This window comes from bacterium (Candidatus Blackallbacteria) CG13_big_fil_rev_8_21_14_2_50_49_14, from assembly GCA_002783405.1.
GTDB lineage: Bacteria > Cyanobacteriota > Sericytochromatia > UBA7694 > UBA7694.
Map to the genome: position 1 here is coordinate 1 of PFGG01000055.1, position 182,002 is coordinate 182,002.

134 protein-coding genes and 1 pseudogene are annotated in these 182,002 nt (G+C 49.4%); 62 read left to right on the forward strand and 73 right to left on the reverse strand.

Annotated elements, in window-relative coordinates:
• Together COW20_13120 and COW20_13125 are read right to left on the reverse strand one after the other, a co-directional pair.
• Nucleotides 1-1,433 (reverse strand): 3' terminal RNA ribose 2'-O-methyltransferase Hen1 (locus COW20_13120; GenBank protein PIW47143.1); only part of this gene is annotated, 1,433 nt, incomplete at its 3' end.
• A gap of 441 nt (nt 1,434-1,874) precedes the next feature.
• Nucleotides 1,875-2,093, reverse strand: a complete 219-nt coding sequence (locus tag COW20_13125) for a hypothetical protein (protein ID PIW47144.1) — start codon at nt 2,091-2,093, stop codon at nt 1,875-1,877.
• A 91-nt stretch (nt 2,094-2,184) separates the two neighbouring features.
• Between COW20_13125 and COW20_13130 the strand changes: the two genes are divergently transcribed.
• The 4 genes from COW20_13130 (at nt 2,185) to COW20_13145 (ending at nt 9,310) form a co-directional block, all read left to right on the forward strand.
• Nucleotides 2,185-2,751 (forward strand): hypothetical protein, encoded by a 567-nt coding sequence (locus COW20_13130; protein ID PIW47145.1) that lies wholly within the window; start codon nt 2,185-2,187, stop codon nt 2,749-2,751.
• A 33-nt stretch (nt 2,752-2,784) separates the two neighbouring features.
• A complete protein-coding gene (locus tag COW20_13135; GenBank protein ID PIW47146.1) occupies nt 2,785-6,702 on the forward strand; it encodes a hypothetical protein in 3,918 nt (1,305 codons plus the stop codon).
• A gap of 305 nt (nt 6,703-7,007) precedes the next feature.
• Nucleotides 7,008-8,768 carry a hypothetical protein gene (locus COW20_13140; GenBank protein ID PIW47147.1) on the forward strand — a complete coding sequence of 587 codons (1,761 nt, stop codon included), beginning with the start codon at nt 7,008-7,010 and terminating at the stop codon, nt 8,766-8,768.
• A gap of 11 nt (nt 8,769-8,779) precedes the next feature.
• Nucleotides 8,780-9,310, forward strand: a complete 531-nt coding sequence (locus tag COW20_13145; GenBank protein ID PIW47148.1) for a hypothetical protein — start codon at nt 8,780-8,782, stop codon at nt 9,308-9,310.
• A gap of 8 nt (nt 9,311-9,318) precedes the next feature.
• Here COW20_13145 and COW20_13150 read toward each other — a convergent pair whose 3' ends face one another.
• A complete protein-coding gene (locus tag COW20_13150; protein ID PIW47149.1) occupies nt 9,319-9,624 on the reverse strand; it encodes a transcriptional regulator in 306 nt (101 codons plus the stop codon).
• 185 nt (nt 9,625-9,809) lie between these two features.
• Here COW20_13150 and COW20_13155 point away from each other — a divergent pair, with 185 nt between their 5' ends.
• The 4 genes from COW20_13155 to COW20_13170 all read left to right on the forward strand — a co-directional run bounded on the left by COW20_13155 (nt 9,810) and on the right by COW20_13170 (nt 14,993).
• Entirely contained in the window at nt 9,810-10,283 is a 474-nt protein-coding gene (locus COW20_13155) for a hypothetical protein (protein ID PIW47150.1), read from the forward strand.
• 3 nt (nt 10,284-10,286) lie between these two features.
• A complete protein-coding gene (locus COW20_13160) occupies nt 10,287-10,742 on the forward strand; it encodes a hypothetical protein (GenBank protein PIW47151.1) in 456 nt (151 codons plus the stop codon).
• Nucleotides 10,739-13,582, forward strand: coding sequence for a hypothetical protein (locus COW20_13165; protein PIW47152.1), 2,844 nt, complete (start codon nt 10,739-10,741; stop codon nt 13,580-13,582). The genes COW20_13160 and COW20_13165 overlap by 4 nt, the downstream gene beginning before the upstream one ends.
• Before the next feature lie 64 nt (nt 13,583-13,646).
• Entirely contained in the window at nt 13,647-14,993 is a 1,347-nt protein-coding gene (locus tag COW20_13170; GenBank protein PIW47153.1) for an MATE family efflux transporter, read from the forward strand.
• Here the strand turns inward: COW20_13170 and COW20_13175 are convergent.
• Nucleotides 14,990-15,730, reverse strand: a complete 741-nt coding sequence (locus COW20_13175; protein PIW47154.1) for an SIMPL domain-containing protein — start codon at nt 15,728-15,730, stop codon at nt 14,990-14,992. The two genes, COW20_13170 and COW20_13175, sit on opposite strands and share 4 nt — an antisense overlap.
• Nucleotides 15,731-15,902: 172 nt before the next feature.
• Here COW20_13175 and COW20_13180 point away from each other — a divergent pair, with 172 nt between their 5' ends.
• From COW20_13180 to COW20_13230, 11 genes are all read left to right on the forward strand, one after another.
• The gene (locus COW20_13180; GenBank protein ID PIW47155.1) at nt 15,903-16,688 is read left to right on the forward strand and encodes a hypothetical protein; all 786 of its coding nucleotides are present in this window, start codon (nt 15,903-15,905) and stop codon (nt 16,686-16,688) included.
• A gap of 137 nt (nt 16,689-16,825) precedes the next feature.
• Nucleotides 16,826-17,959 carry a sulfite reductase subunit A gene (locus COW20_13185; protein PIW47156.1) on the forward strand — a complete coding sequence of 378 codons (1,134 nt, stop codon included), beginning with the start codon at nt 16,826-16,828 and terminating at the stop codon, nt 17,957-17,959.
• 2 nt (nt 17,960-17,961) lie between these two features.
• Nucleotides 17,962-18,429, forward strand: coding sequence for a Crp/Fnr family transcriptional regulator (locus COW20_13190; GenBank protein PIW47157.1), 468 nt, complete (start codon nt 17,962-17,964; stop codon nt 18,427-18,429).
• Nucleotides 18,426-19,247 carry a Ni/Fe hydrogenase subunit gamma gene (locus COW20_13195; protein PIW47158.1) on the forward strand — a complete coding sequence of 274 codons (822 nt, stop codon included), beginning with the start codon at nt 18,426-18,428 and terminating at the stop codon, nt 19,245-19,247. Before COW20_13190 ends, COW20_13195 begins: the two co-directional genes overlap by 4 nt.
• A 2-nt stretch (nt 19,248-19,249) precedes the next feature.
• Nucleotides 19,250-20,026, forward strand: coding sequence for an oxidoreductase (locus COW20_13200; GenBank protein PIW47159.1), 777 nt, complete (start codon nt 19,250-19,252; stop codon nt 20,024-20,026).
• Entirely contained in the window at nt 20,019-21,317 is a 1,299-nt protein-coding gene (locus COW20_13205; protein PIW47160.1) for a Ni/Fe hydrogenase subunit alpha, read from the forward strand. Before COW20_13200 ends, COW20_13205 begins: the two co-directional genes overlap by 8 nt.
• Nucleotides 21,314-22,453 (forward strand): NAD(P)(+) transhydrogenase (Re/Si-specific) subunit alpha, encoded by a 1,140-nt coding sequence (locus COW20_13210; protein ID PIW47161.1) that lies wholly within the window; start codon nt 21,314-21,316, stop codon nt 22,451-22,453. Before COW20_13205 ends, COW20_13210 begins: the two co-directional genes overlap by 4 nt.
• Nucleotides 22,444-22,731, forward strand: coding sequence for an NAD(P) transhydrogenase subunit alpha (locus tag COW20_13215; GenBank protein PIW47162.1), 288 nt, complete (start codon nt 22,444-22,446; stop codon nt 22,729-22,731). The genes COW20_13210 and COW20_13215 overlap by 10 nt, the downstream gene beginning before the upstream one ends.
• A complete protein-coding gene (locus tag COW20_13220; protein ID PIW47163.1) occupies nt 22,732-24,105 on the forward strand; it encodes an NAD synthetase in 1,374 nt (457 codons plus the stop codon). It begins immediately after the preceding gene.
• Nucleotides 24,102-24,566 (forward strand): hydrogenase maturation protease, encoded by a 465-nt coding sequence (locus tag COW20_13225; GenBank protein ID PIW47164.1) that lies wholly within the window; start codon nt 24,102-24,104, stop codon nt 24,564-24,566. The genes COW20_13220 and COW20_13225 overlap by 4 nt, the downstream gene beginning before the upstream one ends.
• A complete protein-coding gene (locus COW20_13230) occupies nt 24,559-24,819 on the forward strand; it encodes a hydrogenase nickel incorporation protein HypA (protein ID PIW47165.1) in 261 nt (86 codons plus the stop codon). Before COW20_13225 ends, COW20_13230 begins: the two co-directional genes overlap by 8 nt.
• Here COW20_13230 and COW20_13235 read toward each other — a convergent pair whose 3' ends face one another.
• Complete coding sequence (locus COW20_13235) at nt 24,820-26,682, reverse strand: VWA domain-containing protein (protein PIW47166.1); 1,863 nt, start codon at nt 26,680-26,682, stop codon at nt 24,820-24,822. It lies immediately after the preceding gene.
• A 248-nt stretch (nt 26,683-26,930) separates the two neighbouring features.
• On the opposite strand from COW20_13235, the gene COW20_13240 reads away from it, so the two are divergent.
• On the forward strand, nt 26,931-28,214 hold the full coding sequence (locus tag COW20_13240; GenBank protein PIW47167.1) for a hypothetical protein: 1,284 nt from the start codon (nt 26,931-26,933) through the stop codon (nt 28,212-28,214).
• Between the two features lie 606 nt (nt 28,215-28,820).
• Here the strand turns inward: COW20_13240 and COW20_13245 are convergent.
• The 7 genes from COW20_13245 to COW20_13275 all read right to left on the reverse strand — a co-directional run bounded on the left by COW20_13245 (nt 28,821) and on the right by COW20_13275 (nt 34,960).
• A complete protein-coding gene (locus COW20_13245; GenBank protein PIW47168.1) occupies nt 28,821-29,045 on the reverse strand; it encodes a hypothetical protein in 225 nt (74 codons plus the stop codon).
• A 38-nt stretch (nt 29,046-29,083) separates the two neighbouring features.
• Complete coding sequence (locus COW20_13250; GenBank protein ID PIW47169.1) at nt 29,084-31,132, reverse strand: hypothetical protein; 2,049 nt, start codon at nt 31,130-31,132, stop codon at nt 29,084-29,086.
• A gap of 45 nt (nt 31,133-31,177) precedes the next feature.
• Complete coding sequence (locus COW20_13255; protein ID PIW47170.1) at nt 31,178-32,452, reverse strand: tetracycline resistance MFS efflux pump; 1,275 nt, start codon at nt 32,450-32,452, stop codon at nt 31,178-31,180.
• Nucleotides 32,453-32,562: 110 nt separating this feature from the next.
• Nucleotides 32,563-33,084, reverse strand: coding sequence for a hypothetical protein (locus tag COW20_13260; GenBank protein ID PIW47171.1), 522 nt, complete (start codon nt 33,082-33,084; stop codon nt 32,563-32,565).
• Between the two features lie 4 nt (nt 33,085-33,088).
• Complete coding sequence (locus tag COW20_13265; protein PIW47172.1) at nt 33,089-34,063, reverse strand: branched-chain amino acid aminotransferase; 975 nt, start codon at nt 34,061-34,063, stop codon at nt 33,089-33,091.
• Nucleotides 33,978-34,481, reverse strand: coding sequence for a hypothetical protein (locus tag COW20_13270; GenBank protein PIW47173.1), 504 nt, complete (start codon nt 34,479-34,481; stop codon nt 33,978-33,980). Before COW20_13270 ends, COW20_13265 begins: the two co-directional genes overlap by 86 nt.
• A gap of 122 nt (nt 34,482-34,603) precedes the next feature.
• Nucleotides 34,604-34,960: a hypothetical protein gene (locus COW20_13275; protein ID PIW47174.1), complete on the reverse strand. Its 357-nt coding sequence runs from the start codon at nt 34,958-34,960 to the stop codon at nt 34,604-34,606.
• A 193-nt stretch (nt 34,961-35,153) separates the two neighbouring features.
• Between COW20_13275 and COW20_13280 the strand changes: the two genes are divergently transcribed.
• The 5 genes from COW20_13280 to COW20_13300 all read left to right on the forward strand — a co-directional run bounded on the left by COW20_13280 (nt 35,154) and on the right by COW20_13300 (nt 40,449).
• Nucleotides 35,154-35,627: a hypothetical protein gene (locus tag COW20_13280; GenBank protein PIW47175.1), complete on the forward strand. Its 474-nt coding sequence runs from the start codon at nt 35,154-35,156 to the stop codon at nt 35,625-35,627.
• A 162-nt stretch (nt 35,628-35,789) separates the two neighbouring features.
• The gene (locus tag COW20_13285; GenBank protein PIW47176.1) at nt 35,790-37,457 is read left to right on the forward strand and encodes a glycerol-3-phosphate dehydrogenase; all 1,668 of its coding nucleotides are present in this window, start codon (nt 35,790-35,792) and stop codon (nt 37,455-37,457) included.
• Complete coding sequence (locus COW20_13290) at nt 37,454-38,386, forward strand: transcriptional regulator (GenBank protein PIW47177.1); 933 nt, start codon at nt 37,454-37,456, stop codon at nt 38,384-38,386. Before COW20_13285 ends, COW20_13290 begins: the two co-directional genes overlap by 4 nt.
• A gap of 3 nt (nt 38,387-38,389) precedes the next feature.
• Nucleotides 38,390-40,066: a hypothetical protein gene (locus COW20_13295; protein PIW47178.1), complete on the forward strand. Its 1,677-nt coding sequence runs from the start codon at nt 38,390-38,392 to the stop codon at nt 40,064-40,066.
• 110 nt (nt 40,067-40,176) lie between these two features.
• A complete protein-coding gene (locus COW20_13300; GenBank protein PIW47179.1) occupies nt 40,177-40,449 on the forward strand; it encodes a hypothetical protein in 273 nt (90 codons plus the stop codon).
• A 9-nt stretch (nt 40,450-40,458) separates the two neighbouring features.
• On the opposite strand, the gene COW20_13305 is transcribed toward COW20_13300, so the two are convergent.
• Nucleotides 40,459-41,322 carry a hypothetical protein gene (locus tag COW20_13305; protein ID PIW47180.1) on the reverse strand — a complete coding sequence of 288 codons (864 nt, stop codon included), beginning with the start codon at nt 41,320-41,322 and terminating at the stop codon, nt 40,459-40,461.
• A gap of 145 nt (nt 41,323-41,467) precedes the next feature.
• On the opposite strand from COW20_13305, the gene COW20_13310 reads away from it, so the two are divergent.
• Nucleotides 41,468-43,885, forward strand: a complete 2,418-nt coding sequence (locus COW20_13310; GenBank protein ID PIW47181.1) for a phosphoenolpyruvate synthase — start codon at nt 41,468-41,470, stop codon at nt 43,883-43,885.
• Between the two features lie 419 nt (nt 43,886-44,304).
• Here COW20_13310 and COW20_13315 read toward each other — a convergent pair whose 3' ends face one another.
• Nucleotides 44,305-44,586 carry a hypothetical protein gene (locus COW20_13315; protein ID PIW47182.1) on the reverse strand — a complete coding sequence of 94 codons (282 nt, stop codon included), beginning with the start codon at nt 44,584-44,586 and terminating at the stop codon, nt 44,305-44,307.
• A gap of 526 nt (nt 44,587-45,112) precedes the next feature.
• The gene (locus COW20_13320; GenBank protein ID PIW47183.1) at nt 45,113-45,778 is read right to left on the reverse strand and encodes a hypothetical protein; all 666 of its coding nucleotides are present in this window, start codon (nt 45,776-45,778) and stop codon (nt 45,113-45,115) included.
• Between the two features lie 296 nt (nt 45,779-46,074).
• Between COW20_13320 and flhA the strand changes: the two genes are divergently transcribed.
• From flhA to COW20_13340, 4 genes are all read left to right on the forward strand, one after another.
• Entirely contained in the window at nt 46,075-48,150 is a 2,076-nt protein-coding gene (flhA, locus tag COW20_13325) for a flagellar biosynthesis protein FlhA (GenBank protein ID PIW47272.1), read from the forward strand.
• A 410-nt stretch (nt 48,151-48,560) separates the two neighbouring features.
• Complete coding sequence (locus COW20_13330) at nt 48,561-52,370, forward strand: ribonucleoside-diphosphate reductase, adenosylcobalamin-dependent (protein PIW47184.1); 3,810 nt, start codon at nt 48,561-48,563, stop codon at nt 52,368-52,370.
• A 292-nt stretch (nt 52,371-52,662) separates the two neighbouring features.
• The gene (locus tag COW20_13335; GenBank protein PIW47273.1) at nt 52,663-53,643 is read left to right on the forward strand and encodes a ribonucleoside-diphosphate reductase; all 981 of its coding nucleotides are present in this window, start codon (nt 52,663-52,665) and stop codon (nt 53,641-53,643) included.
• A gap of 23 nt (nt 53,644-53,666) precedes the next feature.
• Entirely contained in the window at nt 53,667-56,039 is a 2,373-nt protein-coding gene (locus COW20_13340) for a ribonucleoside-diphosphate reductase subunit alpha (GenBank protein ID PIW47185.1), read from the forward strand.
• Nucleotides 56,040-56,051: 12 nt separating this feature from the next.
• On the opposite strand, the gene COW20_13345 is transcribed toward COW20_13340, so the two are convergent.
• Nucleotides 56,052-57,209, reverse strand: coding sequence for a DUF1343 domain-containing protein (locus tag COW20_13345; GenBank protein PIW47186.1), 1,158 nt, complete (start codon nt 57,207-57,209; stop codon nt 56,052-56,054).
• A gap of 240 nt (nt 57,210-57,449) precedes the next feature.
• Here COW20_13345 and COW20_13350 point away from each other — a divergent pair, with 240 nt between their 5' ends.
• Entirely contained in the window at nt 57,450-58,181 is a 732-nt protein-coding gene (locus COW20_13350; GenBank protein PIW47187.1) for a hypothetical protein, read from the forward strand.
• A 52-nt stretch (nt 58,182-58,233) separates the two neighbouring features.
• Here the strand turns inward: COW20_13350 and rocD are convergent, their stop codons facing one another.
• Together rocD and COW20_13360 are read right to left on the reverse strand one after the other, a co-directional pair.
• Nucleotides 58,234-59,469, reverse strand: a complete 1,236-nt coding sequence (rocD, locus tag COW20_13355) for an ornithine--oxo-acid transaminase (GenBank protein ID PIW47188.1) — start codon at nt 59,467-59,469, stop codon at nt 58,234-58,236.
• 153 nt (nt 59,470-59,622) lie between these two features.
• Nucleotides 59,623-60,588, reverse strand: coding sequence for a cell division protein FtsZ (locus COW20_13360; GenBank protein PIW47189.1), 966 nt, complete (start codon nt 60,586-60,588; stop codon nt 59,623-59,625).
• 309 nt (nt 60,589-60,897) lie between these two features.
• On the opposite strand from COW20_13360, the gene COW20_13365 reads away from it, so the two are divergent.
• Both COW20_13365 and COW20_13370 read left to right on the forward strand, forming a co-directional pair.
• On the forward strand, nt 60,898-62,022 hold the full coding sequence (locus COW20_13365; GenBank protein ID PIW47190.1) for a hypothetical protein: 1,125 nt from the start codon (nt 60,898-60,900) through the stop codon (nt 62,020-62,022).
• 27 nt (nt 62,023-62,049) lie between these two features.
• Nucleotides 62,050-62,970: a hypothetical protein gene (locus tag COW20_13370; GenBank protein ID PIW47191.1), complete on the forward strand. Its 921-nt coding sequence runs from the start codon at nt 62,050-62,052 to the stop codon at nt 62,968-62,970.
• A 27-nt stretch (nt 62,971-62,997) separates the two neighbouring features.
• On the opposite strand, the gene COW20_13375 is transcribed toward COW20_13370, so the two are convergent.
• The 6 genes from COW20_13375 to COW20_13400 all read right to left on the reverse strand — a co-directional run bounded on the left by COW20_13375 (nt 62,998) and on the right by COW20_13400 (nt 70,699).
• A complete protein-coding gene (locus COW20_13375) occupies nt 62,998-63,804 on the reverse strand; it encodes a hypothetical protein (GenBank protein PIW47192.1) in 807 nt (268 codons plus the stop codon).
• Nucleotides 63,801-66,389, reverse strand: a complete 2,589-nt coding sequence (locus tag COW20_13380; protein PIW47193.1) for an alanine--tRNA ligase — start codon at nt 66,387-66,389, stop codon at nt 63,801-63,803. Before COW20_13380 ends, COW20_13375 begins: the two co-directional genes overlap by 4 nt.
• A gap of 248 nt (nt 66,390-66,637) precedes the next feature.
• Entirely contained in the window at nt 66,638-67,369 is a 732-nt protein-coding gene (locus COW20_13385; protein PIW47194.1) for a ferritin, read from the reverse strand.
• 19 nt (nt 67,370-67,388) lie between these two features.
• On the reverse strand, nt 67,389-67,997 hold the full coding sequence (locus COW20_13390) for a hypothetical protein (protein ID PIW47195.1): 609 nt from the start codon (nt 67,995-67,997) through the stop codon (nt 67,389-67,391).
• A 144-nt stretch (nt 67,998-68,141) separates the two neighbouring features.
• Nucleotides 68,142-69,167 carry a hypothetical protein gene (locus COW20_13395; protein ID PIW47196.1) on the reverse strand — a complete coding sequence of 342 codons (1,026 nt, stop codon included), beginning with the start codon at nt 69,165-69,167 and terminating at the stop codon, nt 68,142-68,144.
• 173 nt (nt 69,168-69,340) lie between these two features.
• On the reverse strand, nt 69,341-70,699 hold the full coding sequence (locus tag COW20_13400; GenBank protein PIW47197.1) for a hypothetical protein: 1,359 nt from the start codon (nt 70,697-70,699) through the stop codon (nt 69,341-69,343).
• A 60-nt stretch (nt 70,700-70,759) separates the two neighbouring features.
• Here COW20_13400 and COW20_13405 point away from each other — a divergent pair, with 60 nt between their 5' ends.
• Entirely contained in the window at nt 70,760-71,275 is a 516-nt protein-coding gene (locus COW20_13405; protein PIW47198.1) for a hypothetical protein, read from the forward strand.
• A 246-nt stretch (nt 71,276-71,521) separates the two neighbouring features.
• Here COW20_13405 and COW20_13410 read toward each other — a convergent pair whose 3' ends face one another.
• On the reverse strand, nt 71,522-72,382 hold the full coding sequence (locus COW20_13410) for a hypothetical protein (protein ID PIW47199.1): 861 nt from the start codon (nt 72,380-72,382) through the stop codon (nt 71,522-71,524).
• Nucleotides 72,383-72,594: 212 nt separating this feature from the next.
• Between COW20_13410 and mviN the strand changes: the two genes are divergently transcribed.
• A complete protein-coding gene (mviN, locus tag COW20_13415; GenBank protein PIW47200.1) occupies nt 72,595-74,160 on the forward strand; it encodes a murein biosynthesis integral membrane protein MurJ in 1,566 nt (521 codons plus the stop codon).
• Here mviN and COW20_13420 read toward each other — a convergent pair.
• Entirely contained in the window at nt 74,132-76,213 is a 2,082-nt protein-coding gene (locus COW20_13420; protein PIW47201.1) for a hypothetical protein, read from the reverse strand. The genes mviN and COW20_13420 overlap by 29 nt on opposite strands.
• A gap of 207 nt (nt 76,214-76,420) precedes the next feature.
• Between COW20_13420 and COW20_13425 the strand changes: the two genes are divergently transcribed.
• Nucleotides 76,421-77,503 carry a hypothetical protein gene (locus COW20_13425; protein PIW47202.1) on the forward strand — a complete coding sequence of 361 codons (1,083 nt, stop codon included), beginning with the start codon at nt 76,421-76,423 and terminating at the stop codon, nt 77,501-77,503.
• A 6-nt stretch (nt 77,504-77,509) separates the two neighbouring features.
• The gene (locus COW20_13430) at nt 77,510-78,022 is read left to right on the forward strand and encodes a hypothetical protein (GenBank protein ID PIW47203.1); all 513 of its coding nucleotides are present in this window, start codon (nt 77,510-77,512) and stop codon (nt 78,020-78,022) included.
• Nucleotides 78,023-78,053: 31 nt separating this feature from the next.
• Here COW20_13430 and COW20_13435 read toward each other — a convergent pair whose 3' ends face one another.
• From COW20_13435 to COW20_13450, 4 genes are all read right to left on the reverse strand, one after another.
• A complete protein-coding gene (locus COW20_13435; protein PIW47204.1) occupies nt 78,054-79,049 on the reverse strand; it encodes an iron ABC transporter in 996 nt (331 codons plus the stop codon).
• Entirely contained in the window at nt 79,049-79,738 is a 690-nt protein-coding gene (locus COW20_13440) for a hypothetical protein (protein PIW47205.1), read from the reverse strand. The genes COW20_13435 and COW20_13440 overlap by 1 nt, the downstream gene beginning before the upstream one ends.
• Nucleotides 79,739-79,852: 114 nt before the next feature.
• Nucleotides 79,853-82,705, reverse strand: a complete 2,853-nt coding sequence (locus tag COW20_13445; protein PIW47206.1) for a hypothetical protein — start codon at nt 82,703-82,705, stop codon at nt 79,853-79,855.
• Entirely contained in the window at nt 82,689-84,272 is a 1,584-nt protein-coding gene (locus tag COW20_13450) for a hypothetical protein (protein PIW47207.1), read from the reverse strand. Before COW20_13450 ends, COW20_13445 begins: the two co-directional genes overlap by 17 nt.
• Nucleotides 84,273-84,509: 237 nt before the next feature.
• Between COW20_13450 and COW20_13455 the strand changes: the two genes are divergently transcribed.
• From COW20_13455 to COW20_13465, 3 genes are all read left to right on the forward strand, one after another.
• Nucleotides 84,510-86,240 carry a hypothetical protein gene (locus COW20_13455; protein PIW47208.1) on the forward strand — a complete coding sequence of 577 codons (1,731 nt, stop codon included), beginning with the start codon at nt 84,510-84,512 and terminating at the stop codon, nt 86,238-86,240.
• Nucleotides 86,240-87,079, forward strand: a complete 840-nt coding sequence (ylqF, locus tag COW20_13460; GenBank protein ID PIW47209.1) for a ribosome biogenesis GTPase YlqF — start codon at nt 86,240-86,242, stop codon at nt 87,077-87,079. Before COW20_13455 ends, ylqF begins: the two co-directional genes overlap by 1 nt.
• Nucleotides 87,080-87,144: 65 nt before the next feature.
• Nucleotides 87,145-88,302 carry a hypothetical protein gene (locus COW20_13465; protein ID PIW47210.1) on the forward strand — a complete coding sequence of 386 codons (1,158 nt, stop codon included), beginning with the start codon at nt 87,145-87,147 and terminating at the stop codon, nt 88,300-88,302.
• Between the two features lie 27 nt (nt 88,303-88,329).
• On the opposite strand, the gene COW20_13470 is transcribed toward COW20_13465, so the two are convergent.
• A complete protein-coding gene (locus COW20_13470; GenBank protein ID PIW47211.1) occupies nt 88,330-89,244 on the reverse strand; it encodes a hypothetical protein in 915 nt (304 codons plus the stop codon).
• A gap of 389 nt (nt 89,245-89,633) precedes the next feature.
• Here COW20_13470 and COW20_13475 point away from each other — a divergent pair, with 389 nt between their 5' ends.
• Entirely contained in the window at nt 89,634-90,161 is a 528-nt protein-coding gene (locus COW20_13475) for a shikimate kinase (GenBank protein ID PIW47274.1), read from the forward strand.
• A 22-nt stretch (nt 90,162-90,183) separates the two neighbouring features.
• Here COW20_13475 and COW20_13480 read toward each other — a convergent pair whose 3' ends face one another.
• Both COW20_13480 and COW20_13485 read right to left on the reverse strand, forming a co-directional pair.
• A complete protein-coding gene (locus COW20_13480; protein PIW47212.1) occupies nt 90,184-106,482 on the reverse strand; it encodes a hypothetical protein in 16,299 nt (5,432 codons plus the stop codon).
• 60 nt (nt 106,483-106,542) lie between these two features.
• Complete coding sequence (locus COW20_13485) at nt 106,543-107,673, reverse strand: NAD(P) transhydrogenase subunit alpha (protein PIW47213.1); 1,131 nt, start codon at nt 107,671-107,673, stop codon at nt 106,543-106,545.
• 22 nt (nt 107,674-107,695) lie between these two features.
• Here COW20_13485 and COW20_13490 point away from each other — a divergent pair, with 22 nt between their 5' ends.
• Complete coding sequence (locus tag COW20_13490) at nt 107,696-108,844, forward strand: alkane 1-monooxygenase (GenBank protein ID PIW47214.1); 1,149 nt, start codon at nt 107,696-107,698, stop codon at nt 108,842-108,844.
• The gene (locus tag COW20_13495) at nt 108,845-111,037 is read left to right on the forward strand and encodes a hypothetical protein (protein ID PIW47215.1); all 2,193 of its coding nucleotides are present in this window, start codon (nt 108,845-108,847) and stop codon (nt 111,035-111,037) included. It abuts the gene before it with no gap.
• Here COW20_13495 and COW20_13500 read toward each other — a convergent pair.
• Nucleotides 111,034-111,900, reverse strand: a complete 867-nt coding sequence (locus tag COW20_13500) for a hypothetical protein (protein ID PIW47216.1) — start codon at nt 111,898-111,900, stop codon at nt 111,034-111,036. The two genes, COW20_13495 and COW20_13500, sit on opposite strands and share 4 nt — an antisense overlap.
• Nucleotides 111,897-112,973 carry a hypothetical protein gene (locus tag COW20_13505; GenBank protein PIW47217.1) on the reverse strand — a complete coding sequence of 359 codons (1,077 nt, stop codon included), beginning with the start codon at nt 112,971-112,973 and terminating at the stop codon, nt 111,897-111,899. The genes COW20_13500 and COW20_13505 overlap by 4 nt, the downstream gene beginning before the upstream one ends.
• Before the next feature lie 101 nt (nt 112,974-113,074).
• On the opposite strand from COW20_13505, the gene COW20_13510 reads away from it, so the two are divergent.
• Nucleotides 113,075-114,490: a GntR family transcriptional regulator gene (locus COW20_13510; GenBank protein ID PIW47218.1), complete on the forward strand. Its 1,416-nt coding sequence runs from the start codon at nt 113,075-113,077 to the stop codon at nt 114,488-114,490.
• A 169-nt stretch (nt 114,491-114,659) separates the two neighbouring features.
• Here COW20_13510 and COW20_13515 read toward each other — a convergent pair whose 3' ends face one another.
• Nucleotides 114,660-115,493: a hypothetical protein gene (locus COW20_13515; protein ID PIW47219.1), complete on the reverse strand. Its 834-nt coding sequence runs from the start codon at nt 115,491-115,493 to the stop codon at nt 114,660-114,662.
• A 115-nt stretch (nt 115,494-115,608) separates the two neighbouring features.
• Here COW20_13515 and COW20_13520 point away from each other — a divergent pair, with 115 nt between their 5' ends.
• Together COW20_13520 and COW20_13525 are read left to right on the forward strand one after the other, a co-directional pair.
• Nucleotides 115,609-116,058, forward strand: coding sequence for a hypothetical protein (locus tag COW20_13520; GenBank protein ID PIW47220.1), 450 nt, complete (start codon nt 115,609-115,611; stop codon nt 116,056-116,058).
• A gap of 12 nt (nt 116,059-116,070) precedes the next feature.
• Nucleotides 116,071-119,889, forward strand: coding sequence for a hypothetical protein (locus COW20_13525; protein ID PIW47221.1), 3,819 nt, complete (start codon nt 116,071-116,073; stop codon nt 119,887-119,889).
• A gap of 24 nt (nt 119,890-119,913) precedes the next feature.
• Here COW20_13525 and COW20_13530 read toward each other — a convergent pair whose 3' ends face one another.
• The gene (locus tag COW20_13530) at nt 119,914-120,525 is read right to left on the reverse strand and encodes a hypothetical protein (GenBank protein ID PIW47222.1); all 612 of its coding nucleotides are present in this window, start codon (nt 120,523-120,525) and stop codon (nt 119,914-119,916) included.
• Nucleotides 120,526-120,792: 267 nt separating this feature from the next.
• Here COW20_13530 and COW20_13535 point away from each other — a divergent pair, with 267 nt between their 5' ends.
• Nucleotides 120,793-123,234 carry a hypothetical protein gene (locus tag COW20_13535; GenBank protein PIW47223.1) on the forward strand — a complete coding sequence of 814 codons (2,442 nt, stop codon included), beginning with the start codon at nt 120,793-120,795 and terminating at the stop codon, nt 123,232-123,234.
• 135 nt (nt 123,235-123,369) lie between these two features.
• On the opposite strand, the gene COW20_13540 is transcribed toward COW20_13535, so the two are convergent.
• Nucleotides 123,370-124,095 carry a pseudouridylate synthase gene (locus tag COW20_13540; protein ID PIW47224.1) on the reverse strand — a complete coding sequence of 242 codons (726 nt, stop codon included), beginning with the start codon at nt 124,093-124,095 and terminating at the stop codon, nt 123,370-123,372.
• Between the two features lie 51 nt (nt 124,096-124,146).
• A complete protein-coding gene (locus tag COW20_13545; protein PIW47225.1) occupies nt 124,147-124,677 on the reverse strand; it encodes a helicase in 531 nt (176 codons plus the stop codon).
• A gap of 168 nt (nt 124,678-124,845) precedes the next feature.
• On the opposite strand from COW20_13545, the gene COW20_13550 reads away from it, so the two are divergent.
• Entirely contained in the window at nt 124,846-124,947 is a 102-nt protein-coding gene (locus tag COW20_13550) for a hypothetical protein (GenBank protein ID PIW47226.1), read from the forward strand.
• Here COW20_13550 and COW20_13555 read toward each other — a convergent pair.
• The 14 genes and pseudogenes from COW20_13555 to COW20_13620 all read right to left on the reverse strand — a co-directional run bounded on the left by COW20_13555 (nt 124,930) and on the right by COW20_13620 (nt 143,301).
• Nucleotides 124,930-125,172 (reverse strand): annotated as a pseudogene (locus COW20_13555) (hypothetical protein). The gene COW20_13550 and the pseudogene COW20_13555 sit on opposite strands and share 18 nt — an antisense overlap.
• Nucleotides 125,173-125,370: 198 nt before the next feature.
• On the reverse strand, nt 125,371-125,985 hold the full coding sequence (locus COW20_13560; GenBank protein PIW47275.1) for a PEBP family protein: 615 nt from the start codon (nt 125,983-125,985) through the stop codon (nt 125,371-125,373).
• 675 nt (nt 125,986-126,660) lie between these two features.
• Nucleotides 126,661-127,197, reverse strand: coding sequence for a hypothetical protein (locus COW20_13565; GenBank protein PIW47227.1), 537 nt, complete (start codon nt 127,195-127,197; stop codon nt 126,661-126,663).
• Nucleotides 127,197-128,558, reverse strand: a complete 1,362-nt coding sequence (locus COW20_13570) for a hypothetical protein (protein ID PIW47228.1) — start codon at nt 128,556-128,558, stop codon at nt 127,197-127,199. Before COW20_13570 ends, COW20_13565 begins: the two co-directional genes overlap by 1 nt.
• Nucleotides 128,559-128,885: 327 nt before the next feature.
• Nucleotides 128,886-130,466: a hypothetical protein gene (locus COW20_13575; protein ID PIW47229.1), complete on the reverse strand. Its 1,581-nt coding sequence runs from the start codon at nt 130,464-130,466 to the stop codon at nt 128,886-128,888.
• Nucleotides 130,463-135,406, reverse strand: coding sequence for a hypothetical protein (locus COW20_13580; protein PIW47230.1), 4,944 nt, complete (start codon nt 135,404-135,406; stop codon nt 130,463-130,465). Before COW20_13580 ends, COW20_13575 begins: the two co-directional genes overlap by 4 nt.
• Before the next feature lies 1 nt (nt 135,407).
• A complete protein-coding gene (locus COW20_13585; GenBank protein PIW47231.1) occupies nt 135,408-135,716 on the reverse strand; it encodes a hypothetical protein in 309 nt (102 codons plus the stop codon).
• Nucleotides 135,717-136,433, reverse strand: a complete 717-nt coding sequence (locus tag COW20_13590) for a hypothetical protein (GenBank protein ID PIW47232.1) — start codon at nt 136,431-136,433, stop codon at nt 135,717-135,719.
• Entirely contained in the window at nt 136,433-137,371 is a 939-nt protein-coding gene (locus COW20_13595) for a hypothetical protein (protein ID PIW47233.1), read from the reverse strand. Before COW20_13595 ends, COW20_13590 begins: the two co-directional genes overlap by 1 nt.
• Before the next feature lie 15 nt (nt 137,372-137,386).
• Entirely contained in the window at nt 137,387-138,220 is an 834-nt protein-coding gene (locus COW20_13600) for a hypothetical protein (protein PIW47234.1), read from the reverse strand.
• Between the two features lie 198 nt (nt 138,221-138,418).
• Nucleotides 138,419-139,084 (reverse strand): hypothetical protein, encoded by a 666-nt coding sequence (locus tag COW20_13605; GenBank protein PIW47235.1) that lies wholly within the window; start codon nt 139,082-139,084, stop codon nt 138,419-138,421.
• A 242-nt stretch (nt 139,085-139,326) separates the two neighbouring features.
• Complete coding sequence (locus tag COW20_13610; protein ID PIW47236.1) at nt 139,327-140,835, reverse strand: hypothetical protein; 1,509 nt, start codon at nt 140,833-140,835, stop codon at nt 139,327-139,329.
• A complete protein-coding gene (locus tag COW20_13615) occupies nt 140,835-142,640 on the reverse strand; it encodes a hypothetical protein (GenBank protein ID PIW47237.1) in 1,806 nt (601 codons plus the stop codon). The genes COW20_13610 and COW20_13615 overlap by 1 nt, the downstream gene beginning before the upstream one ends.
• A 118-nt stretch (nt 142,641-142,758) precedes the next feature.
• A complete protein-coding gene (locus tag COW20_13620; protein PIW47238.1) occupies nt 142,759-143,301 on the reverse strand; it encodes an NYN domain-containing protein in 543 nt (180 codons plus the stop codon).
• A 685-nt stretch (nt 143,302-143,986) separates the two neighbouring features.
• On the opposite strand from COW20_13620, the gene COW20_13625 reads away from it, so the two are divergent.
• A complete protein-coding gene (locus COW20_13625; protein ID PIW47239.1) occupies nt 143,987-145,261 on the forward strand; it encodes a hypothetical protein in 1,275 nt (424 codons plus the stop codon).
• 72 nt (nt 145,262-145,333) lie between these two features.
• Nucleotides 145,334-146,122 carry a hypothetical protein gene (locus COW20_13630; protein PIW47240.1) on the forward strand — a complete coding sequence of 263 codons (789 nt, stop codon included), beginning with the start codon at nt 145,334-145,336 and terminating at the stop codon, nt 146,120-146,122.
• Here COW20_13630 and COW20_13635 read toward each other — a convergent pair.
• The 10 genes from COW20_13635 to COW20_13680 all read right to left on the reverse strand — a co-directional run bounded on the left by COW20_13635 (nt 146,119) and on the right by COW20_13680 (nt 155,523).
• A complete protein-coding gene (locus COW20_13635; GenBank protein PIW47241.1) occupies nt 146,119-147,468 on the reverse strand; it encodes a hypothetical protein in 1,350 nt (449 codons plus the stop codon). The two genes, COW20_13630 and COW20_13635, sit on opposite strands and share 4 nt — an antisense overlap.
• 161 nt (nt 147,469-147,629) lie before the next feature.
• Nucleotides 147,630-148,754 (reverse strand): citrate synthase, encoded by a 1,125-nt coding sequence (locus COW20_13640; protein PIW47242.1) that lies wholly within the window; start codon nt 148,752-148,754, stop codon nt 147,630-147,632.
• 155 nt (nt 148,755-148,909) lie between these two features.
• Complete coding sequence (locus COW20_13645) at nt 148,910-149,584, reverse strand: hypothetical protein (GenBank protein PIW47243.1); 675 nt, start codon at nt 149,582-149,584, stop codon at nt 148,910-148,912.
• A 23-nt stretch (nt 149,585-149,607) separates the two neighbouring features.
• On the reverse strand, nt 149,608-150,573 hold the full coding sequence (locus tag COW20_13650; protein ID PIW47244.1) for a hypothetical protein: 966 nt from the start codon (nt 150,571-150,573) through the stop codon (nt 149,608-149,610).
• Between the two features lie 4 nt (nt 150,574-150,577).
• A complete protein-coding gene (fliQ, locus tag COW20_13655) occupies nt 150,578-150,850 on the reverse strand; it encodes a flagellar biosynthetic protein FliQ (GenBank protein PIW47245.1) in 273 nt (90 codons plus the stop codon).
• Nucleotides 150,851-150,863: 13 nt separating this feature from the next.
• Nucleotides 150,864-151,679, reverse strand: coding sequence for a flagellar biosynthetic protein FliP (fliP, locus tag COW20_13660; GenBank protein ID PIW47246.1), 816 nt, complete (start codon nt 151,677-151,679; stop codon nt 150,864-150,866).
• On the reverse strand, nt 151,657-152,052 hold the full coding sequence (locus tag COW20_13665) for a hypothetical protein (GenBank protein PIW47247.1): 396 nt from the start codon (nt 152,050-152,052) through the stop codon (nt 151,657-151,659). The genes fliP and COW20_13665 overlap by 23 nt, the downstream gene beginning before the upstream one ends.
• Before the next feature lie 16 nt (nt 152,053-152,068).
• The gene (gene fliN, locus COW20_13670; protein PIW47276.1) at nt 152,069-152,464 is read right to left on the reverse strand and encodes a flagellar motor switch protein FliN; all 396 of its coding nucleotides are present in this window, start codon (nt 152,462-152,464) and stop codon (nt 152,069-152,071) included.
• A 30-nt stretch (nt 152,465-152,494) separates the two neighbouring features.
• On the reverse strand, nt 152,495-154,588 hold the full coding sequence (locus tag COW20_13675) for a hypothetical protein (GenBank protein ID PIW47248.1): 2,094 nt from the start codon (nt 154,586-154,588) through the stop codon (nt 152,495-152,497).
• 38 nt (nt 154,589-154,626) lie between these two features.
• Nucleotides 154,627-155,523: a hypothetical protein gene (locus tag COW20_13680; protein ID PIW47249.1), complete on the reverse strand. Its 897-nt coding sequence runs from the start codon at nt 155,521-155,523 to the stop codon at nt 154,627-154,629.
• 168 nt (nt 155,524-155,691) lie between these two features.
• On the opposite strand from COW20_13680, the gene dacB reads away from it, so the two are divergent.
• Nucleotides 155,692-157,122, forward strand: coding sequence for a D-alanyl-D-alanine carboxypeptidase/D-alanyl-D-alanine-endopeptidase (dacB, locus tag COW20_13685; GenBank protein PIW47250.1), 1,431 nt, complete (start codon nt 155,692-155,694; stop codon nt 157,120-157,122).
• Here the strand turns inward: dacB and COW20_13690 are convergent.
• Nucleotides 157,119-157,745, reverse strand: a complete 627-nt coding sequence (locus tag COW20_13690; GenBank protein PIW47251.1) for a hypothetical protein — start codon at nt 157,743-157,745, stop codon at nt 157,119-157,121. The two genes, dacB and COW20_13690, sit on opposite strands and share 4 nt — an antisense overlap.
• A gap of 219 nt (nt 157,746-157,964) precedes the next feature.
• Here COW20_13690 and COW20_13695 point away from each other — a divergent pair, with 219 nt between their 5' ends.
• The 3 genes from COW20_13695 to COW20_13705 are packed head-to-tail and all read left to right on the forward strand — an operon-like array spanning nt 157,965 to nt 162,659.
• Complete coding sequence (locus tag COW20_13695; protein ID PIW47252.1) at nt 157,965-159,128, forward strand: saccharopine dehydrogenase; 1,164 nt, start codon at nt 157,965-157,967, stop codon at nt 159,126-159,128.
• A 4-nt stretch (nt 159,129-159,132) separates the two neighbouring features.
• Nucleotides 159,133-160,335: a hypothetical protein gene (locus tag COW20_13700; protein PIW47253.1), complete on the forward strand. Its 1,203-nt coding sequence runs from the start codon at nt 159,133-159,135 to the stop codon at nt 160,333-160,335.
• Nucleotides 160,336-160,337: 2 nt separating this feature from the next.
• Nucleotides 160,338-162,659 carry a hypothetical protein gene (locus COW20_13705; protein PIW47254.1) on the forward strand — a complete coding sequence of 774 codons (2,322 nt, stop codon included), beginning with the start codon at nt 160,338-160,340 and terminating at the stop codon, nt 162,657-162,659.
• Between the two features lie 72 nt (nt 162,660-162,731).
• On the opposite strand, the gene COW20_13710 is transcribed toward COW20_13705, so the two are convergent.
• The 4 genes from COW20_13710 to COW20_13725 form a co-directional block, all read right to left on the reverse strand.
• Nucleotides 162,732-163,118, reverse strand: coding sequence for a hypothetical protein (locus tag COW20_13710; GenBank protein PIW47255.1), 387 nt, complete (start codon nt 163,116-163,118; stop codon nt 162,732-162,734).
• Between the two features lie 120 nt (nt 163,119-163,238).
• Entirely contained in the window at nt 163,239-163,799 is a 561-nt protein-coding gene (locus tag COW20_13715; GenBank protein PIW47256.1) for a hypothetical protein, read from the reverse strand.
• A 100-nt stretch (nt 163,800-163,899) separates the two neighbouring features.
• On the reverse strand, nt 163,900-164,646 hold the full coding sequence (locus COW20_13720; protein PIW47257.1) for a hypothetical protein: 747 nt from the start codon (nt 164,644-164,646) through the stop codon (nt 163,900-163,902).
• A 45-nt stretch (nt 164,647-164,691) separates the two neighbouring features.
• Entirely contained in the window at nt 164,692-165,447 is a 756-nt protein-coding gene (locus COW20_13725) for a hypothetical protein (GenBank protein ID PIW47258.1), read from the reverse strand.
• A gap of 189 nt (nt 165,448-165,636) precedes the next feature.
• Here COW20_13725 and COW20_13730 point away from each other — a divergent pair, with 189 nt between their 5' ends.
• The 3 genes from COW20_13730 to COW20_13740 all read left to right on the forward strand — a co-directional run bounded on the left by COW20_13730 (nt 165,637) and on the right by COW20_13740 (nt 169,053).
• Nucleotides 165,637-166,137: a hypothetical protein gene (locus COW20_13730; protein ID PIW47259.1), complete on the forward strand. Its 501-nt coding sequence runs from the start codon at nt 165,637-165,639 to the stop codon at nt 166,135-166,137.
• A 64-nt stretch (nt 166,138-166,201) separates the two neighbouring features.
• Nucleotides 166,202-167,494 (forward strand): hypothetical protein, encoded by a 1,293-nt coding sequence (locus COW20_13735; GenBank protein PIW47260.1) that lies wholly within the window; start codon nt 166,202-166,204, stop codon nt 167,492-167,494.
• Between the two features lie 206 nt (nt 167,495-167,700).
• Entirely contained in the window at nt 167,701-169,053 is a 1,353-nt protein-coding gene (locus COW20_13740; GenBank protein PIW47261.1) for a hypothetical protein, read from the forward strand.
• Nucleotides 169,054-169,277: 224 nt separating this feature from the next.
• Here the strand turns inward: COW20_13740 and COW20_13745 are convergent, their stop codons facing one another.
• Nucleotides 169,278-174,494: a hypothetical protein gene (locus COW20_13745; GenBank protein PIW47262.1), complete on the reverse strand. Its 5,217-nt coding sequence runs from the start codon at nt 174,492-174,494 to the stop codon at nt 169,278-169,280.
• Between the two features lie 133 nt (nt 174,495-174,627).
• Here COW20_13745 and COW20_13750 point away from each other — a divergent pair, with 133 nt between their 5' ends.
• Both COW20_13750 and COW20_13755 read left to right on the forward strand, forming a co-directional pair.
• The gene (locus COW20_13750) at nt 174,628-175,230 is read left to right on the forward strand and encodes a hypothetical protein (GenBank protein ID PIW47263.1); all 603 of its coding nucleotides are present in this window, start codon (nt 174,628-174,630) and stop codon (nt 175,228-175,230) included.
• A gap of 79 nt (nt 175,231-175,309) precedes the next feature.
• Nucleotides 175,310-175,627, forward strand: coding sequence for a hypothetical protein (locus COW20_13755; GenBank protein PIW47264.1), 318 nt, complete (start codon nt 175,310-175,312; stop codon nt 175,625-175,627).
• 3 nt (nt 175,628-175,630) lie between these two features.
• Here the strand turns inward: COW20_13755 and COW20_13760 are convergent, their stop codons facing one another.
• From COW20_13760 to COW20_13770, 3 genes are read right to left on the reverse strand one after another with little or no spacing between them, the layout of a single operon-like run.
• The gene (locus COW20_13760) at nt 175,631-176,500 is read right to left on the reverse strand and encodes an aspartoacylase (GenBank protein PIW47265.1); all 870 of its coding nucleotides are present in this window, start codon (nt 176,498-176,500) and stop codon (nt 175,631-175,633) included.
• Between the two features lie 4 nt (nt 176,501-176,504).
• Nucleotides 176,505-177,338 carry a hypothetical protein gene (locus tag COW20_13765; protein ID PIW47266.1) on the reverse strand — a complete coding sequence of 278 codons (834 nt, stop codon included), beginning with the start codon at nt 177,336-177,338 and terminating at the stop codon, nt 176,505-176,507.
• The gene (locus tag COW20_13770; GenBank protein ID PIW47267.1) at nt 177,277-178,794 is read right to left on the reverse strand and encodes an arginine decarboxylase; all 1,518 of its coding nucleotides are present in this window, start codon (nt 178,792-178,794) and stop codon (nt 177,277-177,279) included. The genes COW20_13765 and COW20_13770 overlap by 62 nt, the downstream gene beginning before the upstream one ends.
• A 179-nt stretch (nt 178,795-178,973) precedes the next feature.
• Here COW20_13770 and COW20_13775 point away from each other — a divergent pair, with 179 nt between their 5' ends.
• From COW20_13775 to COW20_13785, 3 genes are read left to right on the forward strand one after another with little or no spacing between them, the layout of a single operon-like run.
• Nucleotides 178,974-179,501, forward strand: coding sequence for a hypothetical protein (locus COW20_13775; GenBank protein ID PIW47268.1), 528 nt, complete (start codon nt 178,974-178,976; stop codon nt 179,499-179,501).
• Nucleotides 179,502-180,713 carry a carnitine dehydratase gene (locus COW20_13780; protein PIW47269.1) on the forward strand — a complete coding sequence of 404 codons (1,212 nt, stop codon included), beginning with the start codon at nt 179,502-179,504 and terminating at the stop codon, nt 180,711-180,713.
• Entirely contained in the window at nt 180,706-181,209 is a 504-nt protein-coding gene (locus tag COW20_13785) for a hypothetical protein (protein ID PIW47270.1), read from the forward strand. The genes COW20_13780 and COW20_13785 overlap by 8 nt, the downstream gene beginning before the upstream one ends.
• A 159-nt stretch (nt 181,210-181,368) precedes the next feature.
• On the opposite strand, the gene COW20_13790 is transcribed toward COW20_13785, so the two are convergent.
• The coding region (locus tag COW20_13790; GenBank protein ID PIW47271.1) for a hypothetical protein at nt 181,369-182,002 on the reverse strand (634 nt) is incomplete at its 5' end.

Consider the following 182,002-nt stretch of genomic DNA (forward strand, 5'->3'; position numbering starts at 1 on the left):
AAACTTAAATCGCACCCCGAATCTCGTGATTCAAGGTGCGAAGAACTTTCATTCTGAACTACTGTTTGAGTCGGGGCACCCAAGACCTCATCGCAGGGGCCAATCGGCTCAAAGCGCAGGCGATAGTGCCGCTTACGCGCAATATCAAGACACCAGGCTTCAAATTCAGCCCGGCTCCATTCAAAGCGGTGATCACTGTGGCGAAAACTACCGGCTGGCAAAAGAGGGAAAAGCGCATTGTATTCGGCATTGGGAGTGGTCAAAACCACATATTCTGGTTGCAGATCTTCAAAAATCACCTGGGTGAAAGCCTCCAGGCGAAAGGGTTCCAAATGCTCCATGACTTCAACGGCCACCACCGCTTCAACCCCCTGCAAACGCCGATCGCGATAGACCAGAGAGCCCTGAAACAAGGCAAGACGCTCTTGCTGTTTTTCACTGAAACGCTCGGTATGCAGACGGCGGGAAGCCTTTTCAAGACTGCGGGAAGACACATCCATGCCGATGATTTTCTTGAGAGACGCCTGCTGCCAAAGCAATTGCAAAAGCTGGCCCTCGCCACAGCCCAAATCAGCCGCAGAAGCCACCCCCGACTGGGCAATAACCTCGGCCACCCGCTCCAGGCGCCGTTGATTCAGGCTGAGCGGCTGTTCAAGCGCCTCTTCCTGCGATTGTTTTTTTTGCCCCTCAAAAGCCATAGGCTCTTCCTGCAGGCGCTGCAGAGCCAAATCGGTTAATCGCTTCTGATGGCGCAGATAACGCCGGGTGATCAACTCACAGGCAGGATGAGCGGAAAGCCAGCCCTCGCCACGCTTGAGCAGTTTTTCAACTTCTTCTGGCCCAATAAAATAGTGTTTGTCGTTATCCAGCACTGGCAAAAGCACGTAAAGATGGGTCAGCAGGGCACTGAGATGCAGTGTATGACTTAATTCCAAGGTGTAGTAGGGGCTTTCTCCCCATTCCGGGAAACGGGGTTCAAGCGGGTGACGCGTAATCGTGAGCTGATAGCCCAAGGGGGCAAACAGGGCCTCAAGTAAACCCGGCCCGCCCCGGCTGGCCACCACTGAAAGTTTGGCGGTCAGCGGAATGGGAAGATCCGCCAGCAAGGGCTTTTCACGGCAGCGCCCATTCAGGGCCGACCCCAAAACCTGTGCTATCGCCACGCTCATAAACGAAGAGGCCACATAGGGCCGATCATTGACATACTGCCCCAGGGCAAAACCTTCCCAGGCAGGGTTGTGCTCACGCACCTGTCCAATCGGGTCAATATCCAGCACCAGGGCCAAAGTACAGCGCTCTTCACTGACTTCGGGATAAAAAACATGCACCTGCCCGAAAGAAACGTCAAAATGCTGCACCCGTGCAGGATTTTTGTGCATCAGATAGCCCAAATCCGTCGCCGGAGCATGGGTCGTGGTCAGGGTCAGAAGCATCGGGGTCTTTTCCTTTGCAAGATCTTCGTTTTTATCATACCCCTCTTGGGGGCAGGAATCCAAGCAGAGCCGTTTTTACCTTTTTCACAAAAACTTTTGTGCTTTTTCTGCCCTGAGCGAAAAGATCCGCAAAACAGGGTTAGAACTGCTTTTTCTTGAAATCGACACATTACACCGCATAAAAGCCTATCTTTGTCAATCCCCCAATGGGGGATGGGAATCAGTTTTTTTATTTGGTATAACCAATAGAAATGGGCCAATAAAGGGAAAACACGTGATTAAGCGTGCATTTTGTGCATCTTCAAAAAAATTATCTTTTGCACTGAGCAGATACTCTCTTCTTTTCTGCTTAGGTTTGGGCTGTATGGCCTGTCAAGTAACTCCACCCCCAATAAACAACAGGGTTCCAAACCAAGTACAGGAAGCAAAACTAAGCCCTGCTCAAGCCACCCCCTCGCCACCTGCAAAAACCTTGTTTGTTCGGGGGACTGCCCCCATCCCAAACAAACCAGAATCGCCAGTTCCTACAAAATTCCCCCCGACACAAGCCAGTGTGCTTCCTGCTCTAAAAATCAGCAGCCCCCCAGCAAGTAAAGGTTCTTCGGATAATAGTACAAGCTCTTCGAGTAATAGCATAGGAAATCCAGGCTCTGTCAGCATCTCCCCAGTCAACCCAGCTCCCCCGGCAACTCCTCAACCCCGGCCTTCACAGCCTCAGATTCTCTCGGTTCTGCTCAAGGGCCAAGAAATCATGGGACCTGAGGCTTTGGGAGCCATTCAAGCCAACTATTCGGGCAAGGAAATCGTTCTCACTCTCACAGGATTTTTTCCGGGAGTTCTTAGCAATACCGAAGTTTATCTCGACAATGAGATTTCACTTGAATTGGTTTCAAGCAGTCAGACGGAAATTCAGGCACGTTTCAATACCCGCAATATTCCAGATCTTTATCTGGTGGGCAATCAACACACTTTGAGCGTGTTTTTGCCTAGCCAAACCCTCAAGGTTCAAGTCAGAGTGGGGCCTCCAGAGCAAAGCCAGAACTTGGCTCCCCAGATTCTCAGTGTGAGTGTGCAACGGGATAGCGAGAATCAGCCCGAAAACATTTTGATCAAGGGGCAAAACCTAATGCTGAACTCACTTTTCGCACAGGTCACTTTGGATGGCCAAATACTGGAGACCTTTGAAAGTGGGTTTGAAGAGCAAGATACACGCCTTTTGCTGGGCTTGCCTGAAGACGGAGATTTCTCACCCGGCATGTCACATCGTCTGAGCTATATCTCTCCTTTTGGGATCAGTATTTATGAATTTAAAAGTTAACACTGCAAAAACTTGTCAGGAAGGGATAGAATAATGTTAAGTCTGAAAAATTGGGCGGTAATACCTGTGACGCTCGCTATTTTGAGTGCCTGCACCCTTCCCAAGCAAAGCTTGAATACAAGTTGGGCACCGCCTCAAACGGCTTCATCTTCGACGGGAACACTCACACATGGTCAGCCTTTGGGCGAATTTAAAGGGGATCTCAAACTGGAGATCAACCCGGCTTTGCTTGGAGAAAAATACAAGCATTCAAAGCCCTATTCTCTAACTCCTGAAAGCACCTCCTTTCAAATTCTTTCACACAAGCAAAAGGTTTACCCCAAAATAGAATGTGTTCAGACCCTACCTGACAAGAGCTATATTGCCTATTTCGGCTATGAAAATTCAAGCTCAGAAGTCATTGAAATTCCGGTTGGCCCACGCAATAAGGTGCTTTTGCCCCGAGGCCCCAAAGAACATGAATCGGAGCAGCATGATTCCAAAAGCAAAGATGATGAACATAAAGACAATAAAAGCAAAGACTCTAAACCCGAAAGACGAAATGGCTTTGACCAAGGCCAACCCAGTCGCTTTCAACCGGGTCGTGTAGAGGGCTTTCCCCAGGTTATTTTTTCGATTCCCTTCAGCAAAGGGCAAGTTTCATGGATACTCAACGGAAAGAGTGCTGTTGCCTCAAAGCGCAGCAAAACCTGCCCTGTTATCCCCACACCCACTCCTGAACCCTCTGCCACGCCCACGCCAGAACCGACTCCGACCCCAACGGCAGAACCCACACCCACACCTGTCCCTACCCCCAGTGATGTGGCCTTTGATCCTGCTGACCCCAGCAGTTTAGGTGATTTGTTCCCCGATGTGCCTGGCAATAAAAATCTTCCCCAACCCGAAACCAGCGAAAGCTTTATTCTGCTCAATGACCATCTCCCAGAGCCTGTGGCAGCTGGGCATGTGGCCTTGCAACTGGCTGATCCTGTCGCTCAAAATCTACAGTCCCTGCTGCAGGAATACAATGCGATTCAAGTGACCGAACCGATTAATGGCATGTATTTTATTCAACCTGATATGACCCGTGTCGATGTCAGCACCTTGGCCGATAATCTGCGCACCCTCAACGGCATGGCCAGTTCGCCGGATCAGGTTGTGACCTATGGGGCCTTTGGCAATCTTGAAGCAGCAAAAACCCTGGCCTTTGCAACGGCCATGGCCCTTGATCCACGGGTTAAAAGTGTGGGTTTTGATCCTGTGCTGGAATTGGCCAGTGGGGTGACTACTCAGGAGCAGACTGATGCAACATATGTGGCGGGTGGAAATGTGCCTCTTGTTCCTTCAGCCCAAAATTCCTGGTGGCTCAATGAACGCTCTACTTGGATTACCCATGCTTGGGAGTATTCACTTGGATATAATTTGAGTTTGAATCGACCGATCAATATCGGTGTAATTGATGGGGGATTCTCAGGAATGAAGTATCATTCCGAAAAAGGCAGAGATTTTGAGAACCAAATTCTTTGGTATGAAGGCGGGTATATAAAAGAAGGAAAAATCACCCCTTGGGATGATGCCGCTATTCAAGCAGAAGAAAACCTCAATACGCCAATAAAGCCAACAGGTGGACATAATAGAACTTCTAGCCATGGCACTGCCGCAGCCTCAACCATTGCCGCAAGATTTAATAATGGGGTGGGGATTGCGGGTGTGGCTCCCTACTCGAAAATAATACCGATTAAAGTAGGTCTAAATCCAACCGCGACAAGAGAGTTTGATGCCCCTTACTCACATGTTCTCGCCGGAATTCAGTATCTGGCCAGTAAAACCTATCCTCCTGTAGATATTGTGAATATTTCAATAACCAGAGGCTCTGCTGATTCTTATATCTATGATTATTTTGATAAGGTTATTAATCAAGAATCCTGGCTTAAACCTTCTCAAAACTTAATTCGCACCTTAAGCCAAGCTCCGCAGCGTATGGTTTTTATCAACGCAGCAGGAAATACAAACTACGATGCAAAATTAGCTTTGCCCAGTAGTATCCTTTTTCCTGAAATGATAACAGTGGGTGCTTTAATGGATGATCCTACCATGGCAACTGTTCCGATTGAGAGTGAAGCGATCAATTTAAGGCGCACGCATGTTTTTGCAAGTGACAGTGATTATAACAAAAGCATTAAAATAGGATCAAATTACGGAAACAATGTAACCGTTTGGGCTCCTGGCTTTCGCATGTTAGGTTTGTCTCCGCTATATATACATTCAAAAGATGTGTCTCAACCTGTCTTAACTGACTTGCAAGATTGGGACCTGACCAGTGCCGCAACCCCTGTGGTTGCTGGAATTGCGGCATTGATGAAGGCGATAGATATTAATCTAACGGGTGCAGATATTAAACAAAGGCTTTTAGACACAGCCAGAACCCATACGTATCAAGATGATTATTTGCGTGTGAATCCTCTTTTTGCTGTTCAATTGCCGTCAAGTATAGACAGCGGCTGTAAAGTTTTAAACTATAATCTCAGTTGTGGCAATCGCTACTCTGATACCTTAACCATTAAAGCTATCAATGGTTTAAATGCTGTAAGATCACTGACAGCCAATACGGCACAAACTTTTCACGGTGTTTTGGTTCCCTACGATGGAATGAATGGCTATGGTTTTCGCTTAGAAAATACCAGCCAAAATATTGCCTATAATTTATTTGCAAGTGACAGTGGCGATTTGAGTGGGTATCAGGCCGAATATACCAATTCAGCCGGTGAATTGGCTTATATTCCGTTGGGGCAATTGCGCGAACAATTTTACCCTTCGGCTCCAGAGGCAGATGTAACAGGATGGGTTGTACCCGATACAGATCGCATCCAAATCCTCAAAATTCGTTGGCTGCCCAATGAAAATACAGTTCCCTCTCCTACACCGACTCCTGCTCCAACACCAACACCAGATCTTTCTACAATTTCCCAGATTCCAGCAAGATGGTGGGTGAGGGCATTTAATGTCAATGATCGTGTGAATGTACTTGTTAATGATGAACATTACCCTATTTTCGGACTTGGTTTTAATGGTGCACAAGTACAAGAAATCACTCATTTATTAAACCCGTATCCGCAAAAAAATAAAGTCCGATTCCAGACTTTTAACGACACAAATGCTACAGAAGGTACAGCTTGGGGCTTTGAGCTTATTTGTCTTTGTCCTGGCCGAAATGGCCCAACTCTTGACGCAGGAAACTTAACACCACAAATAATCTATCACGATGTTCATGGAATCGCAGAAAATCCTGATCGACATCCTGCAAGAAGAGGTAATCCAACTTTGGGATTGGTTTATGATCAGGCTATTTATTTTTATAAAAATGGTATTTTTCCGTCAAACACAACCTATTCATTAAGCACTTTAAATGTAAGTGATCAGATGGAAATCGAGCTAAATAGACCAAACATAGGTTCTCAGCTCATATTGGAACATGATTATACGGAAGATTATACAAAAAACATGGATTTAACACCTCTTTTAAAAACAAATGCAGAAAGAAATAGTTTTCGAACCATTGTAAATCATGGCTCAAAATGCAGACCTTATACATCAATGCCCAACTATACTTATGGAGTGGAAATATACAATATGACAATAGATGGCCAAGAGCTTGTATTTCGGCATAGGGACGGAGAAAAAGAAAATCTTGATCTATATCCAGCGGGTGCACATTTTAACAAGGAAGCCTATCTCCCTGATTATGCCCGTGGTGTTATAGACGCAGCCATAGCTTGTACTCCTGGAGCAGCAGAAGATGATTCAATCACAGGTGAGAATGGAGATCCGCTTTATTCTTATAATTTGTTGAGCTATCCTTTTTATTCAACTACTAGACTTTACAATACAAACGAAATGAATATCCATTTCAATGCATTTCCAGTTCCTTTTGATCTCGAAAAAGAACAATTTTTTATGTACTTATGGCCATGAAAAAATCAAAAAAATGGCCCTTCATTCGAATATGCAAATATACGCTACTATTTGCAACCTTAACGGCTTGTCAGCTTCAAGATTTTGTTTCAAGACAACCGCCTATAGAGGTTTCTTCTCTACCGGTTAAAGTCTCACCTCAAAATCCATCTACTCCATCTCCTTCTTCAACAATAAAAGCAACAGCCTTGCCCTCACCTTCGCCTGGTGTCGCTGTCTTACCAACAGCTATACCTATGCCAACACCCTCTCCGTCTCCTTCAGTATCTCCATCCACACCATTCCCTTCACCCTCAGCGAGCAGCTTGAGCGAATGCCCTGTAGTAGATATAGGCTTCGAAACCTGCGCCGCTTTTTATGGATTTGTCTATGATATAAACAATAAAACAGTTGAAAATGCAAAAATTGATCTGTACAAGCTAAAAAATAACTATGAAATATCTTTTTATAAATCAACCTATTCAAATCAAAGTGGAGCATACGGTTTTCCAAGAATTGTTGATGACCATTATGTTTTAAAGGTCAGCAAAGAGGGTTATGCTACGCGCTTATTTAAATATTTCGGTCTCACAGGGTATCCTAAAGACAATATAGACTTTGGAGGAGATGGTTCTCAATCTTCGCATCACCCAGAACTCTTTCTAGATAACAGTCCGGAGGTGATTGAAAATAAAATCATTCACAATCAAGCTAATCCCGGCACACCTACTTTCGCGCTTACATTTAATGAGCCTGTGGATAAAAAATCCATCGAAGAGAAAATAGGTATTTATGCTGCGTCCACTTTTTTTACGGAGCTGATATATCCTTCTACTTATGGGGGAGCATATATTAAAGACTCTCCATTAATTACTTCCTGCGGTTCAAGTACCTTTGAACAATGCTTAGTTATAAAGCCTGAGAATTTGACTTTTTTCTGGAGTTCAGATCTAAGCCAAGTGACTATATCATTTAAACCTGGTTTTCAACTGCCTTTAACAAAGCAGAATGCGCTAGCAAATTCTCGTAGTGTCTTTGGAATTGCTTTTTTTGATCCTGTAAGTCAAAATCGAACCATTTATGATCTTGATGGGAATGGACGAACATCTAAACATTTTAATTTTCAACCTGATTATGCTGGACCGTTTCTTCAAGTGCCAAATATTTCAACCGCGCCAATCAAAGACATAAGTGTTTGGGGATACCAATATTCGTTGACGGACGATTTCCCCCCCCGCCTGCTCTCACTCCAACCGATTGAAGCCTCACTACGCTTGAACTTCAGCGAAATTATGGCGATTCAGACCTATAAATACCTGATCGCGGGCGGAATGATCGACATGCTCCCCCCTGGTTTGCCTGGCAGTGAAACCCGTTCGCCTGCCGAGTATCCGGGTAATCTGGGCAATGTCACAGGCCGCAAGACCGCTGCCAATTACCAGCTCAAACTGGAACGAGTAGGCGCAACAGTTTTTCAAACTACTTGGAAAGCCCTGGGTGGTGAAACCCGCTACGACAGCGAGGATCCAAGCCGCCAGAGCGTGCGCCTGTATCCTCCGCATAGCACCCAGGCTGTGAATGGCTTTTACCCAGCTTTCAGTGCAGTCAGTACCACTGCTGTTAATGCTGGCTTTGGCCAAGGCAGCAATACCGGTCAAAGCTGGATCCTGCGTTGGCAGGGCATCAGCAATAAGGGCGAAGTAGGAGCGGTGCATGAGGTCAATCTGGCAGGCAATGCCCTCTATACAGCCAGCGAATGGGCCAATCAGCTGCAATTGGCTCTCCAGGCCAGCAGCTCTGGCGAGGGCAATTGGCAGGTTCAGGCCAGTGCCGATGGCAGCCAGCTTCAACTCAAACTGGCAAGTGAAAGTGGGGAGTTTATTGGTTGGAAGCTGGTCAGTATCAGCTCTCCCAGTGCTGCTTTTCCCAGTACCTTGAGCACCCCCAGCCAAAACTGGGCTGCCCATACCGATTGGAAATGGTGGCAAGCAGGCGACAAACTCAGTATCGAGGTGATCAATCCCATCTTTGACCCCGCAGGCAATTCAATCGACCCCAACGCCAAAACCGCATCAATGTCACTTTGAAAGGAAACACCATGAAAACAAAATTTGCAATCCTATCTGCTTTGCTCTGTCTTGTTTCAACCCTGCCCGCTCAATCGGTATCACCCCTTCAACTTAAACAAATCTTTGTAGCAACCGCTGAAAACAGCTTTGTCAAAGGGGATACGATTACCTTACAGTTTAACCAGCCCATGAACCGGGCCAATTGGGTTGATGGCCGTATCTCTCACAGTGCCCAAACCACCCCCAAAGCACCGGCCGGTTATAGCGAACCCGCAGGCAGTCAGAGTGCGGTCAATGCCGCACGCAACTATACGGTCAAAATTACACCTGGCCCAGGCTCGAAAACACATGCTTATACAGGAACTTGGGCCAGCTTGGGGGGAACCGCTCTTTATGAGCCCCAGGATTCCAGTATTGTCTATCTTTTGCCCCCCAACCCCCGCACTCAAGTCTTTGCCCCCGGCGATCAGGTCGAACTCATTGCAGTCAATACCCTGACCAGCCCCGATGGCACAGTCATTGACCCATCTAAGCTTCAGCACAAGGCTCCAGCCAGTTAATTAACTTCTTAAACTAAGACGTCTAAACCCTTTTGATCGACCAGATTGAGAAGTTTCAACGAGAGACTGTTGGGCTTCTTTTTTCCCTGCTCCCACTTCTGAATGGTCGATACGGTGGTATTGAGATAGGCAGCGAAAACAGCCTGACTTACGCCTTGTTTGATGCGGATTTTTTTTATTTGAGCCGGTGAATATTCTTTCACCTGGGGTAAACAAAGGGCATCGAATTCCCGCAGCGTTTCAGGCTTCATGACACCCGCATCATGTAAACCCTTTGCGGTTTCATAAATACTGTTTAATATCGAGCTATTCATACACAAATCATAACACTAAGTACTATGATTTACTTTCGATTTCTGGCTTTGAATCGTAGAAATATATCGAAACCATTCAAGTTTAAGTTCTGCCTAAATCTTTTTCAAGACCCGAAAGGTCCAGCCCCCAGAGCCTGATAGACTGAACAGGTAAACGACTTAAACAAACACTTTCGGAGGATTCCATGGGAGATATTCAGGTTTCAAACAACGCAATGATCAAGGCCGGCCCCGAGGCTGAAAAAGGCATTTTAAAAGGCGTTGAAGCTGTCGGCAAAGGCTTGAAAAACCTCAAGGACAACCTCTTTGGCAAAACAGGCAGCACGATTCTGGCCTCAGCCGCTTCGGGTGCGCTGATTGGTGCGCTGACCCCTGTTCCTGGTGCTGTCGTCGTTGGAGCCGTGGCCGGTGCCGCTGTCGGAACCGGCATTGCCTTAACCGAAAAAGCCAAAGAAGCCGGTAAAAAAGGTGCTTCATTGGCTGCCTCGATTGCCACTGGCGCTGCCGCAGGTGTGGTATTTGGCTTGCCGGGCTTGCTGGTGGTCGGTGCAGGTTATGCCTTTTCAACAGGTGCCGCACAAAATGCAGCCAAAAAAGTAGGCGAATTTCTGTCTAAAAATGCAGACAAAATGGTGGCCAAAGCCGCTCCTGAACAGTAAGTCATGGCCGGTTACAGCTTGGTCGAACTGATCGACGCCTTTTACAAAGAAGCCATTTCAGAACAAGACTATCTCTCAGGTTTGGATCAGCAGATCCAAAACGCCCAGCGCAAGCTCGCTGAACTGGACAAACAGAAGATCGCCCCTGCCGATCAGGCCCTCTGGCAGGAAGAACTCCTGCCAGGCTTGCAAGCCGCCTACGAAGGGGTAATTGGCGCGGCCAGCGAAGCGAAAGTCTATGCCCAGGAACGCAAAGAAGAAGTTTTGCATGGGGTGGGTATTTTACTCGCCAGTGTCGATAAAATCATGGAGTTTCTGGCGCTGCGCAGTGGTTTGGTCAGCGAAAGCACACAAAAGCTGATGGCCGAAGCCCTCAACCCCCACAGTGATGGGCTGAGTCTGGAAAGCCCTGTCAGCAAAGGTTCTGCCGAATCCAGCATTTCCTTTCTGGGTGAATGAGCAAATCTTCTCCCGCCGCGCATTATCAGATCATCGCCCCCCTCGGTCAGGGGGGCTTTGCCACGACCTGGCTGGCAAAAGACACACGTACGGGCCAGCGCTGTGCGCTCAAAAAACTCAGCCTGCACAAATTGGATCATTGGAAAAGCCTTGAGCTTTTCGAGCGTGAATGCAAGGTTCTGAAAAACCTCAAACATACAGGCATTCCCCGTTTTATTGAATCCTGGAACAGCGAAGACCCCTTTGAGCTGGTGCTGGTGCAGGAATATATCCCCGGCAAATCGCTGCAAACCTGGATTGAAGAGGGCCGTCGTTTCAGCGAAGATGAAGCTCTGCAACTGGCCCTGCAAATTTGCGATATTTTAATTTATCTTCACCGCTTTTCTCCCCCGGTGGTGCACCGCGATCTCAAGCCTGGCAACCTGATTCTGAATGAGCAGGATCAGATCTTTCTGATCGATTTCGGAGCGGTGAAACAGCAGGTCAGTGCCCAGGCCCAACACAGCATCACCATGATGGGTACTGTGGGCTATATCCCCCTGGAGCAACTGGAGGGCCGTGCTCTTCCCGCTTCTGATCTCTATGCTTTGGGGGCCACCCTGCTCTTTCTTTTAACGGGTCGCTCGCCAGCCGAATTGCCAAAAAAAGATCTCAAACCAGATTTTCGCTCCCAGACCCATTTTTCCATGGGGTTTAACCGCATTCTGGATCGTCTCTTGGATGCCGATCTGAACAAACGCTATGCCCTGGCCGCAGAGCTGAAACGGGATCTACTCAAACTGATTGAAAAACAGCAAAAGCGCAACCAAGCCTTTGACTTTGACAAGTTCAAACTCTGGCAGACCGTGCCCAAAGCCTGGGCGGGCTTTTCTCCGCCCACGAAAATAGGGATGGGCTTGGGTGTACTGCTGCTCAGCCTGCCGCTGCTGCTGCAAGGCTTAAAACATCTGAGTCCAACACCCCCCCCAAAAAAAACACAGGCGCAAACCGTAGAAACCGCCAATGTCAAAATGCAAAGCCTGCGCTGGCAGGCTGCCCCCCTGAAAAACTGGCAACGCCTGGAACCTGCCCCCAATCTGATCAGCTTGAGCCAAACGCCTCAGGGACAGGTCTGGGGAATTGCCAGCAACGCCCTGTACCTGCTCAGTGGCAGTCCCGATGCGCCCATCCACTGGGAAGCTTCAAAGCTGACAGGCGGCTACGCCAGTTTAAACTGGCTACAAGCCACCCAGAATCAAGGCATTTGGTTCGCAAGCTCTGACAGCCACTTGTATCGTTTGAAAGACAACACATGCCTTGAAATGGACAAACCCAGCCCAGCTAAAATCACAGCCCTGGGGATCTGGCAAGACAAACTGCTGCTGGCAGCCGGCCCCCAGCTGTATTTTTGGGACACACGCTCAGATACCTTTCAGCTTTTGGGCAAACTGCAGGAATCGATCGAGGCCCTGTACAGCGATGCCGACAAGGTACTCTGGGTGGGAGATCGCAACCGCCTCTACCGCTATGAGGGCAAAACCTGGCAAAAAGTCTGGGAAGGCAAAAGCAGTTACGATGACCGGATTCGGGTGATCCGCCAGGCAGAAAACAAGCTCTGGCTGGGGCTTGAAAAAGGGGCCCTCGCCTTGGATCTCAAACGCAATCTCAGCTACAACCTGCTCAATAACGGCAGCAGCAAAGGGTTGGAAAGTATGCCCCAACAGGCCCGCTGGCTGGCCACCAGCCATACCTATGCCGAAGGCCTCTACCAGTTTAAAAACGGGCAAGCCGGCGCTCAAACCCTGGGTTGGCGAGACGGTCTGCCCGATGATCGCTTTCAGGCCCTGCTGCTCGATGCCCAAGCCCAGCTCTGGTTCAGCGGCCAAAGTGGCGAACTCTGGAAAACCCCCACTGCAGAACTGCTCAAACAGATGCAAGCGCCCAAACCACCCGCACACCCTGCGCTGCGCTTTGAAAGCGCCTGTGCAGCCTGGCAGGGGCTGCAACCCGCCCCTTCTGCACAACTGGCCGGAGACGGGCAAAGTGGTGATCTGCGTGTTTATTGGAATCAACAACAGCTTTGCCCCTATGGTGAAGGCTTCAGATCGCAGCAGGGAGAGCTGCTGGAACTGAATTGGCAAGGCCTGAAAAAGTGGACGCATGGCAAAGTACAAAAGCTACCGCTGCCAGAAAGGATGCTCTCCAGCCAAAGCCTGTGGCTCGATTCAAAACAAAGAATTTGGCTGGCACGGCGTTATCCCTATATCCTTCTGCGCTTTGTAAACCAAAATTGGCAGAAATTCGGGAGCCAACAAGGTTTCTCGGAAGGAAGTGCGGCCTTGCTCTATGAAACCCGCGCAGGAAAAATTCTGGCAGGCAGCAAGGTCAAGGGCGAATTGCCACTCCAGGTTTTTGATGAAAGCAGCCAGCAGTGGCTGAACAGCGGGCTCAAATACCAGAAATCCTGGATGACACCCGAAGCCAAACAAATACTCGAACTTCACACGGGTCAATTGGCCCTGGCGACAGATGAAGGTCTGTTCTTAATCGAGGCCGATTTCAAACAGGCCCAGAAAGTTGAAGGTCTGCCCTATAAGGAAATTCAAGGCGTGGCCGAAGATGCCCAGCACCGCCTCTGGATTATCTATGATCGCCATGGCAAAGGCCGAGGGCTCAGTCTCTGGGACCCTGCCAAGGGCAAGGTCAGTCACCTGGACTCACGCCAGGGCCTGGTGCCCGACCGCTTCCAGGAAATCGCCATCGACAGTCAAAAACGCCTCTGGTTAATGGGGGGCGGCATGGGGGTAGCGGTTTATACCCAAGCCCCGCTCGAAAAAGCCATGAAAGCCCTCAGCCCTTGAAGACTGGCCAGTCCCCTGCTAAGCTGTGAAAATCCTGCAAGTTCCGTGAAAGAAGCACCCACCCATGAGCACTTCCGCCCTGCGTTTTCCTGATCAAGCCCGACGCCAGAAAATTCTTCAGCTTTCGCTGCCGATTATCGGGGGCATGGTTTCGCAAAATATTTTGAATCTGGTCGATACCGCCATGGTCGGCTCTTTGGGCAACCAGGCTCTGGCTGCTGTGGGGATCGGCAGTTTTGCCAATTGGATGGCCATGGCCTTTATCACCGGGCTTTCGGCTGGGGTTCAGGCCATGGCGGCCCGGCGCATGGGCGAAAGCAAAGAGGGTGAAATGGCCATTCCGCTCAATGGGGGGCTTTTGCTGGCCTTTGCCCTGGCAGCCCCCTGGTCTTTGCTCTTGTTTTTCCTGGCGCCCCTGCTCTTTCCCTTTCTCAATCCCGACCCCGCGGTTGCCATTCACGGCGTGCCCTACCTCCAAGCCCGACTGCTGGGTATGGTGGCTGTGGCCATGAACTTTTCCTTTCGCGGCTATTGGAATGGCATCAATTATTCGGGGGTGTATATGCGCACCTTGATCGTGATGCATCTTGCCAATATTGTACTCAGCTATCTGCTGATTTTCGGAGTCTTGGGTCTGCCGGCCCTGGGCACGGCAGGAGCCGGGATAGGCACCACCCTTGCCACATTTTTGGGCACGGCCCTGTATTTTATCGAAGCCCTGCGCGTGGCCCGTAAAAATGGTTTTCTCAAGGGCCTGCCCCGTGGCGAAACCCTGGTTACCATGCTGCGTCTGGCGGTTCCCGCAGGCATTCAGCAATTGTTTTTCTCAGCGGGCATGACCAGCTTTTTCTGGATTGTGGGCCGCGTCGGCACCGCTGAACTGGCTGCATCGAATGTCTTGGTCAACCTGCTACTGGTCGCCATTTTACCCGGCATGGCCTTTGGCATGGCCTGCGCTTCGCTGGTCGGGCAGGCCCTCGGGCGCTCAGATCCTGAAGACGCCCGACTCTGGGGCTGGGAAGTCTCCTGGATCGCCTGTCTGAGTGTGGGCATGCTTTCGCTGCCTGCTGTTTTTTTCCCCGATATGATTCTGGGGCTCTTTATACACGATCCCCACACCCTGGCGCTGGCACGGTTTCCCTTGCAATTGGTGGCTCTGACCATGGCCCTCGATACCCTGGGCTCGGTGCTAATGCAGGCCTTGCTTGGTGCAGGTGACAGCCGCCGGGTGATGTTGGTTTCGGTCGGCTTTCAATGGGGCCTTTATTTGCCCCTGCTCTTTGTCTTGACCCAAATCGGCCTGCTCGGCCTGACCGGCATCTGGGTGCTGCAAATGGGCTACCGTGCAATTCAAACCCTGGTCTTTACCCGGCTTTGGCAAGCCGGGCACTGGCAGAAAATCAGGGTTTAATCCACTGCGAAGGACAGGGTCAAAACGGCAGTAATATCCTTTTCAATCGTGCCGGTATCGTACAGGCCTGAATCACTGACTTCGGTCGAATGCGGACGGGTGATCTGAAAAACACCCGTGCGTACCGCCCGCACAGGGCCCAAATGGCTGCCCGCGCTTTTGAGAATCTGTTCAGCCCGCAAACGCGCGTCTTTGGTGGCCTCAGACAGCATTTCCACACGCAGGTCACTCAAACGGGTATAGAGGTACTCGGGGGGATAGGAGTCGAAGGGGAGCCCTCTTTGAATCAACTCCCCTGATTCCTGCGCCAGGGTCTCAATTTTTTTGACATCGGCCAATTGAATTTCAAAACTCTGGCTCAAGCGATAGCCGCGAATCTTGCCCGAGTCATTGCCATTGGGCAAAAGTTCAGGCAGGCTTGAGGTTTGAACCGCGCCCAGGCGCAAAGCTTCAGCAGGAATGCCCTTTTCCTGAAAAAAATAATTTTTAATCGTTTTGACGTGTTCCTGCAAGGCTGCGTAGGCCTGCTGTTGGGTTGCGCTTTCCACCCCCACAGAGCTGCGCCAGATCGCGAAGTCTGAGCGAATCGACTTGCGTGCTGAGCCGGTTACACTCACGGTTTGATCTGAGCTGCGCAGATTGCCCAGGGCCTTGGCTCCCAACCAGGCTGAAGCCACCAAAGCCGCAGATAAGACCACCATGCCCGCCAGAAAATAAGGAGATTGTTTTTCGTTCATTTTTTTGCCCTTCTCGGTGAGATACCGTTCAGACGTTGGTCAAGATCGATTTGTTCAATCTTTTCTAAAAATTTCAATAAACTTACTTTTTATCAGCAAAACAGGTTAAAATTCTCTCGCCTGCAGGTCGGGTTTCAGACCCACCCTGGGCGCATATTCTGGAGGTTCACGCATGTCTTTGATTGCCCTGGCCTGGAAACATTATCCCCACTATCCCCTGATGATTCTCTCCAACCGTGATGAATACAGAAACCGACCCACTGAAATTTTGCAGCGTTGGGAGACCCAGCCTGCGCTCTACGCAGGCAAAGATCTCAAAAGTGGAACCACTTGGCTGGGCATAACTGAAACTGGCCGATTCGGTGCTTTGACAGATTTTCATCGCCATATTGAAACCGATGGCCCTCACAGCCAAAGCCGGGGCAAATTGCTCTTGAACTACCTGCTTGGAGATCTTGACCCAGAATCTTTTTTGAAGCAAACCCGATCTCAGCGCAAAAAAGCCCTGCCCTTTAATATGCTGGTGGGGGATCGCAATCAACTCTTTTACTGCTGTTCGGTTTCGAATATTGAAGAAGAACTCAGCCCAGGCATTCACAGCCTGTCGGATTATTTTATGGATACGCCCATGCCCAAAGGACGCTATCTGCAAAAACAGCTGGAAAAGCGCATGATCGACGATTTGCTCACAAATGCAGAACGGGAAGAGCTTTTTGACCTGCTGGCCCGCCCAATGCGTTTTCCCGATGAAGAATTGCCCCGACGCGGCTATGATGTGCGGGTAGAGCGCGAACGCTCCCCTGTTTTTCTCGACCTGGGAGACTATGGCACCGTTTCATCCGCCGTTCTGACAATCGATCATACCGATCAGGTGATCTTCAGCGAGCGCTCCCACCAACCCCAACAGCCACACAGCACACATACCCTGGAATTCAAACTGATCAAACCCGACTTATAATATTCACAAAGCCAAAAGAAACGGATCCGCATTGATCCAGAACAAGTTTTCAAAAGAAATCGATCAATGCTTCCTGTTTTTTTTAAGGGCATACTGCTATTATCCCGAATTGTGGGCCAAATACAGGAGAAGAGCATATGTCAACAGAAACCTTCAGTTTTGACAGTTCAGGTCTTGAGACCTTGATTCAAACTCTGAAATCTGCTGGTTATCTCACCCTGGGACCGATCTGTCGGGATGGCGCGATTGTCTATGACGAGATTTCAGGGGTTTCCGATTTACCCCAAGGCTGGGGCGATGAACAGGCCCCAGGCGTTTATCGCCTGAAAGAACGCAAAGACCAGGCTCTTTTTGGCTATGCTGTCGGGCCCCAATCCTGGAAAAAATACCTTCACCCCCCCCGTCTGAGGCTCTGGCGCGCTCGCCAGCTCGAAAACAAATTGCAAATCGAAAAAGAAGAAACCGCTGTGCCCCGTTATGCCCTGATCGGGGCACGGGCCTGTGAAATCGCTGCGATTCAGATTCAGGACACCGTTTTAGCGGAAGGCCCCTATGCCGATAACACGTATCTGGCCCGACGGAAGGCCCTCTTGATTGTGGCCGTACAATGCACAGCTCCAGCAGCGACCTGCTTCTGCACGTCTCAAAACACAGGGCCTGGGGTCACAAGCGGAGCAGACCTGATTTTAACGGAAGTGCTTCAAGAGGGTTCCCCCCATTATCTGGCCCAGGCAGGCAGTCCCCAAGGCGCAGAGATCCTGGAAAAGCTGGCCTTTGAAAAGGCCTGTTCTGAAGATCTGAAAGCCGCAGAGCAGGCCCTGGTTCAGGCTGAGCAGCGCATCAGCCGCCAACTCCAAGGCGAAATAGCACGCCAAACCTTGCAGAATGCTTCTCATGACCCGCATTGGCAAACCTTGGGTGAGCGCTGCCTGAGTTGCAGCAATTGCACGATGGTTTGCCCGACCTGTTTTTGCACGTCCCTTGAAGACCTGACCACTTTAGGGGGAGAGGCCGAGCGCTGGCGTCAGTGGGATTCCTGCTTCAATCTCTCCTTCAGCTATATGGGCGGAGGGCATATCCGTCAAAGCCCAGCCTCACGCTATCGCCAATGGTTGACCCATAAACTGGTTCATTGGCAGGATCAATTCGACAGTTCGGGCTGTGTAGGCTGTGGCCGCTGCATCAGTTGGTGCCCTGTCGGTATCGATCTGACGGAAGAAGTCAAACAATTTGCTCCCCCAAAATCTGAAAACATGCCGGAAAGGGCCTGAATATGCAAATCAAAGAAGACCTGATCAGAAAGCAACGTTATTTTAAAGATCTGGAGCTCAAACATCTGCAAGCACTGGCTCTCAATGCAGAGGAAAGCCATTGGGAGGCAGAGAGTTATATTTTTCGGATTGGGGAATCGGCCCGGCATTTTTATCTGATTGGCGAGGGCAGTGTTTCCCTCGAAATGCATGCTGCTCAACGGGGTATGGTGCGGATTCAAACCCTGCATGCCGGTGATATACTGGGTTGGTCCTGGCTCTTTCCCCCCTATAAATGGCATTTTGACGCCCGCGTTTTAGAGCCCGTGCGTGGGCTGGTATTTGATGCAGAAACCTTTCTTGACCAATGTGAAATCGACCATGAACTGGGTTACCAGATTCAAAAACGCTTCTCGCGCATGATGGTTGAACGTCTTCAGGCCACCCGTCTGCAATTACTCGATCTTTACCAAACAGGAGAGGAAAAATGAACCCCGACCCCATGTTGCCTGCGATTTGGGAGGTTAGCGCGGTCAAGCGAGAAAATACCCTGACCGCCACCCTTGAGCTCACAGGCAACCAGACCTTTGCTTTTGCCCCAGGTCAGTTCAATATGCTCTATCTGTTGGGCCTGGGTGAAATTCCGATTTCGATCAGTGGACCAGCGCATGAGCCGCAACACCTGATTCATACCATCAGGGCAGTCGGCATGGTCAGCCGGGCACTGACAGAAGTCAAGCCCGGCACCCAACTGGGAGTCAGAGGCCCCTTTGGCTCACACTGGCCCCTGACAGCTGCAGAAGGCCAGGATCTGGTGATCATCGCAGGAGGATTGGGGTTGGCCCCTGTCAGGCCCGTGATTTACAAAGTTTTACAGGAGCGAGAAAAATATGGACGGGTCTGGCTGCTCTATGGGGCACGCAACCCGGCAGAAATACTCTATTCAGAAGAACTTCACACCTGGCGCAGCCAATTTGATCTGGAAGTGCGCCTGACCCTTGATCGCGGCGATGAACACTGGCGCGGAGCCGTGGGCGTTGTCACCACCCTGATTCCCCGTTTGGCACTGGATCCCAGCTGCACCCTTGCAATGGTCTGTGGCCCCGAAATCATGATGCGCTTCGTGGCCCAAGCCCTGGAAACAGAAGGTTTGAAGCAGGAACAGATTTATGTCTCACTGGAGCGCAATATGCACTGTGGCATCGGGCTCTGTGGACATTGCCAACTGGGCCCCGATTTTATCTGCAAAAATGGCCCGGTCTTTCGCTATGACCAGGTAGCCAAGATACTTACCCTGCGGGAGGTTTAAACATGTCGGAACAAACCAAACCTCGCCTCGCCGTCTGGAAGTTCGCTTCCTGCGATGGCTGCCAGCTCAGCCTGCTGGATTGTGAAGATGAACTCTTGGCCGTCACCGAAGCGATTGAAATCGCCAATTTTCCGGAAGCCAGCCGTGCAGTGGTCGCTGGCCCCTACGAAGTCTCACTGGTTGAAGGCTCGATTACTACCCCCCACGATGCCGAGCGGATTCAGGAAATTCGCAGCCAATCCGAAGTCTTGATCACGATTGGCGCCTGTGCCACTGCCGGCGGTATTCAGGCCCTGCGCAATTACGCCGACGTGCGTGAATACATGGCCGTGGTCTATGCCCGGCCCGAGTATATCCAAACCCTGGCAACCTCAAACGCGATCGCCGATCATGTCAAAGTCGATTTTGAATTGCGCGGCTGCCCAATCAATAAGAAGCAATTGCTGGAAGTGATTCTGGCTTATCTGCACAAACGCCGCCCGGTCACCCCGCGCGACAGCCTCTGCCACAGTTGTAAGCTCAAGGGCAATGTCTGCGTACTTGTCGCCCATGGCACAGCCTGTCTGGGGCCTGTGACCCAAGCCGGTTGTGACGCCATTTGCCCCAGTTATCTGCGTGGTTGTTATGGCTGTTTTGGCCCCCAAGACAGCCCCAATCCCACCGCCTTGAGCGCCCGTCTGCGCGAACTGGGCCAATCGGAAGCCGATCTGCTGCGCCTTTACCGCAGCTTCAATGCCAATGCCCCGGCCTTTCGGGAGGAAAGTTTAAAACATGAGTGAAAAAAAAACACGCACGATCCATGTCGATTATCTGGCCCGAGTCGAAGGCGAAGGCGCCCTGTATCTCGAAATTGAAGCGGGTAAGATGCTCGATCTGCAACTCAAGATTTTTGAACCTCCGCGCTTTTTTGAAGCCTTTCTCAGGGGGCGCGACTACCGCGAAGCCCCGGATATTACCTCGCGCATCTGCGGCATTTGCCCGATTGCCTATCAAATGGGAGCGGCCCAGGCCATGGAGGCCATTCTCGGTCTGAAAGTGGAAGGCCCCCTGCGAGATTTGCGCCGCTTGATCTACTGCGGAGAATGGATTGAAAGCCATGTCCTGCATATCTATATGCTCCACGCCCCTGATTTTTTGGGCTACCAGGACGCCGTCACGCTTGCCAAAGACGCCCCTGAAATCGTGCGCCGGGGCCTGCGTCTGAAAAAAATCGGCAATGACCTGATGACCCTTTTGGGAGGACGCGAAATTCACCCCATCAACCTCAAAATTGGGGGCTTTTACCGCTTGCCTGAGGCCAAAGACCTGCTCAGCTTCCAACCCGAACTGGAATGGGCGATTCAGGCTGCCGAAGAGACGGTGCGCTGGGCTTCAGGCTTTCGCTTTCCGGCCTTGGAGCGCGATTATGAATACGTGGCTCTGAGCCACCCCGATGAATACGCGATCCATGAAGGGCGCCTGCTTTCCAACCGGGGACTGGATATTCCCGTTTCAGAGTTTGAGCAGCATTTTGAAGAGGAACACGTGGCCCGCTCCAACGCTCTGCACAGTCTTCACAAGGGGCATGGTGCCTATCTGGTCGGGCCGCTGGCACGCTATAACCTAAACTGGGCAAAGCTCAGCCCACGGGTACAGGCTTTGGCTGAAGAAGTGGGCATTGCAGAACAATGCCACAACCCTTTCAAAAGCATTCTTGTGCGCGGTTTGGAAGTGCTTTATGCCTGCGAAGAAGCCCTGCGCCTGATAGAAGCCTATCAAAAACCTACAGCAGCAGCTGTCAGCGCCCCCTTAAGGGCCGGTACCGGCCACGGCTGTACAGAAGCCCCCCGCGGCATCTGCTATCACCGCTACAGCATCGACAGTGCAGGGGTGATTGAAGCGGCTCGAATTGTGCCTCCCACCTCTCAGAACCAAAAAACGATTGAAGAGGATCTGCGCGATTACGTACCGCGTCACCTGCACAAAACCGATCAGGAACTGCAATGGGATTGTGAACAGGCCATTCGCAACTACGACCCCTGTATTTCCTGCGCAACCCATTTTCTCAAACTGGAAGTCACCCGCCAGTGAAACTGACGATTTTGCGTGAAGCCTATGACGAGCCCCGTGTGCCCTTGCTGCCCACGGAAATTCGCAAACTCAGCCAAATGGGGGCTGAAATTCACATCGAAACCGGGCTGGGCAAAACATTGGCAATTGCAGATGAAAACTATCTTGAAGCCGGAGCCCTGCTCGAAACCGATCGCCATTTTCTCTTGCAAGAGGCCGAAATTCTGCTCTGTCTTCAAGCCCCAGCGCCAGCAGAACTCAAACAGCTCAAGCCCGGCAGTTGGTTAATCGGTCTGCTCCATCCCTTTTTCGCCCCAGAGCCCCTGCAAACCTGCCTTGAGCAAAAACTTGAGGCCCTGCCGATGGAGTTGCTGCCACGCATCAGCCGGGCCCAAAGCATGGACATGCTTACCTCTCAGGCCAGTCTGGCCGGATATGTGGCGGCCATTCTGGCGGCCAACCATTTGCCCCTGATCATGCCCCTGATGAATACTCCCGCTGGCACCCTGAGCCCCGCACGGGTCTTGGTGATTGGCGCCGGTGTTGCAGGCTTACAGGCCATTGCCACCGCCCGGCGACTGGGGGCACGGGTAGAGGGCTATGATTTACGCCCCGAAGCCCGTGAGCAGATTCTCTCCCTGGGCGCACGCCTGCTTGAATTGCCTGAACTGAAAGCGGCCCAAACCAGCGATGGCTATGTCGCCAGCCTGAATTCCAACGCCCTTGAAGCACAACAGAGTGCGCTGAGCCAAGCCTTGAAACGCTTTGACTGTATCATTACCACTGCCCAGATATTTGGCAGACCCGCTCCTCAGATCATCACCCGCGCCATGCTCAAAAATATGCGCCCCGGCACGCTGATCATTGACCAGGCAATCGAAAGTGGCGGCAATGTCGAAGGCAGTGTGGCGGGGCAAGAAAGCCTGATCGAAGGCATTCGCATTCTGGGCTGGCCTCAACTGGCCCGCAGGGTGCCGCTGCACGCCAGTCAAATGCTCTCTGCCAATTTTTATTACCTCTTGCAGGCTTTTTGGAATGCCGAAACAAAATGTTTTCAACCTGAGCGTGACCCAGAATTACTGAACGGCATGCGGGCCTGTCATGCGGGGCAATTGACCCACCCCCGCCTGCGTGAACGCTGGAAGGAGTGGCTCTGATGGATCTTTTGCTAATTCTGATTCTGGCAGGGTTTTTAGGCTTTGAGCTGATTTCGCGCGTGCCCTCACAACTGCATACCCCGCTGATGTCAGGTGCCAATGCTATCTCTGGTATCACAGTAGTGGGGGCAATCCTCGCTTCAGGGGCGGGAGAAAATACCCTGACCGTTATTTTGGGCACTGCCGCCATCATCTTTGCAACCCTCAACGTGGTGGGCGGCTATCTGGTCACCGACCGCATGCTGCGCATGTTTACCAAAAAGAAGCAGGAAAAATAAATGCAGGAAACCCAGCAATTTCTGTATATTCTTGCCGCAGTGGCGTTTATCTTGGGCATTCGCCTGCTGGGCCGCCCCCAAAGTGCACGTTGGGGCAATCTGCTCTCAGCAGCGGGCATGCTGGTGGCTGTCGTCGCCACCCTCTTCAGTGCCGGCCTGGCACTGCACTGGATTTTTATTGGCCTGCTCGTAGGCAGTGCCTTGGGAGCGGTAATGGCCCTGCGTGTCGCTATGACAGGCATGCCTGAAATGGTCGCTCTGCTGAATGGATTTGGCGGACTTGCCAGCCTCCTGGTGGCTTGCGCCGAGGTTCTTCGAGGGGCACTTTTAACCGGCATTTCGGCCTCTTCCGCCGCGATTTCAGTTTTGATAGGCGGGATTACCTTCAGTGGCAGCCTGCTGGCCTGGGGAAAACTGGCTGAAAAACTGCCCGGCCGTCCCCTGCTCTTTCGCGGCCAAAAGCCCTTGAATCTTGCACTTTTAGTCAGCACCCTGACCAGCGGCATACTCTGGCAAAGCCTGGGTGAAACGGCCTGGGCACACAACTGCTTTTTTCTCTTGATTGCGCTCTCGCTCTTGCTGGGCATACTCTTTGTTCTGCCCATTGGGGGCGGAGATATGCCCGTGGTGATTTCACTGCTCAATTCCCTTTCAGGTCTGGCCGCCTGTGCCGTGGGCTTTGTGCTCATGAACCGCATGTTGATTGTCGCCGGTTGCCTGGTAGGAGCCAGTGGCTTGATTCTGACTGAAATGATGTGCAAATCCATGAACCGCAGCCTGAGCAGTGTGCTCTGGGGGGGATTTGGCGCTGCTCAAGGCACCATCACCCCAGGGGGAGAGGTTCACAGCCTGAACTGCGAGGAGGCCTATTATTTGCTCGAAGCGGCCGCAGAGGTGCTGATCGTACCCGGCTACGGCATGGCCGTTGCCCAGGCCCAGCATGCGGTACAGGAACTTGCCCAATTGCTGAGCGAACGGGGCACAACCGTCAACTATGCCATTCACCCCGTAGCAGGGCGCATGCCCGGTCATATGAATGTGCTGCTGGCGGAAGCCCATGTGCCCTATGAACAGTTAATTGAAATGGAGACAGCCAACCGAAGCATGGAACGGGTGGATATCTGTCTGGTGATTGGCGCCAATGATATCGTCAACCCCGCCGCGTTGGAAGACCCCGGCAGCGCGATTTATGGCATGCCGATTATCGAGGCCCAACGGGCCCGCACGGCAATTGTGCTCAAACGCTCAATGGGCAAAGGTTTTGCAGGGATCGACAACCCACTTTTTTTCAAAACCAATGCCCGCATGCTCTTTGGCGACGCCAAAGCCTCATTGCAAAATATCCTACGTATTTTTAAGGAAAGTGAAATATGAACCGGATTATTGGCATTGGCCACCCTCTGCGTGGGGATGATGCCCTGGGGCCCACGGCCATCCACACGCTGCCGCGTCAATTGGACGCGCATACAGAGTGCCTGGCACTCAGCGGAGAAGCCTCAACGCTTTGGTATGCCTTCAAAGGCATGCAAAGAGTCTTGCTGATCGATGCCCTGCAAACCCCACTCAAACCAGGGGAATTGCTTGAAATCAACCTGCGCCAGACTCCCCTGCCCAAATCCTGGCTGGCCTGCTCCACCCATGCCTTTGGCCTGAGCGAAGCACTCGAATTGGCAATTGCCCTGGGGGATTTACCACCCACACTTTTGCTTTTGGGCATTGCCGCCCAGGAATTTGAAACAGGCAAAGGGCTGTCTGCTGCAGTAGAGGGCAGTCTGCCTGCCCTGCTCAAGCGGGTCTATGAAATTCACCAGAACTGGAGTTTAGAATATGCATGAATTCTCTCTCTTGGCCGATTTGCTACGCAAAATTGAGACCGTACGCCAAGAAGAACAGGCTGAAAAAATTGTCTCCTTAACTGTTAAATTGGGGGCGCTTTCGCATATTTCGGCCTGTCATTTTCGCGAACATTTTGAACACGCGATCCAAGGCACTCCCCTGGCAGGTGCGGAATTGGAAATTGAAGTTGCCACCGATGAAATGGCTCCCGACGCTCAGGACATCCGTCTGCTAAGCGTCGAGGTGGAATAGCTAAGGCTGAAGGGGCTTTCCGCCCGTCAGCTGCTGGTATAAAAACTCACCCCAACTGGTCAGCTTTTGGGGGTTTTTGCTTTTTTCCTGCAAAGAAGCAATGCTCTGTTTGGGCTCAGGATGAAAAATAGCTTCGGCCTTTTGCGCAAGGGTCACAAACTCCGTGGCTTTTACATCGCCATTCAGCGCATCTCCCGCGTTCTTGGCCAGGGCAGAAACGTCCTGGAGCTGACCATCCTGGGCAAAGATACTGTGGCGCAAAATTTCAGCGTATTCGGCCACGGCTGCAGCCAGCTTGAAACTGGGTGAGGCGTCGCTGAAGGCTTTCATCTCAGAGGTCAGCAAAGTCCGAGTGATTTCTTTGACCTGGTCCTGGGCATCGACATCCTTGTAGCGCACCGTAATTGTGGCTATCTGTGCTTCGGAGACATTTTCCTGAAAGCGCAGTTCATAGAGGGCCGTCACACTGTGGCTGGAGCCTACTTCCCCGGCATCGACCGCATCATTGCGAAAATCCTGATCGGCAATATCCCGGTTTTCATAGCCCATCAGTCGGTATTGGGCGACGGCCTTGGGGTTGAAATCGATTTGAATTTTGACATCCTTGGCAATCGTCTGCAGCGTGCCGGTCAGGTTTTGCACAAAGATCCGCTGGGCTTCAGCCAGGGTATCCACATAGGAATAAAAACCATCGCCCTGATTGGCGAGCTGCTCCATCAAGCTATCGTTAAAATTGCCCATGCCAAAGCCCACGGTCGAAAGGGCAATGCCCTTGCTTTTTTCAGCTTGAATCCGGGCCAGAATCGCCTCGGGCCCATTGGCTCCGACATTGGCCACCCCGTCGGAGCAGAGAATCACGCGGTTGGCTGCCCCACTCACAAAGGCTTTACTGGCCTCTTCAAAGCCTTTGAGCAAACCGGCTTCGGCATTGGTAGAGCCTTCGGGACGCAGGGTATTGATGGCCTTTAAAATCGTGTCTTTTTGCGAACCGGGCGTGGCAGAAAGCACGGTGCGTGCTTCGGTGCCATAGGCCACAATCGCAACGCTGTCTTCGGAGTTGAGCTGAGCCACCAGCAGCGAAAGACTCCGACGCACCAGATCAAGGCGGTTTTGTAAATTCATCGAACCGGAGACATCCACGACAAAGGTCAAGATCGCCCGTTTGCGGTTGCGCGGCACGACCTCAAGCCCCTGAATGCCCACACGCAAAAGCTTGGTCTGCGCATCGCCAAAATAGGAGGGGGCCAAATCGGTTTGAATCGCAAATTTACCGCTGACAGGCTGGGGGTAATGGTAATCAAAATAATTCAGATATTCTTCGGTGCGCACCGAAGCGGGGTCGGGCAATTGATTCTGCTCTAAAAATTTACGCATCAGGGTATACGAGGCCGTATCCACATCCGCCGCAAAGGTCGAAAAACGATCCGTGCCGGTTTCAACAAAGGGATTCACACCGTAATTCTGAAAAAAGTTTTCACGGTAATTGTAAATATCTGTACTGGGCGTGGGGCTAGGCGAGGGTGCACCACTGGGCAAACTGGAAGGAACGGGTGTGGGTGCACTGGAGGGAGCCGCAGAGGGAGCCGCAGAGGGAGCCACGGAAGGAGCTGCAGTGGGAGTTGCTGAAGCTGCTGGGGTTGAGGTCGCTGCTGGGGTTGAGGTCGCAGCAGCGGAAGGATAAGCGGGGACAGAGTAAGGTCCGCTGCCGGAATACCCTGTCCCATACCCTGTCCCTGTTCCCGGATAATTTGGGTAATTCGGATAATTTGGAGAAACAGAGTTTGGTACATTTCTGCCTGTGGCACAAGCTGCACTCAGGCTGAGCACCAGACCCAAGCCCCAAAATTTATAGTGTGCTTTCATAGATCATGCCTCACTTTTTCCTTTTCAGACCGCATTGACAAGCTTGATTATTTTAATCATAGATAATTATACTATTTACTTTCTTGTAAAACAAATGTTATTCTGTAATCAGTTGGTTTGAAGTTCAAGCAAGTCCCGTCAGGAACCACCTTTTTTCTCCTTATCCTCCGGTTCCTGATGGGGTTTGTTTTTGCACTCCAAGTGTATATCCTGTACAATATCATTTACCAAAAAGTAAACAGAAGCCTATGGAATTGGAATTTATTGAAGCCGGAAAATTTATCCGCCAAAAACGCAAAAGCGCCGGGTTCAAAACCCAACGAGCCTTGATTCAGGCGCTTTTACAAGAAGATCCTGAAGTCAGTTGCAGTGAACCGTATATCTCCTTGATTGAAAAGGGCGCTAAAACGCCCAGTGTGCATCTGCTCGATGTCATGGCGCGGGTTTTAAAGATGACCCCCCAGGAAAAAGGCGAACTGCTTTTGACCTATCGCCGTGTGCCCAGTGATTTTGAATTTACAGTGCGTGAAAATCTGAAAGAATCCTTGCGCCGCACCACCCTCGATGAACTTCAGGCCCGCTACCGCAAAGACCCCAGCACAGCTCATTTTAACAGTCTGCTGCGGGCCCTGATTCTCGAAGATCGGCGTGAAGAAGCCCAAGCCCTGCTCAAACAAGCCCCCTCCAGTGGAGATTCTTTTCTCGATCTGCAAATCCGCACGGCGCATATGGCCGGTTTGGCTGGCAATTTCGATTTTGCCCTGCAAGGTTTTTCCCTGGCCCTGGAAAACTGCCCCGAAGATTATCGCCAAACCCGTGGCGAACTGCTGATGAATCTGGGCATTATGCATTTCTCCAAAGCGTTGGGGCAACAATACAGCCAGCCCCTGGATTCACTTGAAGCTTTTTTATTGGCCCATGACTTTTTACGCCAGAGCCTGGAACAGGTTCCCGATAAGCTCTTTGCCCTGGATGAACTGGCCCGTTGTCTCTACCATTTGGGAGAAGGGTTGCAATTTATCTCCCAAACCCCCCAGGAACTCAGTAACTCACACCCTCAACTGCAGAGCTTGCTCCAAGCTGCTCTCAGCAAAAACAAGCTTGCCGCCCAGCACCCCCTGCTTGAAAGCCTGAGTCTCGACTATTTTCGCCAGGCCCGTGATGTCTATGCGCAAATTTTGAGCACGGCTCCTGGCGGCGAACTGCCCGAAAAACCGCTGAAAGAAGCCGTTTATTTTCACGCCTATAGCCATGGCAAAATGAAACTTTTGTCAGAAGCCAGCGTCCTGATGAACAGTATCACCCTGCTCGACCGCAATTGGTTGACCTGCTTTATGCAGGCCGGGCTGGCACAGATGCACTTTGAACAAACAGGCTCAGATGAAGATTTGGAAAGGGCCCTGCACTGGCTGGAAATGGCCCTGGATTACGATGCAGACTCTGTTCGCTGGTTAATCCGCCAGGAAAAAGATCGCGAATTGAAAAACCTTTGGGAGCACAAGACCAATGAATTGGAAAAACTTCTCGCCTAAACACAGCGGATTGAAAAAACGGACCCTGCTGCTGGGATGCTGCAGTTGGGTGCTTCTGACAGGTTGCCCCCAAACCCCCAATCCGATAAATATCTATCCAACTCCTTATTCAACTCCATCGGATCCTATCACCCCCACTCCCTATGGCTATCCAACCCCCGAGAGCACTCCTGAACCGGTGTTGACACCTTCTCCTGAGCCGACCCCCATCCCCCAACCCCAGCGGACGCCTTTTCCACTTACCCAGCTCACGGCCCAGCTCACGGGGGATTACTACCAAATGCAGTTCGGCCCAGGCTCCAAGGGTCTAGAGACCACGTTTGGACCGGGTTCCAAAGGGCTTGAAAACCTGGTGATCTTTGTCAATTTCCAACAAAACCTAATCAGAAAAGATCTTCCCAGCTTTAAAACCCAACAATTCAGTGGCCCCCCGCTGATTGAACGTCTGCGCGTAGAACTCGTACGCGATAACCAGCTCTATGCCGCAGCCACGGTCTTACCAGCCCTGCCCATTGTGACCTTTGGCTCGCGAATTCACCCAGGTCGTTACAGCGTTTTCACCCTGATCGAAAGCAAAAATACATCTCCAGTCATGCTTTCCTGGAATCAGATTGAGGTCACTGAAACCACAGGCACCAAACTGCGAATTGATGTTTTTGCAGGCGGCCAAAAACCTGAGGACTTGGATGTCGCCGTTCTGACGGGTAAACTCTCTGCTTCAGAAGCCAAGCCTGCCCAGGAAACAACACCGATTCCAGAAACGACCCCCAGCCCTGGGGCAAGCCCTACCCCCAGCCCTACCCCCAGCCCTGTTCCCAGCGCATCCCCCACGCCCTAGCGACACTCCTGAGCCCGGCCCCCCCTCTGAATCAAAAACCAGAGGGGGGCAAGCTGATGTGCAAGGCCTGAATCACAGCCTGTATCACGCTTTCCCATTGGCCTTTTTCGATCTGACGAAAAAGCCTCAAACTGGGATACCAAGGTGCATTCTCAACCTGTAAACCCCAACGCCAATCGGGGGCAAAAGGCAAAAGGATCCAAGCTGGCATACCCAAGCCCCCCGCCAAATGGGCCACAGCCGTATCCACACTGATCAATAAATCCAGATGCGCCAGAACCCGTGCCGTTACTTTAAAATCTGTGAGCCAGGGAGCACAATCCCTGACACGGTTGGCCAGGGGGCTTTGCTGCCATTGCTGCTGAGCAACCCCCAATTGCAGCGAAAAGAAAAAAATCTGTGGGAAAGCCTCTATCAAGGGTTCAAAAGCCTGAAAAGCAAGCGAACGCTTGGCTTGGGTATCGTGGCCCTCCCCACTTGACCACACCAGCCCCACCCTGGGGTGAGGAACCTGCAAACGAAGCTGCAGTTCAGAAGGCAAAGGCTCTGGAGGGATCTTCAAATAGGGCTGAAGCGGCAAATCCTCAAGACGGGTATCGAGATGCAGAGGCAGGCTCAGAAGGCGCAGGCAAACATCCGGCATGGCGGTCTGGGGCCCGGCAATTTCGGCAACGCCTTCAATACCCGCCAAAATACCCGCCAAAGGAGGATCACAGGCCAAGCTGATATAGGGTTTGCCCTGGGCCTTCCAAAAGGAGGGAATCAAACTCGCAAATTGCAAATTATCCCCCAAGCCCTGTTCACAGAGAATCCGCAGATGCAGGCCCTGCAAATATTGGCCCTGCCAGAGTGGAGCGGGCAAAGTTCCGGGAAGCAAAGGGTGACGCCATTCATACTCTTGCCAGCCTTCAGCATATTTGCCCTGTAAAAGCAGCATTCTCGCCAAAAACAGGTGGGGTCGGGGATCGGTGGGATCCAAACGCAAAGCGGTTTGCAAATAGTTTTGGCTGGCTTCAAAGAGATTGTCTTCAGCTGCCAGCATGCCCAGGGCCAAATAAGCACGAGCATAATCCGGGCTGAATTCAAGACATTTCAAGAAAGCAGCTTGAGCTTTGGCTGCATTTTCAGCCTTGATCCAGGCATTGCCAATATGCAGCCAAAGCCGGGGATTCATTCCGGCACTCGGCAGCAAGGCCGCCAACAACTCAAGCGCTAGCAGAGGACGGCCCTGATACACAGGCAAATAGGCGCGCGTAATTTGCCAATCAACCCCATCGGGGGTCTGCGCTAAAACACGCTCTAAAATCTGCTCTGCCTCTGCATAGGATTTTTGTGCAATTAAAAGCTGAACCCACTCATGTAAGATTTCAAGCGGAAGCCCCGGTTTCTGAAGCAGGGGCTCAAAGACCCGGCGGGCTTGCTCCCAGTCGCGTATCTGACGATAATATTCTCCCAATGCAGAGGCCGATGCCACCACCCCAGCGTGCAGACTGCGAAACCACCAGCCCTCGGCTTCGGCCCAACGCCCCAGGGCCGCACAGGTTTTCCCCAACCAATAGCCCGCCTCAGGGCCAGCTTTGAGATCCACAGCACGTGAGAGCACCTGAAGCGCAGTTTCCAATTGATGGTTCAAAAACAGGGCCTTGCCACAGTCCAGCCAGGCCTCAGAACGCAGGGGTTCCAGGCGAATCACCTGTTGATACAAGGGAATGGCCTCGGCATGGCGCTTCAGCGCTGAAAAAGCATGGGCGCAATTGCTTAAAAAGCGGGGATTCTCAGGTTCTAATCGCTGGGCCTGAAGAAAAAGCGCCAAAGCCTGTTCGGTCTGATGCATGCCCGCCTTTACAATGCCCAGGCTATTGAGGAACTCAGCACGTTCAGGCTCTACAGCCTGGGCTTTTGCCAGCAAGGGCAGGGCTGATTCAGGCTTGCCCCGCTCAAACAGGATCAAGCCTGCCAAATGCCAGAAATCAGCAGCGTGTTCAGATTTGGAAAGCATTTCAGGCAGAAGAGCTTCTGCGGCTTGAAGTTCCTGCTTTTGATACAGGCCCAGGAGCTGCTGAAAATCAGGATCAGTCATGGCAAGCTTCCAGGCCTCTCCCAACCCTTGAAACAGCGCGTGCCATCAAGCCAACGCAGATTCCATTTCTTGGTTGGAAACAGGTTCTTCAGCTGGTTTTTCCAGCTCTGAACCATATTTGCGGTAGAGGTTGAGGGTCACAAACAGAGAGGCGGTCAGCAAAACGGCTCCCAGAATGAACGAAATACCATCGATACGAGCCGGGGCTTTGGCATCGGTAAAATAGCCAAACAAGGAAGTCGCCACCAAGGGCCCAATAATCCGGGTCAAGGTTCCCAAGCTGGCCAAAGCACCTTGCAAAGCCCCCTGTTCACTGGGGCTGACCTGCCGGGAAACCACGCCTTGAGCAGCAGGCCCTGCGATTCCCAATAAACTGTTAAAGACAATAATCACGTAAATCGTCCAGCCAAAAGGGGCCCAGGCAAAGAGCAGAAAGGTCAGAATCCCAACCCCAGTGCCAATCACAATCGCCTTGCGTTCCCCCCACTTGGGAATCAAACGTCGGATGAGCCCGCCCTGAACCAAAGCGGCACAGACCCCAACGGCAGCCAAAGACAAACCATTTTGCATCGGTGTCCAGGCAAAACGGTATTTGGTAAACAATACCCAGGTACTTTCAATGCTGCGCTGAGCCAAATTGGCCAAAAGATAAATCAAGGAAAGGTTCAATAAAACAGGTGTACGGGTTAAAAGTTTAAAAGCGCCCAAGGGATTGGCTTTTTTCCATTCAAAAACAGAGCGGTGCTCCGGCACAAGCGACTCGGGCAGAATCAAAAGGCCGTAGAGAAAATTCAACAGGGTCAAACCAGCTGCCACCAAGAAAGGAAGAGAGAGCGAGGTTTGCCCCAAAAGGCCGCCCATGGCAGGCCCCAGAATAAAGCCCAGCCCAAAGGCTGCGCCCAGAAGCCCAAAGCTTTGTGCCCGTTTTTCGGGAGGGGTGACATCTGCCAGATAGGCGGTGCCCACGGTAATATTCGCACCGGTAATGCCTGAAACCATACGGGCTGCCAAAAGCCAGATATAATTGGGGGCAAAGGCCATAACCAGATAATCAACCGCCGAGCCCAAGCTTGAAATCAAGAGCACGGGGCGACGGCCAAAGCGATCGGACAAAGCCCCTAAAAAAGGCGCAAAGAAAAACTGCATCAACGAATAAGAAACCAGCAGAATGCCATAATAACGCGCGCCTTCTGAAATACTATTGCCAAAGAAATGGGTTACCAATTCAGGCAAAAGAGGAACAATCAGCCCAATTCCCAGAATATCCAGAAAGAGGGTAATAAAGATAAACAGAACGCCGGCTTTGCGCGTATTTTTCATAGAACGGGCTCACTTCACGGTCAACATTTCAATTACAGCAGAAGTTTAACACGGACTTAGCTTGTGTTTAAATACATTCCAAAACCACTGTCCCCAGAAAAGCCGCTGTGCTATTTTAACCAGGTCAGGTTTTTGAGAACTTCTACAAATTGTTTCTCGGGCATGGCTGCACCTTCAAAATTGCTGAGCAGATGAAAGTGAAGCTCTTTTTTCTTGCCAAAAGGAGCACTCAGGTAAAAGGGTTCGCGAAGCCCCAATACAGGGGTCGGATCATAGTGAAAATACTGTAGTTTGCCAAACTGCCGGGTATCCATGCGAACAGGCAGTTTCGACTGCAAGACCTTCAAGGGCGTGGGCTGGGCTAATATCGAAAAGCCATAGTTCATGCCCCCGCAAAAACAACGGTAATCCAAACGGTAGCGAGCGGCTTTCCCTTTTTGGGGAGCGTGTAGATCCAGCACTTTAAAGTGAAACCCCCGGGGTAAAAAACCAGGTACAACCACAGGCTGTTTCAGACTTTTCAGCAAGGCAATCTCTGCAGGTGGCAATTGATCCGGGCGCGGTGCAGCCAAGGCCACAGGGGTCGCCAGCAGAAAAACCAAAAGCAGAAGCCCCCCCCGCAGTATCCCCATACGGCTAATAGCTGTCCAGATGGGCTTCAACATATTGCCAATAGGCATCATCCACAGCACGGTTGATTTCACCATAGCCCTCGTGAATCACCTGACCATTGACTTTCCAAACCGGCATAGCCCCTTTTAAGGTGCTGGAAACAAAGGCTTCATCCGCACTGAGAACCTCTTCAAGACCAAAACGCTTTTCATGCACGGTCAGGCCCAATTCGCGGGCAACCTGAATCAGATAGCGGCGGGTAATACCATCGAGAATGCCTACATCCAAGGGGGCTGTCCAGATTTCACCCTGGCGCACAATAAAGAAATTGGAAGTCGTCAACTCCGTGATATGGCCTTCCAGATCGAGAATCAGAGCATCATCTGCCCCCTGATCTTTGGCTTCTTTCAAACAGAGAATATTGTTGAGATAATTGCCAGTTTTAAAAGCCGGATTTAAACTGCGCGGACTGTTGCGCCGGGTTTCGGGTACAGCCAGGCTAAAACCCTGAGCGCGGAAACGGGGATTCATGGGCAAGGAGGGCTTAAAAATTGTGACACAGAAGGGCTCTGTCTCCACTGTATCGATGTCGATATTGAAATCACCACTGCCCCGAGAGACCACGATACGGACATAGGCTTCCTGCCCTGGCATTTGGTTCAGACCTGTGCGAATCTCATTTTCAAACCAGGCATCCTCCCAGGGCAAATCAAAATAAATCCCAGCAGCTGTCGCCCGCAAACGCTGAAGATGATCACGGGTAAAATAAGGCTTGCCCTGATAGGTTGAGACCACCTCGTAGAGCGAGTCGCCAAACAGAAAACTGCGGTCATTGACAGGAACCAGAGCTTGGTTCAAAGGCAGGGTTTGACCCTTGATCACGGCAAAGGGGGCTTGCATAGGCAGAAACTCCTTAGGGTTGGGCTGAGGGAGAAGCCGAGGGAGAAGTGGTGGGCATAAAGGTTTCAGTAAAACCAAATTTCCATTCACCGCTTTCATTGCGCACCACCAGGCTGATCTTGGCGGGCAGGGTTTTAATCCGAGCTTCGGTCCCTGAAATCGTTTTTTCCAGTTCAAATTTTTGCTTTAGCCAATCGTTAAAACCGATATGGTGCCGGAAAGAAGCCCAAAAACCCAATTGCAATGTTTTATCATTGCTGTCAAAGAGCTGACGCACCAGCACAGGGGTGAGTTTGGGATTTTTTTCAGTCGCAATAATTTTTTCAATAATTTCTTGCTGGCTCTGAAGGGTCAGACTTTGCCAGGCTTCAGCAAAATCCATCGCTTCAAGTGCTTTGAAAAAACGAACAGGCGCTTCAGCAGGCGTTAAAGCCGGTTTGGCCATAACAGACGGAGCCAGCAAACAGAAGATCGCCAGCAGAAGACTGAAGACTCGAAGATTAAAAGCACGTTTCATGGCCTCTATCTTAACACAGGAAGCTTTCAGCAGGCATTGTGGAAAGGCGTTTATGATGCTTAATTTGTCGAACGCTTCATTTCAATACCTAAAACCCTGGCTGAAACTTTGGCCCTTGCTGCTCAGCTACGGGCAAACTTTAAAAAATGCTCAGCCGCCACGCCATGATACAGATGCAAGGCCGGATCCCCGGTCTGCAAATTGGGTAGCAGGGGCTGCAAGCTCTCAAGCAAGCAGGCGGCATCGGCCAAACTCAACTCAGGTAAAGCCGGAAAAGCCGCATGCAATTTTTGGCGTAAATCATCAGGCAAGCAATCCAATTGGGAGATCAGCGCCGCCCATTTCTGAGCATCGCTCTGCTGCAGCGCCTCTTGGTGAAAATCGCGACGCTCTCGGGCCGAAGCCCAAAAATACGCATCCACACCCGCAGTTCCTTGCACGGGTTCATCATCAAAATCCAGCAATTCAAACTCACTCATTTTCAGCCTCATCAGGAATTCTCTATCTGCTTTCAGTTTAAGGCATTTGCCCCTTCTGCCGCCACAACGTATCGCATTTCAACAGCGAAGATAAAAACTTGAGTGGATAATATGAGTTTTCAGAATGCGCCTTCACCTAGAAACAGAATGCTATTGTTTAAAACAATAAACACAGGAATTACAAAAATATTCAATGCAGAAAAACAAATCCATATCCATTCTCAGCATTCTGCTGACCCTTTTACTTTCTATCACCCTCTCTGTTCCAGCATTTGCCTGCGAAACAGTTGAGTGCATCAAAATAAAAAAAGATCCTGCTGTTGCCATGGGGCTCAATTTGATTCCTTTTGGCGTAGGCTCCTATCATCAAGGCGATGTATTTGCAGGTGCTGCCATCACCACAATTGATAGCATCAGCATAATTATTGCCATCGCCCCTTTTACTTATTTACCCATACTACAAGAGAACGGTGGATTGGGTGTCCTGGCAACTTCAAGTTGGGCTCTAATTGGATTTCTCTTAGGGCGCATTGTCGGCTTTACCGCCCCTTGGCTACATTATCATTATTATGAAAAACAAATCATAAACTCTAAAACAGACCCCCACAATTCAGACCCAAACAGCGTTCTAAGTCCAACCCTACTCAACTACCAGTTTTCATTTTGATTCATTCTCAGCTTTGACTTAAAATCTATGAAAACAGACCCATCTGGGTCTGTTTTCATAAGGGAGAATTATTTTGAAGCTGAACTTCCTGATACAATGGTTTTAACGCGGCGCGTCTTTCTCCCCCATTGACCACCCCTCTGCGCGCCCAAGGAGTTTTTCATGAAACGCAATCTCGCCCAAATGGCGACGGAAACCTATGACCTGTTAATTATCGGTGGCGGTATTACAGGGGCCTGTATCGCCTGGGATGCCGCCCTGCGCGGTCTGAAAACAGCCCTGGTAGAGAAAAGCGATTTTTCGGGTGCCACCAGTTCAGCCCCCTCTAAACTGGTACATGGCGGCCTGCGCTATCTGAAAAACCTGGAATTTGGGCTGGTACGGGAATCTTTGCGCGAACGCCGCTATTTAGAACAAATCGCACCGCACCAGGTCGACCCCTTGCCTTTTTTGCTGCCCGCCTATCGCCAAAGCCAGAACAGCCCCCCCATTCTGCTCGCCGGTATGACCCTCTATGAGCTGCTTTCCTATGATAAACGCTGGCTGCAAGACCCCGATAAACAACTGCCCTCTTTTCACCCGCTCAGCCGCAAAGAAACCCTGCGCCGTGTGCCCCAACTCACGCCTGAGGGTCTGATCAGCGGGCTGCTCTATTACGATTGCCTGATGCACTCCCCTGAACGCCTGACGCTTGATTTTCTGCAAGCGGCCAGTGAAGCAGGAGCAGATTTGGCCAATTACGCCGAAGTAACGGGGTTTGAGCGCGAGGGAAAAAGCCTGACCGGTGTCACTCTCCAGGATCGCATCGGCGGCGAAAATCTCAGCCTGAAAAGCAAGGTGATCGTCAATGCCTCTGGCCCGTGGGCCGATTTGCTGCTGGGGTTGATGGAAGAAGAACCAGCCCGCCATCTGCTGCGCTCCAAAGGCATTCATATCATCACCCGAGCGATTGCGCCTCTGGATCAGGCCCTGACCCTGACCAACGAACAGGGTGAACACCTGTTTATTATTCCCTGGCGTGGCTATTCTTTGATTGGCACCACCGATCGCCAGTTTGAAGGGCACCCCGACCAGTTCAAGGTCACCAGCGAAGATATTGATGAACTAATTGAAAAAACCAACCGCATGTATCCAGCCGCCGCCCTGACCCGTACCGATGTGCGCTATTTTTATGGCGGTTTGCGTCCGATTGTCGAAAAAGAGACCAAGGTCAAGGTCGACAGTTACAAAGCCTCACGCAAGCATGAGGTCTATGACCACGAAGAGGAAGGGATTCACGGCCTGATCTCTGTAATTGGCGGCAAATACACCACCGCCCGCCACCTCGCCGAACAGGTGGTGGACAAGGTTTATCACCAGCTCAAACAACCCAAAGCACCTTGCCCCACGATTCAGGCCCAAATCAGCGGCGGAAAAATCGAACGCTACCAGGATTTTGTCAGTGCACAACAGAGCAAATGGTGCCTTTACCGCCCTGAGCTGATTGCCCACCTCTGCCGCAGCTATGGCGCACGGGTCGATAAGGTGCTGGAAGTTGGGAAAACGGCTCCCGGCCTGCTTGACCCCCTTTCCCCCGATTTACAGGAAGTGGGCGCTGAAATTCTCTATGCCGTGCGCGAAGAAATGGCACAAACCTTAGCCGATGCTGTTTTCAGACGTACCGGACTGGGCACCCTGGGGGATCCTGGTACCGCAGCGCTTGAAAAAGCAGCGGATCTGATGGCCCAGGAATTGGGCTGGGATTCTGAAAAACGCGCCAGTGAACTGGCACGGGTCAAAGCCCGCTTTGTCCTGCCGGAAGCAGAAACAGCGGCCCAGGCTTCCGCGTGAGCCGGATTGTTGCGATCGTCAACCCCCAGTCTGAGGCGGGCAAAACCGCCAAGGCCTGGCCTGATATTCTGGCCCGCTTGGAAGCACGGATTGGCCCGCTGGAAAGCCGCCTGACCCAAGCCCGGGGCCATGCCACAGCGCTGGCCCGCGAAGCCCTGGCCCAAGGCGCGGATTGGCTGATTTGCGTGGGCGGAGATGGCACCCTGAATGAGGTCATCAATGGCATGTTCGAAAACGATCAGCCCCTCAACCCTGAAGCCCAGCTTTCCTTGATCATGCGCGGCACGGGGGGAGATTTTCGCAAATCCCTGGGCCTTGAAAATACCCTCGAGGCCTATCTCGAAGCCCTGGCCACAGCCCCTGTGCGCCAAATCGATTTGGGCAAAGTCACGCTTAAAAACGAAGCAACCCAAGAATTCAGCCGCTATTTTGTCAATCTTGGCAGTTTTGGCATGGGCGGGGATGTGGTGCATCGGATTGAAAATACCCCCTGGCTCAAGCAAATGGGGGGCACCCCCGGTTTTATGCTGGCCAGCCTGCAAAGCTTGAGCCAGTTCAAACCCCAGCGCGTGCGCCTGCAAATTGACGAAACCCTCGACTGGCAAATCAAAATCCTACAGGTTGCGGTGGCCAATGGCACCACCCATGGCGGTGGAATGCGCGTCGCGCCCTTGGCTGAGCTGAATGATGGCTGGTTTGATTTGGTGATTTTAACCGGCATCGGCCCCTTTGAGGCCGCCCTGACCTTTCCCCGCGTTTACCAGGGCACCCATCTCAGTGCCCCGGCCGTACGCCATTTGCGCTGCCGCCAGCTGGTGGCTGAAGCCCTGGGCAAGGAACCGGTCTGGATTGAAATAGACGGCGAAACCCCTGGCAAACTGCCCGCCCACTTTGAACTGCTGCCGGGCCTGCTCCGGCTGAAAGGCTGAACCATGCGCTACGCCCGTGAAAAACTCAAATGGAATGGCTGGGGCTGGCAGGATCAGCACTTTGATTTCGAAGGCAGAGACACCAGCTTTTGGAAATTTTTACAGACCGAACTCAAACTTCAAAGCCTCAGCCCAACCCCGGCCTGCCCGCTTGAAAATTTAGAAGTCCCGGCTTCACGGCTCAACCCAGCCCAGGCCCAGGCCCTGGCAAAAATTCTTGACCCCTGGCAAGTCAAAAGCGATCTGCGGGAACGGGTTTTGCACGCCCGTGGGCGCAGCCTGCCGGATTTACTTGATCTGCGCAGTGGCACACTCCAGGATCTGCCCGATGCTGTGGTTTACCCCCGCAATGCACGCCAGATTCAGGCCCTGCTGGAGTTTGCCCATTCAGAAAAGCTGGCCCTGGTTCCCTTCGGGGGAGGCAGCAGTGTGGTCGGTGGGGTTCAGGCTTCCTGCCGGGCCGATCAAGCCGGAGTTCTGAGCCTGGATCTGAGCCTGATGCAGCACCTGCTTGAAATTGACGAAGTCTCATTGACCATGACCGCTGAAGCGGGAATCTATGGCCCCGAACTTGAAGAAAAACTACAGGCCCGCGGCTATACGGTGGGCCATACCCCGCAATCCTTTGAGTTTTCAACCCTGGGGGGCTGGATCGCAGCACGGGGCGCCGGAGACCGTTCCAACCGCTACGGCAAGGTCGAAGACATGCTGGTGGCCGCCAAGGTCTTGACACCCCAAGGCGAGTGGCTCTTGCCCGCTCTGCCCGCTTCGGCTGCCGGCCCCGATTTGCGCCAGGTGCTGGCAGGTTCAGAAGGCATCCTGGGTGTTATTGCCGAGGCCACGCTCAAGATTCACCCACTTCCCCCCGCCCAGGATGCGCGCGGGTTTCTGTTTCGGAATTTTTTAAGCGGTCTTGAGGCTCTGCGACAGCTCGTACAGCGGGGAGCCCCCACGGCCATGCTGCGACTTTCTGATGAAGCCGAAACCCAGTTCTTATTCCGCTTTCGTAAAAAAGCAGGCCCCGACCCTCTGCCCCAACGTCTGATCAAGCAATATCTGGCCTCTCAGGGCTATACCCAACACCCTGCCCTTTTGCTCGCCGGTCAGGAGGGAGAACAGACCGAAGTCCAGAACTGGGCCCGCCAGACCTCGAAACAGCTCAAAGCCCATGGAGCCTTTGCCCTCGGCCCCAAAGCCGCTGAAAGCTGGCACAAAAGCCGCTACAGCACGCCCTATCTGCGGGATACCCTGCTGGATCACGGAATTGCAGTTGAAACCCTTGAAACCGCCTGTGAGTGGCGCAAACTGCCAGCGCTTTACCAAGCCCTGAAAGACACCCTTCAAACCCAGATCGATCAAGGCCTTAAAACAAGTGGATCCCAAGGCTTTGTCATGACCCATATCTCTCATTGTTACCCCGATGGAGCTTCGCTCTATTTCACCTTCGCCTTTCCCCTGCTGCCTGGCCAGGAAAGGGAACAATACCAAGCCATTAAAACAGCGGCCTGCGAAACGATTGTGGCACAAGGCGCAACCCTCAGCCACCACCACGGCATCGGGCGGGATCATGCCCCCTGGCTACAGGCAGAAAAAGGCGATCTGGGCATGGCGCTGCTGCGTCAGATGCGCAAAACCCTCGACCCAGAGGGCATTCTCAATCCTGGCAAATTGCTGGATTAAAACCCGGCCCCCCAACGCCATGAGGGAAACAGGAAAAACCTCAACTTAAGGTGCAGACAGACCGACGGGCTGTGGATTAGAATCAAAACAGAAGCTTTGAGGAGGGCCCCATGGAAATTACCCCAGTGCGGATTGAAGCCAGTGGAATGGGCGTTTTTGAAAAAACAGAAACCGTCGAAACCCAAGTTCCTGAGAACACGGGCAGCGAAAAAGCCGGTGCCTCCCCCTGTGCCCAAGACAGCCTCAAACTCACGAAAAAAATGCGCCGTCAGCTTGAAAAAAAAGTGAGCCGCTTTAAACAGGCCGTGATCAGTCCCGCTGAACAGCAGCAGCGTGAAAAAGTGGCTCAACCCCAGCACCCTAAATTTCGCGCCCAGGCCTGAAGGCTTTGCTTAAAGGGCCTCTAGCACGCTCAAGGCTGAGCCTGCCAGAACAGGTTCGCTTTGGCTGACCCGATGGGCATGGCGTTCAGGCACTTCTTTGCCAAAATGCCCGAGAATTTCCTGTAAAAGCGCACGGTTGTTTTCATTTAAAAGACAATGTCCGGCTTCAGCCAGAATCACCTCCTGGGCCTGGGGCAGGCGCGGAACCAAGGCCGTGGTGGCGCGTGAAATAAAGGTGTTTTTAACGCCCCGGATACAGAGAATCGGCAGTTGCAAATCTTCAAACTGCCAGGGCAAGAACTGGGGATACTCGCGCAGCCAAAGAGCCTGAACCTTGCGGCAGGAACGCATATACGCCTCAACAAAGGCGGCCACGCGTACAGGATCTGCCTGGGCTGGGTTATACGAAAGCGAACGCAAATGGCGCAAAACCTCTGGGCGGTAGTGCAAGCTGTTGGCATATCCCTTGGCATAGAGCGGCAAGAGAGCCTTGAGCAAAGGACGCAGTTCAAAAATCGCAGGCTCCATCCAGACGGCTGAGCTGATCGGCAATCCCCTTCGCATCAGATGATAGGAAACCAAGCCGCCCAAGGAATGCCCGATCACGCGAAAAGGTCCCTGGATATGGGTGCGCACAAAGGTTTCAATCAGATCGAGATAGGCAGCTGTCGTGGCAGGACGCACCCCACGTGAAAAACCATGACCGGGCAAATCGGGGGCGAGCAGGTGAAAATGGGGGCTCAGGGCGGCCATAATCGGCATATACAGCTGCGCGTCGGCACCATTGCCATGCAAAAGCAGCAGGGGTTCACCCTGGCCAAATTCCAGATAATGCAGGCTTCCCGTGCCAGGGTCACGGCGGTATTCAGGCATGCGCAGCTCCTTTAAGGCTTCTTACAGGCATTCTAGCAAATCACGCAAGTGCTTGAGCAAGATTGCCTTGAGACTTGATCCATATCATGGTCTTGAAAGAGCCCAAGCAGAACAATAAAAACAGAACAGCCGCGGAGGTCTGATCATGCATACCTGGATTCGCCCCTTCAACCAACTGAACCTGGAAGACCTTGAAAGCGTAGGGGGAAAAAACGCTTCTCTGGGGGAAATGATTCAAAACCTAGGCAGCCTGGGAATTCGCGTGCCCGATGGCTTTGCGACAACCGCCGACGCCTGGTGGCATTTTTTAGAAACAGGCCCTATACGTGAACGCCTGGTCGAAATTCTGGCCGGACTCGATCGCAAAGAGTTCAGCAATCTTCATCAGATTGGAGTCGCAGCCCGCTCTTTGCTATTGCACGCCCCCCTGCCCGAAGATATACAGCAGGAGCTGGTGGGAGCCTATCGCCAACTCTGCGAGCATACCGCAGGAGAAATTCAAGTGGCCGTGCGCAGCAGCGCCACCGCCGAAGATTTGCCAGACGCCAGTTTCGCGGGCCAACAGGAATCGTATCTGAATATTCGCAATGAACAGGAACTGCTTGAAGCCTGCCACAACTGCTATGCCTCGCTGTATACCGACCGGGCGATCAAATACCGTGAGGATCATGGTTTTGACCATCTCAAGGTTGCACTTTCGATTGGCGTTCAGAAAATGGTGCGCTCAGACAAGGCCAGTTCAGGGGTCTGTTTTACCCTCGATCCTGAAACTGGCTTTGAAAACGTAATTTTAATTACCGGCAGCTGGGGCCTGGGCGAAAACGTGGTGCAGGGTGCTGTCAATCCCGATGAATTTTATGTCTTCAAACCCACCCTGGAAGCAGGGAAAAATGCCCTGCTTTCACGCAAACTGGGCAGCAAGGCCCTGACCATGATCTATGCCGGGGATGCTCCCCAGGCCAAGCGGCGCAGCGTGGGCGTCAGCCATACCATCGTCAACCTTGAAACGCCTCCTGAACGCCAGGAACAGTATGTTTTGACAGAGCCCGAAGTTCTTGAACTGGCCCAATGGTGCCTGAAAATTGAAAAGCATTATGGCAAGCATATGGATATTGAATGGGCCAAAGATGGCCTGAGTGGAGAACTCTTCATTGTACAGGCCCGCCCTGAAACCGTGCACAGCCAGGTCAAGGGCTACCAATACCATGCCTATACCCTCAAGGAAAAGGGAGAACTGATTGTCAGCGGCAAAAATATTGGCGACCGAATCGCCGCAGGCAAAGCCCGAATTTTGCACTCTCCGGCAGAAATTGACAGGGTAGAAGAGGGGGATATTCTCGTTACCGAAATCACCAATCCCGATTGGGATCCCATTTTGAAAAAAGCTGCAGCCATTATTACCGACAAGGGAGGCCGCACCAGCCATGCTGCGATTGTCGCACGCGAAACTGGAGCCGTGGCCGTCGTCGGCACCGGCAATGCCACCTCTCTGATTGAAGATGGCGAAGAGGTCACGGTTTCGTGTATTGATGGCACCAGTGGCCAGATTTACCGGGGCCGCCTGAAATGGGAAGAGCAGGTCATTGATACTTCAGCGGTCACACTGCCTGAAAAAACAGATGTCATGCTGATTCTGGCGGACCCCGATCAGGCCTTTAAACTGGCCCACCTGCCCAATCGGGGCGTGGGCTTGATGCGCCTGGAATTCGTGATCAACAACAGCATTCAGATTCACCCCATGGCCCTGGTGCGCTACCCTGAGTTGGAAGACCCTGAAGCTGTGGCCTTTATTGAGGAGCTGACCCACCATTACCCCGACAAGCAGGCCTATTTCGTGGATAAACTGGCCGAAGCCGTGGCGACCATCGCCGCCGCTTTTTATCCCCACGATGTGATTGTGCGCATGTCAGATTTTAAATCCAATGAATACGCCAATCTGGTCGGGGGCTGGGAATTTGAACCCCATGAAGAAAACCCCATGATTGGTTTCAGGGGAGCTTCGCGCTATTACCATGAACGCTACCGCGAAGGCTTCCGCCTGGAATGCCTGGCCATGAAAAAAGTACGCGAAGAGATGGGCTTGCGGAATGTCAAACTCATGATTCCTTTCTGCCGCACCCTGGAAGAGGGACAAAAAGTTGTCGATACCATGGCCGAGTTTGGGCTCAAACAGGGCGAACAGGGGCTTGAGATTTACGTCATGTGCGAAATTCCCAGCAATGTGATTCTGGCAGAAGAATTTGCTGAGATTTTTGATGGTTTCTCAATTGGTTCCAATGATCTGACCCAGCTCACCCTGGGTGTAGACCGTGATTCAGAAATTCTACAAGCCAGCTTTGATGAACGCAATCCAGCCGTAAAGCGCATGATTGCGCAAGCCATTGCCACAGCCAATGCCAAGGGCGTGAAAATCGGGCTCTGCGGTCAGGCCCCCAGCGATCACCCAGAATTTGCAAAATTTCTGGTCGAAGCCGGCATCAACAGTATTTCGTTTAATCCTGATGCGCTGCTGAAGGGCATTGAGAATATTAGAAAGGCTGAAGCAGAAAAAAAACAGTTCTGATCAGCTTAACTTAATAATTTTTCATGATGAGCCCCCCCTCTTGTCAGGTTCAGTACAGCATGATACAAAAGCTTGTAATATAATAACTGATGTACAATCGCCTCGATTAACTGATACTGAAACTAAAAGGTAATATTCCCCATGCGCCACCCCGCCCCTTTTCTCGGAAGCCTGCTTCTCAGCCTGATTTGTGCCTGTGCACCGGCAGCCACCACGCCTGAGGCAGCTCAATTGGCCCAACTTCAGGAACAGCTCAAAGCGCTTCAAGGCAGTGCTTCACCCAGCAGTCCAAGCGCCAGTTCAACGCCTACTGCGATCACCAGCGCCGACACCATCAAAGTCAAAACCTTGCTGGCCCAGCCTTCTGTCCTGACCCTGGCTCCCGGCCAAAACAAACAACTTGAAACCGTTGTGCTGGTTCAGGAAGACAACAGTGTTGCGGTCTTGAAAAAACTCGAGCTGCTCGAAATGAGTTCTGGTGACAGCAGCATTGCCACCATTTCCAAAGAGGGGGTTGTCACAGCCCTGAAAGAGGGAATTACCCCCCTCACCCTAAAGCTGGGCGGCATAACCCAAACCCTGATTGTAACCGTCAGTGGCTCTGCCCCCACCCCTACAGCAGCGCCTACCGCAGCACCGATCGCTACTCCCACCCCCGTACCCACAGCCACTCCTACACCCGTGCCCACAGCCACTCCCACGCCCGCTTCGCCTTATAAGGAACTGGGAGTAGACAAAGCGGTCTACGATCTCAAAACACTTGAAACTGCATCGGTTACCCTGACCATTATTCTCAACGAAATTGACCCGGATACAGGCACCAATAAATCAGGTTTCTTAACGGATAAAACCAAAGCTACCTGGACTTCCAGCAATACCGCCATCGCCAGTATCTCTGCAACGGGTATTATCAGCGCCAACAGCGTAGGTACCGCCACCATGACCGTCAGTTATGGCGGGCTGACCAAGACCTTTACCGTGAATGTAACCGCTTCATAAGACCCGACCCCATTCAGGAAGGGGGGGCACCCCTTCCTGAATGGGGTGATTTCTCTCCAGAATGCTCAACGTCAGTGAAGTGTTTTTCAACAGGAATAACGCCAGCGCCAGCGCTGGCGTTAGGTGAGGTGTCTGTGGCAGTGAACTATCAAGGATTGAGTCGAACATTTGCGGTGAGCGTAACTGAATCTTGAAAACGGGTAAACTGTTTTTTTGAATTTAGAACGCTTAATTTTCTGAAAGCTTCAAACGCAGTTCCTGCAAGTTCTTACACCCTGATTTTTCACGCAGATTTTTCAGATGGGTTTTCACCGTTTCAAAACTCAGCTCCAGATCTTCGGCAATCTGCGATTGGGTCAAACCCTGGCGGAAACACTCTAAAACCTCTTTTTCTCGCACCGTCAGAGGGATCTTCCAAAGCACAGAGGGTTGAGAAAAACTTTTTGACAAGCCCTTCTGGTACATCGACAGACTCACTTCAGGCGCAATCCAAATGCCACCAGAGCAAACCGTTTCAAGGGCCTGGTAAAGCTGATCAATGCCAGACTCGTGTCCTTTGAGAATATAGCCCTTGATCCTGGACTCCAAAGCCTCATAGACATCCATGCGATCGGTGTGCCCACTGTAGATCAACACATCCGGCGGGGTTTCAGACTGTTCAAGAAGCGCTTTCGCAAAAGCCAAGCCGCCCATTTCGGGCATTTCAAGATCCACCAGGGCCAGATCCGGGGGAGTTAGTCGCGCCAGTTCCAAGGCCTGCATAGCACGCGAAGCCCGAATCGTAATTTCAATACGTCGCTCGGCAATGAGCTGCCCTTCCAGCGCCGCAGCTAAAAGATCCAGCACCGCAGGTTCATCGTCAAGGATCAGGAGTCGGAGGTTTGGGGTATCCATTTTTGTTTTCGTCAACTGACGCTTTATTCAGCTCAATGAGTAAAAATTAGCATAAATCCTGGCTTTTGTCTAATCAAAAGCCCCAAAGTAAAACCAGCAAAATTCACACTCTCTTATCTCAAAGTCACGGACAGAGGAATCAAGAAGAGCCTGCTATAATACCTCTAAGCGATGATTGATCGCGAGGAGTAGCCAGCTTGGCCCTGCAACCCGCAAAAGACACCTCCACCCCCTCAGCCCCAGCCCAATGGCTGGAACGCGGCCTCAAACAGGGGGATATTGGCATTGCTGTGATCATGATTGCCATTATCTGTCTGATGATGGTGCCTTTGCCCACCTGGGTTTTGGATATTTTGTTGACACTCAATGTCTCGCTCGGTCTGATGGTGCTGATGGTCTCGCTCTATGTCAACCGCCCCTTAGACTTCTCCACCTTTCCCACGCTTTTGCTGGTCTTGACCCTGTTCAGGCTCTCACTGAATATCTCCTCTACCCGTCTGATTCTGCTGCAGGCCAATGCTGGCAAGGTGATCGAAACCTTTGGCAGCTTCGTGATTGGGGGCAATTACGTGGTGGGCATTCTGATCTTCATCATTCTGGTGGTGGTGCAATTCGTGGTGATCACCAATGGGGCAGGGCGCATTTCTGAAGTGGCCGCCCGCTTCACCCTGGATGCCATGCCAGGCAAGCAGATGGCGATTGATGCCGACCTCAACAGCGGTCTGATCGATGAAGAACAGGCCAAGGAACGCCGCCGCGATATTCAGCGCGAAGCCGATTTCTATGGCAGCATGGACGGCGCGAGCAAATTCGTACGTGGGGACGCAATTGCCGGGATTATTATCACCTTCGTCAATGTGATTGGCGGGATTATTATTGGCACCCTGCAGCTGGGTATGCCCGTGGTTCAAGCCATGCAACGCTATACCGTACTCACGATTGGCGATGGACTGGTTAGTCAGATTCCGGCCATGGTCATCGCCATTGCCACGGGCATTTTGGTTTCACGTGCCGCGGGTGAAAGCAAATTGGGGGAAAGGGTTTCGCGCCAATTGCTGAATGTACCCCGAGGGCTCTTGGTGGTTTCATTCTTCCTGCTCTTGCTGGGCCTGTTTACGCCCCTGCCCAAAATCCCTTTTTTGATTCTGAGTGGCCTGCTGACAGCGATTGGCTTTATTATGATGCGGGAAGAAGAGCGCGAAGCTGAAGAAGACAAAGCCACAGGGGGCAGCAAGGCCCTGGGCAGTGGCAAAGAGATTCAACCGGCTCTGGCTCCGGCCCAAGCTGGCATGCTTTCTACCCGCAAAGAGCCCGAAGACATGATCAAACTGCTCAAGGTCGATCCGATGGAACTTGAAATTGGCTACCGCCTGATTCCCCTGGTAGATGCCGAACAGGGCGGTGATCTGCTGGAACGCATTACCAAAATCCGCCGCCAGATGGCCCTGCAATTGGGTCTGGTACTGCCTCCGATTCGCGTACGCGACAATATTCAACTCAAGCCCCGCGATTATTCGATTAAACTGCGCGGTATTGAAGTTGCACGGGGGGAGGTACATGTCGGGCATTATCTTGCCATGAATCCCGGCATGGTCAATGACCCACTCGATGGCGTACAAACCGTGGAACCTGTTTTTAATCTGCCTGCCGTCTGGATCACCGAAGGCCAGAAAGAACGGGCCGAAATTCTGGGCTATACTGTCTTTGATCCTTCGACCGTGGTCGCCACCCACCTGACCGAAATCGTCAAACGCTATGCCGCAGATATTCTCACCCGCCAGGATGTACAGCGCCTGCTCGACAGCGTACGCGAAGAGGCTCCCGCCGTGGTGGATGAACTCATGCCCAGTCTGCTCAGTGTCGGCGAAATTCAGCGCGTCTTACAAAACTTACTGGCCGAACGGGTCTCGGTACGCGATATGATTCCGATTCTGGAAGCCCTGGCCAATCATTCCCGTGCCACCAAAGACCCCGACCTGCTCACCGAACATGCGCGTCTGGCCGTGGCTCGCTCAATCTGTCAGCCCCTGCGCAGCCCCCAGGGCATGTTGCCCGCGCTGACCCTGGCAGCCGAACTGGAGCAAATCATGACCGAATCTGTCACCCGTACCGATCAGGGCCTGACTCTGCTGCTGGAACCCCAAATCGCCCAACAGGTCGTCAACAATATTGCCCAAAAAGTAGAAGAGATGGCTGGAAAAGGCTTTCACCAGCCGATTCTGCTCTGTTCTTCTAAAATCCGGCTGGTTCTGCGCCGCCTGACCGAACGTGCCCTGCCTATGCTGACGGTGCTCTCCTATAACGAGGTCATGGCCCAGGAAGCGCAAATTCAAACCATTGGCCGTGTCGACCTGAGTTTGCAGGTCAACTGAAACAACTCAGATCGAGAAAACGCCACCGCACGATTTTTTTCTCGTTCAGAAAAGATTAGAAATCTGCAAATTTTAACGTCCCGGCCCCTTTGTTTGCATTTGTGAGCCAGCGCTCATTCAAAGGGCAAAATCCCCACATTTTACGCAGAGTATAAGCTGTTTATGAGTCTCATAAATTATAATCGGTCGATAATAGAAGAAAAATTGGGATTATTTTTCTTTTAAGCCCTATAGATCTATTTAAATTTTAAATTAACCCCCAAAACAAGCAAGAGAACAAGCTTGCCCTCAGCGCGCTTTCGGGGCTAGAATAGAATATCATCCACAGGGTCTTCTTCTCAAAGCCGCACCCCAAAGAATGCATTAAATCAGCGAATTCTGCCATTTTAGGCCGTCTTCAAGGAGTTTTCATGATCGAAACCAATTCCACCCCCGGATACATCCAGCCTCAACACCATTATTCAGAACACGGCCTGCCCTTCAGCCGTGTTTTTTCTTCTCAGGGTCGCCACCCCTTTGAAGAGCTCGAATGGGAATTGCGAACCGCTTCGATCGGCAATGAAAAAGGCGAAATGATCTTTGAACAGAAAGACGTTGAAGTGCCTGTCAGTTGGTCCCAACAGGCCACCAATGTGGTGGTTTCGAAATATTTTCACGGTCAAATGGGAAGCCCACAGCGCGAAACCAGCGTCAAACAGCTGATTGGCCGGGTGGCAGATACGATCGCAGAATGGGGCCGGCAGCAAGGTTATTTTGCCAGCCCTGAAGACGCAGAGATTTACCAGGCTGAACTGAATGCCCTGCTCGTACAGCAACGCGCAGCCTTTAACAGCCCGGTCTGGTTCAATGTCGGCATTGAGTCTAAACCCCAGTGTTCGGCCTGCCAGCCCTATCATGCATTGATTAACACTGTACAGGGACTGCTCCCAATAGGAGAGATTGTTGAAAAAGATTTGATTGGCCTACCGGTATATGACGAAAACGGTCTGACCCAGGTGATAAACACCAAATACAATGGCAAGAAAAAAGTTTACCGTATCAATCTTCGGGATGGATTTTTCGTCGAAGCCACAGCAGATCATCTAGTCTGTGCCCATGACAGCAGAAGAACACAAACCCTCCATTTCGCCAAAGTAGAAGACCTGAAACCCGGCATGTTTATGCGGGTCTATAGCCATATCGCGGAGACTATAACACCAGAAAGTTCGAATCAGGAAATCTCTGAGGCAGCTCTGGCAGGCTGGTTACAGGCTGACGGCTTTGTAGGTCAGTATGAAGGAACAAATTCTTCTCTGACGATTGAATTCATGGTTGTCAAACAAGAAGAATACGACTGGGTCATTCAGCATTTGGAAACAGTTTTCCCAGATGTCCACTATAAGGTTTCAGTTGAAACAGCCCAGAACGAGCATCTGGAAATCCGGCGCATTCGTTTGTATGGTGAAATCCTGCGACCCTTTGTGGAAAAATACGAACTATTAAAGCGCAAACAGGATATTCGAGTTCCCCGATCGATTTGGACCGCCGCTAATGATGTTGTGGCTGTTTATCTGAAAAGTCTGTTTCAGGGGGATGGTTATGTCACAATTCACGATTCGAGCACACGGGTGGCTTTTGCTGTGATAAGCAAGGAATGGGTTCAGGAATTACAGGTTTTACTCACCCGTTTAGGAATTTATTCTAGATCCCGACAAAAAAAGGAAAACCGTCCAGATCGCTATGATATGTGGGAACTGGATGTTTCCATAGCGTCGGAACGGCTTCAATTTCTAAAAAAAATTGGCTTCATTTCAGATGACAAACAGGATAAATTAGTCACAAGCTGCGATATGGAAGGCAAAATTTGCCCAGATATTCGGTTTTCTGAAATTATCTCTATTGAGGCACAGGACGAAACAGATGTTTATGATATCCAGACTCTCAGTGGTCACTACCTGACCAATGGCGTACTGGTACACAATTGCTTTATCAATTCTGTTCAGGACAATATGGACTCGATTCTGAGCCTGGCCAAAACCGAAGGCATGCTCTTCAAATGGGGCTCAGGCACAGGCACGAATTTTTCCAGCCTGCGCTCCTCCAAAGAGGCCCTTTCAGGGGGCGGAACGGCCTCTGGGCCTGTTTCTTTCATGCGCGGCTATGACGCCTTCGCAGGGGTGATCAAATCAGGTGGAAAAACACGCCGGGCCGCCAAAATGGTGATCTTGAATATCGACCACCCCGATATCGAAGAGTTTATTGAAAGCAAAGCCAATGAAGAGAAAAAAGCCTGGGCCTTGATTGATGCCGGTTATAATGGCGGCTTTAATGTACCTGGAGGAGCCTACGACTCGGTACAGTTTCAAAACGCCAATCACAGTGTGCGCGTGACCGATGAGTTCATGCGTGCTGCCGAAGAAGACCGGGAATGGCATACCCGCGCAGTCAGCAATGGCGAAATTGTCGAAACCCTCAAAGCCCGCAAACTCTTGATGGGCATGGCTGAGTCGACCTGGATCTGTGGCGACCCTGGCATTCAGTACGATACCACCATCAACCGCTGGCATACCGCCAAGGCCTCGGGTCGCATCAATGCTTCAAACCCCTGTTCTGAATACCTGTTTCTGGATGATACGGCCTGTAACCTGGCATCGATCAACCTGCTCAAATACTATGAAAACGGCCAATTTCAGGTAGATGCTTTCAAACATACCATCCGTCTGCTGATTACCGCCCAAGAGATTGTGGTCGAGCAAGCCAGTTACCCCACTCCCGCAATTGAAAAAAACAGCCACCGTTTTCGCACCCTGGGGCTGGGCTATAGCAACCTGGGCGCCTTGTTGATGGCACAAGGGCTGCCCTATGATGGAGACACCGGCCGTCATTATGCGGCCGCGATTAGCGCCCTGATGACGGGCGAAGCCTATCGTGTTTCCGCCGAACTGGCCGAAAGTGTCGGGCCCTTTGAGGGCTTTCCCCCCAACCGCGATTATATGCTCGAAGTCATGCGCCTGCACCAGCAAAGCCTGGATCAGGTCAAACCCGTAGCACGCGACCAATACCTGCTTGAAGCGGCTCGTCAAAGCTGGCAGGCCGCCCTTGATAAGGGTGAAAAAGCGGGCTATCGCAATGCCCAGGTCAGCGTTCTGGCGCCTACAGGCACCATTGCTTTTCTGATGGATTGTGACACCACCGGCATTGAACCCGATCTGGCATTGATCAAATACAAACGCCTGGTCGGGGGCGGCAATCTCAAAATTGTCAACCAAACCGTGCCGCTCGCACTTGAAAACTTGGGCTATAGCGAAAATGAAATCAGCGAGATTTTAGACTACCTCAACAACAACGATACGATTGAAGGGGCTCCCGGACTGCGGAAAGAAGATTTGCCTGTCTTTGACTGTGCGTTTAAGCCCCTGCGGGGCAGCCGTTCGATTCACTATATGGGCCATATTCGCATGATGGGCGCAGTTCAACCCTTTATCTCAGGGGCGATCAGCAAAACCGTGAATATGCCCAGCGAAGCCACCGTCGAAGAAATCTATACCGCCTACCTTGAAGCCTGGAAACTGGGTGTGAAAGCCGTCGCCATTTACCGTGATGGCAGCAAACGCACCCAGCCGCTGAATACCGGCAAAGAAAGCCCCAAAACAGAAGCCTCGGGAAGCACGCCGCAACGCCGCCGTCTGCCCAACGAACGCCAGGCGATTACGCATAAATTCAGCATTGCCGGCCACGAGGGCTATTTAACCGTGGGCATGTATGAAGATGGCAGCCCTGGTGAAATTTTTATTACCATGGCCAAAGAAGGCAGTGTGATTTCAGGCCTGATGGATTCTTTTGCAACCACCGTCTCCCTGGCCCTGCAATATGGCGTGCCCCTGCCTGTGCTGGTCGACAAACTTTCTCATACCCGCTTTGAGCCCTCTGGCTATACGGGCAATAAGGATATTCCCTTTGCCAAATCGATCATGGACTATATTTTCCGCTGGCTGGCGATTAAGTTTCTGCCCCATGCAGAGGCCGAGGCACAAGGCCTGGCCTCTGCCCTGAAACCTACAGAAACAGAGCCTCAAGCCCTGAATGGTCAAAAATTGATTCAAAGCTCGCAAGAACAAGGGCTTTCCTTTGTCAATTCCCAGGACGCGCCCCCCTGCAACAGCTGCGGGGCTGCCGTGATGGTGCGCAATGGTTCCTGCTATAAATGCATGAACTGTGGTGCCACCAGCGGTTGTTCCTAAAATCGCATCAAAACTGGATTTGAACACCCCGTTCCAGTCGAAGTCAAGGCTGGAAGGGGTTCTGAAAGGAGGCAACAAAAATTAAAGTTTTTTTCCATGACTGCACCTGTAACTCCTGTTACAATTGTAGTTACCCAATCCGAATAGTGAGTCAGATAACCCGGTGTTATCTACAAAAGAAGCTGCTGAGCCCCTTGGGACAGACAGCCGCTTTGATCTGCCGGAAGCAGCCAGAGTCATACCTTAAACGCAAAACAGGACAAAGAATTCAGAAATGATGACATTATCACAAGTGACCCAAGAACCGATCCTCACCGCCAATAAAAACCGTTTCGTACTTTTCCCCATCAAACACCAGGCCATCTGGGAAATGTACAAAAAAGCCGAGGCCAGTTTCTGGACCACCGAAGAAATCGACCTTTCAACCGATATTCAGGATTGGGAACACCGCCTGAATGAAGATGAAAAACATTTTATTAAACACGTTCTGGCCTTTTTCGCAGCCAGTGACGGCATTGTCAACGAAAATCTGGCTGTCAATTTCATGCGCGAGGTGCAATACCCCGAAGCCCGTTGTTTTTATGGCTTTCAAATCATGATGGAAAATATCCATTCTGAAACCTATTCGCTTTTGATTGATACCTATATCAAAGACAATGCCGAAAAACAAATGCTTTTCAATGCCATCGATACCCTGGCCTGCGTACAGCGCAAAGCCGACTGGGCCCTGCGTTGGATTGAAAAGGGCAGTTTCGCCGAGCGCTTGGTGGCCTTTGCTGCCGTAGAAGGCATTTTCTTTTCTGGCAGTTTCTGTTCGATTTTCTGGCTCAAAAAACGGGGCCTGATGCCCGGTCTGAGCTTCTCTAACGAGCTGATTTCACGCGATGAAGGCATGCATACCGACTTCGCCTGTTTGCTTTATTCACAGCTGCAAAACCGCCTGGCCCAAGGTCAGATTGAAGAAATCATCCGCGAAGCCGTGACGATTGAGCAGGAATTCGTGACCGATGCCCTGCCCGTGAAACTGATTGGCATGAACGCCGAAATGATGAGCCAATATATTGAATTTGTAGCCGATCGCCTGCTCGTTTCACTGGGCTGCGAGAAAATCTACAATGTGGGCAATCCCTTCGATTTCATGGAACTGATTTCGCTGCAGGGCAAAACCAATTTCTTCGAAAAACGGGTCTCCGAATACCAGAAGTCCGGAGTCATGAATACCGTAAATAACCAGAAAGAAGACAATGTCTTCAGCATGGATGAAGACTTCTAAACCGATTATCAAAGGGTGTGCCAATGTACGTATTAAAACGCGACGGTCGTTCTGAAGCCGTCAAATTCGACAAAATTACCAACCGGATTCAGAAACTCTGTTACGGCCTCGATCAGGCCCATGTTGACTCGGTACGGGTTGCCATGAAGGTGATTGAAGGCCTCTATGACGGGGTGACGACCCTGGAACTCGACAATCTGGCTGCCGAAATCGCCGCCACCATGACCACCCGTCACCCGGATTATGCGTTGCTGGCGGCCCGGATTGCAATTTCAAACCTTCACAAGACCACCAAAAAGTCTTTTTCAGAGACCATGCGGGATCTCTATGAATATATTGACCCCAAAACCGGCCACAGCGCCTCGTTAATCTCCAACGAAGTCTGGCGGATTATTGAGGCCAATGCCCAGGAACTGGATTCGGCGATTATTCACGACCGGGATTTTCTGCTCGACTTTTTTGGTTTTAAAACCCTGGAACGCTCCTATCTACTCAAACTCAACGATCAGATTGTCGAGCGCCCCCAGCATATGTTGATGCGTGTGGCCGTGGGCATTCACCGCGAAGATATTGCAGCTGCGATCAAAACCTACGACCTGCTCTCAGAGCGTTGGTTTACCCATGCCACCCCCACCCTTTTCAATGCAGCCACCCCCAAACCCCAGATGTCTTCCTGCTTTTTAATCAGCATGAAAGACGACAGCATTGATGGGATTTATGATACCCTCAAAACCTGCGCCAAGATTTCACAATCAGCAGGCGGCATTGGCCTGAGCATTCACAATATTCGCGCCACGGGTTCGTATATCAGCGGCACCAACGGCACCAGCAACGGGATTGTACCCATGCTGCGGGTCTATAACGATACCGCCCGCTATGTGGATCAGGGCGGCGGCAAGCGCAAAGGAGCTTTTGCCGTTTATCTCGAACCCTGGCATGCCGATATCATGGAGTTTCTGGAGCTGCGGAAAAACCACGGCAAAGAAGAAATGCGCGCCCGCGACCTGTTTTATGCCCTCTGGATTCCCGATCTGTTTATGAAAAGGGTCGAAGAAGAAGGCGAATGGTCGATTTTCTGCCCCAATGAAGCACCGGGTCTGGCCGATTGCTGGGGCGAAACCTTTGAAACCCTCTATACCCGCTATGAGCGTGAAGGCCGGGCCCGCAAGACAATGAAAGCCCGTGATCTCTGGATGGCGATTCTCGACGCCCAGATTGAAACCGGCAACCCCTATATGCTCTATAAGGATGCCTGCAATAGCAAAAGCAACCAGCAAAATCTGGGCACGATCAAATCGAGCAATCTCTGTACCGAGATTGTCGAATACACCGCCCCCGATGAAGTTGCCGTCTGCAATCTGGCTTCGCTGGCCCTGCCCAAATACGTGGTGGACGGCCAGTTTGACCACCAGAAACTGTTTGAGGTCACCCAGGTCGCCACGCGCAACCTGAATAAAATCATCGACCTGAATTATTATCCGGTCGAAGAAGCCCGCAATTCCAACCTGCGTCACCGCCCGATTGGCTTGGGGGTTCAGGGTCTGGCCGACGTGTTTATCATGCTGCGTTTGCCCTTTGATTCAGACGAAGCGCGCCAGCTCAACCGCGATATTTTTGAAACGATCTATTTCGCAGCCTGCTCCGCCTCTATGGAACTGGCACAGGCCGAAGGCCCCTATTCAACCTTCGCAGGGTCTCCTGCTTCCCAGGGCAAACTGCAGTTTGATCTCTGGGGGGTTGAACCTTCCAGCCGTTGGAACTGGACGGAACTGAAAGACAAAATCCGTGAACATGGCCTGCGCAACTCACTCTTGCTGGCCCCCATGCCCACGGCTTCAACCTCTCAGATTCTCGGCAACAATGAGTGCTTTGAGCCCTATACCTCAAATATCTACAGCCGCCGGGTACTCTCCGGTGAGTTTATCGTGGTCAATAAGCACCTGCTGCGCGACCTGGTGGATTTGGGCATCTGGAACGAAGGCCTCAAAAATAAAATCATTGCCAGCAATGGTTCGATTCAGAATATTCCTGAAATTCCCGAGCATATCAAAGAGATTTACAAAACCGTCTGGGAAATCAAGCAACGCAGCCTGATCGATATGGCCGCCGATCGCGGCGCCTTTATCTGCCAATCGCAATCGCTGAATCTCTTCATGGAAAATCCCACCTACGCCAAACTGACCTCGATGCATTTCTATGGTTGGAAAAAAGGCTTGAAAACAGGCATGTATTACCTGCGCACCAAAGCCGCAGCCGATGCGATTAAATTTACCGTGGAGCCTGTCACCAGCGCCCAACCCCCGGTAAGTGCAGCGGTCAATCCCTTGGGCATGACCGCCGAAGGCGTGGCCTGTTCCCTGGAAAACCCTGAAGCCTGTGAGGCCTGCAGCGGTTAAACAGCGAGCGCTTTAATGCTCTGGATAGAGCAGATAGCGCGCCCTTAACTGACGATAATCCGCCAGTGGCTTTTCCCAGCCCTGGCGGATTTCTGCTTCCGTCAAGCCCGCTTCAATCTGTTTGCGCAAGTGATCTGTACCCGCCAATTTATCGAAAAAGGGATTAAAAAAGGCTTTTTCACCCCGGTCATGCTGGTAAAAATACAGCAACCAACGCAGACTGAAGCGCAAATCTGTCTCCTGTCGCAAATCCAGACCATAACAGGCTTGATCTTGATAAGGAGGCGTCAGCGCTTCTTGGCGGCTTTGCGGTCGAAACACAAAGGCACCAGCCTGAACATCGGGCAGACCCAAGACCTGAAATGGCCAGTCGGTTCCCCGCCCTACACTGACCCGTGTGCCCTCAAACAAGCCCAAAGAAGGGTAAAGCCGAATGGCCAAATCATTGGGCAAATTGGGAGAAGGTTTCACCGGCAGAGAGTAAGGAGTAGCGTGGGTATAGGCCTGAACCGGAATCACGCTCAGCTTGAGCGCTTGGGCATGCTCTATCCAGCTCTCGCCCTGAATCATCCGCGCCAGCTCTCCCACCGTCAAACCATGTACAAGCGGAATCGGGTGCAGGCCCACAAAGGAACGAAAAGCAGGTTCTAAAACAGGCCCGTCTATCTGATCTGCATTGGGATTGGGACGATCCAAGACCAGCAGGGGCTTGCCTGCTTCGGCTGCCGCTTCCATCACATAGTGCAGGGTCGAGATATAGGTATAGTAGCGTACGCCCACATCCTGAATATCAAAGACCAGCAGATCCAGATCGCGCAAAGTTTCAGGCTTGGGTTTGCGGTTCTGTCCATAGAGCGAAACCACGGGCAAGCCTGTTTGAGAATCTACCCCATCTGCTAAATGCGCCCCAGCTTCAGCCTCGCCCCGAAAGCCATGCTCTGGTGCAAAAATACGCTTCACCGAAATGCCCTGGGCCTGCAAAAAATCTACCAGGTGCAAGCCCTGGGCGCGTGAGGTGGGATTCACGACAAGCCCCACAGAATGCCCTTTGAGCAAAGGCAGATAGCGCGCTGGCTGCTCCGCCCCCGGCAATGGAAGCGCCTGGGCCAGCGGCAAAAAAAGAAAACCCAAGAGTAAATACAGGGCCCATCCCCAAAATCGAAAAGACATGGCCGCTCTCCTTTTCCTAATCAAAAACCGAACTGCAAAACATGCTCTATTCCGCCAGACACCCTCTCTGTTCAGCATGCCTGCTCTCACCCTGTTTGTCAAAAGCCAGTCCCCAAAATCTGTCATTTTGATCTAAAAACCCTTAAAAATTAATCTTCTGTTAAAACCGGGTCAGAATTTATACTTTAGAGATGATAAGATAGAAACAGAGAACAGCAAGCCTCAAGGAGCCCCTTCACCATGATGATTTCTCCCCAGTCCGTGATACCTGCGCAGCCAGCCTCTGCTGCCCCGCCCAAACCCGCAACATCTCCCGCGCCAGTGACCCAGGCAGAACTCGATTGGGCCGTTCAGCTTGAAAAAGCGGTAACCAACGGTTATCAGCCAAACACGCAAGAACAGGAAATGTACACCGAGATTTACAAGCGTTATCAAAGCTCACAAGCAGAGGCCTCTGCTCAAACGGAAAAGGCTTCCCCAAGTGTTGAGAGTGGCGAAAAAGCAGAATCCAGCAAAGGTATTCTTGATTACCCCAAAGATCTGGCCATGGGCATTACTGAATATGCCGCCAAAGGCCAGGCCAAAAACTCAATTGAATTCTTGGATGATGCTGGAGATATCAAAGAGAACCTCGGAGATTCTTGGGATCATATCAAAAAAGGCGAAGTCGGCAAAGCAGGCATCGACGTGCTCAAAGCAGTTGGCAATACCGCCAGTGCGGGCGTGAATTTATTTCAGACCGGTCTGCACACCCTGTTGGGTGGTTTTTCAACCGTGGTTTCTCTGCCCCTCAATCTGCTCGACAAAGGGGCCGAAAAAGCCGGCGAACATCTTTCCAAATCCGAAAGTGGTTTTGGCAAAGCCGTGGGCAAAGTTTCGACCTTTATCGGGGGCCAAAACAGCAATGTGGGCTATAATGAAGCCCTTCAGACAGCCGCCCGCGAAGGCGTACGCGCTGCCCACCAAGATTAATTTCACACAGCAAAAGCCGGGGCAAAAACCCCGGCTTTTTGTATGGCCTTATTCAGACAAAACTTAAGAGCGTTTCACGAATAATCGCCAGACTTTCTTCCATTTGCGCTTCGCGAATCACCAAAGGGGGCGCAAAACGGATAATATCTCCGTGGGTGGGCTTACACAGCAGCCCTTTTTCCTTGAGTGCCAAACAGACATCCCAGGCCGTACGGCCATCTTCAAAAGGCTCAATCACCACGGCATTGAGCAAGCCTTTGCCCCGTACTGCCTTAATAAATTCGACTTCCTGCTCCAGAATCAGCAGGCTTTGACGGAATTGTTCTCCCATCAACTCGGCATTTTCAGCCAAATTTTCATCTTTAAGCACCTGCAGGGCCTCTATCGCCACACGACAGGCCAAGGGGTTGCCCCCATAGGTCGAACCGTGTTCTCCTGGTTTAATACAGAGCATGATCTTGTCATCAGCCAAGACGGCAGATACGGGCAAAACCCCACCCGAAAGTGCTTTTCCCAAAATCAGAATATCTGGGCGCACATGCTCATGATCCGCCGCCAGCATTTTGCCAGTCCGGCAGAGACCGGTTTGCACCTCATCGCAGATCAGCAAGACCTGGTGCTGGGTGCAGAGTTCTCGCACCCGATGCAGGTAGCCGGTATCAGGCACCACCACCCCCGCTTCACCCTGAATAGGCTCCACCATAAAGGCCGCCACATGCGGATCTTGCAAAACCGCTTCCAGGGCATGCAAATCGTTATAGGGAACCAGTTCATAACCCGGCATATAGGGACCAAAACCCGCATAACTGCAGGGATCTGTGGAGGCAGAAATCGCACCCAAGGTTCGCCCCCAGAAATTATTGCGGGCAAAAACAATCTTGGCCTGGTTCTCAGGAATGCCTTTGACGGTATAGCCCCATTTACGGGCCAGTTTAACCGCCGTTTCTCCCCCTTCCACACCCGTATTCATGGGCAAAACCTTATCATAGCCAAAATAACGGGTAATATACTGCTCATAAGGCCCCAAGACATCATTGTAGAAGGCTCGGGAAGTCAGGGTCAGCGTCTGGGCCTGCTCAGTCAGGGCCTTGAGAATGCGCGGATGACAATGTCCCTGATTCACCGCCGAATAGGCCGAAAGGAAATCAAAATAACGCTTGCCTTCAATATCCCAAAGATACACACCCTCTCCCCTGGCCAAAACCACAGGCAGCGGATGGTAATTATGGGCACCATACTGATCTTCAAGGGCCATCGCTTCGGCTGAAGAAGCGGCTTTAAACTCCATGATCAACACCTCAAAACAGATTTAAACCTTTCTATCTTACCGGAGTTACTCTGAAAGTCACCACCCCCTCAGCCCATCCTGCAAAGCAAAAACTAGAAAAAAGGAGCAAGAAAAAAGGGCCTTCTTTGCAGAAAGCCCTTTTAAAATAGCGCTTTAACGGGCCTGTTGCATGGCCTGGGCCAGTACTTGCTTGCCCACAATCGCGATCACCGTGACCTTGACTTCGTCTTTCATATTCTCATCGAGAACGGTACCAAAAATAACATTGGCATCGGGATTGACGGTTTTGTAAATCACCTCTGCCGCCATATTGATTTCGTGCAGAGCAATATCGCTGCCACTGGTAATATTGAAAACCACGCCCGTAGCGCCGTCGATTGAGTATTCCAAGAGGGGATTTTCAATCGCGCGTTTGACGGCTTCAACCGCTGGGTGTTCCACTTCACGGGAAGAAGAACCCACACCCATCACACCCACACCGGCATTCGACATCACGGCTTTCACATCCGCAAAGTCAACATTGATCAAGCCGGGAATCGTGATAATGTCTGAAATGCCCTGAATGGCTTGAAAAAGGACATTGTCCACTTCGCGAAAAGCATCACGCACGGCCATTTGACCTTTCATGCTTTGCAAGAGACGGTCATTGGAAATCACGATCAGGGTATCGACACTCTGCAGCATGCGCTGAATGCCAGCATCTGCCTGATCTTTGCGCTTTTTGCCCTCAAAGGTAAAGGGCTTGGTGACCACGCCCACAGTCAAAGCTCCGCCACTTTTGGCCATCTGGGCCAGCGCTGGAGCCGCCCCTGTCCCCGTGCCACCGCCCATGCCGCAGGTGACAAAAACCATATCTGTTTCCTGCAAATATTTGGCCATTTCATCGCGGTTTTCTTCAAGCGCTTTGAGGCCTACGCCGGGATCTCCGCCAGCACCCAATCCACGGGTCAGGCGAGAGCCAATTTGCACGCGGTTTTCGGTTTCAACCAGAGAAAGAGATTGTGCATCCGTGTTTACGGCAATAAACTGCACGCCCGAAAAAGAGGCTGAGCGCATGTGATTGATGGTATTGCCACCACTGCCACCCACCCCAAATACTTTTATGTTCACAAGTGTCATGAAATTCTGAGTCCTATGCGTTTCGCAAGATTTTCAGTCAGTTTAGCATGTTCTCCCCCAAGAAAAAGGGGGTTCTGTCACAGGCGGAGCCAGCTCATGACTTCACAGCTCAGAAATCATTTGAAAAGGCGCTCAACCACCGTACTTCTTGCATTGCTCTCCTCCCCCAAGGAAGCAGTGTGTCTGAATCGGATTTTTCTGTTCATGTTCACCGTGAAAAAAAAATTCTCCTCATTCAATTTTTAAAAAAAAAGCTCATTTTGAACTTATATCTTAAAGAAAGCAAAGAGACAAATGAGGTATTCGCAAATGTCAGATATGAGACTCAATCAAGCCATTCCCCACACACAAATCAACACACTCAAACCAAAGCAAGCAGAGCCCAGCCCAGCCCTCTCCCCCACCCAAGAAACTCAAGCCCCAAGCTCTGGCTATCAGAAATACGCCCCCCCCTCCCCCCAAGAAAAACCAGTTTTAGAAAGTCAACAGGTTCACTCGCTGATTCAGAATTCACGCCCCAGTGCATTGAACACAGCCAGATTGCAGGCCCTCTCAATCCCTTCTCTGCAATCCGTTCAGGGCACCATTCAACGCTCTTATGAGCAAGTGATCAAAAATCCCCAGAACAAAGAAGAGGCTTTCACCAGTCTGCGCGAATCCTTTAAACCACAAAGCTTGAGTTTTTCCGACAAACTCAGAAGTTTTTTTGGCATGCGGGCGGTTCTCAAAGATCGAAAAAAAGCCGAGCAAAGCGTGTTCGGTCACGAACTTAAAAATCTTTTAAGTGTCATGGCACATCCGGAAAGAGCTTCAACCAGAGATCTGAATACTGTACGCGCTTTTCAATACCATTGCTTAAAAGAATTCAGCAAAGAAAATGTAATGGGTATAGACCAAATGATCAAATTGTCAAAAATGGATCCCCAGGATCCAAACCTAGAGAAAAAACTCCTCTCATTCATCCAGAATTGTGTCAACGAAAATGGAAAATATCAAATTAATCTGCCTTCTAATATGCGCAAAGGAATCATGGCCATCGCCAAGAGCTTGTCTACCCCACAATCTCCTCCCTTGACCCAGGAAGAGCGAAAAGAAAAACTCGATACATTAATGGTCAAGATGGTAGAAGTCAATAAGGAGCTGTATTCCCTGCTCAAGGACCCCTTTCTACGCTTTAAACAGAATTTAGATCACCAGACAAACCAGATTTCAGAAAATCGCTTCGGCAAAGAATGGCATACACGCCTCGAAATGTGGAGCAGTGGTTCTTTTATGCCTTTTGCCAAAGCCACGGGCAAGACCATTTTAGATGGGCTCACACTGGGTCTTCTCAATTGTTTCAAGGGCTGGACAGCCGATACGAAAGAATCAAACGATCTCAACGAACAACTCTCAGAAATCAACAAAGACATCGAGACAATGAATTTGTTCTAAGTTGAATTAAACAGCAAAGGAAAGAAAATGGTAACACTCTTGGAAAGAGCAACAGAAAATCTGGAAGCAGAAAAAATCCATACGCAAGCCATGGAAAAACTGACTCAAGCCATGATTCAACAGTTTAAACACCCCCCTCCGCTGGAAGAAATTTATCAGGATCTCAACAAAGCCCTGCGTCTGGATCCCCAAAATCCGGATCGCTCTGCTGGCATGGCTTATTTTCTGATCCTTATTGGCGCTTTGGATCAAGTGCCCAAGCATTTGGCCAAAGCCCTTCGACTGAATCCAGAACATTCAATAGCACGGCAATTAGTGCAGGGTCTAAACGAACTCAAACAACAGGATCCGCTGGAAAAAAGACTGCTGGAAGTAGAGGCCTTTCAACGCTGGCCCAGACCCCAAACGGCCTCCGAATACGATGATCTCTACGACGAAACGGAGCGCTTTATACGTCAAGAAGCTCTCTTCTATTTACAGGCTATGATTCCCCCTGAAGTCAATGTGGGGGAGTTAGAACAAAACCAAAGATCTTTTCTTGGGCTTTTACACGCGAGTGTTCAAAGTATCCAAGCCAAACTCGAGATCTTAGAAAGTGAATTTGAAGTGGATGCTCTGGAGCGAGAGTTGCGCCCTTTGAGCCAACTCAAAACCCGTTTTGAAAAAGTGGTAAACCACAATCTTGAGCTCATTTACTGGCAAGAACAGCTTCAATCCTTCCAAGAGATGGTTCACGGCGCTTTTGAAGAATTAAAACATTGGCCCAAAGGTCAAAGCTTGGATAAAAAGTTTTCTGACCGTCTTGAAGCCCTCTACGATATCTGCGACCAATTGGCCGATGAATTAGACAGCTTGGCTCAACGCACCAGTATTGCTCCGATTGAAAACCAATATGAAGCAGCCGTTCAAACTTTACAAAAGCTCCAAGATTCACTTGATGAATTTTAAAAAGCCCCTCTCAACAAAGTACTTTCCCTAGCGCCGAATACTCACATGCCACTTCGAAAAGATCTTCATAAAGACAGGATCTTTGAGGGCTTTGCGCATCACCTGATTGATCTGCTCTAAAAGCTCTTTGTTCTCAGCCTGAACCACGCCCACATAGGGGGTTTCTGGCGTGATTGGCTCTCCTGTCAGACGCAGGCCCGGCACCGTCCAAAGATACCAACCGGCCAGCGCCCGCTCACTGAGCACACCATTGAGACGTGACTGGGCCAAATCCTGAAACAGAGTTTCAGGCTCATCATAAGCCTGAACACCAATGCCTGCCTCTTTGAGACGGTTGAGATCATCCAGCAGAATCTGAGAAACAGAATCACGGATCACCCCCACCTTTTTGCCTTTTAAATCAGAAAGATTATAGGTAAAGGTATCGGCTTTGCGTACCACCAGCTGCTGATAAGCGGTATAGTAATGCTCTGTAAACAAAAGGCCTGCGGGCAACTGGGGATTATTGGCCTCAGGCTTTTCAATCGCATTCAAAGCCAGATCCACTTCTTTTTTTGAAACCGATTCCAGCAGTTTTTCCCAGGCCAGCTCTTTGATTTCAAGCTTTTTATTGAGCTTGCGCGCCAGATAGCGCACAATTTCAAACTCAAAACCGCCATAATTGTCTGAACTGGCTGTTTTCGCTGTGGGTTCGAGCTTATAAATAAATGGCTTGCCGATATTCGGATCCATGCCCACCCTCAGCGTTTGGGAACGTTCCGCCACGTTCTGCCCAGGGCAGCCACTGATCAAGAACAAGAGCAGTGGCAGCCCCCACCGGAGCAGGCGCTTCAAATACCCGCCCCCAGCAAATACTCGTGCAGGGCCGATGCCAGTTTTTCCAAGCCCTCGGGGTCTGTTCCGCCACCGGCTTGGGCAAACTCAGGCTTACCGCCGCCACGGGCCCCAACCAAGGGCCCCAAAGCCTTAATAATCGCACCGGCCTGCACCCCAGCCTGAACCATCGTGGTTGAAACACGGGCCACCAAATTGACCTTACCGGCGACTTCAGCCCCCAGCACGACAATACTTTGGGCTTTGCGTCCACAGAGGGCATCTGCGATCTGTTTCAAGGCCTCGGCATCGGGCACATCGACACGGGCCACCAAGACCTGGGCCTGATTGTGCTCCTTAAAGTTGGCTGCCAATTCTTCAACCTGCAAAAGCGCCATTTTGCCCTTGAGTTGTTTGAGTTCTTTGTCTTGATTGCGCAAAGCTTCCTGTAATTTGCTTAAACGTCCTGGAATTTCGGCAAAAGGTACTTTTAACTCACGAGCCAAAGCCTTGAGCAAGTCTTCATTCTGGCGCGCGTAGCGATAGGCGGCAAGGCCAGCCACAGCCGTAATACGGCGAACACCGGCAGAAATAGCCTCTTCAGAAATGACCTTAAAGGAGCCAATCGTCCCCGTCGCAGGCACATGGGTGCCCCCACAGAACTCCATGCTGTAGTCGCCCATGCCAATCACACGTACCACATCCCCGTATTTTTCGCCAAACATGGCCACGGCACCGCTTTTACGCGCTTCCTCAATCGGCAACACCTGGGTTTGCACCGCGTGATTGAGCATAATCTGGGCATTGACGATTTCTTCAACCTTTTGAATTTCTTCAGCGCTCATGGCCCGGTTGAAATTGAAGTCAAAACGGGTTTGCAAATGGGTGACTTCTGAACCGGCCTGCTTAACCTGATCTCCCAGCACATCTTTCAGCGCCTGGTGCATCAGGTGGGTTACCGAGTGATGTTTCATAGTTTCCCGGCGGGTGCTCTGTTCCACCTGGCATTGCACCTGAATCTGAGGTTGAAGCATGCTGAATTCATCGCCGCGAATCACGTGCACGAAGACCTCACCGACCTTTTGCACATCGACCACTTCAAAGCTATGTGCGCCAGCGAGAATCACGCCATGATCGCTGACCTGGCCACCACTTTCCGCATAAAAGGGCGTGCGGTTCAGCACCAGGCGACGCAGTTCATGGGTATTGCTTTCAAGACAGGCCAAAATTTCAGCCGAGCTGTTCAGTTCCTGATAGCCTGTAAATTCAGTCGCGGGAAAACCCACCACATGGGCCCCAATATCCAAATTGGAACGGGAGGCTGCACGGGCCCGTTCAACCTGTTCCTGCATCGCAGCCTTATAACCGGGCAGGTCAACCTGCAAGCCCTGTTCTTGGGCAATTTCCTGAGTCAGTTCCAACGGAAAGCCATAGGTATCATAAAGTTCAAAGGCCACCTGGCCCGGAATCACCAGGGAAGTGAGGCCAGCCAAGGCTTCTTCAAGTTTTTTCACGCCCCGGCCCAGGGTACGCAGAAAACGCTCTTCTTCAATTTGAATGCTTTCACGGATCTGTTCCTGCTTTTCTTTGAGCGTGGGATAAATGGGGTAAAGCTCCACAATCGTCGGTAGCAGGGTATATAAAAAGGGCTCATTGATCCCAATAAAATGCCCAAAGCGAATCGCACGGCGCATAATCCGGCGCAAGACATAGCCTCGACCTTCGTTGCCAGGCTGTACGCCATCGGCAATCAGCATGGCACTGGCACGGCTGTGATCTGCAATCACCTGCAAAGCCGTGGTATAGCGGGGATTGTTCTCCATGCCTTCAGCGGCCAGGGGTTTGACTTTTTCAATAATGGCCTGAAGCAAATCGGTTTCATAATTGGTGGGTTTGCCCTGCACCACCGAGGTAATGCGCTCCAGCCCCATGCCGGTATCAATATTCTTGGCGGGCAGGGGCTCCAGCGAACCGTCGGCCATGCGGTTAAACTCCATGAAGACCAGATTCCAGACTTCAAGAAAACGCACATCGTCATCATCGCCGGGCAGCAGGCCTTTATCCAGGTGCTCACCCATATCATAATAAATTTCGGTACAGGGGCCACAGGGCCCCGTTTCGCCAGCGGCCCAGAAATTGGTATCGTCGCCCCGACGTGAAATTCGTTCCACAGGGACACCGGCTTTTTCCTGCCAGATGCCAAAAGCTTCATCATCATCGTTATAAACGGTGACATAGAGCTTTTCTTTGGGAATTTCAAGCACGCCGGTGAGAAACTCCCAAGCCCAGGGGATCACCTCTGCTTTGTAATAATCCCCAAAGGAAAAATTACCCAGCATCTCGAAGAAAGTATGGTGGCGCGCGGTAAAGCCCACATTGTCGAGGTCGGTGGTGCGGAAGCATTTTTGATAGGTCGTGACCCGACTGTGGGTGGGTTTTTCGGTGCCAAACATAATCGGTTTGAATTGCAGCATCCCCGCCGTGGTCAGCAAAACCGTGGGGTCGTTATAGGGCACCAGAGGAGAACTGGGTAAATGAGCATGCCCCTTATTTTTAAAATATTCAATAAATTTCTGGCGAATTTCAGCGCCTGTCAGTGTTTTCATGAAAGCTTACCTCGCATCACAGTACAGCCCAGTATACCACCCGCATTTGACTCAGCAGAATAGGATGGAATCTGGGCACAAGGTTAGAAAGAAGGCAAAATCAACCCGGCAGGCCCCTTCAGACGCAGGAAAAAGCGCTTGGCTTGGGCCAAAGTCTGATCAGGAACCAAGAGCATAGGCAATCTGCAGCCAGCCATCGGGCAGCTGCCCGATGACTGGCACGAAAAGAGTTTAGCAGAAATCAAACCTTAGCCCCCACTGCCCCGTTCAACAGCGCTCTGGGCAATCTGATCAAATTCAGCCTGACTCAAATGTTTAGCAGTATAGGTGCCTCCCGCTGCTTTCAAAGCTTTTGAAAAAGCACGCAGATGGTTGCGCGATCCTCTTTCCAGCTCTTGATAAACCAAGCGGATATCATCCTGATCGACAGCCCCCAGCTGGGTTTTCAGATCGGCAAGATCCAGCTCTTCAATTTCAAGCCCGACCTGAAGCGCGGCGAGATAGGAAGCTTTGCCCTGTGCCACCAGCGTATCATACAGGCTTTGCAGAGCAGGCGCTGTAAATTTACCAGCTTCTTTCAAGGCCGGATCAACCACCTGATAACGTTCAAGCAATTGCCTAACAGATTCAGTATGGGTGGCTTCACTGCCTGAAATATTCTGAAAGGTTTGGCTTTGACTGCTCCAAGAGGCAGCTAAGACCGCATAAACCTCTTGAGCCAGTTTTTCTTCTTCCCGCATTTGCAGCAAGCCTGCCTTTTCAGCCTCAGACAGATCGGACTTGGGCATCTGGGTCAGGGCCTGATTGAGCAGATTGTCTACCAACTGGGTATTGCCTTCACTGTCGACTTTGACAAAGGGATTTTTACTGTTGAGGGTTGCATTTTGACTGGGGGCAGCAGCATTGGGGCCTGCACCGGCCCCCACAGAACAAGCACTCAAAAGCAGAAGGGGTAAAATGAATTTAAATGTGTTGAACATGAGAGATTCCTTTTCTGTTTTAAAATGAAGCGCGACCCGGTCCGCGCCGGTGAGCCTGGGCCAGGGCCTGATCGAATTCCTGCTGAGACAGATGTTTGGGCGTATAGGACACCCCCTGGGCCTGCAAAGCCCGATAAAAAGCTTGTAAATGATGCGAAGAGGCCTGAATCAACTGGCCCGCAACCAGAGTTTCAAAAGCGTCTTGCGTTTGTGCCTGCCAAACTTTGAGATCGGCAAGATCTCTTTCCTCAATTTCAAGTCCCACCGCCAGCGCAGCGGGCAATGAGACCTCACCTGCTTTTTTGAATGCCTGATACACCGCTTGCAGTTGGGCCGTTGAAAACTTACCGAACTCAAGTTTCAGGCTGGGATCTTTCAGTTGGCGGGCCTGTAAAACAGAGCGCATACGTTGCAAATGGCGACTTTCAGCCGCTTGAATATTGAAAAAGACCCGATGGTTCCACTTTTGGCCGAAAGAGAGGTAAAGATCATGGGCCAATTTTTCTTCTTCGGTCAGATGAATCAAAGACACGGTTGCGGGTGCTTGATTTTGGCTATAGCTCGGCAGGGTCGTCAAACCTGCTGTCAGCAAAAGGCTGAGAAAGACGGTCGCGTGTTTGAATTTCATGGTTAATCACCTCTTTAAATATATTATACCCCATATAGTATATTCAAATTGATCTTTATCAATTCAGAGGTTTAGACTCAGAAAAAAAAACAAAAAGGCCCCCGTAGGGGCCAAGCGTAGTAGGAAAGAGTCGAAAAAAGAGGACTAACGATCGGAACGAATATTCAAATCAACCGTAACTGGAATATGATCGGAAGCATTGTAGAAATACAATTTTTGCCATTGCTCTCCCTGTTTGAAGGGCTTGTACAATCTGACAGATTTGGGCACATATTCATTCATCATGCTCCGTGACAGCAGCAGATAATCAATACGGGAACGGTATTGTTTGGGGTGATAGGTATAAACCTCGGGGCCATTGCCCAAATCCTGCTGAATCACATCGGTCAGGCCCAAACCACTGACTTGAGGATTCACCAAGGGTTGAACAGGCTTGGCATTGGGAGCATCATTAAAATCACCCATCAGAATAAAGTTTTCACGGGGATTGGCCTGCTGAAAATCAGCAATGATTTTTTGCGCAGCACGGGCCTCGGCCTCACGACGCACATCAGCAACCGCCCCACCATGATGTGATTTCAAATGCCCCACAAAAACCGTAAAGGCATAGTTATTCGGGCCTTGAATGCGCACTTGGAGTAAATCACGGCTGAAACCCACAGGTTGGGGCTCACCCGGCACAGGAAAACGCAGATCTTTGTGTGAAATCACAGAGGTAATCGGATAACGGCTGAACAGTGCAACGTCGATACCACGGGTATCATTGCCTTCGACCAATACCACTTCACGGTAGCCCATATCGGCCAGATATTGATCACGGAAATGGGCGAGAGTGTCTTTTGACTCAACCTCTTGCAGACCCATCACATCTGCATTGATATCGTGCATGGATTCACCCAGGGCAATCAGCTCTTTTTGAGGTTTGGCAGTCTCTTTTTCTTTGCCGGGGTTTTGTACACCATCAAAGAGATTGCGAATATTATAGGTTGCAATCCGAAGCGAACCGGGTTGACGCCCAGGGGCTGCAGCAGGAGAAGCGGCATTGGCGCGCACCATCATGGGGCCAGCAACAGCCTGACGGGTCATTAAAGCAGAAGAAAGGGGCGCACTTTGACCACACGCCGTCAGCAAAAGCAAACCTGAACACAAAGCAGAAATAAATTTAGTCACAATACTTATCCTCTACGCGTTTTATATAATCAAGTTGTAGAGCAAATAGCCTGCAAATATTCTTAGGTTTTAGTTATTGTTAAGATAATTATTGGTTAAATCATATCATCGCAAAGAAAAACAGAGTTCTGAAAGGCCTGAATTTTCTCAGAATCAGCTGCGTGCTGAAGGCCCTATCCCAAAATTCGGCGAATTTCTTCTGCCACGTTCTCTTCACGTACCAAGGTCAGACGACCGGCTTCCACCACGGTTTCCCCCCCCACAAAAACCGCCTGTATCGCTTCAGCGGGCCAGGCTGAAAAAATCAATTGGTTTAATACGGCTGTTTCTACTTCTTCAGCATAGGCCGCAGGTAAAAGCGAAGGATGCTCTAAATTCACAGCCAGAAAGTCTGCTGCCATGCCCGGCTGAAGCTCTCCCACGGGCAAGCCCAAAACCTTACCACCATTGAGATGCAACATGCGGTACAAGCTGCGCGCTGCGGGAATACAGCCCATGGCCAAATTCTGGGTGCGCTGTAAATACTCAACCGTGCGTGCCTCGGCAAAGAGATCGGTCTGAATATTGGCATCGGTTCCCAAACCGACAGTGACGCGTCGGCGAACCCAGCCGGCAATATCTGCAATGCCATCGCCCAAAGCCATATTGGTAAGCGGGTTATAGGCAATCGAAGCATGTTTTGCTGCCACCCGATCCTTATCGGCTTCGTTCAGCCAAATCGCGTGAACCAAAACCGTACGCTCGTCTAAAACCCCCAACTGATCAAGCGCTCCGACAGGGGTTGTACCGTAGCGCTCCTGGGCCAATTGCAGATCGCTTTGTTGCTCAGCCAGATGAATATGCCAGGGCGTATCCAACTCTTCAGCCAGTGCTGCTGCCGCCTGAATCAAATCAGGCGAAGCGCCGTGTAAGGAATGGGGAGCAGGCAGAACAGAAACTCTTGCATGTTTCTGATACTGAAGTGCCAATTGACGGGTCTGCTCTATGGCCTGTTGCCAAGGCTCCTTGAAACGCTTCTGGCCTTCTTTTTCGCCCTGATCATACAGGGCTCTGACCAATGAAATTCTCAGCCCCAGATCGCGGGCAGCCTGAAGTACAGCCTGTACATTGCGTTGACGGCTGGAAGAGCCGTCGGGCAAATTGTTCAGATAAAAGAACTCGCCCACCGTGGTAATTCCCTGCTTGAGCATCTGGCTAAACACCAGCAAAGCCGAAGCATAGAGCGTATCTTCATCTTGCGCCAAGACCAAGGGATAAAGAAAGCGATCGACCCAATCCTGAAAATGACGAGGTTGCCCGGTGGTAGGTCGCAATAAAACCTGAAAGGCATGGCTGTGGGTATTCACGCAGCCGGGCAGAATCAGCGCTTGGGGAAAATTCAGTTCTTCTTCAAATTCAATCTGACGATGCAGAGCATCGGCCTCCGCTGACGTGCAAATCCGCTCAATCAAACCCCGCTCATTCACCAAGAGACAATGATCACTCAGCCAAGTGGTTCCGGTATCTATGTATTTACTGTTGATTCGTTTCATGGTACACCTTTGTTTGCATCCGAGTGCATTTCATTCTAACGCAGAACGAAGGAGACGCTTATGGCAAGCGATGAGATCCAGTATTTGTTTGGGCTTAAAATTAAAGACAAGGAAATCCAATTGGGCGGTGATCGCATTTTTGTTGAAACCCAAATGGAAAAATGGCTAAAAATTTTCGCGGGTGAACTGCCTGCCGATTTAATGCCTTCAGGACATACCCCTGCGGCCCCCTCAGCCCGTGCCGCCGATATGAACTCAGGCGCAGCAAATGCGCGTAAATTGCCAACCCTTGCCGAATTTCTCAAAACCAAAGAACCCAAAGAAATTTCTGACGCAATTCTTGTCGTGGGACTGTATATGGAGCGTTTTCAGCAAAAGAATTTGTTTACCCGCTGGGATCTGATGCAAACCCTGTTTAACCGCATGGGTAAAAGTGAAGAAGACGTACAACAAGCGCTTACCTTTTTGGTCAACCAACAATTCTTGAGCGAAACCCAGACCATGGGCAGCAGTGATCTGTCTTATTCCCTGACTTTTTCAGGTGAACAGGTTGTCAAAGAAGGTTTTCAGCGCTAAGCCTTCTCTCCGTTTCAATGGCTCTCCTCTTTGTACAGGAGGGAGAGCCATTTCGCAGCGCTAAAAACGAGTTCTGGTATACCTCTTGGGTTGATTTTGAGCCCTTGGCGACCAGCCAGCGATGCTATCCGCCCAGAACAAGAGACATGAACTGAATAGAAAACACTTTGATGGCCCCCTTCTCTGAACAGCCATAAAAAAACAGCCTCGAAAACGAGGCTGTTTTTTTAATGGGTGAATCAAGAATCAGCGAATCAGGCTCAAAGCCGTGTCGATATTCGACAGGGTAACGGTAATCACCTTTGAAATCGCTGAATACATTTTCTGAGCCAGCGACAGTTCGGGAACGGTTTGGGTCAGAGAAGCATTCGAAGCTTCAAGCGAATTGGGGACCACACGGCCGGCAGGGTTGCCACCCGCATCGTTATAATTGCCATTGACATCCAGCGTGCTGGTCGCAGGAAAAGTGGCTCCGGGGGCTATTTCAAAAATGGTGGAGCCATAGCGAGAGAATTGAAGTTCAAGCTGGGGATTGTTGACGATCTGCACCATCAGATGGTCCAAAAGAATCTGACCGTTGAAAACATCTTCGTCCCCTGTCGCCGCCCCGACCGTGACATTTAATTCGCCGGGAGTAGCATCGGCATCATCAATCAGGGTAACTGCATCGTTATCCGCACTCATGACATAAAGCCCCTGGCTATTGACCAATTTAGGCGGCTGCTCAGTATTGAAGTGAAACTCCCCATCGCGGGTATAGTATCTGGTACCTGACCCATTGGCCAAGCTGTTCAACACAAAGAAGGCAGGTGCCGAACTGGTTTGCTGAATTGCCAAGTGGGTAAAATCTGTAGAGGCGGTAATCGCACCCTGGTTGAAGTCAAGGGTCGTCTGCACAATTCCCAAACTCTGTTCAGCGATATGCACGCCCAAGCGGGGGGCAACAGTGGGTTTCCCAGTAGAAACAGCCCCACCCTCAAATTTGACACGGGTCGCCTTATAGCCTACGCGACCGGCACCAGCCATATTGGAGTTCAGGGTGGCAATCCATTCATCAATGGATCGCAGGGAGGCTACGGCTGCAAAGCTTAAATCACCAAGTCCCATGTGTGTCTTCTCCTCTTCATTTTCAAAACCTGTTCTGAATCAGGTATTCAGAATTTGGGTTCAATGTATATACTTTTCCACGTATTCTTATCAGAGATCTCCCTGAAGAACCTGTTGCAACTTAATAAAAATATAACATAAATAGCTTTTTATTTAACGAAACAAGTTTACACTTAACATAATATTAATAATAAGAACCCAGGATAGCCCCTATGTCACTGCTGCGAGCAGCCAGTTTAATCGCCATACTCTCTTTGGTTTCCAAGGGTGTCGGACTTTTACGCGATATGGTTTTTGCCTATTATTGCGGCCTGAGTGTCGTCACCGACGCCTACAATACTGCCTATTTGATTCCCGGCAGCTTTGCCCTGCTGATGCTGGGAGGCCTGAATGGCCCCTTCCATTCAGCCGTGGTCTCGACCCTGACCCGCCCTTGGCAGGATGAAGATCGGGAAACCTATGAAACGGTTTTGGATACGACCTTGGTCTTTACCTTTCTCTTGATGGGCACCATAGCCCTGCTACTCTATTTTGCGGCCCCTGGCATTATCGGGCTCTGGAAAACACTTTCACCAGAAACCGCACAACTTGCGACCTTACAATTGCAGATTATGGCCCCCATGTTTCTGCTTTCAGGTCTGATTGGCATTTCTTATGGCGTCTTAAATATCCGCCAATCCTTTTTTACGCCCAGCCTCAGCCCGATCATGGCCAGTCTGACGATCATTCTGGCGCTGATCTTTTTTTCAAGCCCCAATGGCTTGAGCCTCTCACGGGCCTTGGCCTGGGGCACCTTGATTGGTGCAGTCTGCCAATTGCTGCTGCAAATGATTCCTTTGCTGCGCAGTTTTCGCCCCCGAGGCCTGCGTCTGAACTTTCGCCATCCCCTCTTTCACGCCTTGCTGCGTCTGCTCTTTCCTGCCGTGCTCAGTTCGACAGTGGGGCAGGTCAATCTCTTTGTGATTTATTTCTTTGCAGGTGCGGCAGATAAGGGCATTAGCGCCTTTCAATTGGGCAACCGCCTCTTGCAGTTGCCCCTGGGTATTCTCTTAACGGCCCTGCTGGTTCCCCTTTTGCCCGTGCTCAGCTCAGCAGCTCAGGAAAACGATCATTTTGAAAGTCTCAAAACCCGTCTGAACCAGGGCTTGCGTCCGGTTATTCTGATCACCCTTCCCGTCACTTTGATGCTGATCTTCTGGGGGCCTTTTTTAATTGCCTTTCTGTTTGAAAAAGGGCGCTTTACCGCTGAAGACACAGCACTCACCCACCAGGTATTGCTGTTTCTCTCTTTGAGTATTTGTTTTTATGCCGTACGCGATCTTTTAATTCGGGTTTTTTACGCCCTGCAAGATTCCCGCGTGCCCTTTCTCACGACCTTTGTCTCCATTCTGGGCATGTTTGTTTTCAGCGCTCTCTTCGCGCCAGGCATGGGGGTAGCAGGGGTTTCGCTGGCAGCTTCGCTTTCAACGGGCTTGAATTTTATCGTGCTCTCATTTTTGCTTAAAAGACGAATTGGCAGCTGGTTTGAAAGCGCAAGCTGGAAACATCTGGGCCGGGTGCTTTTGGGATGTATCCCCTTGATTCTCGGTGGTTGGGCCTGTCTCACGGGTTTGCCCAGCTTGCCCAAACTCTGGCAGACCGTGGGCACGTTTTTAGCGCTGAGCCTGCTCAGTGGAGCCTATCTGGGTATTTTGATCCTCTTGCGGGACCCCGAAGTGGGACATGTTTTGGGTATGATCACCCGCCGTTTCAGACGCCGTCCGACAGACTCTGTCTGAGCGCGGCCTGATACTGTTCGCGACTCAAAGGCTGGGTACGCTGAGCCGCAAAGGTACGCAGATATTGAGAAGCCACTTCAAAGCCCGAGGCCAGGAGCGTTCTTTGGTGCCCCAAAGTCAGATAGGCGGCCTCATGCTCAGCACAGGCCCGCCAAAGCCAATCCCCCGTGCTTAAATCCCAAAGTATCAGCGTGCCATCTTTGCTGACAGAGCAGGCCCGATCCCGCTCGGGTAACCAAAGCAAATCCGTGACATAATCCGTATGACCCATCAAGGTTTTGAGACAGTTTCCCTCCCGGTCCCAAAGCCGCAGGCTGCGATCCCAACTGCCCGAAAGCAAATACTGCCCATCAGGACTGAGCGCCAAACAGGTAACATCGAGACGGTGTCCTTCAAAAACCTTGAGCGTTTCACCCGTTCGCAAATCCCAAAGCCGCAGGGTTTTATCCCAACTGCTTGAAAAAGCTTCGGCCTTGCCCGGCACAAAACGCAAGGCCGTAATGCCACTTTCATGGCCCAGCAATGTTTTCAGACCTTGTCCCGTTTCCAAATCTAAGAGCGAAAGCTGACCTTTACTACACCCTGCCAAGGCCAGTTTGCCATTGGCAGAACAGGCCAAGGCCTGTATCCAGTGGGAGAAGCCCTTGTTTTGCCACAGAATCTGACCTGATTCAAGTGATTGGCAGACCAGGCGCTTGTCTGCGCTTCCGCTCAGCAGGTGGTGAGAGTGGGGACAAAAACTCAAGGCAGTCAGGCGATCACTGTGTACTTCTTTCAGAATCTGAGGGCTGGCCTGCAAATCCCGCCACAGAAAAAGTTGGTGCTCAGCATCTCCAGCAGCCAGCACCCCCTGCGGACTGCTGGCCAGACTTAAAACAGGGGCAAGCGGCCCTTTGAGCCAGCGCTTTAAACGACCTGTCGCAAGTTCCCAGCAACGCAGGCCTGCACTCTGCCCCCCGACAAAGACCTCTCGCCCATCTGGGCTTAAGGCCAGACAAAGCAAGCCCTGGGCCTGGGGCGGGTTTAAAATCAAGGGGGGCAAAGCACTGGCGGAATCAATCGAAGCAAGCGGTTCAGCTCGCTGTTTCAGCGGTTTTTCCAAGGGCTTGTTCAGAACCCGGGGCGCCTGGCTTTGCATCAGCCACTCGGCAATACTTTGGGGTCTTTGGGCAGGCAATAAACCCAGACCAGATTCCAGAATATGCTCCCAAGGCGCAGGCAAAGGGCTCAGATCGAGAGACTGGCCTTTGAGCCTTTCCAACGCTGTCACGGGCATTTGCCCACTGATCACGACATAAAAAACCATCGCCAATTGAAAGATATCTGTCCAGGGGCCGGTTGGAAAATCCAAGGAAATCAGTTCCACAGGTGCGTAAGCTGGGGTAAAAACCTGAGGCACAGCATTCGCCAGCCCCTGCAAAGACGAACCAAAATCCAAAAGCAGCGCATCACCGCTGCCCCGAATCCAGATATTATCGGGCTTGATGTCTAAATGCAAAATCTCCTGCGCATGCAGCGCTTTCAAGGCTGCCAATAACTGCTTAAAAATTCCCCCAGCCTGTGCAGGCGGCAATCGCCCCTCCGGGGCATTTAAAAGCAGTTGCTCAAGGGTTTGCCCCTGAAGATATTCCATCACCAGATAGGCCGTGCTGTTTTCTTCAAACAAGTCCTGACAGCGAATCACGCCGGGCTCTCGCAGACGATAGAGCATGCGCCCTTCAGCCAAAAAACGCTGAAGACTGTTTTCAAAAACCTCACGCCAAAAATCAAAGACCCGAACCCGCCCCCCGGCTTCACGTTCCACACAGCGCTGGGGAAAAAACTCTTTGATCGCCACCGCCTCATTCAGCAAGCAATGAACCGCCCGGTAGGTAATGCCAAAACCGCCTTTACCCAAAACCTCACACAACCGGTATTTGCCGCCATGCAACTCTGATCCGGCAGGCAGACTGTCACGAAAATAGGTGGTGGTATCCAGGGCGCATTGTGGGCAAGATGAGGGAATCGCCTCTGGCCAAGCGAGATGACAGACCGGGCAGCGCGTTGCTTGCACAGGAACTCCTTAGAAAAGCTGAATCAGCAGAAAAACAGACCGACAAAAGGTTTGAGCCCATTTTAACGAAAATAAAGCGAAAGATCCAGCCAGCTACTTTTATTTTGAAAGCCAGCAAAAGACTGAGGAGAAAAGGAATTTTTCGGCAAACAGGATTTGCTGGTATAATGGCTAAACATCTCAAGACAAAAGCACAAAGGTACGCGTATGAAACGTTGGCAACGACTCGGAAAGACTCTCTCCGCCCTGGCTTTGGCCTTTGCAATGGGCTTTAGTCCCACCCTCTCGCAGCCAGCCCAGGCTCAACAATCTCCGACCACCACCCCCAATCTGGTGATCCCTCTGGGCCAGGTGATTACTTTTCAAATTCCCGATGGAATCAGTACTTTCGTCTTGGGTGACAGCAATATTGCCCGTGTGGTTGTGCCCCCCGGTCAAGATAAATACGCAGTGGTCACGGCCATGAAGCCCGGCGTCACCAATATGCTGATTTGGACCCAACGCAGCGAAAAACCGATCAACTATGTGATTGAAGTTTCGCCCAACTCCCGCAGCGAACAAATCGCCGTACGGGTCAAGGTCTTGGAAGTAGAAACCAGTTCCGATGGCAAATTGGGAATTGACTGGTCAGATTTTGTCACCTTTCAGGAAGCCGTTCCCAGTGCGCCCTTCCGTTTTGGCATGCCCCTGCGCACCACCACCCTGAACGCCAAAATAGATACCCTGATCAATGATCGCAAAGCCCGTTTATTGGCAGAACCCACCCTGGTGCTGCTCAATGGCAAAGAGGCCAACTTCCTTTCGGGGGGTGAGCTGCCTTTGATTGTCACGGACCGTGACCGCATCAATGTTCAATGGCGTGAATACGGGATTCATCTGAATCTCAAAGCTCAAATTGAAGGTTCAAACATCATTCAAATGGAAATGAACCCCGAAGTGTCTGATGTGGACAAGGTCAACAGCGTAACCATTGCCAATCAGCTTCAGGGCGGCTCTTTCGTGGTTCCCGCCTTTAAAACCCGTCGGGCCAAAACCACCCTGCGCGTCCCCGATAATCAGACCATTGTGATCGCAGGTCTGCTCAAAAATGACAAACAGGAAGTCAATCAAAAATTTCCGCTTTTGGGAGATATTCCCTTCTTGGGTTATCTTTTCAAGACCGTCGATTTTGTGGAACGTCGCAGTGAACTGGTCTTTATTGTCACTCCCGTGATTCTGCGTGACCCCAAACTCGTACCCGAAGCCAATTATGGCAAGGATGCGGATGTTGAGAAGCAACAGAATCCTTAAACTGCCGTGAAAGCACTTTTGCTTCTGACCCTGATTGCGGCTCTCTTTTGCCTTTTGCTGTTTCAAACCAGCCGCTCCATTTTTGTGCGCTCTGCCGGGCTTTTCATTATCCTGGCCTGCGCCTTTGTCTGGGAACTGCAGATCAGGGCAATTCCACATTATGGCCTCTTGGTTCTGATTTCCATTCTGATGGCCTTGGGTTTTGCCTCTGACTATTATTCAGCCAGTCTGCGCACCTGGTATTTCAGAGTTTCAGAAGCCGCCCTCTGGGGGGTGGTGATTGGCAGTTTTGCTGGCGGATTTATTCTCTGGATGCTTCTCGGTTCAATTGGTGGCCTGATTACAGGCTCTTTGCTCGGGGCCGTGATTGGTGAATTCAAAGCCCGTGGCGTTCTTTCTTTTAAACAAGGTCTCAAAACAGCATTGGGAGCCTGTGCTGGGGTTTTTGGCATGTCTGCCAAACTGATGTTTGGCCTGGAAATGGTTTTCTGGATAATGGCCTCTACCCCCGGGCATTAGACCCGGCCCTTCCTTTGCTGAAAGCCCTCGCTTAAAACTCCTGCTTGAGCAAAAGCCCCAGAAAAAAGGGCACCCCCAAAAGTGCTGTAAAAATACCCACTGGAATTTCCTGGGATGCCAACAAATTACGCGCCAGACCATCTGCCAGCACCAACAAAGCGGCCCCCAGAAACAGGGTGGGAATAAAAATTTGGCGAAAATTAGACGTTCTGCAGACAAACCTGCCAATATGCGGAACAATCAAACCAACAAACCCAATCACCCCGCTGACTGAAACCACCGCCGCAGAGAGCAGCGTGGCCGCCAGAATCACGCGATTTTTGAGTTGATCCACTTCGATCCCCAGATAGGCGGCAGACTCTTCCCCCACCTGAAGCGCATTCAACGCTTTCAGCTCACGCAATAAAAGCAGGATTCCCACCCCCAGGAAAGGCAAAAGAGCAAGACAATCTTCCCAGGTGCGCCCGGCAAAGCTTCCCATGATCCAATAGACCACAGCTTCCATGCCCTGTCCTTTGAGCACCAGCACCAGCGAGAGAATGGAAGAACTCAAGGCACTGATCGCCACCCCCGCCAGAAGCAGGCGCTCAATCACCACCCGGCCCCGCACCTGGCCCAGACGATAGACCAAAACCATGATTCCCAAAGCCCCGGCAAAAGCCGCAAGAGGAACTGTACTCAAGCCCCAGAATTGAAACTGCCAATTGAGAATCAAAGCCAGTCCCGCGCCCAAAGCGGCCCCGCCTGAAACCCCAATCACGAAGGGATCGACCAGGGGATTGCGAAACAAGCCTTGAAGTGCCAGACCCGCCCCAGCCAAACCCGCTCCTGCCAGACAGGCCAGACAGATACGGGGCAAACGCAGTTCAAGCAGAATATAGCGATCGGTTTCTGAGAGCAGCCGGGGGGAACTGAGCAAGGCCCAGACCTCAGACCAACGGGGCAGATCATGGTTCCAGCCCCAAACCAAGAGGCAAACGGCCAAAAGCCCCAAAAGCCCAAGGGCCAATTGTTTGAGCAGATTCATTAAGCGCGACGGATTTGCAAACGGCGGCGGGCCATGGGCGCAGAGTTGGCTGGCGGATTCTTTTTCGCCTTTTGCTCCAGCCTTTTCACCCGATAAATGCGTTTATTCCATTCAAAAATAATCAGCGCCAAAAGGCTGAGAACCGTAATCTGCCAGGGCAATTGGGGCAGGGTATAACTTGCAAGAAATTGCACGGGCACCATCTGAAAATAGACAGAGGCATAAATCCCGCCCATGACCTGAATCATGACCAAGGTCAGAACCGCAGCCAGTAAATAGGGGCCAGGCAAAGGCTGACGGCGGGGATGGCGGCGCAGCAGGAGCGCACAGAACCAGGCCGAGGGCAAAAGACTGATCAGATAACCCGTGGTGGGTTGGGATAAATAGGCGATTCCTCCCCCCTGGTAATAAATCGGCAGCCCTGTCAGACCCAAGAGGAGATAAACCAAGAGTGTAAACGTCGCCAAAGGGGTACTGAGAATCAAAACACAGGCCATGACCACCATCAATTGCAGATTGGAGGTATAGCTGCCCACATAGAGCCAGGAGGTATTGAACCAGGGTTCGGCATCAGGCAATTGGGGCGGAACCAGTGAGAAATAAGGCATGCGCAAATGCACAAAGGTGGCCATGATCAGCAGGGTGATAAACAAAGCCACCCCGAGAAAGCGAACCAAAACACGCAGCATGGGGGTTTTCTCCTGGGTTTTAAAACAGGCAGAGTTCAAGAAAACTCAGCCGGAATTTAGCTTATTTTAGCATACTCAGGCCCCGTCAAATCGGTGATCGGAGTCCGTAATTTATCAGCAACCATACGGATAACAACCTGAATGGGAAAATTCAAGCTCTTCATAGGCTCCCATGCTGAAACCAGGGCCCGTCGGACGCTGACGCTGCAGAATATCGTAGATCGTGGCATAGACCGAACTGCCCGCATCCGCGATTTCACCTTCTATAGGGGGGGCCAGACCATCATCAGGGGTCATCCAGACCCCATCTGGCCCCATGGGCAGAATACTGCTGAGAAAAGGCGTATTGCTCAGGGTCAGATTGCCACCTTGATCTTGAAGTGCCCCCCCTGTCGAGCTGGAGGTCAGCACATTGCCAATCCCATCTTCCAGGGCATTGTAAGCAAGACGAAGCGTGCCCATAAAGGCATAGATATCATAGCCCGCATTGCCCCAGAAAACGCTGTTGCGCACATCTATACTGGAAGTAGAACCTGACATGCTGATTGCACTTCCAGAAGTGGAGTAATTGGTTGAATTGCCGAAAAATGTGGCCTGTGTCAGAATCGGCTGGGCTCCCCCAATGGAAAGTCCCCCGCCCCCAGCCATGCCAAAATTATTTGCAAAAACAATATTTTTGAGTTGCGGAACAGAAGCTGAATAGGTTTCAATATTCAACCCTCCGCCATAGGCCGCAACATTGTTTGCATTTTCAGAACGGTTATAAAAGAAGACAATATTTTCAAGCAGCGGAGAACCCGAATGGCTAATTTCCATCCCTGCGCCACTGCGATAAGCATAGTTCTCTTGAATCACCAGATTGCGAAGGGTAGGGGAGGCGTTATCACACAGAATTCCAGCGCCCCGTGAATTTAAATTGCTGATATTGTCAATATCAGCCTGACCTCCCCGTACCGTGAACCCATCTAAAACAGTGCCTTGAGAAACACCCACAGCCTTGACCACATGGTAACTGTTGTCCTGGCGGTAAGTAACCCCAAGAAAGATCGGGGGACCGTCTGAATAAAACGCATCGTCTTCATTCAGATCACCACTCAAAACCGTGGTATTTTCTGAAAAATTGCGCTCCATCTGGTCTTTTTCCAGACCTGTAAATCCCCCATAAAGGGCTAGGTTGTCTTTCAAAACAAAGGCACGGCTCCGATCCCCTCCTGGCGCATCAGGAAAATAAACGCCGCCACGCACCCAGACTTCATCGCCCCCCTGGGCCGTATTCAAAGCCTGCTGTAGATCAGAAACAGCGCTGTCCCAGGAAAGCCCTGTACCATTGCTTTCAGCACCTGCATCGACAAAAATGACCCGATTGTCAACAGTGAGGGGGCCAGGTGCAATGAGACGCTCTCCCTCACCTACCCGCAGTTCAATCAAACCCGTTTTCGCCCCACCAGGAATCCTTACCTGAAGTTCCGAATCACTGAGCACCTCATAATTGGCCTGAATGCCCACTTCACTTTCTCCAGGAAAAATCACACGGTAAACGGCGTTAAAATCCGTTCCCCTCAAGGTGAGTAGATCCCCAATCCGTCCTCGAGACGCCGAAATAGAAGACACCCCATAGCGGTAAAGACTGATCGGCTCAGAAACAGAACTTCCCACTTCTACACGCAACTCCTGCTCGCCAATGGCCCCCCAGGGCAGCTTGATTTCCAGTTCAGTGCTGGATGCATTGAGAATTTCAGCTTCCTGTTCCCCAATCAAAACTTTGTTACCGGCCAGGGTGGCATGAAAATTCTGCCCATAAATCCGAAGGGTCTCCCCTCCCGCCAGCTGAGATTTTGAGAGTTCCTCTACCACAGGCTGCACAGGTACTAAAACAATCTGACCCAAAGCCAAATCTTCAGCACCTGTCGCCACCACCTGACGGGCATCAATGGCAGCGTACTCAGCCCCCCCTTCGACCCAAAACTCCAGGTGCCAACTGCCTGGGCGCAAACCTTCAAGATTAAAACTGCCATTGGCGGTCACTTCTAAAAGCGGATGACTGAAATCTGAGGTTTGAATCTTGAGATGGTCGCCTGTCGCAAGGCCCTGCACGGTACCTGTGAGATGCGCCAGGGGCAGGGTATAGTTTTTCTGCGTATCCAAAAGCGCCGGATTGCCTCCCGCTGCCCGCAAATCCGCAGCCAAAAGGGCGGCATTCAAACCGAGCGGATGCTGGCGGGTATACACATATTGGGGACGCGTGCCCTCAAGGCCCGTTAATTGGTCAAGAAAATTCTGCAAAGCCACCAAATCAACTGACTTTGCCAAATCAGGATCCGAAAGCAAAAGCAAATTCATGACCTGGGCTGCAGGCGTGGTGCGAAAAGTCACCTCCTGGCTGACCGCCTCACTTCCGGGCCCCACCGCAAAAACAGCCTGAATCGTCGTTCCGGGAATGGGCTGTTTGTCAGAATTAAAGGCACTGATGGTTGCAAAACGCAAAGTACCCGCAGGCACATTTTCGAATAAAACGGTCAGTGGCTCACCTGTATTTTCAATCAGGTAGTCTTGCTCAGGGTGTTCAGGATCGCGCAAGGCATTCTGAGGGTAAATCAGCTCGGCCATCGGGGGAGCCTGAAGGCTCACGCGCAGATAGGCAAAGGTCTCAAAACCAGAGGGCTGATACACAGGCCCACCATCCAGTGTGGCCGCCTGGGTACGAAAAGATTGAAACAAAAGTCTTGGAACCTGCAGACGCATGGCAATTTTTGCCTTTTGAGCCCCCTGGTTCTGAATTTCGAGCACCCCTCCCAAAACAGGCGCCACCCGAGACCGGCTTGAATTTTGAGAAGACAGCGCAGAAGAAGGGTTTGCCCCCGGCAAAGGCTTTACAGCCACAGGCGCCAGACCCGACTGACAGGCCACAAGCAATAAACTTAAACTTAGAGCAAACAAACGTAACTTCATTTTAATGATAGCCTCCATCAAGCTGAATCGCCCCCAAAAGAATTCCCACTGAGGCCGTAAATTCACCTCCCACCGTGGTCACACGTATCTGGCCCTGCCTTGCAAGCGAAGGCACTTCCACCTGAATTTCACGGTCAGTCAAAGACACCACTGCAGCTTCATAGCCGCCGTCAAAAATCACCCGCACCGGGGCAAAGAAATTTTGCCCCCGTATCACCAAGCGGCTGCCAATTGTCACCTGGGTGGGACTGAGCGATTCAAAAACAGGTGCGGGCCAAGGCGTGGCCGTCGGAGAGGGTTCTGTGGCAGAACCGCCACCCGTGGTGCGAGAACCCGTGGCCAGGGTTTGCACATCCAAAGGAACACTGCCACTTTCTCCTGCCGGATTACGGGCCCGCAACAGAAAATGGTAAGCCGTCTGTGGAGATAAACCATTCAAGGTAAAGGACGTAAAGGTATGACTGTCGGTCAAGACTTGTCCATTCAAGCTCAGGCTGTAGGCGCTCGCGCCACTGACAGCCTCCCAGGCCAGACGCAGATAGGTATCCCCTGCTTCTTCAAGACGAAAACCGGCTGGACTGGCAGGAACGGTGAGAACAGAGGGAGAAGCACTCACAAGAGGTGAGGGCGTGGCCTGAACCGCCGAGGGCTGAGCAGAAGGCGCAGCCCCAGAAGCCTGAGGAGAAGCCGGCGAAACGGGGCTGGGACCACTGCCATTGCCCTGCGCGGGGCCTGTATTCTGGCCACTGTTCTTGCGACGATCCAGCTCAGCCTGAATGCGGGCTTTCAGATCAGCACTTAAAACAGGACTGTTCAATAATTGCTGAAGCAAAGGGGTTCCCATCAATCTCAGAATATGAAGCTGAGAGGCTTCAGGCTGAGCATTCAGCCAGCGCTCAAGAAAGGGCTGCCAGCTTTCCAAAAGAGGGGCACTGCGAAAGAGCAAAGTGGGCGCTTCCTGCTCTGTCAGCGCCTGGGTCACCCATTCGCCCCATTCAGAGAAGCCCTGGGGCCGACTGCGCAAACGCAGTGTAGCCGATTCAGCGGGAAAATCCGGCACAGAGAGTTGACTTTGCCCCAAAGGCAATTGCAGCGAGAGCAACCAGGGCTCGTTCGAGCGAATGCCTTCCCCACTGACTTCAAGCTCCAATTCAAGGGGAACAGGCCAAGAGGCCTCTAAATTGAGTCGGAATTCACGCAGAATATTGGTCAATTCCATTTCTGCACGGGTGAGCTGAGAGGGCAAGATCTCGACCTGGGTGCGGGAGCGGCTCAGGGCTTTTTGTTGGTTATAGGCCAAAACGGTGACCTCTTTGGGGCCCACTGGCAAGCTCAGGCGATAACTTTGTTCAGGTGCGCTGCTGAGTTCCAGCTCCTTGACAAGGGGCTGGCTTAAACCGCTGCCACGAATCAGGACTCTGAAATAACGGGCTTCTGCAGGAATAGCCGCAATGCGTAGGTTTTGCGCCGGTATTTGCCAGTGAAAGAGCAACTGCCCCTGCATAGGAGGGCTCAAAACCATGGGCTGGCAACTGTTGAGCCCCAAACTCAATGTAAAAATCAGACTCCATAATCGAGCATGCATAATACAGCCCCCTTTCCCCCCTGTTTTCAGTTTAATTCGGGGAGAAAAGATTTAGATTGAGCAAGGTCAGGGGAATGACTTGATCCTCGTCAAAGATTCTGAGGGATGATCCTGAAAAATTTGCCCACCTGCGTCCAGGTTTGAGAAACCCACTGCGAAGAGAACTCGGGCGAGCCAGGGGAAATATGCTAAACTACATGGAAAAATTCACCCATCAAGACCGCAAGAGGGACTCGCATGCATTTGGCAAAACCGTGGATCCGTTGGAGTATGGCAGCTTTACTGGCCAGTCTGGCCCTTTCTCCTTTAAGCGCATGCCGTCCTCCCGTGGGCAATAAAACGGTTTACCGCAGCGCCTTTGAAGGCGATGTGCCTTCACTGGATCCGATTCAGATCGGCGATACCCAATCCCATGATGTGGGCCACAATATCTACAATGGCCTGGTTTGCTACCGCCCCCGAATGACAGGCCCCAACCAAAAGCTCTCTGATTTAGTGCCCGATCTGGCGGAGTCCTGGACAGTTTCACCCGATGGCAAGACCTATACCTTTAAACTGCGCCAAGGCGTCAAATTCCACAATGGAGATGACTTCAGCGCTGAAGACGTCAAATTTTCAATCGAGCGTCTGGCAGACCCCCGCAATGCCTCCAAAGGGCTCTGGACCCTCGACGCACTTTCACTCGAAGGACTGGATGCCTACCAAAAAGCCTGTCAGGCCGGTCAAGACGTGCATCTCGACAGTGTCAAAGTCTTGGATAAATACACAATCTCTCTCACTCTGAAAGATGTAATTCCTTTTGCCATGCACGTTTTGGCCATGTCCTACTACTATATCGTGCCACGCAACGAAGTCAAAAAATGGGGCGATCAGTTTTCTTTCCATGCCACGGGTACCGGCCCCTTTATTCTCAAGGAATGGAAATCCAATCAAAAACTGGTGCTTGAAAAAAATCCCCACTATTTTGAGCCAGGCATTCCCAAGCTCGATGAGCTGCGCTACTATATCGTGCCCGATGAAAATATCCGCCTGCTCTGGTTTGAAAATGGCGAACTGGATCACCTGGAGCCCCCGATCCCCGCAGCCAGCTTCGACCGGATTTTATCCGACCCCAAATGGAATAAATTTGGCAACAAAGCCCTGCGTAAAATTGAAAGTCTGAATGATCCGGCCCAATCCAATGTGATCAAAGACAAGGAATGGACGATTCAATATCTGGGCATGGACACCCAATCTGAACCCTTTAAGGATCGGCGCGTGCGCCAGGCTTTTAACTATGCCGTGAATAAGCGCAAGATCATTGATGTGGTTCGCAACGGACGCGGTATTCCCGCCCGTGGGGTTTTGCCCCATGGCTTTCCGGCCTTTAAAGCCGATCGCTCAATCCCCTATCCCTATGATCTGCAAAAAGCCAAGGCCCTGATGGCCCAAGCGGGTTGGACCGACAGCAATGGCGATGGGATTTTGGATAAAAATGGCAAACCCCTGAAAATGGCTTTCTGGCACAATCAAAGTGCAATCTACGCCATGCTGGGTGCAGCCGTTCAAGCCGATCTTCGCGATCTCGGCATCGATATCGAAGTGAAATCTATGGAATGGGCTTCGTATATTGAAAAGATCAAACGCAATGAAGCGACTTTCTTCCGCTTTGGCTGGGCCGCAGATTATCCCGACCCCGACAATTATCTCTGGACCCTCTTCAACAGCCGCAATATTGGGCAGGACAATGTCACCCGCTACAATAACCCCACCTTTGATACCCTGGTTAACAAAGCCCGCACCACCGTCAATTGGCAAGAGCGAGAAAAACTCTACCAGGATGCTGAAAGTATGATTATTGAAGACGCTCCCTGGGTCTTTTTATACACCAATGTCGAATACAAACTCGTGCAACCCTATGTCAGAGGCCAGCAAATGCACCCCCTGATTCGCAACGAGATGAGTTTCGTAGAAATACTGCCCCACTGATGACCACCGAAGATCGTCTGATTCAATGGTATCCGGGCCATATCGCCAAGGCCCAGCGCCAGCTCAAAGAAAAATTGGGCATGGTCGATTGTGTGGTGGAACTGGTAGACGCCCGTCTGCCTATCAGCAGCCATTTTCCCTTCGTTGACGAATTGCTGGGCAGCAAAAACCGGATCATCGCCATCAATAAATCGGATTTGGCCCCGGCAGAAAGTCTTGCAAAAGCCTTGGAATACTGGCAAGAAAAGGGCTTTCCGGCGGTCGCATTGAATATTCCCGAACGCCAGGGCGTACAGGAACTGCGCAAAGAACTTCAGCGTTTTCATGAAGCCCTGTCTGCCCGTATGAAACAACGGGGCCGCCTGCCCCGCAAGCTGCGCACCCTGATCATGGGGCTGCCCAATGTGGGCAAATCAACCCTGATCAATGCCCTGATCAACAAGCGCTCAATGAAAGTCGGCGACAAGCCGGGTGTCACCAAGAGTTTGCAATGGGTCAGTATTGCCAAGGATCTCGAACTGCTCGACAGCCCCGGTGTGATTCCGCCCAAACTGGAAGATCAGCATGTCGCGCTCAAACTGGCTTTGATTGGCTCTGTCAGCCAGCATTCAGCCCCGCCGATCCAATTGGCAGAACTGGGTTTGAAACTGCTGCATGAGGAGTTTCCAGGCTATCTGCAAAAAGCCTTTGGTCAAGACCCGATTTACTTACCCGATGTGGGGCGCATGCGTAATTTTCTGCAAAAGGGCGGAGAAATTGATCTGGATCGCACAGCCATTTCGTTTCTCAGCGATCTGCGCAGCGGCAAATTGCCGCTGCTCTGCCTCGAAAACTTTTAGCGATTTGCTTCAGCGCCCAGTTGCGCCTAAAATGAAGCTAATATCAAAAGCAGAGGGGCAACAGCATGGAACTGATCTATGGCTTATTGCATAAAATCCCGTTTTTTCAGAATCTTCCCTATGAAACCTTAAAGTCCTTGGTAGATACAGGTTCTATTCAAGAAATAGAGCCGGATCAAACCCTTTTTCATGAGGGCGACGCAGGAGATGCCCTCTATCTGATTCTCTCCGGCGAAGTCGCCATTCTCGCGAAAAATGATCAGGGAGAAGACATTCCCTTGGCAAGCCTTGAAGGGGGTTCCTTTTTTGGCGAACTGGCCCTGGCCGAAGGGGGTGTCAGAACTGCCACCGCAATCACACAAAGCCCCTGCCAGCTTTTCAAGCTGAAACGGGAAGCCTTTTTCGCCCAAATGGCAGCTTCTCCCAAATTGCTCTCGCAGGTGATTTCAGCGATCAGCGAAAAGGTGCGCAGCGCCAACCAGCACCTGTTTCAGGAACAATTGCAGAAACAGGCCCTGCAACTTGAAATCGGGCGTGTGCAACGCCAAACCGTTACCCGCATGGTACACGGACTTTCTCAAGAACTGAATGCCCCCCTGCAGAGCGCCAATGCCCAATTGGATCAGCTGCTAAACGGGCTCAGCCCCGAAAAACAAGCCCAAGGAGAAGAACTGCGCTTTCAACTCAACCGGGCCCAATTGCTGGTACAATCCCTGCAAGCTGTCGCCCCCGGTGAAATCTTCGCCCGCCGCGAAGATCTGCTCTGGCCCCATTTTTTCGCGCAGTTTCAAGAACTTTACCGCGCCAGCAGTTTTCGCAAGCTGCCGCTGGAACTGCATCTTTCCCCTGAAGCCTCACCGGAACTCTGGCAGGGCTACCCCTCGCAGATGAGCGAAGTCTTGATGCATTTGATCAGCAATTGCGAAGCACATGCCTATCCACTGTCTGATGATCCTGTTGGCCTGAGCCTGGATCTTGATGGGGAGCATTTTATTCTGCGCGTACAGGATACGGGCTTGGGCATTGCGCCCCAGATCCTGCCCCAGATTCGCACTCCCTTTTTCTCAACCCGCAAGGCGGAAGGCTACAGTGGTTTGGGGCTGGCCGTGGTCGACAATCTGGTCTCTTCAGTCTTGGGCGGCGAAATGACGATTGACTCCGAAGCTGGCACAGGCACCACCGTGACTTTGCGTTTTCCCCGCCAGGCCCCGCAGCAGAGTTAAAAAGCTATTGAAGTCGTTCAGAGGAAATCAATGCCCCAGCGAACGGCCTGCAGCCGAACCCAAAGCATAGGCCGGTCTTTTATCTCCCACCACATAAACCGTGCTGTGGGCCATGACATGGAGCGTGTCGCTGACAGTTTCCACGACCGTATCAGCTGCGTGTTCTAAAATATCGCCACTGACCAGTAAACTGGTCTGCCCCACCTGTTTCCAGGAAGCCAGTGTATTGCCTGAGCCCGGAAAGAATTCCGCGCTGGGAACAGCGACGATGCTGGGCAAGAGTTCTGGGGAATGTAAAACCACATCGGCCAGTCCCGCTTCGGTATAAGCCTGGGGATGGGAGCTAAAGGCAAATTTACGCAATTCAGTCTCGGTGAGTTTTCCGAGGGTACCAGCCTGATAACGCGCAACCAGGTAATCGGTAATCGCTTTCTGCAAGAGCAGGCCTGTTTTCTCAACCCAGCGACGGGTGGTGGGCTCGGCCATCAGGGTCTGGTTGTTCATAAACTTCTGATTGTAATGTTTGCCATAGCCCAGAGGGTAGCCCTTTTCGCCAAAGGGGCCAAGGTATTGTTCAATTGCCTCATAATAACTATACGTGTGTGCGGCCTGAGCCCCCCCGACCTGCTCGGCTTCGAGCCAGGCACGCAAAGCCTTCGCGCCTTCCGCCGTGGGGGGCGCATTTTTATCTGGAGGGGAGAGTACTGGCTTTGGAGAAGTGAGCTGGGGCTGGGAGAAGAGGGGTTGAGAGAGAATCGGAACCAGATTTTTGCGGGAAGTCTTTGCTGTAGGGGAAAGGGTCAGCCTAGAGGTCAGTTGCAGTTCGGGAGAGCTTGATCTTTGTCTTACTTGGGAAGAGCACATGGCCTGGGCTGGAAGAACGGCCAGCTGAGACAGGGGTTGATATCTGTTTTCGGCGTAAAGTCTCTGGATCGAAGCCATATATGAAAACCTTATTTACTATGGTTTATATAAAAATTATACTATACTTAACCTAAATTTAAAATCTTAAATTAAAATTTAATATTTTGAGATCTCTTTTAAGAGAGAATTCCTGGGGTTGGCTGAGGAGATTTGTAAACCTAGAAAGATGAACTGTGCATTTTTGAAACGTAGCGACACACCCTTTGTTGCAGAAGATTTCTCAGTTGCCCGGCTCAGGCGCGTGGTCAAAGTGCAGACAATGCTCGTTTCCACACGATTGGCGTGAAGGCTGTGAGTCTGCGCAAGGGTCGTGGGTATCATTTCGATAACCACAATAATCATAACGCACGAGGTAGATAGTGGCCTGCAATCTGGTCGTAATCTTTGGCCCGCCCGCTGTGGGCAAAATGAGCGTAGGCCATGCCCTGGCAGAGCGCACGGGTTATAAGCTCTTTCACAACCACATGAGCATTGAGCTGGCTTTGCAGTTCTTTGACTACGGCACTCCGGCCTTCAGGCGCTTGGTTGAGCATTTTCGCCAAGAAATCTTTGCCGAAGCCATCGCCGCTCCCCTGCCCGGCCTGATTTTCACCTGGGTTTGGGCCTTTGACCAGCCCCAGGACAGGGAATATCTTTTTCAACTCACCTCCGCCTTTGCTCAGGCCGGTGGACAACGCTATCTGGTGGAACTGGAAGCCGATCCAAAACTTTTATTTGAGCGCAACCGGGGAGAATTTCGTCTGCAGCACAAACCCAGCAAGCGCAATCTCGACCATTCTGAAGCCCATCTGAAAGAGGTGCTGGCCCAACACCGCCTCAACAGCGGGCCTGAAGAAGCCGATCTGTTTTCGGATCCCTATCTGAGAATCAACAATTCAGCCCTGTCGCCAGATCAAGTGGCAGAGAAAATTCAGGCCCATTTTCAACTGAGGTGATAAACACCGAAAAAGAAGCGAACTAAACCCGCAGCTCAGGTTCTGCCAGAATCTGAGCCAACAAAGCCTGATAATCCCCACACAGTTTTTCGACCGTCTCACGATAGAAGAGATCGGCACTGTAATTGAGTTGCCCCTGAATGCCCTGCTCACTTTTCAGCAGAATCAAATGCAGCGTTTGTGAGGCGAATTGGTTTTCCAGGGGCAAAAGCGAAGCCTTTAAAGCCCCGATTTGAAAATCTGAGCCAAAATCGTCGAGCAGATTAAACATGATATTCGAGCGCATGGTTTTTTGGGTATTAAAACGCTGAAAACGGGTAAGCGTTTGATAGGCCTTATACGACTTGAACAGAATCTGAAAAGGCAGATCCTGATGCTGGTAAGCCTCTAAACAGGTTTGGCGAACCTGAGCGAGAAAGGTTCGAAAACTGGGCTGACCAGAGAGATCGGCCCGCAAGACAATAAAATTGACAAAAAGCCCCATCATTGTATCCAATTCCTTGACCGGGCGATTGGCGACAGGTGTACCCACAAAGATATCGCGCTGACCACTGTAACGGTAAAGCAAAACCTGAAAAGCCGCCAGCATCAGCATATAGAGCGTGGCTTCGTTTTCCTGGGCCAGGGCCTGCAAAGCCTGTACCTGGCGAGCCGACAGACTGAAAGAGATACTGCTGCCAGACATACTCAGCATTTCTGGGCGGGGCTTATCTGTGGGGATATCCAGTACGACAGGCATATTCTGGCCCTTGCGAATCCAGTAGAGCAATTGATGGCGAATCACCGTTTTCTGAATCCATTTGCGGTGCCAATAGACATAGTCGGAATACTGCAGCGGCAGTTCAGGCAAAGCCAGAGGCTCTCCAGGCTGGGGAGGGGATGGATATTCGGCCCGATAAAAGAAATCCAATTCCTGCAGAAATAGTTTCAGCGACCAACCATCAAAAACCAAATGGCTGACCGAAAGCATGAGCAGGTGCAAATCCGGGCGCAGACGATAAAGCGCGGCGCGAATCAAGGGGCCTTTCTCAAGGTCAAAGGAGGCCTGGGCAGCCTTTTCTAAAGCCTGAATGGCCTGGGCTTCACTTTGCCCCACGAAATCATAATGGGGCAATTGAAAGGATATCTGCGCATCGACGATCCGCCGCGGGCGTTGAGCCAACGCGGTGAAACGGGTACGCAGGGCCTCATGGCGTTGAATAATCTGTGCAATTGCCCGCTGCAAAGCCTCTGGGTTGAGAAGTCCTTGCAGACGAATCCCGGCATAGCTGTTTTGAATCCCATGTTCCAGCTCTTGGCGGGAAGGATAAATCGTCCACCACAGCTCCTGACTATAGGAGAGTTTCTGAGGTTGCCCTGCCGGAGCAGAGCGCAGTTGAAGCGGCGGCAAGGAGTGGGTGCTTCGCCCCGAAGTAGCTCTTTCTTTCCAAAAGCTTAAGCCTTTGTTTTTGGGCACCACAGGGGTTTCCAGCCGCTGTGCCAACTCTGCCACTGTGGGGGCCGCAAAAATGGTTTTCAAAGGCAATTCTACTTGAAACTGAACCCGGATCCGGGCCAGCAACTGAATCGCCAAGAGAGAATGTCCACCCAAATCAAAAAAGGAATCGTGAATGCCGATCGGCTCAAACCCCAAAAGCTCGGCATAAAATGCACAGAGTTGTTTTTCACTTTCTGAACGCGGTGGCCGATAAATCGAAGTCACCTGCTTTTGACTGGGCAAGGGCAAAGCCTTTACTTCGATCTTGCCATGCAGATTGAGCGGCATTTGCTCCAGCAGCAGATAGTGGCTGGGCAGCATATAGTCGGGCAGACGCCGGCTGAGATACTGCTTCAGCTCAGGCAGCAAAACCTGGGCATAGGCCTGCCGGAGCGGCTGATTACAGAGCGGTGAACGCTTTTGTCCCAAAGCAAGGCCCTGCTCCTGCAGCAGTTCTGCCCAGGCTTCAAGCGACAAGATCGGCAAGGGCTGAGGCGAAAGCAAGAGCGCAAAACAGCCGGGGTCAGCCTCTGGCAAAAGCTGAATCTGAGCCTGCTGTGTTTCGGCCCAGGCCAGCAAAGCCATCGGGTCGAGACCGGCCTCAGCCCTTTCAGCGGGTTTTCCAGCCAGGGGCAGTTCTGCTAAGCCAAAATTCGCTTCAGGAGCCGCCTGAAGCTTGTGTAAACTCTCCAGAGTTTGCCAGATGCGCAGATTGGGCAAACCACGCAGTGCCAGCAAAGGAGGAGCATCTCCCGACTCAGCACAGTGCTGCAGATAAAGGCTTTCTAGTTTTGCTAAACTCCATTCAGGTTGCCATTTCTGCCAGCGTGGTGTCGCAAGCGTCTGACTTTCAGAGCCTTTCAGATGCAGCACCACATCATAGCGAAAACGGCTCAGTTCGGCTTCGGGCCGCCCATGTTTGAGCAGAATCTCAAGCCCTGAACATTCGGGCAGACGCTGACAGAGCGCCAGAAAAAAGGCAGGCTCAAAACAGAGTTCTTCTTCACGCAGTAAATGCTCCTGAAGTTCTGGCAAAAGCAGCGATGCGCTCACTTGATGCTGATGTGTTTCCCGCTTGTTTAAGAGTTCAATTTCCAGCGCCAGGGCTTCGAGCAGGCGCAAATCGCGCAAATCGCCAAGAAAAATCCGGCCACCGGCCTGAAGATGAGGCAAAGCCTGCCTCAGCACCCGCTCCAGATATTCCTCTGAAGGAAAATACTGAAGCACAGAATTCAACACCAAGGTATCAAAGCCCTGCAAAGGTAAATCCTCAAACTGATCGGCAAGACGCTCCAGACAAACCACGTTCTCCAGCCCCAAAGCCCGAACCTCATCCAAAACCTGGGCCGAAAAATCGCTGGCCCAATAGCGCTCAATCTGAGGCGCAATCTGAGAGAGCAGCAAGGCCCGCCCACACCCCATTTCATAGAGTTGCTGGGGCTGCAGGGCCAAAATGCGCTGTACGGTGGCTTGTCGCCAGGATTCCATCTCAGCCAGGGGCAGCGGCTGGCCGCTGATAGAACTGTTCCAACCCGTGAAATCAGAGCCGGGAGCCCCTGTGCGCGTTGTTTGGGCACGATCCAGACTTTGATAAAGGTTTTGCCAGTGGCGAACCTGTTCTGTCTCCAGGGCGCTGCGCTGACTCGCGCTTAAAACTTGTTTCCAGTCGGGCACCAGATAGGCCAACAACTGCGGCTCGCGTTCAGAGTTTTCAGCATTTGTTCCCGGCAGACGGCGACAGAGCACCGTGGCCTGCTGAATCGCAGGATAAGCTTGCAAAACCTCGGCGATTTCACCAGGTTCAATCCGAAAGCCCCGCAATTTGACCTGGGTATCCAGGCGGCCTAAAAACAAAAGTTCGCCCTGAGGCAGCCATTTGACCCGATCTCCGCTGCGGTAGAGGCGGGTTGTCAGGCTTTGCTCTCCCCACACAAAGGTCTGCTTAATGAATTTTTCTTGCGTCAGCTCTGGGCGGCGCCAATACGCCGAAGCCAGCCCCACCCCGCCGATAAAGAGTTCTCCGGGCACCCCAGGCGGAACAGGCTGAAAGGCTGAGTCGAGAACATAGACCTGGAGATTGTCGATTGCTTTGCCCAGACTCAAAAGCGGCGCTCCCGGAGAGTATTCACCCAAAGTGGTACAAACGGTGGCCTCTGTCGGGCCATAGGCATTGAAAAAGCGACAATAGGGCGCCCAGGCCTGCGCCAGGCTCAAGGGACAGGCTTCTCCCGCCACCAGCAGGCTTTTGAGCGGGGTTTCAGATTCCGGCAAGGGCAGCAGCGCCAGCACGGAAGGGGGCAGGGTCGTCAGGTTGATCGCTTCACGCTGAATAAAGTGAGCCAGCGGCGGCCCGGCCTGTAATTCTTCGCGGGTGCCAATACAAAGACAAGCGCCTGAACAAAGTGCAATAAACACCTCAAAAACAGAAGCATCAAAGCTAATCGCGGCATGTTGTAAGACCCGCTGGCCCACCCCCAGTTCAAAATACTGAATCTGGGCCTGAATCATATTACACAGCCCCTGGTGGCCCAAAAGTGCGCCTTTGGGCTGCCCAGTAGAGCCCGAAGTATAAATCATATAGGCTGGGGGAGAAGCGCCCTTTTTGTGTAAAAAGGCCTGCCAGGAGGAAGGTGGGAGCAGATTTTCAGAGAATGCTTGAACGGCAGCAGCCGTCAACGAAGTCACCTCCAGACAGCGCTCCGCTGGCAGAGGCCAGGCTTGAAACTCCAGAGACGCTTCAGAATCTTCAACGCGATAAATCACCCAATCCACATCCGCATCACTGAGAATAAAATTCAAACGCTCCGGCGGCGAGGCCGGATCCAGGGGCAGGTAAATGCCCCCGGCTTTGAGCACCGCCAACAGGGCCAAAATCCAGTCGGCAGAGCGCTCCAGACAAATCCCCACGCGGGGAGCAGGCCCTGAAAAAGGCGCAGAGAACAAACGGGCGCGCAGTTGATGCGCCCATTGATTGGCCTGGGCATTGAGCTCAGCATACGTCCAGGTTTGCCCCAGATAACGCAGGGCCTCAGCATGGGGATGCGCTGCCGCATGGGCTTCAAAGAGTTGATGAATCCCAGCCCGATCGGCATAGGCAGCGGTGTTTGCGTTCCAATCGATGAGGAGCGTCTGAAGCTCTGTCGGGCTGAGCAGTGGCAAGCGGCTGATCGCCGTTTGCGGTGCAGCCAGAATCGACTCCAGCAAGACTTGGTAATGCCCCATCCAGCGCGCGATGGTTGCGGCCTCAAAGATTTCTGAATTGTATTCCACACGCGCCTTGAGCCCCTCTGGTACAGGGATCAGTTCCAGGGCCAGATCAAAGCGCGAAGACTGGCTGTCCAGATCCTGCACCTGGGTGGAGAGGCCTTCCAAAGGCGGCACAGCAAAAGAGGCTTCCTGCAAGACAAAGAGCACCTGAAAAAGGGCATGGTGACTCAGATTGCGTTGCGGATGCAGTTCTTCGACCAATTTTTCGAAGGGCAGATCCTGGTGGGCATAGGCCTCTAAACAGGTGGTTTTAAGGGTTTGCAGAAAATCTAAAAAGCTGGGATCTCCGCTTAAATCGCCGCGAATCACCAGGGTATTGACGAAGAAACCGAGCAGTTCTTCGCTGGCCTGCATGCGGCGATTGGCAATCGGAACCCCAACGGCCAGGTCCTCTTGCTGGCTGAGCCGGGCCAAGAGCACTTGAAAGGCCGCCAGCAAAAGCATGAAAAGTGTCACGCTCTCCCGCCGGGCCAGGGCCTGCAAAGCCTGGGTCAAGTCAAGCTCATAGGCAAAGATCACCCGCTGCCCTTGATAACTTTGTTCGGCCGGACGGGGGCGGTCGGTGGGCAGTTCGAGCAGAGCCGGCAATTGGGCCAATTGCCGTTTCCAATACTGCAATTGGCCCTGAAAAACAGAACCCGAGAACCAATTGCGCTGCCAGAGAGCATAGTCAGCGTATTGAACAGGCAAAGGCAGCAAAAGGGGCGTTTGCCCCTGTTTGAACTGAGCATAGCAAAGCTGCAGCTCTTTCAGCATGACTTTCAGCGACCAGCCATCCGAAATAATATGGTGAAGATTGAGTACCAGCCAATGCCTGTTTTCACCCAGACGCAGCAAAGCCACCCGCCAGAGCGGGGCCTGCCCCAGGTCAAAGGGCTGGCGGGCGTCTTCCAGAGCCCAGGCCAAAGCGGCCTCTTCGGGCTGAGCAGAAGCACTGAGATCGCTTTCCCGCCAGACAAAGTCCAGCTCAGGCAGAATCACCTGCCGCGCGCTTTCACCCTGCTGACGAAAACAGGTACGCAGTCCGGCATGGCGGCTCTGAAGCAGACCTAAAGCCGCTTTGAGCGCTTTGCGATCCAATTCCCCCGCCAGACACAGGGCCAGGGGAATATTATACAAAGCCCGCTCAGGTTCAAACTGCTCCATAAACCAAAGCCGCTCCTGAGCAAAAGAAAGCGGCCAGTCGCGCTGCTCGGACTGAGACAGGCTCAAGGCCTGAATCGGCGGCAAAAGCTCGACTTGTTTCTGAGAAATTTTCTGAGCCAGGTCCGCCAGCACCGGGGTTTCAAAGATCTGACGCAGCGGCAGTTCCAATTGAAACTGTTCACGAATCCGGGCCGCCAATTGCGTCGCGAGCAGAGAGTGCCCTCCCAGGGCAAAGAAATCGTCTTCGCGCCCAATTGGATCGACCTCTAAAAGCTCGGCAAAGAGCGCGGCCAAGCGTATTTCTGCTGGGCTTTCCGGGGTCTGAGAGGCTACTTCCCGCTCCCACTCAGGCGCGGGCAAAGCCTTGCGCAAAATCTTGCCATTGAAATCGACGGGCCAATGCTCAAGAAAAAGATAGGCACTGGGCAGCATATAGTCTGGCAACTGGGTCTTGAGGCGGGTTTTCAAGGCCGCTTTCAGACCCGCTTGTTGTTCCGCCCCGAGAGCGCAAAGTAAATAGGCCACCAGGCGTTTTTGACCCGATCGCGCTTCGTGCACCCGTACCAGGGCATCCTGAACTTCGGCTTGCTGACGCAGAGCAGCTTCAATTTCGCCCAATTCAATGCGAAAGCCACGAATTTTGACCTGATGGTCAGCCCTTCCGACAAATTCAATCGCACCATTGGGCAAATAGCGCGCCAAATCGCCCGACTTGTACAGACGGCCCGAACCAAAGGGGTTGGCGATAAATTTTTCGGCGGTCAACTCAGGCTGGTTCAAATACCCGCGCGCCAAGCCATCCCCCCCGATATAGATCTCGCCGGTTACGCCCACAGGCACGGGATTAAGCCAGCGATCGAGCAGGTAGATCTGAATATTGGCATTGGGCCGTCCAATCGGAACGGTCTGAAGCGGATTTCCGGGCTGAGATTCCCAATAGGTCACACTGACGGTGGTTTCGGTTGGACCATAGCCATGAATCATGCCAATCGCCGGGTATTTCGCGAAAAATTCCTGTTCCAAAGCATAAGAAAGCCCTTCGCCGCCACACCACACCCGCCGCAGGGAAGAGAAATCATGCTTTTCGGGCTCATTCAATACCACCTGCAACATCGAAGGCACGAAATCGATCATGGTAATGCCCTGCTCAACAATAAAGCGCGAGAGATAATAGCTGTCTTTCTGGCTCTCAGGCTCTGAAATACAGAGGGTCGCACCCCCCATCAGGGTCCAGAAAACCTCCCAAAGCGAACCGTCGAAATTGAGCGAGGTCTTTTGAATGATGCGGTCACTCTCCAGCATCGGAAAGGCCGAATGCCGGTAAACCAGATGGTTATAGGCACCCAGATGGGTGTTCATCACGCCCTTGGGCTGCCCGGTCGAGCCTGAGGTATAAATAATCGAAATCAAATTGTCCAGCGTCAGCCCAGGCTGAGGATTCTCAAGCGGCATCTCAGCCCAGAGCACACTTTCAGCGTCCACGCAGAGACAGCGTGCCTTTTCAGTGGCAAAGCGCTCAGCAAAACGGGCCTGGGTCAACAAAAGCGGCACGGCAGTATCCTGCAGCATATAGCGCAGCCGCTCCAAGGGGTAATCGGGGTCAAGTGGCACATAGGCACCCCCGGCTTTGAGAATGGCCAATAAGGCCACAATCATCTCAAAGGAGCGCTCCATCGAAAGGCCCACCAAAACCTCAGGCCCCACCCCCTCAGCGATCAGATAATGGGCCAATTGATTGGCCCGCTGATTCAGTGCGCCATAACTCAATTGCTGGGTTCCCAAAACCAAGGCTGTTTTTTCAGGCCGCTCTGCAGCCTGTTTTTCAAAAAACTGATGAACACAGCAATCCTTAGGATAGTCCACCTGGGTCTGATTCCAATCGCGCAAGAGCTTTTGTTCTTCAGCAGGGCTCAAGAATTTGAGCTGCCCCACCGCCGTTTCGGGCTGAGCGACAATCGCTTCCAGCAAATGCTCCAAATGCTGAGCCCAGGTCGCAATCGTCTCAGGCTCAAAGAGATCGGCATTGTATTCGATGCGTCCCTTGAGCCCACCTGGAGCCGCAGACTGCTGAAGCTCCAGGCTGAGATCAAATTTGGAGAGGCCCTCGCCCGGACGCAGAAATTCGGTTTTTAAGCCCGGCAAAGCAATCGTTTGAGCGGCCAACTCATCGGCCCCCTGCATCACAAACATGACCTGAAAAATAGGGTGATGGCTCAAACTGCGTTGAGGATTGAGTTCCTCAACCAGTTTTTCAAAGGGCAAATCCTGGTGGGCATAAGCCTGCAGACAGGTTTGCCCCAGGGCCTGGGCAAAATCTATAAAGCGGGGATTTTCTTCTAAATTCCCGCGAATGACCAGGGTATTGACAAAAAGCCCCAGCATTTGCTCTAAATCTTGCTGCCGCCGATTGGCCACGGGAATGCCCACCAGAATATCCGTTTGATGGGTATAGCGAAAAAGCAGAACCTGAAAAGCCGCCAGCAGCAGCATAAAGAGGGTCAGTTCCTGGTCTTGAGCCAGCTCTTGCAAGGGCTGACTCAATTCAGGCTTCAGCTCAAAATGCCAAAGCCCGCCCCGATAGCTTTCCTGAGCAGGACGGGGGTGATCAGTGGGCAGGGGCAGTAGGTCAGGCAGGTCGGCCAAGGCCTTTTTCCAATAGTTCAGCTGAGAGCTTAAAACCGCGCCTTTCAACCAATGCCTTTGCCAAAGGGTATAGTCCAGATAGTGGGCCTGGGGGGGCGGAGGAAGCGTCTCTCCGCGATAAGACTGAGCCATTTCCTGCAAAAAGAGCCCCAGGGTCCAGGCATCAGAAACCAGATGGTGAATCACCCACTGTAGCTCAAAACTTTGCTCCGAAAACTGCAGCAATTGGGCCCGCAACAAAGGCGGACGGGCCAGGTCAAAGGGCAACCGAACCAAGGCCTGTCTCTTTTCTGCCGCAATCTGTGCCGGATCCTCGCTTGAGCGCAGGTCCACCCTTTCCAATTGGAAAGGGGAGAGTTCAGCAGGGCTCAGAATTTTCTGGGCCGCCGCATAGCTGGTCGGCAAACCTGTGGGCGCTTCAGCGACAAAGGCCGTACGCAAAATTTCATGACGTTTCAGCAGTTCCTGCAAACTGTGCTCCAAACGCTCCGGCTGCAAGGGGCCTTCGATACGCAGACAAAAAAGGGTATTGTAGAGGGCCCGTCCCGCTTCAAATTGCTCCATAAACCAAAGCCGTTCCTGGGCAAAAGAAAGCGGCCAGAGTTTATCGGGCTGGCGGGCTTGAATGTCCAGGGGAGGCAGTACCGCCACACGCGTTTCAGGCTGTTTCAAACGCTCAATGATCGTCGCTAAATCAGCCACACGGGGGGCTTCAAAGAGATATTTCAAGGGCAATTCCACCCCAAAAGCGCCGCGAATCCGTGAGAGCAACTGAATGGCCAACAGAGAATGGCCCCCCAGAGAAAAAAAGTCGTCGGCTGGAAGCACCCGCTCTTTGCCCAGTAAATGGGCATAAATCTGACACAGCTGACTGACCGTATCGCTATTTTCAGCAGATTCTGAAGCAAGCTCTGCTGAAGTGGGGGCCTGAGGCGAGACCATAGACCATGACGGAGCCCCCTTTGCCAGCGGCAAAGCCTGGCGGGTCAGCGCACTCAATTCTTTGTGAATCAAGGGATTACGCCCGTCTAAGCCCACAGCATAAACCCCGCCGGGCTTTTTCAGCAGCGCCAACAGACTCAGACTTCCCGCAGGTCTGGAAATACTTAAAAAGCCCCGGTGCAGCCCTTGATTCTGTTTGCCCGCACTGAGCCCCACCTGGGGCCAAATGCTCTGATTGAGACCGTGATAGCTCACCCCCAAGGCCTGATAAGTGGCCGCGCAGGCCTCAGCATAACCCTGCGCCAGCGCATAGGCACTGACCCCAAAACCACCAAAAGTGCCATTGACCGAACCGATTTCAACCAAATGCAGGGCTTGGGGGTTCGGCTGCAGCGCAATCAAATTCTGAAGCAACTCTGAAACCTGGGCCTTGAGCCGCCAGTGCCTGAGGGCCTCGTCAGGATCTAACTCTGCGATCAGGGCTTCGTGATAGGGCATCGCCACGGCTTGAATCAGGGTGCGCAGGGGATAGCCACTGCTCGCTTCGGCATGCTGCAAAGCCTGCTGCAGCGAACTAAAATCCTGACTTTGCAGATCAAAAGCCAGATAGTAAAGTTGATTTCCATGGGCTGCCGCCAATTGGCGTAAACTTTCCCAACGCTGATCGCGCTGGGGCTTATCGCCGCTCTTCAGACGGGTGCGCCCCACCACCAGCAGAGATTGCTCTGGCTGAGCCAAAAGGGCCTGCGCCAGCTCGAAGCCTATCCCCCCCAGACCGCCCAGTAGCAGACGGGTCTGACGGGCCGGAAAGGCCGCTTGTTTGAGTTCTTCAGGCTGAAACTTGACAGCACCCAGCACCTTTCGCTCACGCTGTTCTGTGTCGCCACGGTAGCGCAGGGTTTCGGACAGATTTTCGGTTCCTGCTGCTCTGCGGGCCAGCGCTTCTTTTTTCAGGCAGAGCCAAGCTTCGGTCAAGCTCAAATCCTGGGTCTGCACCCGCCCAAAGGTGGTCTGGGGCCGCTCCTGAATCAAGCTGCGCAGGAACCCCTGAATCGCGCCCCCCAGAGGAGCTTCGAACCTGTGAGCAGACCACTCCCATTCCACCCAGTCCAGCGCAGTCTCCTGTTTTAACACAAGCTGCGCCAGCTCCAGGCGTTGGCGCAGCAATTGTTCTTCTGCAGCCAGAGTGAAAGGTTCACAGGCCAAAAGCCAGATCCACTGTCGGGGAAGCTGCGCCCCAGCCATTTGAAGCTCCGTCAGGGCCTGCTCAGGGCTCAAAAGCCGGAGCCCAGCCTGAAACTCGTCCTGCAGAAAGGCTTGCAATTCCTCACGCAGAGGCCCTTCCGCCAGAAGCCAGGTTTCGTCAGGCCAGGCCGCAGGAACGGTCACCGGCGGCAGGGGCTGAGCTTCCCATACCACCTGATAAAACCAATCCGGCAGACAGCGTTCATTGCCCAAGGCCCGATCCAAGCTGCGGATGCGGGCATCATACGCTCCAGCCATCACGCTTCGGGCCATTTGATTGCGTTGAATTTTGCCACTGGTGGTTTTGGGAAACTCACTTGCCTGCAAGGGCAAAACCAGAGCTGGAGCCAAACCCAGCCGCTCGCTGACCGTCCGACTCACCTCACGCAATAAGGCCAGCAAAGACTGAGCAGGAAAATCTCCCGCTTCGTTCCAGGGGGCCTCAGGGACCAAGGCCATGCCAAAGCCCTCACTGCCAGAAGCCTCATCGTTAAGCGGAAAAACGCCCACACTGCCAGCTTGAATCCCCGGCAGGGCCCCAATTTGGTCTTCGATCTCATAGCAGTAAATATTGGCCCCGCGTACCAGAATCATCTCTTTTTCGCGGCCCGTAATATACAATTGGCGCTGGTGAATAAAGCCCAGATCGCCGGTATTGAACCAACCCTCGCCCACAAAGGCCTCCTGATTGGCCTCGGGATTGCGGTAATAGCCAGCGGTGATCACCTCACCGCGAATTTGAAAGCGCCCGATCTGTCCCGCTTGCAAAAGCTGGTTCTGGGCATCGACAATCCGGATTTCAACCCCCGGTGAAACCGTCCCTGTATTGATAAAGGCCGTCTGCTGACCGGGGGGAGTATAAGCAGTCCGCTCCAGAGCAAACTCCCGGTCATAGGTCATACAGGTACAGGCTTCAGCCATGCCAAAGGCTGGATTCAAGGCCTTTTCTGCAAATCCCAGCGGGGCCGTCGCAGCCAAAAATTCAGCCATAACAGACCAAGTCACCTGTTCTCCGGCATTCATCCAGGTTTTAAGACAGGAGAGGTCAAAATTCGGTCTCTCGGGGGTATTGAGCAAAGCTTCAGAGATCAGTTTCAGGCCAAAGTTAGGCGACCAGGTATGATTCACCCGGTATTCTGAGATCAAGCTCAGACAATTCAGGGGATCCGCCAGCACCCGCTCTGTCGCGACATGCATAAAATCTGCCTGGCGGTAGAGGGCCTGCATCCACCAGGTCAGCACAGGCACCACATGATCCAGGGGAATCCAATTCAGCCAGCATTCTTCGGCCTGATAGTCATTGACCTGACCCGCCGCTTCGCAGTGCGCCAGCACGCCCCGATGGCTGATTTGAATACATTTTGGCGTGCCAGTGCTGCCTGAACTCAATTGATAAAAAAGGGTGTCTTCAGGCTGAGCGAGATGTATTTCGAGATTTTCTTCAGCAGCGAAAAGTGCTTCGACAGGCTGCAGAGCAAGCTTCAGCCCCTGCCCTTTTCCCAGCGTCTGCAAGGCCTCTAACTGCTCCTGCTGGCAGAGGATCAGAGGCTGCTCCAACAATTGCCAGACATTCAAGAGTTTTTGAACCACGGCCTGTTCAGGATGGTAAACCGCTGGCAAGGCCACGGTCACAGGCACGCCCCCGCTTAAAACAATCCCCAGAAAAGCCGCAAAATACTCAAGGCGCGGCTCCAATTGCAGCAAGACAGCGCTTCCAGGTTTCAGGCCCAAATTCTGCAGTCCGCCGCTGATCCGGCGGGCCTGGGCCATCAGGGTTTGATAATTCCAAAAAGACACTTCGCCCTGGGCCGAAATCACGCGCAGGCCTTTTTTTATCTCTTTTTCAGCCCGCAGCAAAACTTCGCTGAAGGTCTGGGAGCTGCCCTGGGGAAAATGCAGGGATGGGCCCTGCACATAGGCCAGCTCTGATTCTGAGGCCCTGTGAATCTCACCTTCAGAGGCAGGGGGTTTCAGCTCCAGCATCCGGCTTTGAAAGGCAAAGGCCGCACGGGGGTCCAAGTCCTGAAAATGGTAAACATTCAAGCCCAGCTCAGGCACAAAGCGACTTTGGAGAGATTCAGAAGCCGTGAGCGTTTCAGGGGCTTCTGCCCCTTGCGCCAAAGTCTGCAGCCAGGCCTCACGCTCGGTTGAGGGCCCCTTCAAGTCTTGCAATAAGGTCTCCGCTGGGCTTGCGCAAATCAGCTGCAGCAGCGCTTCAAAATCCTGAGCCAAGGCCTGCAGTTGCTGAGCCCCCAAGAAACGTCGATCTGCGATCAGATGGCATTCCAAACAGGCCCCCTCCCCTTGCTGGCCTGGATGTTCCCAAAGCTGGCATTCCAGTACAAAACGCGGGGTCTGCGAATCCAGCGGCAAAACCTCCAGTTCAAGTCCCTTCAAGTTCAACCCCTGATGAGGCGTGTTTTGAAAAGCAAAGAAAACCGAGGCCAGAGGCGAGGCTTCGGCCTGCCGCTGGGGGCTCAGGGCCTGAACTACTTTTTCAAAGGGCAGTTCCTGATGCTGATAAGCCGCCAGCGCCCCCTCTCGCACCTGTTTGAACCAGGCCGCCAGACTTAGCCCTGGCTCGAGACGGTTGCGCAGAATCAGGGTATTCACAAAAAGACCCAGCAGCGGCGTCAATTCTGGACGCTGACGGGCCGCCACCGGCGTGGCCAGGCCCAGATCTGTCTGTCCGCTGGTGCGGGCCAGCACCAACTGAAAAGCCGCCAAGAGCAACATATAGAGCGAAAGGTCATGGGTTCGGGCGACTTGCTTTAGCCGCTGCAAAAGTGCCTCCGGCCAGAAGACCCGCAGATGTTCTGCCTGCGCCTTTTGTCCTGCTTGAGCCCCCCCCCAGGACAGCGGCTTCAAGCCCTGCAAACGGGCCGTCCAATAATCCAGATCTCTTTCCCAACGCGAAAGCACTTGCTCCCGCTGCCAGAGGGCAAAATCCACATATTGAATTGGCAAAGCAGGCAAAGCTTCAGAAAGCTTTTTCGTCTCAGACTCCAATGCCTCGGCATAGAGCAGACTCCACTCCTGGTAAAAAAGCCCCATTGACCAGCCATCACTGATCAAATGATGCAGATTCAGCGCCAGAACATGATCTTCCGCCCCAAGGCGCAGAAGCTGCACCCGAATCAGGGGAAACACGGTCAGATCAAAGGACTGGCTGGCGAAGGCCTGAAGATGCGCCTTGAGACTGTCGGGGGACGCTGAAAGATCGCAGATGCTGAAAACCCGCTCCAGATCAGCCGCTGAAAAAGCATTCACCTTTTGTTGGGGAAGACCTTCCGGGTTTTGAAAAAAGACAGTGCGCAAAGCACTGTGTCTTTGCAGAAGCTGGAGCAGACTCGCTTTCAGGGCCGTGATTTCTCGCTCACGCAAAGGCCCCCGCAGTTCAAAAGCAAAGGGCATGAGATAGGCATCCTGCTCAGGCTGCAGGGTATGCAAAAAAAACATCCGTTCCTGGGCAAAAGATAAGGGCCAGAAAGCTTGAGACAAATGGGCTTCTATCGGAGCGGGCTGCACCTCAGCCGTGTTTTTTAAACCGGTCTCGATCAGCTCGGCCAAAGCCCTCACACTGGGATATTCAAAAATCTGGGCCAGACTCAATTCCAAGTGAAAGCTTTCGCGAATCCGGGTCAGCAAAAGCATAGCATCGACCGAATGGCCTCCCAGGTCAAAGAAACGCGCCTGCAGATCTACCTCAGGCAGCTTCAGTATTTCTGCAAACAGACTTTGCAGTTCTTGCTCTGTCTCACGCCAGGGGGAGTCGGGCTTGGTTTCGGTCTGCGTTTGCGGCGCTGCTCCTGTTTGCAGCCAAAGCGGCTCCAAACGCTGTTCCAAAAAGGCCGTGCGACAGGCTGAGCGTTGAATCTTACCGCTGGAAGTCTTGGGAATAGAGCCCACAGGCAGCAAAAGCAGCTCACTGAGCAGCAATTGGTGTTCGGCCCAGATCTCAGCCTGAATCCGGTGACTCACTTGCTGCCAAAGCGCTTCAGACACTTCTCCAGGACTCAAAACCTCAGCCAGCATCACCAGGCGTTCGCTTTCCTCAGCAGCTTCTGCGGGCAGGCTGAAAGCCGCTGTACATCCGGCACGGACCAGGGGGTGAGCTTGTTCCAGCGTACGCTCCAAATCCTGAGGATAAAAGTTTTGCCCCTGGAGTATCAGCAAATCTTTGAGCCGCCCGCTCAGATAGAGTTCCTGCTGGTGTAAAAAGCCCAGATCCCCGGTGCGAAGGTAACGCTGTTCAGAAGAACTCCCGGCCAATGGGGCCTGAAAAGTCGCTTGGCTTTGCGCGGGCTTTTGCCAATAGCCCTGGGCAATGCTGGGGCCCGCCAGCCAGACTTCGCCCACCTGATCGGGCGCACAGCGCTGGGCGCTTTCGGGATCCACTATCAAAATTTCCTGTCCCGGCAGGGCCCGTCCATTGCTCACGAGCAACTGTGAGGCTTGCTCAGAGGCCGGCTCCAGCACTTCGACCCGCCCCTGGCGCAGCCCATCCCGCGAAAGCTTCAGCACCGTCGGCTCCTCTGTTTTCGCTCCGGCTGTTACCATCAGGGTGGCTTCAGCCATGCCCAGATAGGGCATCCAGGCCTGAGCGCGAAAACCACAGGGCACAAAGGTTTCTGCAAAAGTCTCCAGAACCTGGGCACTGACAGGCTCTGCACAGTTATAGGCCAGGTTCCAGGCGCTGAGATCGAGGGCAACAACTTCAGCCGGTGTGACCTTGCGACTGCAGAGAGCATAGGCAAAATTGGGAGCACCACTGGTACTGGCCCGGTACTGACTAATGGCCTCCAGCCAGCGCAAGGGCCTTTGAATAAAATCAAAGGGCGAAAGTAAAATTTCGCGATGCCCCGTATAAATCGGCTCAAAGAGATCAGCCACCAGCCCCATATCGTGATAGGCCGGCAGCCAGCTAACGCCAATACTGGCAGGCGTATGCCCAAAGGCGCGCTGAATCTGGCTTAAATTAGCGAGCAGATTGCCATGGCTGACCATGACTCCCTTGGGGCGACCCGTAGACCCTGAGGAATACTGTAAAAAAACCAGATCTTCGGGTTGAATCGGGCGTTCTGCTCCTGGCTCAGGAGCAGACAGGCTCAGTGCTTTCAGTCTTTGCTCCAGATTCAGCCATTCCAAGGTTCTCAGGGCTGGGGCCCATTCGTCTAAGGCCTGGCGATACGCTTCACTGGTATCGGAACAGAGCACCAAGCTGGCCTGGGCATCTTCGGCAATGGCCTGTAAACGGGGCAACCGCCTTTGCAAACGGTTCTGATCCTGAAAATGAGCCGGTACCGGGATCGCAATCAAATTGCTATAGACACAGGCCATCAAAGCCACCACAAAGGGAAGCCCGGTGGGAATCAAGAGAATCACGCGCTCTTGGGCCGGATAGCGGGAGACTAAGTCGGCAGCCAAAAGGCGGGCCAGCCGATCCAATTCGGCAAAACTGAGCGATTCAGGCGGCCCCTCCCCTCCGGGCAAATAGGAAAAGGCAATCTGCGTCGGCCGCTCCTGGGCATGGGCCTGCAGTCGCTCACGCAGGTCAAAGAAACGCGGTTTGCTCACAAGCGGCTGGTCTGCGCTGCGCATTTTAAATTTGAATTGAAAGCATACATTTTCAACTCCCTGGGGGCATCCATTGCAAGAACACTATACAAGCATTGCATGGGGATAAACAGGCTCTCGTTTTTGAAAAGCCAGAATTTCTGAGTTTTGAATCTCTCCGGCCTGAATTTCAATCGCTTCGCGAAAGATCCGGGTTTGCGCCCAATGCGCTGGGCCTTTTAAAAATTCGGGCAAATAGGGCAGCAAAGCCTGAGACACTTCCCAACTGGCACATTCCCAAAGATAATTGGGGGTATGGTCCACGGCATAGTAGTCAAAATGGCCCATTTCAATCAAGGGGGCATCAAAAGAAGTGGGGCGGGAAAAAGGAAATCCCAGCCCCTCATCACAGCTGATATCCAAGATATACGTGCCCGGCTTGATGCGTGCGACATCTGTTTCATTCATATACATCACCGGATGGTTGGGATCCTGCAAAATGGCATTGATCCAAATATCTGACTCAAGCAAAAGCGCCAACAAAGGACGGGTACGGCCATCGGGTTCTGTAATCACCCATTGCCCCTGCTCTTGCCGAATCCGGCGAAACTCACAATTTTCCAAACCAGCGGGACGCTCTGTTTCAGATCTTTGCTGAGTACAGACCGTAATATCTGTAAAGCCACGTCCCTGCAAAGCCCGCAAGGCCCCTTGGCCAACCGCACCAAAGCTCAGAATCACGACCTTGCGTTTTTTTCCATAGTTTCCATCCATGCTTTTCAGCGCCAAGGCATGTAAAACAGCACAATACCCTCCCATTTCATTGTTTTTATAAAAGGGATGTAAAATTCGTTTGCCCTGCTCATCACGAATAAACATCTGCTCCATGGCCACCACGGTTAAACGGCGATCAATTGCAGCTTGGGTATTGGCCACCTGTTGCATACAATGGGGCCACCCCCAGTGCACCCCCCCTGGGCGCAAATTTTCAAAATCAGCGGGCATGGGCTTCAATAAAAGCACGGCATCCATGCTTTCAAGCAAGGTCTGCCGTGGGGCAAGCCCCACCCCCAGCGCCAAAAGTGTAGCATCTGAAAAACCAAACCGCTCGCCATAGCCCTGTTCAAAGACCAATTGCTGACGAATCTCAGTTGAAATTTCGGAAAGGTGCTCAGGATGGATAGGCACACGTTTTTCATTCTTTTTCAGAGATGTCCCAATAATGCCAAGTTTCATACAACCCCTTTTCTGAATCCGCTTGATTTTCACCGACTGCTCAAAAGAGGCATTCAGCTGGCTCTTAAACCCCTGTTATAATACCACCATGAGTTGGCTTGGTTATACCTTGGTCTATTTAGCGCCTCTTTTAACCTTCTGCAGTTATTGGGGGGGCAATCTCTATTATGGGCTGATGTTTCTGCTGACCTTTGGCCTGATTCCCCTCTTTGACGAATGGCTCGGAGACGACTGGGTCAATCCTCAACCTGAACAGGAAAAGACCCTCAAAAAAACAGCCCTTTACAGCTGGGTGCTTTACGGCTTTGTGCCTGTGCAAATCGGGCTCTTGCTCTGGGCTTGTTTTTTGGTTTCCCGCCCGACAGAATCGCTGGGCCGTTGGCTCGGGCTCTTGTTCATGGTTGGAATGATCAACGGGGGCTTCAGTATCAATATCGCCCATGAACTCAGCCACCGCAAAAACAAACTCGAACAAAATCTGGCCAAACTGCTCTGGTTCAGAGTGGGCTATATGCATTTTCAAATCGAACATCTCTTGGGCCATCACCCGCGCATGGGAACCCCAGAGGATCATGCCACCGCCCGCCTGGGCGAGTCACTTTATCAATTTTACGCACGCTGTATCCCTGGCAGCTTTGTTTCGGCCTGGCAAATTGAAAAAGAACGCTTAAAACAAAAGGGCTATGCCGTGGTTTCCTGGCACAATCAAATGTTTTGGTTTATCGGCCTGCCCCTGATCTTCTGCGGCGTTTTATATGGTCTTTGGGGCTGGCAGGCCAGCTTGTTTTATTTCTTGCAAGCCCTGATCGCCATTTTCACCTTAGAAACCGTCAATTATCTAGAACACTATGGTTTAGAACGTCGGCAAAGTGCCGGTCGCTATGAAAAAATTGGCCTTCAACACTCCTGGAATTCCAGCCGCCGTTTGAGCAATTATTTTTTACACAAACTCCAACGCCATTCCGATCACCACCTCTATGCCCACCGCCCCTATCAAATTTTACGCGCCTTTCCCGAAGCGCCTCAATTGCCCACAGGCTATGGTTGGATGGTGCTCTTGGCCTTTTTGCCACCGCTTTGGTACCGGATTATGAATCCCCGTGTACTGGCCTGCCGCCAAAGAGAAGAAACGTCTCAGTCCTGCGAACCCCAGGCCGAGCTACTGGCCTGAATGCCCAGTTCAGCTTCGAAACTGATTCCCGCTCTGACCCGTCAATACCGTGCTATTTTATGGATCTGGCTGGTTTTGATAGCTCTCAGCCTGCTCAGTCTGCAGCTCTTGCCTCAGAAGGTGATGACCGAATCCACAGGGGCCCGCCAAAGCGAAGCCTTTCAGGTCATGGAAACACTGCGCACAGAGTTTGGTTTGCAAATGGGCAATACCCTGGCCCTGCTGCTCGAAGGCAAGCCCCCTCCCCCTGCTGTTCTCAAAGCACTTTCCAGCCAGAATCCCCAAATCAAAGCCCTGCTGCCCGTACCCGAGCTGCAAAAACCTGATCAACGGCTCTACCTGCTTGAATTGCAGCCCAGCTTTCAATTTGTAGAGGGCCCCGAATGGATCAAAAAACTTCGCCAAAGCTTAAAACAACTTGGCAAGCAGCATCATTTTCAGGCCTCTTTAACAGGCAACCTTGCCTTTTATGCAGATATCATGCAAGAAAGCGAGAGCTATTTTTCACTTTCAGAATTCTTTGCCCTCAGTGCAGCCTTTGGCATTCTGTTTTTAAGCTTTGGAGGCTTATTGGCTTCCTTTTTGCCCATTTTAATGGGATTAAGCAGCCTCATCGTCTTTCAAGGTTTTTTAAAAATCAGCAGCCTCGAAACCACCAGCCTTTCAGCCACACTCAACAGTTTGCTCGGGCTGGCTCTGGCGGTTGATTACAGCCTGTTCTGGATCAGCCGCTTTCGCGAAGAAAGGCCAAAACAGGCAGGCTTAGAGCAGGCCCTTGTTTCCACCACGCAAACAGCTGGCAAAACCATTCTGGTTTCAGCCTTGATCGTCTTCTCCAGTATTGGTGTGCTTCTGATTCCAGATATTTCAGGCATGCGGATCATGGCCCTGAATTTATGCGGCGTGATCTTTTTTTCAATGCTGCACGCCTTTCTTTTCCTGCCGGCCCTGGTACGGATTTTAGCCCCGGCCCTGGATTGGCCCCAAAGCCTGACCCGCTGGCTTAAAAACTGGGATCGCACAGCGGCCTGGCAAGCCTACGCCCGACATATCACGGCCTATCCCAAACGCTATTTCGCATTGTCTTTGGGCTTGATTCTTCTGCTCTGCCTGCCTGTGCTGAATATGAAACTCTGGGACCCCGTACAAACCCTGGCCTCGGCACAGGCCGAATCGGTTCAGGCCTACGAAAAACTGGCAAAACAGGGCCTGGGAGGGAAAATGGTTCCCCTCTATGTTTTGATTCAAGCACCTGCCCCCACCCAAATCAAAAGCCCTGCGGGACTGGCGTATCTTGATCAGTTCAGCCGCTATTTAAAGGCTCAACCCCAAGTCGAAGGCGTGCTGGGTTTGATGTCCTGGCACCCTGATTTTAAAAAAGCCGACTATCTCAGCTTTTATCAGAATTTAGAACTTCTAGAAAAGTTCTCGGCCCCCTGGCTGCCCACCTTTTTCCCCCAGACCCATTGGGTCAATGCCCAAGGCACCACCCACCTGCTGACCGTTTTCCCCAAAGACATTATGAATATTGAAAGCGTGCATCAGATCAGCGATGCCATTCGGGCCTACGCCCAAAAGCACCCTGAATACCAGGTCAGAACAGGGGGGGTCATGGAACGGGCCCGTGATTTCAGTCAGGAAATGTATCGCCACACCGGCCTGATGATTGCGCTGGTTCTGGGGGCCATTTTTATCATCCTGTTTGGCTATATGAAAGCCGTTTTACTGCCCATCAAGGCCGGCTTGATGAATTTCGTGCCCATTCTGGGAGCCTTTGGCATTCTGACAGCGATTTACCAATACGGGTGGTTCTCGACCTACTTGCACACCCCCGTAAATGGCGCAGTTTCAAGCATGATTCCGATGACTCTTTTCTGCATTCTTTTTGGGCTGAGCATGGATTACGAAGTGCTGATCCTCAGCCGAATTTCAGAAGCCTATGCAGAAGGGCTGGAAGTGCGCGAAGCCATTGTCAAAGGCATGGCGCACAGTGGCTCGGTGATCAGTTCTGCCGCGCTTATTTTTCTGGCCCTGTTTCTGCCTGCAGCCCTCTCTCATTCACCCGCCATTCGCGAACTGGGCATTGGCATTGTCGCTGCGCTGCTGCTGGATGCCACCGTGTTGCGCCTCTTGTGGGTGCCCAGTTTTATGATGCTGATGGGCAAATGGAATTGGTGGAAACCCGGCCGCTAAAGACTGAGTTGCCCCTGCGCCAGACAACGCACTTCGCCTCTGACAAAAATCCGGGCCTGCTCCAGACGAATCCAGAGTTGACTGGGCCGCCCCATTTCAAGCCCCTGTTCCAATTGCCAAAGTTCTTGCGTGGGATGGTGTTTCTGTAACCAAGCCCCCAGCGCCGCAGCAGCAGAACCTGTCGCCGGGTCTTCGGCCACCCCCGCCCCTGGAGCGAACAGGCGCACATGAAAATCTGCTGCCGGATCTTCACTTTCAGGGCAGACCAAATAGACTTCACCCAAAATGGGAAACTGCTTCAACAGGGGATCTGTGGCCCCCCAAAGATAACGGGCCGAACGAATCGCCGCCAAAGACCGGATCGGAATCAGGGCATAGGGCACCCCTGCCGAAACAATTTCAGGCTGAAAATTTTCCCAGCCAATCTGTTCAGGTGCCAGCCCCAAACCTTGGGCCAGAATTTCAGGCGAAAGCGCCAGCGGTGCAAAATCAGGGGCCTTCGCCACTTCAAATTCGAGCAGACTGTCGCTGAGAAAACGCACAGGCACAGGCCCCACCCCTTCTTCCAGAATCAGGGCATCAGCGGCCAGCCCCCAGGCCTTGCGCACGGCCCAGGCTGCGCCCAAGGTCGGGTGCCCTGCAAAGGGCAATTCCTTCTGGGGGGTAAAAATTCGAACCCGGCAGCTGTGAGCAGGGTTTTCAGGGGGCAGCACAAAGGTGGTTTCAGAGAGATTAAACTCTCGGGCCAAGGCCTGCATCTGCTCAGAACTCAGCCGTTCAGCCCCAAAGACTACAGCCAGCGGATTGCCTCCCAAGAGCCGCTCAGAAAAAACATCCAACCAGTAAAACGAAAGATCTTTCATGCCAAACGCTCCTCTCCGCGCATATGGGGCGGAATATACACCATCAATTTTTCAGGCTTTTGATGGGCTTCAAAACCCTGTTTGCGGTAAAGCTCATGGGCATCACGGGTAGAAAGCAGACACCAGCGAATCTGAGCCATGACAGGGTGTTCCAAAATGCAGGCCGTCAGCCAGGAACCCAAGCCCTGCCCCCGCCAGTGCGGATCTACCACCACATCGGCCAGATAGGCAAAACTGTCATGGTCGGTCACCAGACGGGCAAAGCCGATCAGCTCAGCGGCATGGTAAAGGCCAAAACAAAGCGAGTGCTTTAGACGGCGCAGCAGGCCCTCGGGTGTCAGACGCTGATTCCAATAGGTCGGCTTGAGCAAGGCATAGAGTGCCTCCGGCTCGATACGGGCGGTTTCAGTGGAAATCTGAAAAGGGGGCTGGCTCCAAAGGGCGGGTCGCCAGTGCTCCTGTCGGGGCTCCAGCAAAACCACACCGGCCTGGCCGGGCGCAAAAATCTGACTGTCCAGCGGCCCCTTGGGGCCTCCCTGACGCTGTTTGGCACTGGCCGCTTCAATCTGAATCGCAACCATCAGGCTGCCCCGCAACTGGGCTTCACTGGGGGCTTCATAGTCAGCTTCTACCGCGCGCCCCGGATGGTAACGGGCAATCATCGCATCAAAGATCTCACGCTTGCGCGCCAGATCCGTCACAACCTGGCCCCGGCCAAAACAGACCACAGAACGGTAGTTCATGGAATGGTATTTGGCGCTGCGTGAAAACACCAGCCCCTCCAGTTGGGTGACTTCAATGCAGGCAGGAATCCCCTGCGCAAGCGCCAGAAGACTGTGACTGACAGGCGAACCATGCAAATAAAGCCAATCGGGTTCAGCTGGGTCAAAATGATAGGAAAAGGGAATCACATAGGTTTGCTCAGCTTCGCTATAGCCCACATGGGCCAGATAGCCTTCAGCAAGAATTTGCTGAATATCCTCAGGACAGGCCCTTTCAGGGTGCTGACGCAGGGTGGTACGAATTTCAGATTTCATGGGGTGCCTCCAGGTCAAAGAGATCTGCTTTTGCATTTTTTTAATTCCTTGCCCTTAGAGCATAGAGTAAACTGAAAAAGCATAACAGATACAGTTTTTTGAAATTTTGACCCTAACAGTTTAAAGCGAGAGCAAAAATGTCCTCTGAATTTCTCTATTTGCAATTGGCCCGTGAAATTCGTCAACAGATTGAAACCGGTACGCTCAAACCCGGTGAGCGCCTGCCTTCTTTACGCAACCTGAGTGAAAACCGCCAGATCAGTCTCGCCACGGTCAACCAGGCCTATCTGCATTTGGAAGCCCAAAGTTTTATCATGGCCCGCCCCCAATCAGGATTCTATGTGATGCCCCGCCCGCTGCCCAGAGCGATTCCCCACCGCCCACTGACCCCAGAAAGCCCAGCCCCTGTCGATAAAAATGCTTTTATCAGCCAGATTTTAGAGCAAAGCCGACAGCCGGGAATTTTGCCCCTGGGGGCGACCATTCTCTCGCCGGAATTATTGCCCGTCAAACAGCTCAGTCGCCTGATTGCTCAATGGGGCTCTGATCCTCGCTGCCACAGATACGCCCCCACCGAGGGCTGGATTGATCTGCGCCGCCAGATTGCCCGACGCAGTCTCGACTCAGAACGCCCGATCGGTGCTGAAGAGGTGATGGTGACCGCCGGTTGCATGGAAGCCTTGCATCTCAGCCTGCGCTCCCTGGCCCAGGCGGGGGATTTGGTGGCCGTTGAAAGCCCGACTTTTTATGGCATTCTGCAAGCGATCGAAAGCCTGGGCATGCAGGTTCTGGAATTGCCCACCGATCCTCAAACGGGTTTGGACCTTGAGGCCCTTGAAAAAGCCATGAAACACCACCCGATCAAAGTTTTGGTGACGGTTCCCAGTTTTCAGAACCCACTGGGGGCTTGTATGCCTTTGCCCAAGAAACAGGCTTTACTGGCTCTGGCCCAGCGCACAGGATTGCGCATTATCGAGGACGATATCTACGGAGAGTTTTATTACCGTGAACCGCCACCCACTTTGTTTTCACTCGATCCCACACAGCAACAGGTAATTCTCTGTTCTTCTTTTTCCAAAACCCTGGCTCCAGGTTTTCGCGTGGGCTGGGTTCTGGCTGGGCCCCAGCGTGAGCGCATTCTGCAACTTAAGCGCATGACCTCGTTGAGTACGGCCAGCCTGCCGCAATTGGTGATTGCCGACTATCTGGCCAGTGGTGCCTATGATCGCTATCTGCGCCGCTTACGCCGCCAATTGGAAAATACCCTGCAAAAGGCCTTGGCCTTGATTGGCAGAGAATTCCCAGCTCAAATTAGGCTGAGTCAGCCTACAGGCGGCTTTATTCTTTGGTTGGAATTGCCTCCCGGTGTTCAGGCCCTGAAGATTTACCGTCAGGCGCTGGCGGCTGGCATTGCAGTGGCCCCTGGCGAACTTTTCTTTAATCAAAACCAGGGCTACCAGGCCCTGCGAATTAGCTTGAACCAGCCCTGGGGGCCCACCTTGGAAAAGGGCTTGTGCAAACTGGGGGCCTTGCTAAGAGAGGCGATCTCTTGAAACGTCTCATCCTCAAAAGGATAGCCGCTCTCTTCACCGTATCTGCGCAAAGATTCCCATGAAGTTGAGAAAAACAGATTTTAAAGCCTTTACCATGACCCTGAATTGCGAGAGGCCTGGTTGCTGCGCCGCTTAAAAACCCCTGAGCATATCCCTGCCTTGGCCCTGTCTATTCCATTTGTTCTTGAAGAAAGTTAACAGTCTCAATCCAGCGATTATACGATAACTCTAACATACGCGTGTTGTGCCCTTGTTTCTCTAACTCATCAATTTGATCAGCAATCATATCACATTGATCCAAGATCGACTCAAATTGACTTTCATATTCTAAATTTTCTGTGGATGGCTCATATTCACGAATAAGTTGCAGGGTATGTTCTCGCTGATCTTCAATAATTTGCATCAGCTTTTGCATATGGTTGGCTAAAAAGTGCATTTTTTCTTGGCGTTTCGCCAATACCTGCAGAGGATATAAGCGCGCATACAGAGAGTTCATATCGAATTCTTGCTTTAAAAGCTCAAAATACGCTTCAAATTCACTAATAATACTCGATAAATTGCTAAACGCACTCATTTTAGTCAATTCAGGGGTCATTTCAACCTGAGTGTGAAGATAATAATGGACATATTTCAACAACAAAGCTTCGACTTCATCATACAACCCATCTAAACTAATACAGGATCTATTGGGATTGCGCTTTAAACGTTTACCCCGCTCCAGTTTTGCACAAATTTGTAGAGCATCTTTGTTCTCTGGAGATATTTTAAGAGCCTCTTGGCAAATAAAATAGGCATTATCATCATAACCCGTTTGCCACAGCAGATAGGCCATAGCCAAATAAGGTTCTGGCAAAGCTGGTGTTTGTGCAATCGCTCCCTTGAAAGCCAAATAGGCCTGCTGAATGCTTTCAAGATTACGAAAGTGTTCTTGACGGGCCCGTTCTAGAAAAGAAAGCCCCTCTTCCCATGAAGAAGAATGTTTTGGCAGTGATGAAGTAAGCATTAAGACATTACTTAACCCATATAGAATAAAATAGTAATTAAGATTTAATATTATAAAATTTTACCATATGTTATATTCTATTAATTAGATTTTTTCAAAGCTGAGTTTTAAAACCATGATCCCTGAAAACACAAGGGCAAGCGCTGCCGAAGCCCTCGCTCAAGATTATTTAAACCTCGCCAATGGCGCATTGAATTTAGCCCATAGTCAAGACTTTAGCGATCCTCAAGTGCTAGAAACAGCCAGTCAATGTTTGATGCGGGCTTTAGAATTAAAACCTGATTATGTGGATGCTGTTATTGCAGTGGCCTATACTGCCGCCTTATTGGGCTTAGAACAACGAGCTGACGATGCATTAAATCAGGCTCAAAACCTGGCCCCCAAAGATCCTCGTATTCAAGTTTTACGCAAAGAATTTCAACTTTACTTTAAACAAAGCCTGGCCTTGCCTCCTCAGCAAGTGACACTGAATAAAATCTTGTCTCAACGGCTGGTTCCCATTTTGACAAACAGGGAATCAGATGATTTAGAACTGGACTTTTTTCAACAATCTTATTTGTCTTAGGGGAATCATTGTATGGATATACGTGGGCAAGTCTTAACTCAAACTCAACTCAAATCTCACCCTACGCTCAAACCCAAATTGGCTGAAGCAATTGACCTCAGACAAGCAGATCAACTCCAGGATCATCAGGGGGTTCTGAGCCAGGGGCCCAAAGATATTCTGGTCAAAGTAGATGACAAAAAATTAATCCACTTACAATTCAATGTTGGAATTGATGGCATGACGCGTCAGGATTTCCTGGCTGCAGTGAGAACTGCGATAACCAATACGAATGGTTCATTGGAGCAAGTAGCCTTAAAAAAGTCCTTGGGAGACGTGTATAAAACCGTAATGGGTGCTCAACAGGAAGTCGTTGTGAACCCAGAGGATTTGGCCTCAAAAGTCCTGGCCCTGGAAGAGCGTTTTAGCCAACTCAAGACAACTCAAACCCAGCACGTAAAAACCTCATTGACAATATCTGAAACCAGAGATCACCGTGCAAGCCACTTAAAACATGCCCCTGTTAAACACAAAAACAGTCAAAAGAAACCAGATGGGGTTCCTTTGGCCGAGCAGCGGCAATACAAAATAGGCAAACTCTTTCCAGCCATGAAAGGGCATCATTTGCTCAAATCATATGGCTTGTTGATGGCGAAAAGCCAATTACCGATTGAGTCACAGGAGGGGCTTCGCCAAGCAAATTCTTCGTCTACGCAATATTTGCGAGATTTTCACCTAGAGGCCGATAAAGTCTTTACTGAGGCTTTAACTGCTGCAAAAGCCAAAGGTATTCTTCCTGATATCCAAGCCCCTCATACCAACCGAAAACCTATCAATTCCCCTATGGTTCTGGAAAAAATAGACATTCTCCTGGGGCCCCTCAAGGCCCAATTATTCAATGGTGATCCAGTTGTCCGAGAGATCGCACCCGGTCTCTGTGTTTTAGATTATACGTTGAAAACAGACCCGATTGATCCTGCCTTTATGGAAAAGACCTCCCCCTCAGAAGTCTTAGGGAAGGTGTTGGATACAATCGGCGCAACACCTTCCACCTATATTGCCCAGAAATATGCCACCAATTTAGACACTATTTGCCAGGGAATACTGCAATCAGCACAGGAAAAAACGACTATTCCCGAATTAGCTCCTACCCATAATAAACGTGAACTTTTCACTTCCACCATGACACTCGAAAACATCGCCCTTCATTTAGGAGACCAAAAAGCCAATGTCTTTGATGGCGAACCCGTCATTCATCAAATTCCACCAGGACTTTGTGCCTTGGATTATAAATTAAAAACAGATCCTCTGGGCGAGGCCTGTTTGGGGAAAACAGACCCAGCAGAGGTTTTAGCGGAGCTGGTGAAAACCCTTGGCGCGACACCGAGCATTGATGCCGCCTTGCTTGTAAAAGATGAAACCCTTAACAATCAAACCACTGTGAAAAACCTTTTAACTCGCCAAACCATGACTGAACTGGGAGAAATGGCTGAACAGGGTACCGGAATCGGGGCCATGGCGTCTGTTGCTGTGCATCTGATTCAGGGTTTAGATGGTGTGATCACAGAGGCAAATCAAGAAAATCCCCTCTTGGCTGATTCTTTAAAGCACATCGGCAATCTCATGGAGGTCATGGCAGTTTCCGCCGATCACCCGGAGCAATTTTCCAAAGCCATTAACTTTCTCATGGAAGAATTGACGCTGGTATTGGCGATTACCAAGCCCTATAGTGCTGAGCAATACACCCAAGCCATTCAAGATATTCAAGCAGAACGGTTGCCTTCTTTGGCTGGGATGGAACATGGCGTAAAACAACAGGCCATTGGCTATGCTTCAAGTGGGATGGATGCTTTGAGTACAGCGTTGGCAGCAGCACGTAAAGTCTCAGAAACCAGTATTCACCAATTTGTGGACAATAACCAACCCAACCTGAACTATTTTGAAGTACCCGAATTGCTTCATGGGGGGCAATCATCGGCTGAAGCTCAGCCGATTATCACAGCAGCCTTGAATCCGAGCACTCCCAATGCGGCGGTAAATTTGAATGCCCTAGCAGATAAAGTAAAAAGAAATATTTCTGACAGCGGCCACGATCCCACCACCCTGGTGCTGGATGTGACCATTGAAAAGAACAAAGATGAATTGAACGACCTATTAAGCCAATTCAAAACAGAATTGGAAAATGGCAAACTCAATATCATTCTCTGCAAGAGCTATCAAAAATATGGCTCTTTGGGAACTGGCAAGCTGATGGCTGGCAACATTACGGTTATTAACAATGGTGATGAGAAGTTTAGCAACTGCACCAAATTTGTACAAGACGCTTCAGAAAAATTGGGCAATCTGAGCGAATCAGCGGGAAAACTTCAACAAGAAGAAAGCCAATTGATGACCCATATTCTCAAACATGCCTCTGGCGATGAATTGCTTCTGATTCAAGATGCAGCCCAAAAAGCCAAGTTTATTGATCAGTTCTGTTTCCCAGCCGGCATAACGGATCCACAGCATGTGGATGGCTTGCCCTTTGTATTGCGAGATGGGGCAAGCCCGCAGATGAAACTATTACAGATTGACCTGCGCGACAGTTTTAGCTTTTTGAATACCTCCTATCTCGATTTTAATGGCCGAATCAATCCCGGTCATGAGTCAGAGGCTCGAATGGTAGAGCAGTTTTATGCCTTAGGGCAGGCCAGCACCCTAAATCATGCATTTAACAAAGATGATTTAACCCTTAAATTAAACAAACTCGATCTCTTATGCTTTCCCAATTATGAGCTGCATCTAGCGACGCTCTCGGAGGGTTCTATTTCAGAGACAATCAAAACAGGGGATTTGAGTCAAATCAAAACAGCCCTTGGAAACCCTGCAGACGATTCAGAATTGATGAAATTTGCAAGTTTATTTCACTCCCTACGTGGAGTTAACCAAACACCACAAGAAGTTTGTGACGCCGCGCTTACAGATTTGATGGGCAGGTCACCTTTGCAAAACAGTGAGGTTTTGAATAATATCCGTAAATTCCAACCCAGTATTGCAGCCTCATTTTTGCATCTTTTAACAGCAACGTCCCCTCAATCTTTGAATGATCCAACAGTAATCAATGCCTATCAGTCTCTGATTGCTAGCAATTTTAGTCGTGGAGGCAGTGATGCCGTCTCTCCAAGCACCCGTATAACAATTATACGTGAATGGGCCTCAGTGGCACTGCAAACACCAACAGAGCAGAGCATTGCTCTGTTGACAGCCCATACAGGAGATATTCCTCCTCATCAGCGCTTAAGCAGCTTGGAGAACATCGTCAAGAATGACTACTTCAAGACGGATCACATAACCCCGTCTCAAAAAGAGCTTATCGAAAGCGCAATAAAAGATGCGCCTATCCGTGAAGTATTGAGCTTGGTTAATAGCTTAATCACAAAACATCAAGAAATACAACAACGTTTGATTCAAGATCTGCAAAAAAAAGGACAGGATCTTGCTCTGATTTACCCGAACACCGATGAGGAAAGATTTACACAGTTAACTGCGCGTCTGAATACAGGAAACCTGGCCGAAGCGATTGATATTATCAATCATCAATTTTTGGCAGGTGACGCTCCTGTTCAGCCAGCAATGGGAATGCAGTTTAAAAATCTACGTAAATTCTTGATAGCGAGCCAATCTCTTGAAAGCCATAAAGAAAAGGCCAATGCCCTTCTCTCTGTCATTGAGGAACAAGCAGTGGACACTCATTCTCAATTCAATATCCACAGAGGGCTTTTTGAGGCCGATGTGCGAGCCCCCCAAATGCATGAGAAAGATTTGAGCGCACGTTTAGCAGGCTTACGGCAAAGCCTTAATTTGTTAACTTAAATCACTCACCGCAAGCCGAGCGATTTAAGCATTTTGCATCGTTTTAAAGATTTGACTTCTGATCGTCCTACACGCAAGAAGAGAATCAGCAAAATCTAAATAAGCTCTCTTATTCAAAATATTCTCCTCTTTTTCTTCTAACCAATCTATAGGTTGAATAAATTGATTAAAAACCAAACCGAACAAATCTTTTCCTATATCCAAGATAAGAACAACAGCTTGAGAATTCATGGGTGCAGCATTAAGATTCAACAATTCAGCAACAGAGAGCACAGGAACCAATCCTTCATGCCAATTCAACAATCCCATGGCGCAGCTTACATCTTTGATGGGCAAAAAATTGCCTTTGCTCTTTTCAAAGTGAATCATTTCATGAGCCAGATCCGCTGGAATACATATTTCTTGATCTCCAACAGAAAACAACAGCCCCAATCGCTCAATGAGCGAGAAGGTATAAGCATTTTCGCTCTCCGTTTTATTTAATAGATCATTTTCCATATCAGCGATTAAATATGAAAGTGCAATATTTACAGAGCGTGTTCCAGTTAGCTTCTGATCAAGCGCTTTCTCTTCTCGAGCAGTTTGAATCAAGGCATTAATTGAAAAAGTTTTTAATATTTTAATCCATTTTTGCATATTTTATACTTGCTTTTATGATTTAAGCCAATTTATATAATTTATTACAATTTAATTGTGACACCGAAAGAATTCTAAACAGGCATTCATTCAGTATAACAAAATCCAATGAGGCCATCAAAAAATAAAAACGACCTGTGCCAATTCAAGAAGTTAAACCGTTCAAGAGAATAAAAGCGCTCTTCTCTTTATCTCTCTATGTTCTTGCAAGGTGACGAAAAATACTTTAGAATACACACAAATATTGTGTAATCGGAATAAGTATCTTTGTCTAAAAATTTGGCAATTCATTCAACATTTGTTCAATTTATACTCAATTGTTTAGAAAAAACAAGCGTTCATTGGGTAAAAATAATATTTCTTGTCTTTCAATTGGGTTTTATCAGCGATGCCTATGCATTTGAAACCTTTTATAGAAATCAAGATTTTCAAATGACCCGCGAATCTCAGGATCTTTTTTATCGCCAGATCAAGCCTATTTTGGATATGCGCTGTGTTTCCTGCCACTCTTGTCGTGAGGCTGAATGTCGTCTCAAACTCACTTCACCTGAAGGCCTGATTCGTGGGGGGCATACCCAACAAATTCACGGCGGCGATCTTTTTTCTGTACAAAGAACCCAATTATTTCATGATGCAAAGAGTGAAGAAGCGTGGAGAGAAAAAGGATTTTATTCTGTTTTAAACACTCCTCCTCAGATCAAACTGAGCCTTCAGGGTTCTCAACCCACAGATCACTTGGGAAGAAACTCTATTCTGACTGCGGCTTTGCTCAATCGCTATACCCCTCAAGAAAAACTGAACTCAATCAATTTGATTGGAACAGAGCATCAGTATTGCGGCAAGGGCAGAGAATCGTTTGACGATGTTCCGGGCATGCCCTATAAAATGAGTCCGCTTAACCCCCTAGAATTCACCACGCTTTATAACTGGGCGCATTCTGTCGATTCATTGGCTTTGCCCTCTGCGGAAACGCTTTTGAAACTGAAAACGCCCAAGAATCCAAAACTTATCAACAGGTGGGAACAGTTTTTTAATCACCCAAGCGCAAAAGCAAGGTGGACTTCAAGATTTTTGTACGAGCATCTCTTCCTTGCCCGGTTTTATTTTGAAGAGTCTCCAGGAGAGTTTTATGAACTGGTCAGGTCAAAAACTGCGTATCCAGCGCCCATAGAAGTCACTCCCACCCTTCACGCCTACGAAGCACCCGAATTTAAAAACTTCTATTATCGCTTGCGAAAAGTTCACTCAACCATTGTAGACAAAAATCATTTCGTTTATGAAGTGAATGACTCTACGCTTCAAGAGCTGAAGGATCTGTTTTGGAATCTGGATTGGGGCTCAGAAAACAATCAGGTAAAATTCAACTTCAACAATAGCAATCCCCTGGTAGCGTTCAAACATATACCCGCCAGCAGCAGGTATCTTTGGATGCTCAAAAATGCACATCTCTTGCTGGATATTTCCGCCAGGTCTCAGAACTGCCGCTCTGAAGGGGCTGCTGCTCCCTATTGGGACAATATGCTTCACGTGTTTATTAAACCTGAAGCAGATGCAAGCGTTGTTTATGGAAAAAAGTTCTATGATGAAGCAGGGCAATATCTTCCCATTCCCAACTTAACGGGCGGAAAAATAAATCCCTTTAGCAATTTTATTCAAGAACAAAGAGAATACGCCGCAGTTAAGCAAAAATACTCTCAAAAGCTCCATCCCAAAGGACTTCGGTCTGAAGATATCTGGCTCGGTGACAAGAACCAAGATCCAAACGCGATAGTGACAGTACTTCGCCATCAATGGACGGCCTCAACGGTAAAGGGAGCAGCAGGAAAACTGCCTCGGTCTGTTATGATGTTGGATTTTGCTCTGTTTGAGAGATATTTTTATCTCTGCAATGTTGCAACAGAGGTTTCTGAAGCCATGATTAGCCAATCCAGAGTGGTAACCTATCTTTTTGATGTTAGAAAAGAAGGTGAAAATATTTTTCTGTCTTTCATCCCTAAAAAGTATCGAAACAAGATCCGAGCCTCTTTGGTAGAAGGTCTAGACCCCAATGACCAATATGTAAATGCTTTCTCTTATCCCTACAATCAAGAAAATGGTTACAGGTTTGAAAAAGCAACCTCTTATCAAGACTTTATGGCTGAATTCCTTAGACAAACCTTCAAACCAGAGGTTCTGGGCAAGAAAAGTTTTGTTTTCAAAGCTCTCGGGCCTGTACGTGAAAATGAAGTCAAAACAAAGCTTGAAAAGCTAAGTGAAGTGAGAGGGGGAATGGGCACCCAGATGCCCAATGTCTCTTACCTGAGAATTACCCAAGCAGATGGCACAAATATATATTATACGATCACAGCCAATCGTTATTATAAATCGAGGAATCAATTGGGGTTCATCGATCCCAATTATGAAAAGTCACAAAGAAGCCCAGAAAGAGATTCTCTTGAAATTTTTGAAGGAATATTTGTTAATTTCCCTGAAAAAATCTACCTAATTCAGGCCTCAGAGCTGGATACGTTTACAAAAGATTTGCAAACACTTGCAAATCGCGAACAATTTTTAGCCTTCAATCAAAAATATGGCTTGGATCAAAATGCTGAAAATTTCTGGCCCATTCTGGACGAAATAAATGCTACGCATATCCGAACAAACCCAATTCATGGCGGAATCATTGATCTTCATCGCTACGGAAGCTTGGATCAGAAATTACCACTCTAAACAAAGGGGTCGGCGAGTCTCAATCTGGTTTTCAACAACAATATCCCCAACAGATTTGACAAAGTCCCAGTCTTGGCTTACGAAATAGAAAAGGGCAACAATACGAACAGGATTTGACTTGGCAATACATCACCGTCATGGCTGACACCTGCTTCGAATGAGATCTTCCCAACCCAAAGGTTTCGCAACCGCCATAAAGTCATCGCTGGGCAGGCAAGTGATAGTGACCTGTTCATGCCTAAAGGGATGGGTAAAGCGAAGCCCAATAGAGGCCAAGAGTAGCCGAGAGCAATCAAAGTGGGCTTTGAAAATATCATTGTGAACTTTCTTGCCATACTTGGGATCACCAATAATAGGGTGTGAGATATGTTTCATATGGTAACGCAATTGATGCCTTTTTCCTGTTTGGGGTCTAAGTTCAACCAGGCTGTAGCGGCTCTTCTCATACCTGTCATTGGCAATCTCAAGCTCGCATTTTGCAAGTGTAGAAAGATCTGTAATGCCCTGTTGTATATTGGTTTTGAAGTATTTATCTTGCTGGGCTTTAACCGGGTAATCAATATGTGCCTGATCAGGCGAATAGCCTCTGACAATGGCGAGATAAGACTTCTGGATCGTATGATTTGAAAATTGCTCAGAAAGCCGTGAGGCTGCTTCAGAATCAAAGGCAAAGATAAGCAGCCCCGATGTGGGTTTGTCGAGCCTGTGCAGGGGAAACACAGGCCGGTCAATTTGAACTCTGAGTTTTTGTACTGCAAACTCGGTTTCTGAGGCATCGATCGGGGAACGATGAACCAGTAAACCTGCAGGTTTATGAATCGCGATAAAGCGTTCGTCTCGGTAAATAATGGGGAGTTCCATAGGGCTATGATACCATTGCAAGCGTGCATCAACGAGTGTGAATCCATTTAGCTACAGCCTGAGTACGATTCTTGTGTCTGGATCCCAGACATAATCCATAGGACAGATATATCCTCTCAGCCATAGTTTTTCATCCATTTTTCTTATGTAAAACCCTTTTGGGAAATCGTCATTTTGCTCTCGTAATGGCTTCGAAAATAGTGTGAGGGAGCCTTTGGGGGCTTTATTTTTTCCAGGCTCTATTACTTCTTCTTGTTGCAAATACTCAAGTCTCAGATATGGCCCCATATCCAATTCACATGGTTTTAGACCTATTTTTTCGCATTTATTAAAGATTTCTCTAAATATTGCACCCTGCGTAAAACCCAAATCACCAATCGACAATTCAATAATAGTTGTATTTTGACTTATTGGACTTGTTTTATACAAATCGCTTGAAAACAATACCTGTGCGTATTCATTTAGCAATATATTGTTACTTCTTAATTTAGAGAGAAGCTCTTCTTTATCAAGCCCGCCATAGCTTAGGGTTCTCTTTTTCACTTTTTCTTTATTTAAGATGATATCAATTTCGTTTTCCATACTATTGCTCCCACAAAAAATCGCGAGCGAAGCGAGACATCCTCATCCGCTATTGCTCAGCGTAGCAAGCTTTATACCTTTGGGGTAGTGGGCCCAAAAGGTCAGCAATGCTGTCTCCATGTGGAGTTTGAAGTTTTGCTACGTCTTTCGTGGAATGAAAACCACCGCATGAGGATTCAGGGTTTGGCTGCACGGAGTATCCTTACCCGCAGCGGGGTCAGTCGGGTGGTAGAAAGGCTTGAAAAGGCCGGGCTGGTTTTCGTCTGGTGAATAGGTCGGTAAAAACAAAAGTTGCAACCTGGGGTGACGCTCAAGAAAGCGTTCAACAGCTTTTGTTTTATGAACGCTGTAATTGTCCAAGATCATGAAAATGTTCTGTCCTTCAAAACGATGTACCACCCTGGCGTAAGAACAACAAAAATTCTGATGTCCGCTTGCGTTTAAATACGCGATAGACAAAGCTTGCTCGGTACGAGTCAATAGCACCAAAGGCATATACACGCTGGTTTTTACCCGAAGTTGGAATCTGACTCATCTGCATAAAGCAAGACATCTTCAGGCTGAAGAGAAGCTTTGACGGATTCAATCAAGGCCAATTTCTCTGCTTTTTGAGGGCATCTTGCATGAAATAGCGAAGCGTTGACACTCTTAGCTCCAGATAGCAGGTGATTCTTGCTAAGGGGACAGATAATTTTAAAGGGGTTTCTCTACACGTAAACGGCATAATACCGTATTGTCTGTTTCCAGGTCAGACCCCCAGATAAATTGAGCCCGAGAGTCCCAACTGATTTGATCATAACCGTCTTTGGGGCCAACTTGCGCTTTGCTATAAATATGGGCGGCCTCCCATTGGCTATCGTCGAAATCCGGGTCAGCCCAACCACTGGGTTCTGCCTGTGAGTTAAAGGTACAAGGGGCCTTCCCTGCCACTGGCTGGGAGACTTTTTCACAACTTTTATCCAAGGGAGCTTGGTGAATGACCAGACATTTCCAATTTGCATTGCTGACAGCCACTTTCTGACCTGTTGTCATGTCTGTAAATTGGGCAATGGCCCCGCCATCTCCCATTTGTTGATTGGGCTGGCCAATATATTCTAAGCCCGTATCGTTGGCTTTATAGTCTTTGAGCACCAGAGCCAAGACAAAGGGGTAATCACTTTTAAAACTGAAAGTTTCAGCGTTAAAAGAGCGCTCAGTGGTAATCGGCACCGAATCTTCCAGCAAGGGCTTCCCATTGAGGTAAAGAGAAAACCAATTATCTACCCAAACTTCGCCTCTGATGCTCAGGCTTCCAGATGTCTGGGCCACCTGTGCTGGGGAAACCCCTTGGGTGTTCTGGGCCGGGCTTGAAGGAGCCTGAGGCTGGCAACCCTGTAAGCCCGCCAGGCATAAAAATCCAGTCAAGAGTGTTTTTGAGCTGAGATTCATATTTTTACTCGCTTTCTTTGCTTGAGATCCTATTTTAATCTTTCAGATTAAGCGGCAAATAGCGTGAAATTTGAAGTTCCAAAGAAGAGGGCGTACTCTGTAAAGTGACAAAACCTTTGGAGAACGCCCAATGGAAATTATACCCGAATTTTTGAATCAGTTTGCCGGAAATTTCACACGTCCCACTTTCAAGTATTTTGTACGCTTGATGAAAGGACTTTTAGAAGTGCCTGGGCCAAAAGCCATAACTGAGCTGAATCGTGAGAAGCCAACCGTTTTGAAAGATGCGATTGCATGATTTATGCTACAACTATGTTGACAAACACCGGTTTAGAGATAAAGTTAATTTTCATAATATTCAGAAATAATTTCAAAATTTTCACAGCCCGAACTAGATTTCAGGTAACAAGTTGGCTTTCCGACAAGTTTACTGGGTTTGAGGCTTCTCTCCCAGCATGAATGAAGGGAAACCCGCTTTGTGAGAGTCATCGGTATTTATGCCACAACGCCTTTTATTCACTCTAAAAATTATTACTTTAAAAAACATTCTTAAATTTAAGCGTTAGATTTAATATGTTTAATCCAATCTTGAGTTCTATTCTCAGAAATAATTTTTTCTGTATGCTTGATAAAATCTAGTAACCACTCCCAAATGCTATTTTTATATTGGATAATTTCTCCATCATCATTGTAAAGATAAACAATTTCACTATCTGAGTTTGTCAAAATAAAATTTGGGTTATCACCTCCATATCTAGCAGAAATGACAAAATAATCTGATGGCATTTGAGGTATTTCTTCAGGACAATTTTCTTCTAGACATTCTTTGGTTATTTCTTGTATGTTATGCCTTATATTTTCGTTTGCTTCGATTAATCTATCATAATAAAAAGCAAATTCATATTTATCAATTAAAATTCCTGCATTATGACCAATTAATTTGAGGAAATTTCGATAGTTTTCATTAAAAAATCCATAAGTATTTTCCAAATCTGTTATTTCATCTTCAGTACAACCTTTTAAATCTGTTTCACTGCTGCATATTCCACTTTCTAATAATCTATTCTTTAGTTTCTCTTCAAAATGATTCATTAATTTTGTCCTTTCCCTTGAATAATTGTTAGCTTAATTCCTGGTCTTAACTCATTAAATGCCGGTATTGCAAGATTTCCACAGGAAAAACATGATTTTCTATCAACTAGAATTGTAAGTTCGCCCTTACTATCTGCTGATGTTTGCTTAAGTAACTGCTCTAAAATATTAATTTCACCATCAGCTTTTCTTGCAGTCCCATTCACATAATCCCAGGGTAGAACTCTATTTTCAGAAGTTCCGGGAGCAAATCCAGTTATGTTTTTTTCACCTGAAACACCCTTTAAATTAATAGGCTTCCCATCAATAGTCCCTTGAGCTACTGAAACAGATTTAAAACCATTTTTTATATTATCTCTATAATTACGTTTTACTCCATCTAATTTGGCATTTTCAACAGCCTCAGCACGAACAGTTTGTAGTATTTTTTCTTGTTGGTGATTTAAACCAAGTCTGAATTCAGGTAAAACTTTTTTTACACCAAAAGGTCTTCTTAATGTTTCGTACAATGAAGTAAAGGTTTCTTTTAAGGATGTTAACGCTTTACTTCCCTGTCGTTTGACAGCACTTTTTATACTTGATAAATAACGTAATGCAGCTTGAGGACTAACCTGTTTTAGTTTTGATACAATTTGAGCACTTTTAGCTGAAGTGTATGCAAGAAAACTATCTATGCCGACCAATGCTACTGCATCAGCAAGCTTTTTTCCTGCTTGCTTCAAATCTCCATGAGGATCCGATATTATATCCGCTGCTTCTAGAACATTTTTCGCAACAGTATATGAACTCGTGCCCACCCCAATTCCTAATGCTGTAACGGCAATTCCATCAGCAACTAAAGGAGCTCCAAACATATGAGCTGCAGTGTACGCAGAAGCTAAAACAGCCATACTTGTTATGACTTCCGGTGTCAACAAAGCTCGAACATGTTCTTTCGTAGCCTCTGGAAGGTTATCTATCAAATGTTTTTGTAGCACTTCTTTCGTTCTAGAAAAAAGCTCTTCATCACTCATTGAGATACGTTCTTGAGGAGATATTTTTGTAGCATTAGCATTATTGATAGTTACAGATTTTTGATGAATTTCACGAAGACGGATTCTGGATACCCCTTGAAATTGAATTTCACCATTTATAGGATTAAAATTGCTTTGCAATAGCTTTTTAACATTTTGCTCACTGGTTAAACCAGCAATAAATTGACTTTCAGATACAGTGATTTTTCCATCTTTATTGGCCTCTTTTAGCAGTTGTTCAACTTCATTTTGAGTAATACTACCACCAGGCGTTTTTTCCGCATTGGTAGCAAGCTCTTTTGCTTTTTTAAGTAATTGAGGGCTAATATTATTAACTTTAAAATCCATAGTTGAACTCCTTTCTTAATAAATTATGTATTATCAGTCGCCAAGACGATATTCTTCTTTTAAACCACTTGCGCCAGTCAAGTGGGTGCATATGTTGCAAGGCAAGCAGGGCCTTGAATCAGGCTCTTTTTCATGCGCTAAAATTTGAGTCATACTGACCTTTTTCGCCTCACTGTGTTATTCTCAAGGCGCAAAGGCGTATCATAATTGGGTTTTACCCTGATTGTCCTTGCAACACCGCAGATATCTTGCGACCGAAGGGAGACAAGATGATCTGCTCTTGTTGGCCAAATTTGAGTACCAAATAATTTTTAGATAAATGCTCATTCATGGTTGCGTTTGACAAGGAAGATTAAAGACGCCACTTGATAGACAAACGTCTTGGAAAATGCATGTTCTACAGCAGAGGAATTGTTCAAATGGCCAGATTTCACAAAAGGCTTCTCCCGAAGGTCGACTACGCTTAAATGAAGATGAACTCGGTATCTGATGGCTTTTTGCTGACGTTACTTGTTGATGAGCACAGTGATGCAATTCTAGCGCATCTGCTCTAAAAAAGGACTTTAAATCAAAGTCACGCCTTACAATTGGTACAGTTGTATTTGCAACACCACAACTATTACAAGAACTCCACTGATAATAATGGTGAGTGGTCAAACAATCAGAGTTTGTTGGACTATGTAAAATAAAGTGTTGAAACTCGCCTGTAACAAGATAAATGTGGTCTTCAGACGGTGTAGAGCGGTCTTTCAGCTCAATAACACTTTTTAAATCCTCAAAGCTCACACTACCATAATGGTGGTTTAGTGTTTGCGGTTGAAATTGCCCTCCTGTCATGTACCCTTCAACACGCTGGAATAGCTCATCTGAATATTGTTGAACAGACTGCAAATGGTGTCCTAAGCCTGCATAGTTACCTGGCATATCAAATTCATTGGTGCCCCTTATGTAACACCAAGATCCATTTATCGAGTGTAGAAATACCATAGGTGAAACAATAATTTCAGCGGCTCCTCCAGAAGATACGGTACTGGGCTTCTTATGCCTAATCAAGTATAATCCCCTCAAAGCATAATCAAATAAAGATGATTTGAACCCAATTTCACCAATGTTGATTTCGTGGAGAGTCTCTCTCAAATTAACATAAGCGAGTTCACCAAAAATTATATTTAGGTTGCTCTCAATTTTCGCGTGAGAAGAAAATAGTAAGAGCTGATCATTTGTGAAATTTGGTGTATCAGAAAAAATTTTATCAGGTTGTGTAAAAATCAGCAGCCACTCGCCATTGGTGATAGCCACTTTTTTAGGGTAACTATTTGTTCTAGAATAAATTGCCTTTACATATCCTTGAAGCTGAGGAATATGCGCTTTCCAAGGCCCTGAGATTTGAGCACCTCGCAATGCTTTTGCTATGATCTCTACAATTTTCTCATCTTCAGATAACCCATTAGTTATTCCTGCACGAACCAGAGCATTTGTAGCGGGGAGCTGTTCGCTTGGACGTTTTGCCTCGAAAAGCATGAGGGGTGTAATACTGGTTCTTTGTTGCTCAAATCCAAGATAATCAAAGTACTGCCATTGATTTCCTGTAACATGGCTTTGCGGCTCAATGACAGTGTTAACATACTCCAATGTTTGTCTTCTATCTAACCTGGCAGTTGTTGTATGCCAGTTGAGAGCATTCAGGAATGGATCTAAGAATGTTAATCGCAACTGCGCTTCTAAAAGGCCTTTGTTTAACTCATCTTCAGCAGATTGTGTTGCGGCTGGACTTAAACCCGCAGCTTGATTTTTTCTCGCAAAAACTTCTCTTATCTTGTCATAAATTGGGTTGTAATGTTGTTCGTACTCAGTTCGAAATTTCTTATAGAGACTCTCAAAATCAGTTGCATTTCGTGTTAAACTCACCGTAGCACTTCCTCGAGCTGATACGTAAGTTCCCGGGCCTCTAACCAGCCGGCGTTAACAAATAAATCTAGGATTTGTATAAGAGACGCTTGATTTGCTGAGTCTTGAAGTACATAACGATGATCTGCAAATAGTTTGTTTAATATTTTAATGATGGTGTCTTTGGCTTGCCATTCGTACTCATATCCACCGCCCTCACTTTTTCCCAGAATATAACTTAGATGATGAAATACTAAGGCTGGGTCAACGTGGATGCAGTTTTCAAGTAATTCAATTAGATGATGAATAATACTAGGATGCCTAAACGTGGTTAACTCTACAAGGAACTCTCCTATATGCTCTAAGAGAGATTGTAACGGAAGATTAATATCAGGTTCGTTTTCAGACAAATTACTATTTTTTGAACTTTTCACTAGATTCTCTGAAGCAAAATAAAATTGAGCTGCGATCTGATCTGCAACACCAATAATATTTGTTCTGATTTGGAGTCCTGTAGAAGAATCATCGCTTTGAACCAGAGATTCCTGCCATGAAGCCAACAGCCTAGAAAGAACTTCTTTAAAGAACAATTTCAATTTGGATTGGATACCGGCTTCTTGATTAGTCAACTGTTTTCGCAGTGAAAAGATTAGCCCTCGAAACTCTTCGCTATATTGTGGAAGTAGCTGTATTGAATCACCGAGAAACTGAGACATGCGTTTATTATTAAATATATATAGCCAAAGATGAATAAATAAGCATGTTTCTCTCACTTTTTCTGATGATTCACTCGTTTCAGGTTGAATATGATTAAATAAAACCTCTGTCATGGACTCGATTCGGTTTGGATGTAGTTTGGCGAGATTTATTATCCAAGGATTTAGTCCATAGAAGACTTTTATGCAAGTTTCATGCTGAAAAAATCCTTCTAGAATTTCCCAGAATAAGTTTTGATGGTCTCTATAAATGTTAATTAGATATGAGAGAAGTTGATAACGTATTGAAGGGTCAGGGTCTTGAGCAAATACCTGGATGGCATCTAAGAGGTCTTTATCTTGCATGTAAAGCTTGTGTCTTACAAGGAAAGTAATTGCTCGTGTCGTTGATACGAGGGGAGTAGATGAATATAATGAAGATTCGTCAAACTGTTTGTTTACTCTTTCCCAATCCTCTTCTCTTGGCAATCCTTGGGAAAGGAGTAGAATTTTTTTGATAAGTTCCAGGTCATTAGGTTGTAGTAACTGGGAAACATCTTCGTTTGCTAAGAGAGTAAAACATCCCTCCGTTAGGTTGCTCCATGCCTGTTCTAAACTACCTTCAGTGTTAGTGTCATGATTAAAGTTCTTTAAAAAAGTGAATAACTCACCTAATTTTATTGGCAACTCAATGGACAATGTAGCATGTGTTATTGAACCGGATTGGTATGCAGACATCATCGATTGCAAGTCTTTATTGAACTGTTTTAAACGGACTGTTTCCTGATCTTCAGGCGATTTTTTCGATCTGGAAGTGCCAAAGAAAAACTCATAATCCTCATCGTCTTCATCTATTGGCTGAAACCTACTTGAGCTAAACAAGGGAGTATTTGGAATAAACTTTTGTGAAGGGTCATTAAGTAATTCTTTAATCTCTTCACTTTGAATATTTTCAGGAATTAAACAAGTGATGAACTTATTTCGAGCTCTTTCAGGCTCATGTAGGATACCAGCACCATATAAAGGGATTGAAAGAATAGTTTGCTCAATTTTTTGCCTGTCTTCCCTTTCAAGCGTGGGATGAAGAATGAGAATGAGTTGTCCAAGCGCATAGGATGTATCTGGAGCAATGAAAAGCTCGGGTGTCCAAGTTAACTCTTTTATGAATAATCCAATGGCTACCGGAGATTTTGCCCCCCACTCAATTAATCGTTTCCAGAGAACAGCTTGGACATTGTTGTGAGTAAGGAACAAGAGCAATTTATACAATAGTTCAATGTTCCCAGAAGTACTTAAACTAAGAATATAGTTCTCAAAAGAAATTAATATCTTCTTGGCTGAATCTCTATCGTAGGTATCCCCATAATCCCAAATATAGCTATGATCATAGGCTATTTTGGCAGTAGTTCCCTTGAAGTAAAAGTCTCGAATAGGTTCGTCTTTTGTGTGGTGTTCTGTTTGTGCATAGTAACTAACAATGTGAATGAGGGCCTCAGTTGCTTCAAGGGGACACTTTTCAAGAAAAGAGTTAAAATCTTTAGCAAGTGAATATCGAACACCTTCATAGTCCTGCTTAACGGTCGAGTGAAGACCCAATATCTGTGATGGTGGCCCAATACTCGAAACTTCAGTGCTTGTTTCAGTATATTCAAATACTTTTATATATAGGTCTTTAGCAAATTCAGGTGATATTTCATAAAAGTTTTTTAGCCCATTAGCTATCCAAAACAACTCTTTGCTACCATATTGTTGAATATGAGGCATTCGAATTGCTTGCCGGAGCAAGGTGTCAGATTCAGTTGAGTTACTATGGAAAGTCCAGCAGACATTCCGGATTCCTTCTGTAGAGAAAAATAAATTCACTTCTGGTTGTCGCCAAGCCCAAGCCAATAGCCTTCGAGCAGATATACCTGCATTTTGCAATGCAGGCTCAGACGAGGGTAAGTTTTTTGCCTGTTGACAGATCAGCCGAAGAAGTTGACTTGCATGTACAAAAACTTCTTTTCGCTCATGTCGAGAGGCAACTTCAATAAATTGACTCCAAGACAAAATATCAAAAGAATCATTATTTTTCTTAGCAACAAGGAGCGCGCCAATAAGATGTTTGAGCATCTCGTCTGCAATGCTCATCTCCGTTTCGATTGGTGATGCCAACTTGAAAATTAGTGGATGATAATCAACCAGACAATAAGGTGACTCACTTATTGTCATAGCTGGGATTGTTTTAGCTATGCCAGACGCCTGGGAAGATGCTTGTAATTGAAAAGATATACCCCAAAAGTTTTCTTTGTCTTGACGCCAAAGATCCTGAAAGAACATGAGTAGGCTGGGTCTGATAAACAGCAGTTTTGCCGGTTCACTGAGAGCGTTAATTAAATCTTCGTCCTTCAGCCGCATTAGAAATAGTCTAAAAATAGCGTAGTCAAAAATAATATGGTGGGAAAATGAGAGATGCTTTATGCTTCTCTGTACACTTTCACTTAAGACATTTCGCTGAAGAAGGTATACTAATGGGCCGCTCGATATGGGTGAGCTTTCATCTAACACTCTCATTCTCTGCTCGGATACCATTGTGTTAGTCAGTTGAGCTAACACACTTTCTCGTGCCCTACTATCTGAAAAGTTTCCAATCACAACTTGGTTCCAGTATAAGTCAAGCAACTCTAAGCGAGATTCAAATAAAGCAAGTTTATCGATCTCTACATCATTTTCAAGTAGCTGAGCAATGAGTTTGAAATTGAATAAATTTTTGCATAGTTCATATAGCTTGCTATCAGTTTGCAAGGCCTGAATGAATTGATGAATTTTTGAGTGTTGCCGTGCTAAGCTATCAAGCTCAAAATTGGTAAGCCTAGGGATATTTATATGCGATACTTTTGAGAATTCTGAATCAACGAATACTCTCTCTGGGGGAGTTCCACGAAAAATTTGTCGCAAGGCATCACTATATCGTAGGTCAAACTTGCGTATCGAAACGATAACTTTCCAATGATGCGTTTCAAGCAGATTCTTGTTCTTGATCAATAACCGGAAAGTAGCTTGGGATTCAGCTGTTCGAGCAGCGTCCATTGCATCAATGATTAAAAATTTAGGTGAGGTTGGCCAGTTCTCAAGAATTGCTTCTATAGGATGTTCTAAACCTATTTCTTGTTGCAGGCTCGGCAAACTGGCCGCTTCAAATTGGTCTGCAAGAAATAGGAGATATGGTTGGGCTGTATGCTTAAGCTTTGTCACTAGATCAAAAATTGCACCTGACTTTCCTGCGCCAGGGTCTCCAACAACAAGAAGATAAGGATAAGTGGTGGCTGCATCTATTAAGGCGGCAGAAGAGCTTCGTTGAATATTTAAATTATTCTCGTGTGTTTCGTCAAGAAAAATACAAGATTTTTCTTTTAATTCGTTATATGCCCGCTGAGATATAGAACGAAGTTTTTCTATGTCTCTTTGAAAACTTCTGACTGTTTGTAGTAATTTTCCAGAGCGTAAAAATTCTTCCTGAAGCGCATGTTGATCTAACCCTCCTCGCAAGATACTCCTTTGTTTACACAAAGCTAACAACTGTTTCCAAGCATCGTCAGCTTGGTCTGGCTCTTGTAAGACTACTTGTCTGAGGAGGTTGAGTGCTTCAATCTCATTATGTTCACTGGTATCTAAATTAAATATCTGAACCCAAGATAGTTGCAGAATTTTGGTGAGCTCGTTTTGACTTGGAAGTGTACCTTTTTTATCTTTCCAACTTTGATTAAGATGGCTACAAAAAGTTTTTAACGCAGCTTCTTGATCTTTACTTATCTTAGAATATAAGTTTTGAACGGTTTCAGAACCAGTAAGGCCTCTTACTTTATCCAGTGCTTTTTTGAGATTTAATCGCACTGTACCTGGTGAACAAGAGCTAGTAGCTAAGATAAATCGCGATTTGTTGAAGGGTGTCAACTGAGCTGATTGTAGGATAGAAAAGTACTGTTCTACAAATTGATTTGCGACACTAGCTAGTTCAGATGTGGAAGTCGTTTCGAGATTTATTGAATGTTTTGCTTGTATATAGATTAAATCTTGCTGCGATGTAACAAGTTTTAAGTCATCAATGGGCTCATCTGATTCACAGTACAATTGCTCTAATACTCTATCGGAGGGCAACTCCCACAATGGTTGAACATTTTTTTCTGCCAAAATCTGAACTGCAAACCATGCTGCAAGCTTATCCTGATATTCAAAGCCACCTTGCGCAGTTGCGCCGCCACTCTGTTTCTTCTTTGGCATAATCAATTCAGTGTTGTTCCTTAGCAGTTTTGGTGTTCCAAAATGGAACCATCGAAAAAATGAATAGCCGATTAAGCATGTTTTTTTGGATGTGCTTTAATTTTATCATTTTGTTCTTGCTGAAATAGAGACTAAAACAATGTCTTGCGCCAGTCAAGACCATAAAATTAGTTGGCCAGCCTGGTGGATTTTGTGATGTAATAAAAGGGTTCATAAGCTCACCGTTATTAGGTTTGATGGCCGTCAGGTCTGGCCAACAATCAAAATCACTTGCAGAGCGAAGCAGCGTCAAGTGCATTTTGTGCGAGTTGGCCATTTAAGTTTTAATCAGTTTGCAAATAAAGAAAATGCTTTCATCATTAAAAGTATACAGCTTCTTAAATTCTATTTTTGAAGGTTTTTTTAAGAGATTAGACATTTTATATTCCGCTATATCCACCAAATCAAGACAATTAATTTCAGACAAGGCGGTTCTAATCTGTTTGGTTGAGTGCTTATAAGTAGCTATGTTGATTTTTCCATTATTTGTTTTAACCCCCATTGCAGTATACGGATGTTTCGCATGAATATCTGATATCAAGCAATGACCAAAAGGTTTTAAAACACGCGCAAATTCAGATAATGGAATACGTATGTCTTGAACATGAGTCAACACTCTTGAACAAAGTATCCAATCAAACGTATTTTTCTCAAACGGCAAATTACATACATCCCCCTCAATAAACCTTAATTGAGATTTCGTGTAAAGGCCTTTATGATTTTTCTTGTTTATATCAAGCATTTCGCTACTTATATCTAACGAAATACATTTTTGTTTTAGTGCCAGAATATCTTTTATATAGGGCCCTGTTCCAGAACCGGCATCAAGTCCTAATCCTAGGTTTAAATTTTTTAGCCAATCAATAACTATAGGCGCTTCATTTTGTTGCCAAAATTGATACCAGTGCCAAGACTCAAAGTATTTTGCAATAATATTGTAGCCAGCTCGAGGTTCAAATACGTCATCACTTGAGGGCAGTATTAAATTACTCATTATTTGCTCTTTCCGGGAACCTGAGTGGACTTTAATTTCTGAACCTCAAGTTTAAGCTCCTCAATTTTCGCTAGAAGCTCTGCGTTTTGCAGATCTTTAAGAAGCTTTGTATCTTCAATCCTCTGTGTTAATGTATAGATTCCAGTTCTCTCGTAAAGCCACTTTGACAGAAGAGGTTCGGCTGTTGCAAAAGCAACAATTAATATGAGAGTAACACTTGTCGACAATGCAAAAGTTTTCAATTTTTTCTCAGCATTCTCCGCTGCCTTTTCACTAATACTGGTGACATCCAAAAAAGTTTGGTGATATTTTTTAGCCGCCATTGCTAAATCGCGCTCGTAATTTGTTTCAGAAATAATTTTTCTTTTTAAGTTCACAGGAGTATTATCGAGCTTATGAAAAATCATTTTTGCAATATCATCTTCAGGGAAAAAAGTAACTCTCTCTGAAGAAAAATTAACCAAAAAGCAACTTAATGGTCCTTCATATCCAGGCTCAACAATACTAGCATTAAGTAACATTACGCCCTTACTAGATAATCGATATAATGGAGAGTATGTAGCGCAAATATTATCTGGCATTTTTATGTATTCAAGTGTTTTTACAATTTTAGTTTCTGAAGGGCCTATCTCATATACAACTTTTCTTGTTTTTCCTTTACCTTGGCTGTTTGAGGTAAGCCCAATAACTTCCTCATCTCCGGTTTGAGACTGAAACACTTTGCCAACCCGTAAGATATAGCAGCAATTTTGGATGTTTTGCGGGTCATGCTTTTCAAGCAGTTGGCTCTTATGTACAAGGGCCTCAATTTCTGAATCTGCTAGAACCACTCTGTTAATTAACTCCTTTTTTAGCTTTTCCTTATTATACAGCCAACCAACCACTTGCACCTGACGCCGCTTCGCTCTGCAGGTACAAGTTGGTTGGACAATATTCAAGGCGACAAACGAAGATCATAGCTTCTCATCAAATTTCGTTAATAAGCGCTGTCTAAGATAATCAAACGAAAATCTCTTTAACTTACCATCTTGGATAAACATACAATGCCCAAGCCTGTAATCATCCGAATTAGGCAGATGCTTTGATTGGGAAGGGACAATAATAAACCCCATAAATTTTCCTAGAACACCTACTGCTACACCAAAACTATTTTCAGAGGGTAGGATCAATACGCTAGAACAACCACCGATTTCAGTTGCCATCTTAACAATCATGAACTCAATATCGTCAGTCGTTTCAAAAAATCTATCATAAAATTTAGCTTTGATATTTGGAGGCAAACTGATTTTATCTGCCGTAATAATCTTTCTTAACTCAGAATGTTTGACATAAGATTTAAACGCTTCACCATAAGCAAAATATCCTGCTGCTAAAGCTACCTTCGCAACAAAAAACAAATCAATGCCCATCTCCATTTTAAAGTTGCATTTAATTTCTCCACCTGCAGAATCAGTTAGTGGCAAAGGCCTTTTTCTCTGAAGGTCAAAAATTCTAAGGCCCTCTTGCCCGAATATTGCTTGGGCAGGTCGTCCATCTTTTAATCGAACATTTTTTATAAGGGGTTTTTCATGTTTTTTACTGTGTCCTTTAGCTTTAAATCGGTCCCTTTCAAAAAGTACTAAAAAATCATTCGCAACATCTCCATCAATACTGGAACCAACTGAAGAGTTAAATCCCCTATCAACTTCAATCACAAAATCATCACATCCACCTAAAGACAAGGGAATAATATGCTCATAGTTAAAATCTTTTGTAATCGAGTCCAAATAAATACAATACTTACTCATATTTATATATCTGCATGTTTTGACTGCGAAAAAATAATATATCCCGTATTTTAGATCTGTTGTGACAGACACCTCGAATCCAGTTACACCATAGACACTTGATGGGCAAAATCCCAAAATTGGCGTTTTGGAAGTATTTTCTTGTGTGACATTTAGACCACAGATCGAGACTTGGTGTCATCACAAAAGGTCTATTCATTAGTAAGGTAAGCTATTGAAAAATTTTCTAGAGTCTTCTATGAAATCATTCAATTTGCTCAAAGGCTCAAAGTAATAAACATCTTGCGCAGGATAACCTTTGGATGCTATATCTGCACTGATATCTATATTAAAGTTATCCTTAAGTTTTTTCATGTATTCATCATCAACCAATCCAGATTTATGTGCATACAGATGACGATGAAGCATTAACTCTCTCAATTTTATGAAATCAGGGAATTTTCCTGTGTCAGTTAAGTCAACACCTATAGAGTCAAAAACTTTTCCAATTCCTTTTGTTTTTGTTGGAGCTTGAACAATTCTCTGAAAAAGTCCAGTATCAAATCTTCCACTGTGATCACAAAGTAAAGGATCAGTTGTAAGGCTTAGCAAACTTGAATACCCCTTTTTAAGGGTATAATAGTTCCTCAAGTTGAATTCAAGTACGCTACCCAATCTCATGAACGTTGCCATATCAAAAAATTTATCGCTTAGAGTACCTGTCCAATAGTCGTAGTAATTTGCGTATGGGCCTACTTCGGCTTGGCCTTCTGGCGAAATAATGGTTTCTTTTAAACTTTTTTTAAGTACTGGTCTTAGAAAAAAATGTGTTTCAGCAACTTTGTTTATTTGGCCTATCAATGCTTCAAGTGGGGTTGGAGTCATAATCTACCTCAATTAAAAATCATAACTTGCTTTAGCCAAGTTTATGGCTTCTGTTGGACACGTGCCCGATGGGAAATTTTCTTTGAGTGAATGATTCATTTCGACCTCGCTATCAGGTATTGGGTGCCCGTCGGGCATCTGGCCAACAGCGCACATGTGCTGCGAGTGAAGCGAGTCAGTACGATGTGCATGGTTGGCCAAATCAACTCATCATTGAACTGCTATTATCATGATTATTAAATTCAAATATAAAATTTAAAATTTGGTCTTATTTCTGAAACATTTGGATTTGAAACAAGTATTTCACCAACCTTGTCTGAAAATCCAATAGTAACAGGTTGAGAACTACCAATTTTACATCCATTATAGTTTAACTTGGTTAAACCCAAGATATCTTGAGCAACACTTGATGCAAGTGAATATCCATGCTGAATATCTATTCTTAAAGGTACCGGAACTTCCCAACCATCATATGTACCAAATCTTTGCTTATATCCGCTTGACCAAAGATATCCTGAAAAATCATCAATTTCCCAAAATGATCCGCGTACGATAGGCATTTTACCTTTTCTAAAAAGTTGTGGTGCTCTGAAACTATCTTGTCTAACTCTAATTCCGATAAGTTTAGCTTCAGGAGGACATGCGCTCTGATATCCATCAAACTCCTCTTTACTGATATCTGAACGAGAATGAAGAAATATTTCCTTTAACGGCTTTCCTTCAAGCTTTTCATAGGTTGCAATGACGCCTTTTAGTAAATTATGAGCAGCATCATATGTAAGATGAAAATCTTTTTTTTCGGAGAACCAGGGGCCATATTCTCCTTGAAAAACGATCCCATCCCCAGTATTCAAAAACATCTGAGCAGCACAACAAGCAGTTTGACTTGAGATTATATTTGAAGTCCTTCTGAATGCAATACCTATATAACAAACACCTTCTCTTGCCGTTGATAATCGCCAAGGCTTTCCACCACACTTATAATATATTGTAGTGGAAAGGTTCCACATTCTATCTGAAATTGGTGTTAATCCCCTCTTTCCTTTTTCACGCTGATCGCTAAGAATCAAAGTAGATTCCCTTATTACTTGAAGTGGAATTCTATATTTCATCCCTCTTGCTTTTAACTGTCGCCGGAAGTCAAGTGAGTACTTGTAAAGCTCAGGATCATAGTCATCAAGAAAACTTAATTGCCCAGCCTGTCGATTAGAAATAACAGATTTTGATATATATGCGCCTTCTTTTTTTGCTGATTCGCTTCTAAATTTATTCCATATTTCATCAGGAACTACACATATTGCAACACCGATTTGTTCATCACCTAGAGCAGCTTTTTCTAAACCTTTTAAATATAACTCTACAAGATAAGAAACTAATTGATAAGAATCTTTATAATTTGTCAATGCACTTATGTTTAAATCCTGAATAGGGTAAGTGTTTACTGGTTTGCTTGGCCAAGGGCAGTTAAATGCAGCATGAAAACCAGGAAACGGAGGCCATAAGGAATAATTTTCTTGAGGAGCATTAAGCCAAGGTAAATTCATTACGTTAGACCAATTCTCAAAAGCCGTTATTCCGCTTTTTTCACCGATAACAATGTAAGTAATATTAGGCTTGCTTGGCAAATCTGCATCATATGGCCCAAAGAGGGTCAATCCGTCATGTGGATCCTCTACTTTTTGACCATATCTGAATTCAAGTGTGGGCTCATCATAAGCAATTATAGATTTAGTCACCAGCCCCATCCTCACTATAAATTTTCAGAATCATAATCATCGACTACATCTTCCTCGTCCGAAAAATTACTAGCATCCTCTTGTTCAGCAGATGTCTCGGTCTCACTTAAAGAAATACTCTCCTCAATACTAATTGGTGAGTTAAGGATTATTAGGCGAGAATCTATTCGGATCTGCTCTTCACCTTCACCAATAATGATTGCCTCATTTTCATTTTCGAGAAAAGCCCTAAGAGCAAGTACTTTTGTCAACCAAGTGTAGTTGAACCAAAATTTACACACCTTTTTTCTTCTGGATACTACTTGTTTTCCCGTAAATGGATTTCCTTGCAAATCTGTAACTCTTACTCTAATTCTAAGAGTAATTATCGGATTTTTAAAATCTCTAGTGTTTAATGTAAGCACTGGGCAAACATAATATTTAATAAATCCAGTACCAAAGGCTCTTTGTCCAATAACAGAACTATATGTCTGCCTACCTGTAATACTTGTATATACAATTCTATTTTTATCCAAGAATCCATCGGGGAAATAATAGTCTTTGGAAACAGGACAAAAATGTAATCCTCTTGTTAACAAATAGGATTCAAGAGATTTTCTTAATAGTTCGTTGATAATGAAATTTGTTCTAATGCCTTTAATAGTATGAATGGTGTTTACTGGTATTTTGGTGAAATGCCTAATATTTAAATCACTCAGCATTTCTGGAGAAGGTGTTTGAAAGCTTAAATAGATATCAGGCTCAATAAATTTAAAAGGCCAATCACTTTTAAATCTAGCAAGATCAGAAGCTGTTGGTGATTTATTTACTACAAATTGGTTGATAAATTTAGGGATGGTCTTTACTTCTAAACAGTTAGAAATCAATTCTTCCTGACGATTTATTACTTTTCCTGGCTGCACAATAGAGTAAAACGCTGTATTAGGGCCAACAATATTATCCTTGGGGCAAAAATTCTTTTGAAGCGCATCTACTAAAATCTGAAGACCTAATTGCCAGTTGTCAGGAAAAGAAATAACTTGATTATTTAGGTTGATATTTGAATTTAGGTTGGTTTTTTTAAGATATAGTATAAACTTGTTTTTATGTGTTTCGTTAAAAGAATCAATTACAGCTAAAATTCGAATAAAATTAGCATCTGATTGCATTAAATCAGAAACAATCGGTATACAAAGAAAAGTTTCTGTTCTTAAGAAATTATTAACACTCTTGATTTCCTGATTAGTTTCAGGTACAGCAAAAGCTTTAGCAAAGTAGTTCAGTGAAAGTAGCTTGTTTGAAATCCAATCTGCAAATATCTTGTTTTCATGCGAATATATTATTGAGATGTATTTCTTTGTTTCGCGCTTAACAAATTCTTTTTCTATTTCTAGAAATAAAGGATTGAATATTTGAGGAAATTCTTCACGAATATCTGGATATTTATTGATAACTAATAATCGAAGTCTTTCTATGTCAAAAATATCTAACTCAAAGCCATATTCATCAGAGATAAACTTTTTTTGACTATCGAACTTTTCCGATTGTACTTTGGATGTTGTAAGAAACACCAATTGATCACATGAGTGGTCATGATTGTGAATTTTCCTGGCATCAGATCTTAGTTTAGCCTGCCAATCCTCAATAACACTATAAGCAAAAATAGTTGTTATGTTCTCAGATACTGTATAGTGAATTGCATCTCTTCCTTTATCTTTAGATCCTCCCAATGGTATTAGGTTAGGAAAACCTTCTCTTATCATTAAGTCGCTGCAAAATCGCTCAAACTCTGAATAGTCTGTGAGTTTTTCAAGACAATAGGTAGTCAAATTTGATGCCATTTAAAGGTATCCATTTTCAACTTTTTAAACTCTTAAATTTTATTTTGTTAAACTAATGGTTCGCTAACCTAGCTTAACATTTAGTTACCTGACTTGAAACAAAACATTTTACCAAAATTTACGTTATTGCAAGATAAGAATGGAACTCATCAAGACTTATAAACTCATCTACACATTGTTTGAGTTCGCTTGCAGCTTGACTCCAAAAACAACACACAACTTTAATATTTCTGCTTCGAATTTTGATAATAGCTGGAACATAATCTTTATCACCAGAAACTAGTATCATTTCATCTTCTTCTTTATTAACAATCGTAAATGAATCTTCCATCATATTGGCAACAACATCCGTGTCAATTTTTTTTTCTTTGTTGCTAAAATTTCTATCATAAACTACTACTTCAAAACCATTTGCTTCAGCAGCAGACCATAAAGAGTCATTTTTGGGTGGTCTTGATCCAAATAAAACAGCTCTTTTTATTTCTGTTTTTTCTCCTCCGGTAAAATGTAGGAGTCTCCCAAAATCAAATTTCCAGCTATAATCACAAATATTTTTTTGAATAGCTTCAGATAAATTTTTCGCTTTTCCAGATTTAACTGATGCTAAGTGCATCCCTTCAATCCAGACATTTGAATTATCGACATATACTAAATTAGCCATTTTGTGCTCCTCTTATTAAATATCTTGCTTAAGTCAAGACGATGCCGTTAGTTGGCCAGCCTGGCGGGTTTTGTGATATAATAAAAGTGTTCATAAGCGCTCCATTATTAGGTTTGATGGCCGTCAGGTATGGTCAACAAGTAATTATCCAGGGGCAGGATAATCCCATCACCACCCCCAGCCCCCCTTCTCAACACAAATCCCCATCAGCTTTTCAGCCTTGCTGTATAACTCCAACTTGCCCCCCAAATCAACGAAATTTAGCATTTTCCAAACAAATCTCAATGTCCATCTAACACGCCAAAACGCAACTTATCCTGTTTCCGTATAACTCCACAAATCGGAGAATTATACTTCTGAATGAACATTCCATCTTTGAAATCTTCTTCCGTATAACTCCACTCCAGGAAGAATTATCCATCCCAGTATCTTGCCCCTGAATAATTATTCGCTTTCTGTATAACGCCACATTTCGGAGAATTATTCAGTTCTCGAATAACACCATTATATTTTCTATCCCTTATGATATCTGCAATTGGATTTTCAATCAAGTTGACGATAATTATTACAATTTTTTAAAATTAGTCACAAAATAGCTCAATGTAATCACAAAATGAAACATTGTAAAACTTTTGTCATATAGGCCACTATCTGTTTCACCCCCCAGACACGCTATAATTTGAACATGTGCAGCCCCCTCGAAAAAATCACTGAGCTGGTTCAAACATCCCAATGGGATCAGGCCTGGGAACTGTGTCAGGCCAGCCTCAAAACCAGCTCTCAAAACCCTGAGCTTTGGGTTATGCAGGGCTATCTCAGCCTGGAAAAAAGAGACCCGCAAACTGCACTGCAATCCTTTTTAGAGGCACTCGAACAGCTGCTCACAGCCCAAGATCTTAAAGCCACAGAAAACTTACTGGCCCAGGTACAGCCCCTCTTTCCAAACCTGCCTGTTCTCAGCCAAGTTAAAGCCCGCTTATTGCTCAAACAGAAACAATGGCAGGCAGCACACCAAACTTTCTGCTCTCTCTCCAAACTGCCCCAGGGAGCTTTGCCCTTTGAAGAACTTGACCTGAGCCCCACCCCGCTCAGCGTTTACCCCTTCGAAGTACAGCACCAACAGACACAACTCAGCCATCTGCTCTCAGCTCAGGCCCTGTCCTCGGAATACCGCCAGTTGCAAAGCCACTGGCAAAACCTGGCCAATACCTTGCAAACCCATCCGCCCTTTCAGGCCTGCGACATTTCAAGCCCTGGCAGCCGCTGGCTCAAGCAAGCTTTCTATGCCCCCTCTCTGCCTGAATTTGAATCGGTTATCAACCCAGCACTAGATACAGCCTCCATTGAGAACCGTTTTCTTGAAAGCGGCTGGTGTACCCTCGATGAACTGCTCATACCCGAAGCCCTGGCAAGTCTCCAGCGCTACGCCCTGCAAGCCACAATCTGGCACAAGGCCTATGCTAACGGTTATTTGGGCGCATCCTGGCTCGAAGGTTATCATCCCCAACTGCTCTTTCAATTGGCTGCTGAGCTGCCAGAACGCCTGCCCCAAATTTTCAAAGGCCTAACGCTTAAAAATATGTGGGCCATCATCTGCGATCAGCGCAGCCAGGGAACAGGGGTGCATGGAGACGAAGCCACCCTCAATCTCAATCTCTGGCTCACCCCCACCAGCGCCAATCAAGATCTTCACAGTGGGGGGCTGATTATCTATGACCAACCCGCTCCTGCCGCTTGGTCCTTTGTGGAGTATAACCAGGCCGATAAAATGCCAGAAATCTATGCTTATCTCAAAGCCACAGGTGCAAAAGCGCAGAGAGTCGCTTACCGCCAAAACCGCGCTGTGCTCTTTCGCTCAGATTTCTTCCATGAATCAGACCACTTGAATTTCAAAGCGGGTTTTGAAAACCAGCGCATCACCAGTATTCAGCTCTTTGGGGAAAAAAGAACCCCCAGCTGAGCGTGCCCGACTGTCACTTGCTTCCCCTGCTAAGCCATGCTAAAACATTAAAAACAGAAAGGCTCCATCCTCATGCGTACATCTCTGCTTGGAATTTTAGTGCTTTCAGCCCTGCTGATTTCTGGCCCCGCCGCCCAAGCGGCCCCAGTCGGCACCACACCGGATACCCGCCCGGCAGCCCCTCAACAGCGCAAGCAATGGACCACCCAGGGAGTTTCGCTTCAGCTCAGTGGCTCGGGCCTGATCGGCAATGTCAATCTGCTCAATCTCTCTTCTTTGCTTTCCTATAATCTCAATCTCGACAAACACCAATTTTTTCTTGATTTTGGCAATCTCTATACCAAAGCGGGCAGCAACGAGGTCGCCAATCGAATCAACGGCTCGGTGCTCTATGCCTATAACGCGCTGGATAATTTCAATATTTACGCCTACAGCACCCACAGCACCGACCGTTCCATCAAGCTCAATTACCGTTTAACCAATGGAGCGGGGGTCTGTTTGCATAAAATCGCCTCGCCGGTTTTCAATCTGTTTTTGGTAAGTTTGGGTCTGGCCTATGAAAACGAATGGTTTGAAAATAATATTTCCCCCTCTGCCCTGCGCTCGGTGCTGAGGGTCAATGCCGTGCTACCACTGGGCGAAACCGCCGAAGCAGGCGTCGACAGTTTCTATACCCCTGTTGTCAATGATTTCGGCGATTACCGAATTTACGCCGAAGCCTTCGTCAAATTTCAGCTCACCCCCGATCTGATTTCGCTCAAACTTTCAGTCGCAGACGAATACGACTCCCGGCCGCAACCGGGAGTCATGAACAATGATTTTGGGGTCTTTGCCACCCTGGGGCTGGATTGGGGCTATTAGCTTGAAACTTTAACCTTCATCACCCAGTTCAGATCGAGATCCCCTGAGCCAATCGTCAGGGTTTTCGTGGTGGTGCCTGTCCAGCCTGTATTCACATACAGTTTACGGGTTGAACCATTTTCATAATAGCCATAGGCTGTAACGGCATGGCCTTCCAAACCGGGGTCTGAAGTGTCCAATTCATCATGAAAACCCACAATCGCAGGGCGACCATCGTCAATCTCACCCTGTACTGAATTAAACAGCGATTTGTCTCCGCCGAGGGTGTCCAGATTGGTTTTAACTGTCAGGTTGCGATCATCCCGCCCCCATTTGCGGCCAAGATAGGCCCAGATTTCTTTGCTTGAACCACAATTGGTTTTTACATAATCTGCAATTTTTTCGTGCATGGCTTCCACCGAAGAGGTTTGAGAACTGGCACTGCCGGCCACCGTATTGTAATCATTGTCGTAAAAACCATAGAGCATGCTCCAGGCCACAGGCACACAGCCCACAGGACAAGAGCTGGTCACATAGTGTTGATAATATTTGGGCACGCCAGAGAGCGATTTGCTGGAAGAAGATTTTGTCGCAAAACTCAAACTTTTATCAAAGGGGGCCTCAAACTTTTGCCAAGCCTGGGCAATCACCGTTTCGGTATCGGGGAAATAAATTAATTTTTGTTTTCCAGACCGGGCCAGCTCGAAATCAAAATCACGGCGCAGACTGCGCAAGGCATATTTTTCAGGTTGTTCAGCCTCTGCCAAGGCATAGGCAAAAGCCGAGAAGCGATAAAATTTGGGCTGGGCTGGCAGGGCTCCCTGTTTTTTCAGATAATCCTGTTCAAGTAAAGCGCGGTGGCCACTGCCCTCCGTGGAATACTCGGGCACGGGCGTGACATAGCGTGAGGTGTTGACGATCAAATAGCCCAACGCTTCTCCTTTATCAGACTGCACCAAAAACTCAAAAGCACCCGGCTCAGCTTCAAAACCATCATAAAAACTGAGCGAGGGCTCGGGCTTCAACTGTGCGTTCTGGTTGCTCCATGCCGATTCCTGCTGGCGGTTTTCTTCAAGAAAGTGCAGGGCAATTTGAGCCGCCTGGCTGGCATTGATTCGCTTTCCGGTTAAAAGCGGGCGTTGCAGTTTCACGGTGCTGATTTCACGAAAGGGTTTCGGCGTCACGGCATCGGCCTCATCATCAATCGCCATCGCTGGCCGAGAGGCAAAGGGTTCCTGAGACACCGCTGGCTTTTCAGGTTTCAGGGCCGAAACCAAGGTATTCAGATTGGCGGGAGTACAGGCACTGACGACACCGCTCAGCAAAAGCAGACTGAGAGAAATTTTAAAACTTGTATTTTTTTTCATGGCACTTCGCTCTCTTTCTTTGGATAACCCCATTATCTCTTGAAAAAGAATTCAGGACGAGGAGGCTTGTCACGCCAAATCTGTGAGCAGAGAACACCCTTTTCTGTGAGCAGGCACAAAAAAAGAGCCTCCCGAAGGAGACTCTTTACATTTCTTAAAGTTTAGCCGCGTTCAGCGATCGGTTTTGAAACCCGGCTGACAGGGCCTGTATAATCTGCGCGGGGGCGAATCAGGCGATTGTTGCCATATTGCTCAAGAATATGGGCAACCCAGCCACTGATACGGCTCAAAGCGAAGATCGGTGTATACAGATCGATGGGAATTCCCAAAACGAAATAGACGCTGGCTGAATAGAAATCCACATTGGGTTTCATGCCTTTTTTCTCAAGCATGTCTTTCTCAAGCAGATCTGACATTTCATACCATTTCATTTCGCCGTTCATTTTGCCCAACTCATAGGACATCTTCTTGAGATGCTTGGCACGGGGGTCGCCATCTTTGTAGACACGGTGACCAAAACCCATGATCCGCTCTTTGTTTTCAAGCGCATCATTCAGAAAAGCTGCTACTTTGCTGACTTCACCAATTTTTTGCAGGGTACGAATCACCTGTTCATTGGCACCCCCATGCAGGGGGCCCTTGAGGGTTCCCACAGCTGAAGTCACGGCAGAATAGATATCTGCCAGGGTAGAGACGGTTTGACGGGCCGCAAAGGTTGAGGCATTCAGTTCATGATCCGCATGCAGAATCAAAGCCTTATCCAGCGCTTCAACCGCGATAGGATCGGGATCACTGTCATGCATCATCTGCAGAAAACTGGCAGCAGTGCTGAGGCCAGGTTTGGGAGCAACGGGTGCTTTGCCACGACGAATTCGTTCTTGGGCTGCAATCACCGTAGGCATCTGGGCAATCAGTCGAATCGCTTTGCGGCGATTGGCTTCTGTGGAATTGTCTTCAGACTCATTGTCATAAAGCCCCAGCAGAGAGATACCGGTGCGCAGACGTTCCATTGGAGAATGCGTAATCGGAAGCTGTTTCAAGACCTCAAGAAACGCTGCCTCTACAGGACGTGCGTCGTTCAATTGCTGATTCAACTCATCCAATTGTGCTTGGGTGGGCAAATCATCATTCAGCAGAAGATAAATCACCTCTTCAAAGGTGGTATTTTCTGCCAGATCGTCGATATTATAACCCCGATAGGTCAGAACGCCATCGACAATCGAAGAAACGGAAGAACTGAGGGCAACAATGCCTTCCAGCCCCTTGTTGGCTGTTTCAGTGCTCATGTAAATAACCTCTTTCTGCTTTCTTCAGTAGCAAATCTACTCTTTTCCTTTTTGATCTGCTTACATCGTTGCGATCAGTATAATACGCTTTGGCAAAGGTTAGCGGCTGAGGAGTGCTGATTCAAACAAAAAAAGCCTGTCTTTTTAAGAATGTCTTATTTATTTGAGGGGATACTTTTACGTAAAACCTTACGAATCGCTTCAGCATCGGGTGCTTTGGGAAAGCGTTTGAGATACTGCGACAAATAGAGATAGACTTCTTTTTGCTTGCCTTGCTGTTGGTAAATGGCACCCAGATTGCGGTAGGGATCCGGAAAATTGGGATCCAATTTGAGCGCTTTCTCAAACGCTGCCTGGGCCTTTTTCAAATCCTTGAGTTCAATATACAAAACCCCCAGATTGTTCTGGGCCTGTACATTTTGGGGCTCTAATTTCAAGGCCGATTCAAAATGCTCAGCAGCTTCTTTTAATTTGTTTTGATTGGCATATAAAATAGCGACATTTTCATGCAAGACAGAATTGTTGGGATTAATTTTCAGTGCAGCTTCAAAATGTTGAAGGGCTTCCGAATGCTTGCCCATTTTCTGATAAATATTGCCTTGAACCACCAAAATGCGTTCATCTTTGGGGTGTTTACTTTCTGCTTTTTCAGCAGCGGCCAAAGCCTGTTCCAATTTATTCTCTAAAAGCAGGGTTTCTGCTTGGGCAATCATTTGTTCGGGCGGAACTTCCAGCATTTTGACAATCTGATACCCGGATCCGGTTAAGAAGATCAGACCAAAAATAACCCCGAAGGTTTTCATCATTAAATCATTTTTCTTAGCAGCCATTGGATTCAAATCTTTCTATACAGTTAAGGTGGAGCTGTTTGGGTAGGTTGCGTCCCTTGGGTTCCCTGAACAGGTGCTGCCGGTTCAAATGGCTCATCCGAATCGCCGGGTGACTTGAGCAGTGGAAAACCGGGGGGAACCCCCAGATTTTCGAGCATGGCTTTGTGGCGGTTGTTTTCATTCATTTGCTGCCAACGCACCCCTTCTGCCACGGCGGTAATCGAACCTTGGGCATTGACCGCCATGCGGTATGAAAAATCCTGCATAACTGAAACCAAGGTCGCAAAAATAACCGTGATCAAGAGCATGCCGGTGGTGGGCTTCATGGCAAAGTTCAATTCAAGGATATTGATCTGGGGAGCCACACGGTTCATCATGCCCAAACCAAAATCCACAACAAACACCACAACAATAATCGGCAGGGCAATTTGCACACCCACCGTAAAAATCTGTGAGGTTATATCCACCAGTTTACGCAGGGCAATGCCGGTGCCAAAGTCAAAGGTGCCAATCGGCAGAATTTCAAAGGTCTTGAAAAAGGCCTTGAGTAGGAAAAGGTGCGCATAGGAACTGATCAGCACAATCGTGCCCAACTGGTACATAAACTTACCAATGATGGTGGATTGCTGCTTGGTCTGCGGGTTAAACTGCATCACCATGCTCAAACCAATCTGAACGTCGATAATTTCACCCCCGGCCTGAATCGCCACGAGAATAATATTGGCGGTAAAGCCAAACAAAATCCCCACCAGAAACTCACGAATCATGAGCAGGATATAGGGAAAAAACTGAGTGGGAATTTCAGCTGGCAGGTTGGGCGTGCCCAAAAGATAGAAAAAAGCGAGTGAAAGCGCAATCGCAACACGGGCCATGCCGGGGACGGTGGCAGATCCCAAATAAGGGGTCTGAAGGGTCAGAGCCAGGGTGCGCGCCACCACCAACATGAAGATCGGAACATGTTTCTCTAGCGCAAAGACAATAATTTCCATGGCCCTAGCGGGTCAGGTAAGAAGGTAGGTTGATCAACAAATGCGTCAGAAACTGTTTTGCTGTACTCATATGCCAGGGGCTGATCAAAATCAGCATACTAAAAACACAGATGGTTTTTGGCACAAAGCTGAGTGTTTGTTCCTGGATCTGGGTAACCGCCTGAAGAATACTTACCGTTAAACCCACCAACATAGCGGTTAAAATCAAAGGCAAAGACATCAAAACAATCATCATGATCGCCTGGGTGCCTAAGGTCAGAATTAAACTCTGGGACATATGCTTTTCCCTCTCATATTCGGAAGCTCATGACAATGGCCTGAAGGATCAGGAACCAGCCATCAGCCAGGGTGAAAACCAGAATCTTAAAGGGTAGAGAAATCGTAACAGGAGAAAGCATCATCATCCCCAAGGCCAGCAAAGTATTCGCAACCACCAAGTCAATGACCAGGAAGGGCAAAAACAAGACAAACCCCATTTTAAATCCGGTGGTCAGTTCACTGACCATAAAGGCGGGAATGACCACATGCAAGGGCACATCGGAAGGACGCTGGGGCTTGGGTTGATTGACCAGGCGAATAAAGAAACCCAATTCCTGTTTACTGGTATGTTTGAGCATAAAGGTCTTGATCGGTGTCAAGCCTCTTTCAACGGCAATCGATTGGGTAATCTTATTGTCAAGATAGGGAACAATTGCGTCGTTGTTGATTTTATCCCAAACGGGGGCCATGGTATAGAGCGTCAGGAAAAGGGCAATACCTACCACCACCTGGTTGGGAGGATTGGTTTGGGTACCCATCGCTGTACGCAGAAAACTGAGCACAATCAAAGTACGCACAAAGGAGGTGGTCATAATAAACATAAAGGGCAAGACGGTTAACAAAGCCATGAAGACAATCAATTGCAGGGGGGTTCCCAATTCTTCAAGGCTCATCGGCTTGCGCATATCCACCGTATCCAAAAGGTTGGTTGGATTGGCCGGTGCCACAGGAGAGGTCGGCAAGGGCCCCGATTGCGCCAAAGCCGGTAAAGTATAAAACAGGAGGATCAAGGCCAGTACAGCAAATGAAGCTGAGGCCAGATACTTAATCAGTTGTGTTTTTTTCATGATCATCCATGTATTCCGCAAAGGCTTTAACCTGATTTTCACCAGAATCTTCGCCTGTATAATAAGGGGGCTTCACCGGCCCCAAACTGGTAATTGAAGATTCCGTCGTTCCAATTAACCAGTATTGATTCTCAAAAACCTGCACCAAATACAGGTTTTTACGTCCTTCCAGCACGCTGCGTTCTAAAACGCGGATTTGCTGACCAGCGGGTGTTCCACCTTTCACCAATTGAAAGAGGGGAAAACCCGGCAAGTTTGCACCTTTTCGGGTTTTCAGTTTCACAAGAATATAGGCTAGGATTCCCATCAAAATGATGAGAAAAACCATATTTTTCAAATAGCCTACGTAGTCAAACTGAAAGGGTTCCCCCATGAAACTTTAAAAGCGGTTAATAGCCGCCCTCATCAAATCCTTCCATTGCACCTGCATCACTGCCAGATTCAGAAGCTTTCGGCTTATGTACCTGCGTGATTTTAACACCGAAATTATTGCCAATGACAACAACTTCGCCCTTCGCAATCAAACGTCCGTTCACGAGCAGGTCAACAGGTTCGCCTGCCAAACGCTCAAGTTTGATTACAGAAGAATCTTCAAGTTGCAAGACTTCTTTCAGGGGAAGATGGGTTCTACCCAACTCCACCGTCACGTCCATCTTGACATCTTTTACCAGTTCAAGATTACCCAATACCCCAGTAACGGCAGAGGTGGGCAGATCCCGGACCAGGGGAGCAAACTTAACGGGACTTACCGTCATTTTGCGCGATGGTTTGTTTTGCGCTTTCATTTCTGCCACGGATTGAAATGCCTCCTCAAATTAAACAGTCAGATTATGCAGTTGATTGCCATTGCCACTATTAAAATAGGTTGTGGAAACCTTTACGGCCAGGTTACTGTCAGAAACAATCAGCTTACCTTTGCCTTTACGTGAGCCATTGAAAAGAATATCTATCTCTTCATTGGCCGGTTTATTCAGAAGGACAAGTGTGCCTTCTTTCAGATTCAGCCACTCTACCAGATCCAGGGTCGCCTGTCCAAGTTCAGCACTGATCTCGACAGGAACATTGCCCAACTCTCCGAAGGATTCATCCAAAGCAGAGGAGAGCAGCTTTTTATCCACAGCGTGGCGGCTGGCATGAGGAGCAAGCAGTTCACGAGAGTCAATCCCGAAGACACTTTCAAACTCACGACCAAACTCATCAATAATTTCAGCAGCAAGATTGTCTTCATCCATCGACAACTCTTCCATCAGGCGACTGGTTTCCAGTTCGGTTTCCAGGGCATCCTGCATACCGCCACCATCGAAACTGATAATCGCGGGATTCGCAAAGGAGCCAGGAGCCTGATCAGAGGAAATCACATGGCCTTGAGGCTCATGACGATAGTGAGTCCGAATCAGTTCATCACTGATAGACATGCCCTGAGGAGACATTTTACCCACCACGATCATTACGAAGGGAATCATCAGTCCCCCCAGGCTGACCGCATGGGTGAAAGAGAGGTCAGGTGAATAGGCCAGACCCAAGGTAGACAATAAGGGCGATACGGCTGGGTTCATGGCTTCTTTGCCAAAGAGCAGGCTCAAGGGCACCACAATCAGAACACCCAGCACGAAACCAAGGGTTGCACCAAAGGATGCGCCCATGGCAACGCGGGCCACAATATTCAGAACATTCATAATCGGGGCTGCTTCAGGTTCATCAATACGGGTCACCTTGGCAGTATCCACATGAATGGTTTCAACATATTTGCTTGAAAACGGGGTTTCAAATTTCCGCATCAGACCAAAGATCGCTCCGGCAATGGCCAATACAAAGGCATAACCAAAGGCGGCTCCCAGAGAACCCCCTAAGAAAAGCATGTCCAGAAGCGGGTTGCCCGTGCCCGGCAATTGAGCAGAACCCTGTGAGGTTTTCTCAGGCTGTGTAATATACGCGCCGACCAAGCCTACAACACCACCCGCAACCGGCTGATCTTTAAAGACTTGATTGTATTTATTGCCCGGAGCCTGTTTAACAGGAGGGGCCACTGAAGCAGGGGCGGCAACTGAAGCAGGTGCAGACACAGGTGCAACAGCACTGGCAGGAGCCACAGGCTTCACAGTTTTGGCCACAGGTTTCACGGCTTTGACCACGGGCTTCATGGTTGATTTTTTAGGTGCCACTGTCTTGGCAGCAGCGGGGGGAGGATCTTCCAAATTGAGGTCAGAAAGATCAAGCGGCTCTTCTTGAGCTTGTTTAAAGGAAGAGTAAACAATTTCTTCTTCGTTTTCAGAAGTATGGCTCATTGGAGCAACAGCCACAGGCTTGCCTGAAAGTGTCAGAGGCTTGCCCTTCACCAAACCGCCCAAATTCAGAAAAGAAACAACGAGCAGTACGAAAGAAATAGCCAAAACTTCAGGCCAGCGGAAAAAGCTGCGCACATTATCAAAACTGACGGTAAAGGTATATTTATTGGTATTGAGATACAGCATATTGTGGACAGAAAAACCCAAACCCACAACAAAAACCAGCAAGAATAAAGTCATCGGCATACTCAGGCTCTTCTGAATCACTGTAAAAACAGCCAGAAGCGCCAAGGGCACAAAACCAAAAAGGGTAAGCAGGCGATAACCCCAGGGGTGACGCCAAATACCAGGAAGCGTATATTCTTTAGGTGGAGGCGGAGGAGCGACGGGCTCAGCAGGGCCAGCTTCAGCTTCTTCAGCTTCATCCTCTCCCAATAAGGAGGCGGCGAAGGCATTGGCTTCAGCCTGCTCGGCTTCTCTTTCAGCCTGCAGAGCTTCCATCATATCATCGCCAAAAAGGTCGTCGTCTTCTTCCTCTTCGTCTTCATCGTAATCATCATCTTGAGAAGCCATCATCATAGGCTTTCTCAGTAGTTCGTCAAACAGTGGATCTTGCTGGTACATAGTCAAACTCTATCTCTCTCTACCGACATTTTGATGACTCATGACTCTGTAATCTGGACAGCCAGGTGACGTCCGTCGGAGGTTGTGCCTGGCATGCCTTTCATGAGGGTATCTTTGCCAACCTTAACGGTCAGCGGCCTATCAATCGCTTGTTCAAGGACAATAAAGTCATTGAATTCCATATTCTGGATATCAGAAAAACTCATACGGGTTTTTCCGAGCTCAACGATGACAGGGGTTGTCACATCATCGACCATGGTGATGCGTTCTTGCACCTGTTCAAAATCAGCCTCTTCACGTGTACTTTCCAGTACATTCTGAAGCGCATGGTACAGAGGAGCCAGATAAGGCTGCGGGAAAACAAGTGCCGCTTTCTGAACATCACGCGCAATCATGGTGACCTGGAAGGTAATCAGCACGGAAGGCGTATCAGGATTGATACCCATCAGCAAATTGCGAAATTCATCAATGGTAGGTGTATTTGGAAACGTAGCCAATTGCAAACTCAAAGGATGGAATTCTCCCCAAACAGTGGAGAAGGCCTCGGAGAACTGTTGAATTCGGTTATCAATCTGACCGAGCTCAAATTCTGTAATTTCATTTTCAGACTCAGGTGCAATTTCTGCACCGGCCTGACGGACCATCGAAATAACAGATTCTTTTTCAATGACCAGGGCAACACCCCCGACCAAAGATTCGCCAAAGCCCAAAAGGGACCAGACAGAATCGCGCGGGTATTTGCGCAGAACCTGTTGAAAACTCTGCTGTTCCACGCTAATCACCTGCCAACTAGCAGCTGAAGTGGGTTCAGCGGACAAAATCTCAGTTAAAGTCTGGGCCACCCGGTCGTGAATATAGTACAAAGCTTTCTGGTCATCACCGGTGAGGGGCCGTGACTTGACAAAACGTAGTGACTGCAGTGGATTATTAGTCAAAGTAAGAACTACCTCATTCTCATCAGGAACTCATCTTATACATAATACGACAAGATCTTTGGATGTACAACGTGGGTTCATCACAGTTGTAAGGATTATGATGAATTTAAAATATAATTTTAACAAGCTTATCCTTAGTTCGGAGGGATTGTGTTACATTTCTTTAAGATGCGAAGCTTTTTGATTCTTACGGCAGGAGTCTTGCCTTTCCTGGTGCTTCCGGTCTCTGCGCGTACGGCAGCCGCCCCTTCTGGGCTGCAGTCTGCGTGGATGCAACCGGGGCTTTCTGCTGCCCATACTGGCATCCAGGTTTTTTCCCTCAAAACCGGGAAATCGATTCTTGCTCACAATGCTGAGATCCCGCTCATGCCAGCCTCAAATATGAAACTGGTCACTTCTGCAGCTGCACTTTCCCTTTTAAAACCTGAGTTTCGTTTTAAAACTTTGGTCTATACCAATGGCAGAGTTCAAGGCAATACCCTGAATGGAGATCTCTATCTCAAAGGCCTGGGCGATCCCGAGCTGACCGATGAACGGCTTTCCCAACTGGCTTCAGAAATTCGCTACAGCGGCATTCAGAAAATCAATGGCAAGCTGATTGCCGATGATCAATATTTTGATCAGGTACGCGAAGGCCGGGGCTGGAAAAAAACCTATGGCGCCTCAGCCTATAGCGCCCAGATCAGCGCCCTGTCTCTGAACCGCAATACCGTCAATGTCTGGGTGCGTCCCGGCCAGCCCGGCCAGGCAGCCGAAATCGCCCTGGAGCCCCCCAACCAGTTTTTTGAAATCGTCAACAATACCCGTACAGGCGGCAGAACCCGTCTGCAAATTGCACGCACCATGAATGGGGGCAAAAATCGGGTCACCGTCACCGGCTCGATCTCCCCCCAGGCCCGCCCCGAAAAAGAAGCAATCAACCTTGAAAACCCTGCACTTTATACTGGCTACGTGTTTAAACACCAGCTTCAAAAAGCAGGGATTGTCTTTACCGGCAGCGTGACACAGGGCAAAACTCCCAGTGGCGTTTATGAATTGGGGCGCACCGAATCCCGTCCCCTGCGGGATATTGTCGGCGAACTGAATAAACACAGTATTAATCTGATTGCCGAAAATCTGCTCAAATACATGGGTGCGCTTTTTGAGGGAGAACCCGGCAGCTCCGCCAAAGGCGCCAAAGTGGTACAGGAAAAGTTTTTACAGGAAATGGTGGGCCTGGGCCCCAAAAACGGCATCAGCATGGCCGATGGCTCTGGGCTTTCGCCCCTGAACCGAGTCACCGCCGATTCTCTGGCAAAAATTCTGATGTATATGCAGGGCCAGTTTGATGTCGGCGTAGATTATATCTCTTCGCTTGCCATTTCAGGGGTCGATGGCACCTTGCACACCCGCCTCAACAGTCCAGGCCTGAAACGTCGGATTCGCGCCAAAACAGGTTTTATCAACGGGGTTTCTTCACTCTCTGGCTATTTACAGACCAAAAACAATGAAACCCTGGTCTTCTCATTTTTAATGAATCACTTCACAGGGGTTTATGCTGCACGCGCCAGTCAGGACAACCTCTGTGCCCGCCTGGTCAACTGGAGCAGCACGCCTTAAAGCTGAACCAAAGGTACCAATTGCAAAGCCAGCTCATGATTTTTTTCGGGGCTGGCTTCAATATCCAGCTTTAACACAAAAATAAACCGGCCCCGCTGAAACAGCAGGGTCTGGTTGTGTGCGTTCCAGGCCGCTTTAAAGACGGGCGCATTCTTCTGATTCGGTTTGGCCGGTTTGGCGGGGGCTTTTGCAGGCGGCTTTTCAGCTTTAAATAGCTGCCCAGCCAGCGGATCCGGGCTGCCATAGCCTGATTCTACGCCCCCCGCCAGTAAAGCCAGATAAGCCGCAATCGCCTCTTCAGCAGAGGCATATTCTCCCCGGATTTCGAGATCCAGCGAGGCCCAGGTGGCAAGCGGCTGGTAAGCTGCCCCGCCTCTTTGCATCGAGGCCCTCAAACGGGCCTCATTTTCAGCCTTGATTTGCTCAGCACTGGCTTTGGGCCATTCAAAATGACAGCGTCCCTTGACCTGACTGGTCTGTTGAATCGCCTCCGCTTTTTTAACCAGGGAATGAATTTGTCCGGCATTGAGCAGGCCACAGTCACGCTCCTGGGCCTGAGCGGCCAGAGGATTTAAACAGCACACCCCCCACAGAAATCCCAATCCCATCCATATCAGACGCATCTTTTCTTTCCCCCTTCACGATGGTTCAGCAGAGCTTGGTACAATACCCTAACAGCGCAGAAGCAAAAACTCTGTTTTTGACAATTTTTCAGGCGCTCAGCTTTGTTCTCAGCAAAGCCGACCGTCTGGCAGATCTGAGGCGCATGGCGCGCACAGACTTCAGACAGGCGTTTCTTTCTGCGAGAAGCTCTAGAAATCATACAACACGAGGAACTGTTTATGGGATATACCTATGTCGTTTTAGGAGCCGGAATTCAAGGCACCACCATCGCCTACGATATGGCGCGTTTTGGCGAAGCAGAGAAGGTGATGTTGCTGGACATGAGTCTGGAACAGGCCCAGAAATCTGCAGAACATATCAACCGCCTGCTCGAAAAACCCTTGGTAGAAGCCGGCAGCATTGATGTGCGCAACCGTGAGCAATTGCTTGCAGCCCTCCAACCCGCTGACAGCTGCCTGAGTGCCGTGCCTTATTTTCTCAACCCTGAAATTGCGGCCTGTGCTGTGGAAGCCAAAACCAATTTCTGCGATCTGGGCGGCAATACCGATGTGGTTTTTCAAGAACTGGCCCTGCATGAAAAAGCCCTGACAGCAGGCGTTTCTGTGATTCCCGATTGTGGTCTGGCACCGGGCCTGGGCAACACCCTGGCAGCCCACGGCATTGGCCAGCTCGATCAGTGTGATGAGGTACAGGTACGTTGTGGTGGCCTGCCTCAGAACCCCCAGCCCCCCCTGGATTATATGCTCGTTTTCAGCGTAGAAGGGCTGACCAATGAGTATTTTGGCGAAGCCGTGATTCTACGGGACGGAAAAATCGACAAGGTCAAAACCTTTGCCGAGCATGAACTTTTGCAATTGCCGGCTCCCCTGGGCGAATGTGAGGCCTTTACCACCTCAGGCGGCACCTCCACCTGCCCCTGGACCTTTGAAGGCCAGGTCAAAACCTACGAATACAAAACCATTCGCTACAAAGGCCACTACGAAAAAATGAAGGTCATGCATGATCTGGGCCTGCTCGATCTTGAAGCGATTGAAGTGGATGGCCAGCAGGTCATTCCCCGCCATGTCTTTCATGCCGCAGCCCTGAAAAAGCTCAATTTTCCAGGCGAGAAGGATCTGGTGGTTTTGCGCGCCACCTGCAAAGGCAGCCGGGATGGTCAGGCCAAAACCCTGGAATACACCATCGTCGATTTCTTCGACGAAAGCACAGGCTTCAACGCCATGTCACGCATGACGGGCTATCCCGCCTCGATTGTGGCGATCATGATGGCCCGTGGCCAAACCGAGCGCGGGGCCATTCCGCTCGAAAAGTCGGTGCCCACCGCTCCGTTTCTGGAAGAACTGGCCCTGCGGGGAATCAAGCTTCAGATTCAGGAAAGCTGAAATCATGGGGGGGCGGGTTCGCGCTATACTTAAGAAAAAATCCAGTGAGATCATCATGAAGCCTGTTTTCTATCTTTTGAGCGCAAGCCTTGTTTTGGCCTGTTTACAGCCTTGGGTCAAAGCCGCCCCCTCGCTTTTCTCGCTTAAAAATGAAAGCCACCAGACCGTGGCACAAATCGCACCTGAAAACTTTTTCAAAATCGGCCCCGCCCGGCTGGCCAAACAGCACTTGGAGACCTCGCCGGTGCAGTTGGCGGCCGTTGCCCGCAGCACCCTGGCCTATCTTGAAAAACATGCCCAGGATGACGCAGAAGCCGTTCATGCCGGGCTCTTTGGCAGCCTGGGGGTTTCCCTGGATCAGGTCAAGGCCACCTTGGCCTTTCTTGTTAGAACCGTCGAAGAAGATCAGGCCGCCAAGCGGCCCTTTCGCCTCAATGATCCCGCTTTTCTTGAACAGCATTTTCGCTTTTTTGATTGGAAAGCCGATCAAAAAAACGCAGCGGCCCACAAGGTCAAGGTCAGCGATCAGCGCATCCGTTTAACCAAATATGTGGTCTTTGAAGCTGCGGGCAGCCCGGTCAAAACAGCACAGCAAAACTGTGCCCTCTACGCTTTGCCCAAGGAAGAGGCCCAACTCAGTGCCGACGAAGCTGAACAAGAAAAAAGCCGCCTGATTCGCTACCGTTTTAGCAAACAACAAGTGGTTGCAGGGGCGGTAGACAAACTGGGAGTAAAACCCCTGGTCTGGGTCAGCCGCCAAGGGCTTGAAGACGCCCTGATGCAGGGCAGCCTGATGGTGCGTATGAATGATGGCAAAATGCGCATGTTCAATGTGCACCGCAACAATGGCATTGGCTATGACCGCAAAATCAAAGACCCGCGCCAGCAACGCCGCTATTGGTATTTCAAAGAAGTCGCCGGGATTCAGGGCTATGGCAAAGATGAAAAAATCATCGTCCAGCCCGCAGTGACCGTCGCCGGTGATGTGTTTAATCTGGGCTTGGGCAAATTGGTGGCCCTGCGCTACCCGCTTCAGGGCAAACCTGTCATGCGTCTGGCCATTCTGGCAGACACCGGCGGGGCCTTTATTCCCAATCTCTACCAATTGGACTATCTGGCAGGCGTTTTTCCTGACCGTGAGGCGTTCCGCAAAGGGGTTCAGCACCTGCCCGAATATGCTGAAGCCTCGGTTTTACTGCTCAAATAGCCATGCAGATTCGCCTCAGCACGACCGAACTTGAAATTGAGGGCCAACCCGGCATTCTCTATGGGGGAGAATTTCAGTATTTTCGCATTCCCGCCACCCTCTGGGAAGAAAGCCTGCGCCAATTGGCCGAGGCCCAGATAAATTTTATTTCCTGTTATATTCCCTGGATCTGGCATGAATATGAAGAAGGCCAATACGATTTTACAGGGCAAACCGTGCCTGAGCGCGATCTTGAGCGTTTTCTCAGCCTGGTAGAAAGCCACGATCTGGCCCTGATTGTGCGCCCCGGCCCCTATGTCTATGGCGAATACCAGGGCTTTGGCATTCCCGACTGGCTGCGCCAGAAACACCCTGAAATTCTGATTGTCTATGAAACAGGCCTGACCAGCAATGAAATTGCCCTCAACCATCCGGTTTTTCTGAGCTATACCCGCCGTTGGCTCGAAGCCGTGACCCATTATCTGCGTCCCCGCCTCGACAATGGACGGATTATTGCCTGTCAGCTCGACAATGAAACGGGTCTGCCACAATATGGCGGTGTGGCCTATGCCGGAGATTTTAATCCCCATACGGTTGAAAGCTACCATCTCTGGCTGCGCCGCTATTATCCTTCGATAGAGCACCTGAACCGCATCTGGCATAGCAGCTTTGAACAGTTTGAAGAGATTGAACCCCCGCGCAAAAGTGCCTTTGCTGCAGTGCCGTTCCGACAATGGGCGGCCTTTATTGAGGATTATCTGGTGCACTATCTCGAAAGCCTGAAACAGATGGTCAGAAGCCTGGGTGTGCAGTGCCTGCTCTATCTCAACGATCCCTATCTTTGTCAATGGCCCAATAACAGCTCAAAAAAAGCCCGCTTGGCCCTGACCGGCTACGATATCTACAGCAAGTTCACCACCGACAGCGAATCGACCCATGACGTACCCTTTGGCATCTCTTTCGCGCCAGAATTTTACCGCAGCCTAAATCCCCAGCGTCTGCTGATGGGGGTTGAAGTCGGCAGTGGCTGGTTTGATCCCCGTGTAAAGATCCGCAAGGAAGCGTTTCTGCAAAATGGCATGGTGGCACTCTTGCGGGGTATGCGGGTGCTGAATTGGTATTTGCTGCACGATTGCGTAGAAACCGACGGTATTCCCTGGGTATTTCAATCCCCGCTCGACAAAGACGGGCAACCCGTAGACCGTTACCCCGTCATGCAGGAAATTGGCGGATTTATTCAAAACCACGCCCCACTTTTGGCCCAAAGTGAAATTCTACAGAGTCCGATTGGCCTGCTCAAATATATTCCCCAGGGGCGCGATTTTCTCAAGTCCAATTTCAATGTCTGGAGCGCGCTCGACATGATGGACAACGCCCTCTGTCATTTTTCCGGGCTGACCGCCATGCACGGGGTGCTGCTCGAAAGCGGCTATAACCCGGTGGTGCATGATCTTGAGCGCATCAGCCTGCAGGAACTGGAAGCCCTGGATGTGGTTTTTCTGGCCTCGACCAATCTGATGGAACGGGACATGTACCAGAAACTTGTCTATTATGTCGAAAACGGGGGCACGCTGGTTTCATTTGGCAGCCCCGTGGCCACAGATTTACAGGGCGAACCCTATGCCCACAACCCCCTGTTTCCGGCCAAACCCTATGGGCACGGCAATAAATTGCAATATGGCACCAATACCGTGCTTTCGCAGGTTGCCCTGGATATTATGGATTACCAGATGATGCGCCGCAGCATTTCCCACAAACTCTCACTGCATACCCTCGATATGATGCACCCTTTCGTAGAATTTACCAAATATGTAGGCAAATCAGGGGCCTGGATTGAAACCGAACGGGCGGAGCCCTTCTGGGCCAGCCGTTTCGCCAGTTTCTGGCAGGGAGGCGGCATTTCACCTGTGCTGCGCCAACCCGATGGGGCTACCGTTGGGTATAGCAAGCGCTTGGGGCGGGGTCGCCTTTATTTTCTGGGCACCTTGCCCGGCCTGTTTTTTGACACCCCCGGCTATTACACGATTGAACCCGACAAGAAACAGTCGGTTCTGCGCTTCTTTGGGCAGTTGCTGAAAGAAAACGGGCTTTCGCCCCTGGTAGAAGGCGTGCCCCATACTGAGGTGATTCTGCGCCAAACCCCTGAAGGCAGTTTGATCGCGGGCCTGATCAACCGGGGGCCCGCCCAGGAAGTCACCCTGACCTTGAATATGATGCAACCCTTTCAAAGGGTCGAAACCTTGTTCTTGAGCCACCCAGAAACGGATCGGATTGAAAAAGCCCGTTATCAAAGGCTCAAGGGTTTTCTTTCCAAGGATGCTGTGGCCGTGGTGCATTTGCTCTGAAGCCGGCCCTGGCCTTATTTCATTCAGTGCTTTATTAACCCCAGACACGACAACTCACCGGCTGAAGCGATTTTATCGAACCCGCTTCAGTTTTCCTTCTTCTGTGACAATAAGCTCAGGTTTGAGTCCTAACTTTTCAATATAGGCATTGAAAATCCGAATAGCTTCAGGTTTATTGTCAAAATAATCCTCAAAAAAACCTGGATAGTCAAACTCAACAGGCCAGGCCGATTCCCATTTCTCTTCATCTGAATCATCAAAACTCTTCTTGACCCAATATTCAGGTATAGATGAATCAGTAATTAAAAACATACTTTTAGGATATCTGCAGGGGCCTTCTTGCGAAAAGACACGAAATCTATCTCCTTCAATGGCAAGAACATCGTATTCGACCCCTTCAACAAGATCTTCAGCCTGATGGTATTCTGATGATTTTAATGGATCAACTTTTACTTTCATAAAATACTGCGACACCTCAGAAAAACAAAATGACACAGAGGCACAACATTCTTTGTTCTAAAACCCGACAGAAACATCATTCGCTCTCTTTTACCCCATTAAACACATAACAGCTGGCTATTAAATGATTTCAAAATGAGGATTATAAAGGCATCCTTCTTGAGGAATTTTCTTTTCTAGATCCTGAAGTAACATATAACTTTGTTGATCAATGAATTTTAATCCACTTTCCCGAATTGCATGAACTATTTTAGAAAGCAAACCTTTCCATTCAGATATAAACTGATTTTTGCTCATCGTAATATTCGGTGAATTGTTAAGTGCAACTAATATTTCTTTTCCTCCGTGAATAGAATTCCAGACAGACTGTATTTCAAGAAGATCTTCCTTCCAACGAATATTCCAATCAGCTTGAAAAGTATCTGAGCCAAAACAAACCTTTACAAAGCCTGCTTCATCATTCATGATCAGATTCAGAAAATACAAGATATCTTCTAAAATAACGCATAAGTCGTACTTATAATCAATAGGTAACCAAATACCATTCCATACCATAAAAGCTTTTTCCGTAAATAGAGGAAATAAAAGCTCTGCGGCATCAAAAAGGTCGTTACAAACTTGCTTCTCACAGTTTATAACCCTGGGATTACTCACCTGAATATAAAACAATAGTTGCCTCAATTTTTCGATTTAAAAAACCCTTATTACTGTACATAGTACAAAATTTTGCCTTATAAAAAGAAACCAAACTTCTAAACAAAGCTCCCCAACTCAACACGCATCAAACAAAAGCGGAATGCTCTGGATAGGCATAATGCCAGGCCCACTGCTTCAAAGCATGAACCTGCTCCCATTGCCCGGTCGCCTGAAAATAGTCCAGCTCAGATTGCTCAGCCTTGAGATTCATTTCGCGAATTTCGGGCAAATGCTGGTTGTCCTGAAAACTGCCTGCCCCAAAATGAATGGCAGGCACCAGATCGGTCACCCCCATTTTCCAACCACGCGCTTCACAGGCCAGCGCACAATACAAATCCAGCCCCCAACCAAAGCGCAGCTCATAGGGCAGGCGGGGCAAGGCCTCAATCAGACGGCGATGAATCAGCGGTGCCTGAAAATCCAGCCAACGCACCCAACGCGTTCCCCCACTGCCCCAATGGTGCATTTGCCGCCAATAATACTGAAATTCCTGGGGATAGAGAATATGGGGAGAGAGCAGCGTCAGATCATGCCTGAGCATTTCCTGCAATAAACTGCGCACAAAATAATAACCATGCACGATCAGGTCGGAATTGAGAAACAAAAGGGCATCATATTCAGGGTTTTTCATCAAATGAAAAGCGGCGTTCAGCCCCCCACCAAAATAGGTGTTCTGGGGAAGTTCTATCGTGGCATAAACACTCTTCTGCTCAGAGCCATTGTCAAGCACCAGCAGGGTATAATCCTCACGCTCATAGGGTTTGAGCTGACGGTAGAGCACATCGGTATATTGCACCGAATTGAAATGAAGAATCACCACCAGCGCTTTCATTAGCTGCGCCCAAGCAACGGGCTGAATGAAAAGAACGCCCCCTGATTAAACCTTAACAATCTGCCAGGCCACCACATCGATTTTACGCACAAAATGCAAAAGCGTAGCCTCATGCGAGAGCTTTAAACCGATGGGCAGGGTCATGGTATTCAGATCAAACTGCGCTTCGGCCTTTTGCAGAGACCAAGGAGCATGGTGAATCTCCCCACAATAAATCTGACCGGCAGCGTCTGAAGTATAGAGGCAATAACGCTCTGTCAGCCAGTGTTCAAGTGTGCCCTTGCGGCTGAGGTATTCACGCCCGACCGGACGGTAAATAGCTTTCAGAGCCGCTGTTTGGGCGCGAAGATCTGTACGCTGGCTTTGATAACGGATCCAATCACGGCCTTCATTCTGTAGCGACATGCGGGCATTAAAATAAGGCAGACGGTACACACTGCGCGCGATTTCAACGGCAACGGGATTGGCGGCATCCAAACTGACAAACCACACCCCGGCCTTGTCTCCTTTGCGCACATAGGTGCGCACATTCAGCTCAGGAAAAGCTGAAAGCCACGGCACCGCAGGCGCAAATCGGGGTTTGACATTTTCCATGCGAAAGGGCACCACCGCAATCCAGGCCTGACCTTCATAGGTATCCAATTCTAAGCCCGCAGGCAATAATGGCAATAAGCTCTCAACAGGCACGGGCCAATGGGCAAAAAGCAGATCACACCAACGCTGGTGCATAATCCAAGGGCTTTGAGGCAAAGGCCAGGGACGGTGGTTGACCTGTTGGAGAAAAGCGGGGGGTTTCAGCATGGGTTGCGCCTTAAGGTAATTTGTTTCGCAGGCATTTTAACATGAGACCGAGAAGCCCAAGCAGAATCAGTTTCTTCACAATCCCCAATCGCTCACAAAACGGCGTTCCATGAAGGCAATCAGAAGAAAAATGGGCTTATGCTATGATGCAATGATAAAGATCCAGAGAATTCTTGAAGGGAGCGCACCATGAAATTATTTCCCCTGCTTGTAATGCTTTTTCTGACAGTCACTTTGCCCCTGACCGCCCAGACCATGCCTGACCGCCAGCCCACACTCAGTTCAGGCACAGAAGACACTGTCGGCATGATCTCCATGCCCAGTCACCACAGCGTAGCCGTCACGGTGGATCGGCTTGAGCGCCTGATTCGGGAAAAAGGGCTTTCGTTTTTTGGCAAAATCGACCACCGCGCCAATGCCGAGCGTATCAAGCTCTCACTGCGTCCGACTGTGCTGGTTTTATTTGGCAATCCGCAGGCCGGCACCCTGCTGATGCACCAGGAACAGAGCTTCGGCCTGGATTTACCGCTGAAATATCTGGTTTGGCAGACTTCTGATGGCAAAGTCTATATCACCTGGAACAACCCCTATTTTCTGGCCAAACGTCACGGAGTCGACGCAGGGCACGAACTCTTATCCAAGAGCAGCCAATTGCTCACCAGTCTGGCCCAGCAAGCTGGCGCACCGTAAGATTGCAGGGCGTCCCTGCTCCCTGTTATGCTGCCTGAGCAGTCTCATCTAGAAGGAAACAATCATGCTTAAACTGATGCTGGCCTCGCTCCTGATGAGCGTCTCCCTGGGAGATGCTCAAAAAGCACTTGAAAACAAAGACTATCTCAAAGCAGCCGATCTCTACCAACAGTATCTTGAAAATGTCAGCCCCGGAGATTTTGACGCCCGCTACGGGTTGGCCCGTTCATTGGCTTTTGCAGGCAAATGGGAAGAAGCCCTGAAAGCCTACAATGCCATACTCAACGATTTTCCGGGTGAACCCGACAGCCTTTTGGGGCGGGGTCGCTTACTGGGCTGGATGAAACGTTATAGCGAAGCCGCAGCCGATTTAAGCAGCCTGATTGAAAAAAAACCAGAGTATCACGAAGCCTGGAGTGCCCTTGCAGATATTTACCGCTGGGATCACCAACTCGAAGCAGGCGAAAAACATGCAGAAGCCTGGCAGACACAATTTCCTGAAAGCCCAGCCCCCTTGTTGGCCCTGGCGCAACTGCATATGGATTTTCGGCTCTTGGTCAAAGCCCGCGCCGATGTGGCCGCAGCCCAAAAAGCAGGCGCCAGCCCCGAAGAAACCAACCGCTTGCTCAGCCAAATTCAACAACAACCCGGAGCCTTGCCCTGGGAACTGCAGGGGTTTTATGAATTCCAAGCCTTTGTCCCCCATGCCGGGCAAGATTCCCGCACCCCCTGGAACAATTTCACTTTGGGCATCCGCCACGCCTTTCCACAGGGCTCGGTGGCTCTGCAAAGCCTGACCGTCAATCGTTTTGACCGTCTGGATCAGGCCTTTGTACTGGATGGGTATCTCAGCCTCTGGCCACGGGCCTTTGGCAATCTGCGTCTACAAGGCGCTCTCAGTGGCGATATTTTGCCCCACGTAGATGTTTTGGGCGAAGTTTTTCAAGAGTTTGGCGACAGTTGGGAAACCTCACTGGGGTATCGCCAGATGGCTTTCAGCAATGCGCCGGTTCATTTTTTTCAGGCTGGCCTGGGCCATTATTTTGGCAATCTCTATCTGCGTTTACAACCCCAACTCTTTCTCTCCCCTGAAGGCCCAGGCATTCAAGCCGCCCTCTGGGCCCGCTATTTTTTCGATTCTGCAGATAATTTTCTGGAACTCAGGCTGGGAGCCGGTCGCCAGGTCATGTTGGTGAATGCCGACACCCTGCAAGGGCAAAACAGTTTCTTCGCTCTGCTCAACGGACAGATGTTTATCACGCCACAATGGGGCTTATTGGGAACCTTGAATTATAACTATTACGATCAGTTCCCCCATATGCTGGGTTTTACGCTGGGCAGTAAATTCCGTTGGTAAGTCTTAGCTAAAAACAGGTGTAAAGGCTTTGATAGACAAGCTTTTCTGGATTCACGCCCGAATAGCTTAACCAAAAATTAAACCACATTAAACCATATTTTAATTTTTAACACAGTCTTAACAAGAACGTTATCTAGTTAACCTCTCCATAATAAATTTAATTATAAATTTATCTTCTTAATCTTCAGCCTGGTGAGGTAACGCCCATGCCCCTGCAACTGCAAACCCTGAAAGTTCTGCAAACCCTGGATACCGATCGCAGCCGTTCGCTCTCTTTGCAAGAACTCAAAAAAGCAGACAGCAACAATGATGGCAGAATCTCTGCTGAAGAAAGTAAAAAAATTGGCTTTGATACCCGAGATCTGCTGTTTATCAACCGCCGTATGCAGGAAGGCTTGCCCAAAGACAAAGCTGTGGTCTTTTCCTATCAGGAAATGCGCGCCCAAACCCTGGCCACAGAAATCAACGCCCATTTCGCCGAACTGGACAGCGATGGCAATGGCCTGATTTCAAAAGCAGAGAGCGCAAAAGCGATTGGGAATCCTGCCTTTAAAGGCGATACTGCAGCCACCGTGACCACCCTGTATAAACTCATGGGCGATTTTCAAGGTTTTTCAGATGATACCAAGATTCTGCCCACCCTGCCCCAGCACCCCTGGCTGGATAAGATTCCGCTGCAAATCTATGATGAACGGGGTTTGAGCCGTGCGGATCTGGACGCCTTTGTGGAAACTGCCCGCAATAAACCTGGAGATGCCCGTGTCTCTGAAGCCTTTGGCCGTTTTTCAATGGCCTCTTACCCCGCTCCTGGCCTGAAACGCGAACTTTTCCCCAAGGGCATTGAAAGCATTCGCCCCGACCATATTGAACAGGGTGAACTTGGCGATTGTTATTTTCTGGCAGCAGTGGCTTCACTGGCCAATACCCCACAAGGGAAAAAACAAATTCTGAATATGATCAAAGACCATGGCAACGGCACTTTCACAGTGACTTTCCCTGGCAAAAATCCAGTCAAAATCAACGCCCCCACTGAAATGGAACTTTCACTTTATTCCAACGCCGGCCAAGATGGAATGTGGCTGAGCGTACTTGAAAAATCCTACGCCGAATTAAAAAACCAAAGTTCCTGGGTGCCTTTCCTGCAACGCAGCAACCCCTACGATAAAATTGGAAACGGTGCGTTTCTGAGCGTGGGTGTGGGGGCTGTCACTGGAAAATCTACGGATACCGATGTTTTGCTGATTACCTCTCTGGATACTCTGCGCAGCAAGCTGAAAGCCGCAACCGCCCAAAACCGTGTCATCACCGCTGGAATCAACAAAAGTCTGAATCCCTGGAACGAAGGCACCACCGCCAATGGCCTGCCCATGGCACATGCCTACAGCGTGCTGGCCTATGACGCCAAATCTGACCAAATCACAATTCGCAATCCCTGGGGCAGCACGGAAGTGACAGATGCTTCTGGCCGTGTTCGTGACGGAGTAAATGATGGTACATTCAAAATGCCTTTGAGTGAGTTTAAAGCCACCTATTCCATGATCACCTACCAAGCCAAATAATTCATGCTCACGAAAAAGCCTTCGCTCAATTCTGAGCGAAGGCTTTTTCTTTGAAGGAAAACCTAAAATAATTGCTGGGCTCAATCACCCACACGGGATTTGCGATCAATAGCCGTCAGCACAAGTGAGGCCACCCCAAAGGCCAAAGCCAGGGACTGAAAAACCAGGGTTAATATTCGCAACATTTTTTCTCTCTTCATTTTTATTCCGTTCACGCCAGCGCCTTACTCCTCAAGCAAAGGCAATTCCTCATCGAGAAAACCCAAATCTTCCCATTGAGACTTGGTTTCAGAAGTATCGCCCTCTGATAAAGTTGCAGCAACCTGCTCATCTTCAAGCAGCTCAAGTTCTTCCCACTCAGCATTTTGAGGCTCAGAACCTGAGTCCATCGGCAATTCCTCGTCCAGAAAGCTCAAGTCTTCCCATTGGGCATCTGGGTCAGAAGCATTCCCCTCGGAAACAGTTTCATGGGCCTGTTGAACTTCAAGTGGCTCAGCGGCTTCCACTTCAGCATGTTGAGGTTCGGAATCTGTCGGGGTTTCCTCGTCCAGAAAGCTCAAGTCTTCCCATTGGGAGGTTCCTGATTCAGATGTATCAAGGGCTGGTTTGTCTTGCTCTGTGGCCTGTTCAGGCAACTGCATCAGAGTTTCCTGAGGGACAGGCCCCTCACTTCCAGGCAACTGCATCAGGGTTTCTTGGGGTACAGGCTCTCCGCCAGGCAATTGCTTCAAAATATCCTGGGGCACAGGCCCCTCTCCGCCGGGCAATTGCATCAGGGTCTGTGAAAGCAGCTTGTCTTCTTCATCCAGAAAAGCAAAAGCAGGATCTTCACTGTTTAACTCGCTCAATTGAATTTCATCAGCACTCGCCAGGGTTTCTTCAGCAGGCGCTTCCTCATCCAAAAAGTCGAGCCCCTTCCAACGCTGCTCACTCTCCCCTGAAGCCTCAGGTTCCAGCTCTAAATCCTGCCAACGCTGGCTCGCCACAGCATCCAAAGCGGTCTGATCTTCTTCAGGCTTTTCCGCAGCAACGGGTTCTGAAATCAACTCCTGTTCAAGTTGAATTTCCAGCATCTGCTCAGGCCCGGTCTCCAATTCGCCAATCCGATCCAGATCCAAAATCCAACGATCTTCCTCGCTGGCCTGAGTGGGCTGTGCCAGGGGCTGTGCACCCACCTGCAGATGGGCGGTCCAAATATTCTCTCCCCGTCGGCTTAAACGCACCAGGCGTTCCTGACTGGCAGAACTTACCAAAAGATCTCCATTCTCCAAGATCTGACAATGATGCGGCGAAACCAAAGGATCTGCAGCCGTCCCTTTGAGAATCAGAGTTTCATCTCCGGGCCGCACCCAAACCAGACGGTGATTGCCCGTATCAGCAATCAAGGTACTGCCATCTTCTAAACGGTGGGCAAAAGCTGGGCTGTTCAATTCTTCAGGCCCCGCTCCCGGAAACATCAAAAGCCCCCAAGACCAAAGCTCTTCACCTTTCAACGAAATTTCACAGACACGGTGCAGCTCCACATCCGCATAAAGTACGGTTCCTGTAGGCGTCAGCTCAGCATAGTGTGGATTCATAATCTGATGCGGCGGCCCATATTCCCAATTCACCTGGCTGTCTGAGGTTAAAGTCACCAGACGGTGGTTCCCTTCATCGGCCACCAATAAAAATCCTTGGGGTGTTAAAACCGCGCTGCGCGGGTTTTGTAAGGGGCCACGCCACTGCCTGCGAATTTTACGGGTTTCTAAATCTATTTCAAGGATACGGCCATTGCCAGTATCCGTCACCAAAAGGCTTTCGGGCAAGGTTTCAAGTCGATAGGGCTGAAACAACTGTTCGCCACTTTCTTTGCCCCAGAACCAAAGAATTTCACCTTGCCAATTAAACCCAGCAATCACATCCTGCATCAAACTGGGCAAATAAAACAGGTCATCCTTGCGGGAATCCACCAAAGCCCAGGTATCCACACGGGGCAGATCCGGGCGATGAATGCCGACACGCGTTTCAAAATTTAAAAGTTCCTGGGCATTGGCTTGCTGCCGCTGCTGAGCGATTTGCAGCAATTGGTTATGAAACCAGGGATACTTCGCCCCCAATTCCTGCACCTGTCGTGTTTCCAATTCATACATTTTGCAATAATCTTCGGTGCGCACCGTGGCTGAGCGGGGAATATCCAGTAAAACTGACATTTCGCCAAAGATTTCGCCCGCGCCCAATTCAATCACCGGGGTTTTATCCCCCTTGCGCTGAATACTGACACGGCCTTCAAGCAACATAAACAAAGAGCCGCCCGACTCATTGCGGCTGAAAACCGTCTGTTCTGGCATATAGGCATGGGCCCTTACCAAATGCGAAAGCGCATCAAAGAATTCATTTCCCGCCTTGGCAAAAAGCGGAAATTCGCGAATTTTCTGTTCCGCCAGACGTGAGCGCAATTCCTCCTGCAGGGCCTCTGATTTGCGTTCGCGAAATTGTTTGAAGCGACGCTGATGATCGGCATCGACCTGGCGCACCAGGTGAAAGAGCTGGGGAAATTTGACCACGGCTTTTTTAAATTCTCCCCGTTCCAAAGAGAGAATGCGCACCTCTCCCTTGGCGCGAAAACCTGGCTTGGGTACATTGGAATCTTCAGCCAGCAGGGCCTGTTGACCGCAAATCTCCCCCACCTCTAGGGTAAAAATCACGACCCCTTCTTCTTCAGCAGAAACCACCTCCAACTGGCCCTCCAAAAGCATATACAGGGCATTGCCCAATTCTCCGGGCCGTATCAGCCAATCTTCAGATTTTACTTTCAGGCGCTGCACAAACCCCGCAAGCGCCAGTAAATGCTCTTCGCTGGCATCGGCAAACTGATGAATTTTGCGCAGCTCCTCCAGCATTTCCTGCTGTTGTTTTTTGCGCACCTCGGCATTGGAGCGGGTGCGAAACTGAGCCCGCAGTAAAGATTGATCCGAAACCGTGGCCTGGGGAAAAGCCTGAATCCAACGGGTTATTTCTTTTTCAGGACTGAACTGCATCATCAGATTTTCACCCGCGAAGACCAATTCCCCATTGTGTAAACGGGTCACCCAGGTCGGGGCAGGCAGATCTTTCCAATGGCTGCCATGAACAGGATCCGGGGGCCAATAACGAACCGCTCGCAGCCGTTTTCCTTCAGGGCTCAATTCCAAACAGGCCTGAAGCCCGGCATCGACAATCCAAGTGCGTCCATCCGGCAGACGGCGGGCAAGAAGAGGCTCCTGTACGCCTTGTTCAGCGCCAAAGACTCTGAGCAGTTCACTGCGGGGTGAAATTTCAAGCACCTCTTTGCGGCCAGGATCTGAAATCAGCCAGGTATCAGCAGGTGTTAACTGTACATCACAGGGGGCCTTTAATTTTTCGGCATCTGGCGTTCTTAAACCAGGATAACGGCGCAAATGCCGACCGGAACGATCCAATTCCAGCACCCGTTGATTGCCCTGATCGACGATCAGCAGACATTCTTCCTGTTGACCCGGCCCCTGCTCCTTCAAATGGTAGGTCACCATCACAGGCTGACGCAAAGCCAATTTTGCTTTCCAGATCAACTCACCACTGGGGCTGTATTCAGCGACCCGGTTGCCGGTTTTATCGGCCACCAGAAAATTATGGTTGGGAAGCACCGTGGCATGTGACAAAGCCCCAATCTGCGCTTCTTTGCCGTCAAAAACCGTCAATAACTGGCGCCAGACGTTCATAATATAAAAACGGTTCTGTCCCGGCAAAACCACCAGCATCTGCCCTGGAAACAGCTGTGTAGAAGTTTCTGCACTGAGCAAATGGCGCAGGTCGCGCTCGGCCGGCAAATCCAGACGATAAAAACAAGCGGGGCAAGCCAGGCCATCGTCCTGCTCCAAAGGCGTTTCACACAGCGGGCAAATATCCTCAAAACGTATTGATTTGCCGCTCAAACGCAATTGGCGCATCACTTCCAAAACTGCTTCCCGCGAAATTGGAGTGCGCAGGGAATGGTTTCCCATGACGTCTTCAAGCTCGCCTAAAACCACGCGTTGGGTACGCAATTGTTTGCGCAGCTCATGCGCCAGTTTTTTTAGACGTTTGACTTCTTCATTGTGTAAGAGCAGATTGGTCAAGGTCACACGGTAGAAAGCCCAATTGAGCAAATCGACAATTGCGGCCTCGGCTTCAGCAGGTAAATCGAGTTCTTCGGCAGGTTCGCCGATCTGATCCCACAGGGCGGGATCATCTTTGGGGGGCTGGTAGACCTGGAATTTCCCCTTCTTCTGGGGAGCCTGACGGGCCACCTTTAATTCGGGCTCAGGTTCTTTTTCTGCTTCCTTAAAATCACTTTCTGTCAGGATCTGTTCTTGCAAAAGAAAGGCTTCAAAACTGAGTTTTTCAAGCGCATGCAGGGGATTGTCTGCCGTATAGGCCAAAATAGAAGGCTGGCTACCATCATGAATTGCAAAGCGCCGAATCGTACGCACACTGCTGGTTTTGACGACGTTAATCACGGGTGAGCGCTGACCAACTTCTTCCAGCCAGGTATTAAAAAACAAAAGTTTGCCATCGGGGCTGAGCTGCATGGGATCACAGGGCAAAATCCGCTGCATGCACCAGGAATCCCCCTTGATCTCAACAGAATAGGGAGTGCTCAGAGTTTCAGTGTCAAAATAGAGCAAACCAAATTGAGGTCTTTGGGTACAGATATACAAATAGCGCGGGTCGGGAGCAGGAAGCAAATTTCCCAGAACTCCCAGGCCTGAGCGCCAAATCTTATGCTTAAAATCCGAAAGATCAATCATCCAGAGCTGAATGCTCTCATTGTCTGTAATATATGCCATTTTTCCAGCAGAATCGAAACAAACATTCAAGGTTCGATTACTGCCTGGCTTGCGAATCTGCCAGCGTTCGAGGATCTCATAATCCGTTAAAGAAATTGCAAGCACTTCTCCTGCCTGGCGATGGCTTACAAACAGGGTTTCACGGTCAGGGCTTAAGTACAAATCCACAGCATGGGGACGTTTGTCCTGCTGAATCACATCCAACAAAAAATCACTCAAAAGCAAATAAGGATGGGTATGCAAACTGCTGGCCGTAATAAAACTGCGCTCTGGGGTCATCACCAATTCAGGCTGGCTGCCCTCCTCCAGTGAGATCGGGCGCATATATTTGCCCTCCTGATCAAGAGCAGCCCACTGCCTGCGCCCGCTTGTTGCAGAGGGTTCTGGACGCTGCTCTGTCAAGGCCACACGCGCGATTTCTTCGCCTGAGGGATATTGATTAAAATGCAAAATCAGGGTCTGCAGATCGACATGGCAGGAAATACCCGCAACCGCATCTTGCAAAGCCTGGCGTTGGGCCTGCCAAAGTCCCTGAAGTTCCTGAATCCGTTCTGTTGAAAAATTTTTCTGCTGGCTCAAATAGTGTAGCCAGCGCTCGGTCTGCGCTTCACTGCTCATTATTTATAACCCTTGAATATTGCCTGAGTTCAGTTATTATACTAGCGAATAGGATTTACTTTTATACTGCTCCTTAAAAAATATACCCAATTCTCACAGCCCCAAATCCATAAAATGCTGAAAAGAGGCTCCCATGCGCGATTTTAAACAAGAGACCGAAGCCTGGAAATTTTGGGATGCAGCCTGTGAAGCCCGTTATCAAGGGAATGAATTTCCCTATCCCTATATTCTGCAGAACCGCGCAGATGTGATCGCCCTGTGTGAATGGATCGAAACACAGGCCATCCGCTCTTACCTCGAAATCGGCATTTGGAGCGGAAAACTGGTTTCGCTGCTGCATTCCCTCTTTCAGTTTGAAAAGCTCGCGGTTTGCGATCTCCGGGACGCCGATAAATTTGGAGTAGAGATTAAAGTGCCGCCTGAAACGCTCTGCTTTTGGGGAGATTCCTGCTCCAATGACTATATGAACTGGCGTAAAAACTTGGGGGAAATCGATCTGGTCTTGATTGATGGCGCCCACAGCCTTGAAGCTGTGATGGCTGATTTTGAGATCAACCGCCACTACCCCACCCGCTATCTGGCTTTTCACGATATCGGCAATCCACGCACCCCTGATATTGTCAGGTTTTGGAACGCACTTCCAGGCGAAAAATGGAGCTTTTGCCAGCCTTTTTCAGAGCCCGAACTCCAAGATCTCGCCCCCATGGGAATTGGGGTCTGGAAAGTTCCCCTCTGAGGGATTGAAATCCAGCTTCTGAACACCTATGATGGGATCATCAGCGTCTTGAGCTAAATAGGCGAGGGAGAAAAAGAGCATGGAGACATTAGAGCAGAGAAAAGCGAATTACAAAAAATATTTGGAAATGGCCATTGATTTTGAAGAAGATGAAGAAATGCTTCAGGCGATTAAATACTACCGTGCAGCCTTAAAGTATTCACTGCATAAAAAAGATACGGATCATATTCACGGCAAAATTCAAAAATTACAGGCCAAAGCCCATTATGTCAGCGGAATGTTGGGAGAAGGACGAGAAGAAAAACCCCCCAATAAATTGCTGATGGGCTCGATTGCGCTGCTCGTTTCCCTGGGTATTCTCGTATTGCTCTCCCTCTTGATTCTCAAACCCTTCTGAAGTTCAAAGCAAAATCCGTTCCCGACGGGTCAAAGACAGCGCAAGACCTTTTTCATAATAGGCCTGTTCATTGATAAAAACAGGCCAAACCGTCTCATGCCCCTGATAGACAATCGTCTGACCATTGAAAGCAGAAAACAGAGGTTTTTGGGGATACAGAGGCTGAAAATCACGTCCCAACAGCCCCGGATAGATCATGCCAGCCAAAGAACCATCTTTCTGGCGGGGAAAATCAAGGTTCTCAAGCTGCCTGTAAACCGTCAGCTCTCCTTCATATTCTTCAGCCTCTCCCACTTGCCAGGCAGCAAGATAATCCAAAGCCGCCGCCACAATCTGTTCTGTTTTAAAATACAAATCAGCGCGCAAAGTGCCATGCATCATGGGGCCCACCTCGAGAGTCAGATCTCTGGCTGCCACAGAAGGCAGATAAGGGCTCTCTTCCGCTGCCTGGGGCATAAAGTAAATTCTGACAAGGGCATCCTGTTGCACCAAATGGGCGCAAAGCTGACGGGTCAAACGATCTTCCAAGGCATCTTCACGGGAAAGAATCACTGTAAAGCCCATATTGCTGGTGGTATTGTGTAAATCAATCAAAAAATCAGTCTTTTGAAAGCTCTGATGCAAAACCTTCGCACGTTGTGCCTCATAGGAATCCAAAGCCAGATTGGCTAAATCCGCAGGGCGAAAGCAGCGGTTCAGATCCTCTTCCACATAACGCTGGTTGCGCTCAATGGCATGGGGGTTGGCCAGACAGGTTTCGACCTGAAAAGGATACTGCCGAAAAGGCAAAATTTCTTTTTCCCATTTGCGGCACAGGTAAATCCCCCCCCATTCATTGCCATGGGTGCCGCCGACAATCAGCACACGCTGCATGAATTCAGTCCCACCAAAAATACCAGACGGTGCTGTCAATCAAAGTCAACGCCAGATTTTCAAGCGTTTGCACCCCCTGCTCAACAATATCCGGGCAATAGGCATATTGCAGGCGCGCAAGTTCACGCGCTTCATCCAAATTTTGCACGGGTCGGGCAATCCGCAGTTCAATCAGATCATGGGAATGACTCACCAATTCAGCGCCATAGCGCACAAACCAAGTCTCCATCAGGCGAATATGCACATCACTGTCAGGGCAGGCATTCCAGCCTCCGGTATGCAACCAGGCGGGCACTTCCCAGGAATGAGGGGTAGGCACCAAGGCCAGTAAAACCTCGGCATAGGGTTGGCGAGACAAAATATCCACATGAATCGCGTAATGGTGTTGGGGTTGCATATTTTCAGGCGTAAAGAATTCAGCAAATTCATCGAATTCATCAAGATCCAATTCCAGATCTTCTTCAGAAGCATGGGCTGCCAACCATTTCTGAAGATCCAAACTGGCCGCACTCTTTAAAACAGCCTGGGGCGAGGGCAAAGAATCAGTAAAAGACCAGCTGTTCTTCAATAATTCCAAATCTGATACAGGCCCCAAAAGCACCGGCCAATAGCCTGCCTCAGGTGTGAACGCACGTAATTTCTGCCAAGTTTCAATCGCCGTTTTACCAGGCAGGCTCAGAAAATAGAGGGGCTGTTCAGCTCCTGGAATGACTTGAGCCTGAAGGGCTTGCGAAAAACCATTCTGCTTGAGCAGATTCTCCAGCTCCGGCATGACATCAAGCAACCACTTTGATGGTGTGCAGACGAATATCCTCAGGACCGTTAATAAAGCCGCCATAGCGATAGACCTGTTGGAGATAATCCACCAGCTCGCGGGTAATCAGCTCACCGGGCACCAGAATGGGAATACCGGGTGGGTAAGGCGAAACAATTTCCGTGCAAATCCGACCCACAGAATTTTCAAAGGGAATGCGTTCTGTTTTGGCATAAAACGCTTCCCGCGGGGTCATGGCCGCAGGGGGAATCTCAGGCAAATCCAGAGTTTGCAAAAGGGGGCGCACCTGTTGGGGAATGCCATGGGCATGAAACTCCGTTGAGATTTGGCGCATGGCGTTGACCAGGCGCTCTAAATCACTGCGCGGATTGGCAAAGGTGACAATCGCCAGTACATTGGTAAGGGTTGCCATTTCAGCCTGAACGCCATACTTTTCGTTGAGCAGATCGAGCACGTCAAAACCCGAAACGCCCATTTCCGAAACATTGATCACCAATTTGGTAAGATCAATGGCGTGAATACCGGGCTGGCCAATCCGCTCACGTCCAAAACAATGCACACCGGGAATCTTATTCAGTTCCTGACGGGCCCATTCCGAAACTTCAAGGGCATGGCTCAGCAAGGTTTTTCCATGCAAAGCCATCTGGCGGCGGGCCGTATCCAGTGAAGCCATCAAAACATAAGAAGGGCTGGTGCTCTGCACAATCTGAAGCACTTTACGCACCCGTTGCACATCGACATGGCCCGTATCGCGCATATGAAACATCGAGGCCTGGGTCATGCCCGCAATAATTTTATGGGTGGATTGCACCACCAAATCAGCTCCCGCATCCAGGGCCGAAACGGGCAAATCGGGGTGAAAATGCAAATGCGGGCCATGGGCTTCGTCTACCAAGAGAGGTTTATGATAGCGGTGACAGATTTTAGCTATGGCCTGAATATCTGAAGTCACCCCATAATAAGTAGGGTGCACAATCATCACGGCTTTGACGTCTGGATTGGCCTGAATACTGGCCTCAACTTCTTCGGGGGTAATGCTGTCGTAAAAGCCAAATTCCTGATCCCAAACGGGCTTGAGATACACAGGGATCGCACCGCTGAGCAGAATGCCACCAATCACAGATTTGTGAACATTGCGGGGAATCAGAATTTTATCCCCCGGATCGCAGACACTGAGCACCATGGTATGGTTGCCACAGGTTGAACCATTGACCAGAAAAAAGGAGTAATCGGCACCATAGGCTGCGGCAGCCAATTCCTGGGCTTCTTTAATCACATGTTCTGGATCGTGTAAATTGTCAACCTCAGGCAATTCACAGAGGTCAATCCGAAACATATTGGTTCCGACCAGCTCGATAAATTCAGGATCAATACCCTGTCCATATTTATGACCTGGCGTATGAAAAGCGACCATGTCTTTCTTGAGATAATCACGCAAGGCCTCAAAAAAAGGCGCGCGGCTTTGGGGGTTGAGAAGGTCTGAATCTGTCATGGCGGAAGTCTCTGCTGTTTCAATCATGGTCTTAATGGTTCTCTCTGCTTTTGAAAAGTACGCATTGGCCCCCCTATTGTACAGTGCTTCGGGAAACAATGGTTAAGTTCACGTTATTAACTTTGCCTTTACTTTTTCTGTAACCCCGATCACCAAATCCGAGCGTCTTTCTGGATTACGCTAGCTTTGCGAAAGAGGTATATTTCATGACATCACAGCTTCCGATCCGCAAACAAAAACTGCATCCCGTCCGCGAAGTCAATCTCAGTGGAGATACCTGGCTGCACCAAGATGAACATCTCTGTGTCAGCTATTGGCATTTGCCCCGCACAGAATCCGATCAGGTCGCCCATACCCTAACCCTGACGATTTTCGACGAAGCCATTCAAATTCACAGCAAACACAATGCAGCAGGAGAAAGACTTTACTGGTATTGTGATCTGCTTGAGGTCAAACGAGACGAAGGGGGGTGGCATCTGACCGATCTCTTGCTGGATGTTGTGGTTTTTCCCGACGGCAGCACCCGCATGCTGGATCTTGGCGAACTGGCCGAAGCACTTGAAGAGGGGGGCATTCACCCCCAACAGGCCGCTCAGGCCCTGCGGCTGGCTGAAACCATTCAAGACTGGGCCAACCAAAACGCCTTTCCCCCTCCTGTGGTCAGCAACTGGCTCCAGGCACATCCTGATGCGCTCAATTTTAGCCAGTATCACTCCCCAGAAGTTTCAACTTAAATGGCAGCTTCATTTAGCCAATCCCTCAAGGTGCTGGAACTGGCCTCTGTTTTGGCCGGCCCAGCCGTGGGGCTCTTTTTTGCTGAACTGGGTGCAGAGGTCATCAAGGTTGAAAATCTGCTCACGGCAGGCGATGTCACCCGTTGCTGGCGATTGCCCCAGGAATCTTCAAACACGGATATTTCGGCCTATTTTTCCTGTATTAACTGGGGCAAACGCTCTTTGGCCCTCAATCTCAAAACAGCTGAAGGGCTTGCCATTATTCAAAAACTGGCAGCCCAGGCCGATATCGTGATTGTCAATTATAAACCCGGAGATGCCGAAAAACTGGGGGTCGATGCGGCCAGCCTGAGAAAGCAGAACCCCGGCTTGATTTACGCCCATTTGACCGGCTATGGCCCCGACAATTCCCGCGCAGGCTTTGATGCCTTGATTCAAGCAGAAACAGGTTTTGTCGACCTCAATGGAGAAAGTGAAGGCCCCGGCTTAAAAATGCCAGTGGCTTTGATGGATTTACTGGCTGCGCATCAGCTCAAGGAAGCCATCCTGATCGCTTTGCTGGAACGGCAAGCCACAGGCCAGGGAGCCCTGCTCGAAATCGGACTGTTTCAAAGCGGTCTGGTCTCTTTGGCCAATCAAGCCAGTGCCTGGCTTCAAGCAGGACAACTTCCCCAGCGCATGGGGTCTGAGCACCCCAGCATCGTCCCCTATGGCACGGTTTACAGCTGTCAACAAAATCAAAAGCTGATGCTGGCGGTTGGCAATGACGCGCAATTCAAAGCGCTCTGTGAAGTGCTGGGTTGCCCTGAACTGATACAAAATCAACGATTTCAGACCAATCCCCTGCGGGTGCAAAACCGCCAGCAGCTCCATCCATTGCTTCAAACGCGCATCGAAAACTTTCAACGCCAGGCTTTATTAACGCGTCTTTGGCAGGCAAAAGTACCTGCCGGTGCTTTGCATACGGTGGCGGAGGCGCTGGAACAACCCGAAGCCCAAGCACTGCTGCTCAAAGCTGAAAAAGCAGGCAGCTCCTATCTGGGGCTGCGCAGTTTGGCTTTTGCTCCGCCTCAAGGACTTGAAACACTGTTGCCCCCGCCTCATCTCGGGGAACACAGCCAAGAGCTGCTTGTGGCCTTGGGTTTGAGTCTTTCTGAAATTCAAAGCCTGGAAAAAGCAGGTATTATTTTAACTCAAAATATGTTTGAATAAAAAAATGAGCAGCAAAATACAGAGCCAAGCCCCTCTCAGCCCCCCTTCAGAAGGCATTGTCTTCTGGAATCTGGCGCAGGAACGCCACAGCGTGTTTCTCTTGGTTTTTGGCGCTTTGATCAGCGCCAGCCTGGCCTTGCTGATTCATGGTTTCAGCAGCCCTTTGACGGAGATCAGCAGACTCTGGCAAAGCTCTTTCTTTCTCTTTTACCTGAGTCTGGCCTACAGTCTTTGGAACCTTCACAAAAGCCTTTTTCTGCTGCAGAGTTTTCTGCTCTTGGGTTTCAGCATTGGGCTGAATGGATTGCCCTTATTACAGCCTGAAATATTTACGGTTCTGCATCTTGAAGCACTTCAAAATTTTCTGCTCTTTGACAGCCAAACCCTTTTGCCTTGGCAAATCCCCTTCAACTATCTGGTGATCCCCTTTACAGCCCTGTGGCTGCTTTTCTACCGTTCACTGAAACCCTGGTTCATGCCAACACCGGAAGATTAAGAGAGCTTTGCACATCTCAAATCCGTTAAGTTGACACATTTGGCAGAGCGTCTGCCTAAAAAACTCACCCCTTAAGACGCTTTGCCGCTGAATTTCAAACATGAAAAAAGCTGGAGAAAATTCTCCAGCTTTTTAGCTTCTATGACAGTGTCTGAGGTTTTAGCCTACAGTGGCTTCAGAAGCTTCTGTACTGGCAGCTTCAGAGCTCTCAGAAGCAGCAGTTTCAGTCCCTTCAGAAGCAGCGGCTTCTGTGGTGCCTTCGGCTTCAGCTTCAACTTCAGCTTCAACACTGACTTCCACTGCTGTGGTTTCAGAGCCTTGTGCTTCAACCGTCACAGTAGCAGTGGTTTCTGCCGTGGTGGTGCTGCTGGCAGACTCTTCAACCGTCACCGTGGTCTGGGTCGCTGCATCGGTACAAGAAGAGGTCACTTCACCGGCTGCGCTGGCACCGAAGGTCAGATTGCGGGTGGTGGAGGTGCCATCAGCCTTGGTCCAGGTAATTGTGCCCGTACCCGTGGCTGAACCATCAGCAGCGACCACATGCTGACGCTGAACTTCACGCTTGCGACCATCTTTCCAGGTGGTGGTCGATTCTACAGAAACTGTCCGGCTGCCATCGGCATTGACGGTGACGGTACGGTGTACTGAACGCGTATAGTTTTTGTGGCTTGCATCCAGTTTGAAATCCAGGCTGACCAGTTTGCCGTCCATGGTGGTGCGGGAGAGGTAGGTATCACGTTTCAAACCAATTTTGGTATTTTCAAAGGAAACCTTTACAATCTCGGTGGTGCTG

Bases quoted from the DNA above. Each gene is read 5' to 3' on its own strand.
- COW20_13125 (PIW47144.1), bottom strand. From the start codon at position 2,093: ATGCTGACAGAGCCTGGATTTCCTATGCTATTACTCGAAGAGCTTGTA.
- COW20_13130 (PIW47145.1), top strand. From the start codon at position 2,185: ATGGGACCTGAGGCTTTGGGAGCCATTCAAGCCAACTATTCGGGCAAG.
- COW20_13135 (PIW47146.1), top strand. From the start codon at position 2,785: ATGTTAAGTCTGAAAAATTGGGCGGTAATACCTGTGACGCTCGCTATT.
- COW20_13145 (PIW47148.1), top strand. From the start codon at position 8,780: ATGAAAACAAAATTTGCAATCCTATCTGCTTTGCTCTGTCTTGTTTCA.
- COW20_13150 (PIW47149.1), bottom strand. From the start codon at position 9,624: ATGAATAGCTCGATATTAAACAGTATTTATGAAACCGCAAAGGGTTTA.
- COW20_13155 (PIW47150.1), top strand. From the start codon at position 9,810: ATGGGAGATATTCAGGTTTCAAACAACGCAATGATCAAGGCCGGCCCC.
- COW20_13160 (PIW47151.1), top strand. From the start codon at position 10,287: ATGGCCGGTTACAGCTTGGTCGAACTGATCGACGCCTTTTACAAAGAA.
- COW20_13165 (PIW47152.1), top strand. From the start codon at position 10,739: ATGAGCAAATCTTCTCCCGCCGCGCATTATCAGATCATCGCCCCCCTC.
- COW20_13170 (PIW47153.1), top strand. From the start codon at position 13,647: ATGAGCACTTCCGCCCTGCGTTTTCCTGATCAAGCCCGACGCCAGAAA.
- COW20_13175 (PIW47154.1), bottom strand. From the start codon at position 15,730: ATGAACGAAAAACAATCTCCTTATTTTCTGGCGGGCATGGTGGTCTTA.
- COW20_13180 (PIW47155.1), top strand. From the start codon at position 15,903: ATGTCTTTGATTGCCCTGGCCTGGAAACATTATCCCCACTATCCCCTG.
- COW20_13185 (PIW47156.1), top strand. From the start codon at position 16,826: ATGTCAACAGAAACCTTCAGTTTTGACAGTTCAGGTCTTGAGACCTTG.
- COW20_13190 (PIW47157.1), top strand. From the start codon at position 17,962: ATGCAAATCAAAGAAGACCTGATCAGAAAGCAACGTTATTTTAAAGAT.
- COW20_13195 (PIW47158.1), top strand. From the start codon at position 18,426: ATGAACCCCGACCCCATGTTGCCTGCGATTTGGGAGGTTAGCGCGGTC.
- COW20_13200 (PIW47159.1), top strand. From the start codon at position 19,250: ATGTCGGAACAAACCAAACCTCGCCTCGCCGTCTGGAAGTTCGCTTCC.
- COW20_13205 (PIW47160.1), top strand. From the start codon at position 20,019: ATGAGTGAAAAAAAAACACGCACGATCCATGTCGATTATCTGGCCCGA.
- COW20_13220 (PIW47163.1), top strand. From the start codon at position 22,732: ATGCAGGAAACCCAGCAATTTCTGTATATTCTTGCCGCAGTGGCGTTT.
- COW20_13225 (PIW47164.1), top strand. From the start codon at position 24,102: ATGAACCGGATTATTGGCATTGGCCACCCTCTGCGTGGGGATGATGCC.
- COW20_13230 (PIW47165.1), top strand. From the start codon at position 24,559: ATGCATGAATTCTCTCTCTTGGCCGATTTGCTACGCAAAATTGAGACC.
- COW20_13235 (PIW47166.1), bottom strand. From the start codon at position 26,682: ATGAAAGCACACTATAAATTTTGGGGCTTGGGTCTGGTGCTCAGCCTG.
- COW20_13240 (PIW47167.1), top strand. From the start codon at position 26,931: ATGGAATTGGAATTTATTGAAGCCGGAAAATTTATCCGCCAAAAACGC.
- COW20_13250 (PIW47169.1), bottom strand. From the start codon at position 31,132: ATGACTGATCCTGATTTTCAGCAGCTCCTGGGCCTGTATCAAAAGCAG.
- COW20_13255 (PIW47170.1), bottom strand. From the start codon at position 32,452: ATGAAAAATACGCGCAAAGCCGGCGTTCTGTTTATCTTTATTACCCTC.
- COW20_13260 (PIW47171.1), bottom strand. From the start codon at position 33,084: ATGGGGATACTGCGGGGGGGGCTTCTGCTTTTGGTTTTTCTGCTGGCG.
- COW20_13265 (PIW47172.1), bottom strand. From the start codon at position 34,063: ATGAAAGCGGTGAATGGAAATTTGGTTTTACTGAAACCTTTATGCCCA.
- COW20_13270 (PIW47173.1), bottom strand. From the start codon at position 34,481: ATGAAACGTGCTTTTAATCTTCGAGTCTTCAGTCTTCTGCTGGCGATC.
- COW20_13275 (PIW47174.1), bottom strand. From the start codon at position 34,960: ATGAGTGAGTTTGAATTGCTGGATTTTGATGATGAACCCGTGCAAGGA.
- COW20_13280 (PIW47175.1), top strand. From the start codon at position 35,154: ATGCAGAAAAACAAATCCATATCCATTCTCAGCATTCTGCTGACCCTT.
- COW20_13285 (PIW47176.1), top strand. From the start codon at position 35,790: ATGAAACGCAATCTCGCCCAAATGGCGACGGAAACCTATGACCTGTTA.
- COW20_13295 (PIW47178.1), top strand. From the start codon at position 38,390: ATGCGCTACGCCCGTGAAAAACTCAAATGGAATGGCTGGGGCTGGCAG.
- COW20_13300 (PIW47179.1), top strand. From the start codon at position 40,177: ATGGAAATTACCCCAGTGCGGATTGAAGCCAGTGGAATGGGCGTTTTT.
- COW20_13305 (PIW47180.1), bottom strand. From the start codon at position 41,322: ATGCCTGAATACCGCCGTGACCCTGGCACGGGAAGCCTGCATTATCTG.
- COW20_13310 (PIW47181.1), top strand. From the start codon at position 41,468: ATGCATACCTGGATTCGCCCCTTCAACCAACTGAACCTGGAAGACCTT.
- COW20_13320 (PIW47183.1), bottom strand. From the start codon at position 45,778: ATGGATACCCCAAACCTCCGACTCCTGATCCTTGACGATGAACCTGCG.
- flhA (PIW47272.1), top strand. From the start codon at position 46,075: ATGATTGCCATTATCTGTCTGATGATGGTGCCTTTGCCCACCTGGGTT.
- COW20_13330 (PIW47184.1), top strand. From the start codon at position 48,561: ATGATCGAAACCAATTCCACCCCCGGATACATCCAGCCTCAACACCAT.
- COW20_13340 (PIW47185.1), top strand. From the start codon at position 53,667: ATGTACGTATTAAAACGCGACGGTCGTTCTGAAGCCGTCAAATTCGAC.
- COW20_13345 (PIW47186.1), bottom strand. From the start codon at position 57,209: ATGTCTTTTCGATTTTGGGGATGGGCCCTGTATTTACTCTTGGGTTTT.
- COW20_13350 (PIW47187.1), top strand. From the start codon at position 57,450: ATGATGATTTCTCCCCAGTCCGTGATACCTGCGCAGCCAGCCTCTGCT.
- rocD (PIW47188.1), bottom strand. From the start codon at position 59,469: ATGGAGTTTAAAGCCGCTTCTTCAGCCGAAGCGATGGCCCTTGAAGAT.
- COW20_13360 (PIW47189.1), bottom strand. From the start codon at position 60,588: ATGACACTTGTGAACATAAAAGTATTTGGGGTGGGTGGCAGTGGTGGC.
- COW20_13365 (PIW47190.1), top strand. From the start codon at position 60,898: ATGTCAGATATGAGACTCAATCAAGCCATTCCCCACACACAAATCAAC.
- COW20_13370 (PIW47191.1), top strand. From the start codon at position 62,050: ATGGTAACACTCTTGGAAAGAGCAACAGAAAATCTGGAAGCAGAAAAA.
- COW20_13380 (PIW47193.1), bottom strand. From the start codon at position 66,389: ATGAAAACACTGACAGGCGCTGAAATTCGCCAGAAATTTATTGAATAT.
- COW20_13385 (PIW47194.1), bottom strand. From the start codon at position 67,369: ATGTTCAACACATTTAAATTCATTTTACCCCTTCTGCTTTTGAGTGCT.
- COW20_13390 (PIW47195.1), bottom strand. From the start codon at position 67,997: ATGAAATTCAAACACGCGACCGTCTTTCTCAGCCTTTTGCTGACAGCA.
- COW20_13400 (PIW47197.1), bottom strand. From the start codon at position 70,699: ATGAAACGAATCAACAGTAAATACATAGATACCGGAACCACTTGGCTG.
- COW20_13405 (PIW47198.1), top strand. From the start codon at position 70,760: ATGGCAAGCGATGAGATCCAGTATTTGTTTGGGCTTAAAATTAAAGAC.
- COW20_13410 (PIW47199.1), bottom strand. From the start codon at position 72,382: ATGGGACTTGGTGATTTAAGCTTTGCAGCCGTAGCCTCCCTGCGATCC.
- mviN (PIW47200.1), top strand. From the start codon at position 72,595: ATGTCACTGCTGCGAGCAGCCAGTTTAATCGCCATACTCTCTTTGGTT.
- COW20_13425 (PIW47202.1), top strand. From the start codon at position 76,421: ATGAAACGTTGGCAACGACTCGGAAAGACTCTCTCCGCCCTGGCTTTG.
- COW20_13435 (PIW47204.1), bottom strand. From the start codon at position 79,049: ATGAATCTGCTCAAACAATTGGCCCTTGGGCTTTTGGGGCTTTTGGCC.
- COW20_13440 (PIW47205.1), bottom strand. From the start codon at position 79,738: ATGCTGCGTGTTTTGGTTCGCTTTCTCGGGGTGGCTTTGTTTATCACC.
- COW20_13445 (PIW47206.1), bottom strand. From the start codon at position 82,705: ATGGAGGCTATCATTAAAATGAAGTTACGTTTGTTTGCTCTAAGTTTA.
- COW20_13450 (PIW47207.1), bottom strand. From the start codon at position 84,272: ATGCATGCTCGATTATGGAGTCTGATTTTTACATTGAGTTTGGGGCTC.
- COW20_13455 (PIW47208.1), top strand. From the start codon at position 84,510: ATGCATTTGGCAAAACCGTGGATCCGTTGGAGTATGGCAGCTTTACTG.
- ylqF (PIW47209.1), top strand. From the start codon at position 86,240: ATGACCACCGAAGATCGTCTGATTCAATGGTATCCGGGCCATATCGCC.
- COW20_13465 (PIW47210.1), top strand. From the start codon at position 87,145: ATGGAACTGATCTATGGCTTATTGCATAAAATCCCGTTTTTTCAGAAT.
- COW20_13470 (PIW47211.1), bottom strand. From the start codon at position 89,244: ATGGCTTCGATCCAGAGACTTTACGCCGAAAACAGATATCAACCCCTG.
- COW20_13475 (PIW47274.1), top strand. From the start codon at position 89,634: ATGAGCGTAGGCCATGCCCTGGCAGAGCGCACGGGTTATAAGCTCTTT.
- COW20_13480 (PIW47212.1), bottom strand. From the start codon at position 106,482: ATGCGCAGCGCAGACCAGCCGCTTGTGAGCAAACCGCGTTTCTTTGAC.
- COW20_13485 (PIW47213.1), bottom strand. From the start codon at position 107,673: ATGAAACTTGGCATTATTGGGACATCTCTGAAAAAGAATGAAAAACGT.
- COW20_13495 (PIW47215.1), top strand. From the start codon at position 108,845: ATGCCCAGTTCAGCTTCGAAACTGATTCCCGCTCTGACCCGTCAATAC.
- COW20_13500 (PIW47216.1), bottom strand. From the start codon at position 111,900: ATGAAAGATCTTTCGTTTTACTGGTTGGATGTTTTTTCTGAGCGGCTC.
- COW20_13505 (PIW47217.1), bottom strand. From the start codon at position 112,973: ATGCAAAAGCAGATCTCTTTGACCTGGAGGCACCCCATGAAATCTGAA.
- COW20_13510 (PIW47218.1), top strand. From the start codon at position 113,075: ATGTCCTCTGAATTTCTCTATTTGCAATTGGCCCGTGAAATTCGTCAA.
- COW20_13515 (PIW47219.1), bottom strand. From the start codon at position 115,493: ATGCTTACTTCATCACTGCCAAAACATTCTTCTTCATGGGAAGAGGGG.
- COW20_13520 (PIW47220.1), top strand. From the start codon at position 115,609: ATGATCCCTGAAAACACAAGGGCAAGCGCTGCCGAAGCCCTCGCTCAA.
- COW20_13525 (PIW47221.1), top strand. From the start codon at position 116,071: ATGGATATACGTGGGCAAGTCTTAACTCAAACTCAACTCAAATCTCAC.
- COW20_13530 (PIW47222.1), bottom strand. From the start codon at position 120,525: ATGCAAAAATGGATTAAAATATTAAAAACTTTTTCAATTAATGCCTTG.
- COW20_13540 (PIW47224.1), bottom strand. From the start codon at position 124,095: ATGGAACTCCCCATTATTTACCGAGACGAACGCTTTATCGCGATTCAT.
- COW20_13545 (PIW47225.1), bottom strand. From the start codon at position 124,677: ATGGAAAACGAAATTGATATCATCTTAAATAAAGAAAAAGTGAAAAAG.
- COW20_13550 (PIW47226.1), top strand. From the start codon at position 124,846: ATGAGGATTCAGGGTTTGGCTGCACGGAGTATCCTTACCCGCAGCGGG.
- COW20_13565 (PIW47227.1), bottom strand. From the start codon at position 127,197: ATGAATCATTTTGAAGAGAAACTAAAGAATAGATTATTAGAAAGTGGA.
- COW20_13570 (PIW47228.1), bottom strand. From the start codon at position 128,558: ATGGATTTTAAAGTTAATAATATTAGCCCTCAATTACTTAAAAAAGCA.
- COW20_13585 (PIW47231.1), bottom strand. From the start codon at position 135,716: ATGGCCAACTCGCACAAAATGCACTTGACGCTGCTTCGCTCTGCAAGT.
- COW20_13590 (PIW47232.1), bottom strand. From the start codon at position 136,433: ATGAGTAATTTAATACTGCCCTCAAGTGATGACGTATTTGAACCTCGA.
- COW20_13600 (PIW47234.1), bottom strand. From the start codon at position 138,220: ATGAGTAAGTATTGTATTTATTTGGACTCGATTACAAAAGATTTTAAC.
- COW20_13605 (PIW47235.1), bottom strand. From the start codon at position 139,084: ATGACTCCAACCCCACTTGAAGCATTGATAGGCCAAATAAACAAAGTT.
- COW20_13615 (PIW47237.1), bottom strand. From the start codon at position 142,640: ATGGCATCAAATTTGACTACCTATTGTCTTGAAAAACTCACAGACTAT.
- COW20_13620 (PIW47238.1), bottom strand. From the start codon at position 143,301: ATGGCTAATTTAGTATATGTCGATAATTCAAATGTCTGGATTGAAGGG.
- COW20_13625 (PIW47239.1), top strand. From the start codon at position 143,987: ATGTGCAGCCCCCTCGAAAAAATCACTGAGCTGGTTCAAACATCCCAA.
- COW20_13630 (PIW47240.1), top strand. From the start codon at position 145,334: ATGCGTACATCTCTGCTTGGAATTTTAGTGCTTTCAGCCCTGCTGATT.
- COW20_13635 (PIW47241.1), bottom strand. From the start codon at position 147,468: ATGAAAAAAAATACAAGTTTTAAAATTTCTCTCAGTCTGCTTTTGCTG.
- COW20_13640 (PIW47242.1), bottom strand. From the start codon at position 148,754: ATGAGCACTGAAACAGCCAACAAGGGGCTGGAAGGCATTGTTGCCCTC.
- COW20_13645 (PIW47243.1), bottom strand. From the start codon at position 149,584: ATGGCTGCTAAGAAAAATGATTTAATGATGAAAACCTTCGGGGTTATT.
- COW20_13650 (PIW47244.1), bottom strand. From the start codon at position 150,573: ATGGAAATTATTGTCTTTGCGCTAGAGAAACATGTTCCGATCTTCATG.
- fliQ (PIW47245.1), bottom strand. From the start codon at position 150,850: ATGTCCCAGAGTTTAATTCTGACCTTAGGCACCCAGGCGATCATGATG.
- fliP (PIW47246.1), bottom strand. From the start codon at position 151,679: ATGAAAAAAACACAACTGATTAAGTATCTGGCCTCAGCTTCATTTGCT.
- COW20_13665 (PIW47247.1), bottom strand. From the start codon at position 152,052: ATGGGGGAACCCTTTCAGTTTGACTACGTAGGCTATTTGAAAAATATG.
- fliN (PIW47276.1), bottom strand. From the start codon at position 152,464: ATGAAAGCGCAAAACAAACCATCGCGCAAAATGACGGTAAGTCCCGTT.
- COW20_13675 (PIW47248.1), bottom strand. From the start codon at position 154,588: ATGTACCAGCAAGATCCACTGTTTGACGAACTACTGAGAAAGCCTATG.
- dacB (PIW47250.1), top strand. From the start codon at position 155,692: ATGCGAAGCTTTTTGATTCTTACGGCAGGAGTCTTGCCTTTCCTGGTG.
- COW20_13690 (PIW47251.1), bottom strand. From the start codon at position 157,745: ATGCGTCTGATATGGATGGGATTGGGATTTCTGTGGGGGGTGTGCTGT.
- COW20_13695 (PIW47252.1), top strand. From the start codon at position 157,965: ATGGGATATACCTATGTCGTTTTAGGAGCCGGAATTCAAGGCACCACC.
- COW20_13700 (PIW47253.1), top strand. From the start codon at position 159,133: ATGGGGGGGCGGGTTCGCGCTATACTTAAGAAAAAATCCAGTGAGATC.
- COW20_13705 (PIW47254.1), top strand. From the start codon at position 160,338: ATGCAGATTCGCCTCAGCACGACCGAACTTGAAATTGAGGGCCAACCC.
- COW20_13710 (PIW47255.1), bottom strand. From the start codon at position 163,118: ATGAAAGTAAAAGTTGATCCATTAAAATCATCAGAATACCATCAGGCT.
- COW20_13720 (PIW47257.1), bottom strand. From the start codon at position 164,646: ATGAAAGCGCTGGTGGTGATTCTTCATTTCAATTCGGTGCAATATACC.
- COW20_13725 (PIW47258.1), bottom strand. From the start codon at position 165,447: ATGCTGAAACCCCCCGCTTTTCTCCAACAGGTCAACCACCGTCCCTGG.
- COW20_13730 (PIW47259.1), top strand. From the start codon at position 165,637: ATGAAATTATTTCCCCTGCTTGTAATGCTTTTTCTGACAGTCACTTTG.
- COW20_13735 (PIW47260.1), top strand. From the start codon at position 166,202: ATGCTTAAACTGATGCTGGCCTCGCTCCTGATGAGCGTCTCCCTGGGA.
- COW20_13740 (PIW47261.1), top strand. From the start codon at position 167,701: ATGCCCCTGCAACTGCAAACCCTGAAAGTTCTGCAAACCCTGGATACC.
- COW20_13745 (PIW47262.1), bottom strand. From the start codon at position 174,494: ATGAGCAGTGAAGCGCAGACCGAGCGCTGGCTACACTATTTGAGCCAG.
- COW20_13750 (PIW47263.1), top strand. From the start codon at position 174,628: ATGCGCGATTTTAAACAAGAGACCGAAGCCTGGAAATTTTGGGATGCA.
- COW20_13755 (PIW47264.1), top strand. From the start codon at position 175,310: ATGGAGACATTAGAGCAGAGAAAAGCGAATTACAAAAAATATTTGGAA.
- COW20_13760 (PIW47265.1), bottom strand. From the start codon at position 176,500: ATGCAGCGTGTGCTGATTGTCGGCGGCACCCATGGCAATGAATGGGGG.
- COW20_13765 (PIW47266.1), bottom strand. From the start codon at position 177,338: ATGGCGGCTTTATTAACGGTCCTGAGGATATTCGTCTGCACACCATCA.
- COW20_13770 (PIW47267.1), bottom strand. From the start codon at position 178,794: ATGATTGAAACAGCAGAGACTTCCGCCATGACAGATTCAGACCTTCTC.
- COW20_13775 (PIW47268.1), top strand. From the start codon at position 178,974: ATGACATCACAGCTTCCGATCCGCAAACAAAAACTGCATCCCGTCCGC.
- COW20_13780 (PIW47269.1), top strand. From the start codon at position 179,502: ATGGCAGCTTCATTTAGCCAATCCCTCAAGGTGCTGGAACTGGCCTCT.